At 71.9% G+C, this 196,275-nt stretch carries 181 protein-coding genes, 1 tRNA gene, 1 pseudogene and 1 riboswitch (1 of these 184 running past the window's edge); of the genes and pseudogenes, 81 read left to right on the top strand and 102 right to left on the bottom strand.

The window, feature by feature from the left end:
• Positions 1–128 precede the first annotated feature (128 nt).
• Both fabI and fabG read right to left on the bottom strand, forming a co-directional pair.
• Positions 129–899, bottom strand: a complete 771-nt coding sequence (gene fabI, locus ACZ573_RS22390) for an enoyl-ACP reductase FabI (RefSeq protein ID WP_301371982.1) — start codon at positions 897–899, stop codon at positions 129–131.
• A gap of 5 nt (positions 900–904) precedes the next feature.
• Positions 905–1,624 carry a 3-oxoacyl-[acyl-carrier-protein] reductase gene (gene fabG / locus ACZ573_RS22385; RefSeq protein WP_471306801.1) on the bottom strand — a complete coding sequence of 240 codons (720 nt, stop codon included), beginning with the start codon at positions 1,622–1,624 and terminating at the stop codon, positions 905–907.
• Positions 1,625–1,808: 184 nt separating this feature from the next.
• Here fabG and ACZ573_RS22380 point away from each other — a divergent pair, with 184 nt between their 5' ends.
• From ACZ573_RS22380 to tyrS, 3 genes are all read left to right on the top strand, one after another.
• Complete coding sequence (locus ACZ573_RS22380; protein ID WP_471306799.1) at positions 1,809–3,332, top strand: TldD/PmbA family protein; 1,524 nt, start codon at positions 1,809–1,811, stop codon at positions 3,330–3,332.
• Positions 3,329–4,729, top strand: a complete 1,401-nt coding sequence (locus ACZ573_RS22375; protein WP_471306797.1) for a metallopeptidase TldD-related protein — start codon at positions 3,329–3,331, stop codon at positions 4,727–4,729. The genes ACZ573_RS22380 and ACZ573_RS22375 overlap by 4 nt, the downstream gene beginning before the upstream one ends.
• Before the next feature lie 72 nt (positions 4,730–4,801).
• A complete protein-coding gene (tyrS, locus tag ACZ573_RS22370; protein WP_471306795.1) occupies positions 4,802–6,070 on the top strand; it encodes a tyrosine--tRNA ligase in 1,269 nt (422 codons plus the stop codon).
• 106 nt (positions 6,071–6,176) lie between these two features.
• On the opposite strand, the gene ACZ573_RS22365 is transcribed toward tyrS, so the two are convergent.
• Positions 6,177–6,452 (bottom strand): GlsB/YeaQ/YmgE family stress response membrane protein, encoded by a 276-nt coding sequence (locus ACZ573_RS22365; RefSeq protein ID WP_471306793.1) that lies wholly within the window; start codon positions 6,450–6,452, stop codon positions 6,177–6,179.
• A 239-nt stretch (positions 6,453–6,691) separates the two neighbouring features.
• Between ACZ573_RS22365 and ACZ573_RS22360 the strand changes: the two genes are divergently transcribed.
• Both ACZ573_RS22360 and ACZ573_RS22355 read left to right on the top strand, forming a co-directional pair.
• On the top strand, positions 6,692–6,970 hold the full coding sequence (locus ACZ573_RS22360; RefSeq protein WP_229875179.1) for a DUF3099 domain-containing protein: 279 nt from the start codon (positions 6,692–6,694) through the stop codon (positions 6,968–6,970).
• Between the two features lie 136 nt (positions 6,971–7,106).
• A complete protein-coding gene (locus ACZ573_RS22355) occupies positions 7,107–7,358 on the top strand; it encodes a hypothetical protein (RefSeq protein WP_471306791.1) in 252 nt (83 codons plus the stop codon).
• Between the two features lie 34 nt (positions 7,359–7,392).
• Here ACZ573_RS22355 and moaA read toward each other — a convergent pair whose 3' ends face one another.
• The 3 genes from moaA to ACZ573_RS22340 form a co-directional block, all read right to left on the bottom strand.
• Positions 7,393–8,382 (bottom strand): GTP 3',8-cyclase MoaA, encoded by a 990-nt coding sequence (moaA, locus tag ACZ573_RS22350; protein ID WP_471306789.1) that lies wholly within the window; start codon positions 8,380–8,382, stop codon positions 7,393–7,395.
• Between the two features lie 178 nt (positions 8,383–8,560).
• The gene (locus tag ACZ573_RS22345) at positions 8,561–10,189 is read right to left on the bottom strand and encodes a solute symporter family protein (RefSeq protein ID WP_471306787.1); all 1,629 of its coding nucleotides are present in this window, start codon (positions 10,187–10,189) and stop codon (positions 8,561–8,563) included.
• A complete protein-coding gene (locus ACZ573_RS22340; protein ID WP_471306785.1) occupies positions 10,186–10,551 on the bottom strand; it encodes a DUF485 domain-containing protein in 366 nt (121 codons plus the stop codon). Before ACZ573_RS22340 ends, ACZ573_RS22345 begins: the two co-directional genes overlap by 4 nt.
• A 257-nt stretch (positions 10,552–10,808) precedes the next feature.
• Between ACZ573_RS22340 and ACZ573_RS22335 the strand changes: the two genes are divergently transcribed.
• Complete coding sequence (locus ACZ573_RS22335) at positions 10,809–12,365, top strand: S8 family serine peptidase (protein WP_471306783.1); 1,557 nt, start codon at positions 10,809–10,811, stop codon at positions 12,363–12,365.
• A 97-nt stretch (positions 12,366–12,462) separates the two neighbouring features.
• Here the strand turns inward: ACZ573_RS22335 and ACZ573_RS22330 are convergent, their stop codons facing one another.
• The 3 genes from ACZ573_RS22330 to ACZ573_RS22320 all read right to left on the bottom strand — a co-directional run bounded on the left by ACZ573_RS22330 (position 12,463) and on the right by ACZ573_RS22320 (position 15,223).
• A complete protein-coding gene (locus tag ACZ573_RS22330; protein ID WP_471306781.1) occupies positions 12,463–13,506 on the bottom strand; it encodes a zinc-dependent alcohol dehydrogenase family protein in 1,044 nt (347 codons plus the stop codon).
• Positions 13,507–13,562: 56 nt separating this feature from the next.
• Entirely contained in the window at positions 13,563–14,165 is a 603-nt protein-coding gene (locus ACZ573_RS22325) for a lysoplasmalogenase (RefSeq protein ID WP_471306841.1), read from the bottom strand.
• An 80-nt stretch (positions 14,166–14,245) separates the two neighbouring features.
• Entirely contained in the window at positions 14,246–15,223 is a 978-nt protein-coding gene (locus ACZ573_RS22320; protein WP_471306780.1) for a sterol desaturase family protein, read from the bottom strand.
• 115 nt (positions 15,224–15,338) lie between these two features.
• On the opposite strand from ACZ573_RS22320, the gene ACZ573_RS22315 reads away from it, so the two are divergent.
• Positions 15,339–18,407 (top strand): NACHT domain-containing protein, encoded by a 3,069-nt coding sequence (locus tag ACZ573_RS22315; protein ID WP_471306778.1) that lies wholly within the window; start codon positions 15,339–15,341, stop codon positions 18,405–18,407.
• Positions 18,408–18,428: 21 nt separating this feature from the next.
• Here ACZ573_RS22315 and ACZ573_RS22310 read toward each other — a convergent pair whose 3' ends face one another.
• The 4 genes from ACZ573_RS22310 to ACZ573_RS22295 are packed head-to-tail and all read right to left on the bottom strand — an operon-like array spanning position 18,429 to position 22,655.
• Entirely contained in the window at positions 18,429–19,652 is a 1,224-nt protein-coding gene (locus ACZ573_RS22310) for an amidohydrolase family protein (RefSeq protein WP_471306776.1), read from the bottom strand.
• Complete coding sequence (locus ACZ573_RS22305; protein WP_471306774.1) at positions 19,649–20,959, bottom strand: amidohydrolase family protein; 1,311 nt, start codon at positions 20,957–20,959, stop codon at positions 19,649–19,651. The genes ACZ573_RS22310 and ACZ573_RS22305 overlap by 4 nt, the downstream gene beginning before the upstream one ends.
• A 12-nt stretch (positions 20,960–20,971) precedes the next feature.
• Complete coding sequence (locus tag ACZ573_RS22300) at positions 20,972–21,856, bottom strand: SDR family NAD(P)-dependent oxidoreductase (protein ID WP_471306772.1); 885 nt, start codon at positions 21,854–21,856, stop codon at positions 20,972–20,974.
• 1 nt (position 21,857) lies between these two features.
• A complete protein-coding gene (locus ACZ573_RS22295; protein ID WP_471306770.1) occupies positions 21,858–22,655 on the bottom strand; it encodes an acetoacetate decarboxylase family protein in 798 nt (265 codons plus the stop codon).
• A gap of 123 nt (positions 22,656–22,778) precedes the next feature.
• Here ACZ573_RS22295 and ACZ573_RS22290 point away from each other — a divergent pair, with 123 nt between their 5' ends.
• The 5 genes from ACZ573_RS22290 to ACZ573_RS22270 all read left to right on the top strand — a co-directional run bounded on the left by ACZ573_RS22290 (position 22,779) and on the right by ACZ573_RS22270 (position 26,698).
• Entirely contained in the window at positions 22,779–23,453 is a 675-nt protein-coding gene (locus ACZ573_RS22290; RefSeq protein ID WP_471306768.1) for a TetR/AcrR family transcriptional regulator, read from the top strand.
• 228 nt (positions 23,454–23,681) lie between these two features.
• A complete protein-coding gene (locus tag ACZ573_RS22285; RefSeq protein WP_314249169.1) occupies positions 23,682–24,659 on the top strand; it encodes a DEDDh family exonuclease in 978 nt (325 codons plus the stop codon).
• Between the two features lie 92 nt (positions 24,660–24,751).
• Entirely contained in the window at positions 24,752–24,985 is a 234-nt protein-coding gene (locus ACZ573_RS22280) for a hypothetical protein (protein WP_030009585.1), read from the top strand.
• Positions 24,986–25,141: 156 nt separating this feature from the next.
• Positions 25,142–25,933, top strand: a complete 792-nt coding sequence (locus ACZ573_RS22275) for an SURF1 family cytochrome oxidase biogenesis protein (RefSeq protein WP_471306766.1) — start codon at positions 25,142–25,144, stop codon at positions 25,931–25,933.
• Between the two features lie 9 nt (positions 25,934–25,942).
• Entirely contained in the window at positions 25,943–26,698 is a 756-nt protein-coding gene (locus tag ACZ573_RS22270) for an SDR family oxidoreductase (protein WP_471306764.1), read from the top strand.
• Positions 26,699–26,731: 33 nt separating this feature from the next.
• Here ACZ573_RS22270 and amaP read toward each other — a convergent pair whose 3' ends face one another.
• From amaP to ACZ573_RS22230, 8 genes are all read right to left on the bottom strand, one after another.
• Positions 26,732–27,286 (bottom strand): alkaline shock response membrane anchor protein AmaP, encoded by a 555-nt coding sequence (gene amaP, locus ACZ573_RS22265; protein ID WP_471306762.1) that lies wholly within the window; start codon positions 27,284–27,286, stop codon positions 26,732–26,734.
• A gap of 4 nt (positions 27,287–27,290) precedes the next feature.
• Positions 27,291–27,869: a DUF6286 domain-containing protein gene (locus ACZ573_RS22260; RefSeq protein WP_471306760.1), complete on the bottom strand. Its 579-nt coding sequence runs from the start codon at positions 27,867–27,869 to the stop codon at positions 27,291–27,293.
• Positions 27,866–28,231 (bottom strand): hypothetical protein, encoded by a 366-nt coding sequence (locus ACZ573_RS22255; protein ID WP_471306758.1) that lies wholly within the window; start codon positions 28,229–28,231, stop codon positions 27,866–27,868. The genes ACZ573_RS22260 and ACZ573_RS22255 overlap by 4 nt, the downstream gene beginning before the upstream one ends.
• Positions 28,232–28,238: 7 nt before the next feature.
• Positions 28,239–28,424 carry a hypothetical protein gene (locus ACZ573_RS22250; protein ID WP_030010792.1) on the bottom strand — a complete coding sequence of 62 codons (186 nt, stop codon included), beginning with the start codon at positions 28,422–28,424 and terminating at the stop codon, positions 28,239–28,241.
• A 15-nt stretch (positions 28,425–28,439) separates the two neighbouring features.
• On the bottom strand, positions 28,440–28,871 hold the full coding sequence (locus ACZ573_RS22245; protein WP_301371953.1) for an Asp23/Gls24 family envelope stress response protein: 432 nt from the start codon (positions 28,869–28,871) through the stop codon (positions 28,440–28,442).
• Positions 28,872–28,998: 127 nt separating this feature from the next.
• On the bottom strand, positions 28,999–29,778 hold the full coding sequence (locus tag ACZ573_RS22240) for an enoyl-CoA hydratase/isomerase family protein (RefSeq protein WP_471306755.1): 780 nt from the start codon (positions 29,776–29,778) through the stop codon (positions 28,999–29,001).
• 159 nt (positions 29,779–29,937) lie between these two features.
• Entirely contained in the window at positions 29,938–30,159 is a 222-nt protein-coding gene (locus tag ACZ573_RS22235) for a helix-turn-helix domain-containing protein (RefSeq protein ID WP_030010789.1), read from the bottom strand.
• A gap of 364 nt (positions 30,160–30,523) precedes the next feature.
• Positions 30,524–32,122 (bottom strand): ABC-F family ATP-binding cassette domain-containing protein, encoded by a 1,599-nt coding sequence (locus ACZ573_RS22230; protein ID WP_030010788.1) that lies wholly within the window; start codon positions 32,120–32,122, stop codon positions 30,524–30,526.
• Between the two features lie 289 nt (positions 32,123–32,411).
• Here ACZ573_RS22230 and ypfJ point away from each other — a divergent pair, with 289 nt between their 5' ends.
• Together ypfJ and ACZ573_RS22220 are read left to right on the top strand one after the other, a co-directional pair.
• Complete coding sequence (ypfJ, locus tag ACZ573_RS22225; RefSeq protein ID WP_471306753.1) at positions 32,412–33,308, top strand: KPN_02809 family neutral zinc metallopeptidase; 897 nt, start codon at positions 32,412–32,414, stop codon at positions 33,306–33,308.
• Positions 33,309–33,371: 63 nt separating this feature from the next.
• Positions 33,372–33,767 (top strand): VOC family protein, encoded by a 396-nt coding sequence (locus ACZ573_RS22220; protein ID WP_030010786.1) that lies wholly within the window; start codon positions 33,372–33,374, stop codon positions 33,765–33,767.
• Between the two features lie 60 nt (positions 33,768–33,827).
• On the opposite strand, the gene ACZ573_RS22215 is transcribed toward ACZ573_RS22220, so the two are convergent.
• Positions 33,828–35,255 (bottom strand): hypothetical protein, encoded by a 1,428-nt coding sequence (locus ACZ573_RS22215; RefSeq protein WP_471306751.1) that lies wholly within the window; start codon positions 35,253–35,255, stop codon positions 33,828–33,830.
• Between the two features lie 202 nt (positions 35,256–35,457).
• Positions 35,458–36,588: an alpha/beta hydrolase family protein gene (locus ACZ573_RS22210; RefSeq protein WP_471306749.1), complete on the bottom strand. Its 1,131-nt coding sequence runs from the start codon at positions 36,586–36,588 to the stop codon at positions 35,458–35,460.
• Positions 36,589–36,898: 310 nt separating this feature from the next.
• Here ACZ573_RS22210 and ACZ573_RS22205 point away from each other — a divergent pair, with 310 nt between their 5' ends.
• The 7 genes from ACZ573_RS22205 to ACZ573_RS22175 all read left to right on the top strand — a co-directional run bounded on the left by ACZ573_RS22205 (position 36,899) and on the right by ACZ573_RS22175 (position 45,562).
• The gene (locus ACZ573_RS22205; protein WP_351154242.1) at positions 36,899–38,182 is read left to right on the top strand and encodes an inorganic phosphate transporter; all 1,284 of its coding nucleotides are present in this window, start codon (positions 36,899–36,901) and stop codon (positions 38,180–38,182) included.
• A gap of 31 nt (positions 38,183–38,213) precedes the next feature.
• Positions 38,214–38,435 carry a hypothetical protein gene (locus tag ACZ573_RS22200; protein ID WP_030012731.1) on the top strand — a complete coding sequence of 74 codons (222 nt, stop codon included), beginning with the start codon at positions 38,214–38,216 and terminating at the stop codon, positions 38,433–38,435.
• A 134-nt stretch (positions 38,436–38,569) separates the two neighbouring features.
• Positions 38,570–38,724, top strand: a riboswitch (cobalamin riboswitch).
• Positions 38,725–38,760: 36 nt separating this feature from the next.
• Complete coding sequence (locus ACZ573_RS22195; RefSeq protein ID WP_471306746.1) at positions 38,761–39,723, top strand: cobalamin biosynthesis protein; 963 nt, start codon at positions 38,761–38,763, stop codon at positions 39,721–39,723.
• Complete coding sequence (locus ACZ573_RS22190; protein ID WP_471306744.1) at positions 39,720–41,279, top strand: cobyric acid synthase; 1,560 nt, start codon at positions 39,720–39,722, stop codon at positions 41,277–41,279. Before ACZ573_RS22195 ends, ACZ573_RS22190 begins: the two co-directional genes overlap by 4 nt.
• 118 nt (positions 41,280–41,397) lie before the next feature.
• Positions 41,398–43,545 carry a putative cobaltochelatase gene (locus ACZ573_RS22185; RefSeq protein WP_471306742.1) on the top strand — a complete coding sequence of 716 codons (2,148 nt, stop codon included), beginning with the start codon at positions 41,398–41,400 and terminating at the stop codon, positions 43,543–43,545.
• Positions 43,545–44,144, top strand: a complete 600-nt coding sequence (gene cobO, locus ACZ573_RS22180) for a cob(I)yrinic acid a,c-diamide adenosyltransferase (protein WP_030386572.1) — start codon at positions 43,545–43,547, stop codon at positions 44,142–44,144. The genes ACZ573_RS22185 and cobO overlap by 1 nt, the downstream gene beginning before the upstream one ends.
• Entirely contained in the window at positions 44,138–45,562 is a 1,425-nt protein-coding gene (locus ACZ573_RS22175) for a cobyrinate a,c-diamide synthase (protein WP_471306740.1), read from the top strand. The genes cobO and ACZ573_RS22175 overlap by 7 nt, the downstream gene beginning before the upstream one ends.
• Before the next feature lie 20 nt (positions 45,563–45,582).
• On the opposite strand, the gene ACZ573_RS22170 is transcribed toward ACZ573_RS22175, so the two are convergent.
• Entirely contained in the window at positions 45,583–46,308 is a 726-nt protein-coding gene (locus ACZ573_RS22170; protein ID WP_471306738.1) for a ZIP family metal transporter, read from the bottom strand.
• A 137-nt stretch (positions 46,309–46,445) separates the two neighbouring features.
• Between ACZ573_RS22170 and cobC the strand changes: the two genes are divergently transcribed.
• Complete coding sequence (cobC, locus tag ACZ573_RS22165; protein ID WP_471306736.1) at positions 46,446–47,867, top strand: Rv2231c family pyridoxal phosphate-dependent protein CobC; 1,422 nt, start codon at positions 46,446–46,448, stop codon at positions 47,865–47,867.
• A 227-nt stretch (positions 47,868–48,094) separates the two neighbouring features.
• Positions 48,095–49,336 (top strand): CapA family protein, encoded by a 1,242-nt coding sequence (locus ACZ573_RS22160; protein ID WP_471306734.1) that lies wholly within the window; start codon positions 48,095–48,097, stop codon positions 49,334–49,336.
• 187 nt (positions 49,337–49,523) lie between these two features.
• Here ACZ573_RS22160 and ACZ573_RS22155 read toward each other — a convergent pair whose 3' ends face one another.
• From ACZ573_RS22155 to ACZ573_RS22110, 10 genes are all read right to left on the bottom strand, one after another.
• Positions 49,524–50,465 (bottom strand): SCO1860 family LAETG-anchored protein, encoded by a 942-nt coding sequence (locus ACZ573_RS22155; protein WP_471306732.1) that lies wholly within the window; start codon positions 50,463–50,465, stop codon positions 49,524–49,526.
• Positions 50,466–50,757: 292 nt separating this feature from the next.
• The gene (locus tag ACZ573_RS22150) at positions 50,758–51,906 is read right to left on the bottom strand and encodes an amidohydrolase family protein (protein WP_471306730.1); all 1,149 of its coding nucleotides are present in this window, start codon (positions 51,904–51,906) and stop codon (positions 50,758–50,760) included.
• Positions 51,907–51,936: 30 nt separating this feature from the next.
• Positions 51,937–52,998 (bottom strand): aminotransferase class V-fold PLP-dependent enzyme, encoded by a 1,062-nt coding sequence (locus ACZ573_RS22145; protein WP_471306728.1) that lies wholly within the window; start codon positions 52,996–52,998, stop codon positions 51,937–51,939.
• A gap of 105 nt (positions 52,999–53,103) precedes the next feature.
• Entirely contained in the window at positions 53,104–53,811 is a 708-nt protein-coding gene (locus tag ACZ573_RS22140; RefSeq protein WP_301371937.1) for a DsbA family oxidoreductase, read from the bottom strand.
• A 70-nt stretch (positions 53,812–53,881) separates the two neighbouring features.
• Positions 53,882–54,382 (bottom strand): GNAT family N-acetyltransferase, encoded by a 501-nt coding sequence (locus ACZ573_RS22135; RefSeq protein ID WP_471306726.1) that lies wholly within the window; start codon positions 54,380–54,382, stop codon positions 53,882–53,884.
• A 63-nt stretch (positions 54,383–54,445) separates the two neighbouring features.
• Positions 54,446–55,894: a peptidoglycan D,D-transpeptidase FtsI family protein gene (locus tag ACZ573_RS22130; RefSeq protein ID WP_471306724.1), complete on the bottom strand. Its 1,449-nt coding sequence runs from the start codon at positions 55,892–55,894 to the stop codon at positions 54,446–54,448.
• 62 nt (positions 55,895–55,956) lie between these two features.
• Positions 55,957–56,661, bottom strand: a complete 705-nt coding sequence (locus ACZ573_RS22125) for a response regulator (RefSeq protein ID WP_471306722.1) — start codon at positions 56,659–56,661, stop codon at positions 55,957–55,959.
• Positions 56,658–57,866 (bottom strand): sensor histidine kinase, encoded by a 1,209-nt coding sequence (locus ACZ573_RS22120; RefSeq protein WP_471306839.1) that lies wholly within the window; start codon positions 57,864–57,866, stop codon positions 56,658–56,660. The genes ACZ573_RS22125 and ACZ573_RS22120 overlap by 4 nt, the downstream gene beginning before the upstream one ends.
• Before the next feature lie 65 nt (positions 57,867–57,931).
• A complete protein-coding gene (locus tag ACZ573_RS22115; RefSeq protein WP_471306720.1) occupies positions 57,932–58,924 on the bottom strand; it encodes a hypothetical protein in 993 nt (330 codons plus the stop codon).
• Positions 58,925–59,026: 102 nt separating this feature from the next.
• Positions 59,027–59,809 (bottom strand): IclR family transcriptional regulator, encoded by a 783-nt coding sequence (locus ACZ573_RS22110; protein WP_471306719.1) that lies wholly within the window; start codon positions 59,807–59,809, stop codon positions 59,027–59,029.
• A 127-nt stretch (positions 59,810–59,936) separates the two neighbouring features.
• On the opposite strand from ACZ573_RS22110, the gene ACZ573_RS22105 reads away from it, so the two are divergent.
• The 3 genes from ACZ573_RS22105 to ACZ573_RS22095 all read left to right on the top strand — a co-directional run bounded on the left by ACZ573_RS22105 (position 59,937) and on the right by ACZ573_RS22095 (position 63,276).
• Positions 59,937–61,460 (top strand): aldehyde dehydrogenase (NADP(+)), encoded by a 1,524-nt coding sequence (locus ACZ573_RS22105; RefSeq protein ID WP_471306717.1) that lies wholly within the window; start codon positions 59,937–59,939, stop codon positions 61,458–61,460.
• Positions 61,461–61,740: 280 nt separating this feature from the next.
• Positions 61,741–62,997 (top strand): TerD family protein, encoded by a 1,257-nt coding sequence (locus ACZ573_RS22100; protein WP_471306715.1) that lies wholly within the window; start codon positions 61,741–61,743, stop codon positions 62,995–62,997.
• A gap of 102 nt (positions 62,998–63,099) precedes the next feature.
• The gene (locus ACZ573_RS22095; protein WP_189735878.1) at positions 63,100–63,276 is read left to right on the top strand and encodes a hypothetical protein; all 177 of its coding nucleotides are present in this window, start codon (positions 63,100–63,102) and stop codon (positions 63,274–63,276) included.
• Positions 63,277–63,306: 30 nt separating this feature from the next.
• Here the strand turns inward: ACZ573_RS22095 and ACZ573_RS22090 are convergent, their stop codons facing one another.
• Together ACZ573_RS22090 and ACZ573_RS22085 are read right to left on the bottom strand one after the other, a co-directional pair.
• Positions 63,307–64,746: an alkaline phosphatase PhoX gene (locus tag ACZ573_RS22090; RefSeq protein WP_471306712.1), complete on the bottom strand. Its 1,440-nt coding sequence runs from the start codon at positions 64,744–64,746 to the stop codon at positions 63,307–63,309.
• Between the two features lie 305 nt (positions 64,747–65,051).
• Positions 65,052–66,542, bottom strand: a complete 1,491-nt coding sequence (locus ACZ573_RS22085; protein ID WP_471306710.1) for a hypothetical protein — start codon at positions 66,540–66,542, stop codon at positions 65,052–65,054.
• Positions 66,543–66,952: 410 nt separating this feature from the next.
• Here ACZ573_RS22085 and ACZ573_RS22080 point away from each other — a divergent pair, with 410 nt between their 5' ends.
• The 3 genes from ACZ573_RS22080 (at position 66,953) to ACZ573_RS22070 (ending at position 69,747) form a co-directional block, all read left to right on the top strand.
• The gene (locus tag ACZ573_RS22080; RefSeq protein ID WP_471306708.1) at positions 66,953–68,794 is read left to right on the top strand and encodes an endonuclease/exonuclease/phosphatase family protein; all 1,842 of its coding nucleotides are present in this window, start codon (positions 66,953–66,955) and stop codon (positions 68,792–68,794) included.
• A 69-nt stretch (positions 68,795–68,863) separates the two neighbouring features.
• Positions 68,864–69,346, top strand: coding sequence for a GNAT family N-acetyltransferase (locus ACZ573_RS22075; protein WP_471306706.1), 483 nt, complete (start codon positions 68,864–68,866; stop codon positions 69,344–69,346).
• A 146-nt stretch (positions 69,347–69,492) separates the two neighbouring features.
• Positions 69,493–69,747, top strand: coding sequence for a hypothetical protein (locus ACZ573_RS22070; RefSeq protein WP_471306704.1), 255 nt, complete (start codon positions 69,493–69,495; stop codon positions 69,745–69,747).
• A gap of 16 nt (positions 69,748–69,763) precedes the next feature.
• On the opposite strand, the gene ACZ573_RS22065 is transcribed toward ACZ573_RS22070, so the two are convergent.
• The 3 genes from ACZ573_RS22065 to ACZ573_RS22055 all read right to left on the bottom strand — a co-directional run bounded on the left by ACZ573_RS22065 (position 69,764) and on the right by ACZ573_RS22055 (position 72,331).
• Complete coding sequence (locus ACZ573_RS22065; protein ID WP_471306702.1) at positions 69,764–70,018, bottom strand: hypothetical protein; 255 nt, start codon at positions 70,016–70,018, stop codon at positions 69,764–69,766.
• A 105-nt stretch (positions 70,019–70,123) separates the two neighbouring features.
• Entirely contained in the window at positions 70,124–71,104 is a 981-nt protein-coding gene (gene dapD, locus ACZ573_RS22060; protein ID WP_030720326.1) for a 2,3,4,5-tetrahydropyridine-2,6-dicarboxylate N-succinyltransferase, read from the bottom strand.
• 9 nt (positions 71,105–71,113) lie between these two features.
• Positions 71,114–72,331, bottom strand: a complete 1,218-nt coding sequence (locus ACZ573_RS22055) for an MFS transporter (protein WP_471306700.1) — start codon at positions 72,329–72,331, stop codon at positions 71,114–71,116.
• Positions 72,332–72,454: 123 nt separating this feature from the next.
• Between ACZ573_RS22055 and ACZ573_RS22050 the strand changes: the two genes are divergently transcribed.
• On the top strand, positions 72,455–73,330 hold the full coding sequence (locus ACZ573_RS22050) for a winged helix-turn-helix transcriptional regulator (RefSeq protein ID WP_471306699.1): 876 nt from the start codon (positions 72,455–72,457) through the stop codon (positions 73,328–73,330).
• Positions 73,331–73,719: 389 nt separating this feature from the next.
• Here ACZ573_RS22050 and ACZ573_RS22045 read toward each other — a convergent pair whose 3' ends face one another.
• Both ACZ573_RS22045 and ACZ573_RS22040 read right to left on the bottom strand, forming a co-directional pair.
• Entirely contained in the window at positions 73,720–74,271 is a 552-nt protein-coding gene (locus ACZ573_RS22045; protein WP_471306697.1) for a TetR/AcrR family transcriptional regulator, read from the bottom strand.
• A complete protein-coding gene (locus ACZ573_RS22040) occupies positions 74,271–74,591 on the bottom strand; it encodes a DMT family transporter (protein WP_189735897.1) in 321 nt (106 codons plus the stop codon). The genes ACZ573_RS22045 and ACZ573_RS22040 overlap by 1 nt, the downstream gene beginning before the upstream one ends.
• 269 nt (positions 74,592–74,860) lie before the next feature.
• Here ACZ573_RS22040 and ACZ573_RS22035 point away from each other — a divergent pair, with 269 nt between their 5' ends.
• Positions 74,861–75,910 carry an oxidoreductase gene (locus ACZ573_RS22035; RefSeq protein WP_471306695.1) on the top strand — a complete coding sequence of 350 codons (1,050 nt, stop codon included), beginning with the start codon at positions 74,861–74,863 and terminating at the stop codon, positions 75,908–75,910.
• Positions 75,911–76,014: 104 nt separating this feature from the next.
• On the opposite strand, the gene ACZ573_RS22030 is transcribed toward ACZ573_RS22035, so the two are convergent.
• From ACZ573_RS22030 to ACZ573_RS21995, 8 genes are all read right to left on the bottom strand, one after another.
• Entirely contained in the window at positions 76,015–76,359 is a 345-nt protein-coding gene (locus tag ACZ573_RS22030) for a metal-sulfur cluster assembly factor (protein ID WP_030009139.1), read from the bottom strand.
• Positions 76,356–76,817 (bottom strand): Fe-S cluster assembly sulfur transfer protein SufU, encoded by a 462-nt coding sequence (sufU, locus tag ACZ573_RS22025; RefSeq protein ID WP_150256905.1) that lies wholly within the window; start codon positions 76,815–76,817, stop codon positions 76,356–76,358. The genes ACZ573_RS22030 and sufU overlap by 4 nt, the downstream gene beginning before the upstream one ends.
• 22 nt (positions 76,818–76,839) lie before the next feature.
• Positions 76,840–78,096, bottom strand: coding sequence for a cysteine desulfurase (locus tag ACZ573_RS22020; protein ID WP_384841045.1), 1,257 nt, complete (start codon positions 78,094–78,096; stop codon positions 76,840–76,842).
• Positions 78,093–78,860, bottom strand: a complete 768-nt coding sequence (gene sufC, locus ACZ573_RS22015) for a Fe-S cluster assembly ATPase SufC (protein WP_030720347.1) — start codon at positions 78,858–78,860, stop codon at positions 78,093–78,095. The genes ACZ573_RS22020 and sufC overlap by 4 nt, the downstream gene beginning before the upstream one ends.
• 7 nt (positions 78,861–78,867) lie before the next feature.
• Entirely contained in the window at positions 78,868–79,185 is a 318-nt protein-coding gene (locus ACZ573_RS22010) for a bifunctional 3-phenylpropionate/cinnamic acid dioxygenase ferredoxin subunit (RefSeq protein WP_030009135.1), read from the bottom strand.
• Entirely contained in the window at positions 79,185–80,363 is a 1,179-nt protein-coding gene (gene sufD, locus ACZ573_RS22005) for a Fe-S cluster assembly protein SufD (RefSeq protein WP_471306693.1), read from the bottom strand. Before sufD ends, ACZ573_RS22010 begins: the two co-directional genes overlap by 1 nt.
• Before the next feature lie 81 nt (positions 80,364–80,444).
• The gene (gene sufB, locus ACZ573_RS22000) at positions 80,445–81,860 is read right to left on the bottom strand and encodes a Fe-S cluster assembly protein SufB (RefSeq protein ID WP_030762516.1); all 1,416 of its coding nucleotides are present in this window, start codon (positions 81,858–81,860) and stop codon (positions 80,445–80,447) included.
• Positions 81,857–82,618: a helix-turn-helix transcriptional regulator gene (locus ACZ573_RS21995; protein WP_471306691.1), complete on the bottom strand. Its 762-nt coding sequence runs from the start codon at positions 82,616–82,618 to the stop codon at positions 81,857–81,859. The genes sufB and ACZ573_RS21995 overlap by 4 nt, the downstream gene beginning before the upstream one ends.
• A 401-nt stretch (positions 82,619–83,019) precedes the next feature.
• Between ACZ573_RS21995 and ACZ573_RS21990 the strand changes: the two genes are divergently transcribed.
• From ACZ573_RS21990 to ACZ573_RS21975, 4 genes are all read left to right on the top strand, one after another.
• Complete coding sequence (locus ACZ573_RS21990; RefSeq protein WP_471306689.1) at positions 83,020–83,946, top strand: ABC transporter ATP-binding protein; 927 nt, start codon at positions 83,020–83,022, stop codon at positions 83,944–83,946.
• A complete protein-coding gene (locus ACZ573_RS21985) occupies positions 83,943–84,725 on the top strand; it encodes an ABC transporter permease (protein WP_471306687.1) in 783 nt (260 codons plus the stop codon). Before ACZ573_RS21990 ends, ACZ573_RS21985 begins: the two co-directional genes overlap by 4 nt.
• 67 nt (positions 84,726–84,792) lie before the next feature.
• On the top strand, positions 84,793–85,926 hold the full coding sequence (locus ACZ573_RS21980; RefSeq protein WP_471306685.1) for a hypothetical protein: 1,134 nt from the start codon (positions 84,793–84,795) through the stop codon (positions 85,924–85,926).
• Between the two features lie 4 nt (positions 85,927–85,930).
• A complete protein-coding gene (locus ACZ573_RS21975; protein ID WP_471306682.1) occupies positions 85,931–86,920 on the top strand; it encodes a COX15/CtaA family protein in 990 nt (329 codons plus the stop codon).
• Here ACZ573_RS21975 and ACZ573_RS21970 read toward each other — a convergent pair.
• From ACZ573_RS21970 to ACZ573_RS21960, 3 genes are all read right to left on the bottom strand, one after another.
• Positions 86,917–88,035 (bottom strand): amidohydrolase family protein, encoded by a 1,119-nt coding sequence (locus tag ACZ573_RS21970; protein WP_471306680.1) that lies wholly within the window; start codon positions 88,033–88,035, stop codon positions 86,917–86,919. The two genes, ACZ573_RS21975 and ACZ573_RS21970, sit on opposite strands and share 4 nt — an antisense overlap.
• Positions 88,036–88,161: 126 nt before the next feature.
• Positions 88,162–88,521, bottom strand: a complete 360-nt coding sequence (locus ACZ573_RS21965; protein ID WP_471306679.1) for a hypothetical protein — start codon at positions 88,519–88,521, stop codon at positions 88,162–88,164.
• 24 nt (positions 88,522–88,545) lie between these two features.
• Positions 88,546–89,493 carry a heme o synthase gene (locus ACZ573_RS21960; protein ID WP_471306837.1) on the bottom strand — a complete coding sequence of 316 codons (948 nt, stop codon included), beginning with the start codon at positions 89,491–89,493 and terminating at the stop codon, positions 88,546–88,548.
• Between the two features lie 327 nt (positions 89,494–89,820).
• Here ACZ573_RS21960 and tkt point away from each other — a divergent pair, with 327 nt between their 5' ends.
• The 5 genes from tkt to pgl all read left to right on the top strand — a co-directional run bounded on the left by tkt (position 89,821) and on the right by pgl (position 96,603).
• Positions 89,821–91,908, top strand: coding sequence for a transketolase (gene tkt / locus ACZ573_RS21955; protein ID WP_471306677.1), 2,088 nt, complete (start codon positions 89,821–89,823; stop codon positions 91,906–91,908).
• Positions 91,909–91,943: 35 nt separating this feature from the next.
• Complete coding sequence (tal, locus tag ACZ573_RS21950) at positions 91,944–93,062, top strand: transaldolase (RefSeq protein WP_471306675.1); 1,119 nt, start codon at positions 91,944–91,946, stop codon at positions 93,060–93,062.
• Positions 93,063–93,066: 4 nt separating this feature from the next.
• The gene (gene zwf / locus ACZ573_RS21945) at positions 93,067–94,593 is read left to right on the top strand and encodes a glucose-6-phosphate dehydrogenase (RefSeq protein ID WP_471306673.1); all 1,527 of its coding nucleotides are present in this window, start codon (positions 93,067–93,069) and stop codon (positions 94,591–94,593) included.
• Positions 94,590–95,612, top strand: a complete 1,023-nt coding sequence (gene opcA / locus ACZ573_RS21940) for a glucose-6-phosphate dehydrogenase assembly protein OpcA (protein WP_471306671.1) — start codon at positions 94,590–94,592, stop codon at positions 95,610–95,612. The genes zwf and opcA overlap by 4 nt, the downstream gene beginning before the upstream one ends.
• Positions 95,613–95,820: 208 nt before the next feature.
• A complete protein-coding gene (pgl, locus tag ACZ573_RS21935; RefSeq protein WP_471306669.1) occupies positions 95,821–96,603 on the top strand; it encodes a 6-phosphogluconolactonase in 783 nt (260 codons plus the stop codon).
• A 57-nt stretch (positions 96,604–96,660) separates the two neighbouring features.
• On the opposite strand, the gene pgi is transcribed toward pgl, so the two are convergent.
• The 13 genes from pgi to ACZ573_RS21870 all read right to left on the bottom strand — a co-directional run bounded on the left by pgi (position 96,661) and on the right by ACZ573_RS21870 (position 112,448).
• Complete coding sequence (gene pgi, locus ACZ573_RS21930) at positions 96,661–98,316, bottom strand: glucose-6-phosphate isomerase (RefSeq protein WP_471306835.1); 1,656 nt, start codon at positions 98,314–98,316, stop codon at positions 96,661–96,663.
• A gap of 150 nt (positions 98,317–98,466) precedes the next feature.
• Complete coding sequence (locus tag ACZ573_RS21925) at positions 98,467–98,802, bottom strand: RNA polymerase-binding protein RbpA (protein ID WP_010352468.1); 336 nt, start codon at positions 98,800–98,802, stop codon at positions 98,467–98,469.
• 181 nt (positions 98,803–98,983) lie between these two features.
• A complete protein-coding gene (secG, locus tag ACZ573_RS21920; protein ID WP_030009080.1) occupies positions 98,984–99,214 on the bottom strand; it encodes a preprotein translocase subunit SecG in 231 nt (76 codons plus the stop codon).
• A gap of 130 nt (positions 99,215–99,344) precedes the next feature.
• Positions 99,345–100,121, bottom strand: coding sequence for a triose-phosphate isomerase (tpiA, locus tag ACZ573_RS21915; RefSeq protein ID WP_471306667.1), 777 nt, complete (start codon positions 100,119–100,121; stop codon positions 99,345–99,347).
• 6 nt (positions 100,122–100,127) lie between these two features.
• The gene (locus ACZ573_RS21910; RefSeq protein WP_471306666.1) at positions 100,128–101,342 is read right to left on the bottom strand and encodes a phosphoglycerate kinase; all 1,215 of its coding nucleotides are present in this window, start codon (positions 101,340–101,342) and stop codon (positions 100,128–100,130) included.
• Between the two features lie 131 nt (positions 101,343–101,473).
• Positions 101,474–102,481: a type I glyceraldehyde-3-phosphate dehydrogenase gene (gene gap, locus ACZ573_RS21905; RefSeq protein ID WP_030009077.1), complete on the bottom strand. Its 1,008-nt coding sequence runs from the start codon at positions 102,479–102,481 to the stop codon at positions 101,474–101,476.
• A 232-nt stretch (positions 102,482–102,713) separates the two neighbouring features.
• Complete coding sequence (locus tag ACZ573_RS21900) at positions 102,714–105,686, bottom strand: M14 family metallopeptidase (protein WP_471306664.1); 2,973 nt, start codon at positions 105,684–105,686, stop codon at positions 102,714–102,716.
• Positions 105,687–105,824: 138 nt separating this feature from the next.
• A complete protein-coding gene (gene whiA, locus ACZ573_RS21895; RefSeq protein WP_030009075.1) occupies positions 105,825–106,820 on the bottom strand; it encodes a DNA-binding protein WhiA in 996 nt (331 codons plus the stop codon).
• Positions 106,811–107,875 carry a gluconeogenesis factor YvcK family protein gene (locus ACZ573_RS21890; protein WP_471306662.1) on the bottom strand — a complete coding sequence of 355 codons (1,065 nt, stop codon included), beginning with the start codon at positions 107,873–107,875 and terminating at the stop codon, positions 106,811–106,813. Before ACZ573_RS21890 ends, whiA begins: the two co-directional genes overlap by 10 nt.
• Positions 107,872–108,819, bottom strand: a complete 948-nt coding sequence (gene rapZ / locus ACZ573_RS21885; protein WP_471306660.1) for an RNase adapter RapZ — start codon at positions 108,817–108,819, stop codon at positions 107,872–107,874. Before rapZ ends, ACZ573_RS21890 begins: the two co-directional genes overlap by 4 nt.
• The gene (uvrC, locus tag ACZ573_RS21880; RefSeq protein ID WP_471306659.1) at positions 108,816–110,825 is read right to left on the bottom strand and encodes an excinuclease ABC subunit UvrC; all 2,010 of its coding nucleotides are present in this window, start codon (positions 110,823–110,825) and stop codon (positions 108,816–108,818) included. Before uvrC ends, rapZ begins: the two co-directional genes overlap by 4 nt.
• Positions 110,826–111,051: 226 nt before the next feature.
• Positions 111,052–111,834 carry a hypothetical protein gene (locus tag ACZ573_RS21875; protein WP_471306832.1) on the bottom strand — a complete coding sequence of 261 codons (783 nt, stop codon included), beginning with the start codon at positions 111,832–111,834 and terminating at the stop codon, positions 111,052–111,054.
• 5 nt (positions 111,835–111,839) lie between these two features.
• Positions 111,840–112,448: a papain-like cysteine protease family protein gene (locus ACZ573_RS21870; RefSeq protein WP_471306657.1), complete on the bottom strand. Its 609-nt coding sequence runs from the start codon at positions 112,446–112,448 to the stop codon at positions 111,840–111,842.
• 230 nt (positions 112,449–112,678) lie between these two features.
• Here ACZ573_RS21870 and ACZ573_RS21865 point away from each other — a divergent pair, with 230 nt between their 5' ends.
• Positions 112,679–113,611 (top strand): hypothetical protein, encoded by a 933-nt coding sequence (locus ACZ573_RS21865; protein ID WP_471306656.1) that lies wholly within the window; start codon positions 112,679–112,681, stop codon positions 113,609–113,611.
• Positions 113,612–113,643: 32 nt separating this feature from the next.
• Here ACZ573_RS21865 and ACZ573_RS21860 read toward each other — a convergent pair whose 3' ends face one another.
• Positions 113,644–114,075 (bottom strand): Rieske (2Fe-2S) protein, encoded by a 432-nt coding sequence (locus ACZ573_RS21860; RefSeq protein WP_471306654.1) that lies wholly within the window; start codon positions 114,073–114,075, stop codon positions 113,644–113,646.
• 120 nt (positions 114,076–114,195) lie between these two features.
• Here ACZ573_RS21860 and ACZ573_RS21855 point away from each other — a divergent pair, with 120 nt between their 5' ends.
• Entirely contained in the window at positions 114,196–115,077 is an 882-nt protein-coding gene (locus ACZ573_RS21855; protein WP_471306652.1) for a carbohydrate kinase family protein, read from the top strand.
• Here ACZ573_RS21855 and ACZ573_RS21850 read toward each other — a convergent pair.
• Positions 115,067–115,672 (bottom strand): TetR/AcrR family transcriptional regulator, encoded by a 606-nt coding sequence (locus tag ACZ573_RS21850; RefSeq protein ID WP_471306650.1) that lies wholly within the window; start codon positions 115,670–115,672, stop codon positions 115,067–115,069. The two genes, ACZ573_RS21855 and ACZ573_RS21850, sit on opposite strands and share 11 nt — an antisense overlap.
• Positions 115,673–115,738: 66 nt before the next feature.
• Here ACZ573_RS21850 and ACZ573_RS21845 point away from each other — a divergent pair, with 66 nt between their 5' ends.
• Positions 115,739–116,389 (top strand): NAD(P)-dependent oxidoreductase, encoded by a 651-nt coding sequence (locus tag ACZ573_RS21845; RefSeq protein ID WP_471306830.1) that lies wholly within the window; start codon positions 115,739–115,741, stop codon positions 116,387–116,389.
• 94 nt (positions 116,390–116,483) lie between these two features.
• Here ACZ573_RS21845 and uvrA read toward each other — a convergent pair whose 3' ends face one another.
• Entirely contained in the window at positions 116,484–119,492 is a 3,009-nt protein-coding gene (gene uvrA, locus ACZ573_RS21840) for an excinuclease ABC subunit UvrA (RefSeq protein ID WP_471306649.1), read from the bottom strand.
• Between the two features lie 187 nt (positions 119,493–119,679).
• On the opposite strand from uvrA, the gene ACZ573_RS21835 reads away from it, so the two are divergent.
• From ACZ573_RS21835 to ACZ573_RS21825, 3 genes are all read left to right on the top strand, one after another.
• Complete coding sequence (locus tag ACZ573_RS21835; RefSeq protein ID WP_471306647.1) at positions 119,680–120,369, top strand: maleylpyruvate isomerase family mycothiol-dependent enzyme; 690 nt, start codon at positions 119,680–119,682, stop codon at positions 120,367–120,369.
• 9 nt (positions 120,370–120,378) lie between these two features.
• Positions 120,379–121,035 (top strand): MBL fold metallo-hydrolase, encoded by a 657-nt coding sequence (locus ACZ573_RS21830; RefSeq protein ID WP_471306645.1) that lies wholly within the window; start codon positions 120,379–120,381, stop codon positions 121,033–121,035.
• Between the two features lie 243 nt (positions 121,036–121,278).
• Complete coding sequence (locus tag ACZ573_RS21825) at positions 121,279–122,595, top strand: MFS transporter (RefSeq protein ID WP_471306828.1); 1,317 nt, start codon at positions 121,279–121,281, stop codon at positions 122,593–122,595.
• A 29-nt stretch (positions 122,596–122,624) separates the two neighbouring features.
• On the opposite strand, the gene ACZ573_RS21820 is transcribed toward ACZ573_RS21825, so the two are convergent.
• From ACZ573_RS21820 to uvrB, 4 genes are all read right to left on the bottom strand, one after another.
• The gene (locus ACZ573_RS21820; RefSeq protein ID WP_471306644.1) at positions 122,625–123,608 is read right to left on the bottom strand and encodes a TerC family protein; all 984 of its coding nucleotides are present in this window, start codon (positions 123,606–123,608) and stop codon (positions 122,625–122,627) included.
• A 239-nt stretch (positions 123,609–123,847) separates the two neighbouring features.
• The gene (locus tag ACZ573_RS21815) at positions 123,848–125,809 is read right to left on the bottom strand and encodes a TerD family protein (protein ID WP_471306642.1); all 1,962 of its coding nucleotides are present in this window, start codon (positions 125,807–125,809) and stop codon (positions 123,848–123,850) included.
• 43 nt (positions 125,810–125,852) lie between these two features.
• On the bottom strand, positions 125,853–126,431 hold the full coding sequence (locus ACZ573_RS21810) for a TerD family protein (protein WP_030010820.1): 579 nt from the start codon (positions 126,429–126,431) through the stop codon (positions 125,853–125,855).
• 87 nt (positions 126,432–126,518) lie between these two features.
• The gene (uvrB, locus tag ACZ573_RS21805) at positions 126,519–128,675 is read right to left on the bottom strand and encodes an excinuclease ABC subunit UvrB (RefSeq protein WP_471306640.1); all 2,157 of its coding nucleotides are present in this window, start codon (positions 128,673–128,675) and stop codon (positions 126,519–126,521) included.
• Between the two features lie 234 nt (positions 128,676–128,909).
• Between uvrB and ACZ573_RS21800 the strand changes: the two genes are divergently transcribed.
• The 3 genes from ACZ573_RS21800 to ACZ573_RS21790 all read left to right on the top strand — a co-directional run bounded on the left by ACZ573_RS21800 (position 128,910) and on the right by ACZ573_RS21790 (position 132,060).
• On the top strand, positions 128,910–129,836 hold the full coding sequence (locus ACZ573_RS21800) for a glycerophosphodiester phosphodiesterase (protein WP_471306639.1): 927 nt from the start codon (positions 128,910–128,912) through the stop codon (positions 129,834–129,836).
• A 105-nt stretch (positions 129,837–129,941) separates the two neighbouring features.
• Entirely contained in the window at positions 129,942–130,514 is a 573-nt protein-coding gene (locus tag ACZ573_RS21795; protein WP_471306637.1) for a methylated-DNA--[protein]-cysteine S-methyltransferase, read from the top strand.
• A gap of 304 nt (positions 130,515–130,818) precedes the next feature.
• The gene (locus ACZ573_RS21790) at positions 130,819–132,060 is read left to right on the top strand and encodes an MFS transporter (RefSeq protein ID WP_471306826.1); all 1,242 of its coding nucleotides are present in this window, start codon (positions 130,819–130,821) and stop codon (positions 132,058–132,060) included.
• Here ACZ573_RS21790 and ACZ573_RS21785 read toward each other — a convergent pair.
• Both ACZ573_RS21785 and ACZ573_RS21780 read right to left on the bottom strand, forming a co-directional pair.
• The gene (locus ACZ573_RS21785) at positions 132,050–132,418 is read right to left on the bottom strand and encodes a cupin domain-containing protein (RefSeq protein WP_471306635.1); all 369 of its coding nucleotides are present in this window, start codon (positions 132,416–132,418) and stop codon (positions 132,050–132,052) included. The two genes, ACZ573_RS21790 and ACZ573_RS21785, sit on opposite strands and share 11 nt — an antisense overlap.
• Before the next feature lie 72 nt (positions 132,419–132,490).
• Positions 132,491–133,036 carry a class I SAM-dependent methyltransferase gene (locus ACZ573_RS21780; RefSeq protein WP_471306633.1) on the bottom strand — a complete coding sequence of 182 codons (546 nt, stop codon included), beginning with the start codon at positions 133,034–133,036 and terminating at the stop codon, positions 132,491–132,493.
• Between the two features lie 130 nt (positions 133,037–133,166).
• On the opposite strand from ACZ573_RS21780, the gene ACZ573_RS21775 reads away from it, so the two are divergent.
• Both ACZ573_RS21775 and ACZ573_RS21770 read left to right on the top strand, forming a co-directional pair.
• Positions 133,167–134,099: a pseudouridine-5'-phosphate glycosidase gene (locus tag ACZ573_RS21775; RefSeq protein WP_471306631.1), complete on the top strand. Its 933-nt coding sequence runs from the start codon at positions 133,167–133,169 to the stop codon at positions 134,097–134,099.
• Entirely contained in the window at positions 134,096–134,995 is a 900-nt protein-coding gene (locus ACZ573_RS21770; protein WP_471306629.1) for a carbohydrate kinase family protein, read from the top strand. Before ACZ573_RS21775 ends, ACZ573_RS21770 begins: the two co-directional genes overlap by 4 nt.
• Before the next feature lie 82 nt (positions 134,996–135,077).
• Here ACZ573_RS21770 and ACZ573_RS21765 read toward each other — a convergent pair whose 3' ends face one another.
• Positions 135,078–135,725 carry a nucleoside/nucleotide kinase family protein gene (locus ACZ573_RS21765; protein ID WP_471306627.1) on the bottom strand — a complete coding sequence of 216 codons (648 nt, stop codon included), beginning with the start codon at positions 135,723–135,725 and terminating at the stop codon, positions 135,078–135,080.
• Between the two features lie 93 nt (positions 135,726–135,818).
• Here ACZ573_RS21765 and ACZ573_RS21760 point away from each other — a divergent pair, with 93 nt between their 5' ends.
• Positions 135,819–137,264: a WGR domain-containing protein gene (locus ACZ573_RS21760; RefSeq protein WP_471306626.1), complete on the top strand. Its 1,446-nt coding sequence runs from the start codon at positions 135,819–135,821 to the stop codon at positions 137,262–137,264.
• Here ACZ573_RS21760 and ACZ573_RS21755 read toward each other — a convergent pair.
• A complete protein-coding gene (locus tag ACZ573_RS21755; protein ID WP_471306624.1) occupies positions 137,217–137,654 on the bottom strand; it encodes a cupin domain-containing protein in 438 nt (145 codons plus the stop codon). The two genes, ACZ573_RS21760 and ACZ573_RS21755, sit on opposite strands and share 48 nt — an antisense overlap.
• A gap of 106 nt (positions 137,655–137,760) precedes the next feature.
• Here ACZ573_RS21755 and ACZ573_RS21750 point away from each other — a divergent pair, with 106 nt between their 5' ends.
• A complete protein-coding gene (locus ACZ573_RS21750; protein ID WP_471306622.1) occupies positions 137,761–138,453 on the top strand; it encodes a DUF2293 domain-containing protein in 693 nt (230 codons plus the stop codon).
• Between the two features lie 6 nt (positions 138,454–138,459).
• On the opposite strand, the gene ACZ573_RS21745 is transcribed toward ACZ573_RS21750, so the two are convergent.
• Positions 138,460–139,173: a chaplin gene (locus tag ACZ573_RS21745; protein WP_471306620.1), complete on the bottom strand. Its 714-nt coding sequence runs from the start codon at positions 139,171–139,173 to the stop codon at positions 138,460–138,462.
• A 127-nt stretch (positions 139,174–139,300) separates the two neighbouring features.
• On the opposite strand from ACZ573_RS21745, the gene ACZ573_RS21740 reads away from it, so the two are divergent.
• Positions 139,301–139,849 (top strand): hypothetical protein, encoded by a 549-nt coding sequence (locus tag ACZ573_RS21740; RefSeq protein WP_471306618.1) that lies wholly within the window; start codon positions 139,301–139,303, stop codon positions 139,847–139,849.
• Here ACZ573_RS21740 and ACZ573_RS21735 read toward each other — a convergent pair.
• The 3 genes from ACZ573_RS21735 to ACZ573_RS21725 all read right to left on the bottom strand — a co-directional run bounded on the left by ACZ573_RS21735 (position 139,830) and on the right by ACZ573_RS21725 (position 145,306).
• Positions 139,830–141,035: an SWIM zinc finger family protein gene (locus ACZ573_RS21735; RefSeq protein ID WP_471306616.1), complete on the bottom strand. Its 1,206-nt coding sequence runs from the start codon at positions 141,033–141,035 to the stop codon at positions 139,830–139,832. The genes ACZ573_RS21740 and ACZ573_RS21735 overlap by 20 nt on opposite strands.
• Positions 141,032–143,875 carry a DEAD/DEAH box helicase gene (locus ACZ573_RS21730; RefSeq protein ID WP_471306824.1) on the bottom strand — a complete coding sequence of 948 codons (2,844 nt, stop codon included), beginning with the start codon at positions 143,873–143,875 and terminating at the stop codon, positions 141,032–141,034. The genes ACZ573_RS21735 and ACZ573_RS21730 overlap by 4 nt, the downstream gene beginning before the upstream one ends.
• A gap of 120 nt (positions 143,876–143,995) precedes the next feature.
• Positions 143,996–145,306, bottom strand: a complete 1,311-nt coding sequence (locus ACZ573_RS21725; protein ID WP_471306614.1) for a helix-turn-helix domain-containing protein — start codon at positions 145,304–145,306, stop codon at positions 143,996–143,998.
• A gap of 179 nt (positions 145,307–145,485) precedes the next feature.
• Between ACZ573_RS21725 and ACZ573_RS21720 the strand changes: the two genes are divergently transcribed.
• Entirely contained in the window at positions 145,486–146,109 is a 624-nt protein-coding gene (locus ACZ573_RS21720) for a hypothetical protein (RefSeq protein ID WP_471306612.1), read from the top strand.
• 39 nt (positions 146,110–146,148) lie between these two features.
• Entirely contained in the window at positions 146,149–146,409 is a 261-nt protein-coding gene (locus ACZ573_RS21715) for a DUF6343 family protein (RefSeq protein ID WP_471306610.1), read from the top strand.
• Position 146,410: 1 nt separating this feature from the next.
• Here the strand turns inward: ACZ573_RS21715 and ACZ573_RS21710 are convergent, their stop codons facing one another.
• The 4 genes from ACZ573_RS21710 to rpsA all read right to left on the bottom strand — a co-directional run bounded on the left by ACZ573_RS21710 (position 146,411) and on the right by rpsA (position 150,287).
• The gene (locus ACZ573_RS21710; protein ID WP_471306606.1) at positions 146,411–146,887 is read right to left on the bottom strand and encodes a tetratricopeptide repeat protein; all 477 of its coding nucleotides are present in this window, start codon (positions 146,885–146,887) and stop codon (positions 146,411–146,413) included.
• 66 nt (positions 146,888–146,953) lie between these two features.
• Entirely contained in the window at positions 146,954–147,562 is a 609-nt protein-coding gene (coaE, locus tag ACZ573_RS21705) for a dephospho-CoA kinase (RefSeq protein ID WP_471306604.1), read from the bottom strand.
• Positions 147,563–147,593: 31 nt separating this feature from the next.
• Positions 147,594–148,532 carry a PAC2 family protein gene (locus tag ACZ573_RS21700; RefSeq protein ID WP_471306602.1) on the bottom strand — a complete coding sequence of 313 codons (939 nt, stop codon included), beginning with the start codon at positions 148,530–148,532 and terminating at the stop codon, positions 147,594–147,596.
• Positions 148,533–148,778: 246 nt separating this feature from the next.
• The gene (gene rpsA, locus ACZ573_RS21695) at positions 148,779–150,287 is read right to left on the bottom strand and encodes a 30S ribosomal protein S1 (protein ID WP_030010959.1); all 1,509 of its coding nucleotides are present in this window, start codon (positions 150,285–150,287) and stop codon (positions 148,779–148,781) included.
• Between the two features lie 353 nt (positions 150,288–150,640).
• Here rpsA and ACZ573_RS21690 point away from each other — a divergent pair, with 353 nt between their 5' ends.
• Both ACZ573_RS21690 and hrpB read left to right on the top strand, forming a co-directional pair.
• Positions 150,641–151,489, top strand: coding sequence for a class I SAM-dependent methyltransferase (locus tag ACZ573_RS21690; RefSeq protein WP_471306600.1), 849 nt, complete (start codon positions 150,641–150,643; stop codon positions 151,487–151,489).
• 1 nt (position 151,490) lies between these two features.
• On the top strand, positions 151,491–154,022 hold the full coding sequence (gene hrpB / locus ACZ573_RS21685) for an ATP-dependent helicase HrpB (protein ID WP_471306598.1): 2,532 nt from the start codon (positions 151,491–151,493) through the stop codon (positions 154,020–154,022).
• Here the strand turns inward: hrpB and pgfA are convergent.
• From pgfA to ACZ573_RS21670, 3 genes are all read right to left on the bottom strand, one after another.
• Positions 154,012–154,971 carry a cell envelope lipid trafficking protein PgfA gene (pgfA, locus tag ACZ573_RS21680; RefSeq protein WP_471306596.1) on the bottom strand — a complete coding sequence of 320 codons (960 nt, stop codon included), beginning with the start codon at positions 154,969–154,971 and terminating at the stop codon, positions 154,012–154,014. The two genes, hrpB and pgfA, sit on opposite strands and share 11 nt — an antisense overlap.
• 14 nt (positions 154,972–154,985) lie before the next feature.
• On the bottom strand, positions 154,986–155,126 hold the full coding sequence (locus ACZ573_RS21675; protein WP_136234312.1) for an SPW_0924 family protein: 141 nt from the start codon (positions 155,124–155,126) through the stop codon (positions 154,986–154,988).
• Positions 155,127–155,246: 120 nt separating this feature from the next.
• Positions 155,247–156,464 carry a lytic transglycosylase domain-containing protein gene (locus tag ACZ573_RS21670; RefSeq protein ID WP_471306593.1) on the bottom strand — a complete coding sequence of 406 codons (1,218 nt, stop codon included), beginning with the start codon at positions 156,462–156,464 and terminating at the stop codon, positions 155,247–155,249.
• 184 nt (positions 156,465–156,648) lie between these two features.
• Between ACZ573_RS21670 and ACZ573_RS21665 the strand changes: the two genes are divergently transcribed.
• The gene (locus ACZ573_RS21665) at positions 156,649–157,509 is read left to right on the top strand and encodes a DUF4184 family protein (protein WP_471306591.1); all 861 of its coding nucleotides are present in this window, start codon (positions 156,649–156,651) and stop codon (positions 157,507–157,509) included.
• A 36-nt stretch (positions 157,510–157,545) separates the two neighbouring features.
• On the opposite strand, the gene polA is transcribed toward ACZ573_RS21665, so the two are convergent.
• Entirely contained in the window at positions 157,546–160,200 is a 2,655-nt protein-coding gene (gene polA, locus ACZ573_RS21660; protein WP_471306822.1) for a DNA polymerase I, read from the bottom strand.
• A 265-nt stretch (positions 160,201–160,465) separates the two neighbouring features.
• Between polA and ACZ573_RS21655 the strand changes: the two genes are divergently transcribed.
• From ACZ573_RS21655 to ACZ573_RS21620, 8 genes are all read left to right on the top strand, one after another.
• On the top strand, positions 160,466–162,751 hold the full coding sequence (locus ACZ573_RS21655) for an FdhF/YdeP family oxidoreductase (RefSeq protein ID WP_471306589.1): 2,286 nt from the start codon (positions 160,466–160,468) through the stop codon (positions 162,749–162,751).
• A 54-nt stretch (positions 162,752–162,805) separates the two neighbouring features.
• Entirely contained in the window at positions 162,806–163,279 is a 474-nt protein-coding gene (locus ACZ573_RS21650; protein ID WP_161290947.1) for a PaaI family thioesterase, read from the top strand.
• Between the two features lie 215 nt (positions 163,280–163,494).
• Positions 163,495–163,905: a hypothetical protein gene (locus ACZ573_RS21645; protein ID WP_471306587.1), complete on the top strand. Its 411-nt coding sequence runs from the start codon at positions 163,495–163,497 to the stop codon at positions 163,903–163,905.
• Between the two features lie 541 nt (positions 163,906–164,446).
• Positions 164,447–165,679, top strand: coding sequence for a branched-chain amino acid ABC transporter substrate-binding protein (locus tag ACZ573_RS21640; protein ID WP_471306585.1), 1,233 nt, complete (start codon positions 164,447–164,449; stop codon positions 165,677–165,679).
• A gap of 109 nt (positions 165,680–165,788) precedes the next feature.
• Positions 165,789–166,721, top strand: coding sequence for a branched-chain amino acid ABC transporter permease (locus tag ACZ573_RS21635; RefSeq protein WP_030762336.1), 933 nt, complete (start codon positions 165,789–165,791; stop codon positions 166,719–166,721).
• 5 nt (positions 166,722–166,726) lie between these two features.
• Positions 166,727–168,451: a branched-chain amino acid ABC transporter permease gene (locus ACZ573_RS21630; RefSeq protein ID WP_471306820.1), complete on the top strand. Its 1,725-nt coding sequence runs from the start codon at positions 166,727–166,729 to the stop codon at positions 168,449–168,451.
• A gap of 5 nt (positions 168,452–168,456) precedes the next feature.
• The gene (locus ACZ573_RS21625; protein WP_471306818.1) at positions 168,457–169,515 is read left to right on the top strand and encodes an ABC transporter ATP-binding protein; all 1,059 of its coding nucleotides are present in this window, start codon (positions 168,457–168,459) and stop codon (positions 169,513–169,515) included.
• A complete protein-coding gene (locus ACZ573_RS21620) occupies positions 169,512–170,228 on the top strand; it encodes an ABC transporter ATP-binding protein (protein ID WP_351159636.1) in 717 nt (238 codons plus the stop codon). Before ACZ573_RS21625 ends, ACZ573_RS21620 begins: the two co-directional genes overlap by 4 nt.
• A gap of 66 nt (positions 170,229–170,294) precedes the next feature.
• Here ACZ573_RS21620 and ACZ573_RS21615 read toward each other — a convergent pair whose 3' ends face one another.
• Entirely contained in the window at positions 170,295–170,948 is a 654-nt protein-coding gene (locus ACZ573_RS21615) for an ANTAR domain-containing response regulator (RefSeq protein ID WP_030008501.1), read from the bottom strand.
• A gap of 98 nt (positions 170,949–171,046) precedes the next feature.
• Here ACZ573_RS21615 and ACZ573_RS21610 point away from each other — a divergent pair.
• Together ACZ573_RS21610 and ACZ573_RS21605 are read left to right on the top strand one after the other, a co-directional pair.
• Positions 171,047–171,121, top strand: a tRNA-Leu gene (locus ACZ573_RS21610).
• A gap of 109 nt (positions 171,122–171,230) precedes the next feature.
• Positions 171,231–171,980: a helix-turn-helix domain-containing protein gene (locus tag ACZ573_RS21605; RefSeq protein ID WP_471306817.1), complete on the top strand. Its 750-nt coding sequence runs from the start codon at positions 171,231–171,233 to the stop codon at positions 171,978–171,980.
• Positions 171,981–171,982: 2 nt separating this feature from the next.
• Here the strand turns inward: ACZ573_RS21605 and ACZ573_RS21600 are convergent, their stop codons facing one another.
• On the bottom strand, positions 171,983–172,501 hold the full coding sequence (locus ACZ573_RS21600) for a hypothetical protein (RefSeq protein WP_471306582.1): 519 nt from the start codon (positions 172,499–172,501) through the stop codon (positions 171,983–171,985).
• Positions 172,502–172,547: 46 nt separating this feature from the next.
• A complete protein-coding gene (locus ACZ573_RS21595) occupies positions 172,548–173,003 on the bottom strand; it encodes a MarR family transcriptional regulator (RefSeq protein ID WP_471306580.1) in 456 nt (151 codons plus the stop codon).
• 63 nt (positions 173,004–173,066) lie between these two features.
• On the opposite strand from ACZ573_RS21595, the gene ACZ573_RS21590 reads away from it, so the two are divergent.
• On the top strand, positions 173,067–173,318 hold the full coding sequence (locus ACZ573_RS21590; protein ID WP_030720595.1) for an EF-hand domain-containing protein: 252 nt from the start codon (positions 173,067–173,069) through the stop codon (positions 173,316–173,318).
• A gap of 55 nt (positions 173,319–173,373) precedes the next feature.
• Here ACZ573_RS21590 and pyk read toward each other — a convergent pair whose 3' ends face one another.
• Both pyk and ACZ573_RS21580 read right to left on the bottom strand, forming a co-directional pair.
• On the bottom strand, positions 173,374–174,801 hold the full coding sequence (gene pyk / locus ACZ573_RS21585) for a pyruvate kinase (protein ID WP_471306578.1): 1,428 nt from the start codon (positions 174,799–174,801) through the stop codon (positions 173,374–173,376).
• Positions 174,802–174,947: 146 nt separating this feature from the next.
• Positions 174,948–175,649 (bottom strand): SIMPL domain-containing protein, encoded by a 702-nt coding sequence (locus ACZ573_RS21580; protein WP_471306576.1) that lies wholly within the window; start codon positions 175,647–175,649, stop codon positions 174,948–174,950.
• 127 nt (positions 175,650–175,776) lie between these two features.
• Between ACZ573_RS21580 and ACZ573_RS21575 the strand changes: the two genes are divergently transcribed.
• Positions 175,777–177,585 (top strand): bifunctional metallophosphatase/5'-nucleotidase, encoded by a 1,809-nt coding sequence (locus ACZ573_RS21575; protein WP_471306815.1) that lies wholly within the window; start codon positions 175,777–175,779, stop codon positions 177,583–177,585.
• Positions 177,586–177,675: 90 nt separating this feature from the next.
• On the opposite strand, the gene ACZ573_RS21570 is transcribed toward ACZ573_RS21575, so the two are convergent.
• From ACZ573_RS21570 to ACZ573_RS21550, 5 genes are all read right to left on the bottom strand, one after another.
• Positions 177,676–178,851, bottom strand: a complete 1,176-nt coding sequence (locus ACZ573_RS21570; RefSeq protein WP_471306574.1) for an ALF repeat-containing protein — start codon at positions 178,849–178,851, stop codon at positions 177,676–177,678.
• 139 nt (positions 178,852–178,990) lie between these two features.
• The gene (locus ACZ573_RS21565) at positions 178,991–180,400 is read right to left on the bottom strand and encodes a lysine N(6)-hydroxylase/L-ornithine N(5)-oxygenase family protein (protein ID WP_471306572.1); all 1,410 of its coding nucleotides are present in this window, start codon (positions 180,398–180,400) and stop codon (positions 178,991–178,993) included.
• Positions 180,397–181,797, bottom strand: coding sequence for a pyridoxal phosphate-dependent decarboxylase family protein (locus tag ACZ573_RS21560; protein WP_471306570.1), 1,401 nt, complete (start codon positions 181,795–181,797; stop codon positions 180,397–180,399). The genes ACZ573_RS21565 and ACZ573_RS21560 overlap by 4 nt, the downstream gene beginning before the upstream one ends.
• 445 nt (positions 181,798–182,242) lie before the next feature.
• The gene (pepN, locus tag ACZ573_RS21555) at positions 182,243–184,771 is read right to left on the bottom strand and encodes an aminopeptidase N (RefSeq protein WP_471306567.1); all 2,529 of its coding nucleotides are present in this window, start codon (positions 184,769–184,771) and stop codon (positions 182,243–182,245) included.
• Between the two features lie 41 nt (positions 184,772–184,812).
• Positions 184,813–185,163 (bottom strand): chorismate mutase, encoded by a 351-nt coding sequence (locus ACZ573_RS21550; protein ID WP_471306565.1) that lies wholly within the window; start codon positions 185,161–185,163, stop codon positions 184,813–184,815.
• A 152-nt stretch (positions 185,164–185,315) separates the two neighbouring features.
• On the opposite strand from ACZ573_RS21550, the gene ACZ573_RS21545 reads away from it, so the two are divergent.
• Together ACZ573_RS21545 and ACZ573_RS21540 are read left to right on the top strand one after the other, a co-directional pair.
• Entirely contained in the window at positions 185,316–185,735 is a 420-nt protein-coding gene (locus tag ACZ573_RS21545) for a hypothetical protein (protein ID WP_471306564.1), read from the top strand.
• Positions 185,732–186,070, top strand: coding sequence for a winged helix-turn-helix domain-containing protein (locus ACZ573_RS21540; RefSeq protein WP_471306562.1), 339 nt, complete (start codon positions 185,732–185,734; stop codon positions 186,068–186,070). Before ACZ573_RS21545 ends, ACZ573_RS21540 begins: the two co-directional genes overlap by 4 nt.
• On the opposite strand, the gene ACZ573_RS21535 is transcribed toward ACZ573_RS21540, so the two are convergent.
• Complete coding sequence (locus ACZ573_RS21535) at positions 186,067–186,519, bottom strand: response regulator (RefSeq protein WP_471306561.1); 453 nt, start codon at positions 186,517–186,519, stop codon at positions 186,067–186,069. The two genes, ACZ573_RS21540 and ACZ573_RS21535, sit on opposite strands and share 4 nt — an antisense overlap.
• Positions 186,520–186,643: 124 nt before the next feature.
• On the bottom strand, positions 186,644–187,396 hold the full coding sequence (locus ACZ573_RS21530) for a serine protease (protein WP_471306813.1): 753 nt from the start codon (positions 187,394–187,396) through the stop codon (positions 186,644–186,646).
• A 176-nt stretch (positions 187,397–187,572) separates the two neighbouring features.
• Between ACZ573_RS21530 and ACZ573_RS21525 the strand changes: the two genes are divergently transcribed.
• Together ACZ573_RS21525 and ACZ573_RS21520 are read left to right on the top strand one after the other, a co-directional pair.
• Entirely contained in the window at positions 187,573–188,469 is an 897-nt protein-coding gene (locus tag ACZ573_RS21525; protein ID WP_471306559.1) for a hypothetical protein, read from the top strand.
• A 111-nt stretch (positions 188,470–188,580) separates the two neighbouring features.
• Complete coding sequence (locus tag ACZ573_RS21520; protein WP_471306557.1) at positions 188,581–189,270, top strand: HAD family acid phosphatase; 690 nt, start codon at positions 188,581–188,583, stop codon at positions 189,268–189,270.
• A 243-nt stretch (positions 189,271–189,513) separates the two neighbouring features.
• Here ACZ573_RS21520 and hsaD read toward each other — a convergent pair whose 3' ends face one another.
• Both hsaD and ACZ573_RS21510 read right to left on the bottom strand, forming a co-directional pair.
• The gene (gene hsaD, locus ACZ573_RS21515) at positions 189,514–190,374 is read right to left on the bottom strand and encodes a 4,5:9,10-diseco-3-hydroxy-5,9,17-trioxoandrosta-1(10),2-diene-4-oate hydrolase (RefSeq protein WP_471306556.1); all 861 of its coding nucleotides are present in this window, start codon (positions 190,372–190,374) and stop codon (positions 189,514–189,516) included.
• A 515-nt stretch (positions 190,375–190,889) separates the two neighbouring features.
• Positions 190,890–192,161, bottom strand: a complete 1,272-nt coding sequence (locus ACZ573_RS21510; RefSeq protein WP_471306554.1) for a Gfo/Idh/MocA family protein — start codon at positions 192,159–192,161, stop codon at positions 190,890–190,892.
• 154 nt (positions 192,162–192,315) lie between these two features.
• On the opposite strand from ACZ573_RS21510, the pseudogene ACZ573_RS21505 reads away from it, so the two are divergent.
• From ACZ573_RS21505 to ACZ573_RS21480, 6 genes and pseudogenes are all read left to right on the top strand, one after another.
• Positions 192,316–192,594: pseudogene (locus ACZ573_RS21505) on the top strand (chorismate mutase); the annotation flags it as partial.
• A 58-nt stretch (positions 192,595–192,652) separates the two neighbouring features.
• Positions 192,653–193,135 carry a hypothetical protein gene (locus ACZ573_RS21500; protein WP_471306552.1) on the top strand — a complete coding sequence of 161 codons (483 nt, stop codon included), beginning with the start codon at positions 192,653–192,655 and terminating at the stop codon, positions 193,133–193,135.
• Between the two features lie 205 nt (positions 193,136–193,340).
• Positions 193,341–193,820, top strand: coding sequence for a cupin domain-containing protein (locus ACZ573_RS21495; RefSeq protein ID WP_471306550.1), 480 nt, complete (start codon positions 193,341–193,343; stop codon positions 193,818–193,820).
• Between the two features lie 81 nt (positions 193,821–193,901).
• Complete coding sequence (locus tag ACZ573_RS21490) at positions 193,902–194,495, top strand: TetR/AcrR family transcriptional regulator (RefSeq protein ID WP_471306549.1); 594 nt, start codon at positions 193,902–193,904, stop codon at positions 194,493–194,495.
• 131 nt (positions 194,496–194,626) lie between these two features.
• Positions 194,627–195,823 carry an MFS transporter gene (locus tag ACZ573_RS21485; RefSeq protein ID WP_471306547.1) on the top strand — a complete coding sequence of 399 codons (1,197 nt, stop codon included), beginning with the start codon at positions 194,627–194,629 and terminating at the stop codon, positions 195,821–195,823.
• Positions 195,824–195,869: 46 nt separating this feature from the next.
• Positions 195,870–196,275: the 5' portion of an SDR family NAD(P)-dependent oxidoreductase gene (locus ACZ573_RS21480; protein WP_471306811.1), read on the top strand. It continues 347 nt past the right edge of the window; the window shows 406 of its 753 coding nt (coding positions 1–406); the start codon lies at positions 195,870–195,872; its stop codon lies off the right edge, out of view.

Genomic DNA, 196,275 nt, shown 5'->3' with positions numbered 1-196,275 from the left:
CCCCCCCCCCCCCCCCCCCCCCCCCCCCCCCCCCCCCCCCCCCCCCCCCCCCCCCCCCCCCCCCCCCCCCCCCCCCCCCCCCCCCCCCCCCCCCCGCCGCCGTACGGACGTGGGAAACCGATCGGGGATCAGGCACCCATCGCGTGCAGGCCGCCGTCCACGTGGACGATCTCGCCGGTGGTCTTCGGGAACCAGTCCGACAGCAGGGCCACGACACCCTTGCCCGCCGGCTCCGGGTCGCTCATGTCCCACTCCAGCATCGAGCGGGAGTTCCAGACGTCCGCCAGCTCCGAGAAGCCCGGGATGGACTTCGCGGCCATGGAGCCGATCGGTCCGGCCGAGACCAGGTTGCAGCGGATGTTCTCCTTGCCCAGGTCACGGGCGAGGTAACGGCTGGTGGCCTCCAGGGCGGCCTTGGCCGGACCCATCCAGTCGTACTGCGGCCAGGCGAACTGCGCGTCGAAGGTGAGGCCGACGACGGCCGCGCCCTCCGCCGGGAACAGCGGCTTGCAGGCCATGGTCAGCGACTTCAGCGAGAACGCCGAGACGTGCATGGCGGTGGCCACCGACTCGAACGGCGTGTTCAGGAAGTTGCCGCCGAGGGCGTCCTGCGGGGCGAAGCCGATGGAGTGGACGACGCCGTCGAGGCCGCCGAGCTCGTCGCGGACGAGGCCCTCCAGGCGGGCCAGGTGCTCGTCGTTGGTGACGTCGAGCTCGATCACCTTGACCGGCTTCGGCAGCTTCTTCGCGATGCGCTCGGTCAGCGACGGACGCGGCCACGCGGTGAGGATGACCTCGGCGCCCTGCTCCTGGGCCAGCCGGGCCGTGTGGAAGGCGATGGACGACTCCATCAGCACACCCGTGATGAGGATGCGCTTGCCCTCGAGAATTCCGCTCATGGTGATCAGTGACCCATGCCCAATCCGCCGTCAACGGGAATGACGGCTCCGGTGATGTACGCGGCGTCGTCGGACGCCAGGAAGCGGACGGCTGCCGCGATCTCCTCGGGCTGCGCGTAACGGCCGAGCGGCACCTGGCCCACGATGCCCGCGCGCTGCTCGTCGGTGAGCACCTTCGTCATGTCGGTGTCCACGAAACCGGGGGCGACGACGTTGAAGGTGATGTTGCGGGAACCCAGCTCGCGGGCGAGCGAGCGGGCGAAGCCCACCAGCGCGGCCTTGGAGGCGGCGTAGTTGGCCTGGCCGGCCGAGCCCAGGAGCCCGACGACCGAGGAGATCAGGACGACGCGGCCCTTCTTGGCACGGAGCATGCCACGGTTCGCGCGCTTGACCACTCGGAAGGTGCCGGTGAGGTTGGTGTCGAGGACGGACGTGAAGTCCTCCTCGGACATGCGCATCAGCAGCGTGTCCTTGGTGATGCCGGCGTTGGCCACGAGCACCTCGACCGGGCCGTGCGCGCCCTCGATCTCCTTGTAGGCCTGCTCCACCTGCTCGGAGTCGGTGATGTCGCACCGCACCGCCAGGACACCGATCGAGGTGAGCGCCTCCGGCGGCTCACCCGACCGGTACGTGATCGCGACCTTGTCGCCGGCCTCCGCGAAGGCTTGGGCGATGGCGAGGCCGATGCCCCGGTTTCCTCCGGTGACGAGAACCGAGCGGCTCAACGGATCACCCTTTCGCTAGCGGTCTGAATACCAAAAACCTATAGGTCGCATCGCTCGTACGGAGAATCGACCCCCGACAGGGCCTTGCGACCGGCTCTGTCGAATCCCTACAGAAAGATGTAGGCACAAGGGCCCCGATCGCGACATGATCGGGGCGACCGGCTCCGACCACGGGAGGACTTCCGTGCCCCATTCCATCGACGCGGCCTTCACCGCGCTGCCCCTGCGGGCGCTCGCCGACGCGGCGCTCGCCCGGGCCCGCGCGCTGGGCGCCGAGCATGCCGACTTCCGGCTGGAGCGGATCCGCAGCGCCTCCTGGCGCCTGCGGGACGCCAAGCCCTCCGGTGGCTCCGACACCACCGATCTCGGGTACGCGGTGCGGGTCGTGCACGGGGGCAGCTGGGGATTCGCCTCCGGTGTGGACCTGACCATGGACGCCGCCGCCAAGGTGGCCTCGCAGGCCGTGGCCATGGCGAAGCTGTCCGCCCAGGTGATCAAAGCCGCCGGTTCGGACGAGCGGGTGGAGCTCGCCGACGAGCCGGTGCACGCCGACCGGACGTGGATCTCCGCGTACGACGTGAACCCCTTCGAGGTGCCGGACGCCGAGAAGGCCGCGCTGCTCGCCGACTGGAGCGCGCGTCTGCTGGCGGCCGACGGGGTGGCGCACGTGGACGCCTCGCTGCTCGCCGTCCACGAGAACAAGTTCTACGCCGACACCGCGGGCACCTCGACCACGCAGCAGCGGGTCCGGATCCACCCGCAGCTCACCGCGGTCGCCGTGAACGCCGCGACCGGCGAGTTCGACTCGATGCGCACCATCGCCCCGCCCGCCGGGCGCGGCTGGGAATACCTCACCGGCACCGGCTGGGACTGGAACTCCGAGCTGGAGCAGATCCCCGGCCTGCTCGCCGAGAAGATGCGGGCGCCGAGCGTCGAGGCCGGCCGCTACGACCTGGTGGTGGACCCGTCCAACCTGTGGCTGACCATCCACGAGTCGATCGGCCACGCCACCGAGCTGGACCGGGCGCTGGGCTACGAGGCGGCGTACGCGGGGACCTCCTTCGCCACCTTCGACCAGCTGGGCAAGCTCAGGTACGGCTCCCCGATCATGAACGTGACGGGTGACCGCACCGCCGAGCACGGGCTGGCCACCGTCGGCTTCGACGACGAGGGCGTCCAGGCGCAGAGCTGGGACCTGGTCAAGGACGGCACCCTGGTCGGCTACCAGCTGGACCGGCGGATCGCGAAGCTGACCGGCCTCGGGCGCTCCAACGGCTGCGCCTTCGCCGACTCCCCCGGGCACGTGCCCGTCCAGCGGATGGCGAACGTCTCCCTCCAGCCGGATCCGGGCGGGCTCTCGACCGAGGACCTGATCGGCGGGGTGGAGCGCGGGATCTACGTGGTCGGCGACCGCTCCTGGTCGATCGACATGCAGCGCTACAACTTCCAGTTCACCCAGCAACGGGCATACAGGATCGAGAACGGCAAGCTGGCCGGGCAGCTGCGCGATGTCGCGTACCAGGCCACCACCACCGATTTCTGGGGCTCGATGGAGAAGGTCGGCGGCCCGCAGACCTACGTCCTGGGCGGCGCCTTCAACTGCGGCAAGGCCCAGCCGGGCCAGGTGGCGGCGGTCTCGCACGGCTGCCCGTCCGCGCTGTTCCGCGACGTGAACATCCTGAACACCACGCAGGAGGCCGGGCGATGAGCTCGTCGATTCGCATCACCAAGCCCCACGAGATCGTCGAGCGGGCCCTGGAGCTGTCCACCTCCGACGGCTGCGTCGTCATCGCCGACGAGGAGTCGAGCGCCAATCTGCGCTGGGCGGGCAACGCCCTGACGACGAACGGGGTGACCCGCGGCCGGACCCTGACGGTCATCGCCACGGTCGACGGCAAGGAGGGCACGGCCTCGGGGGTCGTCTCGCGCTCCGCCGTGACCGCGGACGACCTGGAGCCGCTGGTCCGGGCCGCCGAGGCGGCCGCCCGCGGGGCGGGCCCGGCCGAGGACGCCCAGCCGCTGGTCACCGGGACCCCGGCGTCGCCGGACTTCACCGACGCCCCGGCCGAGACCAGCTCGGCGGTCTTCGCGGACTTCGCCCCGGCCCTCGGCGAGGCCTTCGCCCGGGCCCGCGAGGGCGGCCGGGAGCTGTACGGCTTCGCCAACCACGAGCTGGTCTCCACGTACGTCGGCACCTCGACGGGCCTGCGGCTTCGCCACGACCAGCCGAACGGCACCCTGGAGCTCAACGCGAAGTCCCCGGACCGGCAGCGCTCCGCCTGGGCGGGCCGCTCCACCCGGGACTTCAAGGACGTGGACCCGACCGTGCTGGACGCGGAGCTCGCCGTACGCCTCGGCTGGGCGGAGCGGAAGATCGACCTGCCCGCGGGCCGGTACGAGACCCTGCTGCCGCCGACCGCCGTGGCCGACCTGCTGATCTACCAGATGTGGTCGGCGGCGGCCCGGGACGCGGTGGAGGGCCGTACGGTCTTCTCCAAGCCCGGCGGCGGCACCCGGCTCGGCGAGAAGCTGTCCGGACTGCCGCTCTCCCTGCGCAGCGACCCGAACGCGCCGGGCCTGGAGTCCGCGCCGTTCGTGATCGCGCACAGCTCCGGCGACGACGCCTCGGTGTTCGACAACGGCCTGCCGGTCCCGGCGACCGAGTGGATCGCGGACGGTCACCTGAACCGGCTGAGCACGACCCGGCATACGGCGGGCCTGACCGGGATGCAGCTCTCCCCCGGCTTCGGGAACCTGATCCTGGACGCGGGCGGCGAGAAGTCCCTCGACGAGATGGTCGCGGCCACCGAGCGGGGTCTGCTGCTGACCTGCCTCTGGTACATCCGCGAGGTGGACCCGGCGACGCTGCTGCTCACGGGCCTGACCCGGGACGGCGTCTACCTGGTGGAGAACGGGCAGGTCGTCGGCGAGGTCAACAACTTCCGGTTCAACGAGTCCCCCGTGGACCTGCTGTCGCGGGCCTCGGAGGCCGGCCGGACCGAGAAGACCCTGCCGCGCGAGTGGAGCGACTGGTTCACGCGCGCCGCGATGCCGGCGCTGCGTATCCCCGATTTCAACATGAGTTCGGTGAGCAAGGGCGTCTGACCACCTAGAATGTGCGGGTAGACCCCTCATCCACGCCCCTACTCACTCCATCTCTCAAGGAGAGTCACGACCGTGACTGACATCGTCGACGAACTGAAGTGGCGCGGGCTCTTCGCCCAGTCCACCGACGAAGAAGCCCTGCGCAAGGCCTTCGCGGACGGTCCGGTCACCTTCTATTGCGGCTTCGACCCGACCGCGGCCTCGCTGCACGTGGGGCACCTGGTCCAGGTGCTCACCGTGCGCCGGCTCCAGCAGGCCGGTCACCGGCCGCTGGCGCTGGTCGGCGGGGCCACGGGGCAGATCGGCGACCCGCGACCGACGGCCGAGCGGACCCTGAACGACCCGGAGACCGTCGCGAACTGGGTGAACCGGCTGCGCACCCAGATCGAGCCGTTCCTGTCCTTCGAGGGCGAGAACGCGGCGCTCATGGTGAACAACCTGGACTGGACGGCCGGCCTGTCCGCCATCGAGTTCCTGCGGGACATCGGCAAGCACTTCCGCGTCAACAAGATGCTGACGAAGGACTCGGTCGCCAAGCGGCTCGACTCCGACCAGGGCATCAGCTACACCGAGTTCAGCTACCAGCTGCTCCAGGGCATGGACTTCCTGGAGCTGTACCGGCGCTACGGCTGCGTGCTCCAGCAGGGCGGCTCGGACCAGTGGGGCAACCTGACGGCCGGACTCGACCTGATCCACCGCGTCGAGCCGGGCGCGGTCGTGCACGCGCTGGCGACCCCGCTGATGGTCAAGGCGGACGGCACCAAGTTCGGCAAGTCCGAGAGCGGGGCCGTGTGGCTCGACCCGGAGATGACCACGCCGTACGCGTTCTACCAGTTCTGGCTGAACGTGGACGACCGGGACATCTCCACCTACATGCGGATCCTGTCCTTCAGGTCCCGTGAGGAGCTGGAGGCGCTGGAGGCGCAGACCGCCGAGCGGCCGCAGGCGCGCGCCGCCCAGCGGGCGCTGGCCGAGGAGCTGACGGCGCTCGTGCACGGCGCCGACCAGTGCGCCGCCGTGATCGCCGCGTCGAAGGCGCTGTTCGGCCAGGGCGACCTGGCGGAGCTGGACGAGGCCACGCTGGCCGCGGCCCTGTCCGAGCTGCCGCACGCCCAGGTGACGGAGCCCGGCCTCGTGGTGGACATGCTCGCGGAGACCGGCCTGGTCGCGAGCAAGTCGGCCGGCCGCCGGACCGTGAAGGAGGGCGGCGCCTACGTGAACAACGCGAAGGTCACCGCCGAGGACGCGGTCCCCGCCAAGGAGGACCTGCTCCACGGGCGCTGGCTGGTGCTGCGCCGGGGCAAGAAGAACCTGGCCGCGGTGGAGGTCACCGGCGCCTGACGCGCCGCAAGGGCGCGCGAGCACGGCAGAACACGGCGGAGGGGCCGGTTCGGACTTCTGGTCCGGCCGGCCCCTCCGTCATGACCCGCGGATGACCCGCGGTGCGTCACGTCGTCTGCCGCTTGCCCCTGATCGCTCCGTACGCCATCTCGCCGAGCGCGACGATGACGACCGCACCGATGATCTGCAGCAGGTGCCGGGTCCAGTCGATGCCCTTGGTCTCGCCGACACCGATCCATGTGGCCACCGCATTGCCGAGGACCGCACCGGCGATGCCGAAGAGGGTGGTCAGCCACAGCGGCTGGTGCTGCTTGCCCGGCAGGATGGCCTTGGCAATCAGCCCCAGCACGAAACCGACGATGATCGCCCACAACCAACCCATGTCGAGCCTCCTCCTGGCGCGTTGTGCGCACGTGCGCCCAGTGTCGACCCATCCGGCGTACGACGCATTTCGGACAGTGCCGTACGGGGGTCCCCCCTCTCCTCCCGGCCCGGGGACGGGCGTACCGTGGGAGGGTCCGGGCCGGGAGTGCCCGGTTGGCGATCGGGTGGTGGAGCGTGGAGCGGACGAAGCGGCAGAAGCGGAACGGGGCCGAGGTCTTCCGGATCACCGGAGCGCGGATGGGTCTCGCCGAGGACGTGCGGGGCCGCCAGCGCCGGTACGTGATCTCGATGACGATCAGGACCCTGTCGGTCATCGCGACCGTGCTGTTGTGGAACGTGCAGCGCCCGGTGGCCATCGTGACGCTCGTGGCCGGAGCCCTGCTCCCCTACGTGGCCGTGGTCATCGCCAACGCCGGGCGCGAGTCGACGCCGTCACTGCCCTCGCACTTCGTCCCGGCCCCCGTGCGGCCGGCACTGGACGCGGGAAACCTCAAGAAAAGCTCAGATCAATCGTGAAGTTCCGGTGCACTCCACCGGGTCCTGCGTGACATACTGCTCACGCGCTCCGCATCCCCCGTCGGAGCGACGGACCGACGCCGGGCAGCTCCCCCCGTGGCTGCCCGGCGTCGCCATTCCGTTCTAATGTGGGGCTGTGACTTCCTCCAACGCCGCCGGCTCCCAAGAGAACCCCACCTGCTCCGCCAAGGGCTGCCGCGACGCGGCCGTGTGGGTCCTCGCGTGGAACAACCCGACGCTGCACACGCCGGAGCGGCGCAAGACCTGGCTGGCGTGCGAGGAACACCGCGAACACCTCTCCCAGTTCCTGGGGGTCCGCGGTTTCCTCAAGGACGTCGTGCAGCTGGACGAGTGGGTGCAGCCGGAGGGCTCGGAACGCCCGCGCTGACCTGACCTGAACCGACGGCGGACCGGCGACCCGGTCAGCCGCCGATCGCGGACATCGGGCGGTCGGGCTGCAGGAAGGACGGGTCGTCGAGACCGGATCCGGCCTTCTTCCCCCACATCGCGACCTTCCAGAGCCGGGCGATCTCCTCGTCCGGGGCGCCCGAGCGCAGAGCCGCGCGCAGGTCCGACTCCTCGGTGGCGAACAGGCACGTACGCACCTGGCCGTCGGCCGTGAGCCGCGTACGGTCGCAGGCGCCGCAGAACGGGCGGGTGACCGAGGCGATGACGCCGACGGTGGCCGGGCCCCCGTCGACCACCCAGCGCTCGGCCGGGGCGGAGCCGCGCTCGGCGGCGCCTTCCTCGGTGAGCGTGAAGCGGGTGCGCAGGGACTCCAGGATGTCCCCGGCGGTGATCATGCCGTCGCGCTTCCAGCCGTGCTGGGCGTCGAGCGGCATCTGCTCGATGAAGCGGAGCTCGTACTCGTTCTCCACGGCCCAGGCCAGCAGATCGGGGGCCTCGTCGTCGTTGAGGCCGGGCATGAGCACGGCGTTGACCTTGACAGGGGTGAGGCCGGCCTCGCGGGCCGCGGCCATGCCGTCGATGACGTCCTTGTGCCGGTCGCGGCGGGTGAGGGTCTTGAAGACGTCGGGCCGCAGGGTGTCCAGGGACACGTTCACCCGGTCGAGCCCGGCGGCCTTCAGGGCCTGCGCGGTGCGCTTGAGACCGATACCGTTGGTGGTCAGCGACATCTTGGGGCGGGGTTCCAGCGCCGCGCACCGCTCGACGATGCCGACCAGGCCGGGCCGCAGCAGCGGCTCGCCTCCGGTGAACCGGACCTCGGTGATCCCCAGCTGCGTGACCGCGATGCGGATCAGCCGGACTATCTCGTCGTCGCTGAGCAGGTCGGACTTGCCCAGCCACTGCAGCCCCTCCTCGGGCATGCAGTAGGTGCAGCGCAGATTGCACCGGTCGGTCAGCGAGACGCGCAGGTCAGTGGCCACGCGGCCGTAGGTGTCGAGAAGCACTGTGGGCCCCCTCCCCTGTCCGGAAGTAGAGGTACGCGCGGACGTCGGATCTACTTCACGCGTTCTATTTCGAGACTACGTGACGCGTGTGTCATCCAGAGGTACCCAAATGAACGAGACGTGACGTGGCCGCGTCGTAGAGATCTACGACGCGGCCACGCTGGGTGTTCGGATGATGTCAGTGCGCCCCAGTTCCGGTGAGGGAGCGCACTTCCAGCTCGGCGAACTTCTGGGGGTCGGCCTCTTCCTTGGAGAGGACGGTTCCCAGCCAGCCCAGCAGGAAACCGAGGGGGATCGAGATGATCCCCGGGTTCTCCAGCGGGAACCAGAAGAAGTCCGCGTCCTTGAACATCGAGGTCGGCTTTCCGGACACCACCGGGGAGAACAGCACCAGGCCGACCGCCGAGACCAGTCCGCCGTAGATGGACCAGAGCGCACCCTGGGTGGTGAAGCGCTTCCAGAAGAGGCTGTAGAGGATCGTCGGCAGGTTCGCGGAGGCGGCGACCGCGAAGGCGAGCGCGACCAGGCCGGCCACGTTCAGGTCGCGGGCCAGTGCGCCGAGGCCGATGGCGACGGCTCCGATGACGACGGTGGACCAGCGGGCCGCGCGCATCTCCTCCTTCTCAGTGGCCTTGCCCTTGCGGATCACGTTCACGTACAGGTCGTGCGCGAAGGACGAGGAGGAGGCGAGGGTGAGTCCGGCGACGACGGCCAGGATGGTGGCGAAGGCGACCGCGGAGATCACGGCGAGCAGGATGGCGCCGCCGGTGGAGTCGGGGCCGCCGCCGACGGCCTGGGCGAGCAGGGGTGCGGCGGTGTTGCCGGCCTTGTTGGACTTGATGATCTCGTCGCGGTCGAGCAGTGCCGCGGCGCCGAAGCCGAGGGCGATCGTCATCAGGTAGAAGCCGCCGATGATGCCGATGGCCCAGAGGACGGACTTACGGGCGGCCTGCGCGGTGGGCACCGTGTAGAAGCGGATCAGGATGTGCGGCAGGCCGGCGGTGCCGAGGACGAGGGCGAGGCCGAGCGAGATGAAGTCCAGCTTCGAGGTCGGGTCCTTGCCGTACTTGAGACCGGGTTCGAGGAACTTCGTCCCCTGTCCGCTGTTCTCGGCGGCCTTGCCCAGCAGGTCGGAAATGTTGAAGTTGAACTTCACCAGCACCAGGAGGGTGATCAGCAGGGCGCCCGCGATCAGCAGCACCGCCTTGATCATCTGGACCCAGGTGGTGCCCTTCATGCCGCCGATGGTCACGTAGACGATCATCAGTACGCCGACCAGGGCGACGACGGCCACCTTGCCGCCGTCGCTGGTGATGCCCAGGAGCAGCGAGACGAGCACGCCGGCGCCGGCCATCTGGGCGAGCAGGTAGAAGATCGAGACCACGATGGTGGAGGTGCCGGCGGCGGTACGGACGGGCCGCTGGCGCATCCGGTACGCGAGGACGTCGCCCATCGTGTAGCGGCCGGAGTTGCGCAGCGGCTCGGCGACGAGCAGCAGGGCGACCAGCCAGGCGACGAGGAAGCCGATCGAGTAGAGGAAGCCGTCGTAGCCGAAGAGGGCGATGGCTCCGGCGATGCCGAGGAAGGACGCGGCGGACATGTAGTCGCCGGAGATGGCGAGGCCGTTCTGGAAGCCGGTGAACTGGCGGCCGCCCGCGTAGAAGTCGGCGGCGCCCCGGGTCTGGCGGCCGGCCCAGACGGTGATGATCAGGGTGGCGACGACGAACAGCCCGAACAGGGTGATGATCAGCGGGCGGTGCTCGGAGGCTCCCGCGGCGAGCGTCGTCAGGTGCGTCGCGCCGCTCATTCGGCGGCCTCCATCCGCGCCTTGATGGCCTCGGCCTTGGGGTCGAGCCGCGCGGCGGCGTGGCGTGCGTAGAGCCAGGCGATCAGGAAGGTCGTCGCGAACTGGGCGAGGCCGAGCACGAGGGCGACGTTGATGTTGCCGAAGAGCTTGGTCCCCATGAAGCCGCCCGCGTAGTTGGACAGCAGGACGTAGAGCAGGTACCAGGCGATGAAGGCCACGGTGAGCGGGAAGGCGAAGGAGCGGTAGGAGCCGCGCAGTTCGGCGAACTCCGCGCTCTTCTGGACGCTCGTGTAGTCGTCTGCCGTGGGGGCGGCCGGTGGCGTTCCCGCGCTGCCCGGCGGCGGCGCTGCTTCGGTGGTCACGGGGGGATCTCCTTGTGACGCGGGTGCGGTGGGGACGACGGACAAAACAACCTCCGTGTGGGGGGACGGTGGTGCCGATCCCCCCTGTCAACGGCACGGACGGCGCGGCGGGAAGGTTCAACACCCGTTGATTCTTCGGGAACTGATTTCTCGAACTGATGGCGTAGGGGGGAACGGCGACGCTAGGTTCACTTGTCATGAACCCGTCCGACGCGACCGCGTCCGGGCGGCTTTTCCGGACATGACCTGGAGAACCCATGGATCAGCTGGGGTCGCGTGCGCCCAAGAAGCGCAGCCGTGCTCTCGCCGTACCCGTCGGCCTGGCGCTCACCGCCTCGCTCGCCTTCCTGCCCGCGATCTCGGCCTCGGCCGCCCCTCTGGGCAATGCGGCCGGCACGGCGACGGCCTCGAAGGCCGACGCCTCCGGCCCCAAGCTGTCGTACGTGGCCAACCTGAACGCGTACGCCACGGTGAAGGCGGCGAAGAAGGCCGTCGAGCGGGCCGGCGGAACGGTGGTGACGGCCTATGAGCAGATCGGGGTCGTGGTCGCACACTCCCAGAACCCGGACTTCGCCCAGCAGCTGCGAGCCCAGCGCGGCCTGTTCGTGTCGGTCGGCGCCACCCGGACGGCCCCGATGTCGGCGGCGCGGACCACCGAGGAGGGCGCGACCCAGCAGCTGAGCGCGGCGGACGCCGCCAAGGCGGCGGCAGCGGCCCAGGAGGGTCAGGAGCCGCTGGAGCCCAACCAGTGGGACCTGCGGACGATCAAGGCCGACAAGGCTCACAAGATCAACGATGGCAGCCGGGACGTCACCGTGGGCATCATCGACACGGGTGTCGACGACACCCACCCCGATCTCGCCCCGAACTTCTCCAAGAGCCAGTCGGCCAACTGCGTGGGCGGCGTCGCCGACACCACCGAGGGCGCCTGGCGCCCGTACCCCGACGGCAGCGACCACGGCACGCACGTGGCCGGGACCATCGGGGCCGCGCGCAACGGCATCGGCGTCAGCGGTGTCGCGCCGGGCGTGAAGATCGCCGCGATCAAGGTGAGCGAGCCCGGGACCAGCCTCTTCTACACCGAGGCGGTCGTCTGCGGCTTCATGTTCGCCGCCGAGAAGGGGATCGAGGTGACCAACAACAGCTACTACGTCGACCCGTGGCTCTTCAACTGCAAGTCCGACGACGACCAGAAGGCGCTGGTGGAGGCCATCGGCCGGGCCACCAAGTACGCCGAGCGCAAGGGCACGCTCCACATCGCCTCGGCCGGCAACTCCGACCAGGACCTGGCGGCCGACTCCCTCGTCGACGAGACCAGCCCGAACGACACCACCCCCGCGCCGCGCACCATCGACCCGAAGGTCTGCCTGGACCTGCCCACGCAGCTGCCAGGTGTGGTCACCGTCTCCGCGACCGGCGACAAGGGCCTGCGCTCGTACTACTCCAGCTACGGCCTCGGGGTCGTGGACGTCGCCGCCCCCGGCGGTGACAAGTGGCAGGTCCCGGACACCCCGGACGCCAACGGGCGCGTGCTGTCGACCGTCCCGGGCGGGGGCTACGGCTACAAGCAGGGCACCTCGATGGCCGCCCCGCACGTCGCGGGCGTCGCGGCGCTCCTCAAGAGCGCCCACCCGTCGGCCACGCCCTCGCAGCTCCAGGCGATGCTCAAGGCCCAGTCCACGAAGGCGGCCTGCCCGGCGCAGATATACAACGCCGCGGGCACCCTGATCGACGCCACCACCTGCCAGAGCAAGTGGGGGCAGACGGGCTACTACGGCTACGGCGTGATCGACGCCCTCAAGGCCGTGAAGTAGCAGCCGCCGGAACGAGGCGGACGGTCCGGGCGGGGATCACCCGCCCGGCCCGTCCTTCCGTTCATCCGTTCCGTCGTCTATTCGTTCGCCCCACGGGTCAGGGCTTGATCATCACCTTGAGCGCGCTGCGGTCGTCCATCGACCGGTAGCCGTCCGGGACCTCGTCCAGCGACACGGTCCGGTCGAAGACGGGCGCCGGGTCGATCGCGCCGCTGAGCACGTCCTTCAGCAGCTCCGGGATGTACGCGCGGACCGGGGCCACGCCGCCGCGCAGGGTGATGTTGCGGTCGAACATGACGCCGAGGTCGAGGCCGGTGCCGCTGCCGTGCGGGACGCCGACGTAGCCGATGGCCCCGCCGTCGCGGGTGATGTTCACGGCGGTGCGCATCGACTGCTCGGTGCCGACCGCCTCGATGACCGCGTGCGCGCCCCGGCCCCCGAGGAGCTCGCGCACGGCCGCCTCGGCGGCCTCGCCGCGCTCGGCGACGACGTCGGTGGCCCCGAAGAGCCTGGCGATGTCCGTACGTACGGTGTGGCGGCCCAGGGCGATGATCCGCTCGGCGCCCAGGCGCTTGGCGGCGAGGACGCCGCACAGGCCGACCGCCCCGTCGCCGACGACGGCGACCGTGGAGCCCTCGCGCACCCCGGCGCCCAGCGCCGCGTGGTGGCCGGTGCCCATGACGTCGGACAGCGCGAGCAGCCCGGTCAGCAGGTGGTCGTCGGAAACGGCCTCGGCGGGCAGCTTCACCAGGGTGCCGTCGGCGTGCGGGACGCGGACGGCCTCGCCCTGGCCTCCGTCGTGGCCGACCGAGCCCCAGAAGCCGCCGTGCTCGCAGGAGGTGAAGAGGCCCTCGGAGCAGTACTCGCAGGTGCCGTCCGACCACATGAAGGGCGCGACGACGAGGTCGCCGGCCCGCAGGCCGGACACGGCGGAGCCGGTCTCCTCGACGACGCCAAGGAACTCGTGGCCGATGCGCTGGCCGGGCTGACGCTCGGCCTCGCCGCGGTAGGCCCACAGGTCGCTGCCGCAGATACAGGCACGCAGGACGCGGACGACGGCGTCCTCGGGGCGCTGGATCGCAGCGTCGGGCACCTCCTCCACGCGTATGTCGTGCGGGGCGTGGATGACGGTGGCGCGCATGGTGGTGCAGTCCTCCGGTTCGGGATCGTTCAGTCTTGTACGACTGAGGAACCGTCCTACCGTACGCCTGCTTCCCGGGAGGTCGCGCCAGTGGCCAGGAGGTACTGGGCGGCGAGGTACGTGGCCATGATCCAGAAGTCCGGTCGGGGCAGCTGGGGCCATTCGGCGACGCCGGTGGCGATGAGCGTGTCGGAGAGCAGGAACAGCGCGCCGCCGATCCCGGCCCGCAGACCGAGGGCGCTGGAGCGGAACGCCATGGCGGTGAGCAGCAGGCTGTAGCCGGCCACGGGGATCCGCAGGCCGGCCGGCAGATCGGACCACAGCAGGGCGACGGTGCCGAGGAGGGCGAGCGCGTACGCGCCCCCGGCCAGCGGGTTCGCGGGCCGCTTGCCGAAGAGGACGAGGTAGCAGACGTGCCCGGCGGCGAAGGAGCCCATGCCGACGAGGAAGGCGGGCTCGGCGTCGAAGAGCAGGGCCAGGTCCCCGCCCCAGCCGAACAGCAGGGCGGCGAGCAGCAGCCGCGGGGCGCCGCGGGTGGCCATGTGGGTCACGAGCAGCGGCATCAGCAGCGGCTTGGCGATGACGTGCCCGAGGTGCCAGCCGGCGAGCAGCGAGCCGAGGTCGACGGCGGCGGCCACGGCGAAGGCCACGAGGGCGATGCGGCCGAGGCGCGGCCGGTCGGCCGGCGCCTGGTCCGCCGCCCGGGCGGGGGCGGGTCGGCCCGGGGACTCGGCGGTGCTCACGCGGTGCTCTCCTGTACGGCCGGGGCGGCGGGGTCGGCTGCGGCGCCGGTGGCCCGGGCGGATGCGGGGGCGGGCACGGATGCGGGGGCGGAGGCGGAGGCAGGGGCAGGGGCAGGGGCAGGGGCGGGGGCAGGGGCAGGGGCGGGGGCGGGCTGCCAGCCGGGGCCGCGGAAGACGTGTCCGGCCCGCTGGCGCCAGCTCCCGGCGGCGCGCACGTCCCGGGCGATGGCCGCGTACTCGTGGGTGGCCACGCGCAGCGGGTTGTGGGTGCCGATGTTCTTGGTGAGCCCGTAGACGGGCTTGTCCGTCTCCCCCACCCAGGAGCCGAACATCCGGTCCCAGACGATCAGGATGCCGCCGAAGTTGCGGTCCAGGTAGCCACCCTGCGAGGCGTGGTGGACGCGGTGGTGTGAGGGGGTGTTGAAGACGTACTCGTAAGGCCTCGGCAGCTTGCCGATGCGCTCGGTGTGGACCCAGAACTGGTAGAGCAGGTTGAGTCCGTAGCAGAACGGGATCGCCGCCGGGTGCACGCCGAGGGCCACCATCGGCAGGTAGAACCACCAGGTGGTGGCGCTGGTCCAGGGCTGGCGCAGGGCGGTGGTGAGGTTGAACCGCCGGCTGCTGTGGTGGACCACGTGGCAGGCCCACAGGATGCGGATGACGTGGTGCAGGCGGTGCTGCCAGTAGTAGAGGAAGTCCTGGACGAGCAGCATCAGCAGGGCGGTCCACCACAGGAACGGCACCCGCAGCGGGGTCAGTTCGTAGACCGCGGTGAAGACGGCGACGACCGGGATCTTCCAGAGCAGGTCGAAGCCGATGCTGCCGAGCCCCATGGTGACGCTCGTGACGGCGTCCTTGGTGTCGTAGCCGGCGGCGTCCTCGTCGGGATGGAGCCGGTAGCTCACCACCTCGATGACGGTGAGCAGCACAAAGGCAGGTATGGACCACAGCACGACATCGGGCAGGTTCGGCATGTCCCGCACCATAGAGGCGCTCTCGGGGGTGCCGCTAGGGGTTGTTACCGATCGGTATCCATCGGGGTTACCGGCGGTTCACGAGATGATGTCGGGACCAAGGGGAGGGCGGGGTATGACGGGCTTGGAGACGGTTCTCTTACGGGTGGCGGGGACGGCGGCGGGGGCGCTGGTGAAGTCCCTCCTGGCCCGGGCCCCGGGGGCGGGCCTGACGGCCGACCCGGCCCGGCCGGCCCCGATCTGGCGCAAGCCTCCGGCGGAACTCGGCGACGCCGAGATGCGGCGCCTGACCGAAGCCCTGGCGGAGCGCCTCGGCCCGCCGGCCGCGGCGCTGCCCGAGCACGAGCGTCTGGCGGCGCTGGGCGCGGTGGGCGACGCCTTCGCGGCGCTCGGCCCCCTGGACGCGGAGTCCCTCTTCGCGGCGGACCTCGACCCGGCGGCCCTCGCGGCGGCCCTCCCCGGCCCCCCGTCGGGCCTGAGCCCGGCGGCGGAGGCCCTGTACGCACGGCTGGTCCGGCTGTGCTGTGCGCACGCGGTGGAATACGTGACGACCCTGCCGGGCTTCGGGGCCCGGGCGGAGGTGGAACTGGTCCGGCGGACGGGCGAGCTGGCGCGGGCGGTGGACCGGCTGGGCGCCACCGGGGACGGGACGGCGTACGCCTTCGAGGAGCGGTACGCGCGGTACGTCGCCGAAACCCACGGCCGTCTCCAGCTCTTCGGGCTCACCCTCAGCCGGTCCCGTCAGGAGTGGCCGCTGAACGTGGCGTACATCAGCCTGTCGGTCAGCGGCGAGCAACCGCTGCTGCCTGGCGAGACGGGGCTCCACCGGACCCAGCTCCGGGCCGAGCAGGCCCTCGCCGCCGCAGACCGGGTCCTGCTGCGCGGCCCGGCGGGCTCAGGCAAGTCCACGCTGGTCCAGTGGCTGGCCCTGAACGCCGCCCGGCAGACCGACGGCCCGTGGAGCACGTGCGTCCCGTTCGTGCTGCGACTGCGGGCCTTCACTTCGGCGGAGAGCCTGCCGCTGCCGGAGGAGTTCCTCCGCGCCTCGGGCGTACCGCTCTCGGCGCCGGCTGGTTGGGTCGAGGAACTCATGCTGAGCGGCCGGGCACTGGTCCTGGTGGACGGCGTGGACGAGGTCCCGCAACGGCTGCGTACCCGCACGGAGACCTGGCTGCGCTCGCTGATCTCCGCCTTCCCTCAGGCGCGGTACGTGGTGACCACCCGCCCGTCGGCGGTCCCGGAGGACTGGCTCGCGGGCCTCGGGTTCGCCACGCACGCGATGCTGCCGATGGACCAGCGGGACATCCGGGCCTTCGTGGAGCACTGGCACGCGGCAGCCCGGGCGCAGGGGCAGGAGGTCGACGCGTACGAGGCGTCGCTGCTGGAAGCGGTCTCCTCCCGGCGGGATCTGGCCAGGCTGGCGACCAACCCGCTGATGTGCGCACTGCTCTGCGCCCTGAACCAGGACCGGCGGATGCAACTCCCCCGGGCGCGCAAGGAGCTGTACGACGCGGCGCTGGACATGCTGCTGGTCAGACGGGACACGGAACGGGAGATCAGCGGGGTCGAGGGGGTCTACCTCACCCGCGAGGAGCAGATCGCGCTGCTGCAGCGGTTCGCGTACTGGTTGATCCGCAACGGCCAGTTGGAGGCGGGCCGGGACGAGGCCGTCGAGATGGTGGGCGAGTGGCTCGACGCGATGCCGCAGGCGCGGGCGCAGGGCGGGGCCGAGCCGGTCTTCTCGCACCTGCTGATCCGCAGCGGCCTGCTCCTGGAGCCGTCCCCGGGCTCGGTGGTCTTCGTCCACCGCACCTTCCAGGACTACTTGGGCGCCAAGGCGGCGGTGGAGTCACGGGACTTCGGGGTGCTGATGAAGAACGCGCAGGACGATTCCTGGGACGACGTGATCCGCATGGCCGTGGGCCACGCCCGCCCTGACGAGCGCGCCCGCATTCTGCGCGGGTTGCTCCGCCGGGCCGACAAGGTCAAGGGTGCCCGCACCCGGCTGGTCCTCCTGGCGGCGGCCTGCCTGGAACACGCCCCGGAGCTGGACCCCCAGGTTCGGCGGGAGATCGAGTCCCGCACGGCAGAGTTGCTGCCACCGCAGCGGCTCTCGCAGGCGGCGGAGCTCGCCAAGGCCGGGGAACTGGTCCTCAACCTTCTGCCTGGTCCTCGCGACCTGTCGGAGGCGGAAGCCGCAGCAGTCGTCCACGCGGCCTCACGGGTAGGCGGGCCGCAGGCCTTGGCGGTCGTCGCCCGGTTCCGGGCCGACGCCCGACCGGCGGTTCGGTCCCAACTGGCCGCCGGCTGGCAGTCCTTCGACCGAGCCGAATATGTGGATGCAGTGCTGACCGAGGCCGATTTGTCCTCTACCTACCTGGCCGTGGAGACCGCCGAGGAACTGGCCCAGTTGGACCGGCTCCCGGGAGTCCGGTGGCTGACCCTGCGCGGCGGACTAGGAATTCCCGGCGCGGTGACAGGAAGGCCCGGCCTGGAAGGGCTCTCCCTCCAGGAGGACGGACTACTCACAGACCTTTCCCCGCTGTCACCCCTCGGCAAGCTCGGCCTCCTGAGCCTGTACGACTGTCCTGGGGTCCAAAGCCTCGGCCCGCTGTCCGGTATGGCACTGCGGAGCGTGGTCCTCAACCGAGTGCGTGCCGGACTGCCGCTGGGGCCTCTCGCCTCCATGGATTCGCTCACCCAGCTGACCGTTGCCTTCGACGCCGGTCTTCCCGACCTCGCACAGCTGCCTGCACCTGTTTCCCTCCGCTCGCTGGGGTTGCTGGAGGGCACGTCCACCATGCACCTGCACGGCCTCGAACGATGGCCGGACCTCGAAACGCTGGCCCTCTACGGTGACCAGCTGGCCAGTCGGCTCGCGGCGCAGCCGTCCGTACCAGCCTTCGACAACCTGCAACTGCTCAACACGGCGGTCGACCCTTCGGAACTGGTCCGGCACGAGCAGCTGACTCGGCTGTTTATGTTCCGGTGCACGCTCAGCGCAGGGCTGGAGCCCTTGCTCGCGCTGCCGCACCTGACCCGGCTTGTGGTGAGCTTCTCCGCCGGGCCGGTCGACCTGTCCCCGCTGGCGGCAAGGGAGGACCTCGTCGTCGAGGTGTACGGTCCCAACAACTTGCTCGGCACCGAGCTGTTCCCGCCGGAGCGGCTCGTGTACAAGAACTGAGCCGCCCCGCGGGAGCCGGTGTCACCAGACCCGGACCGACCCCCCTCGGGCGAATGCCGGGCTGGTGGCCTCCGGGGGCACGGCCGTCAGCGGTTCCGCGATCTCCGAGACCAGCGGGCCGTGCTTGGCCGCGACCGAGTCCAGCAGCGCGAGGTCGAAGCCGTACACCCGGGCGGCGTTGCCGCCGACCATCGCGGCGACCTCCTCGCGCGGGAGGCCCGCGTAGGCGATGCGGAGGCCTTCGCGGGAGAAGGGGGTGGTGCCCTCGTCGTGGGGGTAGTCGCTGCCCCACATGATCTTGTCGAGGCCGATCCGCTCCCGCAGCGGGACTTCGTGGGGGCGCATGAAGCTCGCTCCCACGAAGCAGTTGTCCCGCCAGACGTCGCTCGGGCCCCGGCCCATCGACTCCGCGAGGCCCGCCCCGAACTTGGACTCGGCCGTGGCCGATGCCGCGACCAGGCGGCCGTGGTAGTAGTCCAGCATCTCCAGCACCCCGGGGATCCACCCGGAGCCCTGCTCCGTCAGGACCAGCTTCAGCCCCGGGTGGCGGTGGAAGGCCCCGCCGAAGACGAGGTGCCACAGGGCGCGGTGCGAGAACCAGGTCGTCTCCACCATGAAGACGGCCCGGGCCGCCGGTTCGTCGCCCAGCGGCGGTGAGGCCGAGCCGCCGTGGTGGTTGACCGGGACGTCCAGCTCGTCGCAGACCGCCCAGATGGGGTCGTACACCGCCGAGTACAGCTCGGGGACGGTGGAGCCGGGCGGAACGCCCGGGAGCAGGATGCCGCCCGTCAGGCCGGCCGCCCGGGCCCGGCGGATCTCGCCCACCGCCGCGTCGACGTCGTTCAGCAGGATCTGGGCGACCCCCGCCCGCCGGCCCGGCGCGTCCGCGCAGAAGTCCGCCAGCCAGCGGTTGTGGGCCTGCAGCCCGGCCCACCGCATCTCGTACTCGGCGGCCGTCGGGGGCTGGGCCATCAGGGAGGCCTTGGGGAAGAACGGCGGAATGGTGTTGGGGAAGAGGACCTCGGCGACGATGCCGTCGGCCTCCAGTTCCGCGAGGCGCCGCGCCGAGTTCCAGTTGCGGTCGGCGGTGTCCGCGAGGAGGTCCTCGTACGGGTTCACGTACGTGGCGGCCCAGGCGTCGAAGTCCTCGTGGTGGCGCTTGGCCAGGTACGGCTTGTAGTCCAGCAGGTCGGCGCCCGCGTGGCAGTCCGCCGAGATCACCGTGTAGCGGTCCTCGGACGTCACGGGTTCACCCCCAGCACCGGGAAGTCGTTGTCGGTGAGCCAGTGGCGGCCCACCTCCCGGGAACGGGCCCAGGAGGCCTCCACCGCCGCCTGGTCCGGGGACTGGCCCAGCTCCGCCGGGGTGGGGCCGATCCGGCGGGCGATCGGGGCCAGCTTCGCGGTGTCGAAGCCGAAGACCTCGGCCGCCGCGAGCCCGAGCATCCGGCGGGTCTCCGCGACCGGGATGTCGTGGAAGGTGTTCTTCAGCCAGGCCCGGGTGTTCGGCCAGGTGCCCTCGGGGTGCGGGAAGTCCGAGCCCCACAGGATGTTGTCCACGCCGATCTCGTACCGCTGCGCGAGCTCCCGGCGCTTGGTGTTCGTCGCGCAGATGAAGACCTGGCGGTCCAGGTACTCGCTGGGCGGCCGCTTCAGCTCCTCGAACGGCGAGAGCTTCTTGCCGCCGTGCGCCCCGAGGTAGAGCCGGTCCATGAACCACAGCTGGTTCGGCAGCCACCAGCAGCCCGCCTCGGCGACGCCGAACTTCAGGCCGGGGTGGCGCTCGAAGACCCCCGACCAGAGCAGGAACCACAGCGGGCGGGCCGGCCACCAGGTGACCTCGGAGACGAAGATGCCCAAGTGGTCGCCGTACTCGTGGCGCGGCGAGGACCCGGAATGGGTGACGATCGGCATCTGCGTCTCGGCGGCCGCCGCCCAGACGGGGTCGTAGCGGCGGTCGTGGTAGGGCGCCTTGTCGACCCACATCGCGGGGATCATCAGCGCGCCCAGCCCGGACGCCTTGGCCCGGTGGATCTCTGCGACGACTTTCTCCGGCTCGCCCGTGATGGGGAGCAGGGCGACTCCGCAGTGCCGCTCCGGCTGCTGCCCCACGAACTCCGCGAGCCAGCGGTTGTGCGCCTGCGCGCCCGCCATGCCGAGCTCGGGGTCCTGGTCTCCGGAGAGGCCGAGGCCGACGCCGAAGGGAGCGGCGGTCTGGCTGTCGACGGCGTCCGCGTCGGGGAAGACGACCTCGGCGGCCACGCCGTCGCCGTCGAGTTCCTTCAGCCGCTGCCCGGTGTCCCAGCCGCCCTTGAGCCCTTCCTCGTGGTCGTGGAACCACTTCTCGGCGAAGGCCTCGTTGCGGACGCCGAGGCGGGTGGCCTCCGCCCGGCGGGCGTCGCGTTCGCCGAGGAACTCGTCGAACTGGGGGTGGAAGCGGGAATCCAGGTAGGGCCGGTACCGCTCGGTGGGCAGGCCCGCGTGGCAGTCGGAGGAGATGATCAGGTACGGGTCTTCGGTCCGGTCTTCGGTCCGGTCTTCGTTCGTACTCACCACAGACGCCCCTCAGTCGAGGATGAAGCTTTCCAGGTAGCCGGGGTTGGTCCGGTCGAGCATCGACTGCGACCGGGCGCGGATCTGCCGGTCGCTGTGCTCGCTCGCCGGGAGCATCCAGAAGCGGTCGGCGCGGATGCCGTCGACGACGTGCTCGGCGACCTCCTCGACCGGGGTGAATTCCACCTCGTGGCCGGCCTTCCTCATCGCCGCCTCGTACTGGTCGAGGCTGCGGTACGGGGCCTTGCGCGGCCGCTCCTTCGCGTACCGCTCGGGCCGGTTGCGGTGCGACTCCCACAGCCCGGTGCGCAGCATGTGCGGTCCGGGGAAGAGGACGGAGGCCCCGACGGCGGCGCCCTCCGCCTTGAGGTGGGCGTAGAGCGACTCGGTCATGGTGACCACGGCCGCCTTGGTGACGGCGTACACGGAGGCGGTGGGCAGCGGGGCGATGCCGCCGTCGCCGGAGGAGGTGTTGACGATGTGGCCGGGACCGCCGGCGGCGATCATGCGGGGAGCGAAGGCCTGGATGCCGTGGAAGACCCCCCACACGTTGACGGAGAAGGCCCACTTCCAGTCGTTGGGCTCGTGCTCCCACATCCGGCCCTCGGCGCCGGAGCCGACGCCCGCGTTGTTGCAGAGCACGTGCACGGCGCCGAAGGCCTCGTAGGCGGCGTCGGCCAGCGCGGTCACGGAGTCGCGGTCGCTGACGTCGACCACTCTGGCGAGCACCTGGGCCCCGTCCGCGACGAGCTCGTCGGCGGCCTTGCGCAGGGCGCCCTCCTCGACGTCGGCGAGGACCACCTTCAGTCCTTCGGCGGCGAAGCGGCGGGCCATGGCGAGGCCGATGCCGCCGGCGGCTCCGGTGACCACGGCCACCTGTCCTGGTTCGAGTCGCATGTCACACACTCCCCTCGGGCGGTCCGTCGAGGATCTGCATGGGGTCGTCGTAGCGCTGGTGGATGTACGGGAGCAGGGCCTGGGCGCTGACCCGCTCGACGACCCGGCCCTTCTGGTCGGTGGTCTTCTCGCCGATGGTGATCTCCACGATCCGGCGGACGGGAAGGTCGGCGACCGGGTCGAACATCGACTCCCGCAGCACGATGTCCCCGGTGACGTGCTCCAGCTTGCGGACCTTCTCGTTGCGCGTGCAGTGCACGAGCACCGGATCCACGTCGAAGCCCGAACCGTCCACGGCGGGCAGGAACTTGAAGTAGAAGTCGGTCTTCTGGGTGGGCCCGGGCAGCGGCAGCGCGCGGTCCACCGCCCCCCGCACCTCGACGAAGGCGATCCCGTGCCGGGCGAGAGCGGCCCGTACGACGAGGCCGTCGCGCTCCACGGTGACCTCGCCCAGCTTCTTCGGCTCGCCGAAGACTTCGCGGCCGCCGGTCAGGGCGCGCTCCAGGGTCATCGGCATGACCAGGGGGTACCAGCCCTCGATCCCGCCGTGCTGGGCGGCGACGGCCACGGAGCCCGCGCCGAGCGGATAGCCGGGCAGGTCGACCTTGCTGATGTTGGCCCGCACCAGGGGCCGGTCGGCCGGTTTGAGCGGAGGCGGCAGGACCGCCGCGACCACGTGGGGGTCGCTCTCCCAGACGGCGACGACGCCGGTGGACCAGATGTCGGGGAGCTCGGAACTCTTCTCGCGCGACGCCGCGATCTCGGCCTCGGTCCGCGCTCCGTACCGTACGCGTGCCATGTCTCGCACCATCCCTCGGCTCGGGGGGAGTCGGTTCTGTAACACAGTTACACCGCCACCGATGAAGGGTAAAGACCCCTGCACGGACCAGAATTGACGATCCGACAGATTGGTGGAGACATCGTGGCCAGAACCACGCTCACCCGCGACGAGGTGCTGGACGCCGCCGCGTCCCTGGTCATGCGGCACGGTCCGGCCGCGCTCACCATGCGGGGGCTCGCCGCCGAGCTGGGCACCGCCGTGACGTCCATCTACTGGCACGTCGGCAACCGTGAATCGCTGCTGGACGCCCTCGTCCGGCGGACCGTGGAGGAGATGGGCGCGATCCGGCCCACCGGCCGCACCCCGGCCGACCGGATCCTGGCGGTGGCCCGGATCCTGCGCCGCGAACTGCGGACGCGTCCGCACCTGATCGCGATGGTCCACGAACGCGGACTGACCGAGCGGATGTTCCTGCCCGCCCAGCAGGCACTCGTCCACGAGGTGCACGCCGCCGGGCTGCGCGGCGCCCGGGCGGCGGACGCGGTGCGCGCCGTCCAGTTCCAGGTCGTCGGGTACCTGCTCGTCGAGCGCAGCCGCGAGCGCTCCCCCGCGCAGTCCCCGGCCGAGAGCGAGCTCTGGGACCCGGCCGCGGCCCCCCACGACCCGGCCCTCGCCCGCGCCCTGGCCCGCCCGGCGGACCCGGACCGGCTGTTCCTGCTGTCAGTACGGGCCCTGGTGCACGCGCTGCTCGCGCCGGACGCGGCGGCCGGCGCGAGCGGCACGGACGGCGCGAGCGGCACGGCCCCGCCGCGATGAACCCCTTGGCGCGCTCCCGGGCCGTGTGCCCGCCTGGTCTGCCGGACATGCCGGGACGGCGAGGTCGCGCCCGCCGGGGCGAGCGGGTCCGTATACCGGCTGCCTTCCGGGGCCGGTTGACGGCTGCGGCCTCGAACAGCTCGCGGCGGACGACCTGGTCGCCGCCCTGGGCCGACGGCCGGGAAGGGCCGACGCGGCCACGGGTGTCAGTCAGGGCCGATATCCTCTGTGACCATGCTCGACGACCGTACGACCGCAGAGACGATGTGGCCGACCGCGTACCCACAGGGGTACGCGGTCGTCGACGTGGAGACCACCGGGCTCGCTCGCGACGACCGGATAGTCTCCGCCGCCGTCTACCGGCTCGACGCCCAGGGCAACGTGGAGGACCACTGGTACACGCTGGTCAACCCGCGGCGGGACCCGGGACCGGTGTGGATCCACGGGCTGACGAGCGCGATGCTCGCCGACGCCCCGCTCTTCGAGGACATCGCCGGAGAGTTCGCCGACCGGCTCGCGGACCGGGTACTGGTCGCGCACAACGCCATCTTCGACTGGCAGATGATCGCCCGGGAGTACGCGCGGGCCGCCGCGACCGCACCGGTCCGTCAGCGGCTGTGCACCATCGCCCTGTCGAAGGAACTGAACCTGCCGCTGCCCAACCACAAGCTGGAGTCGCTGGCCGCGCATTTCGGCGTGGTCCAGCAGCGCGCCCACCACGCGCTCGACGACGCCCGGGTGCTCGCGGAGGCGTTCCGTCCCTCGCTGCACGCGGCCGCGCAGGGCGGCGTACGGCTGCCCCTGCTGGAATGCCGGCCGCTGACGGAGTGGTCGGACTCCGCCGTCACCCCGCGGGTCGGGTACCAGGCCTCCTACCGGGGCAGCAGCTGGCGGCCCTCGCGCAAGCGGCCCCCGTGCCCGCACCCGAATCCGGGGCGCTTCGAGGACGGCAAGCCGCTGAAGCAGGGCATGCGGATCGCCTTCTCCGGTGACACCTCGGTGGAGCGGGAGCTGCTGGAGGACCGTGCGGTCGAGGCGGGCCTGCACATCGCGACGAGTGTGTCGCGGCTCACCAGCCTCCTGGTGACCAACGACCCCGATTCGGCGACCTCCAAGACGGTCAAGGCGAAGAGCTTCGGCACGCCGGTCGTCGACGAGGCGGCCTTCACCCAGCTGCTGCGGGACGTGGCCCCGGCCGAGTCCTGAACCGGAGGGCCGTTGCGCCGGGCGGGTGCAGGCGCGGCGACTCACCCCGCTGGATCTTGTTCCGCTCCTTCCCCGTGCGCAGCATTCGGCCCATGGCACGTTGTGAGGTCTGCGGAAACGATTACGGCATGTCCTTCGAGGTGCACGCGCAGGGCGCCGTGCACGTCTTCGACTGCTTCTCCTGCGCCATCCACCGCATGGCGCCCGTCTGCGAGCACTGCCGGGTCTCGATCATCGGCCAGGGCGTCGAGGTCGCGGGCCAGTGGTTCTGCGGGGCGCACTGCGCCCGCGCGGAGGGGAAGGTGGGCATCGTCGACCGCGTCTGACTCCCCCCACGTCGCGACCCCGTCCCGACAGCCCGTACCGGCGCCCCTCCCGGCATCCGTCCCGACACCCCGCCACGACACCCCGTTCCGTACGCCATGACCCCGGACGGCCACCCGGCCGCCGGGGTCCTTCGCGCTGCGGGTACCGTCGTGGGCGTGTACCGCTTTGTGCTGACCCGGCAGTGGGTGTTCCTCACCCTGATGGCCCTCGCCCTCATCCCCGCGATGATCGAGCTGGGGTTCTGGCAGTACCACCGCCATGAGCACCGGATCGCGCAGAACCAGCTGATCGAGGCGAACCTGCGGGCGAAGCCGGTCCCCATGAGCGAGATCACGGCCCCCGGGCACCGGGTCCCCCGCGCGGACTTCTGGCGCTCGGTCACCGCGACCGGCACGTACGACACAGCGCACGAGGTCGTCGTCCGGATGCGCACCGACAACGACGAGAAGGTCGGCTTCCACGTCCTGACCCCGCTGGTCCTCTCCGACGGCCGGGTGGTCCTGGTCAACCGGGGCTGGGTGCCGGGCGGCGACGACCCGCGCGCGTACCCGCCGGTGCCGGCCGCGCCCACGGGCGAGGTCACGGTCACCGGCCGGCTGAAGGCCGACGAGACCAGCAGCGGGAGCGGCATCAAGGACCGCAAGGGTCTGCCGGACCGCCAGGTGATGCTGATCAACAGCGAGCAGCAGGCGGAGTACCTGGGCCGGACGGTCCTCGGCGGATACCTGGAGCTCACCGCTCCGGCCCCGGCGGACGGCAGCCCGGAGACCGTCTCCGACCCGGACCACGACTCGATCGGCCCCCACATGGCGTACGCCGTGCAGTGGTGGCTGTTCGCCGCGGCGGTTCCGGTGGGCTGGGTGGTCCTCGTACGGCGGGAGAAGCGCGAGCGCGAGGAAGAGGCCGCCCGGGCCGAAGCCTCCCGGCAGGAGCCGGCGACGGCGTAGCGTGTCGGCATGGATCTTGGACTGAAAGACCGTGTCTACATCGTCACCGGGGCCACGCGCGGCCTCGGCCTCGCCTCCGCCCGGGAACTGGCCGCCGACGGCGCGAAGGTGCTCCTGACGGGCCGGGACGAGAAGCGGGCGGCCGACGCCGCCGCCGAACTCGGCCCGAACGCGGCCGGTGTGGCGGCCGACAACTCCGACCCGGAGGCGGCCGCGCGGCTCGTCGCCACCGCGCGGGAGCGCTTCGGGCGCCTCGACGGCATCCTGATCAGCGTGGGCGGCCCGGCGCCGGGCTTCGCGGCGGACAACACCGACGCGCAGTGGTCGGCGGCCTTCGAGTCGGTCTTCCTGGGCGCGGTACGCCTCGCCCGGGCGGCGGCAGCCGAGCTCGGCGAGGGCGGGGTCATCGGCTTCGTCCTGTCGGGCTCGGTCCACGAGCCGATCCCCGGCCTGACCATCTCCAACGGCCTGCGCCCGGGCCTCGCCGGCTTCGCGAAGTCCCTCTCGCTGGAGCTCGGCCCGCGCGGGATCCGGGTGGTCGGCCTGCTTCCGGCCCGCATCGACACCGACCGCGTGCGCGAGCTCGACGCGCTGTCCGGTGACGCGGAGGCCGCGCGGGCGGGGAACGAGTCCCGCATCCCGCTGCGCCGGTACGGCGCCCCGGAGGAGTTCGGCCGCGCGGCGGCCTTCCTGCTCTCCCCGGCCGCGTCGTACCTGACGGGCATCATGCTCCCGGTCGACGGCGGCTCCCGGCACGGTTTCTGACCCCCGGAGGATCCGCGGGGGACGGTCACAGCACTAGGTCACGCGCTGGGCCCGGTGGGACGTCACCTTGAGGCGGGCCTCCGCGGGCAGTTCCGGGAGGCCCGCCGAGGTCCGGGCGTGGGTGAGGACCGGACCGGCCACGGCGGCCAGGGCGTCGGCGGGGACCGCGTGGGGTTCCAGTTCCAGCGCGACCCGCAGCGCGGGCGACCCGCGCCGCCCGCGCAGGGCGACCCGGCAGTCGGCGACGCCGTCCAGGGCGCCAGCCTCCGCGGCCACCGCCTCTTCCAGCGCGCGCCCGCGCAGCGTGGCGAACTCCCCGTCCCCGGTGTCCACCACCACCGCCGGCAGTCGCCGGCGCCTGAACTGGGAGAGCAGCCACCACAGCGCCAGCAGCACGCCCACCGCGAGTGCGGCGAGCACCGCCCACCACCAGCCGTCGGCGTGCCAGTACCGGTTCCTGGTCTGCTCGCTCAGCAGCGGTGCGTGGCGGCCGTGCAGCGGCCACGAGCCCGTCAGGACCACGGTCCCGGCCGCCATCAGGACCGCTCCGGCCAGCGCCAGCAGGATCCGGTTCACCGTTCCGAGCATTCCGTCACCTCCTGACCCGTACGCGCGGCTTCGGCGGGTGCGCGAGGCCCAGTTCCTCGATGCCGACGGCGAGCACCTCGTCGAGGTCGGCCCGTACGTCGTCCAGCTCGCGGAAGTGCGAGGTGGCCCGCACCCTGACGTGGGACCGGCCCACCTTGACCCGGACGGACCGCACTCCGGACACCTCCATGGCCCGGTCCCGCAGGATCTGCGCGGCGTCCTTGCGGCCGAGCCCGGCCCGGACGCCCGCCCGCCGGTCCGGGGTCCGCATCGGCAGGATCCCTCGCAGCCCGGGGGCCAGTGCCAGCACCAGGAGCACCGCCCCGGCCAGGACCAGGGCCCCTGCGATCAGCTGCACCGCCAGGTCCGCGGGGGTGCGCGCCGCCAGCTGGTCGGCGAGGTCGCGGCGCCAGCTCATCCCGGGCCGGCCGGCCCGCAGGGCGGCCAGGTCGTACAGGAACAGGACCGCCACCCCGAGCACGACCAGGGCGGTGAGCCCGGCGGCCACCCGCCGGGCCGAGCGGAACCGGCGGGCCCGGGCCGGGGCGGAGCCGGCCTCGGTGCCGGTGCCGGGGGCCGTCACCGCAGCCGCCGGTCCCGCCCGGCGGCGGTCCGGGTGTGGGTGGAGTGCAGGTGCTCGATGTCGACGTCCACCTCGGGTACGGACATCGACGCGCACTCCTCGATCCGCAGCGCGACCTGCCTGCGTACGGCCGCGCACTGGGCGGCCAGGTCGGAGGGGTAGTCCAGCTCCAGGCTGACCCGGACCCGGGCGATGTCGTGGTGCACGGTGACGGTGGCGTGCGGGGGCGTGCCCGGGGTGGTGGCGAGCGCCTCCCGGGCGGCCTGGGCGGCGATCTTCGCGACGACCTTGTCGGCGATACGGGTGAAACCGCGCTCGGCGGCGGCCACCCGGGGCGGGGCGGAGCGCGGCGGGCCGCTCATCGGCGCCTCACCCGCGCCGGTCGTCACGGCGGCGGAACAGGTCACCCGGTTCCAGGTCCCCGTCGAGGAACCGCCCGGCGACGAAACCGATGGCGCCGAGGGCGGCCACCAGCAGGAATGCCCCGAAACCGCCGAAGTAGCCGGCGAACGCCAGGGCCATACCGGCGAAGAGTCCGGCGATCGCCATGCTCATGCGGGCTCCTCTCGGCTACTGGAGACGGGATTCCGGCTCCTCGTCGGGCTCATCGGGCAGCTTGACGTCGCTCACCGCGATGTTGACCTCGACGACCTCCAGGCCGGTCATCCGCTCGACCGCCGAGATCACGTTCTCCCGGACGGCCCGTGCCACGTCCCGGATCGACACCCCGTAGTCCACGACGATCTCGAGGTCGAGGGCCGTCTGGACCTCGCCGACCTCCGCCTTGACCCCACGGCTGACGCTGGCCTTGGCGCCGCCGGGCACCCGGTCGCGGACGGCGCCGAAGGTACGGGAGAGGCCGCTGCCGCTGCCCATGGCATGGACGCCGACCACCTCGCGGGCGGCCAGCCCGGCGATCTTCTCGACCACCCCGTCGGCGATGCTCGTGCGTCCCCGGTCGCCGGGCTCCTTGCCGGAGACCCCTGATGCGGATTCGGTCATCGCGTGTCCCTTCGCGTGGCTGGTGGACTCACTCCGCACCACGTTAGGCGCCATGGCGCCCGGGCGCCCCGGGACTACGCCGGTCGGCTGGCCGGCTTTCCCCGGGGCTCCGGCGTCACGGCGGCCCTCAGTCGGACAGACCGGCCAGGTCCCGCAGGCGGCGGGCCTGGGCCGCGCGCTCGGCGGCGCGCTGGTCGTCGTAGGGGCGGGCCTGGGCGGAACGCAGCAGCGTCTTCGTCTCGATCACGGCGTCCCGCGGCGGGGCCAGCAGAGCCGTGGTCAGGTCCTGGACTGCGGCGTCGAGCTCGTCCGCGGGGACGACGAGGTTGGCGAGGCCGACCCGCTCGGCTTCCTCGGCGTGCACGAAGCGGCCCGTCGCGCAGATTTCGAGCGCGCGGGCGTAGCCGACCAGGGTGGTCAGGGGCTGGGTACCGGCCAGGTCGGGGACCAGGCCCAGGCTGGTCTCGCGCATGGCGAACTGCACGTCGTCCGCGACCACGCGCAGGTCGCACGCGAGCGCGAGCTGGAAGCCGGCGCCGATCGCGTGCCCCTGCACGGCGGCGACGGAGATGATGTCGTTACGCCTCCACCAGGTGAATGCCTCCTGGTACTCGGCGATCGTGGAGTCGAGCAGTTCGTCCGAACCGCGTGCCAGATCGAGGAAGGACGGCTCGCCCTCGAAACCTTCGGGGGTGAACGCCTGCCGGTCGAGCCCCGCGGAGAAGGACTTTCCCTCACCGCGCAGCACGACGATCCGGACGGTGCCCGGCAACAACCTCCCGGCCTCGGCCAAAGCCCGCCAGAGCGCGGGGGATTGGGCATTTCGCTTGGCCGGATTGGTCAGTGTCACCGTGGCGACCGTGTCGTCGACGGTGAGTCGTACGCCGTCCTTGTCGAGCAGAGCCATCTTTCATGCCTCCGGTGTGCAGTCGGCCGCAAGCTCGGCCTAAGTGACTGCACAGTAACCACCCAGCCGACCGGAAGGCCGACCGGGGGTCACCGAAGGAACCGTCGGATCATGATGAACCTTGAAGCCGTTGAAGCGTCGTAACCGATGGGACCGGGGTCAGGCCGTAGCGGCCTTCTTGCCGCGCGTCGCGCCTCCGCGACCACGCAACGACACCCCGGACTCACTGAGCATCCGATGGACGAATCCGTAGGACCGGCCGGTCTCTTCGGCCAGCGCCCGGATACTCGCACCGGAGTCGTACTTCTTCTTCAGGTCTGCCGCGAGCTTGTCGCGCGCGGCGCCGGTTACCCGGCTGCCCTTCTTCAGAGTCTCGGCCACCCGTGCCTCCTCATGGGAAGTGCGCTCTGGACTTCTCATGATCACCCCTCCCACGCTTCCTGGCCACCCATTCAGCAAGGTCGGTACGACGGCATTTCCCGACCGGTGGACACCCGAGCAGAACGGAATCTTCTCTTCCGCTGCATGACTTCCGTCACACTCCGCTGCCCTCGCCGGGAATCGCCAGGTCAGGGGCGCGGAACCGGAAAACGAACGGCCCCGGTCGCGCACCTTCGCGGGTGCGGCCGGGGCCGTCGTACGACGCGCAACGGTACGAGACCGTCTCACTCAGATGATGGATCACCCGTGAGCCGAATGATCCATAAGGAACTGGATCAGAAGCGGAACGGGAACCGGAACCCGGTCAGGCGAGGGCCACCAGGTCCCGGTAGTCCGGTCCCCACAGGTCCTCGACGCCGTCCGGGAGCAGGATGATGCGCTCCGGCTCCAGCGCCTCGACGGCGCCCTCGTCGTGCGTCACGAGGATGACCGCGCCCTTGTACGTGCGCAGCGCGCCCAGGATCTCCTCGCGGCTGGCCGGGTCGAGGTTGTTCGTGGGCTCGTCGAGGAGCAGCACGTTCGCCGAGGAGACGACCAGCGTGGCCAGGGCCAGCCGGGTCTTCTCGCCACCGGAGAGCACCCCGGCGGGCTTGTCCACGTCGTCGCCGGAGAAGAGGAAGGAGCCGAGGGTCTTGCGTACGGCGACCAGGTCCAGGTCGGGGGCCGAGGAGCGCATGTTCTCCAGGACCGTGCGCTCGGGGTCCAGGGTCTCGTGCTCCTGGGCGTAGTAGCCGAGCTTGAGGCCGTGGCCGGGGACGACCGTGCCGGTGTCCGGCTTCTCGGTGCCCGAGAGCAGGCGCAGCAGGGTGGTCTTGCCGGCGCCGTTGAGGCCGAGGATGACCACGCGGGAGCCCTTGTCGATGGCCAGGTCGACGTCGGTGAAGATCTCCAGGGAGCCGTACGACTTCGAGAGGCCCTCGGCGGTCAGCGGGGTCTTGCCGCAGGGCGCCGGGTCCGGGAAGCGGAGCTTGGCGACCTTGTCGTTGACGCGGACGGCCTCCAGGCCGGCGAGCAGCCGGTCGGCGCGCTTGGCCATGTTCTGCGCGGCGACGGTCTTGGTGGCCTTGGCGCGCATCTTGTCGGCCTGCGAGTTCAGGGCCGCGGCCTTCTTCTCCGCGTTCTGGCGCTCGCGCTTGCGGCGCTTCTCGTCGGCCTCGCGCTGCTGCTGGTAGAGCTTCCAGCCCATGTTGTAGACGTCGATCTGGGAGCGGTTGGCGTCCAGGTAGAAGACCTTGTTGACGACGGTCTCGACCAGGTCGACGTCGTGGGAGATGACGATGAAGCCACCGCGGTAGGTCTTCAGGTAGTCGCGCAGCCAGACGATGGAGTCGGCGTCGAGGTGGTTGGTGGGCTCGTCGAGGAGCAGGGTGTCGGCGTCCGAGAAGAGGATCCGGGCGAGCTCGACGCGGCGGCGCTGACCACCGGAGAGGGTGTGCAGCGGCTGGCCGAGCACCCGGTCGGGAAGGCCCAGGGCGGCCGAGATGGTCGCGGCCTCCGCCTCGGCGGCGTACCCGCCCTTGGTGAGGAACTCCGTCTCCTGGCGCTCGTACTGCTTCATCGCCTTGTCGCGGGTGCCGCCGGTGCCGGTGGCGATGCGCTCCTCGTTGGCGCGCATCTTCTTGATCAGCACGTCGAGGCCGCGCGCGGACAGGATCCGGTCGCGGGCCAGCACGTCGAGGTCGCCGGTACGCGGGTCCTGCGGGAGGTAGCCGACCTCGCCCGAGCGGGCGATGGAGCCGGCGGCGGGCTGGCCTTCGCCCGCGAGGCACTTGGTGAGGGTGGTCTTGCCCGCTCCGTTGCGGCCGACCAGGCCGATGCGGTCGCCCTTGGCGACACGGAAGGAGGCGGACTCGATAAGGACGCGGGCGCCGGCGCGCAGCTCGATGCCGGTGGCGGTGATCACGGAAATACTCCAGGGCGGGTCGGGACGGCGGAAGGGGGGCAGGACGCGAAGCTTCGACGCCGCTAATCCGCGAGGAGATTTGCCATGAGAGACATTCTACCGGGGGTGCGCAACTAGTTTCCGGGCGCGGGCCGGGCCGTCCGGCCTGCGGGATCAGCTCCCCCGTGTCCCCGTCCGGCCCAGTGGCTCCACGGAGCGGCCGAGGCGCAGACCGGGATGATTGGGTTGATACTCGCCGCATGGGCGGAGACGCGACCGCACCTGTTCGGCGGATGGAGGGTGGTGCGGGATGCAGTTCGACGACGACGCCGGACTCGACAGCTCCGAGGTCGAGGACAGGCGCGGCGGCGGCGGCCGCATCCCGGGCGGCAAGGCCACCGTCGGCGGCGGCATCGTCGGTCTGATCGCGCTGGTCATCGGGCTGCTGTTCGGGGTGGGGCCGGACCAGCTGGGACTGTCCGACGGGGAGCAGGAGCCGGCGCCGGTCACCTCGTCGCTCACCCAGGTGCAGCAGGCCTGCAAGTCGGGGCGGGACGCGAACACGCGGGAGGACTGCAGACTGCTGGCGGTCACCCTCAGCACCCAGGCCTTCTGGAAGCAGGAGTTCGCCAGGCGCGGCGGCCGGTACAGCCCGACGACGACCGTGTTCTTCGAGAACCGGACGAGCACGGCGTGCGGGACCGCCAGCTCGGCGGTGGGCCCCTTCTACTGCCCCGCGGACCGGAAGGTCTATCTGGACCTGGGCTTCTTCGACGAACTGCGGACGAAGTTCGGCGCGACCGGCGGCCCCTTCGCCCAGGCCTACGTCGTCGCCCACGAGTACGGACACCACATCCAGAACCTGACCGGGACCCTCCAGCGGGCCCAGGACGGTCGGCAGGGCCCGAACAGCAACGCGGTCAAGGTCGAGCTGCAGGCCGACTGCTACGCCGGGGTGTGGGCGCACAACGCGACGAACGTCACGGACGCCTCCACCGGGCGGCCGCTGATGAAGCTCTTGACCGAGGCAGACATCAGGGACGGGCTGGACGCGGCGGCCGCGGTCGGCGACGACCGGATCCAGGAGAAGTTCCAGGGCCGGGTGTCCCCGGAGTCCTGGACCCACGGCTCGGCCGAGCAGCGCCAGCAGTGGTTCTACCAGGGCTACCGGACCGGTGACATGGCCCAGTGCAACACCTTCCGCTGACTGTCGGTGACGCCTGCCATGCTGGTGTGACGCGGGTCACCATCACGAGAGGGAGTGATCGTCATGGCAGGCGTTCCGTCCATCTGTCCCACCCTGGTCTACCGCGACGCGAAGGCGGCCATCAGGCTGCTGACCGAGGCCTTCGGCTTCAGCCAGGTCGCCGTCTACGAGGGTGAGGACGGCTCGGTGACGCACGCCGAGCTGGCGTACGGCAACGGCATGGTGATGCTGGGCAGTTCGGGCAAGGGCGGGGTCTTCGACAAGGCCATGGAGGGCGCCGGCCCCTCAGGGGTCTATGTGGTGGTCGACGACGTGGACGCCCACCACCGGCGGGCGGTCGAGCACGGCGCGGAGATCGTGATGGAGCCCACCGACCAGGACTACGGCTCCCGCGACTACATGGCCCGCGACGCCGAGGGCAACGTCTGGAGCTTCGGGACGTACGCGCCGCAGGTCTGACCCGGGCGGCGCGCCCGTCCCCGCCCTCGTTCTCCTGCGGAGCCGTTCGCTTCCACGGGGTCACTCGCCGCCGGTGTGGACCTGGAAGGCGGCCCGGCGGACCGCCTTGGCCAGCGTCGGGTCGGGGTGGGCCGCGGCGAGCGCGACCAGCACCTGCACCGTGCGCGGATGGCCGACCGCACGGACCTCGTCCAGCAGCCGGGGGACGGTGGTCCGGACGGCGGAGTCGAGGTGACGGGCCAGCAGCTCGGCCTCGCCGTGGTCGGCGATGGCGGCCGCGGTGTCCACCCAGAGCCAGGTCGACTCCTCGGCGGTGAGGACGTCCTGCGCCTCGTCGGGGTCGATCCCGTCGTGCTCGGCGAGCCAGAGCAGGGCGTAGGGGCGCAGGGCGGGCTCGCGCACGGTGGCGCGCACCTCGGGCTCGGCGGGGGCGCCGACCACGCGCAGCGCCTCGAAGGCGAGGCCGCGCAGCAGGGCGTCCTCACCCCGGGCGGCCTGCAGCAGCTCGGCCACCGCGTGGCCGACGGGCCGGGCGGCGAGCCAGGCCTGGTACTCGGCGCGGGCCGGGCCGGGGGTGAGCCGCGCGCAGCCGTGCAGCATGGCGGCGGCGGACTGCTCGATGTTCCCGGCGGGGCTCTGCGCCGCGACGCAGATCTGCTCCAGCTTGACCCAGACGGCCCAGCTGCCGAGGGGGGTGAGCGTGGCCCGGGCGGGGCCGAGGGTGACGGCGTCCACGGCGGCGAGTCCGCCGAGCGCCCAGCGCAGCAGCCGGGCGAGCGGGACGGGGCGGGCCTCCGCGGGGCCGGCTGCGGCGGCCGTCAGCGCCGTCGCGGGCTCGGCCTCGTAGGGGATCTCGCACCGCTCGTCGCGCAGTTCGGTGACGCGCTGCCCGAGCAGGTCGAGCAGGTCCGGGACGGTCACGGGGCCTGCGGACAGCTGGAGCAGCGAGAGGAGTTGGGGCATCGCCTCGACGACCTCGGCGACGGCCGAGGGGGCGATGTCGGCGGGTGCGGGATGGACCAGCGACCAGGCGTCGAAGAGGGCGACCCAGCCGCGCAGTACGGCGGTGTCGTCGCGGTCCCAGGCGCGCAGCCGCCAGCCGGGCCGGGCATGGCCGCCGTGCACCTCGACCAGTCCGGCGAGCCGGGCGCGGTCCCAGCCGACCTGGATCTGGCCGTGCGTCAGGCCCAGTTCCGCGGCGGCGCGTTCGACGTCGGCCGCGGGCAGGGCGCCCGTGGGGGCGGGCCGGCCGCCGTCTCCGGCGCCGAGGTTGCGCTCGGCCCAGCGGGTCAGGCGTACGGCGTCGGCGAGCGAGGCCCTGGCCCGGTTCGCGAGGTCGGCCGTGGCGGGCGTACCCGCCGGGGGCCTGGGCGCGGGCCGGGTGCGTCGGTCGGTCACCGCCTTGCGGGCCGCGGCGACGGAGCGCGGCGAGACGAGTCGGAGTCTGGAGTCGCGAGCCAACTGCTCATCAGGCTTTCGGGACGTCACGGAAGCAGTCTCGCCCGTCACTGGCCGAAAGCCCAAACGGAATCGGCCGTTGCCGTCGTTCACCGCAGCGCAGACCGGGACAAGCCGCCCGTGGGGCTCTGTCCGTCACAGGGCCTTCACATGACGGGCCTCGGCACATGGCCTGTCACGGCCGTTCACCGGGCCGTTCACCGAGCCGTTCACCCGGCCCTTCGCCCGGTCTTCACATAAGAGGGGTGAGGAAGCGGCGCAGGGCCTCCTCGTAGCCGGCCGGGTCGGCGTTCCACATCGCGCCGTGCCCGGCGCCGCCCACGGTGTGCAGCGCGACGAGGTCGGGGCGGGCGGCGGCGAGCCTGCGCGAGGGCCCCCAGGGGGCGAGCACGTCGTCCGGGCCGTGGAAGATCAGTACGGGGACGCGGAGCGCGCCGGGGTCGGAGCCGGCCGGCCGGCGGTCGGCGCGCAGGCCCGTGAGGCCTTCGGCGGCCCGGACGGCCAGCGGCAGCAGCACGCCGGGGACGCCGCGGGCCGCGGCGAGCCCGCGCAGGGTGGTGTGCCAGTCGAGCACCGGCGAGTCCAGGACCAGCCCGGAGATCCGGTGGGCGAGCGGCGAGCGCTCGAAGGCGTGCAGGGCCATGGTGGCGCCGGTGGACCAGCCGTACAGGACCACGCGGCGGGCTCCGTAGCGCAGGGCGTAGCGGATGGCGGCGTCCAGGTCGCGCCATTCCGATTCACCGAGGTGGCCGAGGCCGTCCGGGGAGGCGGGGGCACCCAGGTCGCCCCGGTAGCCGAGGTCCAGGACGGGCAGGTGATGGCGGTACAGGAAGGGCATGACCACCATCGGGTGTTCCCGGCCGCTGCCGAGCCCGTGCACGGTGATCACCCAGGTGTCCCGGGCGGCGGGCACGAACCAGGCGGGCAGGGCGCCGAGCTCCCCGGGGACGTCCACGTCGGCGTGGTCGAGCCCGAGGGCGGTGCGCGGGTTGCCGACGTACACCTGGGGGGTGAGGGAGACCCGGGTGCCGGGGTCGAGGGTGCCGTGGGTGACGGAGACGAGCTGCCGTACGACGGCGTCCGGGCCGGGGGCGGCGTCCGGGAGCACGGGCCCTACGACGGCGTGCAGACCCGGCGCGACCAGGCCGTACGTGCCGGGGCGCAGGGAGGCGAGCGAACGGGTGAGCGTGATCCGGCCGTCGGCGGCGGAGTGGACACTGAGCTTCGGTCCGCCGGGGAGCGGGCGGCCCGGTTCGGACCGCAGGGCCGCGTGGGCGGTGTGCCGGGCGACGGCGACGGCGGCCGCGCCGGCACCGAGGAGGGTCGTCGTGACGGCCGCAGCCGCCGCAGTCGCGGTACGCACTGCTCCAGTGTCGGGTCGGGGCCCCGGGCGGGCCACCGGAGGAGATCTCTCCGCCGCGGGCAGGGACGGGGTGATCTAGGTCTCATTCGAGGCCCGGGAAGGGGGATCGTATGCACGGCGGACCCCCTACGGAGGGGTTCATTCACCCGGCTTTGACGTGCATTAATGGCATTATCTACGCCAGAATCAGGACGAATGACCCGATCACACCCCGCGCCAGTACACCGCTCCGCCCGAGTCAGTTCATCTTCCGTTCACTCAGGTTGCCTACGGTCGCCGAGCCACTGACGTCAAACAGAAGCCTGGGTAAATGGAGCACATAACGCTTCTCCTCGGGATCGTGATCATCACCGCTCTCGTGTTCGACTTCACGAACGGTTTCCACGACACAGCCAACGCGATGGCTACCACCATCTCGACCGGCGCCCTCAAGCCCAAGACGGCGGTGGCCATGTCCGCCGTGCTCAACCTCGTCGGCGCGTTCATGTCCGTGGAGGTCGCCAAGACGATCTCCAAGGGACTGGTCAACGAGGAGGGCATCCAGCCAGAGGTGATCTTCGCCGCCCTGGTCGGAGCGATCCTCTGGAACCTCGTCACCTGGCTGGTCGGTCTCCCCTCCAGCTCCTCGCACGCCCTGATGGGCGGCCTGATCGGTGCCGCGGTCGCGTCCGCCGGCATCGGCGCGGTCAACGGCAGCGTCGTCGTGACCAAGGTCCTCATCCCCGCGATCGCCGCCCCGCTGGTGGCCGGCATCGCCGCCTACCTGGCCGCCAAGCTCACCTACAAGCTGGGTGACAAGGTCGGCGAGAAGACCTCCGCCAAGGGTTACCGCGCCGGTCAGATCGCCTCGGCCGGTCTCGTCTCCCTCGCGCACGGCACCAACGACGCGCAGAAGACGATGGGCATCATCACCCTGGCCCTCATCGCCGGCGGCGCGATCGCGCCCGACGCGAACCCGCCAGTCTGGGTCATCGTCTCCGCCGGTATGGCCATCGCGATGGGCACCTACCTGGGCGGCTGGCGCATCATCCGCACCATGGGCAGCGGCCTGACCGACCTGCACCCGCAGCAGGGCTTCGCCGCCCAGACCTCGGCCGCGTCCGTCATCCTCGCCTCCTCGAACCTGGGCTTCTCGCTCTCCACCACCCACTCGTGCTCGGGTGCGGTCATGGGTGCGGGCCTGGGCCGCAAGGGCGGTGTGGTCCGCTGGTCCACCGCGACCCGCATGTTCATCGCCTGGGGCCTGACCCTGCCGGCCGCCGCGCTGGTCTCGGCCGGTGCCGAGCTGGTCATGCGCATCGGTGACGTCGGCATCGCCGCGGTCACGCTCTTCCTGATCGGCTCCTGCCTGGCCATCTGGTTCATCTCGCGCCGCCAGGTCGTCGACCACAACAACGTCAACGAGGTGGAGCCGGCCCGCGCCGAGGAGCCGGGCGTCGTCACCACAGCGATCGCCGCGGTCACCGTCCCGCCGACCGTCGCCGCCGCCGGTACCACCGCCGCGGCGACGACCGCCGAGGTGACGGACGAAGCCCTCAAGGCCACCATCCCGGCCGCGACGCAGACCCCGGCGGCTCCGGCCGCCGCGGTCTGACCGAGACAGAGACACAAGAGGAAACCGCAGTATGAAGATCGACTGGGAAGCGCTCGGCTCCGTCTTCGGGGTCAGCCTCTTCGCGACCGTCGCCCTCGTGGCCCTCTTCACCCTGGGCCTGGTGGGCCTGTCCAAGCACGAGACCGCCACCGAGCAGGGCGGCACCGCCACCCTCGCCCGCAGCGGCGCGTACGCCTGCTTCGCGGTCATCGCCGCGGCCGTGGGCTACGGGATCTACCTGATCGTCGCCTGATCCGCCGTCCCGCGGCCGACCGGGCGTGAAGGCTCCCTCCGGGTTTGTCCCGGAGGGAGCTTTTCGCATCCCGCGCCCCCTCCCGCGCTCCTGCCGCGCCCCGGCCGCGCCGCAGGTCAACGGCGAGTTGACGGGCCTTCGGCGTGCGTGGTGGACTGCCGGAGCCAATACGGCGGCATGGAGAGGAAGTCCGGTGCGAATCCGGCGCGGTCCCGCCACTGTCACCGGAACCGCACGCCGCGCGTGCGTCCCGGGAGCCAGGAACTCTCGCCGCCGGACACGTCGAACCAGGGCGCGGACCCTGAGTGAGGACATACCTGTCACCATGCGTGCCGATCGCGTCTTCGCGTACGGCGCCACGGCGGGCCTGATCGGCGACCGGATCCTCGGGGATCCGCGCCGAGGGCACCCCGTGGCCGCCTTCGGACGGGCCGCCGCCGCCGTCGAACGCTCCCTGTGGCGCGACGACCGCGCCCGGGGCCTCCTGCACACCCTGGTGTGCGCCGGGGGCGCGGCCGCCGTCGGAGCGCTGGGCGCCCGAGCCGTGCGCTCCCGGCCCGCAGCCGTCCGTATCGCCCTGACGGCCGCCGCCACCTGGGCCGTCGTGGGCGGCACCTCCCTGGGCCGTGAGGCCCGCGCCATCGGCGGCGCGCTCGCCGCCGGGGACGTCGAGGTGGCCCGGGAGCGGCTGCCCCACCTGTGCGGACGCGACCCGCAGGCCCTGGACGGGCAGCAGATGGCCCGCGCCGTCGTGGAATCCGTCGCCGAGAACACCTCCGACGCGGTGGTCGGTGCCCTCGTGTGGGGCGCCGTCGCCGGAGTCCCCGGGCTGCTGGCCTTCCGAGCCGTGAACACCCTGGACGCGATGGTCGGCCACAAGTCCCCCCGCTACCTGCGCTACGGCTGGGCCTCCGCCCGGCTCGACGACCTGGCCGGCTGGCCGGGGGCCCGGCTGACGGCGGTCGCCGCCGTGCTGGCCGGCCCCGACCGGCGGGGCGCCGTACGGGCCTGGCGCGCGGACGCCGCCGCGCACCCGAGCCCGAACGCCGGACCCGTCGAGGCCTCCTTCGCCGGGGCGCTGGGCGTCAGACTGGGCGGAACCCTCGCGTACGGCGGCCGGGTCGAGCACCGGGCCGTCCTGAACGGCGGGGCGGGGCGGCCGGTGGAGGTCGCGGACATCGAGCGGGCGGTACGGCTGTCGCGGCAGGTGACCTGGCTGGCCCTGGGCGCCTGCGTGGCCGCCCGGCTGCTGGTCTCCCGTACGGCACGGAGAGGACGGCGCGGATGAGCGGCGCGAAGCGCGGCGGGGGTCTGCTGGTCGCGGGCACCACGTCGGACGCGGGCAAGAGCGTGGTCACGGCGGGCATCTGCCGCTGGCTGGCCCGGCAGGGTGTGAAGGTCGCGCCGTTCAAGGCGCAGAACATGTCGCTGAACTCCTTCGTGACGCTGGAGGGCGCCGAGATCGGGCGCGCCCAGGCCATGCAGGCCCAGGCGGCCCGCGTGGAGCCGACCGCGCTGATGAACCCGGTGCTGCTCAAGCCCGGTAGTGACCGCAGCAGCCAGGTGGTGCTGCTGGGCAAGCCGGTGGGCGAGATGAGCGCCCGCGGGTTCTTCGGGGGGGCTGGGGGGTCGGCCGCCGGAAAGGCGCTGCACGGCGGTCGCCAGGAGCAGCTGCTCGGCATCGTCACGGACTGCCTGGAGCAGCTGCGGGGCACGTATGACGCCGTGATCTGCGAGGGGGCGGGGAGTCCGGCCGAGATCAACCTGCGCCGGACCGACATCGTGAACATGGGGATCGCGCGGGCCGCGCGGTTCCCGGTGGTCGTGGTCGGGGACATCGACCGCGGCGGCGTCTTCGCGTCCTTCTTCGGGACGACGGCGCTGCTCTCCCCCGAGGACCAGTCCCTGATCGCGGGATACATGGTCAACAAGTTCCGCGGCGACGTGTCCCTGCTGGAGCCGGGCATGGAGATGCTCCGCGGCCTGACGGGCCGTGCCACGTACGGGGTGCTGCCGTTCCAGCACGGCCTCGGCATCGACGAGGAGGACGGCCTGCGGGTCTCCCTGCGCGGGGCGGTACGCGAGTCCGTGGTCGCTCCGCCGGTGGGCGAGGACGTACTGCGGGTCGCCGTGTGCGCGGTGCCGCTGATGTCGAACTTCACGGACGTCGACGCGCTCGCGGCGGAGCCGGGGGTCGTGGTGCGGTTCGTGGACCGGGCCGAGGAACTGGCCGACGCGGACCTGGTCGTCGTACCCGGCACCCGGGGCACGGTGAAGGCCCTTCAGTGGCTGCGCGAACGCGGGCTGGCGGACGCCCTGCTGCGGCGCGCCGCCGAGGGGCGGCCGGTCCTGGGCATCTGCGGCGGGTTCCAGGTGCTGGGCGAGCGGATCTCGGACGAGGTCGAATCGAAGGCGGGCGAGGTCGACGGCCTCGGCCTGCTCCCCGTACGCGTCCGCTTCGAGCGCGAGAAGACCCTGGCCCGGCCGGTGGGCTCGGCGCTGGGCGAGGAGGTCGCGGGCTACGAGATCCACCACGGCGTCGCCGAGGTGCTGGGCGGCGAGGCCTTCCTGGACGGCTGCCGGGTCGGGTCGGTGTGGGGCACCCACTGGCACGGATCGCTGGAGTCGGACGGCTTCCGCCGGGCGTTCCTGCGGGAGGTGGCCACGGCCGCCGGCCGCCGCTTCGTCCCGGCGCCGGACACCTCGTTCGCCGCGCTGCGGGAGGAGCAGCTGGACCTGCTCGGCGACCTGATCGAAGAACACGCCGATACGCGTGCGCTGCTCCAGCTGATCGAGAACGGCGCCCCGGCCGCCCTCCCCTTCCTTCCACCGGGCGCCCCGTGACGGGCCCGGTCCCGCACGTTCAGCCCCGCCGGCGTTCGAGGCGCGGAGTCCGGGGCGGAGCCCCGGCAACGGCGCCGCACCCCGCCACGGTCCACAGCTTCCAAGGAGTGAGCAACACATGAGCACCCCGTATCCGTTCACCGCAGTGGTCGGCCAGTCCGACCTGCGGCTGGCGCTCCTGCTCAACGCCGTGAGCCCGGCGGTCGGCGGGGTGCTCGTGCGCGGTGAGAAGGGGACCGCCAAGTCCACCGCCGTCCGCGCGCTGTCCGCACTGCTGCCGCAGGTCGACGTCGTGTCCGGCTGCCGGTTCAGCTGCGCGCCCACCGCGCCGGACCCGGCCTGCCCGGACGGTCCGCACGAGGCCGGCCCCGGCGGCGCCCGGCCCGCCCGCATGGTGGAGCTGCCCGTCGGCGCCTCCGAGGACCGGCTCGTCGGCGCCCTCGACATCGAACGGGCCCTCGCCGAGGGCGTGAAGGCGTTCGAGCCCGGGCTGCTCGCCGACGCCCACCGCGGAATCCTCTACGTCGACGAGGTCAACCTCCTCCACGACCACCTGATCGACCTGCTGCTGGACGCCGCCGCGATGGGCGCCTCGTACGTGGAGCGCGAGGGCGTCTCCGTCCGGCACGCCGCCCGCTTCCTGCTCGTCGGCACGATGAACCCCGAGGAGGGCGAGCTGCGGCCGCAGCTCCTGGACCGGTTCGGGCTCACCGTCGAGGTGGCCGCCTCCCGCGAGCCCTCCCAGCGCGTCGAGGTGGTCCGCCGCCGGCTCGCCTACGAGGACGACCCCGCGGGCTTCGCGACCCGCTGGGCCGCGGACGAGCACGAGGTCCGCGCCCGGGTGGTGGCCGCGCGGGCGCTGCTGCCGAAGGTGTCGCTCGGCGACACCGCGCTGCTGCAGATCGCGGCGACCTGCGCCGGGTTCGAGGTCGACGGGATGCGTGCCGACATCGTCATGGCCCGGACCGCGACCGCACTGGCCGCCTGGGCCGGGCGGACCGACGTCCGCAAGGAGGACGTCCGGCAGGCCGCCCTGCTGGCGCTCCCGCACCGGCGGCGCCGGAACCCCTTCGACGCGCCGGGGCTGGACGAGGACATGCTCGACCGGATCCTGGACGAGTTCCCCGACGAGGAGCCTGAACCCGAGCCCGAGCGGGAGCCGGAGCCGGACCCCGAGGGTCCCGACGACGACGGACCCGGGGACGGCGGTCCCGACGGCGGCCCGGGTGGCACGCCCCCGCAGGGCGCCGGACCGCAGGACCCGGGTGCCTCGGCCGAGACCCCCGAGGCCCCCGAGAGCGGCGAGGCCCCGGCGGAGGCCCCCGAGGCCCCGCAGCCCTCCGCCCAGGAGGCCGCCGGGCCGGAGCAGGCCGCGGTGCGTGCCGCCGAGCCGTTCCGGACCAAGATGCTCAGCGTGCCCGGTCTCGGCGAGGGCGCGTCCGGCCGCCGGTCCCGCGCCCGCACCGCCCACGGCCGCACCACCGGCGCCCAGCGCCCGCGCGGGCACCTGACGAAGCTGCACCTGACCGCCACCATCCAGGCCGCCGCCCCGCATCAGAAGGCGCGCGGCCGCGACGGGCGCGGCCTCGTGATCCGCAAGGACGATCTGCGCCAGGCCACGCGGGAGGGGCGCGAGGGCAACCTCGTCCTGTTCGTCGTCGACGCCTCCGGTTCCATGGCCGCCCGGCAGCGCATGAGCGCGGTCAAGGGCGCGGTGCTGTCCCTGCTCCTGGACGCCTACCAGCGCCGGGACAAGGTCGGTCTGATCACCTTCCGCGGCGCCACGGCCGAGCTCGCCCTGCCGCCGACCTCCTCGGTGGACGCGGCGGCGGCCAGGCTGGAGCAGCTGCCGACGGGCGGCCGCACCCCGCTGGCCGCCGGGCTGCTGAAGGCCCACGAGGTGCTGCGGATCGAGCGGCTGCGGGATCCCTCGCGCCGGCCGCTGCTCGTGGTCGTCACCGACGGGCGCGCCACCTCGGCCGGGAACGCCGGGGGCCGTACGGACAGCAGCCCGCGGGAGCTCGCCGGGCACAGCGCGCGGCTGCTGCAGGCCGGGGGCGTCGCCTCGGTGGTCGTGGACTGCGAGTCCGGGCCGGTCCGGCTGGGGCTGGCCGGCGTACTGGCCCGGGACCTCGGCGGTCCGGCCGTCACGCTCGACGGGCTGCGGGCCGACTCGCTGGCCGGGCTCGTGAAGAACGTACGTACCGCAGTGACATCCACCGCTTCACCCCACAGCAGCAGCAACAGCAACAGGAGGGCCGCGTAATGCCTCAGGGACAGCCGTCCGTCGTTCCGGACGACGGGCTCACCACGCGCCAGCGCCGCAACCGTCCGCTGGTCTTCGTCCACACCGGGCCCGGCAAGGGCAAGTCCACGGCGGCCTTCGGGCTGGCGCTGCGCGCCTGGAACCAGGGCTGGCCGATCGGGGTGTTCCAGTTCGTCAAGTCGGCGAAGTGGAAGGTCGGCGAGGAGAACGCGCTCAAGGTGCTCGGCGCCTCCGGCGAGGGCGGCTCCGTCGTCTGGCACAAGATGGGCGAGGGCTGGTCCTGGGTCCAGCGGGACGCGCAGCTCGACAACGAGCAGGCGGCCAAGGAGGGCTGGGAGCAGGTCAAGCGCGATCTGGCCGCCGAGACGCACAAGCTGTACGTGCTCGACGAGTTCGCCTACCCGATGCACTGGGGCTGGATCGACGTCGACGAGGTCATCGAGGTGCTGCGGGGCCGTCCCGGCACGCAGCACGTGGTGATCACGGGCCGCAACGCGCCGGAGAAGCTGGTGGAGTTCGCGGACCTCGTCACCGAGATGACCAAGGTCAAGCACCCGATGGACACGGGGCAGAAGGGCCAGAAGGGCATCGAGTGGTGACTTCGTACGGCTTCAACGTTCCTCGGCTCGTCATCGCCGCTCCGTCGTCCGGCAGCGGCAAGACCACCGTGGCCACGGGCCTGATGGCGGCCTTCTCGGAGCGCGGCCTCGCCGTGTCCCCGCACAAGGCCGGGCCCGACTACATCGACCCCGGCTACCACGCGCTGGCCACCGGCCGGCCGGGGCGCAACCTCGACGCCTTCATGTGCGGGCCGGAGCTGGTCGCTCCGCTGTTCGCGCACGGGGCGGCCGGGTGCGACCTGGCGGTGGTCGAGGGCGTCATGGGGCTCTACGACGGCGCCGCGGGCCGGGGTGAGCTGGCGTCGACGGCGCAGGTCGCGAAGTTGCTGCGGGCGCCGGTGGTGCTGGTGGTCGACGCCTCCTCGCAGTCGCGGTCGGTGGCGGCGCTGGTGCACGGCTTCGCGTCCTTCGACCCGCAGGTGCGGCTGGGGGGCGTGATCCTGAACAAGGTCGGCTCCGACCGGCACGAGGTGATGCTGCGGGAGGCCCTGGAGGAGGCGGGGATGCCGGTCCTCGGTGTCCTGCGGCGGGCTCCGCAGGTGGCCACGCCCTCGCGCCACCTGGGGCTGGTCCCGGTGGCCGAGCGGCACACCGACGCGCTGGCCTCGGTGTCGGCGCTGGCCGCGCAGGTCCGGGCGGGCTGCGACCTGGACGCCCTGATGGCCCTGGCCCGCACGGCCCCGCCTCTGGACTGCGAGGCGTGGTCGCCTGCTGCTGCGCTGACGCGCAGCGGGGGCGCCGCCCCAGACCCCGCTCCTCACACGCCGGAGGGGCTGGACATCCCCGGCGCGCGGCCGGTGGTCGCCGTCGCGGGCGGAGCGGCGTTCACGTTCTCCTACGCCGAGCACGCGGAGCTGCTCACCGCCGCCGGGGCGGAGGTCGTCACCTTCGACCCGCTCCGGGACGAGGCGCTCCCGCCCGGCACCTGCGGCCTGGTGATCGGCGGCGGCTTCCCGGAGATGTACGCGCCCGAACTGTCCGCCAACGAACCGCTGCGGGCGGCCGTCGCCGCCTTCGCCGCGGCCGGCGGCCCGGTCGCCGCCGAGTGCGCCGGGCTGCTGTACCTCGGCCGGTCGCTGGACGGGAAGCCCATGTGCGGGGTGCTCGACGCCGACGCGCGGATGTCGGAACGTCTCACGCTCGGCTACCGCGAGGCGGTGGCGGTGTCCGACAGCGCGCTCGCGCAGGCCGGGACCCGGCTGCGCGGGCACGAGTTCCACCGGACGGTGATCGAGCCGGGCGCCGGGGCGGCCCCGGCGTGGGGGTTCACGCACCCGGAGCGCCGGGTCGAGGGCTTCGTGCAGCAGGGTGTGCACGCGAGCTACCTGCACACGCATTGGGCGGCGGAGCCGTCCGTCGCGCGCCGTTTCACGGAAGCCGCGGCAGCACGGCGGTGACCTCCGCCCCCGGCCGGCGCTCAGTCCGCGATGCCCACCACCAGCCAGATCCCGGCCACCCCGCCCACCGTGCACATCAGCGTGGACAGGGCGGGGTGCTTGTGGTGTGCCTCGGGGAGGATCTCGGCGGACGCGAGGTACAGCAGGACGCCTCCGAAGAAGCCGAGGTACGCGCCGAGGGGTTCCTCCGGAAGGATGAACAGCACAGTGGACGCCGCGCCCACGACGGGGGCGACGGCGTCCGCGAAGAGCATCATCAGTGCCTTGCGGCGGTCGTTCCCGTAGAGGCTGGTGAGCGTGTACGTGTTGAACCCGTCGGCGAAGTCGTGGGTGATGACGGCCAGCGCCACGGCCACGCCCATCCCTCCGCCGACCTGGAAGGCCGCGCCCAGGGCCACCCCGTCGGCGAGGCTGTGGCCGACCATGGCCGCGGCCGCGGTCAGCCCGACCTGGGGGGTGCGGCCGCCGTCCTCGGCGCCGTGCGCGGCCTGGCGGACCGCCAGCAGCCGTTCCACGACGTGCGCGACGAGGAAGCCGCCGACGAAGAGCAGCAGGGCGAGGGGGACACCGAACACCTTGCCGCCCGCCGCGGTGAGGGCCTCCGGGAGCAGGTCGAGGCCCACGACGCCGAGCATCAGCCCGCCGGCCAGGCCCAGCACGAGGTGGCGGCGGTCGGTGACGCGCTGCGCCGCCCATCCGCCCGCCAGGGTCATCAGGAACGCGCCCAGCGCCACGATCACGGCCATGCGCCCCTGAATACAGACTCCTCGCCCGGTGCGCACGTCCGCGCGCGGGTGGCGGGTGTCGAAGGGTTGACGGCCGACCGGCCGGTGGTGTTCCAGTGACGGTGACGGCGACGGTGACTACGGAAGGAAGGCCCCCGGTGGGCGAGTACGCGACGCAGGTGGTGGTCGGGGTCGGCGGACGCGCGGGGGTTTCCGTCGCGGAGGTCTGCGCCCTGGTCGAGGAGACGCTGCGCGGGGCCGGGCTGGCCGTGGGGGCGGTGACGGCGCTGGCCACGGTGGAGTCGAAGGCGGGCGAGGCCGGGATCACGGGTGCGGCGGAACGTTTCGGCGTGCCCGTGGTGAGCTACCCCGCCGCCCGGCTGGCCGCCATCGCCGTGCCGCACCCCTCGGAGTCGGCACGCACCGCCACCGGAACCCCCTCGGTGGCGGAGGCCGCCGCCCTCGCGGGCGGCGGGCAACTCCTCGTGCCCAAACGGCGGTCGGTGTCGGCGACCTGCGCCGTGGCCACGGCGCACGCGCACGACCTGCGCCACCACGGGGACGCCGAAGTGATCGACGCGGGCTCGGCACTGGTGGACCTGGCGGTCAACGTACGGGCGGACACTCCCCCGGACTGGCTCAAGCAGCGGATCGCCGCCTCCCTCGGGGATCTCGCCGCATATCCCGACGGGCGGCGCGCCCGCGCGGCGGTGGCGGCCCGGCACGGGCTGCCGGTCGAGCGGGTGCTGTTGACGGCCGGGGCCGCGGAGGCCTTCGTACTGATCGCCCGGGCCCTGGAAGCCGTACGGCCGGTCGTGGTGCATCCGCAGTTCACCGAGCCGGAAGCGGCCCTGCGGGACGCGGGGCACCAGGTCGGGCGCGTGGTGCTGCGGGCGGCGGACGGCTTCACGCTGGACCCGGCGGACGTGCCCGAGGACGCGGACCTCGTGGTAATCGGCAATCCGACCAACCCGACGTCCGTCCTGCACCCGGCGGGAACCCTCTCCGCGCTGGCCCGGCCCGGCCGGATCCTGGTCGTGGACGAGGCGTTCATGGACGCCGTGCCGGGCGAGCGGGAAGCCCTGGCCGGACGGATGGACCTGCCGGGGCTGGTGGTGCTGCGGAGCCTGACCAAGACGTGGGGGCTGGCGGGGCTGCGGATCGGCTACGTGCTGGCCGAGCCCGAGGTGATCGCGAAACTGGCGGCCGCGCAGCCGTTGTGGCCGGTGTCGACCCCGGCGCTGGTGGCGGCCGAGGCCTGTGTGGCTCCGGCGGCGCTGGCCGAGGCGGAGGAGGCGGCCCGGCGGATCGCGGTGGACCGGGCGCATCTGCTGGCCGGGCTCGCGGAGTTCGACGAGGTGACGGTCGTCGGGGTGGCGGAGGGGCCGTTCGTCCTGATCCGGGTGGCGGGCGGGGCGGAGGTCCGCACCCGGCTGCGCGCCCTCGGCTTCGCCGTCCGCCGCGGGGACACCTTCCCTGGACTGGACCCCTCCTGGCTCCGGCTGGCGGTGCGCGACCGGGCGACGACGGGCCGGCTGCTCCAGGCCCTGGACCACGCCCTCGCACTGGCCGCGCGCTGACCGTGAGCCGGGTGCGCACCCGGCGTGAGCTGCGCGTGAGCCGCGTGTGAGCCGCGCGTGCCGACCGTGAGCTGCGCGCGTCGGCCTCCACCGCACCCGTCTGACCTGCGCTCCTTACCGAGCGCCGATGCCCCGGTCACCCGTTCGGCCCCCTACGATGGCCGCGGGGGCGGGGCCGGGTGAGGATCCCCGCATCGGTCATCAGTGCATGACATCGGGGGTCGGGAATGAAGGCATACGTCAGGACAGGCACGGCGCTGGCCGCGCTCGCGGTGGTGGGCGGTGGGATCTACGCCGTGCCACGGCTGCTCGACAGCGGCGCGGCGCCCGCCTCGGAGCAGCGGCTCCAGGGCGATCCCGGGCAGAGCGATCCGGCGCGGGGGAAGCCGGACGCTCCACGGGCCGCCGCCCCGGGGAAGCCGTTCACGCTGGTGGCGACCGGCGACATCATCCCGTACCCGTCGATCGTCCAGCGGTCGGCGGACGACGCGGGCAAGGCCGGGGAGTACGACTTCCGGAAGATACTCGCCGGGGTCAAACCCCTGGTGTCCGCGGCCGACCTGGCGATATGCCACCACGAGATACCGTACGGGCGCCCCGGCGGCCCCTACACCGGCTATCCCACCTTCAAGGCCCCGCACCAGTTGGCGGACGCGCTCAAGGACGCCGGGTACGACAGCTGCTCCACCGCCTCGAACCACACCCTGGACGACGGCTACGAGGGCCTCGCCCGCACCCTGGAACACCTCGACCGGGTCGGCATCCCGCACGTCGGCTCGGCCCGCAGCGCGGAGGAGGCCAAGGCCCCGGCGCTGCTCGCGGCGGGCGGCGCGAAGGTCGCCCAGCTCTCCTACACGTACGGCACGAACGGCATCCCGCTTCCCCAGGGCAAGCCGTGGGCCGTCAATCTGATCGACAAGGACCGGATCATCGCCGACGCGCGGGCCGCGCGGGCGGGGGGCGCGAACGTGGTGGTGGTCAGCGTCCACTGGGGGACCGAGTGGCAGACCGCGCCGGACGAACAGCAGAAGGCACTGGCGCAGGAGCTGACCGCCTCCCGCTCGGCCGACGGGCTCCCCGACATCGATCTGATCATCGGCACCCACAACCACGTGCCGCAGCCCTACGAGAAGATCAACGGCACCTGGGTGGTCTTCGGGATGGGCGATCAGGTCGCCAGCTTCGTACCGGCCGACAAGCTGCGCGGCAACCAGTCCTCGGTCCCCCGCTTCACCTTCTCCCCGGCGGCGGGCCGGCCGGGCCGCTGGGAGGTGGTGAAGGCCGAATACCTCACGCAGTACTCGGACATGGGGCCGCCGTTCCGCGTCGTCTGCGTCTCCTGCGCGGCCTCGGACACCTCGCTCCCGGCCGCGAAGCGGAGCGAGTACGCGCGGATCGACCAGCAGGTCACCGAGGCCGTGATGTCCCGTGGCGCGGGCGGCCAGGGACTGGAACACGCCACACGCTGAGCACGCCATCCGCCGGGCACGTCACCCGCCGGGCCCTGGGTACGTGAGCATGTCCCCCGCCGGGGCCCGCCGACCCCATGCGTCACCGGACACGCCGCCCGTCCTCGCCCGTCACCCGTTGAGCACTCCCCTCCGTGCGCTCCTCGGGGCGGGCGCGCCGGGCGGCGGCCCGGGGCTCCCGATCGCCCTACGAGGCCCTGCCCCGCCGGGTGATCAGGAGCGCGCCCCCGCCGATGGCGAGCAGGGTCAGGGCCCCGCCTGCGACGTAGGGAGTCAGTGAACCTCCGCCGGTCTCGGCGAGGTTGGTGCCGCTGGTACCGCTGATGCCGCCGGACGTGGCGGAGCCGGAGCCGGTCCCCGTCGCCGTCTGGGGCTTGACGTCCGGGTCCGCGGGCGGGTTCGCCGCCGGCGCCGCGCCCCTCGGGGACTCGCAGTGCGCCTCCGCGAGCACGATCTCGCCGTCGACCTTCGCCACGTTCAGGTTCAGCGGGTTCACCGCCACCTTCAGACGGAGCGCGGCCGCGGCCGCCGTGGTGCCGGTGGTCTCCGTGGCGGACAGCTCGAGGTCGATCCGGCCCACTCCGGGGACCTCGACCTGGGTGGGGCCGCCCGCCGACAGGGTGACCTTCTTGCCGAGCGCCGTCACCTTCCCGAGGGCGTTCGCGCTCGCCACCGGCTTCTTGCCCGCCTCGCAGACGGCCTTGGAAGTGACCTTCTCCACCTCGATGAGGGAGAGCAGCGGCAGGCCGGGCACGTGGACGGAGGCCTTGGCGAGGTTCGCCTCCGCCTCGGCCCGGGTCTTGTCGGCGGTCGCCTTGGAGGTGGCCACTTCGGCGCGCAGCACGCTGATCGGATCGTTCCCCTCGACCCCGTCCAGGGTGACGGTCAGTGCGGTCTTCTCGGCCGTCGCCGGGGCGCTGACCTCGTTGAGGGTCGTCTTCAGCGGGACGTTCACGGTCTTGTTGAGCAGGCCCACGTCCAGTCCGGCCCGCAGGACGACGGCGCCGGCCCTGCCCTCACCCCCGGCCGCGCCTCCTCCCGTGGCGAAGGCGGGCGGAGCGGTGAGCAGGGCCACCGCTCCCGTGGCGAGGAGGACGGCCGCGGGCATGCGGAAGGTATGGCTGTTCACGGTGGTGGAACCCCCGGGGAGTTGGGTGCCGTCGCGCCGCCGATGGGGGACATCGCGGGCGCCGACGGACTCGACCCCGGAATCTTTACGCACTGTGGGTGAACGGGGAGCAACCTGACGTGAGTTCACCCCAAAGGGTGGTTTCCGGGCGCACATTCGAATCATTACGCCTCATGAAGAACGCAAGTTGTCTTCTTTCACGGACACCCGGCCCGCGCGGTCGTCTTCAACGACCGACGGGCCGCGGATGTCACGCGACGTCAACCGGGCGCCGCACGCACGGCCGCACGGCTCAGGCCCGGACCCTGCCGTTCACGACGACCCGCAGCGGCCGCGCCAGCACGCGTACGTCGGCCCGCGGGTCGGCGGCGTACACCACGAGGTCGGCGGGCGCCCCCTCGGTCAGCCCCGGCCTGCCGAGCCATTGGCGGGCCGCCCAGGCCGTCGCGGAGAGGGCGTCGATCGGCGGGATACCGGCCTTGACCAGCTCCGCGACCTCCGCCGCGACCAGGCCGTGCGGCAGGGAGCCGCCCGCGTCGGTGCCGACGAAGACCTCGATGCCCGCGTCGTAGGCGGCGCGGACGGTGTCGTAGCGCCGTTCGTGGAGCCGTCGCATGTGCGCCGACCAGTGCGGGAACTTCGCCTCGCCGCCCGCCGCCATCTTCGGGAAGTTCGCGATGTTCACGAGCGTCGGCACGATCGCGACCCCGCGCTCCGCGAACAGCGGGATGGTGTCCTCGGTGAGGCCGGTGGCGTGTTCGATGCAGTCGATGCCCGCCTCGACCAGGTCGCGCAGCGAGTCCTCGGCGAAGCAGTGCGCCGTGACGCGGGCGCCCAGCCGGTGCGCCTCGGCGATGGCCGCCTCGACCTCGGCGCGCGGCCAGCAGGCCGCGAGGTCCCCGGCCTCGCGGTCGATCCAGTCGCCGACGAGTTTGACCCAGCCGTCGCCGCGCAGCGCCTCGCGGCCGACGTACTCGACGAGGTCGGCGGGTTCGATCTCGTGGGCGTAGTTGCGGATGTAGCGGCGGGTGCGCGCGATGTGCCGACCGGCCCGGATGATCTTCGGCAGGTCCTCGCGGTCGTCGATCCAGCGGGTGTCGGAGGGCGAACCGGCGTCCCGGATGAGGAGGGTACCGGCGTCGCGGTCGGTGAGGGCCTGGCGCTCGGCGGTCTCGGCGTCGACCGGGCCGTGGGCGTCCAGGCCCACGTGGCAGTGCGCGTCGACCAGTCCGGGCAGGGCCCAGCCGGTCACCGTGGTCACCTCGCTGACGCCGCGCGGGCGCTCGTAGGAGATCCGCCCGCCGACCACCCACAGCTCGTCGCGTACCTCGTCGGGCCCGACCAGCACCCGGCCCTTGACGTGCAGTACGTCGCGCGCACCGGGCACATCGCCCGCATCGCCTGCATGACTCACACCGCTCACACCGCTCACATCACTCATGGCGGCACTGTACGCACGGGCCCCGCCGCTTCAGGAGGCGGAGAGGGCGTCCAGGAGCCGGTCCACGTCCGCCTCCGTGTTGTAGAGGTGGAACGAGGCCCGCAGGAGGCCCGCGCGGGCCGATGTGACGATGCCGGCCGCCTCCAGGACGGGCTGCCGGCCGGCGAGGCCCGGCACGGAGACGATGGCGGAGTCGCCGGGGACGGGCTCGTGGCCCAGGCGTGCGATCCCGGCCCGGTAGCGGGCGGCCAGGGCGGTGTCATGGGCGTGGACGGCCTCGATGCCGATCCGCTCCAGCAGGGCCAGCGCGCGCTCGGACGCGTGGTAGGCGAGGAAGGCCGGGGACTCGTCGAACCGACGTGCCCCGTGGGCGAGTTCCGCCATCGGCCCGTAGGTGGCGTCCCCCTCGGCCACCGCCGGAACCCATCCGGCGTGCAGCGGGGTCAGCGTGTCCTGGGCCTCCGCCGACACCGTCAGGTACGAGGCTCCGCGCACGCCGAGCAGCCATTTGAACCCGGCGGCGACCGTGTACTCGTACGGCGAGGCGTCGAACGGGAGCCAGCCGACCGCCTGGGTCGCGTCCACGAGCATCCGGGCCCCGTGCGCGGTCGCCGCGGAGCGCACCGCCGCCAGGTCGGCCTTGCGGCCGTCCGCGGACTGCACGACGCTCAGCGAGACCAGGGCCGTGCCGGGGCCCACGGCCTCGGCGACGGACTCGAGCGGGGCGAAGCGCACCTTGAGGTCGCCGCGCGCCACGAACGGGTTGATCACGGAGGAGAACTCGCCCTCGGGGCACAGCACTTCGGCGCCGGACGGGAGCGAGGCGGCGACGAGGCCGACGTGGGTGGAGACGGCCGAGCCGATGGACACCCGGTCGGTGTCCACCCCGACCAGGCGGGCGAAGGCCGCCCGGGCCCCGTTCACGCGGTCGAAGTCGCCGAAGCCGGTGGGGAGCCCGGCCCCCGCCGCCTCGGCCAGCTCCTGTACGGCCGCGACGGCGGAACGCGGGACGACCCCGCACTTGGCGGTGTTGAGGTAGGTGGTGGAGTGGGCGAACTCGGCACGGGTCGCTTCGGCGAGCGGAAGATCCATGCCGTCAACTCTGCGCCAGGAACGGCCCGCAGTCCACCGCCCGAGTCCCCCGAGTCCCCTCGAGTCGCCCGACTCCCCCGAGTCCTCCATGTCCCCGGGTGATCCTTATGCCTGGGGGACCGCGCACGCGCCGTCGGGCTCGCAGGCCTCGGCGGCCGCGGCCGGTTCCTCGACCTCGCGCCCGGCCCACGCCTGCTCCAGGGCCCGGGTGAACACCTCGGCCGGCTGTCCGCCGGAGATCCCGTAGCGGCGGTCGAGGACGAAGAACGGCACGGCGTTCGCGCCCAGCTCGGCGGCCTCGCGCTCGTCGGCCCGGACCTCGTCGGCGTAGGCGGAGCCGTCGGCGAGGACGGTGCGGGCCTCGGCCTCGTCCAGTCCGGCCTCGACGGCGAGCGCGATGAGCACCTCGGGGTCGAAGACGGAGCGCTCCTCGGCGAAGTTGGCGCGGTAGGCGAGGTCGAGCAGCTCCTCCTGGCGGCCGCGGGCGGCGGCCAGGTGCAGCAGCCGGTGGATGTCGAAGGTGTTGCCGTGGTCGCGGCCCTCGGTCCGGTAGGTGAGGCCCTCGGCGCGGGCGCTGGCGGCGACGTGCTCCTCCATGCCGCGCGCCTCGTCGAGGGTGCGGCCGTACTTCTTGGCGAGCATCTCCACGACGGGGGCGGTGACGCCCTTCGCCCCGCCCGGGTCGAGCTCGAAGGACCGGAAGACGACCTCCACCTCGTCGCGGTGCGCGAACTCGGCCAGGCCCTTGGTGAAACGGGCCTTTCCGATGTAGCACCAGGGACAAGCGATGTCGCTCCAGATTTCGACGCGCATGATCCTTCTTCTCTCCGGGTTCCAAGGGGGGGGTGAAACGGTTTGTGGTTCAACCATTCACCGCCCCGTCTCATTCCCCGGACGGGGCCGGCACCTGCCCCACCTGCAGCCAGAGGGTGCGGTGGGTGCCCGAGCGGGGGGCCGACGGGTCCGCGCGCCAGCCCTGGGTGGCGTAGAAGGCCTGGGCGCGGAGGTTGTGCTCGTAGACCTCCAGGCGGACCCGGCGGATTCCGGCCCGCCGCCAGGCGTCCAGGCAGGCGGCGTGCAGGGCGGCCCCGGTGCCGCGGCGCCAGTGGTCGGGGTCGACGTGGAGCTGGGTGAGGGTGGTCTCGCCGTCCCGCGTGCGGAACGCGGCGACCCCGGTGAGCTCGCCGTCCTCCTCGGCGCAGAGCACCTCGCCCTCGGCCGCGTCCCGGGCGATGGCATGCGACCAGCCCTCGCGGGTTCGCTGGAGCTCGGCGTCGCCCGGGTAGGCCTGCTCGGGGATGTGGCCCTGGTAGTAGGTGGCGCGGGCCCGGGCGTGCAGGGCTGCGATCGCGGGGAGGTCGGCGGGCTGCGCGGCTCTGATCATGGGAGTGGGAACGCGCCGGGAGGCTCGGCGGTTCCCGGCCCGCCGGCCTCGCGGCCTTCGTGGCTACTTCTTCAGCCACGCCTCCATCATCTTCTGGGCGATGGGGGCGGCCAGCCTCCCGCCGCCGATCTCGGAGCGGTCGGTGTCGGAGTTCTCGATCACCACGGCCACCGCGATCTGCTTGCCGTTCGACTTGCCGTACGAGGTGAACCAGGCCAGCGGTGCGAGGCTGTTGTTGACACCGCGCTGGGCGGTACCGGTCTTGCCGCCGACCTCGGCGCCGGACACCTGCGCCGGCTTGCCGCCGCCCTCGGTGGCGACCGTGCGCATGGCGTCGCGGATCATCGAGGCGGTCCTCTCCCCCATGACCTGCTGGGACTTCGGGTCCTTGAAGCTCTCCAGTACGTCGCCGCCCGCGTCGGTGACCTCGGAGACCAGGTGCGGGGCGACGAGCTTGCCGCCGTTCTCGATCGCGGCCGTCACCATCGCCATCTGGAGCGGGGTGGCCTGCACGTCGAACTGGCCGATACCGGTCTGGGCGACCTGGTCGACCGACATCTTCTTCGACGGGTACTTGCTGGGCGGGTTGGTGCGGACCGGGGTGTCGATCTGCGTGTTGAAGCCGAGCTTCTGGGCCGTCGCCCGCATCTTGTCCTGGCCCAGCTTGGACGCGAGCTCGGCGAAGACGTTGTTGCAGGACAGCTTCAGGGCGGTGCGCACCGAGACGTTGTTGCAGGCCGCGGAGCCCGCCTCGCTGGGCAGCGGGGTGCGGGTGCCGGGGATCGTGTACGGGTCGGCGATCCCGGTCTGCCGGTCGAGGTCGGTGACGAGGCCGTTCTCGATCGCCGCGGCGAGGGTGACCAGCTTGAAGGTGGATCCGGGCGCCTGGGGCTTGCGCAGCGCCACGTTCTCCATGGCCTTGCCCTTGTCGGCGGAGAGCGCCGCCCAGGCCTCCTTGTCGTTGGCGCCGGCGATGCTGCCGGGGTCGAAGGAGGGGTTGTTCACCACGGCGAGGATCTCGCCGGTCTTCGGGTCCAGGGCCACGGCCGCGCCCTGCTTGCCCTGGAGCGCGTCGTAGGCGGCCTTCTGGACGCCCTTGTCGATGGTGGTCAGGACGTTGCCGGGGGAGGCCCGCTTGTTGGTGAGCATGTCCATCATCGTCTTCAGCCGGCTGTCGGAGCCGTTGAGGACGTTCTTGTAGATGCCCTCCAGCAGGGTGGTGCCGTAGGCCTGGGAGCTGTAGCCCGTGACGGGTGCGTACAGGGGGCCGTCGACGTACGTCCGCTTGTAGCCGAAGTCCTTGCCGCCCGTCTTCTCCGAGCCGGTGATCGCCTCCCCGCCCACGATGATGTTGCCCAGCGGGTTCTCGTACTGCCCGATGAGATTCCGGCGGTTGTGCTCGTCGTCTGCGAGGGCCTGGCCTTGATATGCCTGCACCCAGGTGACGCGGACCAGCAGGGCCAGCACCAGAAGCAGACAGAAGACCGACGCACGCCTGATCGTCTTGTTCATCCCCCAGAAGGACGTCTCCGCGGTCCCAGCCGTTCCGCTCTGCCCCGATTGTGGCGGGCTTCTCAGCTTTTCTTCATGATGAAGCCTCCCTCGTAGGCCGCGATGACCGCCTGGGTGCGGTCGCGGGAGCCGGTCTTGGTGAGGACCGCGGCGACGTGGGTCTTGACGGTCTGCGGCCCGACGCCGAGGCGCTCGCTCATCTCGTGGTTGGACAGCCCGGTGGCCATCAGGCGCAGGACGTCGGCCTCGCGCTCGGTGAGCCGGGCCACCCAGGGCGCGTCGGCGGGCGGGGCGCCGGCCGTGTGGGCGGCGGCGAGGGAGCGGACGGCGGCCGGGAAGAGCAGCGAGTCGCCGCGGGCGACGAGCCGGACCGCGCCGATCAGCTCGTCGGGGTCGGCCCGCTTGAGGAGGAAGCCGGCGGCTCCCGCGCGCAGCGCGTCGTAGACGTACGCGTCGTTCTCGAAGGTGGTGACGACCACGATCCGGGGTGGCTCGGCCATGGTGGCGAGGATCTGCTGGGTGGCCCGGATGCCGTCGATCTCGGGCATGCGGACGTCCATGAGCACCACGTCGGGCGCCAGTGAGCGGACCAGCGGAACCGCCTCGGCCCCGGTGGCCGCCTCACCGACGACCTCCAGGTCTGCTTCGGCCTCCAGGATGACCCGCAGCGCGGTGCGGACCATCCGCTCGTCGTCGCAGAGCACGATGCGCAGCGGCGGCCGCGGCGCGGGAACGGGAACGGGCGCGGGAACGGGCGCGGCGGTCATCGGGCTTCCCCGGCGAGCGGGAGGACGGCCCGCAGCCGCCACCGGTCCCCGTGCGGGCCGGCCTCGACGCTGCCGCCGAGCAGCGAGGCGCGTTCCGCGGCGCCGCGCAGTCCGCGGCCCCCGGTGGTACGGGTCTCCCGGTCCTCGGCGGGCGCCGCCGGCGGATTGGTCATGGTGATCTCCAGTTCACGGTGTGCGGTGTCGGGGCCGGCCTGTACGCGGATCCGCAGATCCACCGGGCCCGCCCCGTGCCGCAGGGCGTTGGTGAGGCCCTCCTGGACGATCCGGTACGCCTCGCGGGAGGCGATCGCCGGGAGGGCGGTCCAGTCCCCGGCGGGTCCGGGATCCTGGTGCGCGGTGACGGTGGTGCCGGCGGCCCGGGTGCGGGCCAGCAGTCCGTCGAGGTCGGCGGCGAGGGTGGGCGCGGGCGCGGCGTCCGGCCGGGCCGGGTCCCCGTCCCGCAGCAGGCCCAGGACGGCGTCGAGCTCGCCCACCGTCCGCCGCGTGGTGTCCTCGATGGCGGCCAGCGCCTCCCGTACGAAGCCGGGGTCGCGCTCCAGCATCCGCCGGGCGGCGGCGGCCTGGAGGGTGACGGCGCTCAGGGCGTGCCCGACCGCGTCGTGCAGCTCCCGGGCCAGCCGGTTGCGCACGGCCAGGTCGGCGGCCCGCTCCTCGGCCGCGGCCAGCCGGTCCGCCGCCGTGGGCCCGAGCAGTACGGGCGCCATCCTGGCCAGCAGCTTCCCGGCCCCGACCGCGCACAGGGTGAGCCCGGCCAGCAGCCCGATCCCGGCCAGGGGGGCGAGGTACGGGCCGGCGTCCGTGGCGAACCAGCCGTACCCCAACCGGACGACCCGCAGCCGCCCCACGACCGGCACCGCGATCAGCATGACCGCCATGGGCGGCACCGCGAGGGTCATTCCGCTGATCAGCGCGCCGGTCCCCAGGTGCAGGGTCCACCAGGCCGAGGCCCGCCCCCGTGCGGCCCAGGACGTGGTCGGACCGTCGGCCAGACGCTCCCCCGGCACCTCGCACATGGCTCGGACGGCGGCCACCGACATCGGCCGGACCGGCCCGAACAGCGCCGTGACGGCGACGAGGGGCAGGGAGGCGGCGTAGGCGAGGAAGGTGAGCGGGGCGGAGTCGAGCGCGTTGACCCCGCCCGCGGCGACCCCGACGACCACCTGCGTGAGCAGGAAGTACGGCATGAGCAGGGCGCCGCCGAGGATCAGGTGCACCCAGCGCCACCGGGCCCGCGCCACCGGCCGCCGGCTCACCCCGGGCGGCGGGTGCTGAGGAACCGTATGAGGACAGTGCCCGTGAGCAATCCGGTGATCATCTGACCAGCGTAGATCAACAGCGTTGTGGCGGGCGGCCCTTCGCCGCCGTCCAGCTGGGGTCCCAGGCCGGAGACCGTCATCCACGCCCCCCAGTTCAGCGTCGCCGCCCCGCCGATCCACGCGAGGCCCAGCGGCCACCGTGCCCGCAGCGTCCCGCCCCGGGCCAGCAGCACGGCCCCCGCCCCGGCGGCGAGCGCGCATATCGCGTGGACCGCGGACACCACGGCCGTGTCCGCGGAGTTCGCGGCCGCCCGCTCGGCGCCCAGGCCGACGGCGCCTCCGAAGGCCCAATACACGAGCACCCCCGCGACCGCCAGGCCGACGGCCGCCGCGGCTGCCGCCACCACCCCCGTGGGCGACGGCAGCCGCTCCCCCGTCACGCCCCGCCAGGCCCGGCCCCAGCGCTCCCGCGCATAGGGCACGAACAGAGCCGCCAGGGCGAGTCCTTGGACCGTGAATCCGCTGTAGACGACGTGGAACACCCATGGGTCCAGGAAGGGCTTCCGCGCCGCCTCCACCGCCGGGTCCCTGCCGAAGCCGAGCGCCCGTACGAGCAGTTGGCCCGGGAAGCCGAGGAGGATCGGCGTCAGCAGCCCGGTGGCCACGAACACCGGGACGGTCAGCAGCGGGCCCGGCACCCGTATGCCCCAGGGCCGGGTGAGCACCAGCACGAGCAGGATCACGCAGGCGTCCATGGCCAGCGTGACGGAATTGACCGCCAGGAGGAACGGGCCCGGCTCCCGCAGCACGCTGCCCTCGGGTATCCCGAGGTTGCTCCCGCACACCCAGACCGTCTTGAGCCCCAGATACGGCACGGTGGCGGTCAGGGCCACCGCCCGCAGGATCCGCCGCCCGCTCCCCAGGGGGGAGGGCGACAGCTGCTTCACTTCCGTCAGGTCACTCGGGTGCGTCTCTCGCGTGTTCATGACTCAACACTCGCGGCCGCGCGGCCCCGCCACCTCCCCCTTGAAGGGGAACCGCCTCCCCCGCGCGGGGGAGCACAACGCCCGCCCCGCCCGCGGCGCGTGTCACATGCGGCGCGTCACGACCGACAGCCGGTCCCGCGCCTCGAACAGCGCCGCCTTGATGACCTGCTCGTGGTCCCCCGTCAGCCGGGCCACCGGCACCGAGCAGCTCACCGCGTCCCGCGCCGGCGTCCGGTACGGCACGGCCACCCCGAAGCAGCGCAGCCCGAGCGTGTTCTCCTCCCGGTCCACCGCGTACCCCTGCTCCCGCACCAGCGCCAGCTCCTCGATCAGCTGCTCCCGGTCGGTGACCGTGTGCTCGGTGACCGCCTCCAGGCGCCGCGGCAGCAGCCCCCGTACCTCCTGGTCCGTGTGCGTGGCCAGCAGGGCCTTGCCCAGCGCGGTCGAGTGCACGGGCAGCCGCCGCCCGACCCGGGTGAAGGGGCGCAGGTAGTGCTGGGACTGCCGGGTGGCGAGGTAGACCACGCTCGTCCCGTCAAGCCGGGCCAGGTGGATGGTCTCCGTGGTGTCGTCGGAGAGCCGGTCCAGGGTGGGCCGGGCTGCGGCGACCACCTCGTCGCCGTCGATGTACGAGCTGCCGACCAGCAGGGCCCGTACGCCGATGCCGTACCGGGTGCCCGTCGCGTCCGTCTCCACCCAGCCCAGATTCACCAGCGTCCGCAGCAGCATGTAGAGGCTGGACTTCGGCAGGGAGAGGTCGCTTTGGATGTCGGCCAGGCTGTGCAGCCCCGGCCGCGCCGCGAAGTGCTCCAGCAGCAGGACGGTGCGCACCGCCGATTTGACCGGCGCCGCCTGGGCGGGGATCCCGGACTCGGTCGTCGTCATACGCCTGCTTCCCCTCTGGTCGCCTCTTGTCACGCCGAGGACGCGGAAATAGAGTCCACAGCAGATGTGATCATTCATCCACCGGAACTGCGTTCAGAATACTGAACGATCCAGGAGGCAGTGGGCCATGACAACGACACCAGTCTGGAGTGTGGACCCCCGCACCGGGAAGCAGCGCGAACAGGTTGCGGTGGAGGCCACACCCGGCGAGGTGGACGAAGCCGTACGGGCCGCCCACGCCGCCCGTGGCTCGCTCGCCGACGCCACCGTGCGCGCCGCCTTCCTGCGCGCCGCCGCCGCGCTGCTGGACGAGGCCGCCGCCCATGTGATCGAGGCCGCCGACGCCGAGACCGCGCTCGGACCGGGCCGGCTCACCGGCGAACTGGCCCGCACCACCGGCCAGCTGCGCGCCTTCGCCGACGCCGTGGACGCCGGGGCCTACCTCGACATCCGGATCGACCGGGCCGACCCCTCCCTCAGCCCGCCGCGCCCCGAACTGCGCCGCTACAAGGTCCCGCTGGGCGTGGTCGCGGTCTACGCCGCCTCCAACTTCCCGCTCGCCTTCTCCGTCCCCGGTGGGGACACCGCGAGCGCGCTCGCCGCCGGCTGTCCGGTGGTCATCAAGGCGCACCCCGACCACCCCGCCACCTCCGAGCTGTGCGCCTCGCTGCTGCGCCGGGCCGCGGCCCTGACCGGGCTCCCGGCCGAAGTGGTGAGCGTGGTCCACGGGTTCGACGCCGGCCTGGAGCTGATCCGCCATCCGCTGGTGGCGGCCGCCGGATTCACCGGTTCCATCCGGGGCGGGCGGGCCCTGTTCGACGCGGCCGCCGCCCGTCCCGTACCCATCCCCTTCCACGGTGAACTGGGCTCCCTCAACCCCGTCGTGGTCACCCCGGCCGCCGCCGCCGAGCGCGCCGAGGAGATCGGCGCCGGGCTCGCGGGCGCGGTCACCCTCGGCGTGGGCCAGTTCTGCGTGAAGCCCGGCCTGGTGCTGGTCCCCGAGGGCGCGGACGGCGACCGGGTCACCGGCGAGCTCACCAAGGCGCTCGGGGAGACCGAGCCGGGGGTGCTGCTCGACCACCGGATGCGGGAGAACTTCGTCTCCGGGGTGCGCGAGCGGGCCGCGCTGCCCGGCGTCGACGCTCCCGTGACCCCGGGCTCCGGCGGCGAGCACACCGTCGGCGCGGGCTACCTGACCGTGCCCGCCGGGAGCCTCCTGGAGGGCGGGGCCTACGACGTCCTCCTGGAGGAGTGCTTCGGTCCGGTCACCGTCGTCGTGCGGTACGCCGACCAGGGCGAGGCGAGCGCGGTCCTCGGGCTCCTCGGCGGGAACCTGAGCGCCACCCTCCAGCTGTCGGCCGCCGAGACCGAGGGTGCGCCCGGCCCGGCCGCCGAGCTGATCGGGCAGGTCACCGGGCTGGCGGGGCGGATCGTGGTCAACGGCTGGCCGACCGGGGTGGCGGTGGCCCCGGCCCAGCACCACGGCGGCCCGTACCCGGCCGCGACCTCGCACTCCACCTCGGTGGGTGGCACGGCGATCGAGCGCTGGCTGCGTCCGGTGGCCTACCAGTCCGTGCCGGACGCACTCCTTCCGGCGGAGCTGCGCGAGGACAACCCGCTGGGGCTGCCGCGTCAGGTCACCGGGGGCTGAAAGTCCCGGTGTCCCGGCAGGCGCCGCCGCCCGCCGGGACACCGGAAATCCCGTTGCCCGCGGCCACCCCGCGCGGGAGCCGCGCCGAGAAGGTCCTGGCCGAGGTGGGGTCGGGCGACGCGCAGCTCGTGACGGCCCGCTGGACCGGCTCGTACAAGTCCGGCAACGAGCGCGTCGCGCGCAGTCCCCCCCCCCCGCAATCAGTGCTCACATCCCGAACGTCCCAGAACATCCCGCGAGGGTAAGGGAACGGCAAAGCACCTCCGGTCGTTCTCCGGGCATGACCGCTATGACCCCTGGATCCAACCTGCCGCTCAATGCCGTCCGCGTGACGGTCGACGTGGCTGCGCCGGTACGGCTCGACGTATCGGCCCTGCTCCTGACGGCGGACGGCAAGGTGCGCTCCGACGCCGACTTCATCTTCTTCAACCAGCCCTCCGGCCCCGGTGTCAGCTACCGGTCCGGCGGGGGTACGGCACCGGACTCGATCACCGTGGACACGGCCGCCCTGCCCCCGGGCATCGAGCGGATCGTGGTCACCGCCAGCCCCGACGCCGCCGGGCAGTCCTTCCAGGGCATCGAGCCCACCGGCACCGTGCGCAACGCCGACGGCGGCGCGGTGATCGCCTCCTTCACCCCGCCGCGGCTGGGCACCGAGACCGCGCTCGTCGTCGTCGAGGTCTACCAGCGCGGCGGCGTATGGAAGGTGCGCGCGGTCGGCCAGGGGTACGCGAACGGTCTCGCGGGCATCGCCACCGACTTCGGGGTCTCCGTGGACGAGGAGCCCGCGGCGCCCCAGGCCGTGACCCCGCCCGCGCCCCCGGCGCCCCCCGCGCCTGCGGCCCCGCCGGCCTCCTACCCGGCCTCCCCCTGGCTCGGCGGCCCCACCACGCCCGCGGCTCCCGCGCCGGCCGCCCCCGTGGCGCCTCCCGCACCCGCGGCCCCCGCGCCCGGCACGGGGAAGATCAACCTCGACAAGGGCCGGGTCAGCCTCCAGAAGAACCAGACCGTCTCCCTCGTCAAGGGCGGCCGCCCGCTGCTCTCCCAGGTCAAGATGGGTCTGGGCTGGGAGCCGGCCTTCCGCGGCAAGGACATCGACCTGGACGCCTCCGTCATCGCCTACGGCCCCCAGCGCAACCACATCGACAGCTGCTACTTCGGCAAGCTGTCCATCCTCGGCGGTGCCATCAAGCACTCCGGTGACAATCTCACCGGTGAGGGCGCGGGCGACGACGAGGTGATCGTCGTGGACCTCGGCCGGATCCCCGCCGACGCCACCGGCCTGGTGTTCACGGTGAATTCCTTCTCCGGCCAGAAGTTCACCGAGGTGGCCAAGGCCTACTGCCGTCTCATCGACGCGGCGAGCGGCGAGGAGCTGGTGCGCTTCGACCTCACGAGCGCCGAGCCCCAGACCGGCGTGATGATGGCCAAGCTCATCAAGCAGTTCTCCGGCGAGTGGGAGATGACCGCCATGGGCGACTTTGTGAAGTCGCGCACAGTGCGCGGCATGGTCAAGCCCGCCGCACAGGCACTCTGAGCAGGTGGGCGGGCACATGTGGCCACCGGTGCGCGTCCCGGGTGATGGATGCCACGCGTAATCCGTAGGTGGCTGTCAGTGCCCGCCCGTAGCCTTGGAACCATGCACGAGACACTCACCCCCGCGGGGCCCGCCCGCCCGTCCGCCGCCGAGGCGAACGAGGCGATACGGCACCTTGTCGAGACCCGGGTGGACGGCGAGTGGCCCTCGGAGGCGTATGAGTTCCTGCTCGCCGAGTGGGCCGAGGCCTCGCGCGCGGAGGTTTCCCCGGCCCTGTAGGCGGCACGTGCGCGGCACTGCCGCCGACGGTCAGTGCGCGCGCCGCCACGGCCCGGTGATGGCCAGCATGATGCCCGGCTCCTGGATGTTGGCGTACAGCGTGCGCCCGTCCGGGGAGAAGCAGACACCGGTGAATTCGGAGTACTCCGGCGCCTCGGCCGACCCGTTGTTCAGCTCGTTGCGCGCGAGCGGGTAGGTGCGTCCCGACGCGGTCGCGCCGAACAGGTGCTGCAGCCCCGAGCCGTCCTCCGCGATGATCAGGCCGCCGTACGGGGACACGGTGATGTTGTCGGGGCCGTCGTAGCCGCCGTCGGCCGACGGGTCCGCGTTGATCCCGATGAGGACGGTGAGGCGGACCGTGCGCCGCTTGGGGTCGTAGAACCAGACCTGGCCGTCGTGGGCCGCGCCCGGGCTCTCCTCACGGGCGTAGGACGAGACGAAGTACGCGCCGCCGTCCGCCCACCACATGCCCTCCAGCTTGCGTCCGCGCGTCACCACACCGTCGGCGAACTGCTTGCGCACCGGTACGGTCCGGGCATCGCGGTCGGGCACGTCCACCCAGTCGACCCCGTACACGGTGCCGATCTTCGTGGCGCGCGAGAAGTCGTCGACGAACCGGCCGGAGCTGTCGATGCACTTGGCGGCCTGGAGCACGCCGGCGTCGGCCGCCAGCGTACGGAGTTTGCCGCGCCCGTGGTGGAAGCCGCGGGGCGGGGTCCAGCGGTAGAGCAGCCCGTTGGGGCCGGAGGCGTCCTCGGTCAGGTAGGCGTGGCCCTGGCGCGGGTCGATGACCACGGCCTCGTGGTCATAGCGGCCGAAGGCCTTGACCGGCCGCGGGTCACGGTTGGCGCGTCGGTCGTGCGGGTCGACCTCGAAGACGTAGCCGTGGTCCTTCGTCATGCCGTTCTTGCCGGCCAGGTCCGAGTTCTCCTCGCAGGTCAGCCAGGTGCCCCAAGGGGTGGCGCCGCCCGCGCAGTTGGTCGACGTACCGGCGATGCCCACCCATTCGGCGACCTCGCCGCCGCGCCGGACCTCGACGACCGTGCATCCGCCGGCCGCGGCCGGGTCGTAGACCAGGCCCTCGGTGAGCGGGACCGGACGGGCCCAGTTCTCCCGCTTGCCCTTGAGCTCGTGGTTGTTGACGAGGAGGGTGACCCCGCGGTGGCCCTCGAAGGCGGCGGTCCCGTCGTGGTTGGACGGGGTGGTCTCGCCGGAGTCCAGCTTGGTGACCCCGCTGTGCGTGATGACGCGGTACGTGAATCCGGCGGGCAGGGCCAGCAGTCCGGCCGGGTCGGGGACGAGCGGGCCGTAGCCGGGCTCGCAGGGCCGTCCGTGCTCGTCGCGATCGGTGCTGTCCTCGGCGGCGAGCGCCCCGGGGGCGGTGGCGAGGGCGCCGACCGTCCCGGTGAGCGCCACTCCCGCTCCGGCGATGACGGTACGAGCGGTGAAGTCTCTACGGCTGAGCGGCATCGGGTCTCCAGGGGTGGGGAGGTGGTGCGCCTGTCGTGCGGTCGTCGGCGCACACGCTCTCGCCCGCACGTGAACGGCGGCTGAACTACCCATCAAGAGGAACCGACCCCTTGCCCTGCCCCGGAATGGCCAACTCCGGCCCCAGGAACGGCGCATTGTCACCGCCCTCCCGGGCACCCGCTCCGGGCACCCCGGTCGGGGGGCCCGGGTCAGTCCTGAGCCAGTGGCGCCCATCGTGTCCACCGAGGAGTCAGGTCCGGCCAGGTCCGACCCCCGGTCCGGCCCCGACCCGACCGGGGACCGGCTCAGGCCGGGCGGCGGGAGCGGGCCTTGAACGCTGCCTTGCGGGCCTCCTTGGCCGCCTTCTTGTCCGGGTGCAGCCGGCCCATCGCCTCCAGGACGTACGCCGTCGACGGGTGCTCCACGCGCCACACCTCGTCGAAGAAGCCCGCGTGGTGAGCGGTCAGGGTCTCCATCAGGAGAGGGAGCTCCTCCGTCTCCCCGTCGGCGGCGAGCTGCGCCGCGATCGTGTCCACCGTCAGCCAGAACACCATCTCCGGGTCCGGCACCGGTACGTCGCTCACCCCGCGCTCCGCCAGCCAGACCCGGGCCAGCCCGCCGAGCTCCGGGTCGTCCAGCACCGAGCGGACCGCGGGCTCGGCCTCCGGTCCGGCGGGGGCCAGGGCCTGCTGGCACCGGAGCCGGCGCAGCGGGCCGCCTTCGTCGTCCCCGCGGGCGGCGGCCAGCAGCTCGGCGGCCGCGGCGGGCAGTTCCCGGCCTGCCAGCCACTGCTCGATCTCGGCCTGGGCGGCGCTCTCGGAGTAGAAGGAGACCGCGTCGAGGAGGGCGTCGGCGCCCTTCTCGGCCAGTTCGCCGACGGCGGGGGCATCGACCCCGGCCTCCAGCATCCGGGCCCGGATCCCGTACAGGCCGAGGGGGGTCAGGCGGACCATCCCGTAGCGGGAGACGTCCTCGTCGTCCGCGGAGCTCCCGGCGCTCGCGGTCTCCCGCTCCAGGGAGCCGTCGGTCTCCGTCATCAGCTCCGCGTCGACGGGCCGGAACTCCACCAGCCCGATCGGCTCCAGCTGCCGGAACTGGTCGTCGAGGCGCATCATCGCGTCCGAGACCTGCTCCAGCACGGCGTCGGTCGGCTCGCCCATGTCGTCGGGCACGACCATCGACGCGGCGAGCACCGGCAGCGGAACCGGTTCGTCCGCGGCCCCGCCCTCGGTGACGGTGAGCAGGTAGAGGTTGGCGAGGACCCCGTCGAGGAAGTCCGCCTCGCGCCCGGGGTTCCAGTCCAGCCGGTCGAAGTCGATCTCGCCGCCCGCGTCCAGCGCGTCCACGAGGTCGTCCAGGTCGGGCACCGCCGCGTCGGCGAGCACCGTGTCCAGCGCCGCCAGCCAGAGGTCGAGCACGTCGCCGGGCGCCCCGCTCGTCACCAGCGCGAGGTCCTCACCGGGCGCGGCCGTGCCGAAGCGCTCCTCGTCGCCTTTCCCGCCGTCGTCCTCCGGCTCGGTCACGTCGACCAGGCCGGTGTCCACGGCCACGCGCCAGGCCTGGCTCGCGTACCCGGCGGAGTCCGCGTCGGCGGCGTCGAGGCCGAGCACCGCGGCGGCCTCGGGAAGCTGGTCGGCGGCGAGCTCGCCACCGACGCCGACGCGGGTGGCGGGTCCGGCCCAGCGGGCGAGGCGTACGGCGCGCGCGAACAGCGGGGCGCCGAGGGCGTCACGGGCCAGCTCCGCATCGGAGTGCAGCCGTACGGGCGGCAGCGTGGGGTGCGAGTCTGCGGACATGGGGACGGTTCTCCTCGCGGACGCGGTGGGGCGGGGTAGGACGGGTGTGGCGGGGTGGAACGGGGGTGTGGCGTTGGTGACACGGGCCGTGCTGTCGGCCGGACCGTCAGATGCGCCCGGATTTCGATGACATGGCCGACATGACGGTCAGTGCGGGCATGCGGATGTGGCGCAGACGACAGGCGTGGCCTTCGTACGGCGCTCCAGCGTAGACGCATTTCGGGCGTGTCCGGCGGGCCATCCCCTTTGGTTCATCCCACAGTCAGCTTCCGTATTCCCTGGAGGGCTTGACAACTTTGCTGGCCACACAGGAAATTGACGCGCGTAGATGTACAGGGAGCGGCTTGCCTCCCGCAGATCTCACTGCCGCACCCCCCACCTTTCCCTCTCCCACACCGGAGTTCCTGCCCATGCGCTCCTCGCATCCCCGTTCCGCCGCCGTCGCGGCCCTCGTCGCCACCGCACTGGCCACCGGCCTGCTCGCGGGTTCCGCCGACGCGGCCGAAGGCGCCGTGTCCGCCGATCCGATACGCATCCACGACATTCAGGGCACCACCCGGATATCCCCGCTCAACGGCAAGCAGGTCACCGACGTCGAGGGCATCGTGACGGGCGTACGTACGTACGGCTCGCGCGGCTTCTGGATCCAGGACCCGGACGCCGACGACAACGACGCCACCAGCGAGGGCGTCTTCGTCTTCACCAACTCGGTCCCGACCGTCACCGCGGGCGACGCGGTCAAGGTCTCCGGAACGGTCGGCGAGTACATCCCCGGCGGCGTGAGCTCCGGCAACCAGTCCGTCACCCAGATCTCCAAGCCGACGGTGACCGTGGTCTCCTCCGGCAACGCGCTGCCCGAGGCCACCGCGATCAACGAGTACTCGGTGCCCGCCGAGTACGCCCCGGCCGGCGACCCGGCCGCCGGCGGCAGCATCAACGGTCTGACCCTGGAGCCCTCGCGCTACGCCCTGGACCACTTCGAGTCGCTGGAGGGCATGAACGTCAAGATCGGCACCTCCCGCGTGGTCGGCGCCACCGACCCGTACTCGGAGCTGTGGGTCACGGTCAAGGGCTGGGAGAACACCGCCAAGCGCGGTGGCACCATCTACGGCTCCTACGAGTCCCAGAACACCGGCCGCCTGCAGATCCAGCAGCTCGCGCCCATCGCGCAGCAGCCCTTCCCGGTGGCCAACGTCGGCGACAAGCTGACCGGCACCACGGAAGGCCCTCTGGACTTCAACCAGTTCGGCGGCTACACGCTGGTGGCCCGCACGCTCGGCACCGTCAAGGCGGGCACCCTCGCCCCCGAGAAGACCAAGCCGCAGGCCGAGCAGGAGCTCGCGGTGGCCACGTACAACGTCGAGAACCTCGACCCGACCGACCCGCAGGAGAAGTTCGAAGCGCTGGCGAAGGCCGTCGTCGAGAACCTGGCCTCCCCCGACGTCCTCGCCCTGGAGGAGATCCAGGACGACAACGGCGCCAAGAACGACGGCACCGTCTCGGCGGAGCAGACCCTCGCCAAGTTCACCGCGGCGATCTCGGCCGCCGGCGGCCCGGCCTACCAGTGGCGGACCGTCAACCCGGAGGACAAGAAGGACGGCGGCGAGCCCGGCGGCAACATCCGCCAGGTGTTCCTCTTCAACCCGGCGCGGGTCTCCTTCACCGAGCGCGCCCCCGGTGACGCGGTGACCGCGACCGGCGTGACCAAGGTCAACGGCAAGGCCGCTCTGACCCACTCCCCCGGCCGCGTCGACCCCGCCAACCCGGCGTGGGCGGACAGCCGCAAGCCGCTGGCCGGCGAGTTCGTCTTCCGCGGCAAGACGGTCTTCGTGATCGCCAACCACTTCGGCTCCAAGGGCGGCGACGAGGGCCTGACCTCGCACCACCAGCCGCCGGTCCGCTCCTCGGAGGCCAAGCGGCTGCTCCAGGCGCAGGCCGTGAACGGCTTCGTGAAGCAGATCCTGGCGGAGGACAAGAACGCCGACGTGCTGGTCCTCGGTGACATCAACGACTTCGAGTTCTCGGCGACGACGGACGCGCTGGCGGACGGCGGGGCGCTGTATCCGGCGATCAAGTCGCTGCCGAAGGCGGAGCGTTACTCCTACGTCTACCAGGGCAACGCGCAGGTGCTGGACCAGATCCTGACCAGCCCGGCGATCAAGAAGTTCACGTACGACAGCGTGCACATCAACGCGGAGTTCTCGGCGCAGAACAGCGACCACGACCCGCAGGTGCTGCGCTTCCGCCCGTAACCCTTCGGGTCCCGCAGCTGCAGGGGGTCCGGCCGCCGTCCCGGCCGGGCCCCCTGCCACAATCCCGGCATGATCTTCCGTGAGGCCACCCGCCAGGACCTGCCCGCCGTACTCGCCCTGCTCGCCGACGAGGACTCGGTCGTCGACCCGGCCGGGGTCGTGGTCGGCGAGGCGCACGAGCGGGCCTTCGCCTCGATCGAGGCGGACCCGCGCAACGAGATGCTGGTCCTCACGGACGGGGCGGGCGAGGACGACGGGGTGGGCGGGGCCGGGGAGGTCGTCCTCGGCTGCCTGCAGCTCACGTACATCCCTGGCCTGGGCCAGAACGGGCAGGAACGGGCGCTGGTGGAAGCGGTACGGATCCGCGCGGACCGGCGGGGCGGGGGGCTCGGCGCCGAACTGATGCGGCTCGCCGCCGAGCGGGCCCGCGAGCGCGGCTGCGGCCTGGTCCAGCTGACCAGCAACAAGCGGCGGACGGCCGCGCACCGGTTCTACGAGCGGCTGGGCTTCGCACGCAGCCACGAGGGCTTCAAGCTGCACCTGGAGCCGTAACCGGGCCTTCTCGGACAAGCTAGGGACTTTCGGCCCTGGCGTGACGCTCGACACATCCCTGCCGAATCGACCGGTCGGGGTGGTTGAGTATTTCCACGCTCGATCTTGTTACCGGCTCGTACCGACCGCACCCCCGGAGGATCCTCGTGCTCCCCTCCATCTCCCTCGCTCAGGAAATCGGCCTCGCCGTCCTGCTCGTGGCCGCGATCGTCTGGTTCACCGGCCTCCGCCACATGCGGGAGGACAGCCGCTTCCCCCACGCGGATCCCGGCGCCGCCGGGGGCCTGCCGATGATCCCTGCCCAGCGCGGCTCCGCGGCGCACCCGATGGAGTCGGTGGAGCTGACCGAGGCGGAGAAGCAGGCCTTCGCGGGCCTGGTCCGCACGATCCCCCTGAGCTGACACCCGGCCCCGCGGCCTACCCGTCGCGGCGGCCCGCCGGCTCCTTCGGCCTCACGGCGCCGATCAGTGCGCAGACGCCCGCGGTCGCGGCCAGGCTCCCCACCATGACCATGGCGACGCCGACCGCGAAGAGCCCGCTGGCATCGTCCGACCAGTCGTAGAAGGCGGCACAGGTCAGGCCGGCCGTGACGCCCACGACGGCGCCCGTCGCGAGGCCCCGGTACGCCGCCCAGCACACGGGCACCGGCAACGTCAGCCCGAGCCCGAGCACCTGCCGGGCCTCGTAGGGCCCGGTGCGAGCGCCCTCCCGGCCGTGGGGGACGGCGAGAGGGCGCTCGGGAAACGGCGGTGCGGCCGGTGGGGCCGGCGGCCGGTGTCAGTTGTGGCTGTGCAGGACCTCGTTGAGGCCGCCCCAGGCCGCCTTGTACGGGCGGGCCTCGACGGCGCCGGTCACCGAGTTGCGGCGGAAGAGGATGTTGTTGGCGCCGGAGAGCTCCAGGGCCTTGACGATCTGGCCGTCCGGCAGGGTCACGCGGGTACCCGCGGTCACGTAGAGGCCGGCCTCGACCACGCACTCGTCGCCCAGCGCGATGCCCACGCCCGCCTCGGCGCCGATCAGGGTGCGCTCGCCGATCGAGATGATCTGCTTGCCGCCGCCCGAGAGGGTGCCCATGGTGGAGGCGCCGCCGCCGATGTCGGAGCCGTCGCCGACCACGACGCCCGCGGAGATGCGGCCCTCGACCATGGAGGTGCCGAGGGTGCCGGCGTTGAAGTTGACGAAGCCCTCGTGCATGACGGTGGTGCCCTCGGCGAGGTGCGCGCCGAGGCGGACGCGGTCCGCGTCGGCGATGCGCACGCCCTTGGGCGCGACGTAGTCCGTCATCCGCGGGAACTTGTCGATCGAGGTGACCTGGAGGTGCAGGCCCTCGGCGCGCGCGTTGAGGCGGACGGTCTCGACCTGGTCGACGGCGACCGGGCCCAGCGACGTCCAGGCGACGTTGGTCAGCAGGCCGAAGACGCCGTCGAGGTTCTGGCCGTGCGGCTTGACCAGGCGGTGGCTGAGCAGGTGCAGGCGCAGGTACGCGTCGTGCGCGTCCAGCGGCTTGTCCTCCAGGGAGGAGATGACCGTGCGGACGGCTACGACCTCGACGCCGCGCACCGCGTCCGTGCGGATCGCCTTGGCCGCGGCGGCGCCCAGCAGCTCCACGGCCTGGTCGGCGGTGAGGCGCTCGGTGCCGGCCGGGCCGGGCTCGGCGACCAGCTCGGGGGCGGGGAACCAGGTGTCGAGGACGGTGCCGTCGGCGGTGATGGTGGCAAGTCCGGCGGCGACGGCGCCGGTGGTACGCGTAGCAGTCATATCCGAAACCTAACCGGCGACGGCCGTCGGTTGCGAACCGGTCTCATGTGACGGTCGCGCGGGTCGCGCCGCGTGCCGGGCCTGGCGTGCGTGCGCCCCCAGCAGCGCCGCGCCCGCCCCGGCCGCCAGCACCGCGCAGAGCGGCCACAGCAGCCCGGGCGCAACGGAGTAGAGGGCTCCGCCGAGCGGCGGACCGAGGACGACCCCGCTGACCGAGACGCCCGCGTACAGGCTCTGGAACCGCCCGATGGCGTGCTCGGGCGCCTGGTCGGCCATGTGGGCGGTGGCGGTGGTCTTGTAGAGGATCTCCCCGAGGCTGAGCAGGATCATCATCGCCACGGCGCTCGCGATCCCGGCCCCGAGCAGCAGCGCCGCGTACCCGGCCCCGACGAGCACGATCCCGGCACCGATGACCGGCAGGGCCGGCCGTTTGCGCAGGGCGACGGCGGCGGGCAGCTCCAGGAGCAGGATCACCCCTCCGTTCAGGGCGATGACGAGCCCGAAGGCGCGCGCGTCCATGCCGTGGTCGGCGAGGAAGACGGGGAAGGTGAAGTACTGCTGGCGGTAGACGATGTCGGTCACCAGGATCGCGCCGAGCAGCACCAGCACGGTGGGGCGGGCGCGCAGTTCGCGCCACAGGCCCCGTTCGCCGCGGCCCGGACCCCCGTCCTGGGCCGCGGCGGGGGTGCGGGGAGCGCCGCGGGCCGGGACGACCCGTGCGGTCCAGAGGGCGAAGGCGAGCGTGCCGACGCCGTCGCCGACGAAGAGCCAGTCGTAGGAGAGGCCGGTGGCGATCAGGGCGCCCAGCGGCGGCCCGAGGGTGAAGCCGCCGTTGGAGGCGCAGCGTACGAGGGCGAAGGCCTGGCGGCGGGCTCCCTCCGGGACGGTGACCGCGACGAGTGCGGAGTTGGCGGCCCGGATCACGCCGGAGGCGTACTGGGCCACGGGCAGGGCCAGGCAGAGGAGCGGCAGGGGGAACAGCGGGAGGGCCGCGAGGGCCAGGCCCCCGAGGGTGGAGGCGGCGAGCAGCACCCGGCGGTGGCCGAAGCGGTCTCCGTACCAGCCGCCGGTGAAGTTGCCTGCGACCAGGCCGATGCCGCTGATTCCGGTGACGAGGCCCGCCTGGGCGGCACCGAGGCCGCGCGGGCCGGTCAGGTAGAGGAAGACGAAGACGAAGGTGAAGCTGACGACGGCGTTGACGAAGACCCCCGCAGCCAGCAGCCACACAACCCTCGGTATGTCCTTGAACCCCTGCAGCACACCCGTGCCCCCCTGCCCGATGAGTAAGTTCCCTTTGGGAACGGACTATGTCAGCATGACAGCCTTGGGTCAACGGACGAAGGAGTTCCCATGGCCCAGCGCACACACCTCGGCGACGCGGACTGCGCCATCGCCCAGGCCCTCGACGTGGTGGGCGACTGGTGGACGCTGCTGATCGTGCGCGACGCCGCGCGCGGTCTGCACCGCTTCGACGAGCTCCAGCGCGAGTTGGGGATGTCCCGCAAGGTGCTGGCGGAGCGGCTGAAGCTGCTCGTCGAGGCCGGGGTGCTGGCGCGCGAGCCGTACCAGGAGCGCCCGGTGCGGCACGAGTACCGGCTGACCCCGCGCGGGCGGGGGCTCCTGCCCGTCCTGGTGGCCCTCCAGGACTGGGGAGACACCTGGGTCCTGGGAGAGGGAGAGATGACGGCGACGACCGACGAGGCATCGCGCGAGGCGGAACGGGTGCACGCGCTGCGCGGCACGCGGGTGCCGCCACTGCTGCTGCCGGACCGTTTCGGCGAGCTGAGCGACCCGGTGGCGGACACCCCGTTCACGGTCCTGTACTGCTTCCCGGGCGCGTACGCGCGCGCCGAGTCCTACCCGCCCGGCTGGGCCGGGATCCCGGGCGCCAAGGGCTGCACCTTCGAGTCGTGCACCTACCGCGACCAGCTCGCGGAGTTCACCGCGGCCGGCGCCACCGTGCACGGGGTGTCGACCCAGCGCCCGGACGAGCAACGGGAGTTCGCGGAGCAGGAGCGGCTGCGGTTCCCGCTCCTGTCGGACGCGGATCTGGCACTGACGGCCGCGCTGCGCCTGCCGACGTTCCGCGCGGCGGGCACGAGCCGGATCAAGCGGCTCACCCTCGTCATCGACCGCGACCGCACGGTCCGCGAGGTGATCTACCCGATCCAGGACATCGAGGCGAGCGTGCAGACGGCCCTCGCGGCCGTACGCTCCGCAGGCTGAGCGACCACCAGGGCCCCCGGACCACCAGGCCGCCGGGCTGCCGGGCTGCCGGGCTGCCGGACCACCAGGCCGCCGGGCTGCCGGGCCACCGGGCCACCGCCCGCAGAGCCGCTCCCCCGTACCTTTCGGAACCGGGCCCGGCCCGGACCCGGTCGTGCAGGCCCGCCGGTATTCGAGGACCGGGTCGCAGGGCGCAGGGCGCGGGGGGGCCGAGCGACAGCGGCGTACCTAGTGCTGTGACCGGGAAGGTTCACCGGGTCACGACGCCCGGCACGGCGCCTCGCCGCGTTGTCGGACCGCGCAAGTACGTCCAGTACGAGCCGCGGTCCTCCGCCTTGCGATCCACCGCACCGGACGACGCGACCCGGCAAACCTTCCCGGCCACAGCACTAGGCCGGCCGCAGGATCCGCCGCAGGACCTCGCGGGCGTAGTCCTCGTCGTAGGCGGCGTCCGTCAGCAGGACCTGCAGGCCGATCCCGTCCATGGCCGCCACCAGCGCCCGCGCGGTCAGCGGGTCGGTGCGCGGGGTCAGCGCCGCCGACATCGCCTCGCACCACTGCGCCGCCACCGGCCGCAGCGCCGGGCGGCGCAGGGCCGCGAGGTAGAGCTCGTACTCCAGCTCGACCCGGCCCCGGTCCGCCGCCAGGAACTCCCCGAGCAGACGGGCCAGGGCCCCGGCGAGGTCCGCGTCCGGGTCGGCCAGTGCGGCCGAGCCCGCCACCGCCTGCGCGAAGCCCTCGTTGGCCTGGCGCAGCGCGGCGACCAGCAGGTCGTCCAGCGTCTTGAAGTGGTACGTCGTCGACCCGAGCGGTACGTCGGCCTCCGCTGCGGCGCTGCGGTGGGTCAGCCCGGCGATGCCCCGCTCACCCACCACCCGGAGCGCCGCGTCGATGATCCGCTGCCGCCGGTCCGGGTCGTAGCGCCGCACGGCGGGGGTCATCAGTGGGCCCCGCCGAGATTCAGCAGGACCACCCCGCCTATCACCAGGGCGATCCCGGCGATCTTGGCGGCGGTGGCCGCCTCCCCCAGGAACACCATGCCTATGGCGGCGATCGCGGCGGTGCCGACGCCCGCCCAGATCGCGTACGCCGTGCCCACCGACATCGACTTCAGCGTCTGCGCGAGCAGGGTGAAGGCGATGACGTAGCCCAGCAGGGTACCCAGCGACGGCCACAGCTTCGTGAAGCCGTCGCTGTACTTCATGGCGGTGGTTCCGGCGACCTCGGCGGCGATGGCCGCGGCAAGCATGACGTAGGGCATGCGTACAACTGTACACATCGATGCGTACGCGCGTACACAAGCGGGCCGGAAGCCTGCCGCCATGTCCCTGACATGCTGGGATACGGTGTGCGTTCGACGGGGGAACGAGCAGACGGAGCAGACGCATGACGCAGAGCGCAGGGTGGGGATCCACGGGGGCACCGGGGCCGGGCGGCCAGGGCGGCGCGCCGCACTGGGGAGGATGGGCTCCGCCGCCACCGCCGAAGCCCGGGGTGGTACCCCTGAAGCCCCTGGGCCTCGGGGACATCGTGAGCGCTTCGTTCGCCACGCTCGGCCGCCACTGGAAGCAGCTGGTCGGTGTGATGCTGGCCGTGCAGGGGATCTGCCTGCTGGTCATGGCCCTGCTGGCGGGCATCGCCGTCGCCGCGGTGTACGACCACATCGAGCCGGTCTTCGACCCGCCCTACGGACAGGAACCGTCGGCCGAGGACCTCACACCGTTCCTCGTCGCGGCGATCACGCTGTTCGTGCTCCTGTGTGCAGTGGGGCTGCTGGGCATGGCGGTGCTCACCGCCCTGTGCCCGGCGGTCCTCCGCGAGGCGATCATGGGCCGGCCCACCACCTTCCGCGCGATGTGGCGCACGGCCCTGCGGCGGACCCCCGCCGTCCTGGGCGTGCTGGCGCTCACGGGGCTGATCGCGGGCGCCCCGGTGTTCGCCGCCTTCGCGGTGTGGATTCCGCTGATGATCGCCTCCGCCGCCGGTGGCGACCCGTCACCCGGGGTCGTGCTGCTCCTGCCCGCGCTCATGCTGCTCGCCGCCCCGGTGGCCGTCTGGCTCGCCACCCGGCTCGGCCTGGCCCCCGCCGTGGCGGTCATGGAGGAGGCCGGCTCCGTCACCGCGCTGCGCCGCTCGGCCGCGCTGGTCAAGGGCGAGTGGTGGCGGATCTTCGGCATCACCCTGGTCGGCAGCATGATCGGGATGAGCATCGCCTACATGATCCAGATGCCCTTCCAGCTCATCGGCATGTTCGGGATGATCCCGATCATGACCGAGGGGAGCGAGGGAACCGGCCTGTCGACAGGCATGATCGTCGGCCTCGCGCTCGGCTTCCTGTGCGTGCTGTTCGGCAGCGGCCTGAGCCAGATGTTCCAGATCGCGTACACACAGCTGTTCAGCAATCTGCTCTACGTGGACCAGCGGATCCGGCGCGAGAACCTGGCTTCCGCCATCCTCGCCGAACTCGCCGCGGAGACCCCCGGCGCCGGGACCGCCTCGCAGCCGGATCCGCAGCCGGATCCGCGGCCGGACGGACAGGCGGACGGCAAGACGGACGGGCAGGCCGACGAACAGGGCTGACGGGGCGAACGGACGGCTGAGCGGCTGGACGAACCGCCGACCGACCGGCCTACACGCGAAAGGCCCCCGGCGCGATGCCGGGGGCCTTCCTCGTTCACAACGGCTCAGACGTTGAAGCCGAGCGCGCGGAGTTGCTCGCGGCCGTCGTCCGTGATCTTGTCCGGGCCCCACGGCGGCATCCAGACCCAGTTGATCCGAAGTTCGCTGACGATGCCGTCCGTCGCCGACTTCGCCTGGTCCTCGATGACGTCCGTCAGCGGGCAGGCCGCCGAGGTGAGCGTCATGTCGAGGGTGGCGATGTTCGCGTCGTCGATGTGGATGCCGTAGATCAGGCCCAGGTTGACGACGTCGATGCCCAGCTCGGGGTCGACCACGTCGTAGAGGGCCTCGCGGACCTCCTCCTCGGTGGCCGGCTTGATCGACGCCTCGGGCGTCGCGTTCTCGGTCATGCCGTCTCCCTCTCCGCGCCGCCCAGAGCCTGGGCCGTCGCGTCCTTCCACGCCATCCAGCTCAGCAGAGCACACTTCACACGAGCCGGGTACTTGGAGACGCCGACGAACGCGACCGCGTCCTCCAGCACCTCCTCCATGGCCTCGTCGGGCTCGATCTTGCCCTTGGACTGCATCATCTCCAGGAAGACTGCCTGGATCTTCTGCGCCTCGGCCAGTTCCTTGCCCACGAGCAGCTCGTTCAGTACGGACGCGCTGGCCTGGCTGATGGAGCAGCCCTGGCCCTCGTAGGAGACGTCGGTCAGCGTCTCGCCGTCGTACTTCACGCGCAGCGTGATCTCGTCACCGCACGTCGGATTGACGTGGTGCACCTCGGCGTCGCCGTCGCGCAGGCCACGCCCGTGCGGGTGCTTGTAGTGGTCCAGGATGAGTTCCTGGTACATCGAATCCAGCTTCACTGCGTCCTCGTCGCCTCGTCCGTCAGCCGAAGAAGTTCCGTACGTGCTCCAGCCCGTCGATCAGCGCGTCGACCTCGGCCGGAGAGGAGTACAGGTAGAAAGACGCTCGCGTCGTCGCAGGAATTCCGTAGCGCAGGCAGACGGGGCGCGCGCAGTGGTGTCCCACGCGGACCGCGATGCCCTGCTCGTCCAGCACCTGACCGACGTCGTGCGGGTGGATGTCACCCAGGACGAAGGAGATCGCGGCGCCGCGGTCCTCGGCCGTGGTGGGGCCGATGATCCGCAGGTCGGGCACGTCCGCGAGGCGCTTGATCGCGTACTCGGTGATCGCGTGCTCGTGCGCGGCGATCTTGTCCATGCCGATCGCGGTCAGGTAGTCCACGGCCGCGCCGAGGCCGACGGCCTGGGCGATCGGGGGTGTACCCGCCTCGAACTTGTGGGGTGCCGGGGCGTAGGTCGAGGCGTGCATCGACACGGTCTCGATCATCTCGCCGCCGCCGAGGAACGGAGGCAGGTCCTCCAGGAGCTCCTGCCGGCCCCACAGGACGCCGATGCCGGTCGGGCCGCACATCTTGTGGCCGGTGAAGGCCACGAAGTCGGCACCGAGCGCCTGCACGTCCAGCGGCATGTGCGGGGCGGCCTGGGAGGCGTCGATCAGCACGAGCGCGCCGACGTCCTGGGCGCGCCGCACGATCGCCTCGACCGGGTTGACCGTGCCCATGATGTTGGAGACCAGCGTGAAGGAGACGATCTTCGTCTTCTCCGTGATGACCTCTTCGATGTTGGACAGGTCGAGCCGGCCGTCGTCGGTGAGGCCGAACCACTTCAGCTTCGCGCCGGTGCGCTGCGAGAGCAGCTGCCACGGCACGATGTTGGAGTGGTGCTCCATCTCCGTGATGGCGATCTCGGTCTCGCGGTCGACCCGGTAGGGCTCGTCCGCCCAGCCGAGCATGTTCGCGACCAGGTTGAGCGACTCCGAGGCGTTCTTGGTGAAGATCACCTCGTCGCGGCTCGGCGCGTTGATGAAGGCGGCGACCTTGTCGCGAGCGCCCTCGTACAGCGCCGTGGCCTCCTCGGCGAGCACGTGCACACCACGGTGGACGTTGGCGTTGTGCTGCTCGTAGTACTCGTTCAGCGCGTCGAGCACCTGGCGCGGCTTCTGCGAGGTCGCCGCGTTGTCCAGGTAAACGATCTTCTTCCCGTCGTGGACCACACGATCCAGAAGGGGGAAGTCCTTTCGGATCGCCTCGATGTCGAGGAGGCCAGGCAGCTGTGTCACGCGGTCGCGCCACCCTTCGTGCTGTACGACTCGTAGCCTTCGGCCTCCAGCTTGTCGGCGAGCTCGGCGCCACCGGACTCGGCGATGCGGCCCTCGGAGAAGACGTGGACGAAGTCGGGCTTGATGTAGCGGAGGATCCGCGTGTAGTGCGTGATCAGCAGCGTGCCGACCTCGCCGGTCGCGCGGACGCGGTTGACGCCCTCGGAGACCTGGCGCAGTGCGTCGACGTCGAGGCCGGAGTCGGTCTCGTCGAGGATCGCGATCTTCGGCTTCAGGAGCTCCAGCTGCAGGATCTCGTGGCGCTTCTTCTCACCGCCGGAGAAGCCCTCGTTGACGTTGCGCTCGGCGAAGGCCGGGTCCATCTGGAGCTGCTCCATCGCGGACTTGACCTCCTTCACCCAGGTACGCAGCTTCGGCGCCTCGCCGCGGATCGCGGTGGCCGAGGTGCGCAGGAAGTTGGAGACCGAGACACCGGGGACCTCGACCGGGTACTGCATCGCGAGGAAGACGCCGGCGCGGGCGCGCTCGTCGACGGACATCTCCAGGACGTCCTCGCCGTCGAGGGTCACGGTGCCACCGGTGATGGTGTACTTCGGGTGACCGGCGAGCGAGTACGCCAGGGTGGACTTGCCGGAGCCGTTCGGACCCATGATGGCGTGCGTCTCACCCTGCTTGACGGTGAGGTCGACGCCCTTGAGGATCTCGCGGGCGCCGTTCTCGGCCTCGACGGAGACGTGCAGGTCGTGGATTTCAAGCGTTGCCATGGATACCTCAGGACTCCTGGGTGAGGGAGACGAGCACGTCGTCCCCTTCGATCTTTACGGGGTATACGGGTACGGGGCGCGTCGCGGGCAGACCCGAAGGCTTGCCGGTGCGCAGGTCGAAGGCCGACCCGTGCAGCCAGCACTCGATCATGCAGTCTTCGACCTCGCCCTCCGAGAGCGAGACGTTCGCGTGCGAGCAGATGTCGTTGATCGCGAACACCTCCCCCTCGGTGGAGACGATGGACACCGGCGTGCCGTCGAGTTCCACCCGCTTCGGGGTGTTCTCCTCCAGCTCGCTGAGCGCGCAGGCCTTGACGTAATTCATCAGACGGAACCCTGGAGCTCGGTCTCGATCTTGGCGAGCAGACGCTCCTCGATGTCGTCGACACCGATCTGCTGGACGAGCTCCGCGAAGAAGCCGCGGACGACCAGGCGGCGGGCTTCGTCGGCCGGGATGCCACGGGCCTGCAGGTAGAAGAGCTGCTCGTCGTCGAAGCGGCCGGTCGCGGAGGCGTGGCCGGCGCCGACGATCTCGCCGGTCTCGATCTCCAGGTTCGGCACCGAGTCGACCCGCGCGCCGTCCGTGAGGACGAGGTTGCGGTTCATCTCGTAGGTGTCGGTGCCCTCGGCGCTCTTCTGGATGAGCACGTCACCGATCCAGACGGCGTGGGCGTCCTGGCCCTGGAGCGCGCCCTTGTAGACCACGTTCGACTTGCAGTGCGGGGCGTCGTGCGTGACCAGGAGGCGGTGCTCCTGGTGCTGGCCGGCGTCCGTGAAGTACAGGCCGAAGAGCTCGGCCTCGCCGCCGGGGCCGGCGTAGCTGATACGCGGGTGGAGGCGCACGAGGTCGCCGCCGAAGGTGACCACGACCGACTTGAAGGTCGCGTCGCGGCCGACCAGCGTGTTGTGCTGGGAGCAGTGGACGGCGGTGTCGTCCCAGTCCTGCACGGACACGACGGTGAGCTTGGCGCCGTCGCCGACCAGGAAGTCGACGTTGGCGGCGCGCACGCCGTCACCGGTGTGGTCGATGACGATGACGGCCTCGGCGAAGGCCTGCACGTCGAAGACGGTGTGGCCGAAGGTGGTGCCGCCCTCGCCGTGCAGCGCCACACGCACCGGCTCGGTCAGGACCGTCTCCTTGGGCACGGTGACGACCGTGGCCTTGGCGAAGGACGAGAACGCCTGGGCGGCGATCCGGTCCACGGGGGTGCCGGCCTTGCCGATGCGCGCGTCGCCGCGCTCCACCGACTCGACCGTGACGCCCTCGGGCGCGTCGATCTGGGCCTTCATGGTGCCGTTGGCGACCGCGGTGCCGTCGTGCAGGCCCTTGAGGCGGGCGAGCGGCGTGAAGCGCCACTCCTCCTCGCGGCCGTTCGGAACCGGGAAGTCCGCCACGTCGAAGGACGGGGGCGCACTCATCCGGGTGGCAACGGTGGACTCGGCGGCCACCGCGATCGCGCCGGCGGTGGTCGAACCCGCCGGAATGTTCTGAGCCTCAGCCATGGCTGTCGTCTTGCTCACTCTCTTTAAAGAACACTGCCTACGTCAAAGGATGTGCGGCGGGGGACGCCGCGCGGCCGGCGGTCAGCCGACCGATCCCTCCATCTGCAGCTCGATCAGCCGGTTCAGCTCCAGGGCGTACTCCATGGGCAGCTCGCGCGCGATGGGCTCGACGAAGCCGCGCACGATCATGGCCATCGCCTCGAACTCCGTCATACCGCGGCTCATCAGGTAGAAGAGCTGGTCGTCGGAGACCTTGGAGACCGTGGCCTCGTGGCCCATGGAGACGTCGTCCTCGCGGACGTCCACGTAGGGGTACGTGTCCGAGCGCGAGATGGTGTCGACCAGGAGCGCGTCGCACAGCACGTTGGACTTCGAGCCGTGGGCGCCCTCGCCGATCTCGACCAGGCCTCGGTAGGAGGTGCGGCCGCCGCCCCGGGCCACCGACTTGGAGACGATGTTCGAGGAGGTGTTCGGCGCCATGTGGACCATCTTGGATCCGGCGTCCTGGTGCTGGCCTTCGCCCGCGAAGGCGATGGACAGGGTCTCGCCCTTGGCGTGCTCGCCCATCAGGTAGACGGCCGGGTACTTCATGGTGACCTTGGAACCGATGTTGCCGTCGATCCACTCCATGGTCGCGCCCTCGTACGCCACGGCGCGCTTGGTGACCAGGTTGTAGACGTTGTTCGACCAGTTCTGGATCGTCGTGTAGCGGCAGCGGCCGCCCTTCTTGACGATGATCTCGACCACGGCGCTGTGCAGCGAGTCCGAGGAGTAGATCGGGGCGGTGCAGCCCTCGACGTAGTGGACGTAGGCGTCCTCGTCGACGATGATCAGCGTCCGCTCGAACTGGCCCATGTTCTCCGTGTTGATACGGAAGTAGGCCTGGAGCGGGATGTCGACCTTCACGCCCTTGGGGACGTAGATGAAGGAGCCGCCGGACCACACCGCGGTGTTCAGCGACGCGAACTTGTTGTCGCCGACCGGGATGACCGTGCCGAAGTACTCCTGGAAGAGCTCCGGGTGCTCCTTGAGCGCGGTGTCCGTGTCGAGGAAGATGACGCCCTGCTCCTCCAGGTCCTCACGGATCTGGTGGTAGACGACCTCGGACTCGTACTGGGCCGCGACACCGGCGACGAGGCGCTGCTTCTCCGCCTCCGGGATGCCGAGCTTGTCGTACGTGTTCTTGATGTCCTCGGGCAGGTCCTCCCACGAAGCGGCCTGCTTCTCGGTGGAACGCACGAAGTACTTGATGTTGTCGAAGTCGATGCCCGAGAGGTCGGAACCCCAGTTCGGCATGGGCTTCTTGTCGAACAGCTTCAGGCCCTTGAGGCGGAGCTTGAGCATCCACTCCGGCTCGGACTTCTTCGCCGAGATGTCGCGGACGACATCTTCGGACAGACCCCGCTTGGCAGCGGCACCGGCCGCGTCGGAGTCGGCCCAGCCGTATTCGTAAGTGCCCAGGCCATCGAGCTCAGGGTGAGCGATCTCCGTGGTCATGCGGGGTTCCTCCCGGCCGTACTTGCAGATGCTGATGTGTCGGTCTGTGTGGTGCTCGCGCCACGCGGAATGAACGTCGTGCACACCCCGTCGCCATGGGCGATCGTGGCGAGGCGCTGCACATGGGTCCCCAGCAGGCGGGAGAAGACCTCGGTCTCCGCCTCGCAGAGCTGCGGGAACTGCTCGGCGACGTGCGCGACCGGGCAGTGGTGCTGGCAGAGCTGTTCACCGCTGTGCGGACCGGGAGCGCTCTTCGCCGTAGCAGCGTACCCGTCCGTGGTCAACGCCCTGGCAAGGGCCTCCGTGCGCTCCTGCGGGGCGGCGGCCTCGACGGCCTCCTTGTAGGCCCGCGCCTGCGTTTCCATCCGCGACCTGGCGAAGGCCGCGACGGCCACCTCGCCCTGTTCGCCGCCGCCGGCCGACTGCGCGATCCAGCGCAGGGCGTCCGCGGCGAGCGTGTCGTAGGACTGGTCGAAGGCGTCGCGGCCACAGTCGGTGAGCGCGAAGACCTTGGCGGGCCGACCCCGGGTGCGCGCACCGTACACACGCTGCTCACGGGGTTCGACCACGTCGTCCGTGACGAGCGTGTCGAGGTGGCGGCGGACGGCGGCCTGGGTGAGGCCGAGACGCTGGGCGAGGTCGGCGACGGTGGACGGACCGTGGTCCAGGATCGAGCGCGCCACGCGGTTGCGGGTTGACCGCTCCCCGGTGCCGAGCTCCCCCTGGAGGGTGTCGATCTGCCGTTCGCCGTATTTCACAACGCCATTGTTGCGTAATTAACCGAGCGGCGACAAGTCGTGATGGACGCCACCCCTGGTGGCCTCCATCACTAAGGGTTACCTTATTTATCGACGGAGAGTTATTCGGAGGGCATCATTCCGCTACTTTTCCGGATGCCTCCTACGAGCCCTAAAACCGCCCCCCACCAGCACATCTGCCCCCGCGCCGGTTCCCCGGCGCCGAAAAGATCGACTTCCGGAAAAGATCACGGAAACATGCCGACGCCTCCAGGGCCGACCGACTGAAAAGAACAGTATTCGCGACGCGGCGTTCGAATCCCTGGCCCCGAACCGAAGGCGAACCGGAGCCGAACCGGAGGCGAAGGGGCCCCGACCCCGGGACCCACGACCCCTCCCCGGGCTCCGTAGACTCACCCCTCATGAGCAACGACCCCGCCGTGGAGATCCGCGGACTGGTGAAGCGGTACGGCACCAAGACCGCGGTGGACGGCCTGGACCTCACCGTCCGGAGCGGCTCCGTCACCGCGGTCCTCGGTCCCAACGGCGCGGGCAAGACGACCACGGTGGAGGCCTGCGAGGGCTACCGCCGCCCCGACGCCGGCACCGTCCGCGTCCTCGGCCTCGACCCGGTCGCCCAGGCCGGGGCCCTGCGCCCGCGGATCGGCGTGATGCTGCAGTCCGGCGGCGTCTACTCCGGAGCCCGCGCCGTCGAGATGCTCCGCCACATGGCCAAGCTCTACGCCGACCCGCTCGACGTCGGCACCCTGGTGGAACGCCTCGGACTCGGCGGCTGCGGCCGCACCCCCTACCGCCGGCTCTCCGGCGGCCAGCAGCAGCGCCTGGCCCTGGCCATGGCCGTGGTGGGCCGCCCCGAGCTGGTCTTCCTCGACGAGCCCACCGCCGGCCTGGACCCGCAGGCCCGCCGCGCGACCTGGGACCTCGTACGGGAGCTGCGCACCGACGGGGTCACCGTCGTCCTCACCACCCACCACATGGACGAGGCCGAGCAGCTCGCCGACGAGGTCGCCATCGTGGACGCGGGCAAGGTCGTCGTCCACGGCAGCCCCGAGCAGCTGTGCCGGGGCGGCGCCGAGAACACCCTGCGCTTCACCGGCCGCCCCTCCCTCGACCTCGCCTCGCTCCTGAAGGCGTTGCCCGACGGCACCGAGGCCGCCGAGCTCACCCCGGGCGTCTACCGGGTCACCGGCGACGTCCACCCGCAGCTGCTGGCCACCGTCGCCTCCTGGTGCGCGCAGCACGGCGTGATGCCGAGCAGCCTCACGGTGGAACGGCACACCCTCGAGGACGTCTTCCTCGAACTGACAGGCAAGGAGCTGCGCGCATGAGCGCCGGTACGTTCACCCCCAGCCCGGGGGCCGCGCCCGTGTCCCGCATGATCCTCGCGCAGACGGCGCTGGAGACCCGGATGCTGCTGCGCAACGGGGAACAGCTGCTGCTGACCGTGATCATCCCGGCGCTGCTGCTGACCCTCTTCTCTGCTGTCGACATCGTCACTGTGCCCGTTCAAGAGGGCGGCAGCGGGAAGTCCGTGGACTTCCTCGCGCCCGGGATCCTGGCGCTCGCCGTGATGTCCACCGCCTTCACCGGCCAGGCCATCGCCACCGGCTTCGACCGCCGCTACGGGGTCCTCAAGCGGCTCGGGGCCTCCCCGCTGCCGCGCTGGGCCCTGATGGCCGCCAAGACCCTCTCGGTACTGGTCACCGAGGTACTGCAGATCGCCCTGCTGACGGCGATCGCCCTCGCGCTGGGCTGGTCCCCGCAGGGCGACCCGCTGTCGGTGGCCGCGCTGATCCTGCTGGGCACCGCTGCCTTCTCCGGGCTCGGGCTGCTGATGGCGGGCACCCTCAAGGCCGAGATGACCCTGGCCGCCGCCAACCTGGTCTTCCTGCTGCTGCTCGTCGGCGGCGGGGTCATCGTGCCGCTGGAGAAGTTCCCGGACGCCGCGCAGTCCGTCCTCGGGCTGCTGCCCATCGCGGCCCTGTCCGACGGGCTGCGCGAGGTGCTCCAGCACGGGGCTCCGCTCCCCTGGGGCGACGCGGCCGTACTCGCGGGCTGGGCCGTACTCGGTCTGGGCGCCGCCGCGCGGCTCTTCCGCTGGGAATGAAATCCCTCCCCTCCCGGAGGCGATGCCGCGAGGATGGGCCCCTCACACATGAAGCCGGGGGGCGGACATGGTGCAGCGGGACGCCGTTCTACGGCTGGACGGTCAATGGGCACGGGTGCGGTCGGGGGCGGAGCACACGGAGCCCGGGGAGCGCGAACGGCTCCTCGACGAGCTGATCGGCGCCCTGCGCCCGTTCACGGACGACCCCCGGTGCACCGCGCTGCTGGGGCTGCGCCTCGCCGACCGGGCCGCCGCGCGGTTCGCCGCGGGGGACCGCGCGGGCGCCCTCGCCACGATCGAGGAGGGGCTGCGCAGCTCCGAGCGCGCGGCCGGACACTCCCCCGAGTTCGCCCGCTGGTACGCCCGCGGGCTGATCAACCACGGGGTCTGGCTCTCCTGGCCGCTCAGCGACGGGGCCCGGCTGCCGAAGCACCCGCTGGGCCCGGCCGCCGGCGAGGGGCCGAGCGCCATGGACCGGGCGGCCGGTGAGCGCGCCCGCGATCTGACCCGGACCGCGGTGGAGGTGTGGGCGGGGCTGGACCAGCGGGATCCGGTCAACCGGCGGGGCCTAGCGCAGGCCAAGGTGTTCCTCGGGGACCGCCTCGCCGAGCTGGGGTTCGCCGAGGAGGCCGTGGCCTGGGCCGTGGCCGCCGAGTCCGACTTCCGCCGGCTGCTGCTCGCGGACCCGGCCGCGGAGGAGTCCGGGGAGGCCGAGGAGGCCCTCGACCACATCGGCCGCCAGCTGGAACTGCGGCTGCGCTTCCTGACCTTCGGCTCGCTGGTCAGTCTGCGCACGCAGGGGCTGCTGCCCGAACGGCTGCTGCCCCGGGCCGTGGTGGCCGCCCGTATCCAGGGGGTGGCGGAGCCGCGGATCGCGGCCGGGCTGGGTCTCGACGCCGAGCAGGTGCGCACGATGCTGGAGGTCACCCCCTGGCTCGCGGTGTGGCGCTTCGAGGTGCGCGGACCTGACGGCCTGTGGAACGTACTCGAACACCCCTGGCACAGCACCACAGAAATAAGGAATCGGACGGCCGAGGACGTAGCGGGTGAATTAGTCCGCGGGTTCGCCGGCTCGGCGGCCTACCCGGGCGACGGCACCCATTGGCGCATCCTCCTGTGGTGGCAGGAGGAGGGCGGCCCCGCGGAGGCGAGGTACCGGCTGGCCGTCGGCCCGGACACGCCCCTGGCCACCCCCTCGTGAAACTTTGCACAAGGGGTCGCCTACGATATGGGGCGTGTTGAACCCCCTCGCCCACATCGCCAGCCGCTGGACCCCGTCACCCCGGACCGTCCAGCGGGCCGCACTCGCCGCGCTCGTCATGAGCGTGGTCATCGTCGTCACCGGCGGCGCGGTACGGCTGACCGGATCCGGCCTCGGCTGCGACACCTGGCCCAAGTGCACCGACGACAGCCTGATCGTGACGCAGGAGCAGGGCTTCCACGGCGCCATCGAATTCGGCAACCGCATGCTGACCTACGTGCTCAGCGCGGCCGTCGGCTGGGCGATCATCGCCACCCGCTCGGCCAAGCCCTGGCGGCACTCCCTGACGAAGCTCGGCTGGGTGCAGTTCTTCACCGTGATGGCCAACGCCGTACTGGGCGGCATCACCGTCCTGACCGGGCTCAACCCGTACAGCGTGGCCGGGCACTTCCTCCTCGCCACCGCGCTGCTCACCGTGACGACGGTCACCTGGCAGCGCACCCGCGAAGGCGACGGCGCCCCCCGGCCGCGCGTGCCCGGCCCGGTGCGCAAGCTGTCGTGGGCGCTGCTCGCGACCACCCTCGTCCTGATCGCGGCGGGCACCGTCGTGACCGGCTCCGGGCCGCACGCCGGTGACAGCAGCGAGATCAAGCGGATGCCCTTCGACTGGGACACCACCGCCCACGTGCACGCCGTCTCCGCCTGGCTGGTGTGCGCGCTCGGTATCGCGATGTGGCTGGTCCTGCGCGTCGTGGACGCTCCCGCCGACACCCGGGCCCGCGCCCGCGACCTGCTGGTCGTGCTGCTCGCCCAGGGCGCGATCGGCTACGTGCAGTACGCCACCCAGGTCCCCGAGGCCCTGGTCGCCGCCCACATGCTCGGCTCCTGCCTGGTGTGGATCGCCGTACTCCGGATCGCCCTGAGCCTGCGCGAGCGGCCGGCCGAGCAGGCGGAGATCCCCGCCCAGGCCGACCCGCAGCTCTCCGCCGCCTAGTCGCGGAACCCCGCCCCCGGCCCCTGCCCCCGGTCCAGGCGGTAGACGCGGCGGGCGTTGCCCGCCGCGACCAGGGCGGCCACGCGTTCCGCGTCCCGCCAGGACCAGGAACCCTCGGCCGCCCAGCCGCCCAGCACCCGGCCCAGCGCCTCGCGGAAGACCAGGGCGCCCACCGCGTGCAGTTCGGGCAGCTGCCGCCCGCCGCTGGAGAACAGCACCTTCCCGAACGGCGCGATCTCCAGCAGCTCCGCCAGGACCACCGCGGCCCGCGCCCCGGTCTGCCCGAGAGCCTCGCCCGTATCGGCGTAGACGTGCGGGAAGGCCGCCGCGAGCTGCGCGGTGCGGCGGTGGTGCGGATATCCGCCGAGCAGCACCAGCCGTGTCCCGAAGCCCGCGGTGGCCCGTACGAACCCGGTCAGCGCGGCCGGGTCGGCCTCGCCCGTGTGCAGCTGGAGCGGCAGCCCCGACGCCACCGCGCTCCACAGCAGGTGGGCCAGGAGTACGGGGTCCCGTACGGCTCCGCCCCGCGGCCGCCGGGCCAGCCACCGCCCGGCCGCCCCGCGCACCGCGCCGGGACCGGGCGGCTCGGGTGCGACGGCCGGGGTGTCCGCGCGGGCGAAGGCCGTGGCGCAGGTGAAGGCCGCGGCTCCGGTGGCGGCGTGGTGGACGGCCTCGGCGAGATTGGCGAGGAAGGCGCCCACCGTCCCGGAGGTGTCGGCGACCTGCTCGGCCAGTAGCTCCAGCCGGACCGACTCGAAGGCCTCGGCGTCCCCGGCGAGCGCCAGCTCCTTGGGCCCGGTGAGATCTCCGGGCACCCCGGTGTCGACCAGGTAGGCGGCGACGCCGGATCCCCTGAGCAGCCGCCGGGCGGTCTCGGCCGCGCCCAGCTCGCGCCGCCGCGCGAGATAGCGGGCGGGGGTGGCGTGCTGCTCCAGCCCCAGCAGCGGCGGGCACCAGCGGCGCACCGCGAAGCCGGTCTGCGTGTCGAAGAAGGTGGTGCCCGCGGCGGGCGGGCCGGCCGAGCGCATCAGCTGGGCCTCGAAGGTGCCCAGGCCCAGCTCCGTACGGAGGACTCCGTGGCAGTACTGGTCCACCAGGGGCGGCGTTTCGATCATCCGGGCATCCCGTTGCGGACGTGAGGAAGGGGCTTCCACACGTCCTAACGGGTGAGCGGGGTGTGAGGTGTTGCTCGGGCTGTTGACCGAGACGGCACTCCCGGGTCCCGGGAGGTTCTTCCGGGCTCAGGCCGCCGGGTTCCGGGGTCCGCCGATCTGGATGCCGGCCATCCGCGTCCACTCGTACGGGCCCGTGCGCACGCGCGCGGCGAACTCCCCGTCGAACTCGTCATGGAGGGTCAGCGCCGCCTTCTCCGCGGCCAGCCGGGCCACCTCGAAGGTGGGGGCCACCAGGTCGCCCCAGCCACCGTCCGTACCCACGAGCACGATCCGGGTGCCGGCCTGGCCGATGTGGGCGAGCTGGCCCTCGGCGCCGCCGTGCTGCCTGGCGAACGCGCCGATCTGCCTGGCCAGGTTCGCGGCCTTACGGTCCTGCTTCTTGTCCGCGGCGCCTGCGGCGGCCGCCGTGTCTGCGGTGTCTCCCATGGAAGCCATGCTACCGGCGAGTAATCAACGGAGGAAGGGATCCACGGCCACCGCCACGAACAGCAGCGACACGTAGGTGATGGACCAGTGGAACAGGCGCATCTCCTTGAGCTTCGCGCCCACGATGCCCGCCTTGGCCCGCGCGTGGAGCGCGTGCGCCTCCCACAGCCACCAGCCGCCCGAGACCAGCGCGACCGCGGTGTAGAACCAGCCGGTGTAACCCAGCGGGGTCAGCAGCAGCGAGACCGCCACCATGACCCAGCTGTAGAGGACGATCTGGCGCGCCACGGCCTTGTTGCCCGCGACCACCGGGAGCATCGGCACGCCGGCCCGCGCGTAGTCGTCCTTGACCTTCATCGACAGCGGCCAGTAGTGCGGCGGCGTCCAGAAGAAGATGACGAGGAAGAGGACGACCGCGGCCCAGGAGACCTCGTCCTTGACGGCCGACCAGCCGATGAGCACCGGCATGCAGCCCGCGATGCCGCCCCACACGATGTTCTGGGCGGTGCGCCGCTTCAGCAGCATCGTGTAGACCACGACGTAGAAGAGGAGCGCGCCGAGCGACAGCGCGGCCGACAGCCAGTTGACGAGCAGGCCGAAGAAGAGGGTGGAGACGACCGCCAGGGTGAGGCCGAAGGCCAGGCACTCCCGTGGGCTGACCATGCCGGTCACCAGCGGGCGCTGCGAGGTCCGGTCCATCAGCGCGTCGATGTCGCGGTCGATGTACATGTTCAGCGCATTGGCGCCGCCCGCGGACAAGTAGCCGCCGAGGCAGGTCACGAGGACCAGCCGCAGCGACGGAACGCCCTGCTCCGCCAGGAACATCACCGGCACTGTGGTGATCAGCAGAAGTTCGATGATCCGCGGCTTGGTCAATGCCACGAAAGCCATGACGCGGGTCCCGAGCGGCCGGTGACCGGGGCTCGTCCCGAGCACCCCCGCTGGACGGGATTCGACGGCCGTCACGCACACCCCTGAGAGAGAATCCAGCAAGCTCCGACTCGGACCATTCACGACATGAAGGCCCGGTTAAGGCTTGCGCGTACCACGCCACTGTAGACGTTGCGCTTACGTCGCCCTGCGCCGGGGTCGCCTCGTGTTGAGCCGATCGGACCGTGCATACATACGGGGGACGGGCCTCGCCGGACGCCGGTGCGCGGGTGAACGCGGGTCGGCGGCGCGGTGACGGACTGCCTGCACTCGAATAGCTGCACGCCGTTGCGGGGGTAGGCTCGGAATCGCGCCGGTGCACCGTTCGTCACCGGGATTCATACATGTGGAGAGGAGCCCTGACCCACGGTGAGCACCAAGCCGACCACCACAGAGCTCGAGTGGACCGAACTGGACCAGCGGGCCGTCGACACCGCCCGCATCCTGGCCGCTGACGCGGTCCAGAAGGTCGGAAACGGCCACCCCGGTACGGCGATGAGCCTGGCCCCCGCCGCGTACACCCTCTTCCAGAAGGTGATGCGGCACGACCCGGCGGACCCCGAGTGGGTTGGCCGCGACCGCTTCGTGCTCTCCGCGGGGCACTCCTCCCTGACGCTCTACACCCAGCTCTACCTCGGCGGGTTCGGGCTCGAGCTGGACGACCTGAAGGCGTTCCGCACCTGGGGCTCGAAGACCCCCGGCCACCCGGAGTACGGCCACACGGCCGGCGTGGAGACCACCACCGGTCCCCTCGGCCAGGGCATCGCCAACGCGGTGGGCATGGCCATGGCCTCCCGCTACGAGCGCGGTCTGTTCGACCCGGAGGCCGCCGAGGGCACCTCCCCGTTCGACCACATGGTCTACGCGATCGCGGGCGACGGCTGCCTCCAGGAGGGCATCTCGCACGAGGCGTCCGCGCTGGCCGGCCACCAGAAGCTCGGCAACCTCGTCCTGCTGTGGGACGACAACCACATCTCCATCGAGGGTGACACGGAGACGGCCGTCTCCGAGGACACCCTGGGGCGCTACGAGGCGTACGGCTGGCACGTCCAGCGCGTCGAGCAGCAGGAGAACGGCGACCTCGACCCGAAGGCGCTGTTCGCCGCCCTCCAGGCCGCCAAGGCCGAGACCGGCCGCCCGTCCTTCATCGCGGCCCGCTCGATCATCGCCTGGCCCGCCCCGCACGCCCAGAACACCGAGGCCGCCCACGGCTCGGCGCTCGGCGACGACGAGGTCGCGGCCACCAAGCGCATCCTCGGCTTCGACCCGCAGCAGACCTTCGAGGTCTCCGACGAGGTCATCGCGCACACCCGCGCCCTCGGCGACCGCGGCCGCGAGGCCAAGGCCGAGTGGGAGAAGGAGTTCTCCGCCTGGCGCACCGCCAACCCGGAGCGCGCCGCCGAGTTCGACCGCATCAACGCCAACGAGCTGCCCGCGGGCTGGGAGGACGAGCTCCCCGTCTTCGAGGCCGGCAAGGGCGTCGCCACCCGCGCCGCCTCCGGCAAGGTGCTCGGCGCGCTCGGCGCGGTCATCCCGGAGCTGTGGGGCGGCTCGGCCGACCTGGCCGGCTCCAACAACACCACCATCGACAAGGACTCCTCGTTCCTGCCGGTGGGGAACCCGCTGCCGGAGGCCGACCCGTACGGCCGCACCATCCACTTCGGCATCCGCGAGCACGCCATGGCCGCGTCCATGAACGGCATCGCGCTGCACGGCCACACCCGCATCTACGGCGGCACCTTCCTGGTGTTCTCCGACTACATGCGCAACGCCGTCCGCCTGTCCGCCCTGATGCACCTGCCGGTGACGTACGTGTGGACGCACGACTCCATCGGTCTGGGCGAGGACGGCCCGACCCACCAGCCGGTCGAGCACCTCGCCGCGCTGCGCGCCATCCCGGGCCTGAACGTCGTCCGCCCGGCCGACGCCAACGAGACCGCCATCGCCTGGCGCGAAATCCTGCGCCGCCACACCAAGGTCTTCGGCAAGGGTGCCCCGCACGGCCTCGCGCTGACCCGCCAGGGTGTGCCGACCTACGAGCGCAACGAGGGTGCCGCCAAGGGCGGGTACGTCCTGTTCGAGGCCGAGGGCGGCCCGGCGCAGGTCCTCCTCATCGGTACCGGCTCCGAGGTGCACCTGGCCGTCGAGGCCCGCGAGCAGCTCCAGGCACAGGGCATCCCCACCCGGGTCGTCTCGATGCCGTCCGTCGAGTGGTTCGAGGAGCAGGACCAGGAGTACAAGGACAGCGTCCTGCCGCCGTCGGTGAAGGCCCGCGTCGCGGTCGAGGCGGGAATCGGCCTGACCTGGCACCGCTACGTCGGTGACGCCGGCCGGATCGTCTCGCTGGAGCACTTCGGTGCCTCGGCCGACGCGAAGGTGCTCTTCCGCGAGTTCGGCTTCACCGCCGAGAACGTGGCGGCCGCCGCCCACGAATCCCTCGCCGCCGCCGCGCGCTGACGCCGGTACGCAACCCAAGTAGGAGATGTAATCCCATGACAGACGCACTCAAGCGCCTCTCCGACGAAGGCGTCGCGATCTGGCTGGACGACCTGTCCCGCAAGCGCATCACGTCCGGTAACCTGGCCGAGCTCATCGACCAGTCGCACGTGGTCGGTGTCACCACCAACCCGGCGATCTTCCAGAAGGCCATCAGCGGCGGCGAGGGCTACGAGCAGCAGCTCACCGACCTCGCGACCCGCAAGGTCACCGTGGAAGAGGCCCTGCGCATGATCACGACGGCGGACGTCAGGGACGCCGCCGACATCTTGCGCCCGGTCTACGACCGCACCGACGGCCAGGACGGCCGCGTGTCGATCGAGGTCGACCCGCGCCTGGCGCACAACACCCCGGCGACCATCGCCGAGGCCAAGCAGCTCGCCTGGCTGGTGGACCGCCCGAACACGCTCATCAAGATCCCGGCGACCAAGGCCGGCCTGCCGGCGATCACCCAGGTCATCGGCAAGGGCATCAGCGTCAACGTCACGCTGATCTTCTCGCTGGAGCGCTACCGCGAGGTCATGGACGCGTACCTGGCGGGTCTGGAGAAGGCCAAGGCTTCCGGCCTGGACCTTTCTCTGATCCACTCGGTCGCCTCCTTCTTCGTGTCCCGCGTGGACTCGGAGATCGACAAGCGCCTGGACGCGGTCGGCACCGACGAGGCGAAGGCCCTCAAGGGCAAGGCGGCGCTCGCCAACGCCCGTCTGGCCTACGAGGCCTACGAGGAGGTCTTCTCCTCGGACCGCTGGAGCGCGCTGGAGAAGCACGGCGCCAACAAGCAGCGTGCGCTGTGGGCCTCGACGGGCGTCAAGGACCCGGCGTACAAGGACACCCTGTACGTGGACGACCTGGTCGCCCCGAACACGGTGAACACCATGCCGGAGGCCACCCTGGAGGCCACCGCCGACCACGGGCAGATCACGGGCGACACCGTGCGCGGCACCTACGAGCAGGCGCGCGCCGAGCTCGACGCGGTCGCGAAGCTGGGCATCTCGTACGACGATGTGGTGCAGCTGCTCGAGGACGAGGGCGTCGAGAAGTTCGAGGCGTCCTGGAACGACCTGCTGAAGTCGACCGAGGCGGAGCTTGAGCGCCTCGCCCCCACGGAGGCCTGACACCTTGTCTGTAAACGGAGCGAACCCGCTTCGTGACGCACAGGACCGGCGGCTCCCGCGCATCGCGGGGCCGTCCGGCCTGGTCATTTTCGGCGTTACGGGTGACCTGTCGCGCAAGAAGCTGATGCCTGCCGTCTACGACCTGGCCAACAGAGGCCTGCTTCCGCCGGGCTTCTCGCTGATCGGGTTCGCCCGCCGCGAGTGGCAGGACGAGGACTTCGCCCAAGTGGTCCACGACGCGGTCAAGGAGCACTCCCGGACGCCCTTCCGCGAGGAAGTGTGGCAGCAGCTCGTGCAGGGCTGCCGTTTCGTCTCGGGCGACTTCGACGACGACGCCGCCTTCGAGACGCTGAAAGCGACCATAGAGGAGCTGGACAAGGCACAGGGCACGGGCGGCAACTTCGCCTTCTACCTGTCCGTCCCGCCGAAGTTCTTCCCCAAGGTGGTCCAGCAGCTCAAGGACCACGGGCTGGCGCAGAAGGAGGGCTCCTGGCGGCGTGCCGTCATCGAGAAGCCGTTCGGACACGACCTGAAGAGCGCCCAGGAACTCAACAAGGTCGTCCACGAGGTCTTCCCGCGCGACGAGGTCTTCCGGATCGACCACTACCTCGGCAAGGAGACCGTCCAGAACATCCTGGCGCTCCGCTTCGCCAACACGATGTTCGAGCCGATCTGGAACCGGTCGTACGTCGACCACGTGCAGATCACCATGGCCGAGGACATCGGCATCGGCGGCCGGGCCGGGTACTACGACGGTATCGGCGCCGCCCGTGACGTCATCCAGAACCACCTGCTCCAGCTGCTCGCGCTGACCGCGATGGAGGAGCCCGGCTCCTTCCACCCCAAGGCGCTGGTGGCCGAGAAGCTCAAGGTGCTCACCGCGGTGCAGCTGCCCGAGGACCTGGGCAAGCACACCGTGCGCGGCCAGTACGCGGCCGCCTGGCAGGGCGGCGAGAAGGTCGTCGGGTACCTCGAAGAGGACGGCATCGACCCCAAGTCGAAGACCGACACCTACGCGGCCATCCGCCTGGAGATCAACAACCGCCGCTGGGCGGGCGTCCCGTTCTACCTGCGGACGGGCAAGCGCCTGGGCCGCCGGGTGACCGAGATCGCGGTCGTCTTCAAGCGGGCCCCGTACCTGCCGTTCGAGTCGGGCGCGACCGAGGAGCTGGGGCAGAACGCCCTGGTCATCCGGGTCCAGCCGGACGAGGGCGTGACGGTCCGCTTCGGCTCCAAGGTCCCGGGCACCTCCATGGAGGTCCGGGACGTCACGATGGACTTCGCCTACGGCGAGTCCTTCACGGAGTCCAGCCCCGAGGCGTACGAGCGGCTCATCCTCGACGTGCTCCTCGGCGACGCGAACCTCTTCCCGCGCCACCAGGAAGTCGAACTGTCCTGGAACATCCTCGACCCGATCGAGGAGTACTGGGACAAGCACGGCAAGCCCGCGCAGTACCCGGCGGGCACCTGGGGGCCGGTCGAGGCGGACGAGATGCTCGCACGAGACGGACGGAGCTGGCGCCGGCCATGAAGATCGACCTCACGGAGACCAACTCCAGCAAGATCAATGCCGCGATGGTGCAGGCACGCCGGGACATCGGCACGCCGGCCATCGGCATGGTCCTCACGCTGGTGATCGTGACCGACGAGGAGAACGCGTACGACGCGCTCAAGTCGGCGAACGACGCGTCCCACGAACACCCCTCGCGGATCGTCGTCGTGGTCAAGCGGGTCAGCCGCTCCCCCCGCAGCCGCCGTGACGCCCGGCTCGACGCGGAGGTCCGCGTCGGGGCGGACGCCGGCAGCGGGGAAACGGTTGTGCTCCGCCTGCACGGCGAACTGGTCAACCATGCCCAGTCGGTCGTGCTGCCTCTCCTGCTGCCCGACGCGCCCGTGGTCGTCTGGTGGCCGGGAGGGGCTCCGGCAGACCTGGCGGGCGACCCGCTGGGCGCGCTGGGACAGCGTCGGATCACGGACACCTACTCCTCCGAGCACCCGGTCGAGGTGCTCGGCGCCCGGGCGGAGGCGTACGCCCCCGGGGACACGGACCTGTCGTGGACCCGGATCACCCCGTGGCGCTCCATGCTGGCGGCCGCACTGGACCAGCAGGCCCTGTCGGTCGTCTCGGCGACCGTCGAGGGCGAGGACGAGAACCCGAGCTGCGAACTGCTGGCCATGTGGCTGGCGGACCGGCTCCAGGTCCCCGTCAGGCGCACGCTGTCGTCGGGCCCGGGCCTGACGGCCGTACGCCTGTCCACCAAGGACGGCGACATCGTCCTGGACCGGGCGGACGGCGCGCTGGCCACGCTGTGCATGCCGGGGCAGCCCGACCGTGCGGTGGCGCTCAAGCGCCGCGATACGGCCGAGCTCCTGGCGGAGGAGCTGCGCAGGCTGGATCCGGACAACACGTACGAGGCCTCGCTGAAGTTCGGCGTGGCGAGGCTGGAGACGTCGGCGGCCCCGGTGGAGCGGGAACCCGCCGAGGCTCCGGCCAAGGCCGAGTCCTCGAAGCCGACGGCCAAGCCGACGAAGAAGGCCGCGGCCAAGTAGCACCACCGCGGGTCCGCTGCCGGGGCTCCGCCCCGGACCCCGCGCCTCAAACGCCGGCGAGGCTGGATTCTCAGCCCGTCCGGCGTTTGAGGACCGGGTCCGGGCAGAGCCAGGGAAACGGCGAAAGGGCGGGGCGGGGACCAGCTCCGCGCAGCGGCGCCCGCACCGCATCCCACCCGCACAACCAAGAAGGCGGCAGCACATGGGTATGACGACTCCCCAGGTCGTCGTCCACCGGGACAAGGAACTGATGGCCCAGGCCACCGCGGCCCGGCTCATCACGAAGATCGTGGACGCGCAGACCGCCCGCGGCAGCGCGTCCGTCGTCCTCACCGGCGGACGCAACGGCAACGGCCTGCTCGCGGCACTGGCCGCCGCCCCCGCGCGTGACGCGATCGACTGGTCCCGGCTGGACCTGTGGTGGGGCGACGAGCGGTACGTCCCCGCCGACGACCCCGAGCGCAACCACACCCAGGCCCGCGAGGCCCTCCTGGACGCGGTCCCGGTGGACCCCGCCCGCGTGCACGTGATGCCCGCCTCGGACGGCCCGTACGGGGCCGACGTGGACGCCGCAGCGGCCTCCTACGCGGCCGAGCTGGCGAAGGCGGCCGGTCCGGAGGACCACGGTCCGGTCCCCCGGTTCGACGTGCTGATGCTGGGCGTGGGCCCGGACACGCACGTGGCCTCGCTGTTCCCGGAGCACCCGGCGGCCCGCGAGACCGAGCGCACGGTGGTCGGCGTGCACGGCGCCCCGAAGCCCCCGCCCACCCGGATCTCTCTCACGCTCCCGGCGATCCGGGCGGCCCGTGAGGTCTGGCTGCTGGCCGCCGGTGAGGACAAGGCCGGGGCGGTCTCCCTGGCCCTCGGTGGCGCGGGCGAGGTCCAGGCCCCGGCCGCGGCGGCGTACGGCCGCTCCCGCACCCTGTGGCTCCTGGACCGCGCGGCGGCGGCGAAGCTCCCGGCCGGCATGTACCCGCCAGCCTCTTCCTGACGACGGCCGACGCCGAAGGGCCCGCCTCCCGGGAGGCGGGCCCTTCTCGTACCTGCGTCAGCTACGGCCGCGCAGCGTGCGGTACGTGGCCACCAGCGCCTTCGTCGAGGCGTCCAGCCCCGGCACGTCGGCGCCCTCGCTCAGCGCGGGCTCGACCCGCTTGGCGAGCACCTTGCCGAGTTCGACGCCCCACTGGTCGAAGGAGTCGATGTTCCACACCGCGCCCTGGACGAACACCTTGTGCTCGTAGAGCGCGATCAGCTGGCCCAGCACCGCCGGGGAGAGCTCTCCCGCCAGGATGGTGGTCGTCGGGCGGTTCCCGTGGAAGGTCTTGTGCGGGACCAGCGACTCCGGGGCGCCCTCGGCACGCACCTCGTCCGCCGTCTTGCCGAAGGCCAGCGCCTGGGTCTGCGCGAAGAAGTTCGCCATCAGCAGGTCGTGCTGGGCCGCCGGGGCCGCCTCCAGCTCCGCCACCGGCCGGGCGAAGCCGATGAAGTCCGCGGGGATCATCCGGGTGCCCTGGTGGATCAGCTGGTAGTAGGCGTGCTGCCCGTTGGTGCCGGGCGTGCCCCAGACCACCGGGCCCGTCTGCCACTCCACCGGATTGCCGTCGCGGTCCACGGACTTGCCGTTGGACTCCATGTCGAGCTGCTGCAAGTACGCCGTGAAGCGCGAGAGGTAGTGGCTGTACGGCAGCACCGCGTGCGACTGGGCGTCGAAGAAGGCGCCGTACCAGATCCCCAACAGGCCCATCAGCAGCGGGGCGTTCTCGTGCGCGGGCGCCGTGCGGAAGTGCTCGTCCATGGCGTGGAAGCCGCCGAGCATCTCCCGGAAGGCGGCCGGGCCGATCGCGATCATCAGCGAGAGGCCGATGGCGGAGTCGAAGGAGTAGCGTCCGCCGACCCAGTCCCAGAACTCGAACATATTGGCCGGATCGATGCCGAAGTCGGTGACCTTCTCGGCGTTGGTCGACAGCGCCACGAAGTGCCGGGCCACGGCGGCCTGGTCCCCGCCGACCCCGGCGAGCAGCCAGCTGCGCGCCGAGGTGGCGTTGGTGATGGTCTCGATGGTGGTGAAGGTCTTGGAGGCGATGATGAACAGCGTCTCGGCCGGGTCCAGGTCCCGCACGGCCTCGTGCAGGTCCGCGCCGTCGACGTTGGAGACGAAGCGCACCGTCAGATCGCGTTCGGCGAAGGCGCGCAGGGCCTCGTACGCCATGGCCGGGCCGAGGTCGGAGCCGCCGATTCCGATGTTGACGACGTTCTTGATGCGCTTGCCCGTGAAGCCGGTCCACGCTCCCGACCTGATCCGGTCGGAGAAGTCGGCCATCTTGTCGAGGACGGCGTGCACGCCCGGAACGACGTCCTCGCCGTCCACTTCGACGACCGTGCCCGCCGGTGCGCGCAGGGCGGTGTGCAGCACCGCCCGGTCCTCGGTCGTGTTGATCTTCTCGCCGCGGAACATCGCCTCGCGCAGCTCTGCCACACCGGTGGCCTCGGCCAGCTCGCGGAGCAGTGCGAGCGTCTCGTCGGTGACGAGGTGCTTCGAGTAGTCGATGTGCAGGTCTCCGACCTGCAGGGTGTAGCCGGAGCCGCGGCCGGGATTCTCCTCGAACAGCTCGCGCAGATGCGTCTGGCCGAACTCCTCCCGGTGCTTGCCGAGTGCCAGCCACTCCGGCGTCCGGTTCAGCTTCGTACGCGTGCCTGCGTTCATCTCGGACATCAACCCACTTCTTCCGTCCTGTCGTGCCCCGCCGTCCTCCAACTTAAGGGATCACAAGCGGCAGAACGCACACAAAGAGGCCCGGCCCCACAGGAGAAGTTCCTGTGGGGCCGGACCTCACGTCACACTCTTCGGGCCGTCTCAGATCTCGCCGCGGAGCTTGGCGAGCGCCTCGGCCAGGATCGCCTCGCCGTCGGCGTCCGAGCGTCGTTCCCGTACGTACGCCAGGTGCGTCTTGTACGGCTCGGTGCGCGGCGGCGCGGGGGGGTTGTCCCGGTCCTGGCCGGCCGGGAACCCGCAGCGCGGGCAGTCCCAGGTGTCCGGCACCTGCGCGTCGCTGGCGAAGCTCGGCTGCGTCTCGTGCCCGTTCGAGCACCAGAAGGAGATGCGCAGACGGGGCGCGGACTCGCCGCGCTCCGCCTCACCCATCGGCCCCGCTCCGACCCGGCTACCACGGATCGCGTTGCCACTTGCCACGGTCGTAACTCCCTGCGTGATGGTGCCGCGGAAGGTGAGTGGAATTCCGCCGCGGAGCGCCCAAGTCTACGTAAGGCCCAACGCACGTCCAGTGAGCGGAGTTACTGATTCCACGCGATGAACGCCGGCCCTCATGATAGGCCGGACGGTGCCGACCGGACTGCCGGAATGGCCAGAACGGTCAGCTGCTCGACTTCGTCAGCAGGCCGAGCGCGACGATGCACGCGAACCACAGCAGACCGACGACCACGGTGATGCGGTCCAGGTTGCGCTCCGCGACGGAGGAACCGCCGACCGACGACTGCATACCGCCGCCGAACATGTCGGAGAGGCCGCCGCCCTTGCCCTTGTGCATCAGCACGAGCAGCATCAGCAGGGCGCTGAAGACGATCAGGGCGATCGAGAACCCCATAATCACGGCTGATTCCTACTTTCTGGCTTTTTCGGGCTTTCCGGCTTTGCGAGATGTGCACGGGGGCCAGGGGCTGATGCATCAGCCTCTGGCCCCCGCAAGGGTACGACGGATCCGCCCTACCGCATACTCACTGGTCGCGGAAGCGGACGATCTTGACGAACTCCTCCGCGTCCAGCGCCGCGCCGCCGATCAGGGCGCCGTCGACGTCGGGCTGGGCCATGATCGCCGCGATGTTTCCGGACTTCACGGAGCCGCCGTACTGGATGCGGACCTTGTCGGCCAGCTCCTGCGAGTACAGCTCGGCGAGGCGGCCGCGGATCGCCCCGCAGACCTCCTGGGCGTCGTCGGGGGTGGCGACCTCGCCGGTCCCGATGGCCCAGACGGGCTCGTAGGCGATCACGATGGACTCGACCTGGTCGGCCGGGACCCCTTCGAGGCCGCCGTCGAGCTGGCTCAGCGTGTAGGCGACCTGCCGGCCGGCCTTGCGGATGTCCAGGCCCTCGCCGACGCACAGGATCGGGGTGAGCCCGTGCCGGTAGGCGGCCTTGACCTTGGCGTTGCAGAGCTCGTCGGTCTCGCCGTGGTACTGGCGGCGCTCGCTGTGGCCGACGGCCACGTACGTGCACTTCAGCTTCGACAGCATCGGGCCGGAGATCTCACCGGTGTAGGCACCGGAGTCGTGCGCGGAGATGTCCTGGGCGCCGTACTTGATCTTCAGCTTGTCGCCGTCGACCAGGGTCTGGACCGAGCGCAGGTCGACGAAGGGCGGCAGGACCGCGACCTCGACGGCGTCGTAGTCCTTGTCGGTGAGGGCGAAGGCGAGCTTCTGGACGTGGGCGATGGCCTCGAGGTGGTTGAGGTTCATCTTCCAGTTGCCCGCCATGAGCGGGGTGCGCGTGGTCATACGGGTTCAGCCCTCCAGGGCGGCGAGGCCGGGGAGCGTCTTGCCCTCGAGGTATTCGAGGGAGGCGCCGCCACCGGTCGAGATGTGGCCGAATGCATTTTCGTCGAAGCCCAGGATGCGGACCGCGGCGGCGCTGTCGCCACCGCCGACGACGGTGAAGGCGCTGCTGTCGAGCAGGGCCTGGGCGATGGCCGAGGTGCCCCCGGCGTAGTCGGGGTGCTCGAAGACGCCCACCGGGCCGTTCCAGAAGACGGTCTTGGCATCGGCGATCTTCGACGCGTACAGCTCACGCGTCTTCGGGCCGATGTCCAGGCCCTCCTTGTCGGCGGGGATCTTGTCCGCGTCGACGGTCTCGAAGGTGGCCGGGGTCTTGCCCTTGAGGTCCGGGAACTCCCCGGAGACCAGCACGTCGACCGGGAGGACCAGCTCGACCCCGGTGTCCTCGGCGCGCTTCATGTACTCCTTGACGACCTCCACCTGGTCCTTCTGGAGCAGGGAGATGCCGACCTCGTAGCCCTTGGCGTAGAGGAAGGTGTAGGCCATGCCGCCGCCGATGAGGATGCGGTCGGCCTTGCCGAGCAGCTCGTCGATGACGGCGAGCTTGTCGGAGACCTTGGCGCCGCCGAGGACCACCACGTAGGGGCGCTCGACCTCGGCGGTCAGCTTCTTCAGGACGCCGACCTCGGTGGCGATGAGGTAGCCGGCGGCGTGCGGGAGGCGGGCCGGGAGGTCGAAGACCGAGGCGTGCTTGCGGTGCACGGCGCCGAAGCCGTCGCCGACGTAGACGTCGGCGAGCTCCGCGAGCTGGTCCGCGAAGGCGCCGCGCTCGGCGTCGTCCTTCGAGGTCTCACCGGCGTTGAAGCGCAGGTTCTCGATCACGGCGACCTGGCCGTCGGTCAGGGCCGCGACGGTCTCCTTGGCGGAGGAGCCGACGGTGTCGGTGGCGAACGCGACGTTCGCGCCGAGCAGTTCGCCCAGGCGCGCGGCGGCCGGGGCGAGCGAGAACGCCGGCTCGACGCCGGCGCCCTTGGGGCGGCCCAGGTGCGAGGCCACGATGACGCGGGCGCCGGCTTCGGCGAGCTTCGCGATCGTGGGCTGGACGGCGCGGATGCGGCCGTCGTCGGTGATGGTGCCCTCGGCCAGCGGGACGTTCAGGTCCGCGCGGACGAAGACCCGCTTGCCCTTGACGCCTTCGGCGAGCAGTTCATCGATCGTCTTCATGTATTTCTACTCCTTTGAGCCTTCACTCGAAGGGCGAGGAAGGATAACGAGGCAAGCAACAGGGCCCGTGCGGCGCTTCGTCGCGCTGCTCGGACCCTGTGCTTCACATCGTGGTGCCTTGCCCTACGTTTTTAGAGCTGACCGCCGACGAAGACGGTGAGGTCGACGAGACGGTTGGAGTAGCCCCACTCGTTGTCGTACCAGCCGACGACCTTGACCTGCGTACCGTCCTGAACCATGGTCAGGGAGGAGTCGAAGGTGCAGGACGCGGGCCAGTTCACGATGTCGGAAGAGACGATCGCGTCCTCGGTGTAGTCGAGGATGCCCTTGAGCTGCCCCTCCGAAGCCTTCTGGAAGGCCGCGTTGATCTCTTCCACCGTGGTCTCGCGGGAGAGCTCCAGCACCAGGTCGGTCACCGAGCCGGTCGGAACCGGGACGCGCATGGCGATGCCGTCGAGCTTGCCCTTGAGCTGCGGGAGGACCAGCGCGGTGGCCTTGGCGGCACCGGTGGAGGTCGGGATGATGTTCTCGGCGGCGGCGCGGGCGCGACGCAGGTCCGAGTGCGGGAAGTCCAGGATGCGCTGGTCGTTCGTGTACGCGTGGACCGTCGTCATCATGCCCTTGACGATGCCGAAGTTCTCGTCGAGGACCTTGGCCATCGGCGCCACGCAGTTGGTGGTGCAGGAGGCGTTGGAGATGACGTGGTGGTTGGCCGCGTCGTACTTGTCGTGGTTGACGCCCATCACGATGGTGATGTCCTCGTCCTTGGCCGGAGCCGAGATGAGGACCTTCTTCGCGCCCGCGGCGATGTGCTTGGCGGCGTCGGCCTTCTTCGTGAAGATGCCGGTCGACTCGATGACGATGTCGGCGCCCAGCTCGCCCCAGGGGAGGTTGGCGGGGTCACGCTCGGCGAAGGTCTTGAAGGTCTGGCCGCCGACGGTGATGCTGTCGTCGGTGTGGGAGACCTCGGCCTTGAGGCGGCCCAGGATGGTGTCGTACTTGAGCAGATGCACCAGGGTGGCGTTGTCAGTCAGGTCGTTGACACCGACGATCTCGATGTCCGCTCCCTGCTCCAGGAGCGCCCGGAAATAGTTGCGGCCAATTCGGCCAAAACCGTTGATGCCTACGCGGATCGTCACGAACCGATCTCCTCGTTGGTGCGCCGGTAAGAGCGCCGGCGAGCTGTATGGGATGTCCCCGACCGCTTACGACCCTACCTCTCCGTGAGCTTTTGGGTGACATCGGTCGGGGCCTGACACTCCCCCTACTTCCCGGGGGTACTCCCGCGAGGGTCCCGTTCCGGACGCTCCGGAACGGGACCCCCGGACTTCGGCCCTCGTCACTCAGGGTGAGTGACGAGCGGGCCTCCGATCAGCGGTGCAGTGTGCGCAATGCCTTACCGACGAGTAGGGCACGGTCCGCCGCGGCGGGCATGTGCTCCAGGCCGAAGCCCAGCAACACCGTGTCACGCGTGGTGACCGCAGCGTAGGACTTGAACAGTTCCCCGGACCGGGCCCAGTCACCGGGAACTTCGGGACTTCCGGCCGGTGCGGCCTGCGCCGTCCAGGCCCCGAGGGACGTCTCGAATCCCTCTGCGGGCTGGTCCGCGCCCTTGACGGAGAGGCGTGCCTCGTCCGCGAAGACGCCGCGGCCGCCCGAGCCCGGGTCCGTGATGGAGGAGAGCGAGAGCTCAACGCTCTTGCCGGCGTAGGCGCTCAGGTCGAAGGAGACCTGCTTCCAGCCGCCGGAGGAGCCGGTGAAGCTGTTCCACTTGCCGCTGGTGCCCTGCGGGGTGCAGCCGCCGGCGTCGAGCGTGAGGTAGCGGCGCAGGAACGGGTGTCCGTTGACGAAGAACCCGGCCGCGCACTCCTCCGGGACGGTGGAGCTGCTCAGGCCGCCCGTGTCCGGCAGGGTGGTCCAGTCGTCGCCGCCCGCGGTCCGGGCCTCCAGCGCGGCGTGGTCGTAGCCCTCCTCGACGTTCCAGTTGAGCGCCAGCTTCAGCTGCGGCTGGTCCGCTGCGGTGACCCCGGTGAGGTCGATCGTGCGGACGAGGCGCTTCCAGTCGTCGTCGGCGTGCTGGGCCGCGGCCATGCCGGTGCCGGCGTAAGGGGCGTACGGGTTCACGACCCCGGTGAAGGCTCCCGCCTGGGCGCTCTTGAACTGCGGGAACTGCGCGGGCGCCAGGGTCTCGGAGGTCACGGTGTACCCGCCGGGGGCGTTCAGCGGGTTGCCCGCGGCGTCCCCGACGTTGCCCCGCGCGCCGTTCAGGGCGCCGGCGCCGGCGAAGCCGGTGGCTCCGGGGGTGCTCGTACGGCTGTACGCGCCGAGCCAGTACTGGCTGAAGTCGTTGGTCACGGCTCGGCCGACCTGGGCGTTGCCGCCCGCCAGCTCACCGGCCTCGATCAGCTTGCCGCCCTCGTTCAGGAAGTCGCGCACCGCCAGCTGGGTGTCGCCGCCGGGGGTCTTGGCCCCCGTGTAGTGGACGGCCGTACCGAAGTGGGAGAGGACGCCGAGGTGGTGCGGGGCGCCCTGGACGGCGACGTCCCAGACGGCCGCGGACTTGCCGTTGGCGCGCAGGGCGTCGACGTAGGTCTGGGCGTGCTGGGCCTTGGCCCCCTCTTCCGCGATCACCAGGACGTCCGCGCGCGGCCGCTCGGCCACCGTGTACGTGAAGTGCTCGCTGGAGACCTGCTTGCCGGAGCGGTCGCGGCCGGTGAACCAGACCTCGACCTTGTCGCCGGGCTTCGCGCCGTCGACCTCGGCGCGGTACTCGTCGAACCAGTTGTTGTCGTCGCCGCCGTAGACCTCGCCGCCCTTCCAGGGCTCGAGGTCCTCGTCGTGCGTGCGGCCGCCGTTGATCCGGAAGTTGAGTTCCTTGCCCTTCAGCGCCTTGCGGGCCGTGACGGAGACCGTCTGGTCCTCGCCGCGGGCGGCGTAGGAAGTGGCGAAGGCGTCCACGGTGAAGTCGGCGGCGCTCAGGCCCAGCGAGGACTTCGGCCGGTCCGGGGTCGCGGCACTCTCGCCGACGGAGAGGGCGAAGGGGATGTTCTTGGCGAACTCCGCCTGGATGAGCTTCTCGTCGTCCGGGAAGTTGAAGCCGGAGGCGCAGTCCTCGGGCTTCCACCGGTCGTTGGGATCGCTCGCCGAGGCGGTCTGGCAGGTGGTCATCTCCGGCGTGAACATCATGATGCCGTTGACGTTGGAGGCGTGGCCGTCGGCCTCGCCGTTGGTGGTGTAGAGCTCGGAGGAGACCTGCGGGTAGTAGCCCGGGACGGCGGGGTTCTCCGGGGTGCCGGCGAGCGCCTTGTAGGCGACGTCGTCGGGGGTGGGGGTGGCGACCTGCCAGCCCACGCCGTAGAGGAGCAGCTCGGCGGCGGAGTGGTAGTTGATGGCGTACTCGAAGCCGATGCGCTTCTCGAAGCGGTCGAGGGCGACGGTTTCGGGCTCGGAGGAGGCGCTCGGACCGCGGTAGGTCTCGTTCGACTGGGTCGGCGAGGAGCCCTCGTTGTCGTAACCCCACTTGAAGGCGAAGTTCCGGTTGAGGTCGACGCCGTCGCCGGGGCCGGTCTTCCCGTCGCCGTTGTTGTCGCGCAGGTTCTTGCGCCACAGCCGCTGGCCGTCGGCCGCGTGCGTGTAGTCGTACCCGTCCGGGTTGGCGGAGAGCAGGAACCACAGCTCGCTGGAGTCCACCAGCTTGGTGATCCTGGGGTCCTTGCCGTAGTTGTCGACGGTGTGGTGCATCAGCCGCCGGGTCATCTCGGGGGTGATCCACTCACGGGCGTGCTGGTTGGACATGTAGAGGACCGACGGCTTGTCGCCGTCCTTGGTCTTCCTGGCGTTCTTGCTGACCTTCAGGGCGAGGATGTCCTTGCCCTGGACGGTCTTGCCGATGGAGACGACCTTGGTGAGCCCCGGGTTCTCCTGCGCGGTCCGCAGGATCTCCTCCTGGAGGCCGCCCTTGCCGCTGTACGGGCGGAACACCCCGTCCCCGGCGGCCTTGGCACGGGCGAGGCCCTGGGCGGGGACCTTGCGCTCGGCCAGCTTGACGCCCTGGGCCGCGAGTTCCGCGGCCTGGCCGCCGCTGAGGAAGAGCTCGACCCGGGCGGTTCCGGTCTCCGGGGCCCGCTCGGTGAGCTCGTGCGCGTCCTGCCCCGCGGCGAGGACGAGCGGGACCTGTTCCCGGGTGATGTCGGCGTCGTAGACCCGTACCTCGTCGGCGCCGGATGCGGCGCCGGATGCGGCGCCGGGTCCCGGCTGGGCCTGTGCCGCGGCGGGCAGCACGGCGAGTGTGGTTCCGAAGACGAGTGCGCTTGCGGCGAGGATCGATCTCGCGCGGTGACTCATGTGCCCCCCTGGGCGTCGTCTGCCACGAAAGCGTTCGGACGCCAGACTCAAGACCGGCCCATGCTCATGTCAATGGGGCGTGCGGCAAAGGGGCCCGCACGAGTGATCGCGCGAGCCCCTTCAGCCGAAAGAGACGGCCTAACCGGCCATGTTGTCGGCCATCTCCTCGCTGAGGTCGAGATTCGACTCCGTGCCCGGGATGCCGAGGTCCTGGGCCCGCTTGTCGGCCATCGCCAGCAGGCGGCGGATCCGGCCGGCGACCGCGTCCTTGGTCAGCGGCGGGTCGGCGAGCGCGCCCAGCTCCTCCAGGGAGGCCTGCTTGTGCTCCATGCGCAGCCGGCCGGCCGCGGCCAGGTGCTCGGGGACCTCCTCGCCGAGGATCTCCAGCGCGCGCTGCACGCGGGCTCCGGCGGCCACCGCGGCCCGCGCGGAGCGGCGCAGGTTGGCGTCGTCGAAGTTGGCCAGGCGGTTGGCGGTGGCGCGGACCTCGCGCCGCATCCGCCGCTCCTCCCAGGCCAGCACCGACTCGTGCGCGCCGAGCCGGGTCAGCAGTGCGCCGATCGCGTCGCCGTCGCGGACCACGACCCGGTCCACTCCGCGCACCTCGCGCGCCTTGGCGGCGATGGACAGCCTGCGGGCGGCGCCCACCAGGGCCAGGGCGGCCTCCGGGCCGGGGCAGGTGACCTCCAGGGAGGAGGACCGGCCCGGCTCGGTGAGCGAGCCGTGGGCCAGGAAGGCGCCGCGCCAGGCCGCCTCGGCGTCGCAGGTGGCCCCGGAGACCACCTGCGGGGGAAGACCCCGGATGGGGCGGCCGCGGCCGTCCACGAGGCCCGTCTGGCGCGCCAGCTGGTCACCGCCGGCCACGACGCGGACCACGTAGCGGCTGCCGCGGCGCAGTCCGCCCGGGGCCATCACCACCAGGTCCGAGGAATGGCCGAAGATCTCCAGGATGTCCTTGCGCAGGCGTCTGGCGGCGATCCCGGTGTCCAGCTCCGCCTCGATGACGATGCGGCCGCTCACCAGGTGCAGGCCGCCCGCGAACCGAAGGATCGCCGAGACCTCCGCCTTCCTGCAGCAGGTCCGGGTGACGGGCAGGCGGGAGATCTCATCCTTCACCGCAGGCGTCATCGCCATGGGCCGATCCTTCCATGCATCCGAAAAATACGGTCGTACGCGGCGGCCAGCAGCTCCGGGTCGTGCTTCGGAGAACCGTCCTGCCTGGCCACGGGCGCCAGCTCGACCGCTGCACCGAACCGTTTCGCGGCATCGGCAAGGGACTCGCGGTCGGGCACGGCGGCCTCGTCGGCCAGCACCACGTCCAGGGCGAGTTTAGGGGCGTGTCGGGCCAAAACCTCCAAATGACGCTGCGGAGAGAAGCCCTCTGTTTCGCCGGGCTGCGGCGCGAGGTTCAGCGAGAGGACCCGCCGGGCCTTCGTCTCCATCAGCGCGTCCAGCAGTTCCGGCACCAGCAGGTGCGGAATGACCGAGGAGAACCAGGACCCCGGACCGAGCACCACCCAGTCGGCGTCCAGGACCGCCGCGACGGCCTCCGGCACGGCCGGCGGGTCGCTCGGCACCACCTGTACGGAGAGCACCTCGCCCGGGGTCAGCGCCACCGTGGCCTGCCCGCGGACGGTGTCCACCTCCTCGGGGCGGGCCGGGTCGTGCCCCCTGACCAGGGCCTGCAGTTCCAGCGGTACCGCCGACATGGGCAGCACCCGGCCCTGCGCCCCGAGCAGCTTCCCGACCAGGTCGAGGGCCTGGACGGGGTCGCCGAGCTGTTCCCACAGGGCGACGATCAGCAGGTTGCCGACGGCGTGCCCGTGCAGATCGCCCTCGGACTGGAAGCGGTGCTGGATGACCCGGGCCCAGGTCTGGCCCCAGTCGTCGTCGCCGCACAGCGCGGCCAGCGCCTTGCGCAGGTCGCCGGGCGGGAGCACACCGAGCTCCTCCCGGAGCCGGCCGCTGGAACCGCCGTCGTCGGCGACGGTGACCACGGCGGTGAGGTCACCGGTGATGCGGCGCAGGGCGGCGAGGGAGGCCGACAGGCCCTGGCCGCCGCCGAGCGCCACCACCTTGGGCGTGGCGCCGCGCCGGCGGCCGGAGCGGCCGGCGCGGCCCGCGCCTTCCTCGCCCCGGCCCGGGGTGAGGCGGCGCAGGCGGCTCAGCCGCGGGGTCCGTGCGGTCACTCGCGCCCCATGTCCCGGTGGACTACGACGGTCTCGACTCCCTCGGAGGCGAGGCGGGCGGCGAGCTTCTCGGACATGGCCACGCTGCGGTGCTTGCCGCCCGTGCAGCCGACCGCGATGGTCACGTACCGCTTGCCCTCGCGGCGGTAGCCGGTGGCGATGAGCTGGAGCAGCTCGGTGTAGCGGTCGAGGAACTCCTTGGCGCCGGGCTGGCTGAAGACGTACCCCGACACCTCCTCGTTGAGCCCGGTGAAGGGGCGCAGCTCCGGGACCCAGTGCGGGTTGGGGATGAAGCGGCAGTCGACGACGAGGTCGGCGTCGACGGGGAGGCCGTACTTGTAGCCGAAGGACATGACGGTGGCCCGCAGCTCGGGCTCCTCGTCCCCGGCGAACTGGGCGTCCATCTTCGCGCGCAGCTCGTGCACGTTCAGGCTGGAGGTGTCGATCACCAGGTCGGCGTCGCCGCGCAGCTCGCGCAGCAGGTCTCGCTCGGCGGCGATGCCGTCGGTGATGCGCCCGTCGCCCTGGAGCGGGTGCGGGCGGCGGACCGACTCGAAGCGGCGGACCAGCGCGTCGTCGGAGGACTCCAGGAAGACGATGCGGCGGGTGACGCCCTTGCTGTCGAGGTCGGCGAGGGACTCACGCAGGGCGTCGAAGAACTGGCGGCCGCGGACGTCGACGACGACGGCGATGCGGGCCACGTTCCCCTGGGAGCGGGCGCCGAGCTCGACCATGGTCGGGATCAGGGCCGGCGGGAGGTTGTCGACGACGAACCAGCCGAGGTCCTCCAGACACTTCGCCGCCGTACTGCGGCCGGCCCCGGACATACCGGAGATGATCACCAGCTCGGGGATGGCCGCCTCGGCGGTCTCGCCGGGCTCCACTGTCGTGCCCGTACTCACCTGTGCTCCGTCTCGGTCGTTCGCGGTCTCGTGCTCGGTCATTGCTCGGTCCCCCGTTCGGACGATGCTCCCGCGGGCGCGGGGGTCTCATCCTCAATGATCTCTCCTGTGGCCGTGTTGACGGCAGGACCAGCGGGAACCGCCTGGGCGAGGGCCGCGGCCACGGTCTCGGCCGTCTTACGGCCTATGCCCGGGACCTCGCAGATCTGGTCGATTGTCGCCTGTCTCAGCTTCTTCACCGAACCGAAGTACTTGATCAAGGCCTGCTTGCGGCTCTCGCCGAGGCCGGACACCTCGTCCAGCGGGCCGGATTTCAGGCGCTTGCCGCGCTTGCTGCGCTGGTACTGGATCGCGAACCGGTGGGCTTCGTCACGGACCCGCTGGAGCAGGTAGAGGCCCTCGCTGGTGCGCGGCAGCACGACGGGGTCGTCCTCGCCGGGCAGCCAGACCTCCTCCAGCCGCTTGGCCAGACCGCACACGGCGACGTCGTCGATCCCGAGCTCCTCCAGGGCCCGCTTGGCGGCGGCGACCTGCGGCTGCCCGCCGTCGACCACGACGAGCTGGGGCGGGTAGGCGAACCGCTTGGGGCGCCCGTCGTCCTCGGGCACCGCGCCCTCGCCCTCCTCCGCCTCCCACTCGCCGGTCTTCAGCTTCTCCTGGAGGTAGCGGCGGAAGCGCCGCGAGACCACCTCGTGCATGGAGCGGACGTCGTCCTGCCCCAGATGCGATTTGATCTGGAAGCGCCGGTACTCGCTCTTGCGGGCCAGCCCGTCCTCGAAGACGACCATCGACGCGACGACGTCGTCACCCTGCAGGTGGGAGATGTCGAAGCACTCGATGCGCAGCGGGGCGCTGTCGAGGTCCAGCGCCTCGGCGATCTCCTCCAGGGCCCGGGAGCGGGTGGTGAGGTCGCTGGCGCGCTTGGTCTTGTGCAGGGCGAGGGACTGCAGCGCGTTGCGGTGGACGGTCTCCATCAGGGCCTTCTTGTCGCCGCGCTGCGGTATCCGCAGGCTGACCTGGGACCCCCGGCGCTCGGCGAGCCACTGGTTCAGCGTCGGCGTGTCCTCGGGGAGAGCCGGGACCAGCACCTCCTTGGGCACTGCCTCGCCCTTCTCCTCGCCGTACAGCTGCTGGAGGGCGTGCTCGACGAGCCCGGCCGTGTCGACGGCCTCGACCTTGTCGGTGACCCAGCCGCGCTGGCCGCGGACCCGGCCGCCGCGGACGTGGAAGATCTGCACCGCGGCTTCGAGCTCGTCCTCGGCCACGGCGATCAGGTCGGCGTCGGTGGCGTCGGCGAGCACCACGGCGTTCTTCTCCATCGCCCGGCGCAGCGCCCCGATGTCGTCGCGCAGCCGGGCGGCCTTCTCGTACTCCATCTCCTCGGCCGCCGCGTGCATCTCCTTCTCCAGCCGGGAGAGGTAGGTGCCGGTGCGGCCGGCCATGAAGTCGCAGAAGTCCTCGGCCAGTTCGCGGTGCTCCTCGGGCGTGACCTTGCCGACGCAGGGGGCGGAGCACTTGCCGATGTAGCCGAGGAGGCAGGGCCGGCCGATCTGGGCGGAGCGCTTGAACACGCCCGCGGAGCAGGTCCGGACCGGGAACACCCGGAGCATCAGGTCGACGGTCTCGCGGATGGCCCAGGCGTGCCCGTACGGACCGAAGTAGCGCACGCCCTTCTTCTTGGGCCCGCGCATGACCTGGACCCGCGGGTACTCCTCATTGAGGGTGACGGCGAGGGAGGGGTAGCTCTTGTCGTCCCGGTACTTGACGTTGAACCGGGGGTCGAACTCCTTGATCCACGAGTACTCCAGCTGGAGCGCCTCGACCTCGGTGGACACCACGGTCCACTCGACGGAGGCGGCCGTGGTCACCATGGTGGCGGTACGGGGGTGCAGGCCGGCGATGTCCTGGAAGTAGCTGCCCAGGCGCTGGCGCAGGCTCTTGGCCTTCCCGACGTAGATCACCCGGCGGTGCTCGTCGCGGAACTTGTAGACCCCCGGGGAGTCCGGGATCTGTCCCGGCTCGGGGCGGTAACTGGAAGGGTCGGCCATGCCAACCACCCTACTTGCGCGGACCGACAACAGACCGTACGCCTCCGGCGCGGTTGGCGGATCCGGGCGGGCCGCACATCCGGCCCCGCCGGCGTTCGAGGCGCGGGGTCCGGGGGCGGAGCCCTGATCTCTCAGCCCCGCCGGCGTTCGAGGCGCGGCCACGGTGCCGCAGCCGGACACGCAGGGCCCGGCCCCATCGGCGGAGCCGGGCCCTGCGGGCACGGGGTTACGCCACGGCGCGCCGGCGGCGCAGGAGCAGCACCCCGGTACCGCCCAGCGCGAGCGCCCCGGCACCGGACGCCATCACCGCAACCGGGGGCCCGGCGGCCGCAGCGGCTTCGGCGTAGCCGCCGGCCGCGCCGCGCCCGGCGTACGGGGAGCCCGGGAGCTTGTCCCCGTACGCCTTGACGACCCGCGCCCGGTAGGCGGCCAGGCTCGTCCCCCCGGTACCCACGGCCCGCACCGCGTCCTCGTCCAGCGGCAGCACCCTGCTGCCCCCGGCCACGTACCAGGCGTCGATCTGCGGCTCCCGGAACACCGTCCCACCGGGCAGCTTCTCCGCACCCAGCCGGGCGTAGCGGAACTCGTCGTCGCCGGTGGCGATGTTCACGACCTCCCAGCCGGCCTCCGTCCGCGCCGTCCACAGCGCGGCCTGCTGCCCGTCGGCGGAGACGGCCTTGCTGGCCAGGAATTCCAGGCGGGCGACGGGTGCGCCCGCTCTGCCCGCGACGAACTCCGGGGAGAGGTGGTTGACCGGTATCGCCTCGCCCTCGATCCGGGGCTGCGCGGCCGTGAGGGAGACCTTGCCCTCCCGGGCGAAGAAGCGGGAGAGGGTGGCCAGGGTGTCGGGGGCGGTGGCCGCCTGCGCGGCGGCGGCCTTGTTCTCGGCGGTGGCGGCCTGGGGCTGCGGCAGCGGGCCCCCGGGTGCCGCGGCGGCGGACGGGGCGAGGCCGAGGAGGGCGGTGGCGGCGAGGACCGCGGCTGCGGCGGTGGTGGCGCGCAGGGTCATGGCGGTCACGCCCCGATCCGGTAGAGGGAGTGGGTCCAGGAGAAGGTGCTGTTGTTCACGTACCAGGAGTGCGAGGCCCAGTTGTAGCGGTCGCTGGAGGGCCAGGGGTCGCCCCAGTAGACCCAGTTGTTCGCGGTGTCGTAGCCGTACACGACGTGCATGTGGCCGCCGCCGTTCGACCACTGGATGCGGGTCTCGACGGGCCGGCCGGCGTTGACCTCGGTCTGGACGGTGGAGTACTGGAGCCAGCCGCTGACGTACGAACCGGGGTTGATGCCGGCCCAGCGCAGGCCGGTCTGGACGTTGCCCAGGGTGGCCTGGTTGTTGGGGCATTCGCTGCCCTGCTGGCGGTCGAAGGCGGCGTTGCAGAACTGGTTCTGGCTGTAGTTCCGGCCGAACCAGGTGGCGATGGTGTTGCCGCCGGCGGCCCAGCACCAGTTGGTCTTGGCCTGGGCCTGCATGGTGATGTTCAGGCGCTTGGCGGCGAAGGCGGAGTCGGTGCCGGCCTCGGCAGCGGCGGCGGTGCCGGCGCCGAGGGGCAGGGTGAACAGCAGGGCGGTGAGCACGGCGGTGAGACAGGCGGCTGGGGAGTGCCGCCGGTTTCGGTTGCGCATCGCGTTCCTCCCGATGTGGGGTGTGGGGGGGTGGAGGAGCGCGTCCGGACGCTGTTCAGGAGCATCAGGGAGTTGTCGCGATCAGGTCAACACGCTTCAATACGCGGTGACACTGCTGTGTGAACGGTGGGGCTGCGGTGTGAACGGTTGCTGCCGTGTCACCTGGTCCCCCGGAGCCTCCGCCGCGATCCCCCGCGCCGGCCCGTGTGAACGTTCACGAAGGAGTCGCCATGCGACCGACCGAGGACACGGCAGAACTCGGCCAGTTGCTGCACGGCGGCCCCTTCCACCTCGCCCTGCGTGCCGCCCTCGCCGCGCGTGGACTGCCCCTGCACCGGGTGCAGCACCGGCTCGCGGCACAGGGCATCAAGCTCGGTGTCACCAGCCTCAGTTACTGGCAGCAGGGCGCGCGGCGGCCGCGTCACCCGGAGTCGCTGCGGGCGGTCAGCGCCCTGGAGCGGATCCTGGAACTGCCCGACGGCGTCCTCCTGCGCCTGCTGGCCGCCGAGGATCCGGGCCCCGGGGCCGCGCGCCCGCCCACCCGCTCGTACCGGGCCCTGTTCAGCCTGGGCGGGACGGTGGAGCGGCTGCTGGACGGGATGGACCTCCCGCCGGACGGCGGGCTGCACTCGGTCGGCCACCACGAGCGGGTCCGCATCGGACCGGCGGGTGAGCTGCGGGTCCGCGAGTCGCAGCAGATCGTCCGGGCGCACCGCGACGGCGTGGACCGCTACCTGGCCGTCCACCACGGCGACCCCGGCTGCGACGTGTCCCGGATGCGCGTGACGGCGTACGAGAACTGCCGCACGGGCCGGGTGCGGTGCCACCCGGAGTCCGGGGTGGTGGTCGCCGAGCTGCTCTTCGATGCGCGGCTGCGGCGAGGGGACACCCACGTCTTCGGCTACGGGATCGAGGACGGCACCGGAGCCCGCAGCGGCGAGTACGTACGCGGGTTCAGCTACGCCGGCGGCCAGTACATGCTCCAGGTCAGCTTCGACGAGGCGGCCCTGCCGGTGCGCTGCCGGCGCTTCGCCCGGGGCGGGCCCGAGGCCCCGCGCACCGGCCTCGTGGACCTGACGCCCAGCGGCCGGCACCGGGCGGTCCACCTGGTGGAGCAGTCGGTGCGGCGCGGGATCCTCGGGATCGCGTGGGACTGGGACTGAGGTCCGGGCGCGGATGCGGAAAGGGGTGCGGGTCAGCCCGCGACGAGCTTGCCGTTCTCGGCCCGGACCGGGACGGCGGGCAGCGGTGCGGAGGCCGGACCGCGCAGGACGTTGCCGGTCTTCACGTCGAAGCGGCTGCCGTGGCAGGGGCAGTTCCCCTCACCCTCGACGATCTTGTCCAGGACGCAGCCGGCGTGCGTGCACTGCGCGCTGAAGGCCTTGTACTGGCCCTCCGCCGGGCAGCTGACGATCAGCTTGTTCTCCCGGTACAGCTTCGCGCCGCCCACCGGGACATCGGCCGCGGCGCCCAGGTCCACCGGCGCGGCGGGGGTGGCGGGGGTGTTGCCTCCGCTGTCGCTCTCGGTGGAGCAGGCCGCGAGGGTCGCTCCGGCGCCCGCGGCCCCGGCGAGCGCGGCGGCGCCCTTGAGGACGGTACGGCGGGCGGGCGACTGCGGCGCGGGCATGCGGTTCTCCTGGGGTACGGGCACGTGGGGAAGGGGTGCGGGGCGGGGCGCGGGCCGGAACCCGGCCGGGGCACCGGCCCACCCGACGATACCTCCGTCCCATGAGGTAGCTTCCCCCGCGTGATCGTCGTCGGCGGAGAAGCCCTCATCGACCTGGTGCCCGTGACGCGGCCGCCCGGGGCGCTGCTGCCCCGGCCGGGCGGCGGACCGTACAACACCGCGCTGGCGCTCGGCCGGCTCGGCGCCGAGGTGGCCTTCTGTTCCCGGGTCTCCTCGGACGGTTTCGGCGAGAGCCTGCTGGCCGGGCTGCGGGCCGCCGGGGTGGACCTGTCGCTGGTCCAGCGCGGACCGGAGCCGACCACGCTCGCCGTGCCCTCGCTGGCCCCGGACGGCTCGGCCTCGTACGGCTTCTACGTCGAGGGCACGGCGGACCGGCTGTTCACGCTGCCGCCCGCCCTCCCGGACGGGGTACGGGCCCTCGCGCTCGGCACCTGCTCGCTGGTCCTGGAACCGGGCGCGAGCGCGTACGAGGCCCTGCTGCGCCGGGAGTCCCGGCGCGGGGTGCTGACCCTGCTGGACCCCAACATCCGGCCGGCGCTGATCGCGGACCCGGCGGCGTACCGCGCACGCTTCCTGGAACGGCTGCTGCCGCACACGAGCGTCCTCAAGCTGTCGGAGGAGGACGCGGCCTGGCTGGGCGGCCGGGTCGGGGACTGGCTGGCGGCCGGACCGTCGGCGGTGGTGCTGACCCGGGGCGCGGCGGGCCTGACGGCCTGGACCCGGGAGGGCGGGGAGTACACGGCGGCGGCCCGTCCGGTGGCGGTGGTGGACACGATCGGCGCGGGCGACACCGTCAACGCCGCCCTGCTGCACCGGCTCGCCCTCGCGCCGGGCGACCCGGTGGACTGGCCGCAGGTCCTGGCCCACGCCGCCCACGCGGCGGCGCTGACCTGCACGCGGGCGGGCGCGGAGCCGCCGTACGCGGCGGAGCTCAGCGAATAGCGGCCCAGACGGTGCGGGCCACGGCCGGGGCGAACTCCTCGACGGGCTGGACCACGTGGGCCCCGGAGAAGTGCAGGAAGAAGGCCCGCTGGAAGCAGGCTCCGAGCAGCAGGGCCGCGGCGGCCCGCGGATCGGCGTCGGGCCGCAGCCGGCCGGCGTCGAGCTCGCGCCGCAGCCGGCCGGCCAGCGCGTCCAGCACCACGTGCGGTCCGGCCCCGATCTCCTGGACGCCCTCGCGGTGGCGGGTGAGCAGCGCGGGGTCGGCGAAGAGCGAGCCGGCCATCGGTATGGCGTCGGCGTAGAAGAGCGAGGCGTGCCGGGCGATCTCGCCGAGGGTCTCCTCGACTCCCCGGTCCCCCGGACCGGCCTGCAGGACGGCCATGAGCGGGCCGGCGTTGGGAGTGCGTTCCAGCAGCACGCGCACGAACAGCTCTTCCTTGTTCGCGAAGTACTTGTAGAGCGCGGCCTCCGAGCACCCGGCCTCCCTGGCGATGGCCTTCGTGGTGGCGCTCGCCAGCCCGACGGTGCGCATCAGCTTCTCGGCGGCGTCCAGCAGCCGCTCGGGGGTGGGGCGGCTTGACTTCGAGGTGAGCATTCACTCACCCTAGCGGAACCAGGGGTGAGTAAATACTCACCCACCTCTTGTCGCGGGGGTATGACGATGAAGATCACGGTGTTCGGGGCCACGGGCGGCGTCGGCCGCGAGGTCGTCCGGCAGGCACTCGACGCGGGACACGAGGTCACCGCGGTCGTGCGGGACCCGTCGCGGCTCCCCGTTCCCGCCCATGAGCGGCTCCACGTGGCCACGGTGACCGATGTGACCGACGTCGAGGCGGTGCTGCCCGTGGTGAGCGGGCGGGACGCGGTGGTCTCGGCGCTGGGCGCGGCGAACAACAAGCAGGCGAAGGCGAAGCCCGTCGCGGGCCCGGCCTTGAGCGCGATCACCTCGGCCATGGACCGGGCGGGGGTGCGGCCCCTGTCGGCCGTGAGCGCCGCACCCGTCGGCCCGCTGCCGGAGGACGCGGGGATCTTCACCCGCGCCGTGGTCTTCCCGCTGCTGCGCCGACTGCTGCGGGACGTCTACGCGGACCTCGCGGACATGGAGGCGGCGATGGCCGCGAGCGGGACGCGGTGGACGGTCGTCAGGCCGCCGATGCTGCAGAACAAGCCCCGCACCGGCACCTACCGGCGCGCGATCGACGCCAACGTGCCCGGCGGCCGGGTCATCCCGCGCGCGGACGTCGCGGACGCCCTCCTGGCCACCCTGACGGACCCGGCCTGCGCGGGCCACGCGGTCGGCGTCGCCTCCTGAGGGGAGCGCACGAGGGGAGGGCCCGGCCATGGGCCGGACCCTCCCCTCGTACGCGTACGCGAACCCGTACGCGGATCCGATCGCGGCTCGGCGGCTATGCCTTGCGGGCCCGGGCCGTCGCCTTCTTGGCCGGAGCCGCCTTCTTCGCGGCGACGGCCTTGGTGGCCGCCGTCTTCTTCGCCGCCGTCTTCGCCGGGGCCTTCTTCGCCGGGGCCTTCTTCGCCGTGGCCCGTACCGGAGACGCCGCAGCGTCCGACACCCGGTCGGCGCCCAGGATGTCCCGCAGGAACTTGCCCGTGTGGCTGGCGCCCACCGAGGCCACCGCCTCCGGCGTGCCCTCGGCCACCACCAGACCGCCGCCGTAGCCGCCTTCCGGGCCCATGTCGATGACCCAGTCCGCGGTCTTGATGACATCCAGGTTGTGCTCGATGACGATCACCGAGTTCCCCTTGTCCACCAGCCCCGACAGCACCTTGATCAGCTTCGAGATGTCCTCGAAGTGCAGACCCGTGGTCGGCTCGTCCAGCACGTAGACCGTCCGGCCCGTCGACCGCTTCTGGAGCTCGGAGGCCAGCTTCACGCGCTGCGCCTCACCACCCGAGAGGGTCGGCGCGGACTGGCCGAGGCGGACGTAGCCCAGCCCGACCTCGTTGAGCGTCTTGAGGTGACGCGCGATCGTCGGCACCGCCTCGAAGAAGCCCAGCGCCTCCTCGATCGGCATGTTCAGGACTTCCGCGATGGACTTGCCCTTGTAGTGGACCTCCAGCGTCTCCCGGTTGTACCGGTCGCCGTGGCAGACCTCGCACGGGACGTAGACGTCCGGCAGGAAGTTCATCTCGATCTTGATCGTGCCGTCACCGGCGCAGTTCTCGCACCGGCCGCCCTTCACGTTGAAGGAGAAGCGGCCCGGCAGATAGCCGCGCACCTTCGCCTCCATCGTCTCCGCGAACAGCTTGCGGACATGGTCGAAGACACCCGTGTACGTGGCCGGGTTGGACCGCGGGGTGCGGCCGATCGGCGACTGGTCGACGTGCACGACCTTGTCGACGAGGTCGTCGCCGTCGACCCGCGTGTGCCGGCCCGGCACCGAGCGGGCGCCGTTCAGCTCACGCGCCAGGTGCGTGTAGAGGATGTCGTTGACCAGCGTCGACTTGCCCGAACCCGACACACCGGTCACGGCCGTCAGCACGCCCAGCGGGAAGGACACGTCGATGTCCCGCAGGTTGTTCTCCTTGGCGCCGTGGACGGTCAGCTTGCGCTCCCCGTTCACGGGCCGGCGGATGTCCGGGATCTCGATGGACTTCTTGCCCGAGAGGTACTGCCCGGTCATCGACTCGGTGTTCTTCAGCAGGTCCTTCAGCGACCCGCTGTGCACCACCTTGCCGCCGTGCTCGCCCGCGCCCGGACCGATGTCCACGACCCAGTCGGCCACCTTGATGGTGTCCTCGTCGTGCTCGACGACGATGAGCGTGTTGCCCATGTCCCGCAGCCGCACCAGGGTCTCGATCAGCCGGTGGTTGTCCCGCTGGTGCAGACCGATGGACGGCTCGTCCAGCACGTAGAGCACGCCGACCAGACCGGAGCCGATCTGTGTGGCGAGCCGGATGCGCTGGGCCTCGCCGCCCGACAGCGTGCCGGCGGCCCGGTTGAGCGAGAGGTAGTCGAGACCGACGTCCACGAGGAAGCGGAGCCGCTCGTTGACCTCCTTGAGGACCCGCTCGGCGATCTTCTTGTCGCGAGCGTCGAGGCGCATCCGCCCCAGGAAGTCCGCGCACTCGCTGATCGACATGGCAGCGACCTCGGCGATGGACTTCTCCATCACCGTGACGGCGAGCACGATCGGCTTGAGGCGGGTGCCCTCACAGGTCGGGCAGGGCACCTCGCGCATGTAGCCCTCGAAGCGCTCGCGGCTGGCGTCGCTCTCCGATTCCGCGTGCCGCCGCTTGACGAACGGCACGGCGCCCTCGAAGGCCGTCGTGTACGCCCGCTCGCGCCCGTACCGGTTGCGGTAGCGGACCTCGATCTGCGTCTTGTGCCCGTAGAGCAGGGCCTTCTTCGCGCGCGCCGGCAGCCCGGCCCACGGGATGTCGGTCCGGAAGCCGAGCTCCCCGGCGAGCGCGCCGATCAGGCGCTGGAAGTAGTCCTTGGTGTGGCCGAGCGACCACGGCGAGACCGCGCCCTCGTCCAGGGACTTGTCCTCGTCCGGAATGATCAGCTCGGGGTCGACCTCCATGCGCGTGCCGATGCCGGTGCACTCGGGGCAGGCGCCGAAGGGCGAGTTGAAGGAGAAGGAGCGCGGCTCCAGCTCCTCGAAGGACAGGTCGTCATAGGGGCAGTAGAGGTGCTCGGAGTACATCCGCTCACGCTCGGGGTCGTCCTCGGCGAGGTCGACGAAGTCCAGGATCACCATGCCGCCGGAGAGGCCGAGGGCGGTCTCCACGGAGTCGGTGAGGCGGCGCTTGGCGCTCTCCTTGACGGTGAGACGGTCGATGACCACCTCGATGGTGTGCTTCTCCTGCTTCTTCAGCGTGGGCGGCTCGGAGAGCTGGATGGTCTCCCCGTCCACCCGCGCCCGGCTGTAGCCCTTGGTCTGGAGATCGGAGAAGAGGTCGACGAACTCGCCCTTGCGCTCGCGCACCAGCGGCGAGAGCACCTGGAAACGGCTGCCCTCGGGGAGCGCGAGCACCTTGTCGACGATCGCCTGCGGCGACTGGCGCGAGATGGGGCGGCGGCACTCGGGGCAGTGCGGCTTGCCGATGCGGGCGAAGAGGAGGCGGAGGTAGTCGTAGACCTCGGTGATGGTGCCCACGGTCGAGCGCGGGTTGCGCGAGGTCGACTTCTGGTCGATCGAGACGGCCGGGGAGAGGCCCTCGATGAAGTCGACGTCGGGCTTGTCCATCTGCCCGAGGAACTGGCGGGCGTACGACGAGAGCGACTCGACGTAGCGGCGCTGGCCCTCGGCGAAGATCGTGTCGAAGGCCAGGGAGGACTTGCCCGACCCGGAGAGTCCGGTGAAGACGATGAGTGAGTCGCGGGGCAGGTCGAGCGAGACGTTCTTCAGGTTGTGCTCGCGAGCGCCACGAACGATGAGACGGTCGGTCACGCCGGTCCGCACCTTTCTTGAGAGAGCGGGGGCACGGGCCCCCGTCCCAGGGTATGGGGGGCGCCTCTGCGATGGACTTGGTCCTTGGACTTCCGAGCGTATAGCACGCACATTCGATTTACGGCACTCCGCAGACCGCTTCACCCAATCGTGTGGCCGGCCCCGGTGAGCCACTAGGCTCGCCGTCATGACTGATCATGTGCACGACCTGCGATCTGTACGTGAAGCCACGGACCGGCTGCTGACCGCTGTCGCGAAACTGGACGACGCAGCCCTCGCCGAGGAGTCACACCTCCCGGGCTGGACCCGCGGCCACATCCTGGCCCACCTCGCACGCAACGCGGACGCCCTCGTCAACGTTTTCGAGGGACGCCCGATGTACGAGAGCGCCGCCGCCCGCGACGCGGACATCGAGCGCGACGCCGGCCGGCCCCTGGAAGAACACCTGACGGACCTCCGTGATTCCGCGGCCCGCTTCATGGCCACCACAGAGCCCGACCAGGACTGGACGCGCACGGTCGAGCTGCGCAACGGCATCACGGACCTCGCCGCCAACGTTCCCTTCCGGCGCTGGGTCGAGGCCGATCTGCACCACGTCGACCTGAACATCGGCTACGAGCTCATTGACCTCCCGGACGAGTTCACCGAGCGCGAGATCGTCTTCCTCGCCGACCGCTGGTCCGGGCGCCCCGAGGTCCCGCCGGTGACCCTCGTCGCGACCGACGGCCGCAGCTGGCGCACCGGCTCCGCCGGGGATTCCGCCGTGACCGTGTCCGGCACGGCCGCGGGGCTGCTGGCCTGGCTGGCCGGCCGCGGCGACAAGGGCGCCTCCCTGACCACCTCGGGCGGCCCGCTCCCCGGGCTCCCCCCGCTCTAGGATCAAGGCATGACGTACACCGGAGAGGTCAAGGTCGGCGGTCCCGCCGACGTGCACGAACTTGCGGACCTGATGATTTCCAAGGTCGCGGTGGGCCCGATGAACAACAACGCCTACCTGCTGCGCTGCCGCGCCACCGACGAGCAGCTGCTCATCGACGCGGCCGCCGAGGCGGGCACCCTGCTCAGCCTGATCGGCGACGACGGCATCGCGTCCGTGGTCACCACGCACCGGCATGGCGACCACTGGGGCGCGCTCGCCGAGGTCGTCGCGGCGACCGGCGCGCGCACCCTCGCGGGCGCCCTCGACGCCGAGGGCATCCCGGTGGCGACGGACGTGCCGGTCGCCGACGGGGACACGATCACGGTCGGACGGGTCTCGCTGACCGCCCGCCACCTGGTCGGACACACCCCCGGCTCGATCGCGCTGGTCTACGACGACCCGCACGGCCACCCCCACGTGTTCACCGGCGACTGTCTCTTCCCGGGCGGCGTCGGCAACACCCAGGGCGACCCGAAGGCCTTCGCCAGCCTGATCGACGACGTGCAGCACAAGATCTTCGAGCAGCTGCCGGACGAGACCTGGGTCTACCCGGGCCACGGCAACGACACCACGCTCGGCGCCGAGCGTCCGCACCTGGCCGAATGGCGCGAGCGCGGCTGGTAGGCACCGCAACGCGTCAACTTCCGGGCGCGACGCACTCCTTCCGGTCGCTTACGGCCGAACTCACGTCCTGAGGGGCGGGGAACGGGTATCTGGTGCGGCATGCCACACGACCCGTCCCCGCCCCTGGCCTCCTCCGCCCCCGAAGCCTCCCCCGGCGCTTCCCCCGCCCCATTCCCCGCCGCTTCCTCCACCACGCCGCACGAGACCCCGCCGGCCGAAGCCGACGGCTCCGCCGGTCCCGGCATGCTGCGGCTGGCCACGGCCTCGCTCGCCGGGACCGCGATCGAGTTCTACGACTTCTTCGTGTACGGGACGGCCGCCGCCCTCGTGCTCGGCCCGCTCTTCTTCCCCTCCTTCTCCCCGCTCGCCGGAACCCTCGCCGCCTTCGGCACCTTCGGCGTCGGTTTCCTGGCCCGCCCGCTCGGTTCGGCGGTCTTCGGCCATATCGGCGACCGCTACGGCAGGCGCCCGGTGCTGCTCGCCTCCCTGCTGCTCACCGGCCTCGCCACCGTGGCCGTCGGCTGCGTGCCCTCGTACGGCTCGATCGGCATGGCCGCGCCCGTACTCCTGCTCCTGCTGCGCTTCCTGCAGGGCCTCGGGCTGGGCGGGGAGTGGGGCGGCGCCGTGCTGCTGACCGCCGAGCACGCACCCGAGCGGCGGCGCGGACTGTGGTCGAGCTTTCCGCAGATGGGCCCGGCGGTGGGCTTCCTGCTCGCCAACGGCCTGATGCTGGGGCTGTCCGCGTCGCTGACCGATGCCCAGTTCACCGCCTGGGGGTGGCGGGTGCCGTTCTGGGCGGCCGGGGTGCTGGCGCTGGCCGGGCTGTGGCTGCGCCGCTCGGTGGAGGAGACCCCGCAGTTCCGGGCGCTCGCCGCGACGGACCGGCGGGCCGAGGCCCCGCTGGCCGAGGTGGTCCGGGGCCACTGGCGGCTGCTCCTGCTGACCGGCGGGGCGCTCGCCGTCGGGTACGCCGTCTTCTACGCGGTCACCACCTGGTCCCTCGCCTACGCCACCGAGCACCTCTCGGTGAACCGCACGGCGATGCTGGCCTGCATCATGGTCGCGGTCGCGATCAAGGGAATGGTGACCCCGCTGATCGCGGTGCTCGGTGACCGCTACGGGCGGCGGCCGCTGTGCCTGATCGGGTGCGCGATCTGCGCGGTGTGGATGTTCCCGCTGGTGGCGCTGTTGCGGACGGCCGATCCGCTGCTGATGACGATCGGCTTCACCGGCGCGCTGCTGGGCATGGTGACGATGTTCTCGGTGGTGGCCGCGTACCTGCCCGAGCTGTACGCGCCGCGGATCCGCTGCACGGGCGCGGCCGTCGGCTACAACCTGGGCGGCGTGCTGGGCGGGGCGCTGACCCCGATCGTGGCGACGGCGCTGGCGGACGGTTCCGGTCCGCCGTGGGGTGTCGCGCTGTACCTGACCGGGATCGCCTTGGTCAGCCTGGTCTGCTTCGCACTGCTGCCGGAGACCGTTCCGGCGGTGGCGTCGAAGCGGGCGGCCGCGGGGCGGGCGACGGAAACGGGGGCGGCCGGAGCGGCCGCCCCCGTGTAGGTCCCGCGGATCCGGATCCTTCGATCCGGTTACGCGTCGACGTTCTCCGGGCGGGCGGCGGCCTCGGCCGCCGCCTGCTTCTTCGAGGCCATCAGGCTGGTGATCGTGGTGATGACCAGGACACCGCAGATGACGCCGAGGGAGACCGGGATCGAGATCACCGGGACGTGGACGCCGTTCTCGTGCAGGGCGTGGAGCACCAGCTTGACGCCGATGAAGCCCAGGATGATCGACAGGCCGTAGCTGAGGTGGACCAGCTTCTTCAGCAGACCGCCGATGAGGAAGTACAGCTGGCGCAGACCCATCAGCGCGAAGGCGTTGGCCGTGAAGACGATGTACGGGTCCTGGGTGAGGCCGAAGATCGCGGGGATGGAGTCCAGGGCGAACAGCACGTCGGTGGTGCCGATGGCGAGCATGACGACCATCAGCGGGGTCAGTACGCGCTTGCCGTTGTCGACGATGAAGAGCTTGGTGCCGTGGTAGCGGTCGGCGACGCCGAACTTCTTCTCGACGGACTTGAGGAGACGGTTCTCCTCGAACTCCTCGTCGTCCTCGTCCTTGCGGGCCTCCTGGATCAGCTTCCACGCGGTGTAGATCAGGAACGCGCCGAAGATGTAGAAGACCCAGGAGAAGCTGGCGATGATCGCGGCGCCGGCGGCGATGAAGACCGCGCGCAGGACCAGGGCGATCAGTACGCCGATGAGCAGCACGCGCTGCTGGAGGTGGGACGGCACCGCGAACTTCGCCATGATCAGGACGAAGACGAAGAGGTTGTCGACGCTCAGCGACTTCTCGGTGATGAAGCCCGCGAAGAACTCCTGTGACGCCTGGGGGTTGCCGAAGAACCACAGGCCGAGCCCGAAGAGTCCGGCGAGGACGATCCAGACGACCGTCCAGGTGCCGGCTTCCTTGATCGACACATCGTGCGGTTTGCGGCCGATGAAGAAATCGGCACCGATGAGGAGGGACAGACCGAGAATGGTCGCAGCCCAAAGGGCCCAGGAAACTTCCATGGTGAACACGCCTCCGGCGGATGGCTCAGCACTTCGTCAGCGTCATCGCTGCCGGAGGTCTCTTCCACCCGGGCGGCCTGGAGGCCGTGGGCCGACGCCCCGGGACCGACTGCGTTCATCGAAACCGCAGCGGTCCGTATTGACGGGTACGCCGTAGCAGGAAAGCAGGAATACTCCCCTCCGCACGGACGAGCTTACCCGCCGAAGGCGGTAAAGGTAAAGAGAACACCAAAGAATGGTCACGGACGGGTAGTGCGCCGGGCCTCCGCCACCCGGTCCAGTGCCTGGTCGAGGACCCTGCTGCCCTGCGGGGGCAGGTCCGGTTCGAAGGTCCAGGCGTGATGGACCCAGGGGTCGGCGAGGTGGTTGTCGGGCACCGGCGAGAGCCGCATCAGGGAGCGCCACAGCGGGTCGAGCAGCGGTCCGTAGGCCGAGGCCTCGTCGCGGTCCGCGACCATCAGCAGGTGCACGCCGACGGCCGCGCCCTCGTCGGCGAGGTAGCGCAGCTGGGTGACGGCCCGGTCGTCGAAGCCGTGCGGGAAGTCGTGCACGATCAGCAGCTGGTCGGCCGTGTCCACGTCCGGCGGCAGGTCCTCGGGGGCTCCGGCCCGCAGCGCCATCTGCACGAGGTCCACCCGCCGGGTCAGCCGTGCCAGGGTCTGGGTGACCCCGGTGGCCCCGGCGGCGGGCGGGCCGGCCAGCACCCCGGCGCGTACGAGCGGCGCCAGGGAGGCGGATCCGGCCCCGGCCGCGTCGATGACGTGCACGGAGAACCGGTCGGCGGGGTGGACGGCGAGCAGCCGGACCGCGAGGGCGACGGCCATGTCCATGGCGGCGCGGCGCAGCCGGTCGGTGTCCATGGTCATCGCGGCCTCGGAGCCGGTGCGGCCGTTGTCGATCCACAGTCCGCGCTCCAGCGGGACCCGGGTCAGCATGGGGATGCGCAGATCGGGCCGCTCGGGCAGGTGCAGATCCCCCAGGCGCAGGGCCAGCGGGCTCTCCTCGGGCGTGCGGTGACCGTGCCAGACGGGGTTGTCCCAGCGGGCGTACGCGGCCGGCAGCGCGGGCTCGACCACCTCCGACTCGGCGATCAGCTGGGCCAGGTCCCGGTCGAGGACGGCCTGGGCCTGGGCGACGAGCTCCTCGCGGCGGGCCCGCGCGGTGTCACGGGCGGCGTTCCCGGAGCCGCCGAGGCGGTGGCGCGGGTCGGACAGGGCCTCGTCGAGCTCGCGGTCCATGCGGGAGTCGGCGAAATCGACGGCACTGCGGTAGGCGGCGACCGTGCGGGCCAGGTCCTCGAACATCCCCCAGACCTGGTTGTAGAGCCGCTCCTCCATGGACCAGCCGCTGGCGTCCCCCGCGACGGGCCGCGGATGCTGTCCGGGTTCCTGCGGCGCTGCGGCCCGCGGCGCGGGCTCGGGGGGCTCGGTGCTGGTGCGGCGGCGCCGCGGGTGGGCGTAGCTGATGGTGGGCGGGGAGCCCGCACCGTCACCCCCGGGCGCGGGTCCGGGCGTACCGGCGTACGGGTGCCCGGAGACGGGGACCGGGTCCGGCGGCTCGGGGGCGGGCGCGGGAGCCTGCGCCGGGGTCTGCGGGGCGCGCAGGTCACCGACGAGGGTCGGCATGGTCGCGAGGGTGGCGTCGGCCCCCGCTGTACGGGGGGTCGTGCCGAGCGCGGCGGCGGCCAGCTCCGCGGCGGCCGCCGCGGGCAGCCCGCCGTCGGCGAGCAGGGCGCCGAGGCCGTCGGCATAGCCCTGGCCCACGGCGCGGACCTTCCAGGCGCCCTGGCGCCGGTACAGCTCCAGGGCGACGACGGCCGTCTCGGCGTCGAGCCCCGTCAGGGTGTAACCGGCGAGCTCGGCGCCTCCCGGGTCGGCCACGGCCACGTAGGAGGCCGGTACCGCGCCGAAGCGGACCGGGCCGCCGGGCGGAAGGACGAGCAGCACACCGAGCCGGTGGACGTCCGCCGCGACCTCGTCGAGGTCGACGGTGAAGGTGTGCCGCTCGGCGAGCTCGCCCGGCGACTCGACGCCGGGGAGGGACCTGGCGCCCGGGTGGGCGAGGATCCCGTTGCCGGCGAACCGGCCCTGTTCGTCGGCGAGCGCGGCCAGGGTGAGCACGGGCGTGCCCGCCGAGACCCTGATCTCCACCCGGCTCTGGGACACGGGGTGGTTCTGCCCCCGGACCAGTTCGGCCGTCATCGTGCAGCCCCTCCCCCGTGCCTTCTTCTCTTGTCCGGTACTGCTACAGGTGCGGCAGGATCGCCGGCATGAGGTCCTGGAAGGTGCGGCCGTTGGCCGGGTTCCCGAGGGCCGTCATCTGCCAGCCGGCGCCCGAGCGGGACACCTTGGCCATGATCTGCGCGGTGTACTGACCGCCACCGTCGAGGGTGTAGCGGGCCAGCTCCTGGCCGTTGGTCTCGTCGACGATGCGGCAGAACGCGTTCTGCACTTCCTGGAACGTCTGGCCGGTGAAGGAGTTCACCGTGAAGACGATCTGGTCGATGTGCACCGGCACGCGCTGGAGGTCGACGAGGATCGCCTCGTCGTCGCCGCCCTGGCCGACGCCGCCGACGAGGTTGTCACCGGTGTGGCGCACCGAGCCGTCGTCGCTCTGCAGATGCCGGAAGAAGACCACGTCGACGGGCTGCTTGTCGGCGAAGAGCACCGCCGAGGCGTCGAGGTCGATCTCCCGGGTCCGCGAGCCGAACAGTCCGCGGCGCTTGGCCGCCTGCCAGCCGAGACCCATACGGACCGCGGTCAGCGTGCCTCCGTCCGCCTTCTGCAGACTGATGGCCTGACCCTTGGTCATGTTGACCGTCACGTACTGTCCCCTCTCCCTGGCCCGCCCCATGACGAGCGTGCAGCATGTACCTGCGGCTGAGACCCAACCCTACTGACCGGCTCCCGGTCAGGCGAGGCCCGCTTCCTTCATCTGCCGCAACTCCTTCTTCAGCTCGCCCACCTCGTCCCGGATCCGGGCCGCGACCTCGAACTGGAGCTCGGCGGCCGCCCCGCGCATGCGCTCGGTCATCTGCTCGATGAGCGCGGCCAGTTCGGCCGCGGGCCGGTCGGTGAGAACCTCGGCACCCGCCGCCCCCTTCGCCCCCTTCGCGGCCTTTCCACCGGTCTTGCCGACAGCTGCCCGGCCGCCGAGCGCCGGGACCGGGGCCTTGGCTCCCTTGCCGTCCTTCGCCTGCCGGTATCCGGTGCCGAGGAGCTCCTCGGTGTCCAGTTCCTCGCGGGCGATGGTGGCGACGATGTCGTTGATCTTCTTGCGCAGCGGCTGCGGGTCGATCCCGTTCGCCGTGTTGTAGGCGATCTGCTTCTCGCGGCGCCGGTTGGTCTCGTCGATGGCCTTCTCCATCGCCGGGGTCATCTTGTCCGCGTACATGTGGACCTGGCCGGACACGTTGCGCGCGGCGCGGCCGATGGTCTGGATCAGGGAGGTCCCGGAGCGCAGGAAGCCCTCCTTGTCGGCGTCGAGGATCGCCACCAGGGACACCTCGGGCAGGTCGAGGCCCTCGCGGAGCAGGTTGATGCCGACCAGGACGTCGTACTCGCCGGCCCGCAGCTCGCGCAGCAGCTCGATGCGGCGCAGGGTGTCCACGTCGCTGTGCAGGTACCGCACCTGGATGCCGAGCTCCAGGAAGTAGTCCGTGAGGTCCTCGGCCATCTTCTTGGTGAGGGTGGTGACGAGGATCCGCTCGTCCTTCTCGACCCGCTGCCGGATCTCGTGGACCAGGTCGTCGATCTGCCCCTCGGTGGGCTTGACCACCACCTCGGGGTCGATGAGGCCGGTGGGGCGGATGATCTGTTCGACGAATCCGTCGCCGCGCGAGAGCTCGTACTTCCCGGGGGTCGCCGACAGGTAGACGGTCTGGCCGATGCGCTCCTGGAACTCCTCCCACTTCAGCGGCCGGTTGTCCAGGGCGGACGGCAGCCGGAATCCGTGGTCGACCAGGGTGCGCTTGCGGGAGGCGTCACCCTCGTACATGGCGCCGATCTGCGGCACGGTGACGTGCGACTCGTCGATGACCAGGAGGAAGTCCTCCGGGAAGTAGTCGATGAGGGTGTTGGGCGCGGAGCCCGGCTCGCGGTCGTCCATGTGCAGCGAATAGTTCTCGATGCCGGAGCAGGAGCCGATCTGGCGCATCATCTCCAGGTCGTACGTGGTGCGCATGCGCAGCCGCTGCGCCTCCAGCATCTTGCCCTGCTTCTCCAGCTCGGCGAGGCGCTCGGCCAGCTCCGCCTCGATGCCCCGGACCGCCTTCTCCATGCGCTCGGGGCCGGCGACGTAGTGGCTGGCGGGGAAGACGTACAGCTCGCGGTCCTCGCTGATGACCTCGCCGGTCAGCGGGTGCAGGGTGGAGAGGGCCTCGATCTCGTCGCCGAACATTTCGATGCGGACGGCCAGTTCCTCGTAGACCGGGAAGATCTCGATCGTGTCCCCGCGCACCCGGAAGGTGCCGCGGGTGAAGGCGACGTCGTTGCGGGTGTACTGGATGTCCACGAAGCGGCGCAGCAGCTGGTCCCGGTCCGTCTCCTCGCCCACCTTGAGGGAGACCATGCGGTCGACGTACTCCTGCGGGGTACCGAGGCCGTAGATGCACGACACGGAGGCGACGACGATCACGTCGCGCCGGGTCAGCAGCGAGTTGGTCGCGGAGTGGCGCAGCCGCTCCACCTCCTCGTTGATCGAGGAGTCCTTCTCGATGTACGTGTCCGACTGCGGAACGTAGGCCTCGGGCTGGTAGTAGTCGTAGTACGAGACGAAGTACTCGACGGCGTTGTTCGGCAGGAGCTCGCGGAACTCGTTCGCCAGCTGGGCGGCGAGCGTCTTGTTCGGCGCCATGACCAGGGTGGGGCGCTGGAGCTTCTCGATCATCCAGGCCGTCGTCGCCGACTTGCCGGTGCCGGTCGCACCCAGCAGGACGACATCCTTCTCACCTGCACGGATGCGCTTCTCCAGCTCGGCGATGGCCGCCGGCTGGTCGCCGCTGGGCTGGTAGGGGCTGACGACCTCGAAAGGCGCCACCGTGCGTTCGATCTTCGATACGGGCCGCATGGGTCAACCGTACGACCCCCCACTGACACTCACGCGCCCCCACGGGCCGGCGGCGCGCTCCGGACCCTCCCGGCCGCCCGGGCCGCTGTCATTCGTTCTGGTCCGTTTGTCGTAGTTCGGTGGCGGCTCAGTGATCTTCAACCCCATGATCGCGGTGAAGTGCATCGCCACAACGTCTGCCGCTCCGCGCCCGTCTGACGCAGGAACAGGGCTCACGACCCGAGGAGAACGCACATGTACGTCCGACCCGCCGCCGCGGCCGCCGCCGCATTCCTGGGCTTTACTCTCACCCTGCTGGGCGGGACGGCTTCCTACGCCGCCACCGGTCCCGGATCCGCCACCGGCACGGGAACCGGCGCCGGCGCCGGCCTGGCCGCGCTGGGGGGCCCAGTCGTGTACGCCCACCGGGGGGCCTCCGCCTACGCCCCGGAGAACACCCTCGACGCGATCGACCTGGCGATGCAGATGGGCTTCGGCTGGGTCGAGAACGACGTGCAGCGCACCAAGGACGGCGTGCTGGTGGTGATCCACGACGACACCCTGGCCCGGACCACCGACGTCGAGCAGCAGTTCCCCGACCGCGCGCCCTGGAAGGTCAAGGACTTCACGGCGGCCGAGATCGCACAGCTGGACGCGGGCAGCTGGTTCGGCGCCGAGTACGCGGGCGCCTCCGTGCCGACCCTGCGGCAGTACCTCGACCGGGTACAGCGCAACCGGCAGCGACTCCTGCTGGAGATCAAGAAGCCGGAGCTCTACCCCGGGATCGAGGAGCAGACCCTGAAGGTGCTGGACGAGGCCGGCTGGCTCGACGCGCGCCATGTCGCGCAGCGCCTGGTGGTGCAGAGCTTCAGCGCCGATTCCGTGCGCATCGTGCACGGGCTGCGCCCGGACCTGGTGACGGCCTTCCTGGGCACCCCCACCGTGGCGGACCTGCCCCGCTACGCGGAGTTCACCGACCGCATCAACCCGTGGCACACGACGATCTCGGCCGACTGGGTCGCGGCCGTGCACGGCCTGCTCGGCGCCCACGGCAAGGCGATGGAGGTGGACACCTGGATCGTGGACGACGCGGCCACCGCCCGGAAGGTGCAGGCCATGGGAGTGGACGGGATCATCACCAACGCCCCGGACGTGGTCCAGGACGCGGTCGGCGGGTTCTGATCCCCGGCCCCGTCAGGGCGGGCGGCAGGCGGGCGGGCAGGCGGGCGGGTGGCCGAGATCCACAACCGGGACCGCCGTGTCGGTGGATGGCCGTACCGTGGACGCGTGGACAGCACCGAGCGGCCCCGCGGGCCGCACCTCGAATGGACCGTCCTCGCCGGCGACGGCGTCCTCGGCGGGCCCCTGCTCCTGGCCGCGACCCCGGAGGGTCTGGTCCGGGTCGAGTTCCATGCCGAGCCGGACCGGGTCGACGAGATGATCGGCCCGCTCGTCTCCCGTCTCGGCGCCGACGCCCGGCGCCCCGCGCCGGGCGAGGAAGCGCTGCTGGCCGAGCCGATACGCCAGCTCAATGCGTATTTCGGGGGGTCGCTGCGCCGCTTCGAGCTGCCGCTGGACTGGCGCCTGAGCTCCGGCTTCAACCGGCAGGTGCTCCAGGAGCTGGACCGCTCCGTGCCCTACGGATCGGTCGTCGGCTACGGGGAGCTGGCAGCCCGCGCCGGACAGCCCGGCGCCGCCCAGGCCGTGGGCAACGCCATGGGCTCGAACCCGCTGCCGCTGGTGGTGGCCTGCCACCGGGTCGTGGAGAACGACGGGGGCATCGGCGGATTCGGCGGCGGGGTGGAGACCAAGCGGCAGCTGCTCGCACTGGAGGGCGTGCTTCCGCAGCCGCTGTTCTGAACGGGGTCCTGACCTGCGGACCCGTCCCCGCGGACCGGACCGAGGAGCGGCTGCTGACCGGCTGCGAACCGGCTCCGGACCGGCCGGGCTCCGGCACGGTTCCGCCGGGCGGTAAGGGCTGGCACACTGCGGCGGTGACTACTCCTGCCGCCGTACCCGGCCTCCCCGCGTCCTCCGCGCCCCGTGTCCCGCACCCGCGAAGCCGGTGTACGCCGTGACCGCCTCGCCCGGTACCGACCGGCCCGTGCGGCCCCTCGGTCCGCCCGAGCTGGCCCGGCTGCAGCGCCGCACCTCCCGGGTCCTCATGGCCGGGCAGGTCCTCGGCGGCCTCGGCGTGCCGATCAGCATCGCCCTGGCCCCCGTACTCGCCACCGAGGTCAGCGGCACCGAGGCGCTGTCCGGCGTCGCCTCCACCGCCGCGGTGATCGGCACCGCCCTCGTCTCGCTGCCGCTCGCCGCGCTGATGAACGCGCGCGGCCGTCGCCCCGGGCTGGTCCTGGCCTACGGCATCGGCGCCGCCGGAGCTGGCCTGGTCGTCCTCGCCGCCACGATCAAGAGCTTCCCGCTGCTGCTGCTCGGCATGGCCGCCTTCGGTGCCGCCTCCTCCGCCAACCTGCAGGCCCGGTTCGCCGCCGCGGATCTCGCGGCCCCGGACCACCGTGCCCGGGCCATCTCGGTCGTGGTCTGGGCGTCGACCGTCGGCGCGGTCCTCGGGCCCAACCTGTCCGCACCGGCCAGCCGCAGCTTCGCCGGCACCGCGATACCCGAGACGGCCGGCCCGTTCGTATGGGCCGCCGCCGTCTTCCTGCTCACCGGCGCGCTGATCGCCGTATTCCTGCGCCCCGACCCGCTGCTGACGGCCCGGGCGCTCGCCGCACCCGAGGAGCAGACCCGTGAAGGGCGCTCGCTGCGGGCCGGCTTCGCCGCCGTGAAGGCCTCGCCGCGGGCCCGGCTCGCCCTGCTCACCGTCGCCGTGTCGCACACCACCATGGTGTCGATCATGGTGATGACCCCGATGGACCTGGGGCACCACGGGGCCGGCCTGGAGCTCATCGGGCTGGTGATCAGCGGTCACATCGCGGGCATGTTCGCCTTCTCCCCCGTGATGGGCTGGCTCGCGGACCGCCTCGGCCGGCTCTCCGTGATCGGACTGGCCGCAGGCCTCCTGTCCCTCGCCGCGCTGCTCGCCGGAACGGCCGGGCCCAGCCACGGGCGGAGCGCGCTCGGCCTCTTCCTGCTCGGCCTCGGGTGGTCCGCCGGGATGGTGTCCGGCTCGGCCCTGCTGACGGACTCGGTGCCGCAGCCCGCGCGGGCCGCCGTACAGGGGCTGAGCGACCTCACGATGAACGCGGCCGCCGGCGTGGGCGGAGCGGCCGCCGGGCTGATCATGTCCGGGGCGGGCTACGGCTGGCTGAACGCCGTCGGCGCCGCGCTGCTGCTGCCGATGGCGGCGCTCGCGCTGTTCACGGCGCGCCGCCACCCCGTGCCCGTACCCACGGCCGCAGCCACGTCCGCGCCCGCATCCGCGAAGGGCGTCAGCAGCTGATGTGGTAGGCCTTGCGCAGCGTCTCGTGCACGGTCCAGGTGGTCCGGTCGCCCTCCCGGAGTACGCAGGCGGAGCCGGGGCCGACCTCCAGGGTCTCGCCGCCCTCGACCTCGACGGTGGCGCGGCCGCTGACCACCACGAAGAGCTCGTTCGCCTCGACGTCGGTGACGACGCCGGGGGTGATCTGCCAGATCCCGCGCACCTGCTTGCCGTCCGCCGACTCCCACAGGACCTTGCCGGTGACGACGGGCTCGCCGGAGACGATCTGCCCGGGGTCGAGGTCGTCCGCCTCCAGTTCGACGTCCGCGACGGAGACGGAGAAGGAGGCGGGCGCGGCGGAGTGATCACTGGTGCTCATGGCGCGCCAGCCTAGTGCGGCCCGCCCCGCTCCGCGGTGACCACAGCGTCCAGGAACGGCCCGGCCCACGAGTCACCCTGTCCAGTCGGGCCGGGGCGCCGGGCGGTGAGGACCGGCGGGAGGAACCCGGTGTCCGCCGGTGCGTGCCAGAGTCCCGCGCAGACCGGCCTCCCGGGCGAACCCGGCGGTCCGTTCCTGCGGCAGTGCCCGGCACGCAGCCCTCGACGTCCGCGTGGTCCAGGTGGCACCGGTGGGCAGCAGCTGGAAGGGCTCCACGTCGTACCGCTCGCCGTCGGCGTGCCACTGCCACAGCTGGAAGGTGATGGTCCGCCCGTCGGGGCCGGTGCGGACGCGCGGGACCTCGCTCTGCGGGCGGGTCCGGAGCAGTTCGCCGTACGGGCGGGTGGAGAGCGGCAGCAGTCCGCCGGGGCGCAGCACCCGCCGGGTTTCGGCCGGCGCGGCGCGGACGTCCTCGGCGGTCAGCAGGTGCGGCAGCGCGTTGCCGGCGCAGACGACGGCGTCGAAGGAGGCGTCCGCGAAGGGCAGGTCGCGCATGTCGGCGACGGCGACGGGCAGGTCGAGCGAGCGCTGTGCGGCCTCGCGGGCGGGGCGGGCCACGGAGGCGGGGACGGTCGGCCGGCCCGTCGTGGAAACCGCGCGTGTCCATGGGGAACGCTACTCGGACAGGTTGTGACGGGTGTGGCGGGTGGGTGTTTGGGGGCGTCAATCCCGTGCCATGGATGGGGACATGTCACAGCACAGAGCATCTGAGATCCCGGTCCTGTCGGCAGAGGTACGCGAGGCGCTCGCCCGGGGGAAGCCCGTGGTGGCCCTGGAGTCGACGATCATCGCGCACGGTCTGCCCCGCCCCCGCAATCTGGCGGTGGGCCTCGAACTGGAGGCCCTGGTCCGCGCGGAGGGCGCGGTCCCGGCGACGATCGCGGTCATGGACGGGGTGGCGTACGCGGGCCTGGACAAGGCTCAGCTGGAGCGGATCGCGGGCGGCGAGGGCGTGCGCAAGCTCGGCCACCGGGATCTGGCGCCCGCGCTGGCGACCGGGGCGACCGGCGCGACGACGGTGTCCGCGACGGCCTCCCTCGCCGCCCGGGCGGGCCTGCGGGTCTTCGCCACGGGCGGGCTGGGCGGCGTGCACCGGGAGTGGGCGCAGACGCAGGACGAGTCGGCGGACCTGTCGCTGCTGGCGCGGACGCGGATCACCGTGGTGTGCGCGGGGGTGAAGTCGATCCTGGACGTACCGGGCACGCTCCAGCGGCTGGAGACGCTGGGGGTGGGGGTGCTCGGCTACGGGACGGACCGCTTCCCCGGGTTCTACCTGGCCGACTCGGGCGAGCCGGTGGACTGGACCGTGCACGGGCCCGAGGAGGTCGCCGCGGTGATGGCCGCGCAGGACGCGCTGGGCGGTGCGGACTCGGCGCTGCTGGTGGCCAATCCGGTGGCGCTGGAGGAGCAGCTGGATCCCGAGCTGCACGACCGGGTACTGGCGCAGGCGCTCGCCGAGTGCCGCGAACGCGGGATCACGGGGCAGGCGGTGACGCCGTTCCTGCTGGGGTTCCTGGCGCGGGAGACGGACGGGGCCTCGCTGGAGGCGAACCTGGCGGCGGTACGCGGCAACGTACGGCTCGGCGCCCGGATCGCGGGGGCCTGGGCGGCGCGGGCATGACCGGGCCGGGGGCCCTGCTCGTCGTCGGGGACGTGGTGACGGACGTGGTGGCCATACATCCGGAGCCGCTGGCTCCGGCTACCGACACGGCGGCCCGCATCCGGACCCTGCCGGGCGGGGCCGGGGCCAACGCGGCCTGCTGGGCGGCCCGTACGGGGACGGCGGAGGTACGGCTCCTTGCGCGGGTGGGCGCCGAGTCGGCGCGCTGGCACGAGCGGGCTCTGGTGGACGCGGGGGTGCGGCCGCGGCTGGTGATCGACACGCAGGAGCCGACCGGGACGGTCGTCGCACTGGTCGGCAAGGACGCGGAGCGGACGTTCCTGACCGACAGCGGGGCCTCGCTGCGGCTGTGCCCCGCCGACTGGAACCCCTCCCTGCTGGACGGGGCGGCCCATCTCCACCTGTCCGGTTATCTGTTCTTCGCCGACAGCAGCCGGGAGCTGGCGGTGGTCGCGCTGCGGGCGGCCCGGACCCGGGGGGTGCAGGTGAGCGTGGACCCCGCCTCGGCCGGATTCCTGGCCGGCCTCGGGCCGCAGCGCTTCCTGGACGCCGTGGCGGGGGCGGACGTGCTGCTGCCGAACGAGGACGAGGCCCGGCTGCTGGCCGGGCTGCCGGAGCCGGCGGGGGTGGCCCGGGCGGCGGCGGAGCTCAGCCGGCGGGTGCCGCTGGTGGTGGTGACCCGCGGCGCGGCCGGGGCGCTGATCGCCGAACGCGGCCGGATCACCGCCGAGGTCGAGGCGGAGCCGGTCGAGGCGGTGGACTCGACGGGCGCCGGGGACGCCTTCACCGGGGGCTTCCTCGCGGCGCGGCTGGAGGGCGCGGACCCGGCCGAGGCCGCCCGCGCCGGATGCCGGGCCGCGGCCCTGGCGGTGACCCGGACGGGCGGCCGGCCGTAGGGGGTGTTCTGCCGGTCGGGCCGCCGTCCTCCTGACGGGGGGCGGCGACCGGGGGCGGCCCTGCCCGGCCTTGCCCGGCCCGTCAGCGGCTCCGGATGCCGGTCCAGGCGGGGTGGCGGGGGTCGTCGGCCCGGACCACCGCGTCGGCGGCCGACACCGGGTCGGTGTCGGCCTCGTAGCGCGCGAAGGCGGGCAGCGTCCAGCGCGCGGACTCCTCGGTGCGACGGGCGAGCGCGCCGGCGGAGAGCCGGATGTGGACGCTCAGGTCGAAGGGGAACCAGTGCCCCAGCAGCAGCGGCCCGTGCACGAGCAGCACGCCGCCGGGCGGGAGTTCGGCGTACGGACTGCGGGTCGCCCGGTCGGTCACCGGGTCCCAGAGGTCCGGCAGCACCCGCCCGCTGCCGCCCGGGTCGGTCGGGCCGAAGACCTCCCGCCAGAGCGCGGCCGTGTCGTACCAGCCGCCGAGGTAGGAGTCCACGTCCTCGCGGCCGAACTCGAAGCGGAGGGAGGCCGGCCGCAGGAAACCGTCGACCGATACCACCAGGGACGAGCGGCCGCGCAGCCGCAGCGCTTCGGCGAGTTCACCGGCGAGCACGCCGGTCCCGGCGGCGGGGGCGCCGTCGATGCCCACCCGCTGCCAACTGCCCTGCCCGGGGGCACGGCCGGGGTCGTCGAGGTGACCGGCGAGCCGCTCGGCCATCCGCTGCCATGTGATCGCTTCCCACTGCACGAGCCCATTGTCAGTGGTGGGCCTTAGCGTTTTTCACGAGGGATCACCGGCCGAAAGGGAGCCGGCGGCGCTGCCTTTGGGGAGGGGTTTGTCATGGCTCGGGAGACGACGTATCTGGAGCTGTCGCAGGACGACGGCGCGGCGCACAAGTTCTACGAGGTGACCGTCGACGGCACGGCCGTGTCCGTGCGGTACGGGCGCATCGGCGCGGACGGCCAGCTGCAGACCTCCGCCTTCCCGAGCGCCGAGAAGGCCCGCGCGGCCGCCGCGAAGAAGATCGGGGAGAAGGTGCGCAAGGGGTACGCCCCGGCCGTGCGGGGGCAGCGCGCGGCCCGTGCGGTGACCCGCCGCCAGGTGACCTCGGCCCCGTCGACGGCGCGCGCGGTGGCTCCGGTGCTGTGGCGCTTCCGGACCGGTTCCTCGGCCTTCGGCATCCACGTGGACGAGGATCGCTGCTGGGTCGGCAACCAGGCGGGCGACGTGTACACGCTGAGCCACGGCGGCGAGGTGCTCGCCCGGTATTCGCTGCCGGACGGGGTGAAGTGCCTGGTGGCGGACGAGTTCTGGATATACGCGGGCTGCGACGACGGCACGGTGTACGACCTGTCGTCGAAGGTGCCGTTCGGGGCCTACGCGATCGCGGCGGACGTGGACATCTACTGGCTCGACATCCACGAGGGTGTGCTGAACGTCTCGGACGCGAACGGCGGCCTGACCGTCATCGACCACGAGGACGAGCACCAGTGGTCGCGGAAGTCCGGCGGGACGGGTGCCTGGATGGTCCGGGCGGACGAGCGGGCGGTCTTCCACGGGCACAGCGGCGGTGTGACGGCGTACGCGGCCGACGGCAGCGGGCAGTTGTGGCACACCAAGACCCCCGGCGGGGTGCTGTTCGGCTGGCAGGAGGACCACGCGGTGTACGCGGGCACGGTCCGCAACACCGTGCAGCGGCTCTCGAAGGCGACGGGGGCGGTGGAGGCCTCCTACGCGTGCGACGCCGCGGTGTACTCGTGCGCGACCTCACCCGACGGGCGGCACGTCTTCGCCGGCGACTCCTCCTCCTCGGTCTACTGCTTCGACGCCGACGGCCGGCGGCTGTGGAAGCTGGGGACGGGCGGCGGGTCGGCCCTGTCCATGCAGTACCTGGACGAGCGGCTGTATCTCGTCACCACGGACGGGTCGCTGGTCTGCGTGGACGCGACCGAGCAGGCGATCGCGGCGGCCCAGCAGGGCTCGGTGCCCGCGCCCATGGACGTGAAGTCGGCGGCTGCGCTCCCGGTGTTCACACCGGCCGCGTCGGCCTCGGCGGTGGCGACGGTCTCGGTGGCCGCGGCGCCGGCCGGCGGTGTGGTGGTGGAGTGCGTCCAGCAGGGCGGCCGGATGCGGGTGCAGGTGGTGTCGGACGGCTTCGAGCCCTCGTGGAACGTCCAGTTCCCGCGCGGGATACGGGAGCCCGGCGCCCGGTACGTGGTCGAGGGTCTGCACGCCTCCTCAGGAGGCTTCTACCGGGTCCGCGGAGAGATACGACGGCTTGTGTGAGCGGCAGGCCGCCTGCGTGGCACCGGCCGGGGCCGGGGCGGGTATCGCGAAGGGGGTCCCCGCGGGGAGCGCGGGGGTCACGTAGAGCACGACCGGCTCGGTGCCGAGGTTGTGGCCCAGGTGGATGTGTCCTATGCCCGCGGGCTCCACGAAGGTGGTCCCGGCCGTGTGCACCTCGATGGTCCGGTCGTGCAGGACCCGGGTCAGGGTGCCTGCCAGGACCACCGCGTCGAGTCTGACCCGGTGGAAGTGCCAGCCGGTGCAACCGCCCGGCGGTATGACTATCTCCCGGCCAGTCGGGTCCGTGGCGGCGCATGCTCCGCCCGGCCGTGCCGTCATCGTCCGCAGCCCACCCATGTGCCCCTCCTCGACGGACCTCCTGCGGTCCACCGCTCCACGGTAAAAGGGCCGCGGGTCATCCAGGAACAGTCGACGAAACATCAGCATGCCTTCTTCACCAGGTGATATGAGGGTCATACAGCGGTATCACATGTCCATGAGCCTGGTGGTTTTTGAGTCGCTGAAGCAGATCCACTGCGCCGACTGCCGCCAGGGCCCGCTCCGGCACCTCGTCCGCGAGTCCGGCGTACCCCGCTGCCTGGACTGTACGGATCTCGGCCATCTCGTCTATCTCCCGCGGGGGGACACGGCCCTCACCCGCCGCTCCCGCGAGGCCAGTTCGCTCTGCGCCGTCGTCGTGCGCTTCAACAAGCGCCGGCACCGCTACGAGCGTCTGGGCCTCCTCGTCGAGGAGGCCGCGCTGGCGCGCGCGGAGCGCGCCTGCCTCGCGGACTCCGAGGCGCGGGCGCGCCGCCGGGAGCGCGACCGGCGGCGGCGTGCGGCCGAGGACATCCGGTTCACGGCGGCTTTCGCCGCCGAGATCGTGCGGCTGTTCCCCGGCTGTCCGGCCGACCGGGCCGTGGCGATCGCCACGCATGCCTCGGTGCGCGGCAGCGGCCGGGTGGGCCGCACCACGGCCGGCCGGGCCCTCGACGAACTCGCGGTCTCCGTCGCGGTCCGGGCGGCGGTGCGGCACACCGACACCGAGTACGACGCCCTGCTGATGGCGGGTGTCCCGCGCTTCGCGGCCCGCGCCCGGCTGGCCCCGCGGATCGACGCCATCCTGGACGGGTGGCGTACGCCGCCTCCGGGGCAGGCGTCCGCGCCCGCTCCGGACCTTCCGGCCTGAGCCCGCTCAGTTGAGGCGGAAGCGGCGGTAGAGGAGCACCCCGCCGAGGAGGAGCGCTCCGCCGCCGGGCAGCAGATAGCCGACGCCGTCCGACCCGGTGTGGGCGAGCGCCTCGCTGTGCCGCGGCGGGGCCGGAGGCGCCGGGCGCGGGGCCGGGGGCACGGATACGGGCGCGGGCGCGGGCGGGGTCACCGGCTGTTCGACGACCGGCGGCTGGACGGGCTTGCCGCCCGTGGGCTCCTCGCCGTTGACGGACGTGTTGCCGTGGGAGGAGTTCCCGACGCCGACCACGCTCACCGCGTTGCCGCTGATGTTCACGGGGAGGTCGACCGGCAGCTGGAGCCCGTTGCCGGAGAGCACTCCCGGAGAATCCTTTCCGCGTCCCTCCGCGACGGCCCCTCCGCTGTTCCCGCCTCCTGGTTTCGCGGAATCCGCGGAGCGCGTACCGGAATGGCCGCCGCCACCTCCCGATGTCTCGTTGCTACAGCGGTTCCCGGCGGCCGAGTTGAGCACGCCGACCACGCTCACGGTGTTCCCGCACGCGTTCACCGGGATGTGCACCGGCAGTTGTACGAGGTTTCCGGACAGCAGCCCCGGCGAGCGCTCGGCCCGGCCACCCGCGTCCGCATCGGCGTAGGCGAATCCACCCACACCCGCGACCGCCAGTCCGCCTCCCGCAACCACCGCCGCGATCACGCCATTCCGACGACTGTGACGCATCAGTTTCCCTGCCTTCCGGAGAAGTTCGCGGGTGATGTCCCCGCACCGGAAACAACGCGCTGACCCCATTCGGGTTATAGCGGCAGTAGGCATTTCACTCAATCGTGTACTGGGTAGTGGGTACTTCATGACCGATCGCCCGCTGCTCCTCCTCGACGTGGACGGCCCCCTCAACCCCTTCCGCTCCCCCCTGGCCGGTTTGCGCGGATACCGGAGCCACCGGATGTGGCCCGACGTCTGGCTCTCCTACCGCGACCCGGAGTCCCGCAAGGCCCGGCGCGGCGCCCGGGTCCGCCTCCACCCCTCCCACGGCGCCCGGCTGCTGGCCCTGCCCTTCGAACTCACCTGGGCCACCGCCTGGACACACCAGGCCAACACCATGATCTCCCCGCACATCGGGCTGCCGGGTGACCTCACCGTCGTCGAGTGGCCCGAACTCTTCGCCGACGACCCCGACGGCCTCTCCTGGAAGACCCGCCACCTCCGTGACTGGGCGGCCGGCCGGCCCTTCGCCTGGGTCGACGACATGATCACCCCGCGCGACCGCGCCTGGGTCGCCGAACACCATCCGGCCCCGGCCCTCCTGCTGCGCATCCACCCACGCCACGGCCTCCGCGACCGCGACTTCACCACCCTGACCCGCTGGGCGGCGGGCATCAGCCCAGCAGAGCGCTGACCGGGTCCGGAGAGGGGCGGCCCGTCGGCCACCAGTCCTGGTCGCCGTGGCGGTCCTCGTAGGCGTACCAGAGGCCGTCACGGCCGAGGCGGAGCTGGCGGGTGCGGATCGTCAGGCGGTTGCGGTCGGGGCGGAAGGAGCCCTGGCCGGCGGCGAGCAGGGCCGGGCGGGCCCGGTCGAAGGGGCCCGCGGGCGGGTCCCAGGGCTCTTCGAGGGCGTCGAGGGCCGGGCGCCCGCCCTGGCGCCAGGCCGCGGCGGCCCGGGCGAGATCGGTGGTGGTACGGCCGGTGGCGCGGGCCAGGTCCCGGTACAGGGTGCGGGCCGTGCCCGTCAGCCCCGCCGTGGGGTGTGCGGAGGCCAGCCGGACGGCGTCCTGCCACACGGTGAGCCCGGCGATCGGGTCCTCGCCGGTGGTGAGGAGGGCCAGGGCGCGGGCGGCCGCGTCGGAGGCGAGCTGGTCGAGGGCCAGGGGGTCCGGGGCTGCCGGGTCGGCCGGGTAGGCGGGCGGCAGGCCCGCGGCGGCGGGCGCGGGAAGCGGCGCGGGCAGCAGGGGCAGGCTGGTGCGGGCGAGCGCCGCCCGGGCCGGAACACCGGGGATGCCGGGTGCCGTGTCCGGCTGTTCGCGCGCGGCGTGGGCGGCGTTGCGGCGGGTCAGCTCGTCGAGCAGCTCCCGCTCGCCCCGGCCGCGCAGCAGCAGCAGGACGAAGGGGTCCTCGTCCAGGAGGCGGGCCGCGCGGTAGCAGAGGGCCGCCGCGTGCTTGCACGGCGGACGCCCGAAGTCCGGGCAGGAGCAGTGCGGGACCAGCTCGCCCGCGCCGGGCAGGACGGCGCCCGCGAGCGACTGCGGGACCTCCCGTTCCAGCAGGGCGGCGAGCGCCGCGGGGTCGGCCGCGACCGTCTCCAGCAGTGCGTCCCACTCCGGATCCGTGAAGGCGGGCAGGGTCAGCTCGGTGCGGTACGGGCGGGGTCGGCTGCCCCGGACGTAGGCCACGATCCGGCCGGGGGTGACGGTGACCGCGCTGACGTGTCCCGCGTCCGCGTACGTACGCCCCCGGGCCAGGCGGGCCGCGTCGCGGGAGACCTCCTCCAGCGCCGACACCCAGGCCCGGCCCCACCAGCTCACCGCCTCGGTCCCGGCGGGCACGGTCTCGAAGGTGCGGCGGCGGCCGTCCCGCGCGGTGATCATCCGGGCCTCCGCAGGGAGACGAGGTCGGCCAGCTCGCGGTCGGTCAGCTCGGTCAGCGCCGATTCGCCGGAGCCCAGGACGGCGTCCGCCAGGGCCCGCTTCGCCTCCAGCATCTCGGCGATCCGGTCCTCGACGGTGCCCTCGGCGATGATCCGGTGGACCTGTACGGGCTGGGTCTGGCCGATGCGGTAGGCGCGGTCGGTGGCCTGTTCCTCGACGGCCGGGTTCCACCAGCGGTCGAAGTGGATGACGTGCCCGGCCCGGGTGAGGTTCAGCCCGGTGCCCGCCGCCTTCAGGGACAGCAGGAACACGGGGACCTCGCCCGCCTGGAAACGGTCGACGAGCTCCTCACGGCGCGGCACCGGCGTCCCGCCGTGCAGCAGCTGCGAGCTGATCCCGCGGGCCTGCAGGTGCCGTTCGATCAGGCGGGCCATCGTCACGTACTGGGTGAAGACCAGCACCGAACCGCCCTCGGCCAGGATCGTGTCCAGCAGCTCGTCCAGCAGGGCGAGTTTGCCCGAGCGGTGCGGGATCCGGGGCTGCTCCTCCTTCAGGTACTGCGCGGGGTGGTTGCAGATCTGCTTGAGGGAGGCCAGCAACTTCATGATCATGCCGCGCCGTTCCATGCCCTCGCTCGACTCGATCACGGCCATCGCCTCGTCCACCGCCGCCTGGTAGAGCGAGGCCTGCTCCCGGGTGAGGGAGACCGGATGGTCGGTCTCCGTCTTCGGCGGCAGTTCGGGCGCGATGCCGGGGTCGGACTTCTTGCGGCGCAGCAGGAACGGCCGCACGAGCGCGGACAGCCGGGCGACCGCCGCCTCGTTGCCGCCGTCCTCCTCCTGCTGGTGCTCCACCGGGCGCGCGTGGCGGGCCCGGAAGGCGGTGAGCGGGCCCAGCAGCCCCGGCGTGGTCCAGTCGAGCAGTGCCCACAGCTCGGAGAGGTTGTTCTCCACCGGGGTACCGGTCAGCGCCACCCGGGCCGGCGCCGGCACCGTGCGCAGCGCCTTCGCGGTCGCCGAATGCGGGTTCTTGACGTGCTGTGCCTCATCGGCGACGACCATGCCCCAGCTCTGTTCGGCGAGCAGGGCGGCGCTGGCGCGCATCGTCCCGTACGTGGTGAGGACGAATCCGCCCGCGCAGGACGTCAGGTCCTCGGTGCTGCGGCTGTTGCCGTGGAAGCGGCGCACGGGCGTGCCGGGGGCGAACTTCTCGATCTCCCGCTGCCAGTTGCCGAGGAGGGACGCGGGACACACCACGAGGGTGGGCTCCGGCCGGTCCCGGTGCAGGTGCAGCGCGATCAGCGTGACGGTCTTGCCGAGGCCCATGTCGTCGGCGAGGCAGCCGCCGAGCCCGAGGGAGGTCATCAGGTCCAGCCAGGCCAGGCCGCGCGCCTGGTAGTCGCGCAGGGTGGCTTTGAGGGCGGCGGGCTGCGGCAGCGGGGCCTGCTCCCGCGTCAGCCGGTCCCGCAGGGCGGCCAGCGCCCCCACCGGCACCGCCTCGACCGTCACGCCGTCGACCTCGGCCGTCCCTGACAGCACGGTGGCCAGCGCGTCGACCGGGTCCAGCAGGCCCAGCTCCCGCTTGCGCGCCTTGCGCACCAGCTCCGGATCGACCCGCACCCACCGGTCGCGCAGCCGGACGACGGGCCGGTGCGCCTGGGCCAGCGCGTCCATCTCCCCCGGGGTGAGCCGGTCGCCGCCGAGCGCCAGCTCCCAGGAGAAGGCGAAGAGGTGCTCGGCGTCGAAGAAGGCGGTCCCGTCGGTCGCCGAACCGGGCGCGGTGGACCGTACGACGGCGGTCGCCGACAGCGTACGGGCCAGCTCGCGCGGCCAGTGGACCAGGACCCCGGCGGCGGCCAGCCGGCTCGCGGCCACCCCCAGCAGGTCCTCCAGCTCCGGGTCGGACAGGGCCAGGGCATCGGGCACGGGCTGGTCCAGCAGGCGCAGCAGCGGCGGCCAGACCCGGGCGGCCCGGCGCAGCGCGAGCACGGCGTCGATCCGGGCGCGCGGGCCGAACCCGGCCGCCGCCGTGCCCGCCCACAGCTGCCCGGCGTCGGTGACCAGGGTCGGATCGGCGAGGCTGTGCACCTGGACGACGGCGGCTCCGGCGCGCCGGGTGTCGGCGTCCTCGGCCTCGTCGAAGAGCCGGAACGAGGACAGGTCGAGCCGGAGCGAGATCCCGACGCCGGTGTCGGAGCCGGCCGCGACCTGCGCGGCCCAGTCCTGTATCCCGGGCACCCGCTGCGGCTCCCGCGCGGCGAACGGCCGCCCGGCGGCCACGGCCGCGGCCGGGGTGCGGGGCAGGCCGTCGGCGACGGCGTCGAGGAACGCGCGGACCAGTGCCTCCGGTTCGGGCAGCTGGAGCGGACGGCGCCCGGCCAGGGGCGTCGCGTACCCCTCGTACGGCAGCGCGGCGGCGACCGCGCGGAGGTGGTCGATGTCGGCGGCGTCGAGCGGCCCGGCGCGCCAGGCGTCGACGCCGTCGGGGGTGAGCCCGGGGAGGAGCCGGCCACGTGCGGCGAGGGTGAGCGCCTGCCGGGCGGCGGTGCCCCAGGCGCGGGTGGCGGGATGCGCGGCGGGGCTGTGGGGCGCCTGCGCGAGCAGGGGCAGGGCGGATGCGACCGAGAAGGTCACCGCGGGCACGGTCCGGCTGCGGACCCCCTCGCCGTGCGGGCGTACGACGGTGAGCGGCGTCGGCGTGCCCGCCTCGGGCAGGGGGGCCCCGTCGGGCGCCCAGAAGGCGACCCGCCCCTCGCGGGGGACGGCGGCGGGCAGGAAGACCGCGGCGTGCCGCAGCAGTGCGGTGGCCTGCGGCTGCAGTGCGGATGCCTGCGGCTGCATGGTCATCACTGTCCCCCTCCCCTTCGGTCCCCGGTGGTGCCCATCGGCGCGTCCCTGTGCCGACGAGTCTAGGCGCGACCACTGACAACCCCTTCTGACCTGCGGTTCAGCACCCGCAGATCAGCGGGCCCAGCGGCCCTGCTCCGGTGCGTACCCGTACACGGGCCGGCCGGCGGCGGCGCTCGTGCGCAGCGGCCGCCCGCCGTCGTCGATGCGCAGGGTCCCCGACCCGGACGGGCCGGTCCACCGGAGGTCGAGGTACCAGTCGCAGTCGCATCCCGTGGTGGCCGCCTCCACCCGCAGGACGGCCGGTTCGGCCGCCGAGACGCGCAGCGGGAAGGCGGGGGCGGGCAGCGTGCTGCCGCCGTCGTTACCGGCGACGGGCCGGGCCAGTGGGCGCGGCGCGTCCAGATTGACGGCGAACGCGGCAGGGGTGAGCCCGCCGCCGCAGCCCTGCGACATCTGGTAGACGTTCCAGGCCGGCGGCTTGCGGCGGGCGGCCACCCGTACTTCGAGGTCCTCCAGGACCACGGCGCCCCCGCCCGTGCCGTGCAGGGTGACCTCCACGATCTGCGTCCCGGCGTGCACGGCGCGCTGCGCCGACGCCCAGGCGGGCGCGTCCGCCTCCACGGGCGGCGGGGGCACCGATCCCGGACCGCGCTCGGACAGGTAGGCGTGATCGCAGCCCGCGGTCCACACGTGTGACCGCACCGCCGCCTTGAGGGGCGCGGCCGGTTCCCGGCCCGGGGCCGACGCCGGCGGTGACGCGGAGGGCTGGGCGGGCGCCGGGACCGTCACCCCGGCCGACCCGGTCGCCCCTGCCGATCCGGCCGGTGGCGTCGGTTCCGGTGCGCCCGTCGCCGCCGGTGCCGAGGCGGACCCCGATCCCGCGGACGCCGGCGCACTCGTACCCGCACCCGTCCCCGTCCCCGTACTCCCGCCCGTGTGCGGCGCGCCCGGCCCGGGGCCGGTCGCCGCCAGCAGCGCCACGGCCACCGTCCCGGCCGTCACCCCCGCGGCGACGATCACGGCCGCCCGCCGCCGGTACCAGACCCCCCGGGCCACCGGTTCCGGCTCGGGCTCCGGCGCCACCACCACAGTCGGCTCACCCTCCGGCTCCGGCTCCGTCACGGTTTCCGGCACGGGCACGGGCACGGGCTCCGGGGCCGGCACCGCCGCGGCCCCCGCGCGCCGCCGCGCGTCCGCCAGCAGCCAGGCCCGGTGCAGGTCCACCGCCTCTCCCTGTGTCGCCCCGCAGACCCGGGCGAAGCGGTCCACCACCGCGAACTCCGCCGGCAGCGCCTCCCCGTTGCAGTACCGGTGCAGCGTCGACGTGCTCGTGTGCAACCGGCGCGCCAAGGCTCCGTAACTGAGCCCGGCACGCTCCTTCAGCTCCCGCATCAGCCGTGCGAAATTCTCGGCCTCGCTCACGCTCTCCCCCGTTCCGCGTCCCGCGACCGCGTTCCATGCATGAGGTGTTCCCCCAGGTGACGGCGCGTACGGCCGTTCCAGCGTCCCGGATTCGCCGCAATCCGTCGCCCGCCACGCCGTCCGGGGAACAGGCTCGTCAGGCACACACCACCACCACGACACCACGGGGAGAACCGACCATGTTCCGACGTTCCGGCACCGCCACCACGCTCACCACCGCACTCGTCGCGGCGGCGGCCGCCCTCCTCCTGACCGCCTCCGCCGGCTCCTCCGCCGCGGCCGCCACCGCGCCCGGCTTCCTGGCCGGCGCCGACCTTCCGCCGCACCCCACCTCGCCCTGGTACGCGGGAGCCGTCACCAAGGGGCTGCCCGAGTCCACCCCGTTCTGCCTGGAGGGCGTGGTTCCGGCCGCGGGCAGCTGGCACCGCGTCTTCGGCACCGAGTACGACACCGGCGCCGTGCAGGTCTCCGTACGGTCCGCCTCGCCCGCCGCGGCGGCCAAGCTCGTCGGCGCCCTGGAGCGCCAGGTCGCCGCCTGCGCCGCCGACTGGCTGCGGACCACGCCGGGCGGCACCGCATCCTGGCAGGACTACGGCACGCTCCCCGTCGAGGAGGGCGCGCACGTCTACGGGGTCCACACCTCGATCCCCGACTCCGAGCCCGGGGTGCACCTGTACGGGATCGGGCGCGACGGCTCCACCGTGACCGTCGTGCAGTGGGGCGAGATGGGCAACCTGTCCCACGCCCCGGTCGCCGACTTCAAGAAGACGACCACCAAGGCCGTGAACAAGCTCAACCCCTGACCGGAGGGGGTGGCACCATGGACATGAGAGGCGATGACCATGCGTTCCGGAAATGAGCCGGTGACCGCTCGCAGTCCGCTGCGGCTGCGGTTCTGGCTGGGTGTCTGGGGGCTGGTCTGGGCTGCCGCCGGCACGGCCTTGTTCTCGCTGGTGGGCCGTCCCGGATGGGCGGCCGCCTGCGGGGCGCTGGCGGTGGTCGTGGCCGTCGACCTGTTCATGATCGTGCGCCATATCCGCCAGGGGCCCCACTACCAGCCCGGCCCGGACATCCCTCCGTACGAGCCTCCCCGCAGCCGGTGAGTCAGGCGGGGCCGGCTCCGGCCGGGCCGTCCGAGGCCGGACCCTCCGAGGCCGGTCCTTCTCCGGCCCGGCCCTCTGCGGCCGGGCCCTCCGCGGCCGGGCCCTCGAAACGGGCCGCCGCCAGGTAGTCGGGCTGCGGGTCGAGGGCCGCGGCGAGGCGGAAGTGCTTGCGCGCCTGCTCGGGCCGGCCCGAGCGCTCGAACGTACGGGCCAGCGCGAAGTGGGCGAAGGCGTTGTCCGGCTCCCGCTCCAGCACCAGCTCGAACTCCAGCTCGGCCGGTCGCAGTTGCGCCGCCGCGAAGAAGGCCCGGGCGCGCAGCAGCCGCGCCGCCGTGTTCTCCGGGTGGGCGGCTATGACCGAGTCCAGCAGCTTGACCGCGCCGCGCGGGTCCCGGGCGGCGAGCAGGTGCTCGGCGGCCCGGTAGTCGATGACGTGGGTTTCCGGGCTGGACGGTGTGGGGCGCGTGGTCTCGGACACGTTCGAAATCCTTCCCTCTCCGGGCGCGTTCAACGCCCCCGCCCCACCCGCTATTCCATGCACACGTCAGGCGTCCCCGCCCGCCGCCCGCGCCGTGAGCTCGTCCCACACCTTGCGCACCTGTGGCTCCAGCGCCTCCAGCGGTCCGTCGTTGTCGATCACGAGGGTCGCCACCGCGAGGCGCTGCTCCCGGGTCGCCTGCGCGGCCATCCGGGCCCGCGCCTCCTCCTCGGCCATCCCGCGCAGCGCGGTCAGCCGCGCCAGCTGCGTCCGCGGCGCCGCGTCCACGACGACGACCAGGTCGTAGAGCGGCGCCAGGCCGTTCTCGGCGAGCAGCGGTACGTCGTGCACCACGATGGCGTCGGCCCCCGCGGCGGCTTCCAGCTCCGTCGACCGGGCCCCCACCAGCGGGTGCACGATCGCGTTGAGGGTCTGGAGCTTCGCCGGGTCCGCGAACACGATGGACCCCAGCTTCGGCCGGTCCAGCGTCCCCTCCGCGGTCAGCACCGACTCCCCGAAGGCCGCCACGACGGCCGCGAGCCCCGGCGTACCGGGCTCCACGACCTCGCGCGCGATCCGATCGGCGTCGACGACGATCGCCCCGTACCCCGCCAGCAGTCGCGAGACCTCGCTCTTGCCGGCACCGATTCCGCCCGTCAGGCCTACTTTCAGCATGCCCCGCAGCATAGGGGGCCCCGCCCGTACGTCAGTTCTCGCCCTCGCGCTCCGCCAGGAACCGCTCGAACTCGCGGCCGATCTCGTCCGCCGACGGCAGCTCCGCCGGTTCGGCGATCATGTTGCCCCGGGTCTCGGCCCCGGCGGCCGCGTCGTACTGGTGCTCCAGCCCCTGCACGAGGCTGACCAGCTCCTCGTCGCCCTCCCGGATCTGCCGGTCGATCTCCGTCTGCGTGCGGTGCGCCTCGGTGCGCAGGGCGTGCGCCACGGCCGGCAGCACCAGCCCGGTCGCCGCCGTGATCGCCTCCAGCACCGTCAGCGCGGCGTCCGGGTACGGGGAGCGCGCGACGTAGTGCGGTACGTGCGCGGCGACGCCCAGCACGTCGTGCCCGGCCTGGGCCAGGCGGAACTCCACCAGGGACTCCGCGCTGCCCGGCACCTGGGCCTCGTCGAAGGGGCTGCGGTGGCCCGGCATGAGGTCGGTGCGGTTGCCGTGCGGGGTGATGCCCACGGGACGGGTGTGCGGGACGCCCATCGGGATGCCGTGGAAGTTGACCGCGAGCCGGACTCCCAGGCGCTCGACGATCTGCCGGACGGCGACGGCGAAACGCTCCCACTCCACGTCCGGCTCCGGGCCGGACAGCAGCAGGAAGGGCGCTCCGGTGGCGTCCTGGACGAGCCGGACCTCCAGCCGGGGCTCCTCGAACTCCGTCCAGCGGTCGCGCTGGAAGGTCAGCAGCGGGCGCCGCGCCCGGTAGTCCACCAGCCGGTCCGCGTCGAAGCGGGCGACCACCTGGTGGGGCAGGGTGTCCAGGAGCCGCTCGACGATCTGCTCGCCGGCCTCACCCGCGTCGATGTACCCCTCGAAGTGGTACAGCATGACCAGCCCGGCCGAGTCCTGGGCGACCGCCAGGTCGGCCACCGCCAGGCCCTTGGCATCCCATTCGTACAAACCCTGTGGATCAAGCACCGTCACCACTCCTCCTCGCCTCGTTCTCAGCCAAGAACGTCCAAGGCGGCCCGGCCATTCCCCAGTTGGCCGCATTCACAGGAACGCAACGGATCACACCACCGATCACGCAGCGGATCACGACCGGGAGACCCGACGGGCAGACCTGACGGGGAAACGCGGTAAGGCCCGCCCCCCGAAGGGGACGGGCCTTACCGTTCAACGCAGTTCAGCTCGGCTCACACCGGAGTGTGATGCGCGCTGCGATCAGCTCTGGCCGCCGGCCAGCTTCTCGCGGAGCGCGGCCAGGGCCTCGTCCGACGCCAGGGCGCCGGAGGTCTCGTCCGACTCCGAGGAGTACGAACCACCCGAGATGCCCGCACCGGCGTTGCCACCGGCGGCCGGGGCGGCAGCGCCCTCGGCAGCAGCGGCCTCGTCGGCCTCGCGGCTCTTGATGACCTGAGCCTGGTGCTGCTCGAAGCGCTGCTGCGCCTCGGCGTACTGGGTCTCCCAGGCCTCGCGCTGCTTGTCGAAGCCCTCGAGCCAGTCGTTGGTCTCGGGGTCGAAGCCCTCGGGGTAGATGTAGTTGCCCTGGTCGTCGTAAGACGCGGCCATGCCGTACAGGGTCGGGTCGAACTCGACCGACGCCGGGTCGGCACCGAAGGACTCGTTGGCCTGCTTCAGCGACAGCGAGATCCGGCGACGCTCGAGGTCGATGTCGATGACCTTGACGAAGATCTCGTCGTTGACCTGGACGACCTGCTCCGGGATCTCCACGTGGCGCTCGGCCAGCTCGGAGATGTGGACCAGACCCTCGATGCCCTCGTCCACGCGGACGAACGCACCGAACGGAACCAGCTTGGTGACCTTACCCGGGACGACCTGACCGATCTGGTGGGTCCGGGCGAACTGCTGCCACGGGTCCTCCTGCGTCGCCTTCAGCGACAGGGAGACGCGCTCGCGGTCCATGTCCACGTCGAGAACCTCGACGGTGACCTCCTGGCCGACCTCGACAACCTCGGACGGGTGGTCGATGTGCTTCCAGGACAGCTCGGAGACGTGGACGAGACCGTCGACGCCACCCAGGTCCACGAAGGCACCGAAGTTGACGATCGAGGAAACGACGCCGGAGCGGACCTGACCCTTCTGCAGGGTGGTGAGGAACGTCTGGCGAACCTCGGACTGGGTCTGCTCCAGCCAGGCGCGGCGGGACAGGACCACGTTGTTGCGGTTCTTGTCCAGCTCGATGATCTTCGCCTCGAGCTCCTTGCCCACGTAGGGCTGGAGGTCGCGGACACGACGCATCTCGACGAGAGAGGCCGGCAGGAAGCCGCGGAGGCCGATGTCGAGGATGAGACCACCCTTGACGACCTCGATGACGGTACCGGTGACGATGCCGTCTTCTTCCTTGATCTTCTCGATCGTGCCCCAGGCACGCTCGTACTGAGCGCGCTTCTTGGACAGGATCAGGCGGCCTTCCTTGTCCTCCTTCTGGAGAACCAGGGCCTCGATCTCGTCGCCGACCTTGACGACCTCGTTCGGGTCGACGTCGTGCTTGATCGAGAGCTCACGGCTCGGGATCACGCCTTCGGTCTTGTAACCGATGTCGAGCAGGACCTCGTCCCGGTCGACCTTCACGATGACGCCGTCGACGATGTCGCCGTCGTTGAAGTACTTGATCGTCTCGTCGATCGCGGCGAGGAAGGCTTCCTCGTTACCGATGTCGTTGACCGCTACCTGCGGAGTGGTAGAGGTGGTCTCGGTGCTGCTCGTCATGTGGGAAAGGGCTCCGGTTACGGACAGAAAGTCGTAGGTACTGCTACGCCGGGAGCCCTTATCGGCATCTGCCGAAGAAGCCGGACAGCCAAGGAGACCCCCTTCCGCGAAGAGCGGCGGGGCCTCGAAAACCGAGGGGACATCAACAGATGCAAGCGCAGCCTGCTAGGTCTGAGGAGCACAGGCTCGCAGCGCAACTTGTAGCATACGGGGGCAGCCGGACAGGGTCAATGCGCGAAGGCGCACACCCCGGGCGGATCGCCGCACAACCGGCACAATTCATGGGCGGGAAGCCGTTCCTGGCGCTTCCTGCCACATTCAGAAGACATTCGCAGACTACGACGACGGGCCCCATGAACCAAGAGGACTACGCCTCCGAAGTAGCGTCCGAAGCCGATCCGGTCTCGGCGGAAGACCCCGAGGCCACACGGCGTGACGCGGGGGAAGCGGAGAGCAGCCGGGCGAGCCGCAGCTGGTGGGACCGCAACGCCGACGAGTACCAGAGCGACCACGGCGCCTTCCTCGGCGACGACCGCTTCGTGTGGGGTCCCGAGGGGCTGGACGAGGCGGAGGCGGCCCTCCTCGGCCCCGCCGCCTCCCTCAGGGACAAGGACATCCTGGAGATCGGCGCCGGCGCCGCCCAGTGCTCGCGCTGGCTGGCCGCCCAGGGCGCCCGCCCGGTCGCCCTCGACCTCTCCCACCGCCAGCTCCAGCACGCCCTGCGCATCGGCGACGACCTCCCGCTCGTCGAGGCCGACGCCGGACGCCTGCCCTTCCGCGCCGGCTCCTTCGACCTGGCCTGCTCCGCCTACGGCGCCGTCCCCTTCGTCGCCGACCCCGTCAATGTCATGCGCGAGGTGCACCGCGTCCTGCGCCCCGGCGGCCGCTGGGTCTTCTCCGTGACCCACCCCGTCCGCTGGGCCTTCCCCGACGAGCCCGGACCCGAGGGGCTGTCCGTCGCCGCCTCCTACTTCGACCGCACCGCGTACGTGGAACAGGACGAGCAGGGCCGCGCCGTATATGTGGAGCACCACCGCACGATCGGCGACCGGGTGCGCGACGTGGTCGCGGGCGGCTTCCGCCTGCTCGACCTCGTCGAGCCCGAGTGGCCGGAGTGGAACAGCCAGGAGTGGGGCGGCTGGTCCCCGCTGCGCGGCAACCTGATCCCGGGCACCGCGATCTTCGTCTGCGAGCGCGACTGACGTGATCCGTACCGCCGCCCTCGACGCCCTTCCCGTACGGGAAGCCGTGCCCGCGCTCGTCTCGGCGCTGGACGGCCACGGCACGGCGGTGCTCTGCGCCCCGCCCGGCACCGGCAAGACCACGCTGGTGCCGCTGGTCCTGGCCGGGCTGGTCGGCGGCGGGCCGCGGCGCCGGGTGGTCGTCGCCGAGCCCCGGCGCATCGCCGCCCGGGCCGCGGCCCGCCGGATGGCCTGGCTGCTGGGCGAGCAGGTGGGCGGCGCGGTCGGCTTCACCGTGCGCGGGGAACGGGTGGCGGGCCCGGACACCGTGGTGGAGGTGATGACCACCGGGGTGCTGCTCCAGCGCCTCCAGCGCGACCAGGAGCTGACCGGGGTGGACGTGGTGGTCCTGGACGAGTGCCACGAGCGGCACCTGGACGCCGACACGGTGGCCGCCTTCCTCCTCGACGTACGGGAGACCCTGCGCCCGGAGCTGCGGCTGGTGGCGGCCTCGGCGACGACGGACTCCGCGGGCTGGGCGCGGGTGCTGGGTGGCGCGCCGGTGGTGGAGGCCGCGGGGGTCTCGTACCCCGTGGAGACGGTCTGGGCCCCGCCGGTCCGGCCGGTGCGGCCCCCGCACGGGATGCGGGTGGATCCGGCGCAGCTGACGCACGTGGCCTCGGTGGTGCGGCGGGCACTGGCCGAACGCGACGGCGACGTCCTGTGCTTCCTGCCCGGGGTCGGCGAGATCGCCCGGGTCGCCGGGCAGCTGGCCGGGGTGGACGCGGAGGTGCTCCAGATCCACGGCCGGGCCCCGGCGGCCGTCCAGGACGCGGTGCTCTCCGTCGCGGAGCACCGCAGGGTGATCCTGTCCACCGCCGTGGCGGAGTCGAGCCTGACCGTCCCCGGGGTACGCGTGGTGGTGGACTCCGGGCTGGCCCGCGAGCCCCGGACGGACCACGCGCGCGGGCTGGGCGCGCTGGCCACCGTACGGGCGTCCCGCGCGGCCGGGCGCCAGCGGGCGGGCCGGGCCGGGCGCGAGGCACCGGGCGCGGTGTACCGCTGCTGGGCCGAGGCGGAGGACGGCCGCCTGGCCGCGTTCCCCTCGCCGGAGATCCGCATCGCCGACCTGGCGCAGTTCGCCCTGCAGGCCGCCTGCTGGGGCGACCCGGACGCGGCCGGGCTGGCCCTGCTGGATCAGCCCCCGGCGGGGGCGATGGCCGCGGCGCGCGAGGTGCTGGTGGCCGTCGGCGCGGTGTCCCCGGCCGGTGCGGTCACCGCGCGCGGGCAGCGAATGGCCCGGCTCGGGCTGCACCCGCGGCTGGCCCGCGCCCTGCTGGACGGCTCCTCGGCCTTCGGCGCCCGCCGGGCGGCGGAGGTGGTGGCCCTGCTGAGCGAGGAGCCGCCGCGCGAGTACGGGGACGACCTGGCCGGCGCGTGGCGGCAGGCCCGCGCGGGCGGCGACGGCTACGCGGCCCGCTGGCGCGCGGAGGCCCGCCGCCTGGAGCGTGCCGTTTCCCCTGCGGGGCGCACCGCCGAAACCGGGGCCGGGGCTGCGGCCGGGGCTGCACCCGACGATGCGGTCGCAGGCATGGTCGCGGCGCTGGCCTTCCCCGAGCGGGTCGCCAAGGCCAAGGGCGCGGGGGCGTTCCTCATGGCCGGCGGCACCGCCGCCGAGGTCGGCGACGGATCGGGCCTGCGCCAAGCACCGTGGCTGGCCGTCGCCGTCGCCGACAGGCCCCCGCATTCCGCGTCCGCCCGGGTCCGGCTCGGCGCCGTCATCGACGAGGACACCGCCCGCGCTGCCGCCGCGCACCTGCTCACCGCGGAGGAAGAGGTCCGCTGGGAGGACGGCGACCTCGTCGCCCGCGCCGCCGAGCGCCTCGGGGCGATCGAACTGGCCGTCCGTCCGCTGCGCACCCCCGACCCCGCGCTCGTACGGGCCGCCCTCCTCGACGGGCTGCGCGCCGAGGGGCTCGGGCTGCTGCGCTGGTCCCCGGACGCGCTGACCCTGCGGGCCCGCCTCGGCTTCCTGCACCGCACGCTCGGCGGCGCCTGGCCCGACGTGGCCGACGACCGGGCCCTGCTGGAGCGGGCCGGCGACTGGCTGGAGCCCGAGCTGTCCCGGGCCCGGCGCCGCGCCGACCTCGGGCGGATCGATGCCGGGCAGGCCCTGAACCGGCTGCTGCCGTGGGCCACCGGGGAGGCCGTCCGGCTGGACGAGCTGGCTCCGGAACGCCTGGAGGTGCCCAGCGGATCCCGGATCCGGGTGGACTACTCCGCCGAGCACGGCCAGCCGGTGCTCGCGGTGAAGCTGCAGGAGCTGTTCGGGCTGGCCGAGACCCCGCGGGTGGCGGGGGTACCGGTGCTGGTGCACCTGCTGTCGCCCGCAGGCCGGCCCGCCGCCGTCACCGCCGACCTCGCCTCGTTCTGGCAGGGCGGCTACCGGGCCGTACGCGCGGAGCTGCGCGGGCGATACCCCAAGCACCCCTGGCCGGAGGACCCGGCCACCGCCGAACCCACCCGGCACACCAACGCCCGGCTCAGGCGCTGACCCGGCGGCCGCGGGCTTCCAGCCACAGGGCCAGCCCGAGCAGCGCGAGCCCGCCGGCGGCCAGGCCGATCGGCGCGTAGGTGTGCAGCGCGAGGACCTTCGTACGGTTCGACCTGACGAGGTCGACGGTGTGGTCCGAGTAGTCCTCGCGCATGGTGACGTGTCCGGCGAAGGCGGTGAGCTTGCCGTCGGGGCCGCCGGCCGCGATGCCTCCGCGCATCTCCTGCTGGATGTCCTGCTCGGCGTTGACCGGTGCGCCGGTCACCGGGTCGACCCAGAACCTCGCCTTGACCGTGTACCAGAGGGTGGTGCCGGTGGCCGCCTCGATCGTCAACGGGTCGATGCCCTCGATCGGCATCTTCTTGGGCATGGCGACCTTGGTCCACGGGACGGTCTGCTCGAAGTAGTAGACGTCCATGCCCTTGAAGGTGCGCGGTCCGGCGTAGTGGATCGGCGAGGAGGTGCGGGTCTGCGCGTCGAAGTACAGGTAGTCGCGCGGCTCGGTGAAGAAGGGCCACTTGAACTCGATGCCCTCGCGCTTGACGGGGTCCCCGTCGACCATCTCCCCGGTGGCGTGGACCGGGTCCTGGGTGTGGGCGTCGAAGATGTAGCGCTCGGGGATCTGGGAGACCATCTTGCCGTCCGGGCCGATGATGTAGGACAGCGTGTCCCAGACGACGACGTCCTTGCCCGCGCTCGCCTCTATCTCCTCGGACGCCTCGACGTTGCCCTTGAGGGTCTGGACGATGGTGACCTTGTCGACCTTCTTCGGCTGCATGCCGCCGGTGTAGTCGAGGAGCGTGGCGTCCTTCGCCTCCAGGACCATCTCCTGGTACTGGTTCGGCGGGATCTTGGCGAGGCGGGGGTACGCGTACCAGCGCAGCAGCGGCGCGAGGGCTGCGCAGAACACGGCAAGGGCCAGCAGGACAAGGCTCGCTCTGCGTCGCACGGCGGGGCCCTCCTCTACTTTCCGGGCGCGGGGGGCGCGGTGGTGAGCAGGGGCTTGGGTGAGGTCTCGCCTTCGGGCACCCCGAACGCCGTGACGGCGAACACGAGGGCCAGCGCGGCCGCGAGGCCGATGACGGCGGCGACGAATGCGCGCATGCCGGGGCTCCGAAATCTGATGAGGCGTCAGAGGTGGGGCACCGTAGCAACGCGGGGTCGAGATGAGAACCGTCCGGCGTGATCCAGAGGGAGGGCGATCGGCCCCCAGCTCCTTTTGCCCTAAGGGGTGCCGGTGGGGCTCGCGCTCGGCGCCGGCGTCCGGCTCGGAGTCGGAGTCGGACGCGGGGTCGGCCTGGAGCTCGCCGTGGGGCTGGGCTTCGGCGACGGGGTCACGGTCGGACTGGGCATCGGCGTAGGAGTGGGGGTCGGGGTGGGCGTGGGCGTGGGTGTCGGCTTCGGCGTGGGCGTCGGGGTCGGGGTCGGCGTGGGCGTCGGCGTCGGTGTCGGGGTGGGCTTCGGAGCAGGGGTCGGGGTGGGCGTCGGAGCAGGGGTCGGCGTCGGAGTAGGGGCCGGCGTCGGGCTGGGCTTCGGGGTGGGGTTCGAGGGCGGCGGCGTGGGGGTGGCCGGTCCCGTGCCGGGCCGGTCCGGGATCTCGTGCGTCCCCTTCAGGTAGTACGTGAACCAGGACCGCACCGTGCGCAGGTACTCCGTTGACCGGTTGTACGAGAGCACGGCCCGGTCCAGGTCCGCGTCCACCCGCAGGTCGCGGCTGCCCGCGCACAGGTAACGCCCGGCCGCGAGGGCCGCGTCGTGCACGTTGTCCGGGTTGCGCCGGCCGTCGCCGTCCGCGTCCTGGCCCCATGCCGCCCATGTGGAGGGGATGAACTGCATCGGCCCGACCGCCCGGTCGTACCGGGCGTCCCCGTCGTAGGCCCCGCCGTCCGTGTCCGAGATGTTCGCGAAGCCGTTGCCGTCGAGCACGGGCCCGAGGATCGGCCGCAGTGTGGTCCCGGCCGCGTCGACCTGCCCGCCGCGCGCCTGCCCGGACTCCACCTTGCCGATCGCCGCGAGGAGTTGCCAGCGCAGTCCGCAGCCCGGGTCGCTCTGCCCCACCGCCTTCTCCGCGCGCAGGTACGCGGCGAGCACGCTCGCCGGTATCCCCTGCGCGCCTTCCGTCGGGCCGGTCGCGGCCGGCACCGCGGCGGCGGCCTCGGGGACCGCCGGCGCCTGCGGCTGCGTCGGTCCCTCGTCCGGCGGCAGCACCGCCGGTGGCTGCGGGCTGATCAGCGGCGGGAGTTCGGTGAGGTAGGCGGAGTCGCCGCCGGCGGACTCCCCGGCCGGCGGCTGCGGCGCGGCGGACTCCCCGGCGGCGGAGAGCGGGTCGGTGCTCCCGCCCGCCGGGCCCTGGGAGGCCGTCACCGCGGCGACCACCAGAGCGGAGACCAGGGCGGCCGTCGTTCCCCTGCGCAGCCTGCGTCCGATTATTCGAGCCGACATGAGCCGGACCCCTCCCCCTCGACGTCGGCGTGACCCTACGTCAACTCCCTGCACACGGCACGCAAGGCGACCGGGAATTCACCACATCCCCACGTCCCGAGGCAGGTCACGCATACTGTCTGGACCCTTCGGGAGCACTGGCCCGAAGTAAGGAACGTCCACGGAAAGTCCCAGGAGAGGTGCCATGCCGTTCACTCTCAGCCACGCGGCCGCCGTACTTCCGGCCATCCGTCGGACCGGGCGTGCGCGGGGCCCCCTTGTCGCCTCGGCGCTCGTCCTCGGGTCGTTCGCGCCGGACACCTTCTACTTCACGGACGCGGTCGTCGAGGGTGTTCTGACGTACGGGGCCTTCACGCACTCGCTGCCGGGCGTCCTCACACTGGACGCCGTGCTGACGGCCGTCCTGGTGGGCTTCTGGCTTCTGCTGCGCGAGCCGCTGATCGCGCTCCTGCCGCGCGGCTGGCGGGGCAGGGTGTACGCCTTCGTGCGGGGCGAAGCATGGCGTGAGCGTCCCCGGCCGGCCGCGCTCGTCGGCTGGTTCTACGTCTCGGCGGCCGTCGGCTCCCTCACCCACGTGGCGTGGGACAGCTTCACGCACAACGACCGCTGGGGCACGAACGCGCTGCCCGATCTCGCCGAGCCGCTCGCCTACGGCCTGCCCGGCTACTCCTTCCTCCAGTACGGCACTTCGGCCGTCGCCGCCTGCGCCCTGCTCTGGTTCACGGTGACCGCCCTGCGCCGGATTCCCGCCCTCCCGGCGCCCGCGTCCGTGCCGGTGCTCTCCCGCGCGGAGCTCTGGGGTGCGCTCGCCCTGCTCGTGGTGTGCGTGGCGGCCGGGGTCACCCGGCGCGTGTTCCGCTTCTTCGACTTCTTCGACCGGATCCGTACGCCGCTCGACATCATCCCGACCGTCTGCTTCGGCGCGGGCGGCGGACTGGCCGTCGCGCTGCTGATCTACGGGGTCCTCGTGCGGCTGCGGCACCGCCACGACCGGGCCGGGCGCCCCGCGGACGAGGAAACACGGACGCCCGTCCCCACCGCGTGAGCTGCGGGGACGGGCGCCGGGCCGGCCGTACGGCGATCAGTGCGCGGCGGACTCCCAGTCCGGGCCGACGCCCACCGACACGTCCAGCGCGGCCCGGAGCTCGACGGCGGCGCCCATCTCGCGCCGCACCAGTTCCTCGACCTGCTCGCGCTCGCCCGGGGCGATCTCCAGGACGATTTCGTCGTGGACCTGGAGCAGCATCCGCGACCGCAGACCGGCCCCGGCGATCGCCTTGTCCACGCGCAGCATCGCGACCTTGACGATGTCGGCGGCGGTGCCCTGGATGGGGGCGTTGAGCGCCATCCGCTCGGCGGCCTCGCGGCGCTGGCGGTTGTCGCTGTTGAGGTCGGGCAGGTACCGGCGGCGGCCGAAGATCGTCGCCGTGTATCCGGTGGCGCGGGCCTCGTCGACGACCCGGCCGAGGTAGTCGCGGACCCCGCCGAACCGCTCGAAGAAGGTCTCCATCAGGCCGCGCGCCTCGGCGGGCTCGATGTTCAGCTGCTGGGCCAGACCGAAGGCGGAGAGACCGTAGGCGAGTCCGTACGACATGGCCTTGATCTTGCGGCGCATCTCGGCGTCGACCGCGGACCGCTCCACGCCGAACACCTGGGAGGCGACGGTGGTGTGCAGGTCCTCGCCGGTCGCGAACGCCTCGATCAGGCCCTCGTCCTCGGAGAGGTGGGCCATGACGCGCAGCTCGATCTGGCTGTAGTCGGCCGTCATCAGGGACTCGAAGCCCTCGCCGACGACGAAGCCGCGGCGGATCGCGCGGCCTTCGTCGGTGCGCACCGGCACGTTCTGCAGGTTGGGGTCGGTGGAGGACAGCCGGCCGGTCGCGGCGACGGTCTGGCTGAAGCTGGTGTGCACCCGGCCGTCGGCGGCGATGGTCTTGACCAGGCCCTCGACGGTGACGCGCAGCTTGGCCTGCTCCCGGTGCCGCAGCATGATCACGGGGAGTTCGTGGTCGGTCTGCGTGGCCAGCCAGGCCAGCGCGTCGGCGTCCGTGGTGTAACCGGTCTTGGTCTTCTTCGTCTTCGGCAGGTCCAGCTCGCCGAAGAAGACCTCCTGGAGCTGCTTGGGCGAGCCGAGGTTGAACTCGTGGCCGACGGTGGCGTGCGCCTCCTTGACGGCCTGCTGCACGGCTCCCGCGAACTGCTGCTCCATGGCCTCCAGGTGGTCGCGGTCGGCGGCGATGCCGGAGCGCTCCATCCGCGCGAGGAGTTCGGAGGTGGGCAGCTCCATGTCGTGGAGCAGCTCCGCCGCGCCGACCTCGGCGAGCTTGTCCGTGAAGGCGTCGCCCAGGTCCAGGACCGCGCGGGCCTGCCCCATCAGGGCCTCTGCCTCGGCGGTCTCGTCGGCGCCGAAGGCCAGCTGCCCGTCGGCGGCGGCGGGCGCCAGCTCACGGTGCAGGTACTCCATGGACAGGGCGTCCAGGGCGAAGGACCGGCGGCCGGGCTTGACCAGGTAGGCGGCGAGCGCGGTGTCCATGGAAACGCCGGCGAGGGTCCATCCGTGCTCGGGGAAGACCCGCATCAGGCCCTTGGCGTTGTGCACGACCTTGGGCTTCGCCGCGTCGGCGGCCCACGCCGCGAAGGCCCGCTCGTCCGCCTCGTCCAGCTCGGCGGGCGTGAACCAGGCGGCGGCTCCGCCGGCCGCGGCCAGCGCGATCTCGGTGACATTGCCCTGGCCCAGCGCCCAGCTGTCGACGGTCGCGAGGCCCAGCGGCCCGCCCGCGTGGCTCTCCAGCCACGGCGCCAGCTCGCCCGTGCCCAGCACGGACGCGTCCAGCTCCACGCCGGCCGCCGGAGCCGGGGCCTCTTCGACGGCCGCGCCCGGGTCCACGGCGAGCAGCCGCTCGCGCAGCGAGGCGTTGCGGATCTCCAGCACGTCCAGCACGCCGAGCATGGCGGTCCGGTCGTAGGGGGCGCGGACCAGGTCGGCCGGGGCCTTGGGCAGCTCCACGTCCTTGACCATCTCGGTCAGGACCCGGTTGAGCTTGACGGCCTCCAGGTGGTCCCGGAAATTCTGCCCGGCCTTGCCCTTGACCTCGTCGGCGCGCTCCACGAGCTCCGCGAACGACCCGAACTGGGTGATCCACTTGGCCGCGGTCTTCTCACCGACGCCCGGGATGCCCGGCAGGTTGTCGGACGGGTCGCCGCGCAGCGCCGCGAAGTCCGGGTACTGCTGCGGGGTGAGGCCGTACTTCTCCACGACCTTCTCCGGGGTGAACCGGGTGAGCTCGGAGACGCCCTTGGTCGGGTAGAGCACCGTGGTGTGCTCGGAGACGAGCTGGAAGGAGTCCCGGTCGCCGGTGACGATCAGCACGTCGAAGCCGGCCGCCTCCGCCTGCGTCGCCAGCGTCGCGATCACGTCGTCGGCCTCGAAGCCGTCGACCGCGAACCGCGGCACGTGCATCGCGTCGAGCAGCTCGCCGATCAGCTCGACCTGCCCCTTGAACTCGTCGGGGGTCTTGGAGCGGTTCGCCTTGTACTCGGGGAACTCCGTCGAGCGCCACGTCTTGCGGGAGACGTCGAACGCCACCGCGAAGTGCGTGGGCGCCTCGTCGCGCAGCGTGTTCGCCAGCATCGACGCGAACCCGTAGATTGCGTTGGTCGGCTGCCCCGTCGCGGTCGTGAAATTCTCCGCGGGCAGCGCGAAGAACGCCCGGTAGGCCAGGGAGTGCCCGTCCATGAGCATCAGGCGGGGACGGTCCGCTGCGGGCGGCTGGTCGGTCTTCTTCGCTGATGAATCTGCCACGCCCCCGATCCTAGGCGCCCCCACCGACAATTCCGGCCCGTCGCCTCCCCCGGCGCATCCTCCCCACCGGACGCCCCCGGCGCACCCGCGCGGGCGCGGTGAGCACCGGACCGCCCTCCCCTCGTTCCGTGGTCCGTGCAAGGATCGACGGACGCGGCCACACGTGCTGCATACGTACGTACGCTCGAAGGGGAGCGCGATGGCGACCAAGCCGCCCACAGGCGATCCGGTACAGGACGCACCGCAGGTCACACCGCCCAAGCAGGCGGCCGCAGGCCTTGCGGCGATCGGGCACACCCTGCGGATCGCCCATCAGCAGATGGGCGTGGCCCGCACCGCCCGCACGCTCCTCAAGGTCAACCAGAAGGACGGCTTCGACTGCCCGGGCTGCGCCTGGCCCGAGGGCGACAAGCGGCACACGGCCGAGTTCTGCGAGAACGGCGCCAAGGCCGTCGCGGAAGAGGCCACGCTGCGCCGGGTCACCCCCGAGTTCTTCGCCGCGCACCCGCTGGCCGACCTCGCCACGCGGTCCGGCTACTGGCTGGGCCAGCAGGGCCGCATCACCGAACCCATGCTCCTGGAACGCGGGGCGACGGCCGGGGACGACGACCGGTACGTGCCGGTCAGCTGGGAGAAGGCCTTCGAGGTCATCGCCGAGGAGCTGACCGTCCTCGACTCCCCCGACGAGGCCCTCTTCTACACCTCGGGCCGCACCAGCAACGAGGCCGCGTTCCTCTTCCAGCTCTTCGCCCGCGAGTTCGGCACCAACAACCTGCCCGACTGCTCCAACATGTGCCACGAGTCCTCGGGCTCCGCACTGACCGAGACCATCGGCATCGGCAAGGGCAGCGTCTCCCTCGAAGACCTCCACCAGGCCGACCTGATCATCGTCGCCGGCCAGAACCCGGGCACCAACCACCCGCGCATGCTCTCCGCCCTGGAGAAGGCCAAGTCCGCCGGCGCGAAGATCATCTCGGTAAATCCCCTGCCCGAGGCCGGCATGGAGCGGTTCAAGAACCCGCAGACCCCCGTCGGCATGCTGAAGGGCACCGCCCTCAACGACCTCTTCCTGCAGATCCGCATCGGCGGCGACCAGGCCCTCTTCCGCCTCCTCAACAAGCTCGTCATCGAGACGGAGGGCGCCACCGACGAGGCCTTCATCCGGGAGCACACCCACGGCTACGAGGAACTCGCGGCCGCCGCGAAGGAAGCCGACTGGGACGAGACCCTCACCGCGACGGGCCTGACCCGCCCCGAGATCGAGCGGGCACTGGCCATGGTCCTGGCCTCGAAGCGCACCATCGTCTGCTGGGCCATGGGCCTCACCCAGCACAAGCACGCCGTCGCCACCATCCGCGAGGTCGTCAACCTCCTCCTGCTGCGCGGCAACATCGGCCGCCCCGGCGCCGGCGTCTGCCCCGTCCGCGGCCACTCCAACGTGCAGGGCGACCGCACCATGGGGATCTTCGAACGCCCCGCGCCCGCCTTCCTCGACGCCCTCGACAAGGAATTCGGCATCACCTCGCCGCGCGGGCACGGCTACGACGTGGTCCGCTCCATCCAGGCCCTGCGCGACGGCAAGGCCAAGGTCCTCTTCGCGATGGGCGGCAACTTCGTCGGCGCCACCCCCGACACCGAGGTCACCGAGGCCGCGATCCGGCGTGCCTCCCTGACCGTGCACGTCTCCACCAAGCTCAACCGCTCCCACGCGGTCACCGGCCGGCGGGCCCTGATCCTGCCTACCCTCGGCCGTACCGACAAGGACGTACAGGCGAGCGGCAAGCAGTTCGTGACCGTCGAGGACTCCATGGGCATGGTCCACGCCTCCCGCGGCAACCTCGCCCCCGCCTCCCCGCACCTGCTCTCCGAGCCCGCGATCGTGGCCCGCATGGCCCGCGCGGTCCTCGGCGCGGCCTCCGCCACCCCGTGGGAGGAGTTCGAGCGCGACTACGCCTCGATCCGCGAACGCATCTCCCGCGTGATCCCCGGCTTCGAGGACTTCAACGCCCGCGTCGCCCGCCCCGCCGGCTTCCAGCTCCCGCACGCCCCGCGCGACGAGCGCCGCTTCCCGACGAAGACCGGCAAGGCGAATTTCACCGCCGCGCCCGTGGAGTACCCGCGCGTCCCGGCGGGACGGCTGCTCCTGCAGACCCTGCGCAGCCACGACCAGTACAACACCACGATCTACGGCCTCGACGACCGCTACCGCGGCATCACCGGCGGCCGCCGCGTGGTCATGGTGAACCCGGCCGACGCGGCCGAGCTGGGGCTGGCCGACGGCGCGTACACGGACCTGGTGAGCGAGTGGAAGGACGGCGTGGAGCGGCGCGCGCCCCGCTTCCGCGTCGTGCACTACCCGACCGCCCGCGGCTGCGCGGCCGCGTACTACCCGGAGACCAATGTGCTGGTCCCGCTGGACTCCACCGCGGACACCAGCAACACCCCAGCGAGCAAGTCCGTCGTCGTGCGGTTCGAACCGGCCTGATAGAACGACCTCAGGACAAGACGGTTAACGATCGTTGACGAACGGAGCCTGACCATGGGCGAGCAGCACGCAGTGAAGTTCCCGCAGGAGGTGCTCGACGAGTACGCGGCCCTGGGCATCGACCTGCCCTCGCTGTTCTCGGCGGGACACCTGGGCGAGCGGATGGACATCCGCATCCTGGAGGCCTCGGCCGACCGCGTCGTGGGCACCATGCCCGTCGAGGGCAACACCCAGCCGTACGGGCTGCTGCACGGCGGGGCCTCGGCCGTGCTGGCCGAGACCCTCGGCTCGGTCGGCGCCATGATGCACGGCGGCATCACCAAGATCGCCGTCGGCGTGGACCTGAACTGCACCCACCACCGGGGCGCCCGCTCCGGCATCGTCACCGGCGTCGCCACCCCGGTGCACCGCGGCCGCTCGACCACCACCTTCGAGATCGTCATCACCGACGAGCAGGACAAGCGGATCTGCACCGCCCGCCTGACCTGCCTGCTGCGCGACGCCGACCAGGCCGCCGCGGGCGCCTGACCCCCGGCCGCCGGCCACACGGCACGACGGCACGACGGTCACACCACATCACCGCACCACCCGACAGGCCCGGACCCCGCCCGCACGGCGGCGGATCCGGGCCTGCGTGCGTTCCCGGACGGCACCGCGCCCGCCAACCGCCCGGAATCCGCCAGTCCGCACGCTTCACGGTGACATCTGTTGTGTCACCGATGGTCACGGCCTACCGTCCCCCCATGGGGACCATGCCACGCACGGCCCGGTACGCCGCCCACACCCTCCTCGCGGCGCTCGCCCTGACCGGATGCTCATCCTCCGCGCCCACCCCCGCGGCGGGTTCCGCGAGCCCTTCCACCGCCCCCGCCTCCGCTCCCCCCTCGCCCGTACAGGTGTGCACGAGCCTCGTGTCCTACTGGGCGAAGGAGACCCTCCTGGGCACCAAATGGTCCGGTCTCGACTGGGAGCAGAAGGGCCTGTCCAACGACCAGTACGCGATCCACGAGGACGCGGTGGCCGCAGGGCGTGCCGAGGAACGAACTGCCGGGCGGGACAAGGCACTTGAGCTGATCGACCGGTTCGTGGCACAGCGCTGCGCCGCCGAGGGCGGCGCGACGCGGAGTTCGGAGAACTGGCGCCCGCCGACGTGACCGAGGTCACCGCATTCCCGAGTGCGGTGTCCGCCTTCCGGTCAGATACCCCCGCAGGGCCGAACCGCAGGTGAGGGGCCGTACCGCCACTCGAACAAGATCCATTCGGTTTCGAAACTGCCCTCTTGACCGTCACTCTGCGTAATGCACATGAGGGCCCTAATCCGCCTTTTCCCTTAAGAAAGCCCACTCGGAGGATTCCTTTGGACACGCGCAGCCACATTCGGCCGAAAATGATCTAAGACAGGTGCATGAAGGCCTCAAGCCCCTTAGGAGAACTGGTAATTCTCAGGATGCGGACACCCCCCAAGGTAAGAAAACGTCCGATTTGTCCACACTCCCGCTACACATTCTTGGCCTTGGCATAACAAGAGCGTCACATCCTCCTTTCCCTGCTCCCCGTGCTCGCCACCTCGGGCCTAGAGTCACGGCCAGTCACCGCGCCGCAGGGCGCAATCAGCACGGCCGTGGACCTCCCAGTGCGGCCCGGCGACCTAACGGCACCTCTCACGAGAGAGCCGCGCCAGGGAAAGGAAGAATCGTGCGACACCGTTCTTTGCTCGTCCTCACCACCGTGATCACCACGGGAGCACTGACCCTCACCGCTTGCGGATCGCGCGACGGAGACTCCAAGGACAACGGCGGCGGCAAGAAGACCACCGTCGTCATCGGTGTGGACGCCCCGCTCACCGGCTCGCTCTCCGCGCTCGGCCAGGGCATCAAGAACTCCGTCGACCTCGCGGCCAAGACGGCCAACAAGAACAACGAGGTCCCGGGCATCGAGTTCAAGGTCGAGGCCCTCGACGACCAGGCCGTCCCCGCCTCCGGCCAGGCCAACGCCACCAAGCTCGTCGGCAACAAGGACGTCCTCGGCGTCGTCGGCCCGCTGAACTCCGGCGTAGCCCAGCAGATGCAGGGCGTCTTCGCCTCCGCCAACCTGGCGCAGGTCTCCCCCGCCAACACCAACCCCGCGCTCAGCCAGGGCGACAACTGGGGCAAGGGCGAGTTCAAGCGCGGCTTCAAGACCTACTTCCGCACCGCCGCCACCGACGTGGTCCAGGGCAAGTTCGCCGCCCAGTACCTCTTCAAGGACGCCGGCAAGAAGAAGGTCTTCATCGTCGACGACAAGCAGACCTACGGCGCCGGCCTCGCCGCCATCTTCGCCGAAGAGTTCAAGAAGCTCGGCGGCGAGGTCGTCGGCACCGACCACGTCACCGTGAAGGAGACCGACTTCTCCTCCACCGCCGACAAGGTCAAGACCTCCGGCGCCGACTCCGTCTACTTCGGCGGCCAGTACCCCGAGGGCGGCCTGCTCGCCGACCAGATCAAGAAGACCGGCGCCAACGTCCCCCTCATGGGCGGCGACGGCATCCAGGACCCCGCCTTCATCAGCGCCTCCGGTGAGGCCAACGAAGGCGACCTCGCCACCTCCATCGGCTACCCGGTCGAGAAGCTCGACACCGCCAAGAAGTTCATCGAGGACTACAAGGCCGAGGGCTACAAGGACCCGTACGCCGCCTACGGTGGCTACTCCTACGACGCCGGCTGGGCCGTCATCCAGGCCGTCAAGGCCGCCGTCGCCGCCAACAGCGGCAAGCTGCCCACCGACGCCCGCGCCAAGGTCGTCGAGGCACTCGGCAAGGTCTCCTTCGAAGGCGTGACCGGCAAGGTCGCCTTCGACGAGTACGGCGACACCACCAACAAGCAGCTCACCGTCTACAAGGTCGAGGGCGGCAAGTGGGTCGACGTCAAGAGCGACACCTTCAACCAGTAAGCCCGTAGCCCCCAGCACCACCCGCACCACCTGAACCAATCGCCGCGCGAGGGCGCAAACAGCGCCCTCGCGCGGAGTCTTATCCGACACGCTCATCGGAGGCCCTGCGGTGCACGAACTGCCGCAACAGCTGGCCAACGGCCTGGCCCTCGGTGCTCTCTATGGCCTCATCGCCATCGGGTACACCATGGTCTACGGCATCGTCCAGCTCATCAACTTCGCCCACGGCGAGATCTTCATGATCGGCGGCTTCGGCGCGCTCAGCGCCTACGCCATCCTCCCGACCGGCACCTCCCTGCTGATCGCGATACCCGTCATGATCGTCGGAGGTGCCGCCACCTCCGTCGCCGTGGCCTGCGCAGCCGAACGCTTCGCCTACCGCCCACTGCGCAGCGCCCCCCGGCTCGCACCCCTCATCACCGCAATCGGCCTCTCGATCGCGCTCCAGCAGCTCGTCTGGCAGTTCTACCCGGACGCCAAGAAGGCCGTCAGCTTCCCTGAATTCAAGGGCGCCGCCTTCAAGATCACCGACAGTCTGGCGATCCAGCGCGCGGACCTCTTCGTCCTCATCCTCGCCCCGCTCTGCATGCTCGCCCTCGGCATCTTCGTCCAGAAGAGCCGCAGCGGCCGCGCCATGCAGGCCACCGCGCAGGACCCCGACACCGCGAAGCTGATGGGCATCAACACCGACCGCATCATCGTCATGGCCTTCGCCATCGGTGCCGCGTTCGCCGCCGTCGCCGCCGTCGCCTACGGCCTCGACAAGGGCCAGATCAACTTCGAGATGGGCTTCATCCTCGGCCTCAAGGCCTTCACCGCAGCCGTCCTCGGCGGCATCGGCAACATCTACGGAGCCATGGTCGGCGGCGTCGTCCTCGGACTCGCCGAAGCCCTCTCGATCGCCTACATCGAAGACATCCCCGGCATGTCGCAGCTCGGCGGTGGCGCCTGGTCCAACGTCTGGGCCTTCGTACTCCTCATCGTCGTCCTCCTCGTGCGGCCACAAGGCCTGCTCGGTGAGCGCGTCGCGGATCGGGCGTGAGAACCATGACCACCAACACCACCCCGCAGACCGCCGACACGGTGAAGCAGGGCCCCGCGCCCACCACCCTCCTCTACGCGGTCATCGCCGGCAGCCTCCTCACCATCGTCAGCGCCTTCCTCGCGTGGACCTGGACCTCCGAATTCCCCGGAGACCTGACCTACTACGGCAGCCCCGCCGACATCCAGTACGTCACCCTCGCAGGCGCAGCCCTCACCCTCGCCTTCGCGCTCTCCGCGCTCGGCGTCAAGGGCTTCCGCTGGCTCGCCCCCAACGGCACCCGCAAAGCCCTCTTCTTCCTCACCCTCGGCAACCTCGCCGCCACCTGGTTCACGGTCATCGCCATCACCGTCGTCCTCGGCGGAGTCATCAACCTGGAACCCGGCTCCTACGTCGCCCTCCTCGGCACGCTCATCCCGGTCCTCGCCGTGAACAAGCTCGCCGACGACACCCGCAAGGCGGCCCCCGCCAAGCAGCTGCCCTCCTGGGCCGAGATCCTCATCATCACCGGCGTCTTCGCCATCGGCCTCTTCGTCATCACCTTCGGCATCGACACCGATGACAAGGAACCGCAGCTCTTCGTCGCCTACCTGATCACCGTCGGCCTCGCCGCCTTCGCGCTGAACAAGTCCGGCCTCTTCGCCCGCCTCGGCGGCCTCACCGCCAAGTACCGCCAGGTCACCCTGATCGGCACCGCGGCCGCCGCCATCGCCTTCCCCTTCATCCAGCAGAGCGGCGACACCTACACGCTCATCGCGGTCAACATCCTGATCTTCGCGACCGTCGCCCTCGGCCTCAACGTCGTCGTCGGCCTCGCCGGCCTCCTCGACCTCGGCTACGTCGCCTTCCTCGGCGTCGGCGCCTACGCCGCAGCCCTGGTCTCCGGAAGCACCGCATCCGCCTTCGGCATCCACCTGCCCTTCTGGGCAGCGGTCATCGTCGGCGCCCTCGCCTCGCTCATCTTCGGCGTGGTCATCGGAGCCCCGACCCTGCGCCTGCGCGGCGACTACCTCGCCATCGTCACCCTCGGCTTCGGAGAAATCTTCCGCATCGCCATGGGCAACCTCGACGGCACCTCCGGCCCGGACATCACCAACGGCCCCAACGGCATCCCCAACATCCCCCACCTCGAAATCTTCGGGTGGAACTTCGGGGAATCCCACGTGGTCGGCGGCATCACCCTCGGCGCCTACGCCAACTACTACTTCCTGATGCTGCTCGTCATGGCCCTCGTCGTCGTGGTCTTCGCCCGCGCCGGCAGCAGCCGCATCGGCCGCGCCTGGGTCGCCATCCGCGAAGACGAGACCGCCGCCGAAGCCATGGGCATCAACGGCTTCAAGGTCAAGCTCATCGCCTTCGCCCTCGGCGCCACCCTCGCCGGCCTCGCCGGCACCGTCCAGGCACACGTCAACAGCACGGTCGTCCCCGAGAACTACGTCTTCGCCGGGCCCGTCCCGCCGAACTCCGCGTTCCTCCTCGCCGCCGTCATCCTCGGCGGCATGGGCACCATCCGCGGCCCCATCCTCGGCGCCGCACTCCTCTTCCTGATCCCGGCGAAGCTGGCCTTCCTCCAGGACTACCAGCTCCTCGCCTTCGGCATCGCCCTCATCCTGCTCATGCGCTTCCGCCCCGAAGGCCTCATCGCCAACAAGCGCGCGCAGCTCGAGTTCCACGACGACACCGCTGACCAGGCCCCCACGGACCTGGCCACCGCCAAGGCGGGGGCGTGAACACCATGACGACCACCACGGACACCACCACCAAGACCACGGTTCTCGAAGCCAAGGGCGTCACGATGCGCTTCGGCGGCCTCACCGCCGTCAAGAACGTCGACCTCCAGGTCAACTCGGGCGAGATCGTCGGACTCATCGGCCCCAACGGCGCCGGCAAGACCACCTTCTTCAACTGCCTCACCGGGCTGTACGTCCCCACCGAGGGATCCGTCAGCTACAAGGGCACCGTCCTGCCTCCCAAGCCCCACAAGGTCACCGAGGCCGGCATCGCCCGCACCTTCCAGAACATCCGGCTCTTCCACAACATGACCGTGCTGGAGAACGTCCTCGTCGGACGCCACACCCGCACCAAGGAAGGCCTCTGGTCCGCCCTGCTCCGCGGCCCCGGCTTCAAGAAGGCCGAAGCCGCCAGCGAAGCGCGCGCCATGGAACTCCTCGAGTTCATCGGCCTGGAGAACAAGGCCCAGCACCTGGCCAAGAACCTCCCCTACGGCGAACAGCGCAAGCTGGAAATCGCCCGCGCCCTCGCCAGCGACCCCGGCCTCATCCTCCTGGACGAGCCCACCGCCGGCATGAACCCGCAGGAAACCCGCGCTGCCGAAGAACTCATCTTCGCCATCCGCGACATGGGCATCGCCGTCCTCGTCATCGAGCACGACATGCGCTTCATCTTCAACCTCTGCGACCGCGTCGCCTGCCTCGTCCAGGGCGAAAAGCTCATCGAAGGCACCGCGTCCGAGGTCCAGGGCGACGAGCGCGTCATCGCCGCCTACCTCGGCGAGCCCTTCGAAGGCGACCCGGGCGCCGCCGACGACGCCGCCGTCGAGGCAGCCGAAGCCGCCGCCGAAGCCGAGGCCACCGCCGAGACGGAGAACGAGGCTGCGGCCGACGCCGACGCCGAGGCCGAGACGGAGGCCGAAGCCACCGCCGAAGCCACCGAGACCGACGCCGAACCCGAAGCGGAGGCCGACGCCGACAACGACGCCGCCACCGACGCCCCGGCCGACGCCGACTCGAACAGCACCACCAGCACCACCAGCACGGAAGGAGAGGCCAAGTGACCGCACTGCTCAAGGTCGAAGACCTCAAGGTCGCCTACGGCAAGATCGAAGCCGTCAAGGGAATCTCCTTCGAAGTCAACGAAGGCGAAATCGTCTGCCTCGTCGGCACCAACGGCGCCGGCAAGACGACCACCCTGCGCACCCTCTCCGGCCTCATCAAGCCCAAGAGCGGCAGCATCACCTTCGACGGCCAGCCCCTCGCCGCCGTCCCCGCCCACAAGATCGTCTCCCTGGGCCTCGCCCACTCCCCCGAGGGACGCCACATCTTCCCCCGGCTGACGATCGCCGAAAACCTCCAGCTCGGCGCCTTCCTGCGCACCGACAAGGAGGGCATCGAGAAGGACGTCCAGCGCGCCTACGAGATGTTCCCCATCCTGGGCGAGCGTCGCAAGCAGGCCGCCGGCACCCTCTCGGGCGGCGAGCAGCAGATGCTCGCCATGGGCCGCGCGCTCATGTCCCGCCCCAAGCTCCTGATGCTCGACGAGCCCTCCATGGGCCTGTCCCCGCTGATGATGCAGAAGATCATGGCGACCATCAAGGAACTCAAGGCCACGGGCATGACCATCCTGCTCGTCGAGCAGAACGCCCAGGCGGCGCTCTCGCTCTCCGACAGCGCGCACGTGATGGAGATCGGCAAGATCGTTCTCTCCGGCACCGGCCGCGACCTCCTCCACAACGAGGACGTCCGCAAGGCCTACCTCGGCGAGGACTGACACAACGTGTGAGGCCCGCCTCCCCTCGGGGGGAGGCGGGCCTCACGCCTGTCCGGGAGGCGGCCGCTACTTGCCGCTCTCCTTCTTCTTCGCCTCGGCGTCCTCGATGACCACCTCGGCGACCTGCTGCATGGACATCCGACGGTCCATGGACGACTTCTGGATCCAGCGGAACGCGGCCGGCTCGGTCAGCCCGTACTGCGTCTGCAGGATGCTCTTCGCACGGTCCACCAGCTTGCGGGTCTCCAGCCGCTGCGAGAGGTCCGCGACCTCCTGCTCCAGCGCGCGCAGCTCCGCGAAGCGCGACACGGCCATCTCGATGGCGGGCACCACGTCGCTCTTGCTGAACGGCTTCACGAGGTACGCCATCGCACCGGCGTCCCGGGCCCGCTCGACGAGGTCGCGCTGCGAGAACGCGGTGAGCATCAGGACGGGCGCGATGGACTCCTCCGCGATCTTCTCGGCCGCGGAGATCCCGTCCAGGACGGGCATCTTCACGTCGAGGATCACCAGGTCGGGACGGTGCTCGCGGGCGAGCTCGACGGCCGTCTGGCCGTCGCCGGCCTCGCCGACGACGGAGTAGCCCTCTTCTTCGAGCATCTCTTTCAGATCGAGACGGATGAGCGCCTCGTCCTCGGCGATGACGACGCGGGTCGTCAGCGGCGGAACGTGCGACTGGTCGGCGTCGGGCGTGGGCGTCGACTCGTGCTCGGCGGTCACGAAGGCTCCTCTTTACGGGGCATAACAAGCTCCCCCGAGCCTACCTAGCTGCGGTAAGGTGGTCTCGCGCAGGGCTCCCCTGAGCCTTCGTTTCTTAGGCCCCAGTACTCCAACTGGTCAGAGAGGCCGCTCTCAAACAGCGGACAGTGTGGGTTCGAATCCCACCTGGGGCACATATCTTGAATTCCATGGTCACGCGATCTTCGCGTGACCATGACTCGTTTCGGCGAAGCCCGGCGAATTGTGCTGCGTGCGTCGATTTCGCCCGTCAGTATCGGCCACATGTACGACGTGGACACGCGCATACGCGCCCTGAACCTGCTCGCCGACGGGCGCAGCATGAACTCCGTCAGTAAGGAAACCGGGATATCCCGGTCTGCGATCCGTGCGTGGCGTTCCCGGGTCGAGCCGTTACCCCGCTTGCTCAATCAGGCCGCACCCTGCGCAGGACCTGCCGATGTCGCCTCGTACGCGTACCTCCTCGGTCTCTATCTCGGCGACGGCTGCATCAGTCCCCACCCGCGTGGCGGCCAGTACCTCCGCATCGCCTGTGCAGACGCGTGGCCCGGGCTCATCGAGCAATGCCGGGAGGCGATCACGGCCGTCCGCCCCGAGGACAAGGTGTGCCTGCTGCAGCGCCAAGGCTGCGTCAACGTCACCAGCTACGGGCGGCACTGGACGTGCCTGTTTCCGCAGCACGGGCCCGGCAAGAAGCATGCGCGGCGGATCGTGCTCGAAGGGTGGCAGCAGGAGATCGTCGATGCGCATCCGTGGGAGTTCCTGCGGGGGCTGATCCATTCCGACGGGTGTCGGGTCACCAACTGGACCGTGCGCAACGGGAAGCGCTACGAGTACCCGCGGTACTTCTTCACCAACAAGTCCGACGACATCCGGAAGCTCTGTACCGACACGCTCACCGCGGTCGGGGTCCGGTGGACGGTCCTGGCCCGGGGTAGTGATCCGTTCAATGTCTCCGTCGCACGGAAGGCCTGCGTCGCCCTCATGGACGCCCACATCGGGCCGAAGTACTAGCTTCAGCGGTGGGTGGTGGTCCCGGTGGACGGGTCGTAGGTGATCAGGGGCGGCAGCTCGTGGTGGCCGGTGGCGGTTTCGGCGGTGAGGACGGCGGGGCGGGCGCATGCCGTGCCCAGTTCGGTCAGGAAGCGCAGCACGTCGGCGACGTGGGCGCCGTCCTCGATGGCGTCGGGCCAGAGGGAGAATTCGATGCCGTCGACCGGGAGATGGGCCGAGAACCGGGTGTGGCCGTATCGGACGCCGAGGGTTGCGACGTAGCCGTCCTCGATGGTGGCGAACGGGTCGCTGGTGTCGTTCGGGTCGAGGTCCCGCCCCTCGGCGCCGTCGTACCAGGTGAGCTGGACGGCGGCGCCGCGGAGGTGGCGTAGGACCTGCTGCCAGTCCGTGTCGTCGGTGTCGGCGACGGTGATGTCGCGGAGGCTTCCGTCGACGTAGAACACGTCGCACATCCATGGTTCGGGGAGGCGGCAGGTGCCCGGGCGGGGTTCGCAGTCGTGGTGCGGTCGCTGCGTGGTCATCCGGTCGATCCCCTGCGTGTGTCCGTCGTGGGGGGCCAGTATGGCGTTACGGGAGGTCGCCGTTGCCGCCGAGGTTGGCGACCATGCGGCGGAGGGTGTCGATGGTGGCTGCGTAGGTGGTGTCGTCGATGCCCTGCCGCATCGTCGCGTGGACCTTGGCGTTGCGGTCGTGGGCGCGGAGGCGGGCTGCTTCGCCGGCTTCGGTGAGGGTGAGGCGGTCGTCGGTCTCGGTGAGCCAGCCGCGGGCGGTGAGGTCGGCGTAGACGGCCTCGAAGTCGGTGTTCTGGTCGTCGAAGGGGGTCAGCTTTGCGGTGAGGGCCTTGCGGGTCCATTCGCCGGGGGCGCCGGCTACGTGGTTGAGGGTCCACCAGTGGGGTTGGGTGAGGCTCTCCTCGGCGAGGGCGGTGCGGAGGCCGCCGATCACCAGATCGGCCGCGGCGCGGCTCCAGTAGCCGATGGGCTGGGCGGCGAGCTGCTGCTGGGGGTATTCCTTGATCGTCATGTGGCGACCGTATGACCTCAGGTTAGGTTGAGGTCAAGGGATCGGTCGACGAAGGAATGTGTGATGAGTGAGAAGGCCCGGAAGCTGTTCGACGCGCTCGATCTGAACGAGGACGGGGAGCTGACGCGGGCGGAGGTGATCTCGGCGCTGCGGTCGAAGGGGCCGACTCTGGCTGCGCGGGGTGATCTGCCGTTCTGGGGTGTGGGTGATGCGGTGGCGTCGTCGGCGTTGTTCGATGCGGCTGATGCGAATGGGGATGCGGTGTTGTCGTTCGAGGAGTTCGCGGCGGTGGTGGATCGTCGGTTCGGCTGGTAGGTGCGGGGGGCGGGTGACCGCGTCGGGGCGGGCCCGACGCGGTGTTTCGCGTGGGTCAGCGGACCGCGTCGCCGATGTGGTGGATGCGGACGAGGTTGGTGGAGCCGGTGACGCCGGGGGGTGAGCCGGCGGTGATGACGACGATGTCGCCGGGTACGCAGCGGCCGATGCGCAGGAGTTCTTCTTCGACCTGGGCGACCATGGCGTCGGTGGAGTCGACGTGGGGGCCGAGGAAGGTTTCGACGCCCCAGGTGAGGTTGAGCTGGGAGCGGGTGGCGGGGTCGGGGGTGAAGGCGAGGAGGGGGATGGGTGAGCGGTAGCGGGAGAGTCGGCGGACGGTGTCGCCGCTCTGGGTGAAGGCGACGAGGAATTTGGCGTCGAGGAAGTCGCCCATTTCTGCGGCTGCGCGGGCGACGGCTCCGCCTTGGGTGCGGGGTTTGTTGCGGTCGGTGAGCGGGGGGAGGCCCTTGGCGAGGATGTCTTCTTCGGCGGCTTCGACGATGCGGGACATGGTGCGGACGGTTTCGATGGGGTATTTGCCGACGCTGGTTTCGCCGGAGAGCATGACGGCGTCGGTGCCGTCGATGATGGCGTTGGCGACGTCGCTGGCTTCGGCGCGGGTGGGGCGGGAGTTGTCGATCATCGAGTCGAGCATTTGGGTGGCGACGATGACGGGTTTGGCGTTGCGCTTGGCGAGTTTGATGGCGCGCTTTTGGACGATGGGGACTTGTTCGAGGGGCATTTCGACGCCGAGGTCGCCGCGGGCGACCATGATGCCGTCGAAGGCGGCGACGATGTCGTCGATGTTTTCGACGGCTTGGGGTTTTTCGATCTTGGCGATGACGGGGAGGCGTCGGCCTTCTTCGTCCATGATGCGGTGGACGTCTTCGATGTCGCGGCCGCTGCGGACGAAGGAGAGGGCGATGACGTCGGCTCCGGTGCGCAGGGCCCAGCGGAGGTCTTCGATGTCTTTTTCGGAGAGGGCGGGGACGGAGACGGCTACGCCGGGGAGGTTGAGGCCTTTGTGGTCGGAGACCATGCCGCCTTCGATGACGCGGGTGTGGACGCGGGGGCCGTCGACGGCGGTGACTTCGAGGGTGACGCGGCCGTCGTCGACGAGGATGAGTTCGCCGGTGGTGACGTCGGTGGCGAGGCCTTTGTAGGTGGTGCTGCAGGTGTGGCGGTCGCCTTCGTGGTCTTCGACGGTGATGGTGAATTCGTCACCGCGTTCAAGGAGTACGGGTCCTTCGCGGAAGCGGCCGAGGCGGATCTTCGGGCCTTGAAGGTCGGCGAGGATGCCGACGCTGTGGCCGGTCTCGTCGGAGGCCTTGCGTACGCGCTGGTAGCGCTCCTCGTGTTCGGCTGTGGTGCCGTGGCTGAGGTTGAGGCGGGCGATGTCCATTCCGGCTTCGACCAGTGCTTTGATCTGGTCGTATGAGTCGGTTGCGGGGCCCAGGGTACATACGATTTTCGCTCGGCGCATGAGGCGAGCGTATTCCCCTACCTGTGGGTAGGTAATCGCTTCCGGGTGTCCAATCAACAACCGTTGGGGAAAAGGTTGTTGACAAGTGTTGAATGTGCATGGGGGTGCTCTGATGAGCACCCCCATGGGCGTCTTTTGTGGGTTCTTCAGAGTTGTGGAGGGGTCATGGTGAAGCGGGCGTTCACCTGTGCGTAGACGGTCTGGCGTTGGGGTTCGAGGTCGAGGGGCGGGGGGCCGGCGTCTTCGGTGGCGCTGAAGGCCATGGTGCGCATGCCGCCGCCGGGGGCGGGGGTGAAGGGGGCGGCGTTCTCGGCGCCGAGGTCGGCGAGTTCGACGAGGGCGGCGAGGTTCGCGCCGAGGGCTTCGGCGTATTCGCGGGCGCGTTGGACGGCTTCGAGGACGGCTTGGCGGCGGGCTTGGCCGTGGGCGGGTGAGGTGGGGCGCAGGGCCCACCAGGGGCCGTCGACCTCGGTGAGTTCGAGGTCGGCGAGGCGGGTGGTGAGTTCGCCGAGGGTGGTGAAGTCGCTGAGCTCGGCGGTGATGTGGACGCGGCCGTGGTAGGCGCGGACCCGTTCGGCGCGGCCGTGGCGGGTGAGTTCGGGGGTGATGGAGAAGGCGCCGGTTTCGAGTTTTTCGACGGGGTCGCCGTAGCTCTTGATGAGGTCGAGGACGGCGTTGTTGCGGCGAGTGAGGTCTTCGAGTGCGGTGCGGCGGTCGGTGCCGCGGGCGCTGACGGTAATTCCGATGCGGGCGATCTCGGGGTCGACTTCGATGCGGGCTTCGCCGCGGACTGCTACGCGGGGTACTTCGGGGGTTCCGTAGGGCTGGTGCGATGCGTCCTGGGTCATGGTTTCACTGTCGCACTGTCGCTCGTTCGGGTGTGGTCACCGGATCGAAACCTGGTGGGGGTGTTGCGGCTTGTTACCGCTGGGTCAGAATCTACGCGCGTTGTTCAGGCCTCAAAAGGGAGATGGTATGGCGTTCGACCGTAGGACTTTCCTGGGTAGTACGGCGGCGACGGGTGCGGCTGTGGCGTTGGCGGGGGCCACGAGCGCTCCGGCCGCGGCGGCTCCGCAGGATGTGGAGGGGTCCGGGTCCCGGGCGCGGACGTACGCGTTCACGGTGATGGGTACGACCGACTTGCACGGGAATGTCTTCAACTGGGACTACTTCACGGACAAGGAGTTCGACGACAAGGCGCACAACGACGTCGGTCTGGCGAAGATTTCGACGTTGGTGGAGCAGGTGCGGGCGGAGAAGGGGCGGCGTAACACGCTGCTGATCGACGCGGGTGACACGATCCAGGGCACGCAGCTGTCGTACTACTACGCGAAGGTGGATCCGATCACCGCGCGGCGGGGTCCGGTGCACCCGATGGCGCAGGCGATGAACGCGATCGGTTATGACGCGGCGGCGCTGGGGAACCACGAGTTCAACTACGGGATACCGGTGCTGCGCAAGTTCGAGGAGCAGTGTGACTTCCCGTTGCTGGGGGCGAACGCGCTGGATGCGCGGACGCTGCGGCCGGCGTTCGCGCCGTACAGCATGCACTGTCTGCGGACTCCGCAGGGGCGTGATGTGAAGGTGGCGGTGCTGGGGTTGACGAACCCGGGTATCGCGATCTGGGACAAGGCGAACGTGCAGGGGAAGATGACGTTCCCGGGGCTGGAGGAGCAGGCGGCGAAGTACGTGCCGAAGCTCCGCTCGATGGGGGCCGATGTGGTGATCGTGTCCGCGCATTCGGGTTCGAGCGGGACGTCCTCGTACGGTGACCAGCTGCCGTACATCGAGAACGCGGCGGCGTTGGTGGCGGAGCAGGTGCCGGGGATCGACGCGATCCTGGTGGGGCATGCGCACACGGAGATTCCCGAGTACCGGGTGAAGAACAAGGCGACCGGCAAGGACGTGGTGTTGTCGGAGCCGCTGAAGTGGGGGCAGCGGCTGACGCTGTTCGACTTCGAGCTGACGTGGGCGAAGGGCCGCTGGTCGGTGGCGAAGGTCGCGGCGAAGGTGCTGAACTCGAACACGGTGGCGGAGGACCCGAAGATCACTCGGCTGCTGTCGGACGAGCACCGCAAGGTCGTGGCGTACGTGAACCAGGTGATCGGTACGTCGACGCAGGCGATGTCGTCGGCGGAGGGGCCGGTCAAGGACGTGGCGATCATCGATCTGATCAACCACGTGCAGGCGGAGACGGTGAAGGCGGCGCTGGCGGGTACGCAGTGGGCGGCGCTTCCGGTGCTGTCGCAGGCGTCGTGCTTCTCGCGGACGGCGGCGATCCCGGCGGGTCAGGTGACGATCAAGGACGCGGCGGGGCTGTACCCGTTCGAGAACACGATGGAGGCGCGTCTGCTGACGGGTGCGCAGGTGAAGGATTATCTGGAGTACTCGGCGCGGTATTACGTGCAGACGGCGCCGGGTGTTCCGGTGGATCCGGCGAAGCTGACGAATGCCGAGAGCATCCCGGACTACAACTACGACGCGGTGTACGGGCTGGCGTACGACATCGACATCGCGCAGCCGGCGGGTTCGCGGATCACGGGGCTGACCTTCCAGGGGAAGGCGGTGGATCCGGCGGCGCAGTTCGTGCTGGCGGTCAACAATTACCGGGCTTCGGGTGGCGGGAACTTCCCGCACGTGCCGCAGGCGAAGCAGTTGTGGTCGAACTCGGACGAGATCCGGAACACGATCATCCAGTGGGTGAAGGCGAAGGGGACGGTCGACCCGGCGCAGTTCGCTTCGGTGGACTGGCGTCTGACGCGGGCGGGGGTCGCGGTCTTCTAGGCCGTCTCCTTCGGATCCTGCCGGATCGGCCCGGCGGGGTGGCCGGCCGCGGTGTGCTGCGGCCGCCCACCCCTGGTGGTGCGGGTCCGGTCAGCGTGCGGCGCCGGCGCGACGCATGCGGGCGGCGAGGAGCAGTCCGGCGCCGGCGGCGAGTGCGGTTCCCGCGCCGCCGGCGATCAGGGTGGTGTGGTCGCCCGTGCCGGTGGTGGCGAGGGGGGAGCCGTTGTGGCCCTGGCCGGTGACGGCGGTGTTGCCGGTGCCGGTGGTGCCGGTGGTGCCGGTGCCGGTGGTGCCGCCGGTGCCGGGGTCCGTTCCGGTGCCGTTGCCGTTACCGTCCTTGCCGTCCTTGCCGTCCTTGCCGGGGGCGGGCTTTTCGTTGTCCTTGGCGGCCTGGTCCTTGGCGCGGGCTTCGTGCCGGCCCGTCTTGAGGAACTCGGTCCGGTCGGCGGGGGTGCCGGCGAGGGCGGCGCGGCCCGCCTTGACGAGTTCCGGACCACCACCGTCGATGATCTTCGCGATGGCGACGCGGTTGTCCTGGTCGCGGAGCTCGTACTGGGTCACTTCCAGGAAATGGCGCAGTTCGGCCGGGGTCGGAGATCCGTTCATGAGCTTGCCGATGGCCTCGGTCAGGATCGGGCCGTCCCAGCCCTCGTCCACGCGGGCCAGCTCGACCAGGTCGTCCTGGGCCTGGGCGAGGTGGCGTCCGGTCTTCAGGAACTCCGCGCGGTCGGCGGGGGTGCCTTGGAGGGCTTTCTTGCCGGCTTCCTTGACGGCCGTGCCGCCGGTGCGGATGAGCCGGGAGATCTCGACCTCGTTGTCGTCGTCGCGCAGCTCGTGCTGGGTCACGTCGTGGAAGTGGCGGAGCTGGTCGATGGTCGGGGTGCTGCTGAGGATCTTGTTGATGCCTGCCTTCAGGCCGGGGCCGGCGTCCGGGAGGAGGCGCAGGAGTGCGATGCGGTAGTCGTCCATGCGGATGTCGTGCTGGTCGACTTCGATGAACTTGCGCATGGCCTTCGGGCCGTCGGCGATGGCCGTGCGGCCTGCTTTTTTCATGAACTCGCTGGCCATCGGGTGGGCGATGATCGCGAGGATGGTCTTGCGGTCCTCTTCGGCCTGGTCGGGCACGGTCTGGTCCGGCGTGGTCGGTGCCGGCTGGTTGCCCGTGACCGGGGTGTCGGGGCCGGCGGCGAACGCCGGTGACGCGATGAGGACGGCCGGAGCGAGGGCAGCGGTGGTGACCGCTGCGGCAATCCGGGAAAACTTCACAGACAAAACCCCCTGGAAACGTTTCTTCGGCAGAAGAGACGTTCGGCCTGCGCAGTTGGTTGTACCAGTCACGTTCCCGCCCCCGTGGCGGCCCCGGGGCGGTGGGGGCGGGGTCTCGATCACCGGACTGCCGGGCCTCTCAGGGGTGTTCGACGAGTGGGAGGAGTTCGCCGGCGGGGCGGGGGCGGGTGGGTTCGCGCTGGTCGAGGCCGAAGGTGGTGAAGGCGGTGCGGGCCGGCTGGGGGTAGGGCTCTTTGCCGGTGAGGGTGTTGAGGATGGCGGCGCTGCGCCAGGCCGCGAGGCCGAGGTCGGGGGTGCCGACGCCGTGGGTGTGGCGTTCGCCGTTCTGGACGAAGATGCTGCCGGTGACGGCGGGGTCGAGGATCATCCGGTAGCGGTCGTCGATGCGGGGGCGGCCGGAGGAGTCCTTGCGCAGGTACGGGTCGAGGCCGGCGAGGAGGCTGCCGAGCGGTCGTTCCTGGTAGCCGGTGGCGAGGATGACGGCGTCGGTGGTGAGGCGGGAGCGGGTGCCCTGCTCGATGTGTTCGAGGTGGAGTTCGACCTTGGTGGTGGCGACGCGGCCTGCGGTGCGGACGCTGACTCCGGGGGTGAGGACGGTGTCGGGCCAGCCTCCGTGGAGGGTGCGGCGGTAGAGCTCGGCGTGGATGGCGGCGATGGTGTCGGCGTCGATGCCCTTGTGGAGTTGCCATTGGGCGGGGACGAGCTGGTCGCGTACGGGTTCGGGGAGGGAGTGGAAGTAGCGGGTGTAGTCGGGGGTGAAGTGTTCGAGGCCGAGCTTGGAGTACTCCATGGGGGCGAAGGAGGGGGTGCGGGCGAGCCAGGTGAGGCGTTCGCGGCCGGCGGGGCGGGCGCGGAGGAGGTCGAGGAAGACTTCGGCACCGGACTGGCCCGATCCGATGACGGTGACGTGGTCGGCGCCGAGGATGCGCGGGCGGTTGTCGAGGTAGTCGGCGGAGTGGATGACGGGGACGGTGGGGGCGTCGGCGAGGGGGCGCAGGGGTTCGGGGACGTAGGGGGCGGTGCCGATGCCGAGGGCGAGGTTGCGGGTGTAGGTGCGGCCGAGGGCTTCGGCTTCGCCGGTGGCGTCGAGTTGGGTGAAGTCGACTTCGAAGAGGTCGCGTTCGGGGTTCCAGCGGACGGCGTCGACCTGGTGGCCGAAGTGGAGTCCGGGGACGCGGTCGGCGACCCAGCGGCAGTAGGCGTCGTATTCGGCGCGGTGGATGTGGAACTGCTCGGCGAAGTAGAAGGGGAAGAGCCGTTCCTTGTGCTTGAGGTAGCTGAGGAAGCTCCAGGGGCTGGCCGGGTCGGCGAGGGTGACGAGGTCGGCGAGGAAGGGGACCTGGAGGGTGGCGCCTTCGATGAGGAGTCCGGGGTGCCAGCGGAAGTCGCGGCGCTGGTCGTAGAAGGCGGTGGCGAGTTCGCCGGCTCCTTGGCGGGGCAGGCCGTGGGCGAGGGCTGCGAGGGACAGGTTGAAGGGGCCGATCCCGATTCCGACGAGGTCGTGGGGGGCGTCGAGCTGGGCGGTCATCGGTGGGTGCTGCCTTCCAGGAGGGAGATGAGCTGGTCCAGGTCCCCCGCTGTGGTGTGCGGGTTGAGCAGGGTGGCTTTGAGCCATAGGCGGCCGTCGGCGTGGGTGCGGCCGAGGACGGCGCGGCCTTGGTGCAGGAGGGTGCGGCGCAGGGTGGCGAGGTGGTCGTCGTCGGCGTGGGTGGGCCGGAAGAGGACGGTGGTGAGGGTGGGGGGTGCGTGGAGTTCGAAGCCGGGGTGGGCGTCGAGGAGCCGGGCGAGGTGGTGGGCGGTGTCGATGGTGCGGTCGATGAGTGCGGCGAGGCCGTCGCGGCCGAGGGCGCGGAGGGTGGTGGCGATCTTGAGGGCGTCGGGGCGGCGGGTGGTGCGCAGGGAGCGGCCGAGGAGGTCGGGCAGGCCGGCTTCGGTGTCGTCGGTGGCGTTGAGGTAGTCGGCCTGGTGGGCGAGGGGGGCCAGGAGGGTGGTGTCGGGGACGGCGAGGAGGCCTGCGGCGACGGGCTGCCAGCCGAGTTTGTGCAGGTCGATGGTGAGGGAGTGGGCGCGGCCGAGTCCGGCGAGTTTGTCGCGGTGGCGGGGGCTGAGGGCGAGGAGGCCGCCGTAGGCGGCGTCGATGTGGAGGTCGGCGCCGTAGCGGTCGCACAGGTCGGCGATGCGGTGGAGGGGGTCGATGAGTCCGGCGTCGGTGGTGCCGGCGGTGGCGGTGACGAGGGTGGGGCCGGGGGTGGTGGCGAGGGCTTCGGCGAGGCGGGCGGGGTCGAGGGTGCCGGCGGGGGTGGGGAGTTCGGTGGCCGGGGGCAGGCCGAGGAGCCAGGCGGCGCGGGGGACGGAGTGGTGGGCGTTGGCTCCGTGGAGGACGGTGAGGGCGGGGCCGTGGCGTTCGCGGGCGAGGAGGATGGCGAGTTGGTTGGCTTCGGTGCCGCCGGTGGTGACGAGGGCGTCGGCGTGGGGGGTGTCGTAGAACTCGGCGGCGAGGGTGCGGGTGAGGAGGGCTTCGAGGGCGGAGGCGGCGGGGGCCTGGTCCCAGGAGTCGAGGGAGGGGTTCAGGGCGCTGGCGGCGAGGTCGGCGGCGGCCGCGACGGCGAGCGGGGGGCAGTGCAGGTGGGCGGCGCAGAGGGGGTCGGCGGGGTCGGCGGCGCCGGCGGCGAGGGTGTGGACGAGGGTGCGGAGGGCTTCGTGGGCGCCGGTGCCGTGGGCGGGCAGTACGCCGGCGTCGCCGAGGGCGGTGCGGACGCGGGCGGTGACGGTGTCGGGGCCGCCGGCGGGGAGGGGGCCGCCGCGGTCGTGGGCGCCGGTGGTGAGGGCGTCGAGGACGGTGCCGAGGAGGGGGCGCAGGGCGGTGGGGCCGTGGGGGCCGCCGGCGAGCGGGGGCGGTGTGGGGGTGCCGGGCTGCGCGGTCATCGGGGTCCCTCCGGGGCTGGCCGGGTGCGGTGGGAGGCACCCGGCCAGTACAACGATCAGACCCGAATGGGGTAACCGCCGGGGTTTGTCCGGAGTGGGGGCCGGTCCCTGCCGGTCCCGGCCGGAGGCTGGGCGGGGGCGGGTGGGTGCCGGGGGCTGGGGGCGGGGGGGCGGTGTGTGCCGGTGCCGGGGGCGGGGCGGGGGCGGGTGGGTGCCGAGGGCGGGGCGGGGGCGGTGGGTGCCGGCGCCGGGGGCGGGGTGGGGTGCCGTCCGGGACTGCATGATTTATGGCGCCTTGGGCCGCGTGGTGCGTACGGGCCGCTGCCGCGCCGACAAATCACGTTCTACGTCCCGGACAGCACCCCACCCCGCCCCCGTCACCGGCACGGCGGAAGGCCCGGCGGTGGAACCCCCGGCCCCCGTTCCGCCGGGCCCCCGCAGGGGGTCAGGTCTGTCGGACCTTGAGGGCGCGGGCGAGGTCGTCGAGCTGGTCGACCAGTTTGCGGCGCAGGAGGGGGAGGATGTCCGGGTTCGTGAGGCAGGTGTGGCCGGCCCGGAGGTTGGATTCGTCGATGGCGTACGCGGGGAACGCCCAGCGGCCGGCGGCCTCGCCGATGGCCGGGCCTCGGCGGGCGCCGAGGGCGACGGCCTCCGGGTAGTAGCGGGTGACGTACGGCGTGAGCAGTTCGGCCTGTTCGGGTTGCCAGAAGCCCTGGGCGGTGGCGCTGAAGAGGTAGTTGGAGAGGCTGTCGTCGTGGAAGAGGCGGTCCCAGGCGGCGGCCTTGGCTTCGGCGGTGGGGAGAGCGGCGCGGCAGCGGGCGGCGCCTTCCTGGCCGGTGGCGCTGGTGTCGGCGGCGAGGGCGGCGTCGATCTCGGTTTCCCCGACGGCGCCGAGGACGGCGAGGCGGCCGAGGATGCGCCAGCGCAGTTCGGGGTCGAGTGCGGGGCCGCCGGGGATGGTGTCGTCGGTGAGCCAGGCGGCGATGGTGTCGGGCTGGGTGGCGCTGTCGACGAGAGTGCGTACGGCGGTCAGCCGCATGCCGGGCTCGGAGCCGTCCTCGGTGCGCCGCAGGAGGTCGCGGGCGATGGTGGTGAGGGTGGCGAGCGCGGCGGTCTGCTCTTCGGGGGCGAGGTAGCGGACGGCGACCTGGGTGCGGGCGAAGGCGAGGACTCCCTGGACGATGGCCAGGTCGTTCTCTTCGGGCAGGTGCGCGGAGGCGGTGGCCAGGTAGTCGTGGGGGTCGAGTTCGCCGTCGCGGACCATGTCGCGCAGGGCGTTCCAGACGACGGCGCGGGTGAGGGCGTCGGGGATGCCGGAGAGGCCGCGCAGGACCGTTTCGACGGAGGTTTCGTCGAGGCGGACCTTGGCGTAGGTGAGGTCGACGTCGTTGAGGACGAGGAGGGCGGGGCGGGCTCCGGTCACCGAGATGATCTCGTCGGAGGGGATGTCGAGGTCGAGGAGTTCGCGCAGTTCGAGGAAGCGGCCGTCGGCGGGGTCGCGGTCGTAGACGCCGACGGCGATGTGGTGGGGGCGGCTGCCGCGGCGGTCGACGGTGAGGGTCCAGCCGGCGGGGGTGTCGGGGTGGCCCTCCGATTCCTCGATGCGAGGGGTGAGGGTGTCGATGCCGGTGGTGCGCAGCCAGATGTCGGCCCAGGCGCGGACGTCGCGTTCGGTGTGGGCGGCGAGGGAGTCGATGAAGTCGGCGAGGGAGGCGTTGGCGAACTTGTGGCGGGCGAAGTGGGTGTTGATGCCGGCCAGGAAGTCCTTCTCGCCGAGCCAGGCGACGAGTTGGCGCAGGGCGGAGGCGCCCTTGGCGTAGGAGATGCCGTCGAAGTTGAGGAGGGCGGAGGCGGTGTCGGGGACGTCTTCGGGGGCGGGGGCGACGGGGTGGGTGGAGGGGCGCTGGTCGGCGTCGTAGCCCCAGGGCTTGCGGGTGACGCCGAAGTCGGTCCAGGTGTCGGTGAAGCGGGTGGCTTCGGTGAGGGTCTGGTAGCCCATGTATTCGGCGAAGGATTCGTTGAGCCAGATGTCGTCGAACCAGGCCATGGTGACGAGGTCGCCGAACCACATGTGGGCCATCTCGTGGGCGATGACCATGGCGCGGGACTGGCGTTCGGTGTCGGTGACGGCGGAGCGGAAGATGAACTCGTCGCGGAAGGTGACGAGTCCGGGGTTCTCCATGGCGCCGGCGTTGAACTCGGGTACGAAGGCCTGGTCGTAGGAGTCGAACGGGTAGGGCTCGGTGAACTTCTCCTGGTACCGGTCGAAGCAGGCCTTGGTGATGGAGAGGATTTCCTCGGCGTCGACGTCCATGTGGGGTGCCAGGGACTGGCGGCAGTGGATGCCGAAGGGCAGTCCGGCGTGTTCGGTGCGGATGCTGTGCCAGGGGCCGGCGGCGACGGCGGCGAGGTAGGTGGAGATGAGGGGGGTGGGGGCGGACTGCCAGATGACGGCGCCGCTGTTGTCGGGGGCGGCGCCGGTGCGGGTGGTGATGCCGTTGGCGAGGACGGTCCAGTGGGCGGGGGCGGTGACGGTGAATTCGAAGACGGCCTTGAGGTCGGGCTGGTCGAAGGCGGGGAAGACCCGTTGGACGTCGTCCAGGAACATCTGGCTGTAGACGTAGGTGTGGCCGTCGGCGGGGTCGGTGAAGCGGTGCAGGCCCTCGCCGGTGCGGGAGTAGCGCATGCGGGTGTCGAGGCGCAGCTCGTGGGGGCCTTCGGTGAGGCCTTCGAGGGGGAGGCGGTCGTCGGCGAGGGTGGCCGGGTCGAGGGGGTTGCCGTCGAGGGTGGCCGAGCGCAGCTCGACGGGCTTCAGCTCGATGAAGGTGTCTGCGGCGGTGCGGGCGGTGAACCTGACGACGGTGGTGGAGTCGAAGGTCTCGTCGTCGCCGGTGAGGTCGAGGGTGACGGCGTAGTGCTGGACGTCGAGGAGCTGGGCTCGGAGCTGCGCTTCGTTGCGCGTCAGTGCGGACATGGGGCCCATGCTGCCCCAGTGGGCGGCCGGACCCCGGTCTTCTACTCTTCGCCCGCAGCGATCGTCTCGTGGTGGCGGATGACCTCGGCGATGATGAAGTTGAGGAGCTTCTCGGCGAAGGCGGGGTCGAGTTTGGCGTTCTCGGCGAGCTGGCGCAGGCGGGCGATCTGGCTGGCTTCGCGGCCCGGGTCGGCGGGGGGCAGCTGGTGCCTGGCCTTGAGGTGGCCGACCTGCTGGGTGCACTTGAAGCGTTCGGCGAGCATGTGGACGACGGCGGCGTCGATGTTGTCGATGCTGTCGCGCAGGCGTGCGAGTTCGGCGGTGACGCTCTCGTCGATGCCTGCGGCGTCGTCGGCCGCGCCCGTGCCGGTGCCGTTGTCGAGGTCGCTCATGTTCATGGTTCCTGAGAATACGTGGCGGCGGCCGTCGGTTCCTCGGGCAGTCGGCCTGTGAGACGGCAACCCGGCACTTGCCAGAATGGAAAGTACTCGCCATAGTGGAAATCAGTTAGGGACGGTCGTCCGTGTGCGAGCGAGGGGGAACCATGCAGGAGTCGGCGAAGGCGGTCGGGGCGCTAGGCCGGGCGGCCGGTCTGGAGCAGGCGGCGCGGCGGGGCAGTGGCTGGTACGCGCGCTACCTGTGGGTGTTCGCGGCCGGGCAGCTGCTGCTCGTACCGATCGCCGTGCTGTGGCACGGGCCGGTGTCGGGGGCGGTGTTCGCGGTGACCAACGGGCTGCTGGTGACCGGGCTGAGCGTGTACGCGGCGCGGCAGCGCGTGGTGCGGCGGGGGTTCGGGGTGAAGCACGGGGTGCTGGTGGGGGCCTGGGCGGTGGTGTTCGCCTTGTCGATCACGCTCGGGACCGCGGCGTTCGGCCACGGCGTGCCGTTCGCGGCGGTGGCCGCGCTGGCGTGTGCGCTGCCGCTGGCCGTCGGCGCCTGGACCGAGACGAGGGGTGCGGTATGACGGAGGAACCGACCGCGGGCACCGGGGCGGACGCGAAGCGGGGCGGGCATCCGCGGCACGACCTCGCGCCGCTGCTCAACGCGCCCGTAAGGCTGTCGGTGGTGGCGGCGCTGGCTCCGCTGGACAAGGCCGAGTTCGGTTTCGTACGGGACCTGGTCGAGGTCTCGGACTCGGTGCTCTCCAAGCAGGTCGCGGCGCTGGAGGAGGCGGGCTGGGTGGAGGTCCGCAAGGGCCGGGTCGGACGGCGTCCGCGCACGTGGCTCTCGCTGACCGCCGAGGGCCGCACGGTCTACCAGCGGCATCTGGCCGCGCTGCGGGCCATCGCCCTGGGTTAGACCTCGGAGAGTGTGGCGGGGCGGCCGCCGCGGCTGCCTGCGGCGGCGGTACGGGGGCACGTGCGGGTACGGGTGCGCAGGCGCGGGCCGGCTGCGCCGGAGCCTCCCGGGGCTCCGCCCCTGACCCCGCGCCTCGAACGCCGGCGGGGCTGGAAGGGCCTCGGCCTCAGGTGCCGGCGGGCCTGGGAGGCCGGGGTGCGCGGGGCCGTTTCGCGCAGGCGGCGGACCGTGATGGCGGATGGGGCGAGGGAGTCGCCGACGGCTGCCGCCCGGACCGCTTCAACCAGCACGGCCGGGCTTGCGTCCTTCAGGAGGAAGCCGGAGGCTCCGCCGTGGAGCGCCGCGTGGACGTACTCGTCGAGGCCGAAGGTGATGACGATGACGATGTGCGGTGAGCCGGGGTGGCCGGACGGGCGGCGGGGGACTTCGAGGCCGTCGGCTTTGGGCATGCCACCGGCCGCCTCCCATGGGACCGGGGTGCGGGTGGGCCCGCAACCGCGCGGCAGGACACGGCCTGGCCCTTCCGGCCGGTGGGTGACCGGCCGGAAGGGCGGGCGGGTGGAACGGGTGGGGCTACATGCCTGCCGCGGCGCTCTTGATCGCGGCGGCGAAGGTGGAGACCTCGGTGTAGACGCCGGGGTAGTTCGGCCGGGCGCAGCCTTCGCCCCAGCTGACGATGCCGACCTGGATCCAGGCGTTGTTGTCGTCGCGGCGGAACATGGGGCCGCCGGAGTCGCCCTGGCAGGTGTCGACGCCGCCCTGGGGCAGGCCGGCGCAGATCTCCTCGCCGGGGACGAGGTCGCTGCCGTACGAGCTCTGGCAGCTGGCGTCGGAGACGAAGGGGACGTTGGCCTTCAGGAGGTAGCGCTGCTGGCCGCCGCCTTCGCGGGCGGCTCCCCAGCCGGCGACGGTGAAGGTGCCGTTGTCGTAGGCCTTGGTCTCCGCGATCTTGAGGGTGGGCAGGCTGATGGGCTTGGCGAGCTTGATGAGGGCCCAGTCCTTGCCCTTGCCGTTGTAGCCGGGGGCCTGGAGGACCTTGGTGGACTTGACCTTGATGGCGCTGGAGCTGTTGAGGTCGACGACTCCGGCGGTGGCGGTGATGGAGGTGTTGTTGCCGGAGCCGCTCACACAGTGGGCGGCGGTGAGGACGATCTGCTGGGTGTAGAGGGCGCCGCCGCAGCCCATGGAGAGGCGCACCATGAAGGGGAACTCGCCCTGGGCGGCGCGGGTACCGCCGACCACGGGTGCCGGGCCGGCGCTGGCGGTGCCGGGCTGGAGGCTGACGGCGGCGAGGGCGACCGCGCCGACGGCGAGGGTGCGCTTCATCAACTGCACAAGGGTGGTCACAGTCAACACACTGCCTTTCGTGGGGGGTTGGGCCGTGCGTGCGCGTCATCGGGTGAATGACGGGTCCATGACACAACAGGCGTGTGGTGGACATCAAGAAGGCAATTTCGGCCAACTCCCGCCCCGACGGCAGGGATTGCGGTAAGGAGGGCCCGGTGACGGAGAACAGGGGGCCCGGGAGCCCCATCGAGCACGGATTTCCACATCTGGCGACCGTGCGCGCCTCGATCACCGCGCTCTTCCGCCGGCTGTCGGCCGACGGGATCCGCGCCTACGACACGAGCTTCGCCCCCGCCGACGCAGCCTTCGACGCCACCGACGACCTCCACCTGGGCGCCCAGCGGGTGGCCGCCGCGACGGTGCGCGCGCTACGGCTGCCCGACGCGCGCATCGTGGTCTCCTTCCGGGCGATGGAGCAGGCCGCCACCGTGGAACTGACCGCGGGCCCCGAATACTTCGTCGAGGTCAGCGACCGCTTCCGCACCCACCGCCGCGACCTGGCGGCCGCCCTCGCGCACGAGGTGGCCCATGTCCTGCTGCACCGCCTGGACCTGCGCTTCCCCGGCACTGCGGAGAACGAGATCCTCACCGACACCGCCGCCGCGTACCTGGGGGCGGGCTGGCTGCTCCTGGACGCCTACCGCGAGGACGCGCTGACCCACCAGAGGTTCGGCTACCTCACGCCCGAGGAGTTCGGCTACGTCCTGGCCAAGCGCGCCGCTCTGTTCGGCGAGGACCCCGCCCCCTGGTTCACCAGCCCCCAGGCGTACGAGGCCTACGTGCGCGGGCGCGCGCTGGCCGGGCGCGACCACCGCCGGGCCCCGCTGACGGCCGCGGGGCCGCTGGCGCGGCGGCGGTACGCGAAGGCGCGCCGCGCCGGGACCGACCCCGCCGACGACTCGGCGTACCGCTTCGAACAGCGGGGGGACGGCGCCGGGTTGCGGGTGAGCTTCCCCTGTCGGGTGTGCGCGCAGCGGCTGCGGGTGCCGGTGCGCGGCCGGCTGCGGGCCCGGTGCGGGCTGTGCCACACCGTCCTCGACTGCACCACGTAGATCATTCATCACGCGGCCACGAAAAGTTTCCTACCGGCCAGTAGACATGGGTTCGATTCTCGCCAACCCTGGTCACGTACATGCCAATTCGTGACCGAGGGAGCGCCCCCCATGCGCAGCACCCGCCGCACCCGTATGCCCCGTACCGCCGCCGCCGGCGTGGCCGCAGCCGCCGCCGCCCTGACGCTGGTTCCGGCCACCGCCGCCCAGGCCGCGCCCGTCCCGGCGCCGGCGCCCGTTTCCGCACCCGCGTCCGCGCCTGCGGCCGCGTCGGCGCCCGGCGGCAACGCCGCGATCCTCGGCATCGACTACGCCACCTGGCAGCGGGACGTCGCCGCCGTCATCGACGCGGCCCGGCCCGCCATCGAGGCGCGCATCGCCGCCTCGCCCGCCGGTGAGAAGCCCGCCCTGGTCCTCGACATCGACAACACCTCGCTGGAGACGGACTTCCACTGGTTCTGGACCTTCCCGACCCCCGCGATCGCCAAGGTCCGCGCGCTGACCCAGTACGCGCACGACCGCGGCGTCGCGATCTTCTTCGTCACCGCCCGCCCCGGGATCATCCACTCCCTCACCGAGCGCAACCTCAAGGCCGTGGGCTACCCGGTCTCGGGGCTCTACGTCCGTGACCTGCCCGACCTGTTCGAGGAGGTCAGCGCCTACAAGACGGGCAAGCGGGCGGAGATCGAGGCGCGCGGCTACACGATCATCGCCAACATCGGCAACAGCGCGACCGACCTCGTCGGCGGTCACGCGGAGCGCACCGTCAAGCTGCCGGACTACAACGGCAAGCTCTCCTGACCCGAGCGCGATGGGCCCGCCGTCCTCGCGGAGCACCCGGCCGTCCCCGTCCGTGACCGGGCCGCCCTTGGTGCCGATGTCCCCCGGGTGCACGCGGCCGCGTAGAAGGGGCCCTTGTCGATCGGCGCGAGGTTCGGGTTGCGGAGGTGGCCGAGGGCGCGGACGTCCGATGCCATGGGTGTCCTCAGTTCTGGAGGAGCTCCGGAGAGCTCTGGGAAGAGCTCTCCGGAGGCGGGGCGGGGTTCAGTGTGCGAAGAAGTCCGCGGCGAGGCGGTTGAAGTCCTCGAAGGCCTCGGTCTGCGCCCAGTGGCCGCAGCGCGGGAAGACGTGCAGGCGGGCGTCGGGGATGGCCTTGAGGGCGAGCAGCGCGCCGTCGAGGGGGTTGACCCGGTCCTCGCGGCCCCAGGTGAGCAGGGTGGGATGGCTGATGCGGTGAGCCTCGCGCCAGAGCAGGGTGTCCTGCTGCCAGGCGGGGTTGGCGAAAGAGGCGCCCATGCGGGCGTTGCCGGTCCGGGCGTCCGGGTCCATGGCCTGGGTGTAGCGCTCCTCGACGAGTTCGTCGGTGACGAGCGAGGGGTCGTGGACGAGCGTCGTGAGGAAGGCGCGCATCTGCTCGCGGGTGGGGTCGGGGGCCGCGGCGAACTCGAAGAGGCGCCGGATGCCTTCGGTGGGGTCGGCCGAGAAGAGATTGACCGAAATTCCGCCGGGGGCCATGAGCAGCAGCTTGTCCACCTTGTCCGGGTGGTTCAGGGACATCCGGACGGCGGTGCCGCCGCCGAGGGAGTTGCCGATGAAGTGGGCTTTCGCGATGCCGAGTTCGTCCATGAGGGCGGCGGTCGCGGCGGCGCTGAAGCTGAAGTAGTCGCGGTCGGGTTCGGGCTTGTCGGAGCGGCCGTAGCAGGGCTGGTCGATGAGCAGGGTGCGGAACCGCTCGGCGAAGAAGGGCAGGTTGGGGCCGAAGTTGGACCAGGCGGAGGCGCCGGGTCCGCCGCCGTGGAGCAGGATGAGGACGGGGGCGTCGGGGTGGTCCGGGCCCGCCTCGTGGAAGTGGAGGCTGAGGTTTCCGGCCTTGGCCGTGTGCGAGGTGCTCTCGTAAGTGATCATCACAACATCGTGTCCTGGATGTCGAGGCCGCGCGCACCCTGGCCGAAAAGGACCAGGGCCCACTCGGGGTCGTTGGTCGCGGCGGACCCGGGTGCGCAGGGCCGAGGTGGTCTGCCTGGAGCGGATCTGCGGCTCGGAGGCCACCACCGTGCCCTCCCGGGTCGGCGGCCGGATGCCCGTACAGCACGGCCGCCGGCAAGGCGATCCTCGCCTTCGGTGACCCGGGGGCGGTGGAACACGTCCTCGTGCCGGGAAGAGCGTGAACCGGCCCGGCTGGGCCCGGCCGGTTCAGCCTGCGCGCGGGCCGTGTGGCGCGAGCTGTACGGGCCGGGACGGGCCGGGCGGGCGGCGGCCGCGCGGCCTCAGGACCCGCGGCCGGCGGTCTCGGAGCAGGAAATGGACAACATGATGGGCTGGTTGCGGTTCAGCGAGTGGATGTAGCGGGTAGTCATATCCCACCGCAAGAAACGAAGACCCGGTCCCGACCCCTCGCCAGGGGGCCGGGCCCGCTTCGTTCACGGGTCCTGGACGGGCGGCCCCACCGGCTCCACCGTGCCGGAGCAGCGGGCCCGTTCGGCGGCCAGGACCGTCAGGTGGCTGGTGAGCGACTCCCGCGGGCCGGACCTGACCAGGCCGGGGTCGCCGGTGGCGATGGCGGCGACGAAGGCGTCCATGAGCCCGGCGTCGCCGCCGCCGTGGCCGCCCGCGGCGTCCATCGGCCCGCCCGCGCCGATGGCCACCTGCTCCTCGGTGCGGGTCAGGAAGTCGTAGACCGTGATGGTGCGGCCGTCGCCCCGCAGTTCGCCGCGGGTTCCGAAGATCCGGGTGTGGCGGTCCGCCTGCTCGGTGAAGGCGGTCATGGTGAAGGTGGCCGTCGCCCCCGAGTCGAACTCCATGGCCACCACCTGGTGGTCGACGACGTCGTTGTCGCAGGCGTACACGCACCGCCCGTAGGGCCCCTCCCGCAGCGCGGTCTCCAGGGCCTGCGGGGTGAACTCGTCGATCAGCACGCTCAGCGGCCAGCGGTGGCGGCCGTCGGCCAGCCTGTCGCCGTACTCGCGTGCCGCGGAGTACGGGCAGTCCGGCTCGACCGCGCAGTCCAGGCAGCGGTCCGCCGCACCCGGCGGCCTGTTCTCGGGCCGGAAGTGCGTGAGGCGGCCGAAGCTGGAGACCCGTACGGGCGGGCGCCCCAGCACGTACTGGAGCCAGTCCAGGTCGTGGCAGGACTTGGCCATCAGCATGGTCGTCGCCTCGTCGGCGCGCCGCCAGTTGCCCCGTACGAACGAGTGGGCCTGGTGCCAGAAGCCGACCGGCTCCAGGTGCTGGACGCTCACGATGTCGCCGATGCGGCCGGAGTCGACGAGATCCTTGAGGGTCCGCGTGTAGGGGGTGTAGCGCAGGACGTGCCCGACGGAGAGGATGACGCCGGCCCGCTCGACGGCGTCGACGATGCGCCGGCACTCGTCCTCCGTGAGGGCCATCGGCTTCTCCAGCATGATGTGGTAGCCGAGCGCGGCGAACGCGAGGACCGGCTCCAGGTGGTCGCGGTCCAGGGTGCAGACGAGCACCGCGTCCGCGATCCGGCCGAGGGCGGCCAGCTCCCGCCAGTCGCCGAGCACGTGCCGGGCGTCGATCCCGTGCGCGGCGGCGAGCCGCTCCCGCCGGGGCGCGCGCGGTTCGGCGACCGCGACCACCCGCGCCCGGTCCGGGTGGGCCAGGGCCCATCCGGCGTGGCCGCTCCCCCGCTCCCCCGCTCCGACGACGGCGAGCGTGATGGTGTCGGACATGGGACCAGCCCCGCTTCCCGAACCGGTTGCCGTGCGCAGCGAGCGCTTTCCCCGGAGAAGCTAGCGGCCGCGCGTCCTGCCGGACACCCCCCTTCGTACGTGATCCGCACGGTGGGGCCGAGCGGGAGGGCCTCCCGCTGCCGCCGCCACCCGCGCGCTCGTCACCGAACTCCTGGTCCGCAACGGCCTGGAGCGCGAGGCCGTCATCAGCCTGCTGTTCACCTGCAGCCCGGACCTCACCAGCGACACCCCGGCCCTCGCCCTGCGCGAGGAGGGCTGGGAGGTGCCCGCGCTGTGCGCGGCCGACACCGCCTGGGCCGGCGCGCCGGCCCGCACCGTACGCGTCCTGGCCCACGTCACCTCGTACGGCCCGCTCGCACCCGTCTACCTCGGCGACTCCGCGCCCACCCGTCCCGCGCAGTCCCCCGGGTAGATCAGTCCCACCAGTCGTCCACCTCACCGACCACCCACATCACGATCGAGGTCGAGGCATGCAAGACCCGTCCCTGTACCCGGATCTCAAGGCCGTACTGGAAGAACTCCAGCAGGCCCTCGGCGCGGAGCGCGCGCGGCACGACGCCGGCGCACCGCTGCCGCCGGACCCCAACGTCTCCGCGTTCGCCCCGCGTGACACCCGTGCCGTCCTGCGCCCCGGTTCGGTCGCAGACGTCACGGCCCTGGTCGGCGCCTTCCACCGCGCCAAGACCTCCGGCGCCGGGCTCCCCGGCCTCCAGCCCGTCTCCACCGGCCGCAACTGGGGGCTCGGCTCCAAGGAGCCGGCCGCCGGACCCGTCGTACGCGTCGAACTGGACGGTCTCGACGCCCTGCGCGCCCTCGACACCGAGGTCGGGTGCCCGGCGGCTTCCGGGTCACCGGCCGCTGGAAGTTCGGCTCCGGCTCCTCGCACTGCGACTGGCTGGGCGCCGGCGTCCACGTCGTCGGCGAGGACGGCGAGCCGGAGGCCGACCCGGTGACCGGCGCCGCGCGCCACTGGCGGGTGATGATCGCCCGCCCCGGCGACTACGAGTTCCACGACACCTGGCACACCACCGGGCTGGCCGGCTCCGGCTCGCAGGACTACTCCTGCACCGACCTGTTCGTGCCCGAGGAGCGCTCCTTCTCCTTCTCCGAGCCCAAGCGGACCGGCCCGCTGCACGCCACACCGGACGCCATCCTTCTTTGTTCGAAGCGACCCAGCAGGCCGAGGTGCCCACCGAGGTGCGGCGGGTCCTGCACGTGCCGGCGGGCGGCGGCAAGGCCACCTGGCTGTCCGGTGACGTGTACAGCGTCAAGGCGGGCGCCGTCGAGACCGGCGGTTCCATCGCCGTGCTGGAGGCCTCCGTGCCGCCCGCCGGCGGCCCTCCGCCGCACCGCCACGCCGACGAGGACGAGGCCTTCTCCGTCCTGGACGGCCGGCTGACCATCCGCGTCGGCGAGAACACGTACGAGGCGGCCACCGGGGACTTCGTGTTCGTGCCGCGCGGCACGGCGCACCAGTTCCACAACCACTCCCTGCACACGGCGAAGCTGCTGCTGATCTTCACGCCGGGCGGGGTGGAGACTTCTTCCTGGAGGCCGGTACGGAGCCCACTGCGGGTGTGCCGGTGCCGGTGGAGGACCCTCCGGGCGTGGCCGAGGTGGGGGCGCGGTACGGCGTGATTCCGGCCGACCTCGACTGAGCCCGGACTGTCGTGCCGTCTTTCTGAAACGAACGGTTGGGAATGGGGTAGCCTCGTGCTCATGGCAAGGCCCAAGGAGTTCGACCCGCAGACCGCCCTCGTGGCGGCCATGGAGCTCTTCCGCCGCCAGGGGTACGAGGCCACCTCGATCCAGCACCTGGTGGACGCGCTGGGCATCAACCGCTCCAGCATGTACGCCGCCTACGGCTCCAAGCACGACCTCTACCTCAAGGCGCTGGACCTGTACTGCGCCGTCGAGGCGGACCGGGCGCAGGAGAGCCTCGCCGAGTCCGACGAGGGTCCCGCCCTGCCGGTCCTGCGCGCCTTCCTCCTCTCCTACGTCGACTCCGCGCTGGCCGATCCGCTGCGCGGCGGGTGCATGGTCACCCACGGCGTGCTGGAGCGGCTGCCGGGGGACGCGAAGGCCGCCGAACGGCTCGGCGGCGCGCTGGGCTCCCTGGAGGAGGCCTTCGCCTACCTCCTGCTGCGGGCCCGGGCGGCCGGGGAGCTCGCGCCCGGCACCGACGTGCGCTCCACCGCCCGCCTCCTCGTCACCCTCACCCAGGGGCTGCGCGTCATGGAGCGGGCGGCGGACCGGGCCTACCTGACCCAGGTCGTCGACGAGGCCCTCAGGGGCCTGTCCTGTACCGGCTGACACCCCTGCGACGTCCGGCGCAATGGACCGGCCGACCGACTGACTGACCCTCAATCACCTTGTCCCGCACCTGGGTTGCGCCTGCCCACGTTCTGGAACGATCGTTTAGTTATGGAAAGGTTGTGACGGTCGTGCCCAAGGCCGTGTACGTCCTCGCCCTCGGCATCTTCGCCATGGTCACCAGCGAATTCGTGGTGGCCGGCCTGATGCCCCAGATTTCCGAGGGACTCGGAGCCACCATCCCCCAAGTCGGCTACCTGATCACCGCGTTCGCCGTCGCCATGGCCCTCGGCGGGCCGTTCCTGGCCACCGCCGTGCTGAGGCTCCCGCACAAGAGCGCCCTGATGGTGCTCTTCGCGGTCTTCCTCGGCGGCAACGTCCTGGCCGCCCTGTCCACCGACTACGTGACGATGGCCGTCGGGCGCGTCGTCACGGGTGTCGCCTCCTCCGCCTTCTTCGGCGTCTCGCTCTCGGTCGTCGCCGAGATCACCAAGCCGGAGATGCGCGGCAAGGCGATCGGCGCCGCCATGAACGGGCTGATGCTCGGCACCCTGCTCGGCCTGCCCATCTCCACCTTCGTCGGCGGCCAGTTCGGCTGGCGGGCCGCCTTCTGGGCGATCTCGGGGCTGACCGTGCTCGCGGCCCTCGCCACGATCCTCGGCGTCCCCTCCGTGACCGGCGCCGAGGGGGAGACCGGACCCTCCGTCAAGGAGGAGATGCGCGCCTTCAAGAACCCACGGCTGTGGCTGGTGTTCTCCACCTCCACGCTGATCATCGGCGCCACCTTCTCCGCCTTCAGCTACTTCACGCCGATCCTCACCGAGCTCACCGGCTTCAGCGAGGGCTCGGTGCCCTGGCTGCTGGTCGCCTACGGAGCCGCGACCGTCGTCGGCAACAACATCGTGGGCCGCTTCGCCGACAAGCACACCATCGTGACCCAGCTCGTCGGCCTCGGGCTCAACATGGTCTTCCTCGCCGGCTTCGCCGTCTTCGCCGAGGTCACCGCGCCCGCGCTGGTCTTCATGATGGGCATCGGCCTGGTCGGCGTCACCATGAACCCCTGCATGATCACCAGGGTCCAGCGCACCGCGAACGCCCGCCCGCTAGTCAACACCGTGCACTCCTCCTTCATCACTCTCGGCATCGGCATCGGCTCCTGGCTCGGCGGTGTCGGCATCAACGCCTACGGGCTCCGGGCCCCGCTCGTACTCGGCGTGATCATGGCCTTCCTCGGCCTGTTCACCCTCCTGCCGGACCTGCGCGCCAAGAAGGACGGCAGCGGCGGCGGTACCCCGGCCGCCCCCGAGCGGCAGCCCGCCACGGCCTGAGCCCGCCACCCTTTCCCTTCACCCCACTCCCCCGCACAGAACAGGAATCGATGTGACGACCACTCTCCACGGCGTGGCCCTGGTGACCGGCGGCTCCCGCGGCATCGGCGCCGAGATCGCCCGTACGCTCGCCGCCCACGGCGCCGACGTCGCGATCACCTACCGCTCGAACAAGGAACAGGCCGAGGAGGTCGCCGGGCAGGTACGGGCCCTCGGACGCCGCGCCGTGGCCGTCGAGGCCGACGCCGCCGACGCCGAGGCCGTGACGGCCGCGGTGGACCGGGTCGTGCGCGAACTCGGCCCGGTCCGCATCCTCGTCAACAACGCCGGCTACGCGGACATGACCTGCCCGCCGCTCGCCGAGGTGCCGCTGGCCACCCTCGACCGGACCCTGGACATCAACGTCCGCGGCGCCTTCCTCACCGCGCAGGCCGTCTCCCTGGCGATGCCCG

This window comes from Streptomyces sp. NPDC040545 (genome assembly GCF_055595065.1).
Note: the sequence above shows the minus strand (reverse complement) of the source record. Positions and strands in the feature narration are given on the sequence as shown.

Bases quoted from the DNA above. Each gene is read 5' to 3' on its own strand.
- pgl (WP_471306669.1), top strand. From the start codon at position 95,821: ATGACGACTCCCCAGGTCGTCGTCCACCGGGACAAGGAACTGATGGCC.
- ACZ573_RS21970 (WP_471306680.1), bottom strand. From the start codon at position 88,035: ATGATCGAAACGCCGCCCCTGGTGGACCAGTACTGCCACGGAGTCCTC.
- ACZ573_RS21845 (WP_471306830.1), top strand. From the start codon at position 115,739: ATGAAGATCACGGTGTTCGGGGCCACGGGCGGCGTCGGCCGCGAGGTC.
- ACZ573_RS21625 (WP_471306818.1), top strand. From the start codon at position 168,457: ATGACGACCACCACGGACACCACCACCAAGACCACGGTTCTCGAAGCC.
- ACZ573_RS21775 (WP_471306631.1), top strand. From the start codon at position 133,167: ATGTCACAGCACAGAGCATCTGAGATCCCGGTCCTGTCGGCAGAGGTA.
- ACZ573_RS21745 (WP_471306620.1), bottom strand. From the start codon at position 139,173: ATGCGTCACAGTCGTCGGAATGGCGTGATCGCGGCGGTGGTTGCGGGA.
- ACZ573_RS22205 (WP_351154242.1), top strand. From the start codon at position 36,899: ATGGAGCACATAACGCTTCTCCTCGGGATCGTGATCATCACCGCTCTC.
- ACZ573_RS22135 (WP_471306726.1), bottom strand. From the start codon at position 54,382: ATGATCAGAGCCGCGCAGCCCGCCGACCTCCCCGCGATCGCAGCCCTG.
- ACZ573_RS21670 (WP_471306593.1), bottom strand. From the start codon at position 156,464: ATGTCGGCTCGAATAATCGGACGCAGGCTGCGCAGGGGAACGACGGCC.
- ACZ573_RS21985 (WP_471306687.1), top strand. From the start codon at position 83,943: ATGAGCGCCGGTACGTTCACCCCCAGCCCGGGGGCCGCGCCCGTGTCC.
- sufB (WP_030762516.1), bottom strand. From the start codon at position 81,860: ATGACCACGGAGATCGCTCACCCTGAGCTCGATGGCCTGGGCACTTAC.
- pepN (WP_471306567.1), bottom strand. From the start codon at position 184,771: ATGTCCGCACTGACGCGCAACGAAGCGCAGCTCCGAGCCCAGCTCCTC.
- ACZ573_RS22050 (WP_471306699.1), top strand. From the start codon at position 72,455: ATGGCCCAGCGCACACACCTCGGCGACGCGGACTGCGCCATCGCCCAG.
- fabI (WP_301371982.1), bottom strand. From the start codon at position 899: ATGAGCGGAATTCTCGAGGGCAAGCGCATCCTCATCACGGGTGTGCTG.
- ACZ573_RS21535 (WP_471306561.1), bottom strand. From the start codon at position 186,519: ATGCCCAAAGCCGACGGCCTCGAAGTCCCCCGCCGCCCGTCCGGCCAC.
- ACZ573_RS22080 (WP_471306708.1), top strand. From the start codon at position 66,953: ATGCGCTCCTCGCATCCCCGTTCCGCCGCCGTCGCGGCCCTCGTCGCC.
- ACZ573_RS22280 (WP_030009585.1), top strand. From the start codon at position 24,752: ATGGCACGTTGTGAGGTCTGCGGAAACGATTACGGCATGTCCTTCGAG.
- pgi (WP_471306835.1), bottom strand. From the start codon at position 98,316: ATGAACGCAGGCACGCGTACGAAGCTGAACCGGACGCCGGAGTGGCTG.
- ypfJ (WP_471306753.1), top strand. From the start codon at position 32,412: ATGCAGTTCGACGACGACGCCGGACTCGACAGCTCCGAGGTCGAGGAC.
- ACZ573_RS21510 (WP_471306554.1), bottom strand. From the start codon at position 192,161: ATGTCCGACACCATCACGCTCGCCGTCGTCGGAGCGGGGGAGCGGGGG.
- ACZ573_RS22160 (WP_471306734.1), top strand. From the start codon at position 48,095: ATGAAGGCATACGTCAGGACAGGCACGGCGCTGGCCGCGCTCGCGGTG.
- ACZ573_RS22150 (WP_471306730.1), bottom strand. From the start codon at position 51,906: ATGAGTGATGTGAGCGGTGTGAGCGGTGTGAGTCATGCAGGCGATGCG.
- uvrB (WP_471306640.1), bottom strand. From the start codon at position 128,675: ATGCGGCCCGTATCGAAGATCGAACGCACGGTGGCGCCTTTCGAGGTC.
- ACZ573_RS21605 (WP_471306817.1), top strand. From the start codon at position 171,231: ATGTACGACGTGGACACGCGCATACGCGCCCTGAACCTGCTCGCCGAC.
- ACZ573_RS21655 (WP_471306589.1), top strand. From the start codon at position 160,466: ATGGCGACCAAGCCGCCCACAGGCGATCCGGTACAGGACGCACCGCAG.
- ACZ573_RS21750 (WP_471306622.1), top strand. From the start codon at position 137,761: ATGAGCCTGGTGGTTTTTGAGTCGCTGAAGCAGATCCACTGCGCCGAC.
- ACZ573_RS22125 (WP_471306722.1), bottom strand. From the start codon at position 56,661: ATGACCGCCGCGCCCGTTCCCGCGCCCGTTCCCGTTCCCGCGCCGCGG.
- ACZ573_RS22345 (WP_471306787.1), bottom strand. From the start codon at position 10,189: ATGAGCGGCGCGACGCACCTGACGACGCTCGCCGCGGGAGCCTCCGAG.
- hsaD (WP_471306556.1), bottom strand. From the start codon at position 190,374: ATGATCACTTACGAGAGCACCTCGCACACGGCCAAGGCCGGAAACCTC.
- ACZ573_RS22365 (WP_471306793.1), bottom strand. From the start codon at position 6,452: ATGGGTTGGTTGTGGGCGATCATCGTCGGTTTCGTGCTGGGGCTGATT.
- ACZ573_RS22045 (WP_471306697.1), bottom strand. From the start codon at position 74,271: ATGACCCCCGCCGTGCGGCGCTACGACCCGGACCGGCGGCAGCGGATC.
- coaE (WP_471306604.1), bottom strand. From the start codon at position 147,562: ATGCTGAAAGTAGGCCTGACGGGCGGAATCGGTGCCGGCAAGAGCGAG.
- ACZ573_RS22085 (WP_471306710.1), bottom strand. From the start codon at position 66,542: ATGTCCGCAGACTCGCACCCCACGCTGCCGCCCGTACGGCTGCACTCC.
- ACZ573_RS21595 (WP_471306580.1), bottom strand. From the start codon at position 173,003: ATGACGATCAAGGAATACCCCCAGCAGCAGCTCGCCGCCCAGCCCATC.
- ACZ573_RS22105 (WP_471306717.1), top strand. From the start codon at position 59,937: ATGACAACGACACCAGTCTGGAGTGTGGACCCCCGCACCGGGAAGCAG.
- sufD (WP_471306693.1), bottom strand. From the start codon at position 80,363: ATGGCTGAGGCTCAGAACATTCCGGCGGGTTCGACCACCGCCGGCGCG.
- ACZ573_RS22095 (WP_189735878.1), top strand. From the start codon at position 63,100: ATGCACGAGACACTCACCCCCGCGGGGCCCGCCCGCCCGTCCGCCGCC.
- secG (WP_030009080.1), bottom strand. From the start codon at position 99,214: ATGGGGTTCTCGATCGCCCTGATCGTCTTCAGCGCCCTGCTGATGCTG.
- ACZ573_RS21550 (WP_471306565.1), bottom strand. From the start codon at position 185,163: ATGAGCGACCTCGACAACGGCACCGGCACGGGCGCGGCCGACGACGCC.
- ACZ573_RS21850 (WP_471306650.1), bottom strand. From the start codon at position 115,672: ATGCTCACCTCGAAGTCAAGCCGCCCCACCCCCGAGCGGCTGCTGGAC.
- ACZ573_RS21730 (WP_471306824.1), bottom strand. From the start codon at position 143,875: ATGCAGCCGCAGGCATCCGCACTGCAGCCGCAGGCCACCGCACTGCTG.
- ACZ573_RS22360 (WP_229875179.1), top strand. From the start codon at position 6,692: ATGGGTCTCGCCGAGGACGTGCGGGGCCGCCAGCGCCGGTACGTGATC.
- ACZ573_RS21630 (WP_471306820.1), top strand. From the start codon at position 166,727: ATGACCACCAACACCACCCCGCAGACCGCCGACACGGTGAAGCAGGGC.
- ACZ573_RS21600 (WP_471306582.1), bottom strand. From the start codon at position 172,501: ATGACCACGCAGCGACCGCACCACGACTGCGAACCCCGCCCGGGCACC.
- ACZ573_RS22100 (WP_471306715.1), top strand. From the start codon at position 61,741: ATGACCGCTATGACCCCTGGATCCAACCTGCCGCTCAATGCCGTCCGC.
- ACZ573_RS21785 (WP_471306635.1), bottom strand. From the start codon at position 132,418: ATGAGCACCAGTGATCACTCCGCCGCGCCCGCCTCCTTCTCCGTCTCC.
- ACZ573_RS21545 (WP_471306564.1), top strand. From the start codon at position 185,316: ATGCAGGAGTCGGCGAAGGCGGTCGGGGCGCTAGGCCGGGCGGCCGGT.
- rpsA (WP_030010959.1), bottom strand. From the start codon at position 150,287: ATGACGAGCAGCACCGAGACCACCTCTACCACTCCGCAGGTAGCGGTC.
- ACZ573_RS21770 (WP_471306629.1), top strand. From the start codon at position 134,096: ATGACCGGGCCGGGGGCCCTGCTCGTCGTCGGGGACGTGGTGACGGAC.
- ACZ573_RS21875 (WP_471306832.1), bottom strand. From the start codon at position 111,834: ATGACCCTGCGCGCCACCACCGCCGCAGCCGCGGTCCTCGCCGCCACC.
- ACZ573_RS22375 (WP_471306797.1), top strand. From the start codon at position 3,329: ATGAGCTCGTCGATTCGCATCACCAAGCCCCACGAGATCGTCGAGCGG.
- ACZ573_RS21820 (WP_471306644.1), bottom strand. From the start codon at position 123,608: ATGGAAGTTTCCTGGGCCCTTTGGGCTGCGACCATTCTCGGTCTGTCC.
- ACZ573_RS22190 (WP_471306744.1), top strand. From the start codon at position 39,720: ATGAGCGGCGCGAAGCGCGGCGGGGGTCTGCTGGTCGCGGGCACCACG.
- ACZ573_RS22295 (WP_471306770.1), bottom strand. From the start codon at position 22,655: ATGGCACGCGTACGGTACGGAGCGCGGACCGAGGCCGAGATCGCGGCG.
- ACZ573_RS22170 (WP_471306738.1), bottom strand. From the start codon at position 46,308: ATGGCCGTGATCGTGGCGCTGGGCGCGTTCCTGATGACCCTGGCGGGC.
- ACZ573_RS21835 (WP_471306647.1), top strand. From the start codon at position 119,680: ATGACTGATCATGTGCACGACCTGCGATCTGTACGTGAAGCCACGGAC.
- ACZ573_RS21760 (WP_471306626.1), top strand. From the start codon at position 135,819: ATGGCTCGGGAGACGACGTATCTGGAGCTGTCGCAGGACGACGGCGCG.
- ACZ573_RS21540 (WP_471306562.1), top strand. From the start codon at position 185,732: ATGACGGAGGAACCGACCGCGGGCACCGGGGCGGACGCGAAGCGGGGC.
- dapD (WP_030720326.1), bottom strand. From the start codon at position 71,104: ATGACTGCTACGCGTACCACCGGCGCCGTCGCCGCCGGACTTGCCACC.
- cobO (WP_030386572.1), top strand. From the start codon at position 43,545: ATGCCTCAGGGACAGCCGTCCGTCGTTCCGGACGACGGGCTCACCACG.
- tal (WP_471306675.1), top strand. From the start codon at position 91,944: ATGACAGACGCACTCAAGCGCCTCTCCGACGAAGGCGTCGCGATCTGG.
- ACZ573_RS21990 (WP_471306689.1), top strand. From the start codon at position 83,020: ATGAGCAACGACCCCGCCGTGGAGATCCGCGGACTGGTGAAGCGGTAC.
- ACZ573_RS22115 (WP_471306720.1), bottom strand. From the start codon at position 58,924: ATGAACACGCGAGAGACGCACCCGAGTGACCTGACGGAAGTGAAGCAG.
- ACZ573_RS22240 (WP_471306755.1), bottom strand. From the start codon at position 29,778: ATGGCTCTGCTCGACAAGGACGGCGTACGACTCACCGTCGACGACACG.
- ACZ573_RS21790 (WP_471306826.1), top strand. From the start codon at position 130,819: ATGGCCGGGCAGGTCCTCGGCGGCCTCGGCGTGCCGATCAGCATCGCC.
- ACZ573_RS21690 (WP_471306600.1), top strand. From the start codon at position 150,641: ATGAACCAAGAGGACTACGCCTCCGAAGTAGCGTCCGAAGCCGATCCG.
- ACZ573_RS22300 (WP_471306772.1), bottom strand. From the start codon at position 21,856: ATGCGACTCGAACCAGGACAGGTGGCCGTGGTCACCGGAGCCGCCGGC.
- tpiA (WP_471306667.1), bottom strand. From the start codon at position 100,121: ATGACCACGCGCACCCCGCTCATGGCGGGCAACTGGAAGATGAACCTC.
- rapZ (WP_471306660.1), bottom strand. From the start codon at position 108,819: ATGACCGAGCACGAGACCGCGAACGACCGAGACGGAGCACAGGTGAGT.
- ACZ573_RS22185 (WP_471306742.1), top strand. From the start codon at position 41,398: ATGAGCACCCCGTATCCGTTCACCGCAGTGGTCGGCCAGTCCGACCTG.
- ACZ573_RS22130 (WP_471306724.1), bottom strand. From the start codon at position 55,894: ATGAACAAGACGATCAGGCGTGCGTCGGTCTTCTGTCTGCTTCTGGTG.
- ACZ573_RS21490 (WP_471306549.1), top strand. From the start codon at position 193,902: ATGGCAAGGCCCAAGGAGTTCGACCCGCAGACCGCCCTCGTGGCGGCC.
- opcA (WP_471306671.1), top strand. From the start codon at position 94,590: ATGAAGATCGACCTCACGGAGACCAACTCCAGCAAGATCAATGCCGCG.
- ACZ573_RS21910 (WP_471306666.1), bottom strand. From the start codon at position 101,342: ATGAAGACGATCGATGAACTGCTCGCCGAAGGCGTCAAGGGCAAGCGG.
- ACZ573_RS22195 (WP_471306746.1), top strand. From the start codon at position 38,761: ATGCGTGCCGATCGCGTCTTCGCGTACGGCGCCACGGCGGGCCTGATC.
- ACZ573_RS21870 (WP_471306657.1), bottom strand. From the start codon at position 112,448: ATGCGCAACCGAAACCGGCGGCACTCCCCAGCCGCCTGTCTCACCGCC.
- ACZ573_RS21500 (WP_471306552.1), top strand. From the start codon at position 192,653: ATGCAAGACCCGTCCCTGTACCCGGATCTCAAGGCCGTACTGGAAGAA.
- ACZ573_RS22250 (WP_030010792.1), bottom strand. From the start codon at position 28,424: ATGAGCATGGCGATCGCCGGACTCTTCGCCGGTATGGCCCTGGCGTTC.
- ACZ573_RS22120 (WP_471306839.1), bottom strand. From the start codon at position 57,866: ATGCCGTACTTCCTGCTCACGCAGGTGGTCGTCGGGGTCGCCGCGGGC.
- ACZ573_RS21665 (WP_471306591.1), top strand. From the start codon at position 156,649: ATGCCGTTCACTCTCAGCCACGCGGCCGCCGTACTTCCGGCCATCCGT.
- ACZ573_RS22010 (WP_030009135.1), bottom strand. From the start codon at position 79,185: ATGAATTACGTCAAGGCCTGCGCGCTCAGCGAGCTGGAGGAGAACACC.
- ACZ573_RS21715 (WP_471306610.1), top strand. From the start codon at position 146,149: ATGCGTTCCGGAAATGAGCCGGTGACCGCTCGCAGTCCGCTGCGGCTG.
- ACZ573_RS22140 (WP_301371937.1), bottom strand. From the start codon at position 53,811: ATGCGCGTCGAAATCTGGAGCGACATCGCTTGTCCCTGGTGCTACATC.
- polA (WP_471306822.1), bottom strand. From the start codon at position 160,200: ATGGACGGGCACTCCCTGGCCTACCGGGCGTTCTTCGCGCTGCCCGCG.
- ACZ573_RS22255 (WP_471306758.1), bottom strand. From the start codon at position 28,231: ATGAGCGGCCCGCCGCGCTCCGCCCCGCCCCGGGTGGCCGCCGCCGAG.
- ACZ573_RS22145 (WP_471306728.1), bottom strand. From the start codon at position 52,998: ATGGATCTTCCGCTCGCCGAAGCGACCCGTGCCGAGTTCGCCCACTCC.
- whiA (WP_030009075.1), bottom strand. From the start codon at position 106,820: ATGGCGATGACGCCTGCGGTGAAGGATGAGATCTCCCGCCTGCCCGTC.
- ACZ573_RS21825 (WP_471306828.1), top strand. From the start codon at position 121,279: ATGCTGCGGCTGGCCACGGCCTCGCTCGCCGGGACCGCGATCGAGTTC.
- ACZ573_RS21865 (WP_471306656.1), top strand. From the start codon at position 112,679: ATGCGACCGACCGAGGACACGGCAGAACTCGGCCAGTTGCTGCACGGC.
- ACZ573_RS22320 (WP_471306780.1), bottom strand. From the start codon at position 15,223: ATGCCGAACCTGCCCGATGTCGTGCTGTGGTCCATACCTGCCTTTGTG.
- ACZ573_RS22075 (WP_471306706.1), top strand. From the start codon at position 68,864: ATGATCTTCCGTGAGGCCACCCGCCAGGACCTGCCCGCCGTACTCGCC.
- ACZ573_RS21980 (WP_471306685.1), top strand. From the start codon at position 84,793: ATGGTGCAGCGGGACGCCGTTCTACGGCTGGACGGTCAATGGGCACGG.
- ACZ573_RS21735 (WP_471306616.1), bottom strand. From the start codon at position 141,035: ATGATCACCGCGCGGGACGGCCGCCGCCGCACCTTCGAGACCGTGCCC.
- ACZ573_RS22220 (WP_030010786.1), top strand. From the start codon at position 33,372: ATGGCAGGCGTTCCGTCCATCTGTCCCACCCTGGTCTACCGCGACGCG.
- ACZ573_RS22090 (WP_471306712.1), bottom strand. From the start codon at position 64,746: ATGCCGCTCAGCCGTAGAGACTTCACCGCTCGTACCGTCATCGCCGGA.
- ACZ573_RS21520 (WP_471306557.1), top strand. From the start codon at position 188,581: ATGCGCAGCACCCGCCGCACCCGTATGCCCCGTACCGCCGCCGCCGGC.
- ACZ573_RS22200 (WP_030012731.1), top strand. From the start codon at position 38,214: ATGAAGATCGACTGGGAAGCGCTCGGCTCCGTCTTCGGGGTCAGCCTC.
- ACZ573_RS21860 (WP_471306654.1), bottom strand. From the start codon at position 114,075: ATGCCCGCGCCGCAGTCGCCCGCCCGCCGTACCGTCCTCAAGGGCGCC.
- ACZ573_RS21965 (WP_471306679.1), bottom strand. From the start codon at position 88,521: ATGGGAGACACCGCAGACACGGCGGCCGCCGCAGGCGCCGCGGACAAG.
- ACZ573_RS22315 (WP_471306778.1), top strand. From the start codon at position 15,339: ATGACGGGCTTGGAGACGGTTCTCTTACGGGTGGCGGGGACGGCGGCG.
- ACZ573_RS22270 (WP_471306764.1), top strand. From the start codon at position 25,943: ATGGATCTTGGACTGAAAGACCGTGTCTACATCGTCACCGGGGCCACG.
- pyk (WP_471306578.1), bottom strand. From the start codon at position 174,801: ATGCGCCGAGCGAAAATCGTATGTACCCTGGGCCCCGCAACCGACTCA.
- ACZ573_RS21645 (WP_471306587.1), top strand. From the start codon at position 163,495: ATGGGGACCATGCCACGCACGGCCCGGTACGCCGCCCACACCCTCCTC.
- ACZ573_RS21815 (WP_471306642.1), bottom strand. From the start codon at position 125,809: ATGACGGCCGAACTGGTCCGGGGGCAGAACCACCCCGTGTCCCAGAGC.
- ACZ573_RS21900 (WP_471306664.1), bottom strand. From the start codon at position 105,686: ATGAGTCACCGCGCGAGATCGATCCTCGCCGCAAGCGCACTCGTCTTC.
- ACZ573_RS22330 (WP_471306781.1), bottom strand. From the start codon at position 13,506: ATGCGCGCCACCGTCATCCACGCCCCGCACGACATACGCGTGGAGGAG.
- ACZ573_RS22040 (WP_189735897.1), bottom strand. From the start codon at position 74,591: ATGCCCTACGTCATGCTTGCCGCGGCCATCGCCGCCGAGGTCGCCGGA.
- uvrC (WP_471306659.1), bottom strand. From the start codon at position 110,825: ATGGCCGACCCTTCCAGTTACCGCCCCGAGCCGGGACAGATCCCGGAC.
- ACZ573_RS21830 (WP_471306645.1), top strand. From the start codon at position 120,379: ATGACGTACACCGGAGAGGTCAAGGTCGGCGGTCCCGCCGACGTGCAC.
- ACZ573_RS21590 (WP_030720595.1), top strand. From the start codon at position 173,067: ATGAGTGAGAAGGCCCGGAAGCTGTTCGACGCGCTCGATCTGAACGAG.
- amaP (WP_471306762.1), bottom strand. From the start codon at position 27,286: ATGCTCGGAACGGTGAACCGGATCCTGCTGGCGCTGGCCGGAGCGGTC.
- ACZ573_RS21740 (WP_471306618.1), top strand. From the start codon at position 139,301: ATGACCGATCGCCCGCTGCTCCTCCTCGACGTGGACGGCCCCCTCAAC.
- ACZ573_RS21580 (WP_471306576.1), bottom strand. From the start codon at position 175,649: ATGACCCAGGACGCATCGCACCAGCCCTACGGAACCCCCGAAGTACCC.
- ACZ573_RS21530 (WP_471306813.1), bottom strand. From the start codon at position 187,396: ATGAAGCGCACCCTCGCCGTCGGCGCGGTCGCCCTCGCCGCCGTCAGC.
- ACZ573_RS21800 (WP_471306639.1), top strand. From the start codon at position 128,910: ATGTACGTCCGACCCGCCGCCGCGGCCGCCGCCGCATTCCTGGGCTTT.
- sufC (WP_030720347.1), bottom strand. From the start codon at position 78,860: ATGGCAACGCTTGAAATCCACGACCTGCACGTCTCCGTCGAGGCCGAG.
- ACZ573_RS21575 (WP_471306815.1), top strand. From the start codon at position 175,777: ATGGCGTTCGACCGTAGGACTTTCCTGGGTAGTACGGCGGCGACGGGT.
- ACZ573_RS21675 (WP_136234312.1), bottom strand. From the start codon at position 155,126: ATGCGCGCATTCGTCGCCGCCGTCATCGGCCTCGCGGCCGCGCTGGCC.
- ACZ573_RS22030 (WP_030009139.1), bottom strand. From the start codon at position 76,359: ATGACCGAGAACGCGACGCCCGAGGCGTCGATCAAGCCGGCCACCGAG.
- ACZ573_RS22335 (WP_471306783.1), top strand. From the start codon at position 10,809: ATGGATCAGCTGGGGTCGCGTGCGCCCAAGAAGCGCAGCCGTGCTCTC.
- ACZ573_RS22245 (WP_301371953.1), bottom strand. From the start codon at position 28,871: ATGACCGAATCCGCATCAGGGGTCTCCGGCAAGGAGCCCGGCGACCGG.
- ACZ573_RS22110 (WP_471306719.1), bottom strand. From the start codon at position 59,809: ATGACGACGACCGAGTCCGGGATCCCCGCCCAGGCGGCGCCGGTCAAA.
- ACZ573_RS21650 (WP_161290947.1), top strand. From the start codon at position 162,806: ATGGGCGAGCAGCACGCAGTGAAGTTCCCGCAGGAGGTGCTCGACGAG.
- ACZ573_RS21560 (WP_471306570.1), bottom strand. From the start codon at position 181,797: ATGACCGCGCAGCCCGGCACCCCCACACCGCCCCCGCTCGCCGGCGGC.
- ACZ573_RS21720 (WP_471306612.1), top strand. From the start codon at position 145,486: ATGTTCCGACGTTCCGGCACCGCCACCACGCTCACCACCGCACTCGTC.
- ACZ573_RS21565 (WP_471306572.1), bottom strand. From the start codon at position 180,400: ATGACCGCCCAGCTCGACGCCCCCCACGACCTCGTCGGAATCGGGATC.